Genomic DNA, 170,648 nt, shown 5'->3' on the forward strand with positions numbered 1-170,648 from the left:
CAGATGTAATGCCAGGTGTAGGTTCACAAAATAGATGACATACCAGGCCCCGTTTTGATCGGCGCCTGGTCATTTTTTTTGTGAAGCGGGGCGGCGTTTCACAGAAAAGTTCACTCCTACCCATCGGCCACAGCTGTTGACCATCCTTGCAAGAGCCTGGGTGCCCATGCGCTTCCACTGCCGGCCGTATCAGCAGTACTCCAGCTGCACCCCGAAAATAGGTCATCCGTAGGGGAAACCCTGGCAGCTCATTCTTTCAGCGTGACAATTAAATCCAAGGCGATACTATGCGTGTACGCGTACGCGTTATGTATCAAATATGCCTATTGATGCTGTCAGCGTTGGAGCCCGATATGACTGCGAAACGACCATTGCTTTTGTCTCTGTCAGGGGTGCTCTCACTGTCCCTGGTCTCAGCCGACTCGTTCAGTTTAAATCTTGTGCCAGACCCTCCTTCGAGCGAACTGCCTACGTACCTGGCTGCATCCGCGGGGGCCCTTTTCCTCCTCGGTGCTTGGTACTGGTTCAACCGGTCCAGAACCACGGCACAAGTGGCAGAACTGCGGATCCAGCGCCAGCTTCAGGCGCTTGAGAAACTGGAGACCCAGGTTGGCCGAGCGGAACAAGTACTGTCCTTGAAGTGTGAATACATGACGCACCAGGTGCGCACTGAGCTTCAAGATGCCCTGTACGCCATCACTACAGACACCATCCGGAACATGGGTGGGCTGCGCCGGCGGGAACTCATGACCGACAAGCAGTTCCGCAAATTGATGGCGCGGTCTGATGAGTTTTTCAAAAGCCTGGAGAAAGCGCAGGCCAGTGAGGTCACGATAAATCTGGACGATGATGTGCCACTACTCATGCCAGATCGGGGCAATCCTCTACCAAAGCCGGTACCTCAAAAGCGTCCTGATGCCCCCCTGACACTTCAAGCTCCTACGGCAACTGCGGCAGCGAGTATCCCGATTCCGGTGAAGCCGCGGCCGAAGGGCGCCAATGCTGACGCAGGGGAGTCGGATGGGGTGCCGGCACTGGCGGTTACGTCAGCTCTCGTTCTGGGTGGTGGTCTGCTCTCCAGCAATGGGCTGTTCCTGGGTGATGATGATGCCCAAGAGTCAGATCAGAACGACTCCCTGGATGATTGAGGCTTATGGATACCTCCACGTCCGCACCTGGCATCGAAGTATCGGCTGTCAGGCGCATCGCTGACTCCAGCATGCAGGGCATTACCCGGGACAACCGCCCATCGAAGCCTTCTGATGCCGGCTGGCGCGTTCGACTGATGAAGGATGGGAAGTTTGTCGCCGATCGCCATTTTCGCGACTTGGCCTACCACGGCCGTTCCCGCGCAAAGCGAGCAGCGCAATGCTATCGCGACGACATGGCCACTGAGCACCAGATCCAGTTCACCCAAACCGTGCACACTGATCTTGCCCTCCAGCGCCATGCAGCAGGCCTGACTCAGGCAGCTATAGCCTCGATGCTGTCCGTGTCACCCGGGCTGGTATCGAAATGGGAGAAAGGGGGCCATATACCGGCTGCAGCTCGATCGCTCTTCCAAGCTGCAGTGCAAGGTGAGCTGGTCGGCGACGCACCGAGCCTGGCCGGTGCAGACATCAGGCGCATCAGGGCCGAGGTTCTAGGGTGGACACAAACACAACTGGCCGATGCACTGGGATGGGCGTACGCCGCAGTAGGCTATTGGGAAAGAGGGCAGCGGCGGATTCCAGGTTGGGTCCAGGTGTACATGCAGGCGATCGATGAGGGCCGTGTCAGTGGCAAGCAGTATTGAGGTTGGTAGCACTTCAACAATTGACGGAGCGATCAGCCGGTGGCGGCAGGTGAGGCCTTTGCACCTTCGCCTCCCGATCGTCTTTTCAGATGGTACTCAATTGGCCCGCTTCGCAGTCGACTGCGGCCAATGCCGGCGTAGTTTGAACGGAGAGTTGGTGAGGGGGGAGGTCACACCTCAGCCGGGCGATCGCTTCGAGCTGGCTGGGCTTGCTGCCTGTGAGGCATGCGCATCGTTCACTCGATTCACGATCATGTGCACGGGCTCATCCGGTTCGGTGCAGCTTGAGTGGTCAGCTTTCGGGGAAATGAAGCGGCACGAGGTGCATACAACTTGGAGGACGAGGTTGAAGGCCATTTTCCGGTAGGCAAAAAAAAGCCCCTACATCGAGTGTAGGGGCAGCCTGGAAGGCATGGTTATTCCTCAGTGTCTTTGAGGTCGAGCTGTTGCTCAGTAGACGGGTTCACGTTCAGTTTTTCCTCTTCCTCTTCCGCCAGGCGGAATTGCTGCAGGATCTCCTCAAGCTTCTGTTGATTCTCCGGGCTCAACTGCGAATAGCCCTTATCCTGTCTAATGTTTTCGATGGCTGTTTTCATCGTTGGAGCTGCTTGGGTAATTGCCTTCTTGATGACCTTGCCTGGAACAAACCTTGGCCTGAGCTTTTCGGTTTTGCCGCCTGCAGCAGCTGAGCGGGCAAGGCCTTGCTCGATCACTTGCAGAGCTTTGGGGCCATGCTCTTGAAGGATCTGAACAGCCAGCGTGAAGGAAACCACTCCGTCGCGGACGTAGTTCCTGATCTCGATAGGTCCGTTGATCATCAAGAGGTAGTCCGAAACCTGGGCGGGCCAGAGATTCAGTTTTTTGGCGATCGCGGAATGGTCATCGGGATGGAAGCGGGTCATGCGTTTGCAAACAACTGCTGTTGCATATGGGCTAAGCGGTGAACCATTGTTGCTGAGCACAAGGTCTGCAGTCATGTCCTCTTCGGAACAATCATCTGCAGCAATGATGCAAGGGACGGTCGGGATGCTTTCACCTTCGGCGACCAATTCCATCGTGGCTTCAAGACGCTGATGGCCACGCTTCAGACAAATTGACTGCTCTCCATTCTCATCGCGACGGATGATGACCGAGAGAGCCGAGTCTTTCTTGAATCCGTTGTCCTTGATGGATTGCTTCAGTTTCTGAACGTTGGCCAAGTAGTCAGCATTTCGCTCTCTTACGTTGTACCCCGGGATGACCTGGATAGTACCTGGCGCTATGTTCCAGAGGTCGCCTGCGGTGAACCGCTTCTTGCCATCACCCTTTTCCATCGCTTTTTTGATGTTGCCAGTGGTGATGATCATGCGGAAATCCAGATCCAACTGGTGTTCGCTGCTGCTGTTTTCGACGGTTGTGGTCATGGCGGTGCCCTCCTGAAGGGTCAGAAATCGTTGAACTTGCTAAGAGAGATGACTGACACCTGCGCATAACCCAGATTTGCCGACACCAGCCATTCGGACAGGGTATCTATCTGTCCGGCGCGGCAATATTACATAACGCGTACGCATACGCGCTAGGTATTATTTAGTGTATTTTGTCCTTCGACTACCCAGATTGTCGAGCGCTGCCCAGCATCGAGGTGCCCCGAGGCAGTGACTCCGTCGACGAGGGATAGCTTGATGCCGACTGAGCTGCGGACGGCTGCTTCCAGTTGGTCAAAGCCGGGCTCAGCCTGGTAGGGTGACATGGCCACCGCGATTGCCCCCGTCACCATCAACAACTCGCAACCAGCACTACGGGTGTTTGCTCCGACGCGTGTAATAGTCAGGTCTCGAATTCCACCATCGGTAATCGCGAGCCCCAGAGCTTCAGGACCTTGCTCGATGACGCACAGAGCCGCAGTGACCAAGCCTCCCAGTTCAGCGGTTGACCGGCTAGCGTCGACCGAAATGATTTTCCGGAATGTAGCGGTGAACCCTGGCCAGGTGTCAGGAGGGGACATCTTCCCGTGTTTTGATGACCAGACTGGATGATGGCTGACCAAGACCCTTGTCACGTCATGGTCGAGGCTGTCCGCAAACGACCAGTGCTGGTCGGCGCCCTCACGAACCTTCGCAACTTGCCACTGGGAGCGGAACGCCCACAGCTCAAGGGAGGACGATTCGTCGATCTGGTAGAAATCACATTTGCTTTGAGCGTGGGTCAGCGCTGGCGCCATCACGGCATCACCATGCCATTCGAACTGATCGAGGTTTTTCAGTCTCTGATTCCCGTGCCAATACGAAAGCTCGACAGTGACCTGGGAGAACCACTTAACCGCTGAGGTGCTGCCGGCCGGCAGGTGGGCGGGAGAAGAAATGCCTTGCTGGGGCTGGCTCGTGAGCATGGTTGATCCTTCATGGTTTTAGCGCGTGAATAATACATGAACACATACGCCGTCTGTATCTAAAAGCAATAACTGCATTTGATCGACGAAAAAAAACCGCCTCGAAAGGCGGTTTGGGTGTGTTCAGCTTGTAGCAGCGGGTGCTGCTGGCGGTGGCAAGAGCTCCTCAACGGTTGCCCCCGCCAGAGCAGCTTTCACCATGCTGTTGATGACGTCGGCGGTAGTGCCTGGCTCTGCTCGTTGGATGCAGGTGCTGTATGAGAACAGCAGTTGCTCACCGATCAGGGGGATGCCGTTCTCGACGGGTTCTTTCTCGTGATCGAAGGTCCCGCAACCATCACCGATCTTCAGCTTAAGGGCTGCAGAGTTTGCACAATAGGCCGGGTCGCAGATGCCGCGAACGTCAAAGCGGATGCAGAAAGCTTCTGCAAATGCGCGGATTCTCGGCGGTACGTTGTAGCTCTGGAAGGCCTCCTCGAAGAAGCCTGGGCGCACAGCTGGGAGCCGTGAGGTGCAGTCGAGGGAAGTAGTGGTCATGAGTCATCTCCTGGTGGGTTGAACTTGCACCAGGAGATGAAGAGCAGAGTTCTGTAATTCTAGAGGGCGAGGGTGATAGCAATTATGGTCGCCAACCCTACGCCCATGAGGAGCCGCCTGTTCCTGTCATCAAAGTAGATACCGCGGCGGTTCAAGAAATACTCGACGATCGTCCACCCGTCCATTGGAGGCAGGGGGATGATGTTAGTCGCCGCCAGGAGGATCGAGCCCTGGGCCGCGACAAGCGTCGGCCAGTTCGGCGTGACGTAGTTAATCCCGAAGAACAGCAGGCCGGTCGCCAGTGAGATGAGAGGGCCGCCCGCAGCGATGATCGCCCGGCGGTCTGAGGGCGCCTTTTCATAGTCGGAGCTGACCACATATGCCCACAGCGGAATCAGACCAATTTCATGAATGATCCCGGATTTTCGGAACGAGAAAAGCTTGTATCCACCAATAATGAGTTTGTCTGGCTTGATACCAAACCGCTGCATCGGTATTAGATGCCCGGCTTCGTGGATCAAGAGCAAGAACACCAGCATCAGCCAAATGACGAAAAAGGCGATGGCGAACATCCCGATGGTTACCAGTGCGTCAGGCAGCATGGTTTTCATTCCTAGAACATGATGCAGTAATTCTTTAGCAAAGCTTCAAAACCTTCAAGTCAATATCCGGATATTTGTCCTGGCCTGTGTACTGCGCAGTACAACTACAATACAGGTCCGTGTGCGTCATTACAGATAGTTATGAAACTACTGTGGTGAACGTATGAATACCTGTTTTCAGCTTGCGGCTTACGCTCGATCTCAATGGGCGTTAGCCGTACTACTCATGAAATCGCCGGAAACCACTCAACTAGCAGCCAATGCATTTCAAGATGCAAAGGATGCTGCCTGGGGATATGGCTGGGGGGCGTCTGAAACCCCTCATGCACTCCTGTCTGATATCCCGGAACTCTTAAACGCTTTCAATGAAGGCAAAACTGCGCTTCAGCAAGATATGAAGCTCGCTGGCTAACTCTAATTAATCAAGGAAACTAAACATGAGCGACACCAAAGTAAGAGTTAATCAACCTGCCGTTGACCTTTACGCTGTTACTCTGAACTGGGTTCAGGAGGATGAAGGTACCTACAGTGATTATGTGCATGCTACCAGCCACGCTGAAGCCTGCGTCAAAGTAGCTGAGGCTATGGCTGATCAGCGTGGTTACGTTGATGAAAATGAAACGCCTGTGCAAAAGCGAGAATGGATCAATTGTCGTGCCTGGGACCAGGTAGACTGCCACTTGGTAAAAGAGAGTTTGGAGGCAGATTTGGTCGCTTTGTTTGGCGACGAACTGTTCCCTGATGGAGTTAAGCGCTCCCTCAACTTGGAAGCCTTGCGTGTGCTGCTCGTTGAGCATCGCAACAGCCTGCTCCCTCCCGCTGAAGTTCCAGCAGTTGAACAGCTGGCCTTCCACTCCGTTGACTCGGGTTTCTGCCGGGTCTATTACAAACGGCCGAAGGGCACTCTGTGCTGCTTCCAGCTCGATACACGTAACACCTTCAAGCTCTACCACTGTTCACGTGATGGTGAGCCAGAGCATGCAATCAGTCTCCAGAACAAGGCGGTAATCGCCTTGCCTGAGGACAATGGCTGCTCTCTGGTAACCAGCTTCCGCGCTTGGTGGGAGCAACAGAACAAGCAGCCTGCTGCCTAACACCAATGATCCCCGGCCACTCTTCGGAGTGGCTTTTTTTTGCCTGCCGATAACCGCCCACAAACAAAAACGCCCCACTACTGAGTGGGGCGCTTGGTGTACCAGTTTCCGATTAGAAACCGACCGACAGGGACAGCGTAGCGACGTCCGAGGCAACGGCTTTGTCGCTGCCGAAGCGGTGGCCGTAGGTGATGCCCACGCGGGAGGCCTTGAACGGGCCGGCAACCTGCAGGCCAACGCCCACTTCGTTCCAGCGCTCAGTGGTGTCTTGCTTCATGTCGAAGCGCGACACACCCATCACATCACCGGTCAGATCGTCTTGCGAGTTGTTCAGGCGGCTGACGTGCTTGATGTTCGCCGAGACGATGGCCTTATTTGCCAGGTTCATGCTGGCATCCAGGCCCGCGGTACCGTAGATGTTTTCTTCGGTCCGCTTATCGAAGTGCGCCGGGAAGGAGCCGCTGGTCTCGGTGTAGCTATCCAGCTTGGTGTTGAGGTAGTCCAAGCCCAGGAAAGGCATGACAGCGATGTTGTCCTGCAGGATGAAGACGTAGCCGACCTGGCCGGATACGGCACGCTGGCTGACATCGGCCTTGCCTTTCGACTCGACGTCGCCGGCACCGGTTTTGTAAGAGCGCTTGATGGTGGCATCGCCTTCGGAAACAGCCACGGCGCCCCGGGCGAATACGCCTTTGCGCAGACGGTTACCGTACTCGACGAAAGCACCGATCGTGTTGGTATCACCCTCGACGCGGTCATCGTTGATCTTGAGCGAGGTGCTCGGGCCTTGGTAGCCGATGCCGGCAACCAGGTCAGGAGTCAGTCGATATGCAGCGGTAACACCGCCGTACACGTTGTCACCGTGGACAGTACCCGAGTGATGAGTCATCTGGCTGCTGACGCTGACACAGATGCCGCTGGTGTCGAATGTCGAGCAGGACAGTTGGTCCTGGACGAAGCCTTGCAGCTGATTCTGCATGGCTTGCGCGTACAGGGTCGCATTCTGCAACGAGTCGCCGAGGTCCAGCAAACCGATCACGCCAGTCGGTGGAGTGGTAGCCTCAGCGCCACCCGCGCCAGTGCCAGTTCCACCGGTACCACCAGTACCCGTGTCAGTGCCCCCAGTGCCACCGGTACCCGCACCGGTTTCGGTACCACCGGCGCCGGTGCCCGTGCCTGCATCGCTGCCGCCAGTAGAAGTGTCCCCTGCATTGGAGGAGCCACCGGTGCTTGGCGGCGTTGGGTCAGTAACAGGCGGGGTGACGACGGGAGGGGTCACCTCTGGAATGGTCTCTTCAGGCGGAGTGGTTACCACCGGTGGGGTAGTGACCACAGGCTCGGAGATTGGGCCGTAGGAACGCGCTACGAACGGCTGCGAGCGACCATTCAGGAAGCCCAGGCCGAAGACGGTGTTGCCATCTGCAGATACCGCAGTGGCGGAGTTCAGGGTGTTGTTGGCCAGGAGAGTGTAGGAAGGGTCGTTATCCTGCAGCCATTCGACCAGCGACTGCATGCCGGTCTCAGCGGTCCAGCGGAAGCCGGAGAAGACAGTGCCAGTGGTGTCCGCGATACCGACGACCACGGCGCCGTTGGCGGAGACGCCTTCAGCCTTGGACAGGGTACCGTCGGCCAGCAAGCCCAAGCCCTTCATGCCGGACAGCTCGGACCAGATCATAGCTTCGCTCAGGGCGAGCGAAGAGTCACTCGCACCGACGATGTAAGTGCCATCGGCACTGGTCGCCGTGGCGATGGATTGCGTACCACCCTCCAAGGTGCCGAGGCTCTCGGCGCTACCGCCGCCCACCCATCGAGTGGCGATATCACCATTGCCGGCGCCGTTCTGTGCGTACCCCACCACCACCTTGCCGTCAGCGCTGATGCCCATGGCGTAGCTGTAGGTGCCGTCGTTCAGGTAGCCCAGCTGAGTCACAGCGCCAGCCAGGTCCCAGGTTACTGCCGATCGGTTGCCGGTCAGACCGTCGTCGGCAGAACCGGCGATGACGCTGCCATCAGCCGAAACGGCGCGTGCTTCAGCTTCGGCACCGCCGTTCAGGAAGTCCAGCTTGTGAATGCCGGCGTTGTTCCAGTACACGGCGGTTTCGTTGTCCGTGACGCTGTCGACAGAGCTACCGACGATGACGTCAGCTTCGTTCGACACAGCGTAGGCGGCGGCATTGGTCCCAAGGCTGGCCAGCAGTTGCTTGCCACCCAGCAATGTCCACTTGAAGGCCTCGGTAGTTTCGGTGCTCGGGTTGAACTGGGCGCCAACCAGGGTGGAGCCATCACCAGAGCCGCCGATGTGCGAATCATAGGTGGTACTGGAGGAGCCCAGCGTTGGTGCGTAGACATCAATGCCGGCGTAAGCGGCATGCGCAGTGCCAGCGTTCATGGCCAGTGCGATGGAGGCGACAAGCAGGGAGAGACGTGGCTTGAAGGGGGTTGCATTGTTGTGCATGGGCTGATTCGTCCTGACCTTGTTAGGTGATATCAATTGGATGGCCGGATAATACTGTCAGGATTGAAAGCAAATCAATAGAAATATACATACGTGTTATGGATTGTTGAGTGCTCTTGGAAAGAGCCGCGATTGTTTTGCATGCCTGTGTTGCGCATCTCCCGTCACCAGGTCTTCGCAAGAGACCGTCATTCCCTGTGGAGAAACGTCATGCTGCAAATCCCTAAAGCGCTGCTCGAAAAACGCATCACCAAAGAAACCCTTCACCGCTCTGGCAAGCGATTGCTCAAAGAGATCGCCGGCCGTTTGAAGCTTCCAGAAACGAGCTACGAAATTCGGTCGTGTAAAGGCGGGAACGCAGTCATGGGGGAGGTGATCCTGCACAGCGATCATCTCTATCTGATGGTTCATCTAGGTTCAGATCGAGTGCTCAAAGTGCTCTACCGATCCTGTGAGGGCCGAAAGGACTATTCAGGCGGAATGAACCGTTATGAGTCGGTCTCTGAGTTGGCCAGCACCACTGCGGCTGAGCGATTCATCGCAAAACTGGACACCCTTAATGAGCTGGGCAAGCGCCAGCAACAGCAACAGCACAACCAAGCCGCTTGATCGAGAGGTTCCTATGTCTTCAGTTCTGAAGGAATTCCCGGAAGCCTTTGCCACCCGCATCAACAAGATTCTGGAAATGCCTGATCCGGTTCCTGGAAATCGCGAGAATGGCTGGTTCGCTGGATACGGGTGCCGATGGTGCAAGTTTTCGAAAGCTTGGTTCACCGTCTTGCCGTTTGAAATGCAGCCGGTAGCCGAAACTGTGGCGAGTATGTTCAAGAATGCAGGACTGCAAGATGTGACCATCACTCTTGAAGCCGGCGTGACGCAGGCTGAAGGAGGCAAGGGTTACCAGGTCTCTGCTCGAATCTAAACCGCTGTACCGCCGCTCCCTATGGGGCGGCTTTTTTTTGCCTGTCGTTACAGCTGGCTGTGCTTCATCTCAGACCAAGATGACTACCCAAAGAGGCGCAGCACCATGGACGTAATTGCAAACAACGCAGCTGATACCAAAGAAATGGTCATGACCGAGGTCCTGCCGAATGGCGAGGAACTCAAGCGGCCGTATTCACCGTCGGAGATGGCTTTCATGTTCAACGACGTGGAGATTCGCAACCCCTACTTTTCACCGTGCGGAACAACTGTTGTTGACCCCGTACAGGCGTATGGCTTCGAGGTTTATCACACCGGAGGCGGTTGCATGGCTTTGCGGAAGGAGTTCTGCAACGGTCAATACCTGCTTCTTTCGATCGAGGTGTCCATCGCTGAACCTGAGGAGTGGGATGAGTGCACATTGGGCCTGTATGACGCCGATGGCGATGAGAAAGCCTACTGTGAGCTCCGTGATGTTCCATATGCACAAGTCGACCTGACCGGGCATCTTGATGCCCCAGTGCGCTTGTTGTGCCCGTGCTGTGGTGCTCGTACCACAGGTCGGCAATGGGGCAATCAAGATGCTGGTCACGGTCTGTGCAGTGATTGCATCGAGAAGGTGCTGGCCAAGATGACGGCAGAAGAGTTTTCCAAACGCTACGGGCTCCAGGGAGTTCACTTCGGTCTGTCGCAGTGCGCTCCCTCTGCTCAGTTGCTCGATGAGCTCGCTCAAAAGAAACTGCTGGCGCAAGAAGAGCCGGATCAGCAGGCAGTGGACTCGAACGCTCTCAAGGACCGGTACCGTTCATGGGCGCTGGACAACATCGCCAATGATGATCTGCAGGTCAATGAAGATGCCCAGGTAACGCTGTGTGAAGATGGCGCATTTGTCGCAACCTGGACATGGGTGCCGCGTGATTCCATTCCGGACGTTGCTGATCCGGAAGAGTCCGCTGATTAACGCTACGCAACCGCTCCCTAACCGGAGCGGTTTTTTTATGCCCAGGCGCCGGCCGGCGTTGTAGGTCGCTGTGATGCATCCCAATGCATACGACCAACCTCTCTGGAGATTGCCCATGGCAAGCAAACTAGCACGCGCGGTACCACCCACCATCAAGCCACTGGCAGAAGCACTGTGTGATGGCCACCGGTATCCGCCGGCGGAGATGTTTCGATTTTTCCTAGGGGCAGTGATGGAGCTTTGGGGGTTTCAGCCCTGGTATCCCATACCTGATGATGTCCGCGGTAAAATAGGACGAGTTATCACGCTGTACGATCAGGCGGTGGCCAATGAAGAACCGTTCAAGGACATTTTAGGCCCACTCTACGAAGAGCTGGCCAGCCATGGCGGCAAGCAAATGCTGGGGCAGTTCTTCACGCCCTGGTCATTGGCAAGCCTGATGGTCAGGATGAGCGATGGTGACATCGACCTGCCTCGCGCCGGTGATCTCAAAGCTTACTCAGATCCGGCTTGTGGCAGTGGAGTTATGCTGTTGGCAAAAGCAAACTACCTGCTCGAAACGAAAGGTCCTGGGGAGCTCCAGCAATGGCTTTTTCACGCATGCGATATCGATGGCATTTGCGCTCGCATGGTTGCGATTCAGCTGGCCGCGAATTGTGCCATTCATAGAGTCGAAATCGGGGAGATCATAGTGCTCCTTGGTGATACGCTCAGCTCGGACCCCAAGCAGCAGATCTTGCACGCAACCTCTCCGACGCTGATGCGTTCACGTCAAAATTCAATTCCGAAACTTGAGGTCGCCTCATGAAACGCTGGTACACGATCGCCGCGGCTTTAGCCTTCCAGGTGCTACCGCATGCGGCAAGTGCTTCGGAGGCTTCAGATGCTGTTCTGTCGGTTGCTGCCTCAAAAATGTCCACCGTAGCTCGCATCAACGGCGCCACACGGCCGGTCATCTACGTGGGTAAATTTGAAGGCTGCGACTCGGTCTCGATTCAAAATGCCCCCGGGCGCTTTGAGCACTTCCGTGTATGCGGTAACCAGGTCAGTGCTCGCAACACCGTGTCACCCAGTTGGACCGAAGACGATGGCGCCGGGGATGTTCTCCGCGCAGTGGTCGATAATGCGGTTCTGTTCGGCGCTGCATCGCAAGTGGACCCCAACGGTTACCTGATCGCAGCACGTGCTCTGGGACCTTCCCAGCGCTCGTGCAGCAACGTGGAGGTCATCTTGAGTTACGAAGGTGACCTGGTCGACAGGGCCTTGAAGAGCATCTGCTCTCATCGCCGTTAACCCCCATCAAACCCCGTCCTAGCGACGGGGTTTTCTTTTTGGCGTCATTCAGTGGGGCAACGCCGCATTGCGGGGCGTCTCAGTCCTTGGGGTCCTCGGTTCATGTTGGCTGTGATGCATCTCCCTTCACTAGACCAACACACCTGAGGGTATCGCTATGAATTCGTCCAGCACCGCAAAGGCCTATATCGTTGAAACCCGCGCCACCAACGGCGCAGAAGATACGCCAGAATTTGCATCCTTCAGCATCGATCTGGCTGCAACTCAACGCATCATCAATCTAGCTCGACTGGTTAAAGAGAATGGGCTTCACAAAGTGGAGACGTTTGACAGCACTGCTTCATTCCATCAGTACGCTCCTGGCACTGAAGAGGCGGAGGAGATCGGCTGCGACAACGATGTGTTACTGAAGGCCGGCTGTCTAAATGTGGATGCGTCCAGCTTCTGGTTCTCGGGATTCATCAGACATTCTGACGTCGAGGTTGTCAGCGCACGTCAGCCGATCGCTGAACTGCAGAGTCACTTCCACTTGGCCGGAGGCACAACTGAACTTGAAGCTGGCGGTGAACGGCAGTATCTCGTTACTTGGAGTGCTGATGTTGAGGTTGAGGGGGATCACCATGCGGCAGCCCAGGCCGTCGCAGACCGGTACTTCCGCAGCCACATTGCCGCCGGTGAACAGGACAGCGCGTGCACCTTCGTGGTGACCGCAAAATCTGACCAAAAGCCAGTAGAGATCGATCTCTCGACTTGTCACTCCGGTGAACAAATCTTGGAGTCGGCATGACTGCTGCACTTCAGGCTTTAGCGCCAGCTTGATGCTCGCGCTCCAAACGCTGCACATGACCCGGTCACTAGACCGGGTTTTTTTTCGCCTGGGACCAGTGCATGTGGACCGTACCGGGACCTGCCTGTTCAGATCTGTGATTTAGCGGCGGCATAACCATCGAGTGGATATTCAGGCCAGCCGCTGGGAGGACAGAAGCCCTGCCGACGTTCCTGCTCGGCGAACTTGGCGTGCCACTCGTTGCCCTGATCGAAGACCCAACCTGTAAGCCCGGTATCTGGGAATTGATCATAGGTGAGGTCGATAATGAACCCGTCGACCTCGAACCAGGCGTGAGACTGCTCCCTTTTTAGGTTCGGATGGTCTTCAGCCCACACATACACACCATCAGCACCGAGTTGTTCTTTGATGAGTCGACCTAGGATGTCCGAGGCAGGACCGCAGGTTCCTCGCGGAAAACCATTGAAGGTAGAACCGGGTTTGTCGACAAGAAGCAACAGCCCGCGGCGGGTTGATTCGGCTATTGCCTCAAGAGCTGCGCGGTCGATCTTCGCTTTTGCTTGCATGGGTTGAGTCTCGAAGGAGGGCAGTGTTCGAGGCCCCATTTTTGGACCTTGATGATACGTCGTCAATGAGGTGCACCGCCGGCAGTCGGGCTGTACATGATACGATTGTGCCATCCATAAAGTGCGGGCACGGTTGTCGTTTGATGAGTGGGTTGTATCAGAAATTCAGGAGAGCAATCTGCAGATTGCGCGGCCATCCTGGGCGTATCGTGACACGGGAGTATTCTGGCGAGGTGGTGAGGATCGCCAAGCGATGCCCCCTCTGCAAAACAGAGAAGATCATCTACCGGTTTCAATGAGCCTGGCGCTCGTTCGCTAGCGTCTACCTCAACATCCCAAGCCATGGGATCTCCTCGATTGGTGCTGTTCCAGTTGCCTGTGATGCATATCCCAGAACTAGACCAACACCTATGGGGAGCACCATGAGCCTTATCATCGAAACTCTGCAGAATCGCGTCAATAACGCCACAGGCCCGGAGCGGGAACAGCTGCAGGATGAGCTGAACATTGCGCTGATCAATCATGAAATGGCCGAGCTCCGTCGACTAGAGGGTGGCACACGCTACTGCCTCCATACTCGTGAGCATCAGCCTGCACTCAACATGCTTCGACGTGGAATGCGGCGCTGCGACGTGGTCACCCACTACGCCTACAAGGTGCCTGTTAAGCGCCAGATTGCGGCCGGGAAGGGGTGCTGAAATGGCTGTATCCAAGACTGAGCAGGAAATGCGGGAAACGGTGGCCAGGCGTGGCTTCTGGCATGTCACCGGTAAGAGAGCCTTCGACCTGACTAAGCGTTTGGAGGAGCTCGGCAAGCTCGATGGACTGACGGCCAGCTATGGGTGTCACAACGCCAACGGGGTCTTCTTCAAAAACCAGTGGAACTGCCCTCGGCCGAAGCTGGTTTACGAAGTGGTGGTCCGCGCTTGTGAGCCTGCTATCGCTCCCAGGCCCTCTGTATCCTAAAGCTACACCCAACCCGGCCACGTGCCGGGTTTTTTTCGGTGCCCCGGGAGTGTGCCCGATCAGACAAAATTGGTGAGTTTCGTGGTTCATGTGACTCATCCCCCTGGACTTGATCAACGTTCTAAGGGGACACACTCATGCTCGCAACACTTGAACTGACTGATGGAATGATGGTGATGGTCCAGACTGGTCGCCAGGGGCTGACCGGCATCCGGTGGTCGACCCCATTCGTTGATCGCCTGAACATCGAAACAGATCGTGAGGGAGTCACCTCTGGGCTTTCACTCAAGCAGACCAGCTTCGCTGAGTTCGATCCGCGCTATCACCGCGATGGGCGAAATCAGTTTGTCGCGAAGGATCACGCGCTTCGGATCGTGAGCGGTAGCCTGGAAGAACACCAGCAACGCTTTGAAGCCACGGTCGACCAGCTCTTAGCTGATGGCACATTGAAACGTAGTGAACTCCCTGCATTTGAAGATCTGCTCACGGCGATGACCGCCCTGGCAGCCTCAGAAGAGGTCTGCTTCGACCGGTTTATCGACTTCCACAGATACCGTCGGTTCTCCGACTTCCTGTGTGATTGGCAGGCGGAGAAAGGGAAAGCTGCAGGGGAGAGAGCATTGGATCTCGCCCACCAAAAGCCGGCCCTCGAAATCGCATTCAGCACGCTTGTTGAGTTCGGGATTTTTGGTGAGATGGAACCAGCTGGTCGACTGTGATCACGAAGGGGGATCCATCAATGTCGCATTACCAGGAGCAGAAGGTTGCTGAACTGAAACGCTTGGGCTGGTCTGAAGTCGGAAAACGTCATCTGCCAGGCCCCGGCCGGACACCAGCGAAGCAGGTGTATGAGCTGTCATGTCTGCAGGGAAAACTTCAGGTCTTCGTCTACCCGGCGGAACTGATCTACCAGACCGCTTAACGCTACACCCACGCCCGACCTAGTCGGGCTTTTTTTTTGGCCCGCGGCCGAGCTGCTTGCGTGGTGATCGATGTGCGCCATCTCCACGCACTAGGCCAAAAATCAAAGGAGCAATTCCAATGACCACCGCAACAACACAGCAGTCAACCCGACCGAAAGCACATGCCCTGTTCAAGTTGAATTTCTGTCTACGAATGGCAAAGGAAAACTCGCTCTCCGCTCGTACAGAACCGCACCGCTATAGGCCCGAATACCGCCGTATGAGGAGGGAGTCGATGCAGGATGCCCGTTACTGGCGTGCCCTATGTAGCCGCTTAGATACCTGTTCAGAAGCTTGATCGCAATCACAGGCAATGCCCAGGGGGCCACCATGCTGCAAACCCTTACTGCTGCCCACGGGGCTTCGGTGATCCCAACAGGATTCCACCTAGCACGTGTCGTAGGTGTGAAACCGAAGTTCAAATCTGACCCTGACATGCGTGAGGTCGTGTTCTACCAATGCTTCCTCTCCGAATGTCATGGAGCCAACGGTCTTGAGCCTTGCGAGTACCTGGCAGAGCGACGTTACCTGTTGAGTGCAGCGAAATACATGGTCAATACCGGCCTTTCCACGTGCCCAGTGATCCAAGAGCTGGTGAGGTCGGAGACCGAGGTCAAGTATCTGCCGGCTTAGGCTGGATCATCTCCAAACGCAGCACAGACCCGGCCCTAGTGGTCGGGTTTTTCATTAGTGAAAAGGTGGGGCAGGTCAGGTTGCCCACTAGATTGCAATTCGGATATTATTTTGAGGTTCGACCGTTTCAGTACGCGCATGCCAGATGATCCTCTCAGCTCATTTGGCCTAAGAAAGCCGCCCATTCTCAGGCGGCTTTTTTTGTGCCTGCGATTTAGCCTTGTTCGGCCATATTTCTAGGGGTTGCGAAGCCCACACCGACGTTCTAGGGTTGCAGTGATGAAGCGAGGCCGAACCTGGCAGAGGAATGCATAGCCGCAGATCTGGCGGTGCAGAACCCCATCCACCACAAGCTTTGCAATCAACTGTTTCAGAGGACGAACGATGTTTGATGCAGCCCACTATCACGTGAAAGCCACAGAGCTGTTGACCGCCTTCGGCGTCCACCAAGGTGCACTGAGCACGTGGTCGCTGAGTGATGTGGGAACGGCCAGTCACGGCTATATCCACCACTCGCAGAAGCCCGCAGCCCTCGCAGCATATGCTGCGGTTAACCCTACCTTCGCAGCCGGGCGCTTTCCTGGATATACGTTGGTGGACCTGGTCGACAAGATCCCGAGCCTGGACTATGCGGAATATGCTGCCCTGGCGATCGTGTGCGGGGCTGAGCTGCCTTCTTTCAAGGGTTCAGATGAGCGGGCACGCATTTTCGGCGAGGCCGCCTGGGCTATCGTTGAGAAGTATCAGCTGCATGGGTGCTTTGAGCGCCACAACAAGCCGTTCCAGGCTATAGGCGATCATTACAGTCTCCGGCCCAAGGGGTGTGATTGGGCAAGGGACTACGCTGAGATCCCGGAAAAGCTAACTGCGATGCGTAAGGCGTATAGGGCCATGACCCCGCTTCAGAGGGTGATGACTCTGAGCCTTATGCATCTGTACAACCAAGGTAAGGACAACGTGTTCCTCACCGGCGGTTGCCCAACGAAAATTCTCGCTGCCGAGGCGCTGACCATCCTGCGCGATAACTCGGCTCTCGCTGACTGGGGCCACCTCGTGTCCCACTATGCCGGCTGGTAATCATCGACCTCACGCCACCTTCCAGGATCTCTACAGATGACAGAATCTCCATTCGCCACCCACCGGGCAGTGTTGGTCGACAGCGACTATGCGGCCGCGGGCTTTCTTCAGTCGTTCGCGATGGCCATGTACGCCGGCGCTGCCTACCCCATGGATGCCAATGGCCTGCGTAACCTGGATGACCAGCACATGCAGATCTTTCAAAAGATGGCGGCTTCCTACCGCCGCCATGGGGAAGCTGATCCCGATTTTGTAGACGTGTGCAAGGCGATCAAAGCAAAGCGCGCAGCTCACGCTCTCAGGGTCAAGGGAATACTCGATGAGCTTTTGGATAGCGATCCGGACCAGTACGAGGGCGGTCGACATGAGCATGCTGGAACCGTGAGTGTCTACGAGCGTGAGCATCAGCTGAACATCGAACGTCGCTGGTACGCACCTTCGTAAGTCGTACCCGGCCTGCCTTCCTGAGTTGCACTCCGGAAACAGAAAGGCCACCTCTGCTTACGCTCGGGTGGCCTTTTTACATCTCAACACTGGACGGGCGTTTAGACCGCATCACAGTGGTCACGCATCAACCCCCACACGGCCGATAAAAGCCGGTAGATGGTCAGTACGTGGCTCAGAATATTCAGCATACGCTTCATAATCGTTGACCTCCGTTTCAGGAAGGCCAATCTTCCAACGCCTAACCGGCACTTCAGCGCTTTCAGAACGCACGTGGTGCATTCCAGAAGAGGCCCAGGTGGCCCAACGAATGCAGCAAACCGGCACGGTCTAAACACCGTGTCGAAGGGGGTATCTCATCCTCGGAACATCGAGATTCTCGGGTTACCGAGCAGAGGACATAACCACCCAAGGGCCTCTTGAATTGCAGGTCCACATGCAAGCCGGCGCACCATACCTGTGCCCGGTTCAGAAAGCCTGAAAAAAATTCAAACTATCGTGAAAATGATAAAGCCGCCCCGCCTGCCGCCTTCCACACCCGTGTGACGCATTCCTGCGGTACCAGGTCTTCGCAACACCTGGCTTACCTTTCAGGAGAGTCATGCAATGCAAACCCAAACCGTAAACGCCGCCATTCAGCTGGACACCAGTGACGATTTCAACCAGTCGAAGCTGCCGATCGACCGTGAGTCGATTCGCTCGCGACGTCTCTTGCGCCTGATCGAACTGGTGGAAGTCCTTCGCGTCCCCGACAACGATCGCACCATCTGGCAGATGCTGCTCGATGCCGGCGCTAACCCCGACTTCATCCTGTTGCGTGACTGCGACGATGAATCTCGGCTCGCCCGCCGCCCTGCGCTGCAGGTAAATGTAAACACGAGCAAGCTGCATGGATTTCTGGTGATTACCCACAACTCCGACGATACCGGCTACAAAATCCTGCTCCAGGACAAGGGCCACTCGGTACCAGTCAAAACGGTCGACAATGTCATCGTGCGTAAACTTGCCGCCACACTCGTTGAGCTGATCGATGACGGCACCAAGCGTGTCGAAATCCCTTCGCAGGGCCTGGCTACGAATGCTGTCATCGCAGGGGACTACCTGCTCAGTTCTTGAACGTTCCACCTGACCCACCGTTCGCGGTGGGTTTTTTATTGGGCGCTGCAAAGCATTCCCTCAGACCAAGATGAGGGTATACAAATGACCACTACCGTACAGTTCAACCACAGCTACAAGCCTCGCGGCCGCATTGTGTTTCGCCTAACCGGAGGAGGGGAGACGGCACTTGCCGGCGTGCTCCACTTCGACCCTGCCTTTGAAATCGCCGAGGGGGCCAGCTACCTGGCGCGAATCGGCGCCAGTGGGTTTGAGGTGTTCGATACTGTTGTCGACGCTGATCTACCTGCGGACCTGGCGCCCTACAATATCGATTACCACCTGCGTGCTTGCATCTGGCGGAAGCCTGTTGCCGACGGCACCCTAATGGTGAGATTCATCCGACAGTGGGCTGGCTGCCAGAGCTGGCTGGTCTATAGTTGCGCACCAGCGTCACCGATCAGCGCGGGTGCTTATTCGGCGACCGGCCATGCTTGGTTCGATGTGACAAGGTTCGAACTCTCGCCCATCGCTGCACCGGCAGAAGAGGTGGGCCTAACCATGGCAGGGGCGAATAGAGAAAACGGAAAAAATCGTACGCTAAGGTTTTCCGGGCAGCCTTAGCGGCCGAAACTTCCCGTCTTCCAGTCTGCGGCTCTGCCGCCAGACGTAATCGCCGGTTAGGTTGATGTGCTCCCAGCCCAGCGGCGACAGGAATTGCAGCAGCTCGCCGTCCACCGGCTTGCCGGCCTCGACCACCCCCTGGGTGGCGCGTTCCAGGTACACCGTGTTCCACAGCACGATAGCCGCCGTCACCAGGTTGAGGCCGCTGGCCCGGTAGCGCTGCTGCTCGAAGCTCCGATCCCTGATTTCCCCAAGGCGGTTGAAGAACACCGCCCTGGCCAGCGAGTTGCGCGCCTCACCTTTGTTCAGGCCGGCATGCACGCGGCGGCGCAGTTCAACACTTTGCAGCCAGTCCAGGATGAACAGCGTGCGTTCGATCCGGCCCAGTTCGCGCAGGGCGACAGCCAGGCCGTTCTGACGCGGATAGCTGCCGAGCTTGCGCAGCATCAGCGAGGCGGTAACGGTGCCCTGTTTGATCGAGCTGGCCAGGCGCAGGATGTCGTCCCAATGAGCGCGCACGTGCTTGATGTTCAGGGTGCCACCGATCAGCGGGCGCAGCGTCGGGTAGGCCTGCACGCCCTGCGGCACGTACAGTTTGGTTTCGCCGAGGTCGCGGATGCGTGGCGCGAAGCGGAAGCCCAGCAGGTGCATCAGGGCGAAGACGTGATCGGTGAAACCGGCCGTGTCGGTGTAGTGCTCCTCGATCCGCAGGTCGGACTCGTGATACAGCAGGCCGTCGAGCACATAGGTGGAATCTCGGACGCCGACATTCACCACGCGTGTGCTGAACGGCGCGTATTGGTCGGAGATGTGGGTGTAGAACAGCCGTCCTGGCTCGCTGCCGTACTTCGGGTTGACGTGCCCGGTGCTCTCTCCCCGGCCGCCAGCGCGGAAGCGCTGGCCATCGGAGGATGAGGTGGTGCCGTCGCCCCAATGGGCAGCGAAGGCATGGCGGTACTGGTGATTGACCAGCTCGGCCAAGGCCGCCGAATAGGTTTCATCGCGGATATGCCAGGCTTGTAGCCAGGACAGCTTGGCGTAGGTCAGGCCGGGGCTCGACTCGGCCATCTTGGTCAGTCCGAGGTTGATTGCATCACCGAGGATCGCGGACAGCAGCAACGTCCGGTCTTTGGCCTCGGCCCCGTCCTTCAAGTGGGTGAAGTGGCGGCTGAAGCCCGTCCAATCGTCCACGTCCATCAGCAGTTCGGTGATCTTGATGCGCGGCAGTAACTGACTGGTCTGGTCGATCAGCGCCTGCGCCCGATCCGGCACCGCCGCATCCAGCGGGGTGATTTTCAGGCCGGACTCGGTGAGGATGGCATCGGGCAGCTCGTTGTCCTTGGCCAGGCGGGCGACAGTGGCCAACTGCTCGTCCAGCAGCTGCAAGCGCTCTTCCAGGTACTGGTCGCTGTTCGGGTTGATCGCCAGCGGCAGGGCCTGTTCCCGCTTGAGCGCGGCGAACTTCTCGGCCGGCAACAGGTAGTCGTCGAAGTCGCGGAACTGCCGCGAGCCCTTGACCCAGATGTCGCCGGAGCGCAGGGCGTTCTTCAGCTCGGACAGCGCGCAGATTTCGTAGAAGCGCCGGTCGAGGCCTTCCGGGGTGATCACCAGCGGCTTCCAGCGCGGCTTGATGAAGGCGGTGGGGGCATCGGCCGGCACCTTGCGCAGGTTGTCGGCGTTCATCTCGCGCAGGGTCTGCACGGCTGCCAGCACGCCTTGTGCGGCCGGGGCGGCGCGCAGCTCCAGTACCTCCAGCAGGGCCGGCGTGTAGCGGCGCAGGGTGGCGAAGTTCTCGCCGACCAGGTGCAGGTGGTCGAAGCCCTCCGGCCGGGCCAGCAGCTCGGCCTCACTGACGCTCTCGGTGAACTCGTCCCAGGGAATCACCGCCTCGATGGCGGCGTAGGGATCGCTGCCGCTTTCCTTTGCCTCCAGCAGCGCCTGGCCGATCTTGGAGTACAGGCGCACTTTGTCATTGATCGCCTTGCCCTGCTTCTGGAACTGCTGCTGATGCTTGTGTTTCGCGCCGCTGAACAGCTTGACCAGGATGCGGTCGTGCAGATCCACCAGCTCATCAATCACGGTTGCAGTGCTCTCCAGTACCACGGCGGCCAGGGTCGCATAACGTCGCTGCGGCTCGAACTTGCCAAGGTCTTTGGGCGTCATCTGCCCACCCTCGCGGGCCAGCTTGAGCAGGCGGTTCTGGTGGATGTGCCGGCCCAGGCCTTCGGGCAAGTCCACCAACTGAAATGTCTTCAGCCGCTCGATGTGTTCCAGCATGTGCCGAGAGTTGGGTTTCAGCGGTGCCTGGCGCAGCCAGGTCAACCAGGTGATGCTGCTGCCGGCCTTGAGCTTCAACAGCTCGTCCAGCTTGGCCCGATGCGAGTCCGTGAGTGGTTCGACCAGGGCGCGGTAGACCCGCCGATTGGCTCGCGCAATGGCTTCCGAGCAGGCCCGGTCAATCACGCTCAGCGCCGGCAGGATGCGTCGTTTCTGCCGTAGGCTCTCCAGGGCCTGACCGGCCAGCAGCAAGCCTTTGTCGGTCTGCTGGGCCAGCTCGGTTAGCTCGCGCACCAGGGCGCGGAAGTCGGACAGGCCGAACGGGGCCAGTTGCAGGTAGGTGCGCAGTTCCTGGGCATGCTCGCGACGGGTCACGTCGCGCTCGCCGTACTTTGCCCAGCTCGCCGGCTCGGCCTGGACTTGCTTCGCCACCCACAGGATGACCGGCTCGGGCAGCTCGCTGTCGGTTCCCAGCGCGTAACCGGGGTAGCGCAGCAGGCAGAGCTGCACGGCGAAGCCGAGGCGGTTGGCGTCGCCGCGTCGCTGGCGGATCAGCGACAGGTCGGAGTCGTTGAAGGTGTAGTAGCGGATCAGGTCATCCTGGCTTTCCGGCAGCGCAAGCAGGGTGTCCCGCTCCGTGGCCGAGAGGATCAAGCGACGCGGCATGTGTCAGTCGTCCGTGCGGAGGTACTGGTAGGGGTTGTAAGCCGGAAACCCAGAAATTTCCGTCAGCCGATCAACATGGCTTGTCTCGCGCTTGGTCGATGAGTTCCTGCATCGCCCGCATGACTTCTTCGTGGGTGTACGACTTGGCGTTGGGGTCGTCGGCCTCTCGGAGAGCTTCCTCGACCTCGCGGGTCATCCGCGCATATTCTTCCGGCCACAGCGCTTGCTCCATGCGCAGCGACGCCTGCCCAAGCAGGTGCAGCAGGCCGAACAGCCGCATGTCATTGGTGGCGACGACGTGCTCTCGAATCCGCTCCTGGATCACCTCGCAGGCCCGATGCGCCTCTGGCGTCGCCGTGCCCTCGTAGCCGGCTGGGAGTTCTGCTTCTTCAGCGATTCGCGCCCAAGCGATAGCCGGTGGACAGGTTCATTTGCTCATCCACTTGCGCAGCAGACGCTTTTTCAGGGAGGCGCGCTCTTGCGGATTGCGTCCCTTGTGGTTGGCAATGCGATCCGCCGTGGCGGCCTGGCGCTTGATGGGCCAGTAGGAGCGGCCATCCTTACCCATCGACCAGACGTTGCTGACCTGGTTTTCCAGTAGAGGCAGATGGGCGCATAGAGCTTCCGGCGACGCGCTGGCCAGCGCGGTGCGCTCGTGAGTTCGCCAGCGCTGATGCCAGAGTTTCTTGTCCTCGCGCTCGCTACGGCAGGTCGTGTGCCCAACGATGGGCGTTTTGCGGCGGCTGCGGCTCATGATGTGGTTGTCTCCAAGAACATTCAGGACAGGCTTTCTGGGTAGAGCGCCGTCAACCGGGACAGGGTTTCTTGCACTTGTTCCAGCGAGGTCATCAGATGATCAACCTGATCCTGAAGATCCACGGCGAGATCAAATAGCTCAGCCACTCGGCTGCGTGATCCCTCGTTGAACGCGGCCATTGCCAGTTGATGCAGCTTCAACAGGTCGGTGCGCAGTTGCGGAGGTGCGCCGTCTGCGCTGTCATTCAAATCGCCGCGCAGCACGTCCACGGCATCGACTGCACGCAGCAGTGCCGTGGTATCGAAATTCTCGGGAGTCAGTTCGTCCCATTCGTCGTCGGTGATGCGGGCTGCCATCAGGAGGGCTCCGATTAAGCGGTTGCGAGCGTTAGATGCCCGATCGGCTCGGCTGCTGGCCGTACCTTGATTTCGATGTCGTAGCCGAGGCGATTCAGACAATCCATCAGCTTGCGTTCGGATAGATTGGTGAAGTCGCCGCGCATCATGCCCGACACCTTCGGTTGCGGGATGCCCATGCGTTTGGCCGCCGCTTGTTGAGTCAGCCCAAGGGCGCGCATGGCCCTCCTGATCTCGACCACCAGGCCGGTCTTGATCTTGAGCTTTTCAGCGTCAGGCAGTCCAAGGTCGGCAAAGACGTTGCCCGAGCTGCGCTGAACCTCGACGCCTTCAATGATTCGTTTTTGCATTTCGTAGCTCCTGTGCCAATACCTCGGCCACCTTCAGCCGAGCGCGGATGATGTCCATGTCGGCCTTTGGCGTGGCGATTCCGCTCTTGCTCTTCTTCTGGAAGCAGTGCAGGACGAACACCGCTTCCGCAAACTTGACCGTGTATACCGCTCGATAGGTGCCGCCGGCATCGTCTTCGACGACCTCCAGCACGCCGGCACCACCGAACCCCTTGAGCACCTTTGCTGCGTCATCCTGATCGCCTATCTGCGCCAACGAGAGCGCGTAACCGAAACGGCGACGCACGTCGGACGGCAACGCCATCAAATCCTTGTGGCTGCTCGCGATCCATTCGAGCGGTTTTTCTTTGTTTGTCATGACGGAATTTTATACCTGTTCAGGTAATGATGTAAACGCGGCAACCTCAAGGAGGTGTCGTAAAACATTTGTTTTGCGACAGGCTGTCAGCCGCCGCTGTGCTACCTGTGCAACACCCCCTCAAAAATGTACGGAAAACTCTATCGCTATTCACTATTATGCGGAAACCTGTTTTTGATGGTTATCCGCCTATGTTGGTTGGCTACATGCGCGTGTCGTCGGACTCCGACCGCCAGAGCACGGACTTGCAGCGCGACGCGCTGCTCGCCGCCGGCGTCGATCCGCGTCACCTGTTTGAGGATCGTGCCTCTGGCGCGAAGGATGACCGTGCCGGCTTGGCGCGGGCGCTTGAGTTCGTTCGAGCCGGCGATGTGCTGGTGGTGTGGAAACTCGACCGGCTCGGTCGCTCGCTGTCGCACCTGCTCGCCATTGTGACTTCGCTCAAGGACAAGCGGGTGGCGTTCCGCTCGCTGACAGAGAACCTGGACACTACGACGCCCTCGGGCGAATTCCTGTTCCAGGTGTTCGGTGCGCTCGCGCAGTACGAGCGCGCCTTGATTCAGGAGCGCGTCGTCGCGGGCTTGGCCGCCGCACGCAAACGCGGCCGGATCGGCGGCCGGCCGCAGGCGATCACTGGTGAGAAGCTGGACGCCATCGTCGCCGCGCTCGATGGCGGCATGTCTAAGGCGGCGGTGTGCCGCAACTTCAATGTCAAGCGCACTACGTTGATCGAAACATTGACGCGAGCAGGTTGGCGTGGTGCGGGAAGGACGGTCGATGAGCAACAAGAATAAGCTACTCACCGTCTTTTCTGACGCAGAGCAGGAAGCCTTGTACGGCCTACCGGACTTCGACGATGCTCAGCGGCTGGAATACCTGGCGTTGACCGAATCTGAACTGGCGTTCGCCAGCAGCCGGCCTAGCCTGCAGGCCCAAGTCTATTGCGTCTTGCAGATCGGCTACTTCAAGGCCAAGCATGCTTTCTTCCGCTTCGATTGGCATGAGGTCGAGGACGATTGCGCCTTCGTGCTGAGTCGCTATTTCCACGGCGAAGCGTTCGAACGCAAGGCGATCACCAAGCATGAGCACTACAGCCAGAGGGGTCAGATCGCCGAACTGTTCGGCTACCGGTCGTGGGCGGCTAGCTTCCTGCCGCAACTGGCACAGCAGGCTGAACAGATCGTGCGGCGCGACGTAATGCCAGGATTCGTGGCCGCCGAACTGATCGTTTGGCTCAGCGAGCACAAAATCATCCGGCCCGGCCACACCACCTTACAAGAGCTGGTCAGTGAAGCCCTGTCCACCGAACGCAGGCGCTTGGGCGGCTTGCTGGCAGAAGTGTTGGACGAATCGGCCAAAGCTGCGCTGGGCCAGCTCCTGGTGCGTGACGACACCCTGTCTCAACTGGCAGCGCTCAAGCAGGACGCTAAAGATTTCGGCTGGCGTCAGATGGCAGGGGAGCGCGAGAAGCGCGCCACGCTGAAGTCCTTGCACGGGATCGCCAAGGCGCTGCTGCCCAAGCTCGGCATCTCGCAGCAGAACCTGCTGTACTACGCGAGCCTGGCGAACTTCTATACCGTCCATGACCTGCGCCACCTGAAGGCGGAGCAGACCCGGCTCTACCTGCTGTGCTATGCCTGGGTACGTTACCGGCAGCTCACCGACAACCTGGTCGACGCGATGGCCTTCCACATGAAAAAACTTGAGGACGAGAGCCGCACGGGTGCGAAACAGTCCTTTGTCGCCGAACAGCTGCGACGCCATCAGGAAACGCCGCAGGTTGGCCGCCTGCTGTCGCTGTACGTGGACGACAGCGTGGCCGATCCGACGCCGTTCGGCGAGGTGCGCCAACGCGCCTACAAAATCATGTCCAGGGAATTGCTGCAAAACACGGCGCAGCGCATGAGCGTCAAGCCACTGAACAAACTGGCGCTGCACTGGCAGGCGGTGGACGGCCTGGCCGAACGCATTCGACGCCATCTACGGCCGCTGTACGTCGCGCTCGACTTCGCCGGCACGGCCCCCGATAACCCATGGCTCGCGGCGCTGACTTGGGCCAAGAGCGTGTTCGCCAAGCAGCAGCGCCTATCACAACGGCCACTCGACGAATGTCCGGCGGCAACGCTGCCGAAACGCTTGCGTCCGTACCTGCTGATGTTCGATGCCGAAGGCACGCCGACAGGCCTGCATGCCGATCGTTACGAATTCTGGCTTTACCGTCAGGTCAGGAAACGCTTCCAGGCGGGCGAGCTCTACATTGACGATAGCTTGCAGCACCGGCATTTGTCCGACGAGTTGGTTTCGATGGACGAGAAAGCCGCCGTGCTCGCGCAGATGGACATCCCCTTCCTGCGGCAGCCGGTCAGTGCCCAGCTCGATGCACTGGCGGCCGAGTTGCGTGCGCAATGGGTGGCGTTCAATCGCGAGCTGAAACAGGGCAAGCTGACGCACCTGGAATACGACAAGGACACGCAGAGACTGACCTGGCGCAAGCCCAAGGGGGAGAACCAGAAGGCGCGCGAGCAAGCTCTCTACGAGCAACTGCCATACTGCGATGTCGCCGACGTGTTTCGCTTCGTCAACGGCCAGTGCCAGTTCCTGTCGGCGCTGACACCATTGCAGCCACGCTATGCGAAGAAGGTAGCCGACGCCGACAGTCTGATGGCGGTGATCATTGCCCAAGCCATGAACCACGGCAACCAGGTTATGGCACGTACCAGCGACATCCCGTACCACGTCCTGGAGAGTACCTACCAGCAGTACCTGCGCCAGGCGACGCTACATGTGGCCAACGATTGCATCAGCAACGCCATCGCCGCACTGCCGATCTTCCCGCATTACTCGTTCGACCTCGATTCGTTGTACGGTGCCGTTGATGGGCAGAAATTCGGCGTCGAGCGACCAACTGTGAAGGCGCGCTACTCGCGCAAATATTTCGGCCGCGGCAAGGGCGTCGTCGCCTACACGCTGCTGTGCAATCACGTGCCGTTGAACGGCTACCTGATAGGCGCACACGAGTACGAGGCTCACCACGTGTTCGACATCTGGTACCGCAACACGTCGGACATCGTGCCGAGCGCGATCACCGGCGACATGCACAGCATCAACAAGGCCAACTTCGCCATCCTGCACTGGTTCGGACTTCGTTTCGAGCCGCGCTTCACCGACCTCGACGACCAGTTGCAGGAGCTGTATTGCGCCGATGATCTGGCATTGTACGAGAAATGCCTGATCCGGCCGGCTGGCCAGATCGACCGGCAACTCATCGTCGGTGAGAAGGCGAACATCGACCGAATCGTCGCCACACTGGGCCTGAAGGAAATGACGCAGGGCACGCTGATCCGCAAGCTGTGCACCTATACGGCGCCGAACCCGACGCGGCGCGCAATCTTCGAGTTCGACAAGCTCATCCGCAGTATCTACACACTGCGCTACCTGCGCGACCCGCAACTGGAGCGTAATGTTCACCGCTCGCAGAACCGCATTGAGTCCTATCACCAGCTACGCTCGACCATCGCCCAAGTCGGTGGGAAGAAGGAATTGACCGGCCGCACCGACATCGAAATCGAGATCAGCAACCAGTGCGCCAGGCTGATCGGCAACGCGATCATCTTCTACAACTCGGCGATCCTGTCCCTGCTGCTGACGAAGTACGAGGCAGCTGGCAATGCCAAGGCGCTGGCGTTGATCACGCAGATGTCGCCAGCGGCCTGGCGGCACATCCTGCTGAACGGGCATTACACCTTCCAGACTGACGGCAAGTTCATCGACCTGGATGCGCTCGTGGCGGGACTGGAGCTGGGCTGACGGAAATTTCTGGGATTCCGGCGTACAACCCCAAATAGCAAAGTTTATTTTTCTTTTCGGTGAGTCGGTCGCAAATGATTTGGTGTAGGCTCATTGTCATGCCAACTTGGTAGGCTGCATCTACTGGATCCAGCGGTTGTATGTTTTCAGGATAAGCTGGATGATATGCCCAAGCTCGTCCCAGATCGCTAGTGTCATATAGGACGCATAAGAACTCAGGCTTTGGCTCAAGTCGTGCAAGGAAGGGAACTGCTCCTGATGTCCAACTAACCTTGTTGATTGTAAGATGCCCATTTGCGGTTGGGGTGGCATGACCCAAGCTCAGGAAATAACGGTCGATGTCCTCTAATGAATATTTTTTTATGGCTATTTCGTCAGCCACACATTCACTCCATGCTTCTTCAGGTGCCATACCTAAGCCGTGGTGAAAATGCTTATGGTAGTAGTTTTCTAGCCAGTCAGAATACACCGACCTTACATCCTCAAGTGTCATCTGAGCGTTCGCCTCTGAATCGTAGTCACCGCGTGCTTCTGGATTGGAAAAGGTGGTGCCAGGCAAACGCTGTGCAATATCTTTCGTCCAGGTTTTGAAAGATGACTCTACGTGGGGTTTGTCATCTGCCTTACCAATTCTGCAGAATTTAACCTCGGCGCCTAATTCCTTCATGATGTCTTTTAATCTCTGTGCCGTGAACTCTTGGCCATTATCAAAAACATATGAGATTGCAAGCCCCCCATAGGTGTTTTCGCAGTGTAGGGATGCTTTGATTGCACGAATTGTTTTGTCGATAGAGGGCGGGTTTAGCGATATGTCCCAGCCGGCGACGCAGGCTGTACGTACATCTAAGAGCTTGGTGAGCCAAGGGCGGCCCAGCACGTTGCCTTCGGAATCTACTACCTCAATATCAATCTGATGACTATCGCCCTCAATAATCTCCAATATCCGTACATTTCTCTGGTACTTAATGCTCCACTTTTGATGGCTCTTTGCGATTCTGGTGCCTCGCTGGGCTTTTTCTACGGTGTAGAAGTCTAGCTCAGCAAGAATACGGTATAGTGTGCTGGGTGAGGGGGAGGTTAATTTGTGCAGGGCTCCACGGTTTTCATTGGTCCTATGGATCGCACCTTGAATATTGTCTATGACTTCTGCCTTGCTTAGAGGGGGGCAGGTTAAATAATCCGTATCAATGTGATAGCGAATTATTTTCTGAACCTCTTCAGGCTGATTAAGCAGTCGGTAGCCGCGTGCTCGGTGAGTTGTTGGTATGAGGGAAATAATGTTTCCGGCGCGCTGCTTATAGGATTTCACCCACTCGTAAAGAGCTGTGTAGCAGGGTGGTTTTACATCGCCGATTTGAGTCGCGACTTTAGATGCAATTGCCTCCGCTTTTTTTTTCGGTAAATGAGGTCCTAACTGGTCGATTAAGGCCGTCACGTAGGTTACCCGCCTTTTCAATACCTGCCGATGCTTTTCGGAGAGGGCGCACATGATTTTGGTCGGTTCGCAGGGGAATGGGGCCTCCTGCGTCTTGATCAAGTCGCCCTTTAGATGGGCACGGCTCAGTCGTTCGAGGCTCGGGTTCATGATTCGCCCGCTGGGCCTGATCGAGCGAAGTTGAACTCTACTGTCCTTCACCTCTATAACTTGAAAAACTTCCCCGAGATAGGAGTATCGCTCTCCCGGGGAGATCTTCAGTGGCTCGTGCATGATTCAGACTCGGCAGACAGTCCTAGGGGTAAGCGGCCTTTCTAGGTCAGCCTCAATCAGGTGGTGAAAAAGGGCAAATGACACGTCGGCGGGATGTGCACCTTGAGCGATGAGCGCTGCGATCGTCGCCTGGCCAAAAAATCTGCCCATGAGTAGATGCACAACTGTAGCGCCACCTTCGGGACTTCCAGCGTAGGCTTGGTGATACATATATTGCAGGTTGTGCATCTTGGCGCGCGACGCAAATCGGGTAAGATCCAGTAGTGCGATTCGTACTGGTATTGTGTCAAATACTGATTCGAGAATTTCAGCACGGTACGGGATAGGGGAGGCAGGGGCATCGGGTCGCACCAAGAGATAAATGCTGTAAAGGCCTTCGCCATTCACCGCGAGCACATCAGGTATGAAGCGAATTTTTGATTTTTCGCTATATAAAACAAAGGGGCGGGGAAGATAGGCTGCTGTTTCCTGATCTTGCTCGAGGTACAGGCAAGCGTGAATCTGAATCAGACTTTCACAAGTCAGCGATGCGTTGTTCTTTCGTGAAGGAAATACGGTAGTAGACTTAATATGGGTTCCCGAAGCCAACGGCTGGGGCTCCACGATTTCCAGTTCTGACTGCAGCACTCGTTTGAAGTCTGTGAGGTTGAGCATTCTTCGACCTCCTCATTCAATGCATGCCCGTATGTTCGCTTCCGTTCCGGAGCTCGAGCTGCCTAAACAGGAGCTCCGCACTCCGACTTGACCGATAGAGGGAATCCCAACCCACGAGCACTAGAGCTGGTTTCGTCATTTAAGCCAACGGCTCCCGCGGCAATAGGCTAGGTGGTCAGCTGAGAGACGCCTTGACGGGCCACTTGTTCATGACCTTATCCCTCTGCTAATGACCTGGTTCACCATCGCTTAGCGATCTGTAGACACATTATGCGCGCCTGTCGCCGTGGCTCCGAGACCCGTTATGCTCTAAGCGAGTTCACAATTTTTTTTCATGGAAGAAAATTATTTCCGCAGGATCAAGGACTTACTGCATCGCTCTTTGATCAGATTTCGCAAATGTCTTCCGCATGCGTGATAACCCTCCTGAGTCGTCTCACCGAGCCTTGTCCAGGTGTTGACACAATGAGCGCTACACTGCGGTAGTTGCGGGTACATGGAGGGTGAGGTGTCATGTCCACGAAAATTGAACTGCCGGCAACCATAAGCACTGCCCAGCAGTGGATCCTCGCAGCTGAAGCGGCCAAGGCGGTTGGCTGTGCAGTGCGCAGCTATGAGCTAGCAGCCTGGCAAGCTCGCAGTGATCCCACCGTAGGGGCCGGTGAACCTATACCGGCGGAGTATCGCAAGCGCTGGAATGCACTGTTTCGTGGTGTGAAATGGCGCAGCACCACGTGGGAACGACTGTATCCGTTGTGCCCGATCCTGCAGGGAGTGCACGACGACATCCTGTGGACGGCGCTGGATCCTGGCATCCCCAGTCAGGTATTCGATGAGTGCTTGCTAACATGGCGCCTGAGCGGAAAGCCCTTGCCGATGTGCTCGCCGTCAACCATGGAGAGCCTGTGCGGGTGTCCAAGCTGGAGGCGTTTGGGCTACTTGCTGATCATTCTGCGTAGCCGGTCGCCTCAGTTCTGCTTGCTACGGTGTTGGGTTAGGAAGAATTTCCTAGCGTACTGTGCCCTGACCAGCCTGCCGCCCTATGGCCACCTGGCAGCACTGGCGCTGTACGATTTGTTCACTCGGCTGTTCCAGGCAGCCCCTCAGGAGACGCCGGACAACTGGCCTGCCCATAGATGGGGCTATATGAAAGACAGAGCCTTGTTTAGGCGCCTGGGACATTTCTTGATTGTACAGCGTTGGGTCGATGGCTGGGATGATCGCTGCCTGATGTGGCTGTGGCATCTGGTCCACAAACGCAACTCGCTACACCTGACGCGCCTTTGCCAGGCTGGGGGCAGCGAGTCAGCATTACTCCTACCGTGGCGTCTGGCAACGTGCGTGGAGAAGGCCCTGAAGGGCGATCAGGATTTTCAGCTGGAGTTCGATTTGCGCGGGCTGCGCACAGCTGGCCGCCGCTCCTCGGCCTAACCAGCGTCTGGCGGCGGATCAACGGCACTCTCGCGCTCTGCCCGTAGTTGGCGGATTAACATATGCAGGGCCGCCAGTTGTTGCGTGTGGCTACGCAGGTCGCGGCGGTCCTGGCGATGCTTGAGTACATACCGCCGGCTTTTTTCTCGAGCCACGGACGCATCGATCTGCACGGCGTGAAGGCGCTCCCGTTGCTCCTGCAGGTCACTTTCCAGCTGCTTCGCGTAGCGTTGCGTCTGCAGCAGGTGTTCGCCCTGCGTACGCAACTCGAGGCCACGAGCCTGCAACGCGGCATTCAAACGCTCCAGTTCACGGTACACCTGGCCGAGCTCCTCCTGCTTGGCCAGCAGCTGACCTTGCAGCCGCCGCAGCTCTTGCTGCAGCTGATGCAACTGCTCCTCGGCGCGGCGTGTTTCTTGCTCACGTTGCGTCAGATGCTGCTGGCGATAATGGTTTAGCGCTTCCCGGGCATGCCGATGCTTATCTTCTAGGGACTGGATATGCGCCGCCCGCTCCTCAAGGAGGCGCTGTAAGCCACGTTCATTCTCGGCCAGACGCTGACGCTCAGCGTCGACCTCGTGCAGGCGGGAGTTCAAGGCCTGCTCCCGGACGAGGCCGTCGCGTCGCTCGTTGTTAAGCAGGGTATGAGTCTGCTGCAGCTGCTCGAAGCGAGCCTGCTCGACCTGCCGTTGCTGCGTAGCGCGGGCCTCTTGCTGCGTCAACTGTTCACGCTCGTGAGCGACTGCCGCCTGGGCGTGGGCTATCAAGCGCTCGGCTAGACTGCTGATATAGGCGAGCAACTCCTCGTCCAAACTGGTGCCGCTGGGCGGTGGCCTCTGCTCTGCCGCTAGCTCCTTCAGGTAACGCTGGATAGTGCTTTTCGAGCCGGTGTTGCCCAGTTCGGTACGCACCGCATCGATGCTCGGTCGCTCTCCGCGGGCGAGCAGGGCGTCACGGGCGCGCCGGACGAGGACCTTGTTGATGCCGCCGCGAGCCATGGGCTTACTCCGACGATTTCGTACTGGTTTACACAGTATGGAATTACACCTGTACAGAGTTAACCTGGTGGCAGGATTTTCGGATGAACTGACGTTCAAGAAGCCCAGTTTCTCGAACGTGATAGGTTCTTCGCTGTGAATGGGCCTTGAATCGCGGTACGCGAGGAGGCAGCGTGGACGATTTAGCCGAGCGCTATCTGCAGGCCGCGCGGCGCGCCAGCACGCAACGGCGTTATGCGCAGGCCATCGAGCACTTCGAAGGGGAGTGGGGTGGGCTGCTGCCGGCATCCAGCGAAAGCGTGGTGCGCTACCTCGCCGCCTATGGCGCGCGACTATCGGGCAGCACGCTGCGCACACATCTGGCGGCACTGGCGCAATGGCACCGTCAGCACGGCTTCGCCGATCCGACCAAGGCTGCGCGGGTGCGCGACACCCTGCGCGGCATTCAGGCGCTGCACCCGCAGCCAGTGCAGCAGGCCGAGGCGCTGGCATTGCAGGAACTGGAAACCTGCATTGCCATGCTGACCGAGGAGCTAAACAGCGCGCGGCCGGCGATATGCCTACGTGCGGCGCGTGACCAGGCGCTGATCCTGCTCGGCTTTTGGCGGGCGTTTCGCGCCGACGAGTTGTGTCGGCTGCAGGTAGAGCACCTTCGGCTGCGCCCAGGGCAGGGGCTGGAAATATTTCTGCCAAGCAGCAAGGGCGATCGCGCCAACCGCGGCCGCTCGTTGCGCGTGCCTGCGCTCAAGCGCCTGTGCCCGGTGGCCGCATATGAGCAGTGGCGCGAACTCAGTGGAGTCAAACAGGGGCCGGTATTTCGTGCGATTGATCGCTGGGGCCATCTGGCGGCACACGGCCTCAACCCCAACAGCGTGTCACGCGTGTTGCGCCAGGCTTTGCTGCGCAGTGGGGTAGACGGCGCGGGTTACACCGGTCACTCGCTGCGCCGCGGCTTTGCCACCTGGGCCAGCCGCAACCGATGGAGCAGCAAGGCGCTGATGGAGTACGTCGGTTGGCGCGACGTGCAGTCCGCGACTCGCTACATCGATGCCGATGCGCCGTTTGGTGACTGGGAGCGATAAGCGGGGCAGGGCCGGTCCGATGGTGTCAAGCTTTGGGGCCAGCGCACTTGTTTTCGCTGGCAGGGCCGGTCCCTGACCGATGGATAGGCCCCTTCAGCCCTGCAGAGAAGGGCGGCCGGCGGGCTTGATGCACAGCTCGTCCAGGGACAGGGTGCCTCGATGTCGTCCGCAGCGAGCGATGGGGGGGGCTGCGACCTCCGGGTTCAGGAACAGGGGCCGTCGCTGGACGGGCGTGCGTAGCAGGCCGAGCGATGTCAAACTCATGGTGATCGCCTCAATTATACTGTATTTATATACAGCAAACAGAGGCGTCGCCTGAGAGCAATGTGCAGAATCTGGACATTGCTATGAGCGAGGAGGAGACCCCGTAATGGAGGACCGCGAAACCGAGTCCCGAGTTCGGGAGGTGCAGGCCCTGGCCGAGCGGGTCTTCGAAGACCGCGCGACCGCGCTCGACTGGCTGGCTAGGCCCAACGCGGCGCTGGGGGTTGTCACCCCGCTGAGTTGCTGTGTGACGGTGGCGGGGGCGCAGCAGGTCCGAAGGATTCTGCGGGCCATCGAGTCTGGCGGGGCGGCTTGATCACCGCTAGAGCTGGAGGTGCGGCATGTGCGGATGTGTAGAGGTGGCGGGACGCTACACGGAAAGCAGCAAGCTGGTGCGGGTCTACTTCCCCAACCCGAAGGCGGCCCTGCCGGTGCTGCAGGCCGACGGTTCGGTGGAGTGGCTGCCCTGGGGGCGGCGCCAGGAGCAGAAGGGAAAACTGCCGGCGACCGGCTGGGCGAGGGTGGACTCGATCAGAGCGGGAAAATGGGCGCGCTTCCATCCTCGGGAGGTGTGGATCGTGGCGGAACGCTTCATGGAGAAGGATCCAGCGGGTGTCTCGCACTGGTTCGATCTGGAGGAAGGCCAGGCCATCGAAGGCCTGCTGGTGGCCGCCGGCGATGAGCGTCGGGTCTACGTGGTGAGCACGTTGCCGCCGCCGGGATGCGAGTCCATTCATGGCCGCTGGCCACTTGTTCGACTCGCAGAATGACTTCTGGTCTGGCTGAGTCACCTTCCGCTGGTCCATGCGGAATTTAGTTGATGGTCTCGATGGGATCTGCAGGTGGCATCGGGTAGTGCTTGGCCTCGTGCCTCTCGATCAGCGACGCCAGAGCATCCAGCTCATTGCCCTCCGGTGTACCAATCTCGGCACCCCACAGCTGCTCCATGCGGGCAAGGGCTGTAGCTAGGTCTTCCTCGGAAAGAATCAGCTTGATGTTCATTGCCCTGTCTCCGCATTGAGCTGATTGTACTGGCCATATCGGCGATGGCTTCCGAGTATGACCGCTGGCCAAAAATCGAGACCAGCCTGGATTGCCGGAGCATCAACGAAAGCGGGTCCGCATTGCCTCAATGGATAACAGCTCGGAGAGGGGAACCGTGCCTATACGATCACACGCAATACGCTCGATGCGGAGATCCTCCAGCTCATCGAGGAGTGCTTGGTAAGCCTCTGCGCTGGGGGTGACGGCTGCTTGCTTGGACTGGTCAGACATCGCTGCATACCCTGTTGGCCCCTGAGAGGCGACCCGCAGGCTCCATCGTTTCGCCATGGGCAAGAGCTGCCTTTATGAAGTGGCGTTGGTTGACCGAAGCACCGCCGCCCAAGCGGAGGGCCTCTTCCGTGAATTTCGCGATCATGGCGTGCTTGTCAGAGACGTTCTTGTGCTTCATGCCTACCTCATGCGGGGTTGTGTCCCGAGACGATAAGTGTCACTGAGTGATTACAGCCACTCAAGCTGAATGTAGCTGCGCTGCCAGCCCGTTTCCTGAGGCCGGCGGTGGCGATTTGAAAGCCTCGCCGTCGTTCGCTTCGGGCGGATGCCGGCTAAAACACGCACGACCGCTTTCCCATTTTTGGGGAGCATGAGGTGCTCAAGACGGGATCGAAAGTCGCTGCCGCCAAGGGCGTGAAGCCAGGAGTTGACTTGCAGCCAAATTGCCACCGAAACAGCAGCGGCACAGAGGTTTGCTCAGGTCGTCGTAAATAATCGGGTAGCCGTCCTGATCAAGCAAGTCGCCGCCAGCCGCCTTGAGGAGGGCATGGCCGGCGACTACGTCGTGCGGATACACGGGGTAGAGCGAAATCCCCGCAATGCCGTCGCCGGCGGCCACCCTGGCGAGGCGATAAGCGATGCTGGGCATCGGGCTGAAGCCTGCGGGTGAACAAAGTTCGGCATTCAGCTCCGGTTTTTGGTTGGCGGCTGTGCTTACGAATACCACCGTAGCGGCGTCGAGTTGCCGTGCAGACAGGTCGGGGGAACTTTGTATGCCATTACGCAGAAGGCCAGTCATGCCTGACTCCCAGCTGATACAGTCCGGCCCACGCGGAGAAATCGGCGCATAGACAACGCCCAGCACTGGCTCGGAGTCCCGAAGCAGCCCCACGGAGATGGCCGAGCCTTGTCGGCCTGCCAGAAAATCGGAAGTGCCATCGTTCGGATCCACCACCCAGCAATAGCGTGCCCCCGTCAGTGCGCTCCCCGTCTCCTCTCCCCAGAAGTCACCTGCCTGCAGTCGTAGCAGCCCCTTGCGCAGCTGGATCTCAACTTCGACGTCAATGTTGGCCTTGTCTCCTTCCCCGCGCGGCCCTCCTGGGCGATTGGCCTCGGCGGCGATAAGCGCTCCGGCGCGCAGAATCAGTGGGATGATTTCGTTCAGCATGGGCAGGCCTTGAGCCTAGGCCTTCCAACTGGTTCAGCGGCGCCCCCTTGGCCTCTCGTCGAGGCAACAACCGAGGAATCCTCGGTTGTTGGAATCAGCTTATTCATCCTTGGACGACTCCTCATGCGCAGACTCAGCCTGCTCCTCGGCGAGTTCGCGCTCCCACTGGGCGACCAGTGCGTCGACCCGATCGGGGATCAGTGGCGTCTTCGACAGGACGAGGCGCGGTCCGTCACCGACCCAAGCCTCGACCAAGTACAGCGAGTCTCCTACTTGGAGATCGAGCCGCTGCAGGACTTCGTCGGGGAGGCGTAGGGCTGGCTCCCCGTCCCAGTCTTCGATCGGCAGATTGATCGGCATGGCTGCAATCCTTCCGTAGCAGAGGTTTCCGCAGGGGGGCGGCGGCAGAGCGCTGTTCGCAGCTCCCACCGCTCAGGCCGACAGTCGAGCGCACTCGTGACAGGACTCAGCTCCTTATCAGCTGCGTGGCCTCGGCAGCTGAGAAAATAGCGCGCTCAGTTCGCAGCTGAGACAAATCAGAGCATGTCCCTTCTATATAGCAATGGCCACCCTCGATCACGTGGACGTAATTTGAGTACCCATCTCTATCGTCAATATCTACACGCAGCTCCTGTAGACGCTCCATTTTCCAGCCATCACTGCCATTCATGTATCCGGGGCTGACTAGCATCACCTCTTCAACCCACATGCGATCGTGCTGCTCGCTGAGCAGCCGCTCAAGCTCTGGTGGGGATGGGATCAGCAACGTCTTGGTGAAGCTCTCGTCACCGGCTACATACCCGATGGTGGTGTAGAACCAGGGGCACCTGAGAGATAGCTCCACATAGCGCCAATGGAGAGAGTTTTCATCCCCAAAAAGCCTTCCCAGAGGCATTTCTGCCTGGCGGTATGTCACAAACATGGCCTTCGCCTCACAAAATGAACACTATAGATTGTAGCTCTATAGTGTTCAATGGGGCCTTATCGTTCCTTTTGCGAGAGCAGCAAATGGAACTGAAACAGGCACTCGGTATCGCCCTGAAGCGACACAGGCTGAGCAAAGGGCTCCCACAAGAGGCTTTCTCGAACGTCAGCAGTCGAACCTACCTGAGCACGCTTGAGCGTGGGCTCAAGAGCCCTACGGTCGAGAAGGTGCATGAGATTGCATCTGCCATGGGGGTTCATCCTCTGACGATCCTAGCTAGCTGCTACCTGCTACAGGACGAAACTCTCAACATTGACGACCTGTTTTCCCGCATTCGCATGGAGCTTATTCAAAGCGAGCAGTCTGCCTGAGACAGCCCTGTCCAGATGCACCTCTACAGGTGGGGCGTGGTCGAGCTGAACTCAACTGAATGGTCAGGGGGGATGAAAATCACTGATCTTAGAACGCGTGGTGTTCCGCGAGCGGCAGCGCGAGGGAGCCGACTTGGCCAAGCGATGTGACGCCTGCCGAGACTGGAAGAATGCCCGTAGCGAAACCAGGTTCGCTGCGCTGTGCTGTCACGCCGAGGCCCATGATCCGAAGGCCGCCCTGGCTCCTGAGTTCGGCATCAGCCGGACCAACCTCTATGATTACCCGCGAACCGGCGAGTAGCAGGCCGCTTCCATGTTAGCGCCGATGTAAAACTGACCCACCGGGGATGCGGACAAAAACTTGGACTGGTTATGCCGCTAAGCCCAGGCTTTCACGATACTCAATGGGACTGAGCGCGCCGAGGGAAATCTTTATACGTTTTTCGTTGTACCAGCGAATGTATGAATCCAAGGCCTGAATGAACTGCTCGATGCTCGTTGACTGCCAGTTGCGAGGATAGAACAGTTCCGTTTTCAGTCGGCCGAAGAAACCTTCACAAGCCGCGTTGTCTGGTGAGCAGCCTTTGCGCGACATCGAACGAATCAGCTTCGCATCAGCGATGCGCGATAACCAGCCGGGCCAGCGGTAGTGAGCGCCACGATCGGAGTGAACAACAGGCCGTTTATCGTTACTGGCCACCGTTTCGATAGCTGCATCCAGCATCGTGTTCACAAGCTCGGCGTCGGGACGCGTGCCGATCGACCAACTGATTACCTTCCCATCGAAGCAGTCGATCATGGGGGACAGGTACACCTTGCCTGCCGGGATCTGGAACTCCGAGATGTCGGTCAGCCATTTCTCATTCGGAGCTAGGGCCGTGAAGTCGCGGTTGAGGAGGTTTTCCGGCGCCGGACTGATCTCCCCGAGGTAGGAACCGTATCGACGCCGTTTCGGCTTGGCGACGACTAGGCACTCCTGCTTCATCAAGCGCTGCACCACCTTCTCTGAAAGGCGCACACGCTGCCTGCTCAACGAAGCTCGCATCCGACGGTAGCCATAGCAACGATGATTGCGCTCGAATATGTCCGCCATGGCACGACGCACTTCGGTGTACTTTTCCGCGACCTGCATTCGGGCTCGATGATAGAAATAGGAGCTTCGGGCCAAGCCCAACGCGTCAAGCAGCTCTAGCAAGGAGTACCTATGCCTAAGGGCATCAGCCAGCAATGTCTTCTCCCGATTGGTCAGGACTTGCCGGTTGATGCCCGTCTCTTTTTTTATGAGTTCATTCGCCCTCATCAACAGGTCATGTTCAAGCTGCAAACGGCGAACATCGAGCTGGAGAGATTCGAGTTGCCGCTGCAACTCCTCTCGTTCCGGTGACGATGAGGGTTCAAGTCGACACTTCATGGATGGGGATACCTCTGGGCCGAGTAGCTGGTTTTTCCAGTTGTACAAGGTCGGCCTGCACACGCCCAGCTTTTGAGCCAGGGCTTTCGCACTTTCTTTTCGCGTGCACAGCGCGATGACCGCTGCCTGCTTCACCGCTGGCGGCCGGGCTAACCCGTCTGATCGACTGACAACACGCGTATGCAACTCGGGGTGCATTTCGTAAATCCAGGCACGCAAAGAATCCCGCGCGGGGTAGCCCAACGCCTTGATGGTAGCGGCGATGTTGCGACCGTATTCGAGATAGTGCTCGACAGCCTTTTCCCTTTGGGCCGGTGAGTACTTCGACTTCGAGTTCTCGTAGCAACGCGGCAGGTCGAGGCATCGCTCATACTCTGCGTGCCAGCTCTTCAAAGAGTTCTTCGTCGGGTAGCCCAACTGACGAATAGTTGCCCCGGTTCGCTTGCCCAGTTTGATGTAGAGCTTGACCGCTCGGATACGGTCTTCGTATGAATACATGAACTACCTCCAGGTAGTCCAAGATTTCCGCCGCATCCCCACCCCAGCGAAGTAAAACTGACCCACCTGGGCTACCGTCGCGGCCTTTTCGAGGCCGCCCATGTTGACCCAGGAGCAAGCAGTGGAGATCAGAGTATTGGCCCGTCAAGGGCACAGCATTCGGCAGATCGCCAAGACGCTGGGCGTGTCCCGCAACACCGTCCGGCGTTACCTCAAGGAGCCTTCCGTCTCGCGTTACTCGCCGCGGGAACCCAGGCCCACCAAGCTCGACCCCTTCCACGACTACCTGCGCGAGCGGGTCAGGCAGGCGCATCCGCTCTGGCTGCCAGCCACCGTGCTGCTGCGCGAAATCCGCGAGCAGGGCTATCAGGGCGGCGCTTCCCAGCTGCGCGCCTGGCTGGCCAAGCTCAAGCCGGCCAGGCTCGACGATGGCCCGGTAGTACGCTTCGAGACCGAGCCCGGCAAACAGATGCAGGCCGACTTCGTGGTCTTCCGCCGCGCCAAATCACCGCTGTCGGCCTTCGTGGCCACGATGGGTTACAGCCGGATGACCTATGTCCACTTCGTGCCGGACGAGTCCTTCGAGTCGGAGCACAACTCGCTGCTGCTGGCCTTCGACTACTTCGGTGGAGTCCCGCAGGAGGTGCTGTTCGACAATATGAAGACCGTCGTCCTGGAGCGCGATGCCTATGGCGACGGCAGCCACCGCTTCCATCCGGGCCTGCTCCAGATGGCCGACGACCTGGGCTTCCGGATCCGCCTGTGCCGCCCCTATCGGGCACGCACCAAGGGCAAAGTCGAACGCTTCAACCGCTACCTGCGCGAAAGCTTCTACAACCCGCTGCATAGCCGGGTGAATGCCGCCGGCCTGCTGGTGGACAGCGGAACGGCCAACCGACTGGTCGGCGAGTGGCTTGCCGAGGTCGCCAACGTGCGCATGCATGCCACGCTCGGTGAACGCCCCATTGATCGCTGGCGTCGGGAGCGCGGGCTGTTGACGCCCTTGCCGCAGGCCCTGCGGCAGGAGTGGGCAGCGTTGCTGGGCGACCGACCACGGCCCATCCCCCATGAGTCCTTGCAGCATCCCCTGTCGGTCTACGAGTCGATCCGGGAGGCCTGCGCATGAACCTGCAACACGAGCGCATTGCCGAGCTGTGTCAGGCTCTCAAGCTCGAACGCGTCGCCGATCACTACCCGGTGCTGGCCCAGCAGGCGGTCCGGGAGGAGCTGAGCTTCAGCGATTTCCTGGAGCAGTTGCTGCGCCATGAGCAGGGCTTTCGCCAGCAGCGTAGCCGCGAACTGCTGACGCGGATGGCCTGCTTTCCGGCGATCAAGACGCTGGAGGAGTACGACTTCGGCTTCAGTCCCGGCGTGCCCAGGGCGCTGCTGCATGAGTTGGCAGGGCTGGCATTCGTCGAGCGCACCGAGAACATCGTGCTGATCGGCCCCTCGGGAGTCGGCAAGACGCATCTGGCCATCGCTCTGGGCTATCGGGCGGCGCAGAGCGGCATCAAGACCCGTTTCATCACTGCGGCCGATCTGATGCTGCAACTGGGTGCGGCCCAGCGACAGGGACGGCTGAAGGCCTACCTCAACCGCGCCATCCTGGCCCCGCGACTGCTGGTGATCGACGAGATCGGCTACCTGCCGTTCGGTCGTGAGGAGGCCAACCTGTTCTTCCAGGTGGTGGCCAAGCGGTACGAGAAGGGCTCGATGATCCTGACCTCGAACCTGCCGTTCACCCAGTGGGCCGATGCCTTCAGCGGCGACGCCACACTGACCGCCGCCATGCTGGATCGTCTCCTGCACCATGCCCACATCCTCACCCTGACCGGAGAAAGCTACCGACTCAAGGACAAACGCAAGGCGGGCGTCATCCGCCAGAACCGTAAACCCGACTGATCCAGGTGGGTCATTATTACTTCGGTGAATCCAGCCCAAAGTGGGTCAGTTTTCAGTCGGCGTTGACACCAATTTGATTCTGTTACGAAACCAAAGGAGTGAACATGTCCAAACTAGCCGAATTTCGTCGTGCCGAGCGTGAGCTGCAGAAGCAGATGGCCTTGCTTGAACAGCTGCAGGCCGACGCCAGCCTCCAGCGCGAAATGGAGTTCGAAGACAAGCTTAAGGCGCTGATGGCGGACTACAGCATGGATCTGGCAAAGGTGGTAGCCATCCTCAATCCGCCGCCGGTCGAGCTGGAGCCGCTTGCCCCGGTTGCCGTGAAGCAGCGCCGCCCCCGCCAGGTGAAGGTGTATGTGCAGCCAGTTACCGGCAAGCGTATCGAGACCAAGGGTGCGAACCATGCCCAGCTCAAGGCCTGGAGGGCTGAGTTTGGTGCTGAAGTGGTGGAGGGCTGGCGAATGGCCTGAGCCAACGCGTTCACGCTTCGGGCAGCCTCACCCCCGACAGGGGCTTACAGCTGCTCGACCTTCAGAAACAGGCCAGCAACAGCGGTCTTTAATGCTGCGAAAAGCGGAGCTGATAGCTCGGCTCGACGGCAAAGTCATCCAACGAGTAGGTGCTCCCCGAACCTGCCCCAAGAGCCTGCCCGCACTCGCGCTGGCTTGCAGCACGACCACAGCTATATAGGACGCATCGAGCGTGGTGAGGTGAACATCACCGTCGAGAAGCTGTATCGCATCGCCAGCATGCTGAGCTTGATCCAACCTCCCTCCTGCCTCCAGTATCGGAGCTACAGGGCTAGTCGATTCTGGAGCTCAGAAAAACCCACGGCAGACCATCGTCGCGCTGCTCCTCTATCTTCCCGGCAAGCAGCACCTCATCGGCGGTCGGGTAATGACGCAACAGTCGACGCGCCTCAATGCGCACGGTCTCAGGCAGCGTCTTGTCACGAGACAAGTCAACCAGAAACTCACGGGCTTGAATGATCGAGCGGGTGCGCTCACTGGGCATCGTCATTCCGTTCTCCTTGCATAAATCTCATCTAGCTAAATGCTCTGCCTGGCCATTGGTGCATGGCGTCAGACCGGCGGAGGGCCAGCCAGGGCCTTGCTCATCCAAGCAGGCATTTTGCAGGCTGCCAACTGCTTGAGTTCGGCTGGCGTCAGCTCGTTCTTGATCTTCGTGACTGAAGTCGGATTCACGCCTTTGCTGCCCAGGTAGAAGAGCGCTACAAGGGCCAGTCCCACCTTGGTTCCGGCATGCTGCAACTTTTCTGGGGAAACATGCCGGAGCCGTATCGTCAGGGCACCGAGTCGAATCTCTCGACTTGAGCCGCTCGTATACAGCACAGACTGTGTTTGCATCTGGGTGCTCAGGCGAAATGCCCTGACCGCCTCGGCACCATGCACCTGGATCGTTTCGTGATTCCGCTTGGCGATCACCCGGATCACAGCCAAGGCACTGGGGCGGACACTGCCGACATACGGACTGATCTTCGGTCGCATATAGATCCCGCGAGTGATCCGCTCCAGCTCGCCAGCGCTCACCAACCGGGCTATCGCCTTGCAGACAGCAGAGCGTGATCCCAGCCCTGCAAATCGTCGAGAGCTGAACGGTTGCCCTTTGGGTTGGTATTTCACCTGTTGCCAGATGGTGGAGGCTATGGGCATGGTGTATCCATGTGATCAGAAAGTGTGCCACTCATGGGCGTTAACCGATGCTACATGCCGTACCTGCGGATCACCGTGGATCTTCTTCGGCCCCTTCGATTATTGGTATTGCCCCGACAATAATTGCTCATCGCCCGCTGGCAGCAGGGCCTCGAGGTCGATGACCAGGGACGGCTGGAACCCAGACTCCTCCCCTGGATAGCCCCGCTGATTGGAGACAACCCGCGTCCCATTCACTTCGAAGTCGACCGAGGTATGCGTGTGGCCATGCACCCACAAGGCCACGCGATCGCCCCCTATCAGATCCTCCCAGTCGTTCGCGAAGGCCGCATCCAGGATCGTGCCGGCATGGGGGCTTTCCTGCAGCGAGCGCAGCGTCGGGGCGTGGTGTGTGATCACCACGGTCGGTCCTTCATAGGGCTCGACGAGCTTGCTGCGCAGCCAGTCACGGGTCTTCTCCGCCTGCTTGATCAGGTCCGTCGGCCGGATGCGGCGATAGTTCTCCGTGCGGATCTGGCGGAAATCGCTCAGCGCCTGCTGCGCGCTCAACGCGGCCAGGGGCGGGTTGCCGGTGGCAGCGAAGTCGGTCCACATCGTGGCGCCGAGGAAGCGCACGCCGCCGATCTCAACCTCATCCCGATCCATGACGTGCACACGTTCGTCGCCGGCGGCACGCATCGCCTGCAGCGTCTTGGTGAGGTGGCCACGGTAGAACTCGTGGTTGCCCGGCACGTAGAGCACCGGGCAGTCGAATGCCTGCCTGGCCCACTCGATGCCCCGTACGCCGAGGTCGATATCGCCCGCGAGGATGACCACATCCGCATCCCTCACCTCGGGCGTGAAGGGAGCGAACTCGTTGTGCAGGTCGGACAGGGGGTGAATTCGCATCGGGAGTGCCTGTTGCAGTGAATGCCGACCAGTATGTGCAAAATCTGCACAATGCTCGGCGAGCCGCACTATTGTGATCTTGCCCAGCATTCGTGGACACGGGTTTAAATACTCATCCGGGCCTCGAAGGCCTCCGGGCTGATGTTCCCCAATGTGCTGTGACGCCGCTGGCGGTTGTAATCGGTTTCGACGTATTCAAACACGGTTTTACGCATCTGGGCGCGGCTCATGAAGCGCTCGCCGTGTAGACCGGCTGATCCCCTTCGTGGTCGAGAGGGTTCCTGCGGCTTTCTTGTCTGCAGTCCTTGAGGAGGAGCTGATGGCACCGGACTACCAGCTGTGAACCGCCCCGGGAATTCCGGAGGCTCTTTGGTGTGAGTCATGACGTCTGGGCCGACTTGGTGAGTTGTTGATAGTAAAGGGCTTCAGCCTCGGCAGGTGGGATGTTGCCGATGGGTTCCAGCAGCCTCCGGTGGTTGAACCAGTCGACCCACTCCAGAGTTGCCAGCTCCACCGCCTCCCGATTTTGCCAGGAACGACGATGGATCACCTCAGCCTTGTACAGGCCGTTGATGGTCTCGGCCAAGGCGTTGTCGTAGGAGTCCCCCACGCTGCCCACCGAGGGCTCGACCCCGGCTTCGGCAAGTCGCTCGGTGTAGCGTATCGGCACGTACTGTACGCCGCTGTCGCTGTGGTGAATCAGCCCGCCGCGGTCGACGGGCCGGCGGGCATACAGCGCCTGCTCCAGCGCATCGAGCCCGAAGTCAGTACGCGCCGAACTGGAAACTTTCCAGCCGACGATCCGCCGGGCAAAGACGTCAATGACGAAGGCCACGTAGACAAAGCCCTGCCAGGTGCTGACGTAGGTGAAGTCCGACACCCACAATGCATTCGGCCGCTCGGCGCGAAACTGGCGATTGACCTTATCTTGCGGACAGGGCTTGGCCTTGTCGCTGACCGTAGTCTTGGCCGGTTTGCCGCGTACGACACCTTGCAGCCCCAGTTGCCGCATCAGCCGCTCAATCGCGCAACGAGCCACCACGAAGCCTTCCCGCAGGAGCTGCCGCCAGACCTTGCGTACGCCGTAGACCTGGAAGTTCTCCTCCCAGACCCGCTGGACATGCTCGCAGAGCATTTCATCCTGGCGCATGCGGGCTGACTGCCGCGCAGGATCTACTTTCCGGGCTGCATGCTCGTAGTAGGTCGATGGAGCGATCGGCAGCACCCGACAGATCGGCTCGACTCCATAAACATCATTTTCAGTAAGCGCGGGTAGGGGACACCCAGAGGCCTGTCTGCGGTCTAAATCAGGCGATGGGCGGCGTCGGCTGTAAATGGCGGATCGGCGTGTTCGCCGCCTGACGCAGGCAGTCGAGCAGATCGAGGACGCTGCCGTCCATAAGCGGTTCGTCACGCCAGCACATGCCGATTGAGCCTTGGGTTTCGAGCTCGAAGTCCAGTGAGACCACCAGGCCGCGGGCTGTGAAGTGTTCGGCGACGCGGCCGGACGCGACCGAGATCATGTCGCTGTTCTGCAGCAGCCATAGATTGCCCATCAGCGATGAGGATTCGACCCGGCACGGCAGCGGCTTGAGACCGGCCTGGGTCAGCGCCATGTCCAGGCGGCTGCGGATCGGTGTGCCTTCCGGCCAGAGGATCCAGTCATAGGCGAGCAGATCCTCCCAGCCCAGCTCGCGGCGCCCGCTCAGCGGGTGGCCAGGACGGGCGACGACCTGCATCGGTTCGTGGTAGAGCAACTCGCTGCGCAAGGTGGCGCGCGGTTGATAGCTATCCAGACGGCCAACCACCACATCCAACTCGCCCTGCTCCAGTCGCTCGAGCAGGGCGTTCATCGTGCTTTCCTGCAGCTGTACCCGCGACCGCGGGTGCTGGCGGAGGAAGTAGGTGATCGCATCCGGTACCAGGCTGGGCGCCGAGGCCGGCGAGGTGCCCAGCGCCACGCTGCGCGAATCGCCTTCCTGCAGGGCTTCCAGATTGTGCTGGGCGCGCGCCATCTCGCTGAGGATGCGCCGGGCATGCCCCAGAAGCAGCTGGCCGTGGGCGGTCGGGCGCAGACCGCGGGCGTGGCGTTCGAACAGTGTGGCGCCGACGTCTTCCTCCAGCTCCTTGAGCCATTTCGACAGCCCAGGCTGGGTGGTGTGGGCGAGGCGCGCGGTGTCACTGAGGCTGCCGGTTTCGGCCAAGCTGACCAGCAGGTGGAGATGGCGCAGGCGCAGGCGGCGGCTCCAGTCGATCATCCAGTCATGCCTTTGTTGGTATGGGGGTATAGCAACATATCATTATTCGCATATGGCCTGTGAGCGAATAATCGCGCCATGGACGAGGACGACGGTTTCACCGCCGGTTTCTCGACTGCTGCCGCGGCGGGCGGCTTGGCCCGTAGCGCGTTCTTCGATCTGCCACAGGTGATAGGGAATGCATAACAAAGACAACATCAGCACGGCCCGCGCGGACTTCTACCGCCGCATCGACACCCAAGACCTGTTCCCGCTGTGGGAGCAGCTACACAACCTGGTGCCGCTGGAGCCGACCGGCGGCTGCGTGCCGGCGCTCTGGCGCTACCGCGAGCTGCGCCCCAGCCTGATGGAGGCCGGCGAGCTGATCAGCGCCGAAGAGGCCATCCGCCGCGTGCTGGTGTTGGAGAACCCGGCCATCCGCGGCCAGGCCGCCGTCACCAACACCCTGTACGCCGGCCTGCAGCTGATCCTGCCGGGCGAGATCGCCCCCAGCCACCGGCACAGCCAGTCTGCCCTGCGCTTCGTCGTCGAAGGCCGCGGCGCCTACACCGCGGTGGATGGCGAGCGCACCACCATGGAGCCGGGCGACTTCATCATCACCCCGTCCTGGACCTGGCACGACCACGGCAACCCGGTCGAGGCCGAAGGCGGCCAGCCGGTGGTCTGGCTGGACGGCCTGGACATCCCGATGGTGCGCTTCTTCGGCGCCACCTTCGCCGAGAGCTACCCGCAGGCCGAGCAGCCGCTGACCCGCCCGGAAGGCAACAGCTTCGCTCGCTTCGGCAACAACATGCTGCCGCTGCGCTACCAGCCGAAAGGGCTGACCTCGCCGATCTTCAGTTACCCCTATGCCCGTACCCGCGAGGCGCTGGAAACCCTGCTGTGCCAAGACGAGGTGGATGCCTGGGATGGGGTCAAGCTGCGCTACGTCAATCCGGTCACCGGCGGCTGGCCGATGCCGACCATCGCCACCTTCATGCAACTGCTGCCTAAGGGCTTCCGCGGCCAGACCTACCGCAGCACCGACGCCAGCGTGTTCTCCGTGGTCGAGGGCAAGGGCAGTGTGCTGATCGGCGGGCAGCGCTTCGACTTCGAAGCCAAGGACATCTTTGTCGTGCCGACCTGGGCGCCGGTGAGCTTCCAGGCGGACGAGGATTGCGTGCTGTTCAGCTACTCCGACCGTCCGGTTCAGGAAGCGCTCGGCATCCTGCGCGAATCGCGCGAAAACCACTGACGAGGGAGAAGACTATGACCTATGTGATCCAACCGCCGGCCCAGACCAGCCTGCCGGTCGCCGGCAGCGACCAGCAGTTCCCGGTGCGCCGCGTCTACTGCGTGGGCCGCAACTACGCCGCCCACGCCCGCGAGATGGGCTTCGACCCGGACCGCGAGCCGCCGTTCTTCTTCTGCAAGCCGGCCGACGCGGTGGTGCCGGTGGCCGCTGGCCAGGTGCTGGAGCTGGACTACCCGGTGGAGACCAGCAACTACCACTACGAGATCGAGCTGGTGGTGGCGATCGGCAAGGGCGGCCGCGACATCCCGCAGGAGCGCGCCAACGAGCACGTCTGGGGCTACGCCGTGGGCCTGGACATGACCCGTCGCGACCGCCAGATGCAGATGCGCGAGATGGGCCGGCCTTGGGAGCTGGGCAAGGCCTTCGACCGCTCGGCGCCGATCGCGCCGCTGTACCCGGCCAGCCAGGTCGGCCACCCCGAGCACGCAGGCATCTGGCTGCAGGTCAACGGCAGCGACAAGCAGCGCAGCGACATCGACAAGCTGATCTGGTCGGTACCGGAAACCATCAGCTACCTGTCCAACTTCTTCGAACTGCAGCCGGGCGACCTGATCATGACCGGCACCCCGGAAGGCGTCGGCCCGGTGATCAAGGGCGACCTGATGGTCGGCGGCGTCGACGGGCTCGGCGAGATCCACGTGCGGGTCGTCTAAGGCGTTCCGAGAGCTGTCGTCCCTTAGCCCTGGGCGGTCGCTTGCGACCGCTATCGGGGCCCCTGCCCGGTCATACCGGCAGCGAATGGCTGGGGCAGGGATTCTTTTATGGCCAGAGCCGGCCTACTTTCGCAGGAGAGCATTTAGTGCAGCTCTACAGTTTCTTCAACAGTTCGACCTCCTACCGGGTCCGTATCGCTCTGGCGCTCAAGGGGCTGGCGTACGACTGCCTCGGGGTCAACCTGCGCAGCGGCGAACAGCTTAGTACGGCGCATCGCGAGCTCAATCCGGCTGCCGGCGTGCCGGTGCTGGTTACCGACGACAGCCAGCTGATCACCCAGTCGCTGGCGATCATCGACTATCTGGATGCCCTGCAGCCGGCGCCGCGCCTGCTGCCGGCCGAGCCGTTGGCGCGGGCGCGGGTACTGGAGATCGCCAACCTGATCGCCTGCGACATCCATCCGATCAACAACCTGCGGGTGCTCAATTACCTACAACGGGAGCTGGGCGTGAGTGCCGGGCAGAAAGATGCCTGGTACCGCCACTGGGTTGCCGAGGGGTTGGCAGCGGTCGAGTCCCTGCTGCAGCGGCATGGCCAGGGGCCCTACTGCTTCGGCGCTGCACCGACCCTGGCAGACTGCTGCCTGGTGCCGCAGGTAGCTAACGCCCAGCGCATGGGCTGCGAGCTTGAAGACTACCCGCAGCTCATGGCGGTGTACCGCAATTGCCTCGAGCAGCCGGCCTTCCAGGCCGCCGCCCCGGCGCGGCAGCCCGACTTCATCGCTTGACGCCACGGCGCCTTGGTACAGGCTCCGAACAGGTTTTGCCAGGCCTGGTCCGCGACTGCCGCAGGATGAGGACGGGCCGAGGTTTAGGGGCGGCAGGCATGAGTGCAGAACAGTTCGGAGAAAGGGTTACGCCAGACCAAGTGAGCTGATCGATGTTTCACAGCCACTCGATATGACGTGTTGCTGGCATCACTGCGCCTATACGGGACTCCGGCGCCAGGAAGCCCTGGCGCCGGAGTCTCTGGCTTAGTGGCCTTTGGCTGCGAGGTAGCTGCTGAACAGGTTGCCGTAGAACGGCAGGTGTTCACCCATGATCTGGCCAAGTGCCTCACCTGTCTGATTGCGCCAGTCGGCTTGCAACTCGGCACCAACCGCGACCCAAGTTATCGGCACAACACCGGCTTGAGCCATGCGGGCAACGGCGACTTCCTGAACCAGCTTGTTCCAGGTTCCGGAAGAATCAATCACCGCGTAGACCTCGTAGCCAGCCTTGATCGCGGACAATGCGACGAAGGCCACGCAGACCTCGGTCGATACGCCCGCCACGATCAGTTTTTTACGGCCAGTCTTCTTCACAGCCTCGACAAATGCCGGGTTGTCCCAGGCATTGATCTCGCCCGGGCGGTGAATAACCGGTGCGTCAGGCAGGGTCTGGGTAATGATCGGCAGCACCGGCCCATTCGGACCATCCGCGGCACTGGTAGTAATCACGGTCGGTAGATTGAAGGTCTTGGCCAGCTTGGTCAGCGCCGTAACCGCAGTCATGTACTCGGGTAGGCTCTGATCCTGGATGCCATTAGACAGACCGGTCTGGTGATCAATCAGTAGTAACGCGGCATTCTCAGCAGAGAGACGGTCGTAGCTCATGGGATTACTCCTTTGGTTTTGTCGGCATTCTGCCGGGTTGGTGCGCACACACGCAGGGCGTGGCTACCCACGGCCGCCTTGATGGCCGCCGTGTGATTTCATTGAAAGGTGGAAAGTGGCTCATCAAGAGGAGGCAAGCTGGCTCAACCTGCCCATCTCACCCGCGACGTACCGGGAGTAGGCGGCCTGCAGACCTGATTGGTCGTTCATGATGAATGGCCCGTACACGGCGACCGGTTCCATAGGATCAACTCCGCAGAGAACCAGCAGATGTGCGTCCTCCTTCGTGCTGATGCGCAGCTCAGCACCTTCGGAAGAGCTACGCACCGCGATGGCTTGGTGAGTCCCCAATGAATGCTCCGCATCATCGGAGCCTATGGTTACCTGACCCGACAGGATGTAGAACAGAACGTTACGTCCCCTCGGGATCTCGAAGTTCCCCTCGTGTGTGAGTTTCACGTCTAAAAACTCGAAGGGCTCAGCCGGATTGATCGGCCCCACTACGTCTTGGTACCGCCCGGAGAGAACACGAATCTTGGTCCCTCCCGCACCGTTCACCACCGGTACGTCTTCAGCGGCTGCGTAAAGCATCTTCGGGGCCAGGTTTTTGTGATCCCGAGAGAGGTTCACGAACAGTTGGAGACCGTGGACTTCCGAGCCTCTGGAAGCGGGAAGTTCGTCATGTACGACACCGCTTGCAGCCTGGGTCCAGACCATAGCGCCGGGCTCGATCACCAGGTCATGACCCAGCGAATCTCTGTTTCGCAGGCCACCTGCAGAGTCCTCGAAGACATAGGAAACTGCGGAGAAGCCCGCATGCGGGTGTGGAGCAAAGGTTGGCCCACTCATGCGGAAGTGATCGAAGCCCATGATCGGAGCAATGAAACCGGAAAGCGCGATGAGATCGAGGCGGTGAGCAGAAAACTGGGCGCCGTGCACGGCCTTTTCAGCGATGGCAATTGGGGAAAATTGAAGCGACATATTCGATCTCCTGAGCGGGCCGTGTGACCTGCATTCGATGGAGATACTGTAGATATAAACCCAATCGGCGATAAGATCGGTAAAGTGCCAAGGACTATTGCTATGGTGCACCAATGATTGAGGATCTGAATGACCTCCAGTACTTCGTGCTGGTCGTGCGTAACAAAGGCTTCACCGCCGCTTCTAAAGCTTCGGGGATCGAGAAGACTCGCTTGAGCCGAAGAGTCGCTGCCCTAGAAAGTCGCTTGGGGGTACGCCTGCTGAACCGAACGACCAGGCAAATCGCGCTGACGGACGCCGGCACCCGTTTCTATTCACAGTGTCTGGCAGTCGTTGAGGGCGCCCAATCGGCATATGACAGCGTTGCCGACCTGAGCAGAGAACCTGCTGGGATGGTTAGACTTACCTGCCCTCAGGTGATGGCGCAGACCTACCTCGCACCGATACTTCCCAGTTACCTGGCGCTGCACCCGAAAGTTCGACTGGAACTGAATGCCGTCGACCGTGAGGTCAATGTCATTGAGGAAGGCTTCGACCTTGCCCTCAGAGCCCGACCGCAGATTGAGGAAACGGCAGGACTTGTGGCGCGGCGACTGGGGCTGGCCAGACGAGTGCTGGTGGCTAGTCCGGCATTTCTGGACAGCTACGGGCAGCCCGCAAGTCCTGCGGACCTTAGGATCTTGGATACCCTCTGCCGGCCCGGGGACGTGCACGATGGCAGGGGGCGCTGGCTCCTGCAAAACGGTGAGAGCGACTATCTTGTGACCCATACGCCGCGTTTGCTCTCAGACGACCTGAGGGTGCAGCTGGAGGCTGCCATCCATGGTCTCGGAGTCACCCTCTTGCCAGAGCCGATAGTTTCTTTGGCTGTCCAACGCGGGCAATTGAATCTGGTTCTGCCGGGTTGGGCGGGTGCCGAGCATGTGATTCACCTGCTGTATCCGAAACCCAAGGGTATGTTGCCTTCGGTCCGGAGCCTTATCGACTACCTATCCATCCACCTGCCGGCGAGCATACAAGAGCGCAGTGTTACGGTCTGAATAGTTAGTACGTGTCCGCTTTTGACCAATGCGGACGATGTTCATCGGAAGACCCGCTGCAACACGGAAACCAGCGCGGCAGCAGCGGCGACCCAGATCACCAGCCAGAAATACTCGATCCCCGCCATCAGCGAAGCCTGCTGGCTTATCTGCTGTGCTTGCAGGGCCATGGCCATCTGGGCGGCCTGGCCTGCCTCGTGCGACAACGAGATGAACTGGCTGAGCTGTTGCAGTTGCTGTGAAAAGAGGGGGTCGTCATTGGCCAGCCGGATGTTCAGCGAGCTGTACTGCACCGTGCTTCTCCATTGCATGAAGATGGTCGCGAGACTGGTGCCCATTGCCATGGCGATCTGACCCAGAATGTTCTTGACCTGCTGCGCATGGGCAAAAAGCGCGTCTTCATGGGCGACATCGCGGAAGGTCTGCATCGCGGTCGTCGCCAGCACCAGCATGACAAAGCATCCGCTCAAGGCGAGTGCTGGGAGGACGTGCAGCCAAATGTCGGCAATCGGTGTGAGCGATGACAGCAGCCAGCCGAAGGCCGCCAGCGATAGAAATCCCGCGACGAAGAACTTCTTCGGTGCGGGGTGCTTGGGCAGTAAGCGCAGCATCACCAGCCAGGTCAGCAATGACGCCACGAGTCCCATGGACTGGAATTTCCCGATGGTATCCCAAGAATAGCCCAGGCCCATCTGGAGAAAGGACGGCAGGATGTAGTTGTTGGCCCCCAGGATCAAGTAGCTGAAGGAGAACAAGGCCACGCCCGTTACGTAGCGGGGGGTCATGAGTTGGCGGATCTTCAACAGCGGGCGGTCGTGATTGTGCTCGACGTGGAAGTAGGTATAGAGCGCGACCGTGGCCAACGCCGCAAAGACCAGCAGGATGCTGGTGTCGTCGTAGAAATCGTAGTAGGAGCGTTGCAGGACATAAAGAAGGAAGAACGATCCGACGGCCAGCAGGAGAACGCGCGCGGGACTGGTTTTCGTGCGCTCATGCTCGGGATGCGGGGCCTTGGGCAAAAATGCCAGGGAGAGCACGGCGGCCGCGACCGAGCCGACGATAAGCACCCAGAACATGGCCTGCCAGGTGTCGTGAGTGACGGCTAGTGATGCAACCAGCGGCGCCGCGGCGGTGCCGCTGGCCAAGCCGACGGCGAACACCTTGATCCCGACGAATCGCCCAGGCCCGGGCGGGATGAGGTTGACGAGGATGCGCGACGTCGTCATGAACGATGCCCCGCCCAACGCCATCACGACCCGGCCCAGGGCGAACGTGTGCAGGTCGTGGCTCAGGCTGCACAGCAGCGCCCCGGCGATGTAGACGCCGATCGAGCCGATCATGTAGTTGCGCCAGCCCAGTCGTTCGGTCAGCCAACGCTGTTTGCCGATCACGACCACCGCGACACAAGCATAGAGCGCTGCGACGAGGCTGTATTCCTCGGGGCTGGCGTCGATCTCGCCGCGGATGGGGACGGAGGCGAATGCGAGCATGCCGGTCTGTAGGAATTCGAGGCCGCACAGCAGGCAGACCGTTGCCAGGAGTGCGCCATGTTTTCTGTACATGAGCCGGCCTATCGTGCGGCCGCTGTTCGCGGCTGCCCTTCGTTGGCCCGGATGACCGTCTCCACGATGGCGTCGGCATCCCTCAACTCATGGTCATAGACCTGGGTTTGGTAGACCCTCTCCGGTGCGACATCCTGGCGGATCATGTCCCCGCTGCGATTGTTGGTATCCACTGAAACGCGCATGGACAGCCCGATACGCAAGGGGTGCCGGGCGATTTCCTTCGGGTCCAGGGCGATCTTGACCGGCACGCGCTGGGTGACCTTGATCCAGTTTCCCGTCGCGTTTTGGGCGGGCAAGAGTGAGAATGCGCTGCCGGTTCCAGCATCCAGACCCACGATCTTTCCGTGGTAGACCACGCTGTAGCCATAGACATCGGCCGTCAGTTCAGCCGGCTGACCGATGCGAAGATGCTCGAGCTGCGACTCTTTGAAATTGGCGTTTACCCATAGTTCGTCCAATGGGACAACGGACATCAGTGCGACGCCTGGATTGATGCGTTGACCCAGTTGCACGCTGCGTTTGGTCACGGTGCCATCCACGGGCGAAATAATGGTTGTGCGTGCGCGTGCGATGTACGCATCACGTAAGTTGGTGGCGGCGACCAGCACATCAGGATGCGTCCGGAGGTCGGTGCCATCGACCATGGCGCGGCGCTGTGCCAGCAACTGGTTTGCAGCGTCCAAGGCGGCCTGTGCGTTCTTGAGCACATCTTCGGCATGGCTGATTTCTTCACGGGAGACGGCCCCGCTGGCGGCGAGTCTGGAACGGCGTACCAGGTCGGCCCGTGCTTTCTGAACGTCGTTCTGGCGCTGCACGACCTCGGCCTGCAACTGCTGGACTTGCGAATACTGTGTCCTTGCCACCCGCGTAGCCTTGGCCAACTCGGTCTTGGCACGCTCGAACCGCACTTCCTGGTCTACGGGGTTCAGCGTGACCAGCGGTGAACCGGCCTTCACGTGGTCGGTGTTGTCCGCTGCAATGGCCGTCACGGTGCCGCCGATCTGTGCGGTCACTTGCACGACATTGCCATCCACGTAGGCATCCTCGGTGCGCTCGGAGTTGCGTTGCAGTACGTACCACGCGCTCCCTGCGATCAACAGGATCAGGACGGCTGCCGTAACCACCTTGCCGCGCGTCTGGAACGGCACGGGCGGCTTGCCGGCATCAGCGCTGCCCGCAGCGGTGGATTGCGGCTGTGCTTGATGGGGTTGGGTGCTTTGATTCATGTGCGTGGACTCCTTAATTCGTCGGCGCCATCGAGCGGCAGATCAGGGACGTAGCCTCCGCCCAAGGCGCGGCTCAGATTCGCCTGTAACGACAGGCCGCGGGCCTGCAACGCTGCGAGCTCTCGCCGTTGGATGGAGACCGAAGTCTGTGTGGTCAGCACTTGAATGTAGGTAGCCAGCCCTGCCGCATAGCGCTTGTTGACCAGCTCGTAGGCATCCGTGGCGGTTTGGACGGCCAGTTGTTGTTGCGTGATCCGTTGTTGCATCCAACGAATCGATGACAGTTGATCGGCGAGGTCGTGCAGCGCATCGATCAAGGTCTGGTTGTATTGCTCTACCGCGATGTCATAGGAGGCGTTCTGGGCGGAAAGATTGGCGCGCAAGCGTCCGCCTTCGAATATCGGCAAGCTGATCGCCGGTCCGAATCCGAGTATGCGGCTGCCTCCCTGCGTGAACGTATCCAGTCCCATGGTCTGTAGACCGACGAAAGAAATCAGGTTTACGTTTGGATAGAACTGCGCCTTCGCGACATCGATGTCATTGCTGGCCGCTTCCACTCGCCAGCGTTGAGCCACCACGTCGGGACGATGGCCTAGCAACTCGGCGGGCAGGGTGCTGGGCACGGAGAGGGTGGAGGAGGGCTTCAGTTGAGGAGGCGTGATGCTCCGACCGCGGTCGGGTCCCTTGCCCACGAGGGCCGCCAGACGGTTGCGACCAAGCTCCAGGGCTTCTTTGAGAGCGAGGATTCGGGCACGGGACGCAGTAATGCCGGCTTCGGACTGTTTGATATCGATCTGGCTGTCTAGCTCCGCAACAAAGCGTTGCTGTGTCAGTGAGTGGATGCTCTCCATCTGCTGCAGCATTTGACGCTCAATCGCGAGTTGGTCGTAGGTCTCCTGCAAGGCGATGTAGGCTTGAGCGATGCCCGATGACAACACCAGCCGAGCCGAAAACTGATCGACCTCGGCCGCCTTGCTGCGTCCGATCGCAGCTTCGACCGCCGCCTGATTCTTGCCCCAGAAGTCCAGCTCGTAGCTGCCATTCAGGGTGCTCTGGCCAATGTTTTGCCAGGTACCTGCGACGACTGCGGAGGCCGTCCCGTTTTCACTGTAGCGCTGGCGAACGACCGACAGGGAACCGTCGACCTGAGGCAGCAGACGCGACTCCTGAATCCCCTGCAGGGCTTCGGCTTGCCGCACCCTGGCAGCGGCCGCGCGCAGACTCGGACTGTTTTCCAGGGCCTCTGAGATCAGTTGGTTCAACTGGGGGTCGCCGAACCCAGTCCACCAATCCTCCCTGGGCCAGTCTGCAGGCGAAAGGTGCACCCCATTCAGGGCATGGGAAGCCTTGAGGTCATCCGGCTGGCCAATCAAGGATTGCGGCCTGAGGTCGCTGAAGGAACATCCGCTCAACAACAAGACGCCGAGAAGCGACAGCGTAAGCCCGAGATTGCGGTAACTCGCCAAGTATCCGGATGGGGCATGGAGTGTATCCATATATTAGATACCAATGGTGTCTATATGGTTAAAAAAGAGAGGCCGAGCAGCCTCCCGATGCCTACGAGGTTTTCAGCGGGCGCGCAGACCGTTGACCACCAATTTCACCGTACCCTCAAGTTCGCCCACGGCGTCGAGGTTGCCTGTGAGCAGGTGAAGCCACGAGGCGCCGGTCAGGAGAGTGACTGCGCTTTCAACGGCTGGGCCTCCCGGGATGTCTCCCCGGCCCACCGCCCGCAAAAGGATTCTGCGCATGACCTGTTGCCGACGCGGCAGGAATGACTTGCGAAACTCTTCCAGAGACTCGGGGCAAAGCTGCACTTCGGTAATGAAGCTGCGCAGTACCTCGCCTGATCTGGAGGCGCTCCACCATTGCCATAGTGCACGCAGGTGTTCGTGGAGGTCCTGCTCAAGGTTTCCGTTGTCAGGGGGGCTGAGAGAGGCTTCGCCGCTGCGTTCGTAGACATCACGAATCAGCGCCGCCTTGTTCTTCCACCATCGATAGATGGTGGGCTTGCTGGACTCCGCCCGACTGACCACAGCGTCGAGAGTGAAGCCAGCGTATCCGCGCTCCTCGAGAATCTCGGCTGCGGCGGTCAGGATGGCGTTGGTGGTTTCCTCACTGCGGACGGCGCCAACCGAAAGCCGGCTGCGCACCTTCGGTTTGCCATTCGTGACGGATTGCTGGGTTCGTTTACTCAAGGTCATGTCCAACTCGTGCAGTGCTGAAACGACGGAGGCCAAAGAGGTTATGCCGCCAATGATCGAGCTTTTGGGCGGGCAGGCGACAGAGGGGATGCCTGGCCGCTTGGAGCATATAAAAACTGTTGGTATATATAAAGCCAGAAACGCGCTGCCGTCAACCGAGTCAACCTGGAGGATCCGCACCCAGCCCCCACGCGGGCAATCTGGCAAGCCCGTTAGCTGTGTAAACCCAGCACGTTGCTCAGTGAAAGCTCAACGTGCTGATTAGCGGGGCATCGGGATCGCGTACCAGGGCCGTCCTGCGATCCGGTGCCTTGGAGATGGCCGTGCCTTCACGCGGCAACTGGCACAGAGCGAGCATCCTGCCGTGCAGGGCAGCGGTGATGGGCCTGACTTTTCCTGGCGTATCCGCTGTCGCTTATCGGGCAGCAGGTCGCAGATCTCACGCTCGATGTCGTACAGCTGACCGATGTGGCGCAGAGCCTGCTCGACCAGCTGGTGTTGGCGACTTGCAGGTAGCAGAACTTGCATGGGCATGCGCCATGCCGCCGATTTCGGTCACGCGCTTCTCGAAGCAGGCCTTGTAGCAGGCAAAGTCACCCCCAGCGAATCGGCCAGCGGTTGCAGCTATACACCGCAGCTGCTGCCCTAGGGTCTCCCCCAATGTCATCAACCTAAGCTGCAGCCCTGCCCAAGACAAGCCCCCCGAAGCAGCCAGCCGCCATGGCCGTCGAGCGATGACCAGGCCTCTGCCGCTCAATCACGCGGTCTAACTGGGCTGGCGGTGATGTGATCATCGTCTGTTCCGGCTGTCTAGGCGAGATTTCTCGTCCTCCGGACGAGCCTATGCCGACCGCTTGTGGCCAGCTTTTTTTGGACGGAGGTTGGGCTGTGGTGTTTCTTCAGCGCGTCGGTTTGTAGCCCTCACAACCTCGGCTGGCTGCGCGTTTGCGTTGGCGCGCAAAGCTACGGCCTGAGCGTACGGCACTGAGGCTTTTAGCCATCAAGGCCAGCACATTGCTCAGCCCCTGAGCACAGTGCCGCACCAGCAGCTCGACCAGGGTATTTTTGAGCCGTGACACGCCTTGGGTGAAGTTGACTTTCCATCGCAGCTTGCGACCTTTGTGGCGCTGTTCGATGACCGGCTGTAGCAGGTGCTGCATCAACAGCGCCAGGTTCTTCAACAGTTGAGCGGCATGAAAGTCCTGCTTTACAGCGGTCACGCTGCGGCCGCTGAAGTTGTCCAGCGTCAGGGTTTGTTTGAGGCGACGGAAGTCGGTTTCGATGCCCCAGCGGCGGTGGTAAAGCTCGGCAAACACCTCAGCGGGAAAGGCTTCTCGATCCAGCAGCGAGGTCAGCAATACTTCGCTTTCGCCGTTGGCCAACTCGACCCGGATCAGTCTCAGCTCGATCTGGCTGGCAGGATCAACGCCAGCCTCGGAGCAGAACAGACGTGCTTCAGGATGGTTGGCCACGAAAAGCTGTGTGTCTTCAACTTGGCCAGAGTGTAGAAACGCTTTGACCTGAGCGTTATAGCCACAGGGCAGGCGCATCAGAAAGTGCCGCTGTTGCTGCGCGAACAGCGCGAATAACCAGTGCCCAGGGTAACCACGGTCAAACAGCGTCAGGCTGCCAGCCGGCAGGTGCTCAAGGTGCAGATGGGCACAGTCGCGCTCACCGACTGTCAGGGGCACGATCAGGCTATGCAAGGTTTGACCGTCAGCGACTTCGTAGAGTGTGGACAAGCGAGCCATGGGAAAGCCAGAGTGACTGCCAAAGAAGGTCGCCATGGTCGACTCCAGGGGTAAATGCACGGTCGAGCCATCCACCGCGAGCACCCTCAGCCCACGCCACTTCTGGCGCAGCCCGAAGCAGTCAATTTGTTGCTGCAGGAGGCGATTGAGACTTTCAAATACCTCGGGGTTGAGCTTTTTGCGCGCTTTGCAGAAGGCCTGCGCAGTGACCATTTGCGTCTCAGTCGACGCCTGATTGAGTACGCGATAGAACTGATCGAGTTCGGTTTGCAGGGCCGTGCGTGGCTGATTGAGCAGGAACAGGACGAGGTTCTTGAAGGTGAGCTGGCGTCGGCGGGTAAAGTCTTGAGGATTCTGGCGGTGGGCGGCGATGAAGGCGGGACAATCGAGCGGACTGGTTATTTTTTGTACAATTTTCAAGCCAGGGTTTGGCTGGCGGTGTCAAGCGATGCGGTATAGGTAGTCAAAAGGGCTTCTCCCATGCACTGATTTGAGCGCTAATTATATGATATTTATGGATAATTTCCAAAGTTGATGACATTGGGGTGGTGGCAGCGCCTATCCAGTCGGCGTAAATACGGTGCTTGCCGGAAAGATGCCACCTCCGGGGCTCACGAATTTCTTTTATTTAAGTGATTATCGCGCAAACGAAACGAAAGACAGCGATGGTCATGATAAATCCAATATCCACGACTTCGATCTGCATGTTCAAGCGCTCTCGATGCGCATGGATTATGTGTACACCGACTACTCGATTCTGGGAGCGAAGGTCGAAAGCCGCTTCGCGCTACCCTTCGTAAAAGGGGATATCAGTTTCAACGTTGATACGCCCGTAGGCCGCGTCCGACGCAGCGAAAACCAAGATGGTGTTGGTGACCTGATGCTGGCTCCGGTGATTCTGGGGTGGAGTTCACCTCGTTACCATCAACTCGTCGGCGTGGACATCTTCGCTCCAATTGGCTCATACGATAAAGATCGGATGTTTAATTCAGGCCGGAATACATGGTCTTATGGGCCGTGGTATGCGTTCACCGCCTATCCGCTGGAAAATCTTGAGGTCAGCGCCAAGCTAATTTATCTGGTGAACGGAAAAAATCCTGATACGGATTACCGATCAGGACATGAGTTTAATGCCGATTATAACTTGGCCTATAACTTTACTCGCGAGTGGCAGGTCGGCTTGAACGGCTATATCTACAAGCAACTTAGTGATGATGAGCGGGACGGCCATACTTTCGGTGATGGCAACCGAGGCCAGGTCGTTGCGTTTGGTCCAACTATCAAATACCAAACACCTGAGATAGGGCTTGTTGCGAAATGGCAACATGAGACGCAGGTGGAGAATCGTGCAAGCGGCGACCGTATTTGGTTGCAAGCGGTGTATCGATTCTAAGTCAAGTGCTCATGTAGTGGTTGGTTTTGGTGTTTGTCAGCGTCACTTCGCAACTTGTAGATAAAGAGGTGTAGACAATGAAGGGGATATCCAAGTGGCATGTCCTGATTGGTGGTTTTATCGCCTATCTTTTTGATGCAATGGAGATTGTCCTGCTCTCCATTGCATTGCCGGTTATTCGGCAAGATCTGGGATTGAGTATCAATGAGGCGGGTGCGCTAGCCACCGCAACTCTATTGGGGATTGGTGCAAGCAGCATCTTGACAGGCTGGTATTCAGACAACTTTGGGCGCCGTAATGCCTTGATCGCTTCACTGGCGATCTTCGGTTCGCTGACCTCCGCCATTGCCTATGCTCATGATCTATATCTGTTGCTCCTGCTAAGGTTCCTGTCGGGCCTGGGGCTCGGTGGGGTATGGAGTATCGTTTCTGCCTACATAGTAGAAACGTGGCCTCCTCAGCAGCGAGCCCGAGCAACTTCATTCGTGTGCGGATTCCACGACACTTGGACACTCAGCCCACGATCATTTGGACACTCGTTCCATGCTCACTTGGACACCTGATCCACGTCCACTTGGACAGGCAGTCGGAGCGCAGCGACGCAGGTTTGCATTGTTAGTCTGAAGTCTCTGTCGCCGTCAATTTCGTTGCGCGTCTGCGCATCGATTCGCCCTTCAGTTCGATCCGATAAGCGTTGTGCACCAGCCGGTCGAGGATCGCATCGCCCAAGGTCGGGTCGCCGATCAGCGCATGCCATTTGTCCACCGGCATCTGGCTGGTGACCAGCGTCGAGCGGTTGCCGTAGCGGTCGTCCAGCAGTTCAAGCATGTCGCGCCGCTGCGCAGCGGTAAACGGCGCCAAGCCCCAGTCGTCCAGGATCAGCAGGTCGGTCTTGGCATAGCCGGCCATGAGTTTGGCGAAACGGCCGTCGCCGTGAGCCAGGCCCAGCTCCTCCATCAAGCGCGGCAAGCGCAGGTAGCGCACGCTGTAACCGTCGCGGCAGGCCTTGTGAGCCAGCGCGCAGGCGAGCCAGGTTTTGCCTACGCCCGTTGGGCCGCCGATGATCAGGTTCAGGCCGTCGCGCAGCCATTGGCCGCTGCCCAGTTGCAGGATCAGGGACTTGTCCAGGCCGCGTGGGCTGCGGTAATCGATGTCTTCCAGGCAGGCGTTATGGCGCAGTCGTGCCAGTTTCAGGCGGCTGCTCAGACGCGTGTTTTCACGTTCGGTCAGCTCGCGGTCGACCATCAGGCCGAGGCGTTCGTCGAAGCTCAGATCATTGATATCGGGCGTGGCGTGTTGCTCGCTCAGCGCCTTGATCATGCCGTGCAGGCGCAGGGTTTGCAGCTTGTCGAGTGTCGGGTTGGGCAGCATTTTGGTGCTCCTTTTTCAGGTCAGTGGTAGTAGCCAGGGCCGCGCAGGTTGATGTGTTCGTCGGGCAGTAGCGGCAGGTTTTGCTGGGACAGCGGTAGCTTTTCCAGCCCTTGGCGCAGGATCGATTCAAGGCTTTTGTAGCTGCACGCGCCCAGTGCCAGCGCTCGCTGGCAAGCGGCTTCCAGCCGCTCTTCGCCGTGCTGCTTGCTCAGGCGCAGGATGCCCAGGCAGGCGCGGAAGCCGTGCTGAGGATGGATTCGGCGCTCAAGGATGTAGGCGATAACGCCAGCGGTGTTAGGCCCGGTCTGCTCGGCCCAGCGGATCAGCCGTTGCGGTGTCCATTCGGCGTGCTCCCGGTGGCTCTTGGGCATGTGCTCGGTTTGGGTGGTGTGGCGGCCTTTGTGCAGCGAGCGCAGGTGACTGGCCACCCGCTGGTTGGCGTGGAAGCACTCGACGGTCTTAGCGGTTAGCCGCACTTCGAGTTGGTGCTTCACCAGCTGGTACGGCACCGAGTAGTAATGGCCCTCGACCTCGACGTGATAGTCGATGTGCACCCGCGCCTTTTTCCATTCGGCGTAGACATACGGATGTTCTGGTAGCGGTTGCAGTGCGGGTTGGTCGATGGTCTCGAAGGCCGAGCGGCGTGAGCCGGGCAGCTTCTTGAAGGGCTTTTGATTGAGGCGTTCGAGCAGCAGGCTGATTGCCGTGTTGAGTTCTCCGAGCGAGAAGAACTGGCGGTTGCGCAGCACTGCCAGGATCCAGCGCTCGACCACTTGCACACCCACTTCAACCTTGGCTTTGTCCTTGGGTTTACGCGAACGCGCGGGCAGTACGGCTACGCCGTAATGCTCGGCGAGATCGCGGTAACTGGGGTTGATGTCCGGCTCGTAGCGATGCGCCTTGGTGACGCCACTGCGCAGATTATCGGGCACCAGGATCTGCGATGTGCCGCCGAAAAAAGCAAAACAGCGGGCGTGCGAGCCCAGCCAGTCGGGCAGTTTCTGCGACCAGGTGGCCTCGGCAAAGGTGTAGCTGGACGCGCCGAGGACGGCGACGAAGATCTGGGCCTGACGGATTTCACCGGTCTGTCGGTCGATGATGGGCGCGGTCTGTCCGGCGTAATCGACGAACAGCTTTTCGCCGGCACGGTGCTCCTGGCGCATGACAACGTCGACCTTGGCGGCCCAGAGGCGGTAGTGCTCGCAGAACCAGCTGTATTGGAAGCCTTGCGGGTGAGCGAGTCGATATTCCTGCCAGAGTAGGGCCAAAGTGACGCCGGGGCGGCGTAACTCGGCATGCGCCCAAGACCAGTCAGGCATCGGACGTTGATCGCTGGGAACTGTTGGTGCTGGAGGGAACAGGCATCGCTCCAGTTCGGCATCCGATAACAATGTCGGCCAACTCAGCCCGCAAGCGTTGAAACGGTGCAAGTAATTGCCCGCACTGCCGCTACTGATGCGCAGGCTGGCGGCGATCTTGCGCACGGACAGGCCAGCGTCGAACTTTAGACGTAGTACCTCTCGGATTTTACGCATGGATATACGCTCCACGATGACCTCTTCGCTTCGAGAAAAGAGGTCGATGGTAGTGAATAATCCTGCGTTGCTGCCTGCCTGAGCATGGATCGGATCAGTGGAACATCACTGTCCAAGTGCTTGTGGAATCAGTGTCCAAGTGGCCGTGGAATGAGTGTCCAAGTGGCCGTGGAATGAGTGTCCAAGTCAGCGTGGACTGGGTGTCCAAGTGCGCATGGAATCCCCACTCAACGGCTTGCGTGTCGAGGAGGCTGCGCAAGCCGCAGGGGTGAGTGTCCGCACGGCCTACAAGTGGCTCAGACGCTTTCGCGAGGAGGGCGAAACCGGCTTGATGGATCGTTCGTCACGCCCGCACTCATGTCCGCATGCCACGGCAGCAGCCATGATCGAGCAACTGATCGAGCTGCGCCGGTCGCGCAAGACCTACCGGCAGATCGCCCAGATGCTCGGTCTGGCCGTCAGTACCGTCGCCCGCCGTCTCAAGCAGGCCGGTTTGCACCGATTGGCCGAGCTGGAGCCAGCCCCTGTGGTGGTACGCTACGAGTACGCCAACCCTGGCGATCTCCTGCATCTGGACATCAAGAAGCTCGGCCGCTTCTGGAAGCCCGGGCACCGGATCACCGGCGATCGTCAACAGTGCTCCAACGGCGCCGGTTGGGAGTTCGTCCATGTGGCCATCGACGATGCTTCCCGACTGGCCTTCACCAGCCTGCACCCGGATGAGCGTGGCAGCAGTGCCTGTCAGGCCTTGTTGCAGGCCTTGCGTTACTACCATGGGCTGGGCATCCGCTTCCGGCGGGTCATGACCGACAATGGCTCCTGCTACCGTTCCCGAGCGTTCCAGCGCTTATGCGCTCGCCTTGGGCTACGGCACATCCGCACCAAGCCCTATACGCCGCGCACCAACGGCAAGGCCGAGCGCTTCATCCAGACGACCTTGCGTGAGTGGGCCTACGCCCGGAGCTATGACAGCTCCGAGCAGAGAGCCGCGCACTTGCCTGCCTGGCTGCATCACTACAACTGGCATAGGCCGCATGCGAGCCTCACATACAACCCGCCGATCAGCCGCGTCGCACTTTCACTGAACAACGTACTGGATTTACACAGCTAGCCAGCAGGATCCTGGAGGTCATCAATGGCTACCTGGGCGAGCGCGGTCTGCTCCTGCTCCAAGGCAGCATCGTCGACGCGACCATCATCCATGCCCCCAGCTCGACCAAGAACAAGGATGGCAAGCGCGATCAGCAGATGCACCAGACCAAGAAGGGCAACCAGTACTGTGTGTCACGAACACAGGTCGTATGACCTGTGATGCTGTACCGAAGATGGAAGTAGGCCTTCCGAAGTCGGCTTGCAGGAGCAGGCTTCAAACCACCCGGTGCTGCTGCATCCAAAAGGTGCGGTGGTGAGCAACCGAGGAAAAGTCATCCCATGATGATGGCAGGTGAGTATGGAGAAGATGAGCGAAAGCAAACCGTCCGATGACGCATCGTTATTCCCTAAAGTGCTGTCGAAACTGAGGTTGAGTACTGGCTTCAGGACGAGTTGGGGCGTTACCTGCTTACGGCCCCAGTGGCAGCCGGTGTAAAGGCGGCATGATCTCCATACAGGCTTGGGTACGGAACGTGAGAACCTTGTTCCAGATGCAAAGGAAAATGACAAATGGCTAAAACCATGAGGAAGAATACCAATGCTGGAATGAGGGGCGGAGCCTCCTGTAGTAGTGATGAAGCCTTTGTAATGAAGGCGGAGCGAAGGGGAGGCGTTATCCTGTCAACGAACGCTGTCAACCTCAGGGGATGAGTGGCGTGAGTTCGAACAAACCTTACAACATAGCGAAGCGCGTGATATGGGAGGCCTATCAGCAGGTCAGAACCAACCGGGGAGCTGCTGGAATCGACGATGAGACCATTGCCGATTTTGAGCGGAACCTGCCGAAGAATCTTTACAAGCTATGGAATCGAATGTCGTCGGGGTCTTATTTCCCGCCGCCGGTCAAGGTTGTTGAGATACCGAAGGCATCGGGGGGTATACGCAGGCTGGGAGTGCCTACGGTCAGCGACCGTATCGCACAAACTGTAGTCAAACTCCTCATCGAGCCGAAGCTGGATGCGCTTTTCCATCCGGACTCATATGGATACCGACCAGGGCGTTCAGCCAAACAGGCCATAGCGATCACACGCGAGCGCTGCTGGCGATACGACTGGGTGGTGGAGTTTGATATCAAGGCGGCTTTTGATCACATTGATCATGAACTGCTGATGAAAGCGGTGCGAACCCATATCAAAGAGGACTGGATACTGCTGTACATCGAACGATGGCTGGTTGCTCCGTTCGAGGCAGCAGATGGCGTTCGCATTCAACGCGAACGTGGCACCCCGCAAGGCGGCGTGATCAGTCCCATGCTGATGAATCTGTTCATGCATTACACCTTTGACGCTTGGATGCAACGAAACAGCGCAAACTGTCCTTTTGCCCGGTACGCCGATGATGCGGTAGTGCATTGTCGTAGCGAGAGGCAGGCAGAACACGTGATGCGTTCAATCGCTTCACGTCTAGCAGTTTGTGGTCTCACGATGCATCCCGAGAAATCGAAAATCGTGTACTGCAAGGACAGCAATCGACGCGCGGAGTATCCGCATGTGAGCTTTACCTTCCTTGGTTTCACTTTTAGACCCAGGAAGGCAATCGGCCAACAGAACAACCTTTTCACCAGCTTCCTGCCGGGAGTCAGTGCGCAAGCGTTGAAGCGGATGCGGCGAGCAGTGCGCGAGTGGCGGGTCAACCGCCAAACTCACGTGACGCTGGCTGCTGTGGCTCGGCTTTACAACCCAGTGATACAAGGTTGGTGGCAGTACTATGGCGCGTTCTATCGGACGGCCATGCTTGGCATCTCTCGACATATCGATAGCGCACTCAAGCGTTGGGCCGGTCGTAAGTACAAAATACTTCACGGGCGCAAGCGGCGCATATCTCAATGGTTGGACACGGTGCAGACGGCTGCCCCTCGACTGTTTTATCACTGGCAAGTAACCGAGCAACAGGTTGGATAACGGGAGCCGTATGACGCGAGAGTGTCACGTACGGTTCTGCGAGCGGCTACGGGGGCAGTTCCTGTGGCCGACTCACCACTTCGGCATGAAGGCGCACATCGGCGTCGATGACGATTCGGGATTGGTGCACAGCGTGATCGGTACGGCGGCCAGCGTGGCTGACGTCACCCAGGTCGACCAATTGCTGCATGGCGAAGAGTCGTATATCTGCGCTGACGCCGGCCATACCGGCGTCGAAAAGCGCGCCGAGCACGAAGGCCGCGATGTCATCTGGTCGGTTGCCGCTCGCCGCAGTACCTACAAGTCGCTCGGAAAACGCAGCCTGCTCGGGCGCGTGATTCGCCAGATCGAGAAGGCCAAGGCTCAGACGCGAGCCAAGGTTGAACATCCGTTCCGGGTAATCAAGTGCCCGTTCGGCTACACCACGGTGCGTTTCCGTGGGTTGGCGAAGAACACAGCCCAACTGGTCACCCTGTTTGCCCTGTCGAACCTCTGGATGATGCGGAAACGACTGCTGATGGCAGGCGAGGTGCGTCCGTGATGTGGGCAGCAGCCCACAGGGTGCCCGTGAAGGGCAAGGAATAGAATTGGGAGTGCTGAAATAGCCCGCGATTGACGCAAGAGACCTTCGTGTTTCGGCCTGCCGGGTGGAGCGAAGGCAAAAGTCGGGGCTATTTCAGATGGTATGGACGCCTCCCCCCGGCAGCGGGCCGACCACAGCACCTCTGTATCCATAGAGGATCCTCGCTGCTCCGGCATCGAAGTGCCAAAGTGAAGCGTGCGTGTAGAAAGCATCACTTGAGCAGGAGGTTCCACCATGAAACATAGCGTGATTGGCATGGACATCGCCAAGAAGGTTTTTCAACTGCATACCGTTGATCAGGAAACCGGAAAGATCGAGCGCTTGAAGCTGCGGCGCGATGAAGTCCTACCCTTTTTCGTTGCACGGCAACCCTGCCTGGTAGCGATAGAGGCTTGTGGCAGCGCTCATTGGTGGGCCCGTCAGCTTCAGCAGCTGGGGCACGATGTTCGTTTGCTGGCTCCCCGCTCCGTACGTCCGTTCGTGCTGCGAAACAAGACCGATGCGGCCGACGCCCAAGCTATCTGGACGGCAGTACAGCAACCCGGTGCTTGCCTGGTCGCGATCAAACGGCCCGATCAGCAGGCGATCCTCTCTCTGCACCGCATCCGTGCCCAACTACTGAAATTTCGCACCATGCAGAGCAATGGCTTACGTGGACTGCTTTACGAGTTCGGGATTGTGCTGCCCGAGGGCTACGCCCAACTGGGCAAGGTCATTCCGGAAGCATTCGCTGATGCAGAAGGCAGGGTGCCTCCCCTCTTGCTGGAGAGCCTACGCGAGCAGTGGGCGCGGATCATCCACCTGGATGAGGAAATCCGAGGAATCGAACTCCGCTTGAAACAGTACCTGCGCGAGAGCTCCGACTGCCAGAAAATTGCAGAGATCCCCGGGATCGGTCTGTTGACCGCTACTGTCGCCGTGGCCTCACTGGGAGATGCTACGACCTTCCGCTCAGGCCGCCAGTTCGCTGCTTGGCTGGGATTGGTACCTCGCCAAACGGGTACCGGTGGTCGAGTTCGTCAGCTGGGGTTGAGCAAGCGCGGCGACACCTATCTGCGAACATTGCTGATGCACGGTGCTCGCTCGATCATCAACAGGGGGCAAAAATCCCGGTGGATCGAGCTCTTGCTGGCCAGGCGCCCTTATAACGTGGTGGTTGCAGCGCTGGCTAACAAGCTCGCCAGAACGCTTTGGGCTGTGCTGGCCAAGGGCTCTCCGTACCGATCCGAGCTTTTTACGGAGTGTCCTGCTGGGCACTGAAAGAACTGAAATCAATCACTTACAGGCTTCACAAGGAGCACAGACGGTAAGCACGTGATGGCGGAGTAGGTCAGACCGTGACGGGGTAAACCTGATAGGGAATATGAGCCAGGGCGTCGCCCACAGCTCGATTTTCAGATGAGGGCCTCGTCAGCGGATTCCATCAGGGCCAGCAGGCTCCCGGCCTGCACAAACAGGCCGGATATAAGACTGCTCCTGACTACACGCCTGCATGTCTACCTATTGAGCTCCGGGAGGCGTCCATATAAGACCTTCCCTAGGTCTTACCACGGTGCTTTCTGATCCATTTCGATCAGGAAGCGCCGTGTTTGCTTGCACTTCACTGAGCACTCGGCATTGGCGAAGGTCAGCCGCTTCATCGAGGGGTTCCAGAACGGTTGTAGAAGACCTATTTATACCAGGTTAGGAAGTCTTTTTCAGACCCTCCTCATGGGTTGCCTTCAAATTAATCCTGCGCGTGTATCCTAGCGCCCCTACAGCGATAGACGCAGCGAGAGACGGAATCACGGTTATCATCACGATGGAATGCCCCTCCCAACCAATTGACAACAAGACCCCGCCGAAGATCGGCCCGAGAATAGAACCGACCCGACCAATGCCAAGCGCCCAACCGATGCCAGTAGAGCGTATAGCCGTGGGATAGAGATCCGCGACTACTGCATTGATTCCGAGCTGTGCACCCACAATCCCAAATCCTGAGAAAAATATTGCACCCAACAACAACGTTGAAGACAGCCCTTGAATAGCAGAAACAGCAATAAAGCAAGCCGCCAAGGCGTAAGCATTAGCCAGCACAGCGAAAGGATTTAATCGATCTATCAGCCTTGCTATTAACAAGCTCCCTATCACACCACCAGCGTTGAGCAAGGCAGTCCCAAGAATAGCCGTTTTCAGTGGAAGACCCGCAGCCTTTAGCAGCGACGGCAGCCAGTTCACCAGGAAGTACATCACTAATAAGTTCATAAAAAATGCTACCCAGATCAACAAGGTCATCGACGTACGTCCATCCCGGAAAAGATGACGCACAGCAAACCCACCATGGTGTTCTTCGGGCAGATAAAATTTTGTGGAGTCATTAATAGAAGCAACTGGAGCCAGCCGACGCAGAATACCGGCGATCTGAGCCCCACGCCCTCCCTGCGCGCACATGAAACGAATTGATTCAGGCAGCATGAAGTAAAGTATAGGGATTAGCAGCAAAGGCAACGCACCGCCAATGTAAAAAACCGCTTGCCAGCCCCATGCAGGAATAACTTCAGCGCTGATAAAACCGCCCATCATTGACCCCAATGGGAATCCGGCGAACATGAGGGTGATCATGGTTGCGCGCAGGCGCTTAGGTGAGTACTCTGAGGTCAATGCTATAATATTTGGCATTGCACCACCGAGACCAACCCCGGTAAGAAATCGAAGGAGCAGCAACTCAATAAACGAACTGGAAAATGCCGTTAAAAAAGCAAAAACACCAAAAAGAAAGACCGTTAAAACAACTATCCTGCGCCTCCCAAACTTATCAGCAAGAGGCCCAAACAACAATGCACCACAAGTTAACCCAAGCAACCCAATGCCGAATACTGGACCGAATGAAGAAGACGGAAGCCCCCAATCAGACGCTATAGCTGGCGCCACATACGCAATAGACTGGGTATCGAAGCCATCAAGCATAGCAATAATTGCACAAAGAACAATCACCCTTATCTGATAGCCACCCAGCAAGGCCTTGTCAATCAAGGAACTGACATCCACAGCAGTCGAATGGTTCATCTTGTTATACCTCTGTTTTTTACCAAAAGAAGCCCAAAAGGCAAGCTCTTGACTGCACACCAACCACAACCGGAAGACCCCACCCTTCAAGCACTAAAACAAATAGGCTAGCGATCTACGCATTAAACTAATGAAGCACACACGACGCTATATTGAGCATCCAGCTCATCGGCGCTTATTATAAGCAAAGCTCTCGACTACGCATGGGTAGTCCGCACATTAAAAACATACTTACCAACAGACAGATGAAAACTCAAAACACATGAATGACATAAGAAAAATTCAGGCGATTCTCATCTACATCAGTCCAATAGCTAGAACGTTCTGCGGAAGCACGCGGACTTTCTTCAGCATATCGCTCGGTACCTCCCAGGCCAGATCCAAGTCGCGCTCTCAGAGCCTTGCCCCAAAGGGGGGCGACGGTGTCGCCTTGATGAAGCGCAGGGTGCCGGTTAGGGCTGCAAAGTCATAGCGCAGCTGCCAAGAGCGCTGTTCGGTCGCGGTGAACTAGAAAGTCGGCACCCCGTAGACCAGCGGAATCAGGTTGGTCGTACTGCACGCAGGCTAGGTTATTAAGGGGCAAGATTTTTCGCTCCAGGCATTACAACATTTTGGGGTTCTCTCCTAGTGCACCCAATTGCACCATCTGAGTTCACCTTTGACTTCTCTATTTGGCTCTGGCCATGGGCGCCTATCCACGGGAATTCTAGTTACCCCGTGGATAAGCACACAGCTATGCCATGCTTAACCCAGGTTGAGCAAAACGCGACCGCTTTCGACTTTCACCGGGTAGGTCCGGAGATCCTCGGTAAGAGGCGCGCAGAGTGCTTTTCCCGAGCAGATATTGAACTTACCCTGATGCAATGGACATTCGATCTCGCATCCGTCAAGAAAGCCATCGCTCATCCGTGCCTGTCCATGAGTACAGATGTTGTCGGTAGCAAACACCTCACCATCAACCAAGTAGAGGGCAATTTCACGTCCGGCTGCAATGATCCCAATAACGTCACCATCTGGGACTCTTTCAAGCGGTGCAACATCGACCCATTCACTATTCATAAAAATACCTAGATCGGATAAATGATTGAGTTAGCAATCATTTCAGAGTCGTAAACACAGAGGCGAGACAGAAGCTTAAGCCCTTCCGGAGTGCGCACGATCTGATCGCGGTAATATCCCGAATTGAAAACCGTGGATTCTCCATCGAGCTTTGTACGAACCACCACATAATTTGCCTCAGAGATGATTCGCTCACCATAAATATCTCGCTCGACCGATATCACCCGTGGCATACCAACAATATGCCTTTGATAATAGGGGTCATGATACATGGTCTCTTTAACGCCATAGACCCTATCACGTATCATTGCCTTACTCTCAAGAGCCAGAAGACACAGAGGCAACCCGCGCTCATAGTTCTCTCGCGGCTGAAGGCGATACGTTCCACCCTCAACAAAAAAGTCAGGCCACTTCTCCCAATCTGCCGAGTCGCAGACCATTGCATAGTCGCTATAAAGGCTCTGCAGCTCGAAATACACTTTGAAGTCGATCATTATTATTCCCCCATTGCTTCGCGCCAGTAGGCATACATACCGCGGATCAGGGTCTCGGTAACCATATGATCAGTATCACCGATCTCATGCCCACCCATTTCGATCACACTGCGGTAGGCTGGCTTCTGCTCGAACCCCTCCTGAGACCATTCGATAACTTCACCGTCATCTGCAGAAACAAACCCTGCAGGTCCAAACAGATTTGCCTGAATCAAACGACGCTCAAGCATTTCTGGAGTGTCATCCTCAAATGCGAAATGGGTCCACACAAAATCGAAAGAGCCATGGCCATTGGGCTGGATGTGGCGAGTAGAAACGCTATTGACCTGCTGCTGAATGATCACGCTCGGGAAAATCGTAGTCATCACCGCAGTCGGTCCCCCCCACCACGGCTCGGGAACGATGTCGAGCAGTCGTGGATCGTTAACTTTCATCTGATCCTTGAAACTGTCTACGCCGCTCACGACCTCTTCGTTTTTCCCGCCTTGGCCGCGGGTGGAGATCATTGCGGCATGGCGGAAGCGCTCATCCATTTTCAATTCTGATTTGTTGTCTGCACGCCAAAGTCCGAATGTCGAAAACCAGGTATGCAACAAGCCAGGATGGTAAGGATCTTTGATGTTTTCCTGCATTAGCTTCCAGTTACCTGGAATACGCTGGCGGCGATAACCAAGAACCACCAGCTTTCGACCATTAAAGAGACGATCAAAATAATGCAGAATGGTCGGACCGAGGAACTCTTCAAAAGACTCCACGTTGTGATCGAACGACGCAAATACTACGCCACCGCGCGTCGCCACCTTGAGCTTGGTAAGGCCATGCTCCTCGAGCTTGAAGTCTTTCGGCATACCGCCATTGACCTTGCCGTCCTGCTTGACGCCGCGACGGAACGGCACGCCCTGAAGATCGCCCTTAAGACTGTAATTCCACTGATGATAGGGGCAGAAAAAATCCTTCCGGTTACCATGGCGCTCCCGGCAGAAACGCATACCACGGTGCGCACAGACGTTTTCAACAACGTTAACACTGCCATCCACGTCGCGAACCATGATCACCGAGCGCTCACCAATTACAGTGCGCTTGAAATCACCAATATTGGGGATTTCCGCTTCCAACCCCACATAGCACCAGTGACCTGAGTAAAACAGGCGCTCAAGTTCCTTCTTGTACAAATCTTCGCGGGTATAGGCCCAAAAAGGAACCTTGCTAGTATTATCGCCAGGCCACTTTGGGTTTTCCGGAAAGATGGCATTATTGTCATTCATTGTGACGCTCCTCTTATTATGCTTGCTTTTTTATGACAGCTGCATGCTACGACTGTGCCGACGGAAACCGTCAGATACCACTCGGATAAAAGGCATCTGCATGGACATGGCCCTGCTCCATGCCACGACGTACGACCAACATATTCAAAGCCTCGACCATGGCGGGAGCTCCACAGAGATAGGCGCGCCAACCGGCCAAGTCGGGAATGTCAGATTCGATAGCATCGGTGACCAAACCACGGCGCAACCCCTGCGGCACATCGCCAGTCGCCACAACAAAGTTTAATTTTAAATTGGGATGCTCTGCGGCAAGACTTTCAAGTCGCTCGGTATCGTAGAGATCCTGCATGCTGCGCACACCAAAATAAAGATGAATCGGGCTACGCATTCCCGATTCGAGTGCACCTCGCACAATCGACAACACTGGAGCGATGCCTGTCCCGCCACCGACGCATAACATTGGGCCTTCATGCTTGCGACGCAGGTAGGCAGTCCCCAGAGGACCACTAATACGGATAGCCGCCCCGATGTCCAGATTGCTGAATACATACTCAGTAACGCGACCACCAGGCACGAGGCGAATCTGGAACTCCATCTCCTCATCACTTGGCAGGCCAGCCATTGAGTATGGCCGGATATGCTCGGGCGTGAATTGTAAAGTAGCGTACTGCCCAGGAGAAAACTCGAGAGGTTTCGCCAACTTCACTCTTAGGCGACGAATGTCATGCGTAGGATTCTCGATTGCGACCACTGTCCCCTTAATGATCCGGGCAGGATGAACCACCACCTCGTCTGCTTCAGGGATCTCAATGGTGCAACTCTCCTTGAGTGTTGCCTGACAGGCGAGGACATAGTGGTCGCCTTCGTACTCGGGACGTCCTGACTCAGGGCCGGCATTCAAGACCTCCCCCTCGACGACACGGCAACGGCATGTTCCGCACCTCCCGGACATGCAACTGTAGGAGACTGGCACCGCGTTCTCACGCAGCACATCGAGCAGGTTCTGACCGCTCTGGACATTTAGGCGAAGATTTTGTGGATATACGACCAGCTCCATGACAGCTCCCCGTTCTTACTTGTATCTAGCTTGAAGTGATCATGACGAATCGACGGCAATAAATAAATGCAATGAGGTGAATACGTATCATCACCGCCATGAATATTTACTCAAGGCCATGCATGCCTGTAGTCTGGCCCTGGAGCTCAGAAAGATGCGGTGAACACACCGCACCCCGCCAGCGTGATGGATTGTCCGCTCAGACGGGAAAGCCCTGGCAATAGATGAGCCACCATCTCATTTCAGGAGATGGGCTCAGGATGGCAGACAGCAAAGCTGTTTCTGATTGCTCGGCCCCAGGGGGAAACCAGAGTCGCACTTCAACTAGGCTATAATTCACCCCAAGGACCGTACGTATCCCCCACCCAACGAGGAGTCGCATATGGAGCTTCGTGATATTGATTTAAATCTTCTCGTAATTTTCCATCAACTATTAGTTGACCGGAAGGTTTCCACCGCTGCTGAGAAGTTAGGCTTAACACAGCCAGCGGTTAGCAACGCACTTAAGCGACTGAGAACACTGCTCCAAGATGAGCTTTTCGTACGCACGTCACGAATGATGGAGCCAACCCCATATGCGCAACAGCTTGCTGAGCCCATCGCCTATGCTCTGAGCACACTGCAGGGCGCGCTGAATCAGCAGGTAACCTTCGAGCCTAAAACCAGCAATCGAAATTTTACGCTGGCGATGACCGATATCGGTGAAATCTATTTTATGCCGAAGCTAATGGACACGCTCGCCGATCTAGCACCGAATATAAAGATCAGCACTGTACGTAACTCTGAAATCAGCCTTAGTGATGAAATGCAATCAGGGGCCGTCGATCTTGCTATTGGATTACTTCCGAGTTTACAAGCCGGATTCTTCCAACGCCGCCTCTTCCACCATCGCTATGTATGTATGTACCGAAAGGACCACCCCATTGCAGGCCAGTCGCTGACAGCGGAAAAATTCTGCGAACTTGAGCATGTACGAGTGATATCAGCCAATACAGGGCACGGGGAGGTAGAAAAATACTTGGCTCGTGCTGGCATCAAGCGATCCGTGCGTCTAGAGGTCCCGCACTTTGTAGCCGTCGGCTACATTTTGCAGAAGACAGACCTGATTGCTACAGTACCAGAAAGATTCGCAGCATGCTGCGTATCTCCGTTCGGTTTGTCTTTCTCGCCAGCCCCATTGAATTTACCCGAGATTGCGATCAACCTTTTCTGGCATGCCAAGTATCATCGAGACCCTGCCAATCGCTGGCTACGGCAACTAATTTTCGACCTTTTCGCCGATTAAGCAAAAACCATCAACGCAAGTTACATCTTCATATTCGGCACAAGCCAGCCACTTGAAGCATTAACTTGCTAGAGCCAGAACATCAGAGCATATTGCACTTGAACTTAACTTTGCCGAAACCATCTATTTGTTAGCATGCCATCACCGCACGTAACAATTCTACATCACTTGCACTCGGCTAGAATTCGCGGCAATGTGCGGGCCGCCCCATAAATAACTGCTGCCGCAACGCATTCTGCAGAACGTGCAAGAGCGTTCCAAAACTTCCTGGCGCTACCTGCGCAGGGCGAATCACTGCGTTTGCGCCTCATACAAAAATGGTTCGAATAAAGCATTCCAGTGATTCAATCCACGCCAAACCATATCGTTGCAGAACCTCAACCTTGAGGAACATGAGTACCCTGCAAAAAAAAGGCGCCAGAGGCGCCTTTAAGGGAAAGTGGTTGGGGCTGGTAGATGCGTTGCTCCTGCGTCAAGGCTTAAAATTTCCCCTTACTTTGGGCGGTTGCAGGAGCTGAGTGCAACACGGTTATTGAATTAAAGCTGGAGCATCATGCCGCATAACCAAGGCTTCCTGCATCACCTCGCCCATGACTTCGATCGGGCACTTGAAATCAAAGCGTTTACGGGGGCGCATATTCAGTTCCAAGGCGATGGCATTCAATTGCTCTTGGCTGTGTACCGACAAGTCAGTCCCCTTGGGCAAGTACTGGCGAATCAGGCCGTTGATGTTTTCGTTGCTGCCGCGCTGCCAGGGGCTGTGCGGGTCGCAGAAGTAGATCGCCACGCCGGTTCTTTGGGTGATCTCGGCATGTCGCGCCATCTCCCGGCCCTGGTCGTAGGTCATACTCTTGCGCATCGCCAGCGGCATGCCATTAAGCGCTGCACTGAAGCCCTCCATCGCCGAGGTCGCCGTTGCGTCGTTCATCTTCACCAGCATCAGGTAGCCACTGGTGCGCTCCACCAACGTGCCTACCGACGAGGCGTTGGCCTTACCCTTGATCAGGTCGCCCTCCCAATGCCCCGGCATCAGCCGGTCTTCGATCTCTGGCGGGCGCACATGAATGCTGACCATTTCAGGGATCTGGCCGCGCCGATCCACGCCACCAGAGCGCGGCCGGCGCGTCGTCTTGCCTTGGCGCAGGCAGACGATCAGCTCCTTGCGCAACTCGCCGACCGGCAAGGCATAGATCGCGTTATAGATCGTCTCACGACAGACGTAGGCGTCTCTGAGGTTGGGTATGGTCATGCTGCGCAGCTTGCCGGCAATCTGCTCGGGAGACAAACGCTTACGCAGCATGTGGGCCACCAACTTGAAGCGCTCGCTACCCGGCAACAGCTTTCGTTTCGGTCGACAGCGTTGGCGGCGGGCCTGCATCTGCTGCTGGGCCACGCGGGCCGAGTAGCTGCCACAGGCATCTCGATTGCGGCGCAGCTCGCGACTGATGGTCGAAGGGGATCGGGTGATCAAGCAAGCAATCTTGCGTAGGCTGAACCCTTGGGCACGGCCGATTTGAATGGTGGCGCGTTCTTCAACGCTGAGTTCGGAATAGGACATAGGGGCAGCACGGTACCGGAAAGGTCAGGTGTTGCACTCAGTTTTCGCGGCCGCCTTGGCTAAAGGTCAACAGGCTTCCGGCACAGCCGACTTGACATCAGCTTTTCCCCGTGTCGGCATTGGAATCATAACCAGTGCGGCCAAAACGAAGAATCCGGCACAGACTAACAGCCCCGTCGAAAGGCTGTAGTAGCTCGCGATACCACTGAGCAGCACCGGTGCAAAAGCTGCCAGACCCCGGCCAGCATTGAAGCAGAAGCCAGCGCCAAGGGTCCGCATGCGGGTTGGATACAACTCGCTAAAATACGAGCCGAACAGGCCAGCAAAAGCGATAAAGAAGGCATACATCGGACCAAGCCAGAAGAGCGATTGACGGTCCGCACTGAATACATAGATCGGCAGCATCATGGCAGTCAGCGACAGCGAGATAATGATCGTCTGGCGCTTTCCTATCCGATCGGCCACAAACCCAAAGAAATTCATCCCCAGGAAATTTCCCAAATTAAGAGCGGCCATGAAGCTCGCCATGGCGGTCAAACTTAGTCCTCGCTCCTGAACCAGGTAGGTAGGCAGCCACGTGCTTGCCCCCCAGTAACCGAGCAGCGCCAAGCTTGCTGCCATGGTCCCCAGCAATGTGGTCCGGAGTTGCGCCGGGGCAAAGATTTCATTCACGGACACCCGCACAGCGGAGGCTTGAGATGCGCGCTGTTCCTTCCAGCTTGGGGACTCCGGCACCAGAAAGTAGATATAGATAATCGGAAGAACCACTGCGATCCCGGAAACGGCGAACAGCGTGCGCCATTCTGGCAGCATAAATTTGGCGGCCAAAGCAGCCAAGATAGCGCCGACGGGAAACGCACTGATCACGAATTGGGGATTCCATGCGCACTTGGACACCCAGTCCACGCTGACTTGGACACTCATTCCACGGCCACTTGGACACTCATTCCACGGCCACTTGGACACTGATTCCACAAGCACTTGGACAGTGATGTTCCACTGATCCGATCCATGCTCAGGCAGGCAGCAACGCAGGATTATTCACTACCATCGACCTCTTTTCTCGAAGCGAAGAGGTCATCGTGGAGCGTATATCCATGCGTAAAATCCGAGAGGTACTACGTCTAAAGTTCGACGCTGGCCTGTCCGTGCGCAAGATCGCCGCCAGCCTGCGCATCAGTAGCGGCAGTGCGGGCAATTACTTGCACCGTTTCAACGCTTGCGGGCTGAGTTGGCCGACATTGTTATCGGATGCCGAACTGGAGCGATGCCTGTTCCCTCCAGCACCAACAGTTCCCAGCGATCAACGTCCGATGCCTGACTGGTCTTGGGCGCATGCCGAGTTACGCCGCCCCGGCGTCACTTTGGCCCTACTCTGGCAGGAATATCGACTCGCTCACCCGCAAGGCTTCCAATACAGCTGGTTCTGCGAGCACTACCGCCTCTGGGCCGCCAAGGTCGACGTTGTCATGCGCCAGGAGCACCGTGCCGGCGAAAAGCTGTTCGTCGATTACGCCGGACAGACCGCGCCCATCATCGACCGACAGACCGGTGAAATCCGTCAGGCCCAGATCTTCGTCGCCGTCCTCGGCGCGTCCAGCTACACCTTTGCCGAGGCCACCTGGTCGCAGAAACTGCCCGACTGGCTGGGCTCGCACGCCCGCTGTTTTGCTTTTTTCGGCGGCACATCGCAGATCCTGGTGCCCGATAATCTGCGCAGTGGCGTCACCAAGGCGCATCGCTACGAGCCGGACATCAACCCCAGTTACCGCGATCTCGCCGAGCATTACGGCGTAGCCGTACTGCCCGCGCGTTCGCGTAAACCCAAGGACAAAGCCAAGGTTGAAGTGGGTGTGCAAGTGGTCGAGCGCTGGATCCTGGCAGTGCTGCGCAACCGCCAGTTCTTCTCGCTCGGAGAACTCAACACGGCAATCAGCCTGCTGCTCGAACGCCTCAATCAAAAGCCCTTCAAGAAGCTGCCCGGCTCACGCCGCTCGGCCTTCGAGACCATCGACCAACCCGCACTGCAACCGCTACCAGAACATCCGTATGTCTACGCCGAATGGAAAAAGGCGCGGGTGCACATCGACTATCACGTCGAGGTCGAGGGCCATTACTACTCGGTGCCGTACCAGCTGGTGAAGCACCAACTCGAAGTGCGGCTAACCGCTAAGACCGTCGAGTGCTTCCACGCCAACCAGCGGGTGGCCAGTCACCTGCGCTCGCTGCACAAAGGCCGCCACACCACCCAAACCGAGCACATGCCCAAGAGCCACCGGGAGCACGCCGAATGGACACCGCAACGGCTGATCCGCTGGGCCGAGCAGACCGGGCCTAACACCGCTGGCGTTATCGCCTACATCCTTGAGCGCCGAATCCATCCTCAGCACGGCTTCCGCGCCTGCCTGGGCATCCTGCGCCTGAGCAAGCAGCACGGCGAAGAGCGGCTGGAAGCCGCTTGCCAGCGAGCGCTGGCACTGGGCGCGTGCAGCTACAAAAGCCTTGAATCGATCCTGCGCCAAGGGCTGGAAAAGCTACCGCTGTCCCAGCAAAACCTGCCGCTACTGCCCGACGAACACATCAACCTGCGCGGCCCTGGCTACTACCACTGACCTGAAAAAGGAGCACCAAAATGCTGCCCAACCCGACACTCGACAAGCTGCAAACCCTGCGCCTGCACGGCATGATCAAGGCGCTGAGCGAGCAACACGCCACGCCCGATATCAATGATCTGAGCTTCGACGAACGCCTCGGCCTGATGGTCGACCGCGAGCTGACCGAACGTGAAAACACGCGTCTGAGCAGCCGCCTGAAACTGGCACGACTGCGCCATAACGCCTGCCTGGAAGACATCGATTACCGCAGCCCACGCGGCCTGGACAAGTCCCTGATCCTGCAACTGGGCAGCGGCCAATGGCTGCGCGACGGCCTGAACCTGATCATCGGCGGCCCAACGGGCGTAGGCAAAACCTGGCTCGCCTGCGCGCTGGCTCACAAGGCCTGCCGCGACGGTTACAGCGTGCGCTACCTGCGCTTGCCGCGCTTGATGGAGGAGCTGGGCCTGGCTCACGGCGACGGCCGTTTCGCCAAACTCATGGCCGGCTATGCCAAGACCGACCTGCTGATCCTGGACGACTGGGGCTTGGCGCCGTTTACCGCTGCGCAGCGGCGCGACATGCTTGAACTGCTGGACGACCGCTACGGCAACCGCTCGACGCTGGTCACCAGCCAGATGCCGGTGGACAAATGGCATGCGCTGATCGGCGACCCGACCTTGGGCGATGCGATCCTCGACCGGCTGGTGCACAACGCTTATCGGATCGAACTGAAGGGCGAATCGATGCGCAGACGCGCAACGAAATTGACGGCGACAGAGACTTCAGACTAACAATGCAAACCTGCGTCGCTGCGCTCCGACTGCCTGTCCAAGTGGACGTGGATCAGGTGTCCAAGTGAGCATGGAACGAGTGTCCAAATGATCGTGGGCTGAGTGTCCAAGTGTCGTGGAATCCGCACCGTTGAGCATGCGTTGAACCAGAAGGGCTCGACCTCGCGGGGTAAGACGGGCATGTTTATGCAGGTTCATCCGGGGCTCCTGGAAGGTTGTGTTGGTCGCGCTTCCAGAATTCCGGGAATGCCCCGGATGAACAACCTACTGAGAGATCACAGCTAGCCCGTGCCTTTGCAGCAGGCGGCGGAAGTTGGGGATGGTGGTTTCGTCCGGAGTCCGATCCAGGTGCAGTCGGCAAACTGTCGCAGGATCGTCACTTCATAGGGAGCCTCCTCCATCGCCGGATCGCTGTAGCCGAACCAGTTATGCATGAGATGCACCCGCAGCATGGTGGCCAACGGGTAGGCTGGGCGCCCGCCCTCGCCTCTCGGTGCGGTTCAATCAGTGCCATCAGCGCCTGTCACGGCACAACCTGATCCATCTCGATCAGGAAACGCTCATGGCGGGTCTGTTTGCGTTTGCCGGCGTACTCGGCATCGGCGAAGAACAACTGCTTCATGCCGGGGGCTCCAGAGGGACTGGTGGGCTATTTCACCAGATCGGGAAGTGTTTTTCAGACCTTCCTTAAGGTATCTCTTAACCATTTATGCTCAGCATCGTTCTCACGGTTTTTCGCCCAAATCATCACTAGGTCGAATGAAGGAAGTTCATAGGGGGGGGGGAATACATCAATGCTGTGTATATCTCCATACAGGCGAGCGATTGACTCCGGAACGATCGATATAAGGTCCGTGCCCTCTAGCAGTTGAGGTAGCAGTGTAAAGTAAGGGACGCTTATCTGGATGTGCTGTTTCAGCCCCAGTCGCGATAATGCCTCTTGCTCGATGGTTTCTTTGCCATCAGTCCTGCAATAGATTGCGTGAGGCCTTGTCAAGTAATCGATAAGCTCTATAGGCCTGCCTGCAGCTCGATGTCTACCACATTGAATAGCCACCATTTTGTCGTGCATGAATACTTGATGACTAAACCGTTCATCACCTTTTTTGAGGCCACACGACTCCCAGTTGGTGGGCAAATCGGGACATATAATGAGATCCAAAGATCCTATTTGTAGCTCTTTGGCAGAGGTTCCTGGCGTTGGCTTCAGGGTGAGCGAAATGTTTGGAGAATGTGCTTCAAGGTAAACGCCCAGGTTTTTTGTCACCAACGCCGACACATAATCTGCTGTGGCAATTTGAAAGTTTGTTGTTGCGGTTTCAGGGTCGAAATGATCAACCTCGAACAGCTTTTCGACAAGCTCGATCATGCGATCAACTTCCGGTTTCAGTCGCTTGGCCTTTTCTGTCAGGACCATCCCGCGTCCCCGCTGAACAAGCAGATCATCTTTAAAAATACCCCTCAGTTGCTTTAGCGATCCGCTGACGGTCGACTGCGTCAAATGGAGGCGTTCTGAGGCCTTGGTCACGCTTTCCATCCTCAGGAGCTCAGCCAAGATCGGCAATAAGTTCATATTTATGCCGCGTAGAGTGCTAATTTCCAGGGATCTGTTTTTATAGCCCATTGCCACCTCCAACAATATTGATATATTTTAGAACAGCTCTAAAGTAGCCCCGACTTTTTCCTTCGTTTCGTCCAATAAGCCGAAAAACGAAGGTCCCCTGCGTCAGTCTCGGGCTATTTCCGCGCTACTGATTCTACTCCTTGCCCTTCACTGGTACCGTGTGGGCTGCTGTCCGCATTACAGATGCACCTCGTCTGTGATCTTGCCCAGCAGTCGTGGACACGGGGTTAATAAGCACTCATCCGGGCCCCGGAGACCTCTGGGCTGATGTGTCCCAGCGTGCTGTGGCGGCGCTGGCGGTTGTAGTCGATTTCGATGTATTCAAACACGGTTTCGCGCATCTGGGCGCGGCTCATGAAGCGCTCGCCGTGGATGCATTCGACCATCAGGCTGTGGAAGAAGCTCTCTGCACAGGCATTGTCGTAGCAGTTGCCCTTCGTGCTCATGCTGCATCGCAAATGATGGTCGCGGATCAGCTCTTGGTAAGCAGCTGAGCAGCACGGGCTGCCTCTATCGCTGAGCACGATCACGCCCTTGTGCTGCCTGCGTCGTCATAGCGTCATGCGCAAGGCATCGCAGACCAGGTCGGCCGTCATGCGTTCGCCCATGGCCCAGCCGATCACCATCCGTGAGTACAGGTCGATGACCACTGCCAGATACAGCCAGCCTTCCTCCGTGTGCAGGTAGGTGATGTCACCCACTCATTTCTGATTTGGTGCCGATGCTGTGAAATCCTGCTTGAGCAGGTGAATCGCCCCTGGTTTCGTAGACACCTCCAAGCCTCATAATGAGGCCCAAATAGGAGGTGCCATGAGTCGTCAGCGTTACCCCGAAGAATTCAAGATCGAAGCGGTCAAGCAAGTGACCGAAAAAGGCAAACCTGTCGCCGAGGTCGCCCAGCGCCTGGGCATGTCCGTGCACAGCCTTTACGCCTGGATCAAGGTCTACAGCAAGCCCCAAGAGCAGCGTCAGCAAGACAATGAACAGCAGGCTGAACTGCGCAAGCTGCGCGCTGAACTCAAGCGGGTGACAGAAGAGCGAGACATATTAAAGAAGGCCGCCGCGTACTTTGCCAAGGAGTGCGGCTGAAGTACGCCTTCATCAACAAGCACTCGACGGATTACCCAGTGCGTCGCCTTTGCCAAACCCTCAAGGTGCATCCCAGCGGCTACTACGCTTGGCTGGCCGAGCCTCAATCTGCCCGAGCCAAAGAAGATCAGCGCCTGCTTGGTTTGATCAAGCAGGCCTGGTTAGAAAGCGGCGGCGTGTATGGCTATCGCAAGATTCACGATGACCTGCGAGAGCTAGGAGAGATCTGTGGGCGAAATCGAGTCGGTCGCTTGATGCAGGCAGAGGGGCTGCGTTCTCAAACGGGCTATCGCCGTCGTACTGGGTTTTATGGCGGAAAACCAAAAGCGGCATCGCCCAACCATCTGGCCAGGCAGTTCAAGGTCAGTGAGCCGAATAAGGTCTGGGTGACCGATATCACCTACATCCGCACCTACGAAGGGTGGCTGTATCTGGCGGTAGTGCTGGATCTGTTCTCTCGCCAAGTCATTGGTTGGTCAATGAAGCCCAGGATGAGCAGCGACCTAGCCATCGACGCCATGCTGATGGCCGTGTGGCGACGCAAGCCACAGCAGCAAGTGATGATTCACTCAGACCAAGGCAGTCAGTTCAGTAGCTCAGATTGGCAAAGCTTCCTGAAAGCCAACAATGTGATCAGTAGCATGAGCCGAAGGGGAAACTGCCACGACAATGCCGTAGCCGAGAGCTTTTTCCAGCTTTTGAAGCGGGAGCGAATCCGACGAAAGATCTACGCAACGCGTGACGAAGCCCGAAGTGATATTTTCGATTACATCGAGATGTTCTATAACCCCAAGCGTCGACACAGCAGTGCTATGCAGCTGTCGCCAGTAGAGTATGAGAAACGCTATTTTCTGAGCTTGGAGAGTGTCTAGGGAACCCGGGGCGATTCAAGGTTCTCTGCCACCGGCAGCGAGTGTCGGGTGTTGGTCGTGGCCCTGAGCTTCCTGGCGGCCCTGGCACACAGTCCTTGCCGTTGCATCGAGGCGGCAACCTGTAGGGCAGCCCAGCGTCCCGTAGATCGAGACACAGGCATGGTGTCCCGCTGCGGCCCTTGCGTGCGCTGTATGCCTGCGCGAACTGCCGATCCAACTCGGCTTTTCGCTGGTGGCGCATCGACGCTCTGCGTGAACACCAGTCATAGAAGCCGCTGCGGGTGACGCCCAGCACATCTCCGGGGCAGGCAGTGTTTTTCAGCCCCCTTTAAGCATTGGTATTATCGATATGTTGGTATTGAAAAGCACTGTTACTCATGCAGAGATTTATTTCCTAGTGTGGTGCATGGGTGTGTTGCATGAAGGCAAGGAGAATAACATTGAAAACAAAACTAATAATCGATAATCAGCAAGTTGATGCTTCGGCTGGTGCAGTATATGAGCGTAAGCACCCAATTACGGGGGGCGTTGTTACTCAGTTAGCTGCTGCAGGCGTCAGCGATGCACTTGCAGCGGTTGAATCTGCTCAGCGCGGCTATGAGATGTGGCGAGCGACAGGTCCGAGTGCGCGGCGCCAGATTCTCTTGAAAGCCGCCGATATTCTTGAGAAGAAAATCCCGCTCTTTGTCGATGCTATGGCGAATGAAGTTGGTTCCTCATCTCTTTGGGCAGGTATAAATGTTACGCTCTCTGCAAATCTTTTCCGGGAGGCAGCAGGGCTTACTACTCAGATTCAAGGTGAGACTATTCCGACCGACAAGCCAGGTGGGCTGTCTATGACAATACGTCAGCCGGTAGGAGTGGTATTGAGTATTGTTCCGTGGAATGGTCCTGTCGTGCTCGCTGCTCGGGCGATCGCCTATCCGCTGGCATGTGGTAATAGCGTGGTATTCCGCGCCTCCGAGACTAGTCCGAAGACTCACGCGCTAATCGCAGAAGCGCTCGTCGAGGCAGGCTTGCCGGCAGGTGTGTTGAACCTGTTGACTAATGACCCGAATGACGCGCCTGATGTTATCAATGCATTGATAGCCCATAAATCCGTGCGGAGGGTTAATTTTACCGGTTCTACAAAGGTTGGTCGCATTATCGCAGAGAAAGCGGCACGCCATCTGAAGCGCTGTTTGCTCGAATTGGGTGGTAAGGCACCGCTGGTCGTACTTGAAGATGCGGATATCGATGCGGCGGTGGATGCAGCAGTATTCGGCGCCTTTTTGTATCAGGGGCAGATCTGCATGTCCACCGAACGAGTCGTCGTGGACAGGAAGATTGCTGACGAGTTCGTTGAGAAATTCGCAGCGCGGGCCAAGATGTTACCGATTGGTGATCCTTCGGTTGACGCTTCCTGTGTCATCGGTCCTATGGTGGTTAAGGAGTCCGGTGATCGTCTCAATCGCATGATTGATGATGCTCTTGATAAGGGGGCGGTGCTCGTAGCTGGTGGCCACGCCGACGGCGCGGTCATGCCCGCGACTATCCTCGATCATGTTAAGCATGGTATGGAAATCTACGATGAGGAAACATTCGGTCCTATTACCACAGTGGTTAGGGTTGAGGGTGTAGATGAGGCGGTCCGTGTAGCCAATGATACCGATTATGGCCTTTCATCCGCTGTATTTGGTCGCGATATTAGCAATGCACTTAGTGTCGCGATGAGGATTGAGGCTGGCTGTTGTCATATCAATGGTTCTACTGTTCAGAATGAGGCGCAGGCTCCATACGGTGGAACAAAGGATAGTGGCTATGGTCGTTTCGATGGCCGAGCAGTGATTGATGAGTTTACCGAATTGAAATGGCTGACGATTGAGTCAAGTCATCAGAAGTATCCGTTCTAATTAGGCCCCTAATACACGTGTTGGATGGGTATGGTGTCGGGAAAATGAGTAAAATTATGAGTGATATGGTTAAGCCGCGCATGACTGCAGATGACGTTAATGGGGTGTGGGTTATCATGCCTACGCCGGCAAAACCTGATGCATCAGACTGGCGAGTTGAAAACACTGTTGATTTAGACGAGACGGTTCGGATTGTCGAAAATCTACTGGCGTCCGGCGTAAATGGCATTATGAGTAATGGTACTTTCGGCGAGTGTGCGACGCTGACCTGGGATGAAAAGCGTGATTTTATAGCGACGGTCGCCGAGACAATTAAAGGGCGAGTACCGTTTTTCTGTGGTACCACTGCCCTGCATACAAGAGAAGTTATTCGCCAGACCCGAGAGGTGATGAGGTTGGGTGCAGATGGCGTCATGCTTGGATTGCCAATGTGGTGTAAGATGGAAACTCCATCTGCCATCCAGTTTTATCGCGATGTTGCTGAAGCGGTTCCTGACGCGGCAATAGCAGTGTATGCGAACCCGGAGGCGTTCAAATATGAGTTTCCTCGCGAATTTTGGGCTCAGGTTAGCGAAATTCCTCAGGTTGTGACGGCAAAATATCTCGGGATTGGTATGTTGGATCTCGATTTGCGTTTGGCTTCGAGCATACGCTTCCTGCCTCACGAGGATGATTACTATGCTGCTGCTCGGATCAATCCGGAGCGTATGACTGCCTTTTGGTCAAGCGCCGCCATGTGCGGTCCGGCGACACCGTTAAAACTGCGTGATGCTGTAGCTGACGCGAAAGTCACTGGGAAGTGGTCAGTGGCGAAGGCAATCTCAGATGAAATGCGCAAAGCGGATTCTATGCTCTTCCCCAAAGGGGACTTTTCCGAGTTCTCGAAATACAATATTGGTTTGGAGAAGGCGCGAATGGATGAAGCAGGCTGGCTCAAAGCTGGTCCCTGTCGCCCTCCCTATCATGTGATCCCTGAGATGTATCTGGAAGGGGCGCGTAAATCAGGGCGGGCCTGGGCTGAGCTGCATGCCAAGTATAGTGCAGAGGGTTGATTTGAGATATGTAGGTTTGCTAACTAAAGGTCCGGATCGTTACCTTTGAATCGTGTATGATCAGGGCGGTGTCTCTAGCCATAAGGTAAAATCTGCATGACTAAGATAGTTGATTTCTATTTTGATTTCATAAGCCCTTTCTCCTACTTGGCTAACTATCGGCTAAATCAGGTTGCCCAAGATCGCAGGGTGTCGATTTGCTATCATGCAATAGATCTTGCGGCAGCGAAAAAAGCCATTGGAAACATCGGGCCCAGCAATCGAGAGCTTCCTGTGAAGTTGTCATATCTCACTGTTGATCTGATGCGCTGGGCAGAGATCTATCGAATTGACTTGAGGTTCATCCCTAATTTCAATTCGAGAAGCCTCAATGTTGGTAGTTTTTTTGCAAAAGATGAAAGTGAAAGATCTCGATATGTGAATTTTGCGTTCGGTAGGACTTGGGGGGTAGGGCAGGCGCCGGATGATGTTGAGGTGCTTAGTGAAGTTGCATCTGAAATGCAATGGAATAAGGAAGATTTCTTTGCCTTCATTGAGTCTCCTAAGGGGCGGGCGGCCTATGAAGAATCGACCGAAAAGGCTATAGAGCGCAAGGTTTTTGGTGTGCCTTTCATGTGTGTGGATGATAAGTCTTGGTGGGGGAACGACCGTATATTTATGCTCGAAGATTACCTTGAGCGTAACGGCTAATAGATTGGTCATCAGAATAAAAACAAGGTGAAATTATGCTGAAAAATATTTTTTTGAAAGATGAAATTAGAAAGGTGAGCGTTCCTGTATTCATTGTTGGGGCGGGTCCGTCAGGGCTGACTACGGCCGCGCTTCTCGCTAAATACGGCGTAAAGGTGCTTGCTGTAAGTCAGCATTCCGGAACCGCGAACTCGCCTCGCGCTCATATCACTAACACCCGTGCAATGGAGGTGTTTCGTGACCTGGGTATCGAAGAAAAGGTCTATGATGTTGCCTCAGTTGAGGAGATGGAAAATGTTGTCTGGTGCACTCGTCTCGCGGGCCAAGAGCTGGCGAGACTGAGCTCCTGGGGGTACGGTGATGACCGCCGATCCGAATACCTGACGGCTAGCCCCAGCAAGATGTGCAACGCCGCTCAGCATGTGCTCGAGCCGATATTGCTGGATGTTGCACGGGAAAGCGGGGCGGAGGTGCTGTTCAATACCGAAGTTCTGGAAATCGAGCAGTCCAGCGAAAAAGTATATGCTCTGGTCCGCAATCGCGAGACAGGGGAAGAGTATATCGTCGAGTCCGACTATGCAGTTGGTGCCGATGGTGCTCGTAGCTTGGTGGCCAGAAGCCTCGGGTTTGAGTTCGAAGGAAAAATGGGAGAAGGTCACGCGGTTAACTGTTGGTTTGATGCTGATCTTTCAAAATATTGTGCGGATCGGAAGGCGGTTCTATTTCCGACCCTGCAGCCCGGCAACGATGACTGGATCGGTGGCGGCACTTTCATCTGCGTAAAACCGTGGAATGATTGGATTTTGCTGTTTATGTACAATCCAGATAACGCAGATGCTGAGACTAATGAAGAGGCGGTGCTGGAGCGTATCTACACCCTAATTGGAGATAGGGATGTGGATGTCAATATAAAGGCGATCTCCAAGTGGACAGTTAATAACATGTTCGCAAAGAGCATGGTGAAAGAGAGAATCGTGTTAATGGGCGACGCGGCTCACCGTCATCCTCCGGCCGGTGGGCTGGGAACCAATACCTGTGTTCAGGATGCATTTAACCTAAGCTGGAAGCTTGCATACATCATTAATGGGTATGCTGGCCAGGACCTTCTACAGAGTTACTCCGACGAGCGTCAGCCTGTTGCTAAGCAGATGGTCAATCGGGCTATTACAGCTATGGTTAATATGCAGGCTGTTCCTCAAGCGCTGGGATTTTTTCCCGGGCAGAGTGAAGAGGATGGGTGGGATGCTTTAGAAGTATTCTCGTCACCAACCGAAGAGGGAAAAACTCGGCGTAAAAAAATGCGTGAGGCGCTGGAGTTGCAAAACTGGCAGTTTAACGGAATTGGGGGGGAGGCTGGTCATCACTATCTGAGCTCGCATGCTATTGTCTCCGATGGGACGACGGCTGAGTTTAACTCCGAAAACTCTCAAGTTCATATACACCCGACCACGACACCAGGAGCTACATTGCCGCATGCCTGGCTGCAACGGAATGGGGTAAACGTGTCAAGTATCGATCTGGTTGGTAATGGCAAATTTACGATTATCACCGGGCTGGGGGGAGATGCTTGGTTGAGGAGTGCGGCTAAGGTCAGTGAGTCGCTGGGTATCGACGTCAACCTCGTATCGATAAGCGTCGATGGAGATATAACCGATCATTATGGGGCCTGGGCGGACGTCAGCGAGATAGAGGACGATGGCTGTTTGCTTGTGCGTCCAGATCGTTTTGTGGCTTATCGGTCAAAAGGCTTGGTGTCTGATACTGATGCTGCGATCAGCCAGGCCTTCAGGGCAATTCTCTGTCTTTAACTCTAGGCTGTTTGTTAAATGGCGACTCTGCATCAGAGTCGCCTTGGTGAGAGAGTTTTATATTCCTCAAGGCTGCCTTGGTGAAGTGTCTATATTTTAGAGCGACAATTAATTGTAGGCTTATATTGAATTGGCTGAGGTGATATGAGTATTTATACTTTGGAGCGAGTTCTTTGGGATATGCATACAAGCTCGTCGGTGACTCAAAAGTTCCACGCTGACGTCGATGGACTGCTGGCTGTGTACCCGCTGAGTAATGAGGAAAAGGTCATGATCAAATCGCTTGACGTTCGATCCATGGCCGATATGGGGGTTAGTCAGATGCTGCTTTTTTGCTCTTGGCAGGCGATCCATGGCGGTGGTGCCTCTATTTCTGAATACATGCGTCGTATGAACACTCCATCCGGTTGATTTGGTCGCTGTTTGCCGCTAATTCATTGGTTGTTGAAGGAACTGTTATGGCTCAGATTGTAGCTGGTTTTATGTTGCCTCATGATCCCCTTATTGCGGCGATGCCAGATGCCCCGCCGCAAGACAAGCGGGATAACTGCATGAATGCTTACGCTAAGATCGCAGATAGACTGCGTGAGTTGTGCGTTGATACTGTGATAGTGATCGGTGATGACCATTACACGATTCATGGTCCTGCATGCATCCCAAGCTGTTTAATTGGTATCGGGGATGTAGAGGGGCCGTGGGAAGAATGGCTTGGGATCAAAAGGGATGTTGTTATTAATAATGAGCCCCTTGCGCACCATATCATGAGTTATGGGTTTGATAATGGGGTTGATTGGGCTGTGTCGAAGGCGATGATCCTGGATCACTCTACGAGCATACCGATTCACTATGCCGTCCGACCAGCAGGGGGCGTTCGTGCCATTCCCGTTTATATTAATTCTGGCTGTGAGCCGCTGATTTCCAGTCGTCGTGCATATGAGATTGGCAAGGTGATTAGCGAGGCAGTCGCATGCTGGAAAGGAAACGAACGGGTTGCAATATTCGGCACCGGTGGGCTTTCTCATTGGCCGGGTATGGCTGAGATGGGGAAGGTCAATCCCGAGTGGGATCACCAGGTGATGGAGCTGGTTAAGCGAGGTGATGTCGAGGCTTTAGTTTTCATGAGCGACGAGGAGATTCTGAATAACGCAGGAAACGGTGGCCTTGAAATCAAGAATTGGATTTGTGCAATGGGAGCGCTCGCGGGTTGGAAGGGTGAGATCATCGCCTATGAGGCGGTCACAGAGTGGGTCTGTGGTTGTGGGTATATGGAGATGAAGCCTAGCTGATAACTATTTTGTGAGTTGGTTGGGCTAGGAGCTATGAGCTATCAACTTGATGATGGCTATGGCTCCGTATGTTACGGAGCTTGACAGTGTCGGGGCGCTAAATTTTGCTCTCAGAGTTAATTTTATGGCGGCTCATGATTTGGGCCTGAAAATAAGTTTCTAACTTGTTCAGCATGTGTCCTCCTCAGTCATTCGATCCTTAAGACAAAGCGGATGGTTTTCCCAGTACAGAGTAATCAGTGAAGTGCAAGTAAATACAGCTCATGCACTTCTTGATAGAAATAGGTCATAAAGCGAATTGGAAATTTTTGGCTGGTGCTATTTTAGACTTTACATGCTGCCAATCTTTACAAATACCAACCACTGCTATTGACACCACTCAGGTTGACCTGGGTGGAGGGGCCCGCTCAACCGAAATAACCCGTCAGGAGAAAACAACAATGAAAACCTGCTCATTCGCCGCCTCAAGCCTCCTGTTCGCCGGACTGGCAGCTACGCTTCACGTTTCCGCCACCGAAGGCGGCAAGACCCTCTACGCGCTAGGTGTCAACGGCTTCGGCTGCTGCGCGCTACCGCCGCCAGGTACCTACATGATGCTTGACGCTCAGCACTACCGCAGTGACGACCTCAAAGGCAACGACGGGAGCAGCATACCTGTGCCGGGGTTCAAGGTGCGCGCTGACGCACTCGTGCCTCATTTCATCTGGGTCACCTCGCAGGAGTTGCTGGGCGGCAGCCTGGCGCTGCACTCCATCGTGCCGCTTGTCACTCTCGACGTGTCGGCGGCTGGTCGCTCGCAGCGCAAGACCGGCGTAGGTGACATCGTCTTCGGCCCAGCTATCGGCTGGCATCTCTCACCGAATCTGCACACTGTGGCGGGCATTGACATCTTCGCGCCGACCGGCGAATACGACAAAGATGACCTCGCCAACGTCGGCGGCAACTATTGGGCGACCCATATGGTGGGAGGGATCTCTTGGATCGACGTCAAAGGTTTCAACGCCGATGCCAAGGTTATGTACGGCATCAATGCGCGCAACGATGACACGGACTACCGCTCCGGCAACGAATTGATCGTTGACTATGCAGCTGGCTGGGCATTGGGTAACGGCTGGACGGTGGGGGTGGGTGGCTATGTCTACCAGCAGTTGACGGACGATGAGCAGGACGGGCATACCGTGCGCGACAACAAAGGCAGTGCCCGCGCCATCGGCCCCTCGGTGCGTTACGACAGCGGTCAGGGTTGGTTCCTTACAGTCAAGGGCTACGGCGAAACAGGGGTGCGGAATCGCGCCGAAGGTGATGCTCTGTGGCTTCGGGCCGTTTTCCCGCTCTAGAAAGGAGACCTCCATGAATGAGTCTGCGTCTCTGCTGATCTGAGATGCGATCGTGCTGGAGAGACGCGGCTATGAGGCTTTTCTCAAGGATGCCGGCTCCGTCAGGGCAATCCCTTGAACGTCTGACGGTTTGAGCGGACCTTTTCCCTACAGGCATCCTGAGCCCCTGACAACGAGCCGTTGTCAGGGGTAGTAGTTGAGCACTCCTCATGTCAGTTTATCGCAGCACTATCGGCAGCAGTTACTGGTTTTTGAGATGTGATCCGCCTGAGCCCTGCCTTGCTGGGCGTCGCACTCTGTTACCGCTACTAATTTTCGCTTTAACGTGATGCGTTGGCGGAAGCTCACGCGCAGCATCACGTACAGAGCAAAATTTTAAGAAGTTTTACAGTCGCTACGGAAATATATAACTATTTTAGTGTGTATTTTTACAAGAAATATAAAAAGGAGCGCTTGATGTCTGAGAAAGCCACAGCCTGCGATGTGAAGGTAATGCAGGCACAAAAAAAAATGGCGGTCACGGCAAATTATTTGCGTGGAGCCCTTGCGGCGCTTTGCGTTGGCGTCAGTCTAGTGGGCGTTGGTCAGTTTCGTCTAGGAGTGGAATCTCTGAAGTGGTTGTCGCCTTCGATCACGAGACCGAACCCACGGCCGGAAAAATGCAGGCGCGGCAGCGCGACTGTCGCGAAGAACGGCGCGCCGGCACGCTCAACGATCAGGGAGCGCCATATGTATGTCACACGTCTGATCATCCACGCGGCCATCGCCAGCCTCATGGCCAGCGGACCTGCGCTTGCGCATTCGACGGGGCCACTAGGCAAGATAGAGCATGGCTGGAAGCCAAGCCCCGAGATCAAAAGAACGGTCTCCCTGAACTTCGATTTTCACGGCGGTGGAAACTTCGTCAGTTGGAGCCCCTCGGCCCGGATGACGCAGCACGAGAACCGGCAATGCATCACCGGCGCCTATCTGCTGTTCGATGTCGACGATCGGTTCGCCTTTGATATCGATGAAACGATCTTGGTCGATCTCACCTTCTTTCGTCCCGAGACTGACGGGTTCGTCTTTTCCTACGATCAGGCCGTGCAGCCGACCGCGAAAAAGGTTCGCTTCGATGCGAACAACAAGGGAAGCTGGCATACCGAGACCGTGCGCCTCGACCGCGCACGCTTCGCCAACCGGAAATATTACGGAACGGACTTTGCGGTCGGGGGGCTCGGGAGCCAGCTTACACGATCGAATGATGGCGGCGAGGTGACGCTTTGCGACGTCAAGGTCCGCCGCGAAGCCAGCAAGCCGCAGGCGCCTTCGCCCGGGAAGTTCGCATTGCAGGTGCTTGATGAGGCCGGCCGACCGACCGCGGCGCGGGTTGGCCTCTATCGGTCCGACGGCTGGGCGCCGCTTGCGGGCCGCAGCGCGCTCACCGTTCAGCGCTACACGGAGTATACACGCAATCTCCCCATGGTCTCCGTCCCAAAGGGATGGTCGGCGAACGGCAGATATGTGTTCTTCGTCGATACGAACTATGCGGCGGACGTGCCCGCGGGCGAATATGACCTGTTCGTCATGAAGGGACCGGAGTATCGAATCCAGAAGCGCAAGGTCCGTATTGCCCCCGGAACGCCGCAGTCCATCCAGGTGAAGATGGAGCGGTGGACCGATTTGCCGAAGCAGGGCTGGCTTTCGGGTGACGACCATATTCATATCGGCCGCTCCACGCCAGCGGAGAACGACAAGATTCTCGCCTATATGCGTGCGGAAGACCTAGGGGTCGCCAATCTCCTGGAAGCGGGGAATCTCAAAGGGTCGCAGTTCAAGCAATATGGTTTCGGCAAAGAAGGGCATTATGGAAATGGCGGCCACTTCCTCGTCTCCGGCCAGGAATCACCGCGAACATCGCACCGTGGCCATTCGATCGGCCTGAATGCCAAGAAGTTCCATTGGCCTGAGAAGGACTATTTCATCTACGACGCGACATCAGACATGATCCGCGCCGATGGTGGGCTTTGGGGATACGCCCACGTCGCATTGGACATCTTCAACGTCGACTACGGTCTGGCGCTTGACGTGCCGAGAGGCAAGGTCGACTTCGTCGAAATGCTTCAATATGGCACGATGAACACGGCCTATCTCTACGACTTCCTCAACATGGGCTTCAAGCTGCTGCCGAGCGCCGGTTCCGATTATCCCTACATCGACTTCCCGGGCGCGGAGCGGGTTTACGTCGACGTTGGCGGATCGCCTTCGCCGAGCGCCTGGTTCGACGGGCTCAGGTCGCGCAGGTCGTTCATCACCAACTGGCTGTCGGCCGACTATTCCGTCAACGGAGACAAGAAGGCGACCGAATATCACATTCGGGCGGGCGATGAAATAACGGTCGACGCGGTGATCCGCGCGAATCCCGATTTCGATGCGATCGACCGCGCCGAACTCGTCGGTCATGGTGAGGTTCTGAAGCTCGTCAGCGGGACGAGCCACGCGTCCGAATTGCGGCTACTGCACAAGTTCAAGCCGTCGGGATCGATGTGGTTGGCCGTACGTGCCTATGGCAAGGGTAGAGCGCTGCTGCACACCTCGCCCATCTACGTCTATGTGGACGGCAACAAGGATTTCTCCGATCGGCAAAAGCTGGCAGGACTGGCCGACAAATATCGCAAGACCCTGGCCGAATTCCGGAATTCGACGCCGCGCCTCGAAGATGAAGGGGAGCGTTTTGCAGTCGACGACCTCATCCTGGCGCGCTGGAATGTGGTCAAGCCGCAGCTCGACAAGGCCATCGATGACGCGATCGCAATCTACGACCGGCTTGCCGCGCATTGACCCTGATCGCTGCCGCATCGGCTGATCGATTTTCTCGGCTCCGGCCGCCGATGGCTGCTCCGACATAGGGAGCAGCCATGGAGGGCCGACATTGCAAAAGTTCCAAGGCTTTCTTCACCCGCAGTGCTCTAGAATCAAACCCTTTCGGTAAAAACGATACCGTTGACCAAAATTGGACATGTGGATAGGGTTTTGGCGCGCGCAAAAAAATAACGGTGGCGGAAAAGCAAAGCCGCCCTTCGAAACAGACAAAGGGGAAGACTGTGAAGAGCGGACAACCGAAGAAAGTGCGTGAGCGGACCAAGCGGATGCTCTTGGCGACGGCCTGCCTTTCCGGCTTTGCCGGACAAGCTGAGGCGCAGGAGGCGGCGAGCGGTGCCGAAGTCGAGGGCGGCATTCAGGAGATCATCGTCACGGCGCAGAAGCGGTCCGAATCGGTCCAGGACGTGGGCATCACCATGTCGGTGCTCACGTCGGACTCGCTCGCCAATCTGAACGTTCGCGACGTGGCGGAAGTCGCGGTTAACATTCCGAACGTCCAAATGGGCTCTGTTGCAAAGATTGGCGGCAGTCAGAGGTAGGCTGTCGCTCTGCGCCGATCAGGCGGCTGCTGCGAAATGGTGGTTGAGCATGCCCATGGCCTCCGTCAGCGCCGAGGGCCCAATGCCAAAAGCTCTCTCCACAAGGCGCACCTCGCCCCTGATGCCGGGCTGCAGGCACCAGGGGCGAGCCTGTCCTTTGCGCAGGGCTCGCATGACTTCGAATCCCTTGATCGTGGCATAGGCCGTGGGGATCGATTTGAAACCGCGCACCGGCTTGATCAGTATCTTGAGCTTTCCGTGATCGGCCTCGATCACGTTATTGAGATACTTCACCTGCCGGTGGGCCGTCTCCCGGTCCAGCTTTCCTTCGCGCTTCAATTCGGTGATCGCTGCACCATAGCTCGGCGCTTTGTCGGTATTGAGCGTGGCAGGCTTTTCCCAGTGCTTCAGGCCTCGCAGGGCCTTGCCCAGGAACCGCTTCGCTGCCTTGGCGCTGCGGGTCGGCGACAGGTAGAAATCGATCGTGTCGCCCCGCTTGTCGACTGCCCGGTACAGGTAGGTCCACTTGCCCCGCACCTTGACGTAGGTTTCATCCAGGCGCCAGCTCGGATCAAAGCCACGCCGCCAGAACCAGCGCAGCCGCTTCTCCATCTCCGGGGCGTAGCACTGGACCCAGCGATAGATCGTCGTATGGTCGACCGAAATGCCGCGTTCCGCCAGCATTTCCTCAAGGTCGCGATAGCTGATCGGATAGCGACAATACCAGCGCACCGCCCACAGGATCACATCACCCTGGAAATGGCGCCACTTGAAATCCGTCATCGTTCCGTCCGTCCAATCTCCGCCAAGCATGCTCAAGCTTCACGATTTTTGCAACAGAGCCCTCGGGCGAATTCCTGTTCCAGGTGTTCGGTGCGCTCGCGCAGTACGAGCGCGCCTTGATTCAGGAGCGCGTCGTCGCGGGCTTGGCCGCCGCACGCAAACGCGGCCGGATCGGCGGCCGGCCGCAGGCGATCACTGGTGAGAAGCTGGACGCCATCGTCGCCGCGCTCGATGGCGGCATGTCTAAGGCGGCGGTGTGCCGCAACTTCAATGTCAAGCGCACTACGTTGATCGAAACATTGACGCGAGCAGGTTGGCGTGGTGCGGGAAGGACGGTCGATGAGCAACAAGAATAAGCTACTCACCGTCTTTTCTGACGCAGAGCAGGAAGCCTTGTACGGCCTACCGGACTTCGACGATGCTCAGCGGCTGGAATACCTGGCGTTGACCGAATCTGAACTGGCGTTCGCCAGCAGCCGGCCTAGCCTGCAGGCCCAAGTCTATTGCGTCTTGCAGATCGGCTACTTCAAGGCCAAGCATGCTTTCTTCCGCTTCGATTGGCATGAGGTCGAGGACGATTGCGCCTTCGTGCTGAGTCGCTATTTCCACGGCGAAGCGTTCGAACGCAAGGCGATCACCAAGCATGAGCACTACAGCCAGAGGGGTCAGATCGCCGAACTGTTCGGCTACCGGTCGTGGGCGGCTAGCTTCCTGCCGCAACTGGCACAGCAGGCTGAACAGATCGTGCGGCGCGACGTAATGCCAGGATTCGTGGCCGCCGAACTGATCGTTTGGCTCAGCGAGCACAAAATCATCCGGCCCGGCCACACCACCTTACAAGAGCTGGTCAGTGAAGCCCTGTCCACCGAACGCAGGCGCTTGGGCGGCTTGCTGGCAGAAGTGTTGGACGAATCGGCCAAAGCTGCGCTGGGCCAGCTCCTGGTGCGTGACGACACCCTGTCTCAACTGGCAGCGCTCAAGCAGGACGCTAAAGATTTCGGCTGGCGTCAGATGGCAGGGGAGCGCGAGAAGCGCGCCACGCTGAAGTCCTTGCACGGGATCGCCAAGGCGCTGCTGCCCAAGCTCGGCATCTCGCAGCAGAACCTGCTGTACTACGCGAGCCTGGCGAACTTCTATACCGTCCATGACCTGCGCCACCTGAAGGCGGAGCAGACCCGGCTCTACCTGCTGTGCTATGCCTGGGTACGTTACCGGCAGCTCACCGACAACCTGGTCGACGCGATGGCCTTCCACATGAAAAAACTTGAGGACGAGAGCCGCACGGGTGCGAAACAGTCCTTTGTCGCCGAACAGCTGCGACGCCATCAGGAAACGCCGCAGGTTGGCCGCCTGCTGTCGCTGTACGTGGACGACAGCGTGGCCGATCCGACGCCGTTCGGCGAGGTGCGCCAACGCGCCTACAAAATCATGTCCAGGGAATTGCTGCAAAACACGGCGCAGCGCATGAGCGTCAAGCCACTGAACAAACTGGCGCTGCACTGGCAGGCGGTGGACGGCCTGGCCGAACGCATTCGACGCCATCTACGGCCGCTGTACGTCGCGCTCGACTTCGCCGGCACGGCCCCCGATAACCCATGGCTCGCGGCGCTGACTTGGGCCAAGAGCGTGTTCGCCAAGCAGCAGCGCCTATCACAACGGCCACTCGACGAATGTCCGGCGGCAACGCTGCCGAAACGCTTGCGTCCGTACCTGCTGATGTTCGATGCCGAAGGCACGCCGACAGGCCTGCATGCCGATCGTTACGAATTCTGGCTTTACCGTCAGGTCAGGAAACGCTTCCAGGCGGGCGAGCTCTACATTGACGATAGCTTGCAGCACCGGCATTTGTCCGACGAGTTGGTTTCGATGGACGAGAAAGCCGCCGTGCTCGCGCAGATGGACATCCCCTTCCTGCGGCAGCCGGTCAGTGCCCAGCTCGATGCACTGGCGGCCGAGTTGCGTGCGCAATGGGTGGCGTTCAATCGCGAGCTGAAACAGGGCAAGCTGACGCACCTGGAATACGACAAGGACACGCAGAGACTGACCTGGCGCAAGCCCAAGGGGGAGAACCAGAAGGCGCGCGAGCAAGCTCTCTACGAGCAACTGCCATACTGCGATGTCGCCGACGTGTTTCGCTTCGTCAACGGCCAGTGCCAGTTCCTGTCGGCGCTGACACCATTGCAGCCACGCTATGCGAAGAAGGTAGCCGACGCCGACAGTCTGATGGCGGTGATCATTGCCCAAGCCATGAACCACGGCAACCAGGTTATGGCACGTACCAGCGACATCCCGTACCACGTCCTGGAGAGTACCTACCAGCAGTACCTGCGCCAGGCGACGCTACATGTGGCCAACGATTGCATCAGCAACGCCATCGCCGCACTGCCGATCTTCCCGCATTACTCGTTCGACCTCGATTCGTTGTACGGTGCCGTTGATGGGCAGAAATTCGGCGTCGAGCGACCAACTGTGAAGGCGCGCTACTCGCGCAAATATTTCGGCCGCGGCAAGGGCGTCGTCGCCTACACGCTGCTGTGCAATCACGTGCCGTTGAACGGCTACCTGATAGGCGCACACGAGTACGAGGCTCACCACGTGTTCGACATCTGGTACCGCAACACGTCGGACATCGTGCCGAGCGCGATCACCGGCGACATGCACAGCATCAACAAGGCCAACTTCGCCATCCTGCACTGGTTCGGACTTCGTTTCGAGCCGCGCTTCACCGACCTCGACGACCAGTTGCAGGAGCTGTATTGCGCCGATGATCTGGCATTGTACGAGAAATGCCTGATCCGGCCGGCTGGCCAGATCGACCGGCAACTCATCGTCGGTGAGAAGGCGAACATCGACCGAATCGTCGCCACACTGGGCCTGAAGGAAATGACGCAGGGCACGCTGATCCGCAAGCTGTGCACCTATACGGCGCCGAACCCGACGCGGCGCGCAATCTTCGAGTTCGACAAGCTCATCCGCAGTATCTACACACTGCGCTACCTGCGCGACCCGCAACTGGAGCGTAATGTTCACCGCTCGCAGAACCGCATTGAGTCCTATCACCAGCTACGCTCGACCATCGCCCAAGTCGGTGGGAAGAAGGAATTGACCGGCCGCACCGACATCGAAATCGAGATCAGCAACCAGTGCGCCAGGCTGATCGGCAACGCGATCATCTTCTACAACTCGGCGATCCTGTCCCTGCTGCTGACGAAGTACGAGGCAGCTGGCAATGCCAAGGCGCTGGCGTTGATCACGCAGATGTCGCCAGCGGCCTGGCGGCACATCCTGCTGAACGGGCATTACACCTTCCAGACTGACGGCAAGTTCATCGACCTGGATGCGCTCGTGGCGGGACTGGAGCTGGGCTGACGGAAATTTCTGGGATTCCGGCGTACAACCCCTGGTAGAGGGTTTCCCGGCTGATGTTGAACTCGCGGGCAAGCTGCGCCTTGGGCTCGCCGGCCGTCGCTCGCTGCCGCAGGGTAGCAGCCTGCTCATCGGACAGGGCTTTCTTGCGGCCCCGGTACGCGCCACGCTGCTTGGCCAAGGCGATGCCCTCACGCTGCCGCTCGCGGATCAGGGCGCGCTCGAACTCAGCGAAGGCCCCCATCACCGACAGCATCAGGTTGGCCATCGGCGAGTCCTCGCCAGTGAACACCAGGCCCTCCTTCAGGAACTCGATGCGCACACCGCGCTGGGTCAGCTTCTGCACCAGGCGGCGCAAATCATCGAGGTTTCGTGCCAGGCGATCCATGCTGTGCACCACCACGGTGTCGCCTTCGCGAACGAAACCGAGCATGGCCTCCAGCTGGGGACGCTGGGTGTCCTTGCCCGAGGCTTTGTCGGTGAACAGCTTGCCGACCTCGACCTGTTCAAGTTGGCGTTCCGGGTTCTGGTCGAAGCTGCTGACCCGGACGTAACCGATGCGTTGTCCCTGCAAGATGCCTCCATGGGCTGGATGGGCGGCAGGGCTTGCGTTGGTTTTTGGTTCCATTGCGCCCGAAGCCTTGAATTTGTCAGGCTGAAATCTATGACCTTGGCAAGCATGTGTCAAAGAATGTGAAAGCGGACTCTATTCTGACGGCGTGATGCGCCTTGCCTGACATCCAGTTTGTCGTTTTCAGAAGACGGCTGCACTGAACGTCAGAAGCCGACTGCACTATAGCAGCGGAGGGGTTGGATCCATCAGGCAACGACGGGCTGCTGCCGGCCCAGACCGTGTAAAAACGCAGCAAACGATGGCCATCAACTTCCGGGGATTTTCTCAGCGTCTAGGAGGCCGTCGGAGGCCCAATCAGGCGCAATCGATAATTCTGGTTGCTATGGCACTTTCGGCTTCAGTACGCCTGCTGGAGGGCGGTACGAGTCGTAGAACAGGCCTCAGGCCTTCATCGCTGCCATCAGGGCACCGCTGCCCAACACGTTCAACACGCGTTTGAGATTGTAGGCGAGCACATGCAGGCTCATCTCGGTACTCACTCGGTCGAGAGTCTTGGTGAGGAAGTGGGTGGCGCCCATCCAGCTCTTCAGCGTGCCGAACGGGTGCTCGACCGTCTGACGGCGGATTCGCATCATTTCAGGCGCTTGATCCAGGCGACTCTGCATCGCTTCGAGCACTGCCTCATGCTCCCATCGGCTCACTCGGCGCTCTGAGCTAGGCGTACAGTGCTCTTTCAACGCACAACCCTGGCAATGCGAACTCCAGTAGCGGTGCAGTTTCAGCCCTTTTTCGACGCTTGAGAACCGCCAGATCAGGCTTTGCCCAGCCGGGCATCGATACTCGTTCTTGGCTGCGTCATAGATGAAATCACCTTTGCCGAAGCGACCAGCCGCTGTCGCTCCCGAGGTCAGCGTCTTGGGCACGAAAACGGTGATTCCAGCCTCATGGCACGCCAGGATTTCTTCGCCTTTGAAATACCCTCTGTCTGCGACCGCCGAGAGTTCCTCGACACCCATGGCCTCTCGCGCTTGCTTGGCCATGGAGCTCAGTTGGTCTCGATCGACCCCGTCGTTCGTGACCTCGTGGGTCACGATCAGGTGGTGCTTCGCGTCGACCGCCGCCTGCACGTTGTAGCCGACTATTCCGCTGCCCCGGGTCTTCATTGAGCGGGCATCGGGATCGGTCAGGGAGATCTGTTTATCCGGTGTTTCGTTGAGCTGTACCTCGATTTCCTTGAGCTCCCGCAGCTTAGTTTTCAAGGTCGCAATCTTGTCGTGGAGGCGTTCGGCTTTGACCTGCGCCACGGCCGGTTCCTGGCGATCAGCGGTATCCAGTGCGGTCAGGTAACGGTTGATGCTGGACTCGATCTCCTCCATTCGCCGCTGAAGCTTGGCGCTGGTGAAATTGCGGTCACGGTTGTTGACCGCCTTGAACTTGCTGCCATCAATGGCTACCAGCGCTTCAGAGAACAGGCCAAGTTGCTGGCACAGCACCACGAACTGCCGACAGACGCCGCGGATTGCCTTGCCGTTATCCTTGCGGAAGTTGGCGATGGTCTTGAAGTCCGGCATCAAACGTCCGGTCAGCCACATCAACTCAACGTTGCGCTGACTCTCGCGTTCGAGACGTCGACTGGACTGGATACGGTTGAGGTAACCGTAGATGTAGATCTTCAGCAGGTCAGCAGGATGGTAGGCGGGTCTGCCGGTTTCCGCCGGGACGACACCCTCGAAACCCAGTAGGCCAAGGTCGAGTTCATCGACGAAAACATCGACCACCCGCACCGGGTTGGTGTCCGCCACGTAGTCATCCAAGCTCTCGGGAAGCAGTGTGCTTTGCCCTCGGTGCTCTCCCTGGATAAAGCGCTTCATTGGCGTCCCCCGCTGATTTTGAATCCATCAAATCACAGCAAGGACGATGCCAACGTTTTTACACGGTCTGGGCCATCAGCGGACGCAGGGAGGACTTTCCGCAACCGGCCGTTCGATGCGGCACCGATGGCCTTCGCGCAGGGGTAGTGAATCCGCCAGGATTGACTTGCGCTGCCCTACCTCTCACTAGTGAGGGGCGGCAGCGCATCAAGCGGTGAGCGCACTCCGGCACCGCCAACTTTCAGCACATGCGTGTAAATCATCGTCGTAGAGACGTCGGAATGGCCGAGCAGATCCTGCACGGTTCGAATGTCGTAACCGCTGCGGAGCAAGGCCGTCGCGAACGAGTGGCGGAGGGTGTGCGGTGTGGCGGGCTTCGTGATGCCTGCTTGTTCTACGGCACGTTTGAAGGCGCGCTGAAAGGTCTGGTCATACATGTGATGGCGACGCACGACACCGCTCCGTGGATCGGTCGAATGCGTGTGCTGCGCAAAAACCCAGAACCACGGCCAGGAATGCCCGGCGCGCGGATACTTCCGCTCAAGGGCGTCGGGAAGCGCAACGCCGCTGCGGCCCTCGGCCTGGTCCTTCAGCCACCATGCCCGTGCACGCGACAGCTGCTCGCGCAGGCTGGGTGCCAAGCTCTCGGGTAACATCAAGGCCCGATCCTTGGAGCCCTTGCCCTCCCGCACGATGATCGTGCCGTGATCGAAATCCAGATCCTTGACCCGCAGTTGCAAACCCTCACTGATCCGCATGCCCGTTCCATACAGAAGCTGGGCGAACAAACGATGCTCGCCTTCCAGAAAACCGAGGATGCGAACCACTTCATCCGGGGTCAGCACCACCGGCAAGCGCCGCGACGGCCGAGGTCTTCCGATCTCCTGAAGCCAGGGCAGATCCGTGCACAGCACCTTGCCGTAGAAGAACAGCAAGGCCGCCAATGCCTGACGATGCGTGGAGACCGAAACCTTGCGCTCGTTCGCCAGCCAGGACAGAAATGCCTCGACTTCGCTGCTGCCCAAGGTTGCCGGGTGACGCACACCGTGGAAACGGATGAAGGCACGAACCCAGTGGACATAAGCCTGTTCGGTTCGTAAACTGTAATGCAAGTAGCGTATGCGCTCACGCAACTGGTCCAGAACCTTGACCGAACGCAGCGGTGGTAACGGCGCAGTGGCGGTTTTCATGGCTTGTTATGACTGTTTTTTTGTACAGTCTATGCCTCGGGCATCCAAGCAGCAAGCGCGTTACGCCGTGGGTCGATGTTTGATGTTATGGAGCAGCAACGATGTTACGCAGCAGGGCAGTCGCCCTAAAACAAAGTTAGACATCATGAGGGTAGCGGTGACCATCGAAATTTCGAACCAACTATCAGAGGTGCTAAGCGTCATTGAGCGCCATCTGGAATCAACGTTGCTGGCCGTGCATTTGTACGGCTCCGCAGTGGATGGCGGCCTGAAGCCATACAGCGATATTGATTTGTTGGTTACTGTGGCCGTAAAGCTTGATGAAACGACGCGGCGAGCATTGCTCAATGACCTTATGGAGGCTTCGGCTTTCCCTGGCGAGAGCGAGACGCTCCGCGCTATAGAAGTCACCCTTGTCGTGCATGACGACATCATCCCGTGGCGTTATCCGGCTAAGCGCGAGCTGCAATTTGGAGAATGGCAGCGCAATGACATTCTTGCGGGTATCTTCGAGCCAGCCATGATCGACATTGATCTAGCTATCCTGCTTACAAAAGCAAGAGAACATAGCGTTGCCTTGGTAGGTCCGGCAGCGGAGGAATTCTTTGACCCGGTTCCTGAACAGGATCTATTCGAGGCGCTGAGGGAAACCTTGAAGCTATGGAACTCGCAGCCCGACTGGGCCGGCGATGAGCGAAATGTAGTGCTTACGTTGTCCCGCATTTGGTACAGCGCAATAACCGGCAAAATCGCGCCGAAGGATGTCGCTGCCGACTGGGCAATAAAACGCCTACCTGCCCAGTATCAGCCCGTCTTACTTGAAGCTAAGCAAGCTTATCTGGGACAAAAAGAAGATCACTTGGCCTCACGCGCAGATCACTTGGAAGAATTTATTCGCTTTGTGAAAGGCGAGATCATCAAGTCAGTTGGTAAATGATGTCTAACAATTCGTTCAAGCCGACCGCGCTACGCGCGGCGGCTTAACTCCGGCGTTAGATGCACTAAGCACATAATTGCTCACAGCCAAACTATCAGGTCAAGTCTGCTTTTATTATTTTTAAGCGTGCATAATAAGCCCTACACAAATTGGGAGATATATCATGAAAGGCTGGCTTTTTCTTGTTATCGCAATAGTTGGCGAAGTAATCGCAACATCCGCATTAAAATCTAGCGAGGGCTTTACTAAGCTTGCCCCTTCCGCCGTTGTCATAATCGGTTATGGCATCGCATTTTATTTTCTTTCTCTGGTTCTGAAATCCATCCCTGTCGGTGTTGCTTATGCAGTCTGGTCGGGACTCGGCGTCGTCATAATTACAGCCATTGCCTGGTTGCTTCATGGGCAAAAGCTTGATGCGTGGGGCTTTGTAGGTATGGGGCTCATAATTGCTGCCTTTTTGCTCGCCCGATCCCCATCGTGGAAGTCGCTGCGGAGGCCGACGCCATGGTGACGGTGTTCGGCATTCTGAATCTCGCCGAGGACTCCTTCTTCGATGAGAGCCGGCGGCTAGACCCCGCCGGCGCTGTCACCGCGGCGATCGAAATGCTGCGAGTCGGATCAGACGTCGTGGATGTCGGACCGGCCGCCAGCCATCCGGACGCGAGGCCTGTATCGCCGGCCGATGAGATCAGACGTATTGCGCCGCTCTTAGACGCCCTGTCCGATCAGATGCACCGTGTTTCAATCGACAGCTTCCAACCGGAAACCCAGCGCTATGCGCTCAAGCGCGGCGTGGGCTACCTGAACGATATCCAAGGATTTCCTGACCCTGCGCTCTATCCCGATATTGCTGAGGCGGACTGCAGGCTGGTGGTTATGCACTCAGCGCAGCGGGATGGCATCGCCACCCGCACCGGTCACCTTCGACCCGAAGACGCGCTCGACGAGATTGTGCGGTTCTTCGAGGCGCGGGTTTCCGCCTTGCGACGGAGCGGGGTCGCTGCCGACCGGCTCATCCTCGATCCGGGGATGGGATTTTTCTTGAGCCCCGCACCGGAAACATCGCTGCACGTGCTGTCGAACCTTCAAAAGCTGAAGTCGGCGTTGGGGCTTCCGCTATTGGTCTCGGTGTCGCGGAAATCCTTCTTGGGCGCCACCGTTGGCCTTCCTGTAAAGGATCTGGGTCCAGCGAGCCTTGCGGCGGAACTTCACGCGATCGGCAATGGCGCTGACTACGTCCGCACCCACGCGCCTGGAGATCTGCGAAGCGCAATCACCTTCTCGGAAACCCTCGCGAAATTTCGCAGTCGCGACGCCAGAGACCGAGGGTTAGATCATGCCTAGCATTCACCTTCCGGCCGCCCGCTAGCGGACCCTGGTCAGGTTCCGCGAAGGTGGGCGCAGACATGCTGGGCTCGTCAGGATCAAACTGCACTATGAGGCGGCGGTTCATACCGCGCCAGGGGAGCGAATGGACAGCGAGGAGCCTCCGAACGTTCGGGTCGCCTGCTCGGGTGATATCGACGAGGTTGTGCGGCTGATGCACGACGCTGCGGCGTGGATGTCCGCCAAGGGAACGCCCGCCTGGGACGTCGCGCGGATCGACCGGACATTCGCGGAGACCTTCGTCCTGAGATCCGAGCTCCTAGTCGCGAGTTGCAGCGACGGCATCGTCGGCTGTTGCACCTTGTCGGCCGAGGATCCCGAGTTCTGGCCCGACGCCCTCAAGGGGGAGGCCGCATATCTGCACAAGCTCGCGGTGCGACGGACACATGCGGGCCGGGGTGTCAGCTCCGCGCTGATCGAGGCTTGCCGCCATGCCGCGCGAACGCAGGGGTGCGCCAAGCTGCGGCTCGACTGCCACCCGAACCTGCGTGGCCTATACGAGCGGCTCGGATTCACCCACGTCGACACTTTCAATCCCGGCTGGGATCCAACCTTCATCGCAGAACGCCTAGAACTCGAAATCTAACGTCCGTTCGGGCATCGAGGTCCATGTCGGGGTGGGACGGGCCCGTGGCTTCAAGATCACTTGCAGTCCGACCGCGATGTCTTGGTTGCGCGAGAGGTTGTCGATATCCTCCACTTCCATCATCAACCCTGGATAATGCCGCCGCCGTCATCGCCGCCGACGCCCGTGCCGGGCTTTTCGGGCCTGTCAGGCTTGCTCGGCCTTCAGCCTGCCTGGGCGAGATCTCCGGCGGACGGATTAACGGCGGAGCTTCGCCGCCTTTCGTGCGTGTGAAGGCCGAAGATAGTTCTCTCAAAAACATCCGTTTATGAGAGATACCAAATGTCATTTTCAGAAGACGACTGCACCAGTTGATTGGGCGTAATGGCTGTTGTGCAGCCAGCTCCTGACAGTTCAATATCAGAAGTGATCTGCACCAATCTCGACTATGCTCAATACTCGTGTGGGCTCTGTTGCAAAAATCGTGAAGCTTGAGCATGCTTGGCGGAGATTGGACGGACGGAACGATGACGGATTTCAAGTGGCGCCATTTCCAGGGTGATGTGATCCTGTGGGCGGTGCGCTGGTATTGTCGCTATCCGATCAGCTATCGCGACCTTGAGGAAATGCTGGCGGAACGCGGCATTTCGGTCGACCATACGACGATCTATCGCTGGGTCCAGTGCTACGCCCCGGAGATGGAGAAGCGGCTGCGCTGGTTCTGGCGGCGTGGCTTTGATCCGAGCTGGCGCCTGGATGAAACCTACGTCAAGGTGCGGGGCAAGTGGACCTACCTGTACCGGGCAGTCGACAAGCGGGGCGACACGATCGATTTCTACCTGTCGCCGACCCGCAGCGCCAAGGCAGCGAAGCGGTTCCTGGGCAAGGCCCTGCGAGGCCTGAAGCACTGGGAAAAGCCTGCCACGCTCAATACCGACAAAGCGCCGAGCTATGGTGCAGCGATCACCGAATTGAAGCGCGAAGGAAAGCTGGACCGGGAGACGGCCCACCGGCAGGTGAAGTATCTCAATAACGTGATCGAGGCCGATCACGGAAAGCTCAAGATACTGATCAAGCCGGTGCGCGGTTTCAAATCGATCCCCACGGCCTATGCCACGATCAAGGGATTCGAAGTCATGCGAGCCCTGCGCAAAGGACAGGCTCGCCCCTGGTGCCTGCAGCCCGGCATCAGGGGCGAGGTGCGCCTTGTGGAGAGAGCTTTTGGCATTGGGCCCTCGGCGCTGACGGAGGCCATGGGCATGCTCAACCACCATTTCGCAGCAGCCGCCTGATCGGCGCAGAGCGACAGCCTACCTCTGACTGCCGCCAATCTTTGCAACAGAGCCGCCAAGGCCAATGTTGCCACTCAAATCTGCTGCAACCGGATACTGGCGCTGATCCAGCACATGCAGGAAGGTCAGCGGCGCTTCCAGGCTCAGACTGGCCCAGGCCGCGTAGTCGCAAACAGCTGGAGCCGAGGTGGAACCGTCGATACAGGCAATTACGTGGGTCATTGTTGTTCTCCTTCTCAGTGGCCCATGAGTTGATCAATGGCGTCAGGTTTATCGTGAACACCAAAGCGATCCACGATAGTGGCGCTGGCCTCGTTTAAGCCCAGCACTTCGACTTCAGTACCTTCACGGCGGAACTTAATGACTACCTTGTCCAGGGCTGCAACAGCGGTGATATCCCAGAAGTGTGCACGATTCAGGTCGATGGTTACCTTGTTCAGGGCTTCCTTGAAGTCGAAGGCTGCGACGAACTTGTCAGCCGAGCTGAAGAACACCTGACCGGTGACGTTATAGCTACGATGCTCGCCGGCTTCGTCCAGCGAAGAACTGATCGCCATGTAATGGCCAACCTTGTTGGCGAAGAACATCGCAGCCAGTAGCACGCCGGCTAACACGCCGAAGGCCAGGTTGTGGGTGGCCACCACGACCACCACGGTGACGACCATGACAATGTTGGTCGACAACGGATGCTTCTTCAGGTTGCGCAGCGAATCCCAACTGAAGGTGCCGATGGACACCATGATCATCACTGCCACCAGCGCAGCCATTGGGATCTGCTTCAGCCAGTCGCCGAGGAAAACCACCATCAGCAGCAGAAATACGCCTGCGGCAAGAGACGACAGGCGAGAACGACCGCCGGATTTCACGTTAATGATCGACTGACCAATCATCGCGCAGCCAGCCATACCGCCGATCAGACCCGAAGCAATGTTGGCCACGCCCTGGCCCTTGCACTCGCGGTTCTTGTCACTCGGGGTGTCGGTCAGGTCGTCGACAATGGTCGCGGTCATCATCGACTCCAACAGACCGACCACAGCCAGTGCTGCCGAATAAGGAAAGATGATGGCCAGCGTCTCGAATGTCAGCGGCACATCAGGCCAGAGGAAGATCGGTAGCGTATCCGGCAGTTCACCCATATCACCGACCGTGCGGATATCCAGACCAACCGACATGGCGACGGCGGTCAGCACGATGATGCACACCAGCGGCGATGGGATGAGCTTGCCGATCTTGGGGACATAGGGGAACAGATAGATGATGCCGAGGCCTGCGGCTGTCATGGCGTAGACGTGCCAGGTGACATTAGTCAGCTCGGGCAGCTGAGCCATGAAAATCAGGATCGCCAGTGCATTGACAAAACCGGTCACCACCGAGCGCGAGACGAAGCGCATCAGCGATCCGAGCTTCAGGTAGCCAGCAGCAATTTGTAGCACGCCACATAGCAGCGTGGCGGCCAGCAGATATTCAAGACCATGGTTCTTGACCAGAGTCACCATCAGCAGTGCCATGGCACCCGTTGCGGCCGAAATCATGCCTGGGCGGCCACCGACAAAGGCGATCACCACAGCGATACAGAAAGAGGCGTAAAGGCCGACCTTAGGGTCAACGCCAGCAATGATCGAGAAGGCGATGGCTTCAGGGATTAGGGCCAGTGCGACCACAAGACCGGCGAGGATGTCGCCACGGATGTTGGATAACCAGGTTTGTTTTAACGAGTGGAGCATCAGAATTCCCAAGGCAATGGATCGCGCAGCACAGCATGGCGCAGGCCAAGTGCAGCTGGTCGATACGAGGTCAAATGTCGGATGTAGAGGAGCTGTGGCGGGTGTTAAAACCTAAAGCACAGCAGAAAGCGACCGCTGGCAGAGCAAGCAGTCACAGATGATGCGGGGGGGCGAAGCGCTATGGCGGCGTAGGCAGCCAGATCATGTTTTGCAGGGTAAGCATGAGGTCTTATCGAGTGTCTTTAGTAACTCAATGGCCGCAACAGTCTACAGGAAGAGGGCAATTTCTGCGAGTCACCCCCGGACTAGGGCGTCCTGTTTGGATGTCAGCCTGAGCTATACCCTAACTGTGTCATTTTCAGAAGACGACTGCACCAGTTGATTGGGCGTAATGGCTGTTGTGCAGCCAGCTCCTGACAGTTCAATATCAGAAGTGATCTGCACCAATCTCGACTATGCTCAATACTCGTGTGCACCAAAGCGAGGTGAGCATGGCGACGGAGGCTCTGTTGCAAAGATTGGCGGCAGTCAGAGGTAGGCTGTCGCTCTGCGCCGATCAGGCGGCTGCTGCGAAATGGTGGTTGAGCATGCCCATGGCCTCCGTCAGCGCCGAGGGCCCAATGCCAAAAGCTCTCTCCACAAGGCGCACCTCGCCCCTGATGCCGGGCTGCAGGCACCAGGGGCGAGCCTGTCCTTTGCGCAGGGCTCGCATGACTTCGAATCCCTTGATCGTGGCATAGGCCGTGGGGATCGATTTGAAACCGCGCACCGGCTTGATCAGTATCTTGAGCTTTCCGTGATCGGCCTCGATCACGTTATTGAGATACTTCACCTGCCGGTGGGCCGTCTCCCGGTCCAGCTTTCCTTCGCGCTTCAATTCGGTGATCGCTGCACCATAGCTCGGCGCTTTGTCGGTATTGAGCGTGGCAGGCTTTTCCCAGTGCTTCAGGCCTCGCAGGGCCTTGCCCAGGAACCGCTTCGCTGCCTTGGCGCTGCGGGTCGGCGACAGGTAGAAATCGATCGTGTCGCCCCGCTTGTCGACTGCCCGGTACAGGTAGGTCCACTTGCCCCGCACCTTGACGTAGGTTTCATCCAGGCGCCAGCTCGGATCAAAGCCACGCCGCCAGAACCAGCGCAGCCGCTTCTCCATCTCCGGGGCGTAGCACTGGACCCAGCGATAGATCGTCGTATGGTCGACCGAAATGCCGCGTTCCGCCAGCATTTCCTCAAGGTCGCGATAGCTGATCGGATAGCGACAATACCAGCGCACCGCCCACAGGATCACATCACCCTGGAAATGGCGCCACTTGAAATCCGTCATCGTTCCGTCCGTCCAATCTCCGCCAAGCATGCTCAAGCTTCACGATTTTTGCAACAGAGCCGCCTTGGCAGCCGCGAGCACCTGCTTGATGAGCTTGCTTCCCTGGATGAACAGCGCGGCAAGTTGGCCCTTGAACAAGGGCGAATCATGCTTGCAGCCGCGAAAGAACGGGCCGTGAATGATGGTGTGCGCGCACCGGAGTCCAAGCAGCGACATGGCGATTTACTGGAGAGCTTGCAAGAGCTGCAAAGTGAAACGCGCTTGCTGGTTATCGGTCGCCAGGGCGAGTCTAGTGGCGGTCTGAGTCAGCATGTCGGAAGCCAGCTGGAAAGCGTTATTCGTATCATGCACCGGCCAATCCTGGTCACCCCGGCCAACTTCCAAAAGCCCAAGAGCGCGATGCTGGCATTCGATGGCGGCGCTACAACCCGCAAGGGTGTGGAGATGCTGGCAGCCAGCCCGCTGCTGAAGGGGCTGCCGATCCATCTGGTCATGGTTGGGCCCGTGAACGACGAAGCGTCCGCGCAGCTGGACTGGGCGCAGAAAGTGCTGATCAACGCCGGATTTACCGTTCGCGCTGAGACTCGGAGCGGTGAAATAGAACGTACCCTGCACGCCTATCAGAAAGAGCATGGCATCGATCTGCTAGTGATGGGGGCTTATGGACACTCACGTATCCGGCAGTTCCTGGTCGGCAGCACCACTACCAGCATGCTCCGTACCACCACCAGTCCGCTGTTACTGCTGCGCTAATGAGCCTGGACGACGCCCTCGATCTTGCCCATTTCAAGACCCTACTGGAACAGCGGGCTGCCGAGCTGGATCGATTGCTGGGAGACGCTGAGTCTCGCTCGCAATCGGTAGAGCTGGATCAAAGCAAGGTGGGGCGTCTATCGAGAATGGACGCACTCCAGCAACAAGCGATGAACGATGCGATCCGCAGTCGTGCACGGCATGAACGTGTCCGTCTCCAACTGGCCCTCAAGCGCTGGCACGAGGGCGACTATGGCTGGTGTAACCAATGCGGCGAGTTGATCGCCTCGGGCCGTCTGGAGTTCGATCCGGCCACGCCGTTGTGTATCACCTGTGCCAGCCGCGCCGAGTCGGGTTGAAACCATCACGGCTCGTGGCGTCAGTCTGATTTAACGAGGCTTCTAATGTATTTGATGGCTAAAAACTGGCTGGGCCGAACACGGAAAGTAAGTGTTTGGATGTGGGCGCTTGTATGCCTTGTGTTGCTCACCGTATTCCAAGTACGTACTCATCACCTTGATGATCGTCTGTACTTTTGGATCAAGACCCACTGGCACACAGACGATTGGCAGGAGCGCTCTGTGTGGCTGCCTGGCTATCGGGTTGAGCTGGATGCTAAGGCGGTTCCCGGTGTGGACAACAACCTTTCGGGCCTGACCTTCGATCCTGACCTAAATCTGCTGTGGGCGGTTACCAATGGCCCGAACGAGCTGCTGGCCCTCAGTCGTGACGGTGACGTGGAGCGACGTTACAGCCTGGATGGCTTCCACGACGTGGAAGCGGTGTCCTATGCCGGCAACGGTCAACTGGTCATTGCCGAAGAGCGGCGGCAGAGCCTGGTTATCGTGGATATCCCCATCGACGAATACGGTAAGCTTTCTCCTGATCGACCATTGAGCCTAGACCAGTATTCAGCGCTAACCTTGGCGCTTGGCAAGGAGGACAACAAAGGCCTTGAAGGGCTCGCCTACGACCTAAAAGGTGATCGTTTGTTTGTGACCAAGGAGCGTGACCCCCGGCAATTACTGGAAGTGAGCGGCCTTCGTGCCAGCCTGGAAGGAGGCGTTTCCCTGCACGTCCGCGACATGTCCAACCTAGTAAAAGACAAGGTGTTTGCCACTGACTTGTCTTCGGTTGTATTCGATCAACAGAGCGGCCATCTGATCCTGCTCAGCGACGAGTCGAAACTGCTGATTGAAATGACCGACGAGGGCAAGGTGGTGAGTTTCCGCTCCTTGGCGAGGGGGTTTGCTGGTTTGCTGAAAGGTATACCCCAAGCCGAAGGCGTAACCATCGACGATGAAGGGTATTTGTACGTGGTCAGCGAGCCGAACTTGTTCTATCGCTTTACCCGCGAGACAGATTGACCAGTCAACAAGCTACAGTCAGGCGTGGCCGGGACGCTTGAACTGTTAGCGTACGATTTTTTCCGAATTCTGCGGGCTCCCCTGGCACAACTGACGACCATTCCCCCGGTATGGCCCGATTCGGATCGCGTACATCACGCGTTGTGCGCTATCCCTTTAAGCTGGCGCCCAGACTACCTGGCGTATTCGAAACTGCAGGTCGCCCTCGGCCGTGGTGAATTGAGTCGAGAGGAGTTCAAGGCACATGTGCTCAACCACGAGCGGCTGAGGCACCTATGGTCGAATCCTGGTGATGATTACTTAAATTACCTGGTGCACCTCGATGACCTGGGCGGCGTCCAGGAGGTTGGGCCGTACAACAGCCAGCAATTGCTTGAACGCAAGGAGCGGAGCCGTATGGCAATGCTCGCTGCACGCTGAAGGCAACGCTACCGACCGGCCCTTGAGGCCGGTTTTTTTTCGGGCACAAAAAACCGCTGACCTAGGTGGCCAGCGGTGGGGTATTGCGTTGGTACCTCATGCAGCAAGATTGCGCGTCTGGAAAGTCACGTGGTCCATACAGGCAAACAAGCTTTGCGCTTTCTGCTGGAATAGGCACAGGGCGATTTGCTTGAAGTCAGTTTCTTCATCCCTGCTCGGTGTTGATTCGAAGGAGAAGGTGACGGTACCGCCGTATTGGCCTCGGTTGTACAGCACCTCGATGTCAACCAGCGCAACGAGGCGGCCGCCTCGTTTGATGTGCCGTCCCTCGAACTTGTATTGCTGGTGCCGTAACAGGTCACGCCCCATCTCCACGGAGATAGGTTTAATCGTCGCAGCACCATCCTTCAGCAGGGTGATTTCGAAAACCTGCAGTGCCTCCTTCATGTCGAGCGCGCATTCCACAAACTCAGTGAGCTTGGGATGCAGGCCGAGTGAAGCCAGGTGTGTGCCGTTTTCGCGGATGACCCAAACGTATCGACCGCCGACCGTCCCAGTTTTGGTGAGGTGGAGCAGGTCAAACTGGTAAAAGTCTTGTTTGAATCCACGCAGAAGGCAGTCATCAGCCTCAACGATGGCACGCATTTGCTCAAACGCTGGTTGGAATTGCATAGGGTCTCTCCTAGAAAGGCTTTTCATGATGCAAGGAGATGTCCCACAGGCATGTAGAAGGTGGATTGTAGGGCTGTGTGGAGCATCCCCTGAAGTCAGTTAAACAACCAACTACCTGGTGCCCCTCATGAACGATCCAAAAAGCTCCCTACAAGCGGTGGAAAGCCTTCTCAGTGCCGTCAACGCGCACGCCCGAGACCTCAACGACAAAGTATTACCTCCTGATGGGGATAGCTACAACGAGCTCTTGCACTTGGTCACTGATCAGTTGAATGCGATTTTGGGCGCTGCCCAGGGCATCACTGCTGATCCTGCACCTGACACAGCGAGCGCTGTAGCTAAAGCGACTCAGGTGTGTGGTTCTCCTGTTGCCATCGTGCTGGATGCCATCGTCGGCCGGCTCTCCCTAGGCAATCTCCGGTCAATTCTCCAGGCCTATGAGTGCTGCACCCAAGAGCAGCTCAACGGTAACGCAAACTCGCAGCAAATCGCTGGAAAAGCGCTCTCTGCAGCTATTTTGCGGGGTGTCGAGTCGATGGTCGCAAGTGATCGACAACACCTTGAGCTACTGCTGGCGCCGCAAGCGTGAGCAGGTAACCCCACAGCCCGGCATTTGCCGGGTTTTTTTTCGCCCGCAGGATGAGCGTGCTTCACTGCTGGCCCCAGATGAACATGGTGTACAAAGAAAACTAGACTTATGTTTACGCGTTAAGTATCGATATGCTCTAAGATGCATGACTCAATTGCTGCAAACACACAATGGCGCCGGAGCCTTAGGGAGGGACCCAGCATGTGCAATCGGAATCTGATTGAAGAATGGTCGTGGGATGGATCATCGATCGACGGCATCAAACGCTTTGCTGCCGAGCTCGGAATCGGCCTGCAGAAATTCGTCGAGTCATTCTTCTGCGACGGATGGCCCGAGACAGTTCCAGAGCCGTACCGCGGGGTTGTTAAAGGGCCGATCAGTCGAGATTTCACGCAAGGGGAAAATAGCCTGGCAGGCCACCAAAACTACACCCACATCCTTGCAATCGACCTTGCCGGCGCTGCACTCGTGATGGATATCACCGGCTGCCTGTACACCGATGGGGAAATACAAACCCTGGTCGAGCGCCCAGCGGCAGACGCGCTGGCCAAGGTGGACGAGTACCGTCTCGGAGGGTCTGCATATCGCCCGGAGGTGCGCGAAGCATGAACTACTTGGAACGTGCAGCAGACGACGCAGGCTATCCCAACCTCGACTTTGAAGATATGTATCAGAAGGGCCTCGCGTGCTTTCAGTGGGGCCTACCAAGGCCGTTGGTTCGCCAGGCATTCAAGTACGCATGTGCAGGGTGGACTGAGCGAGACCGCCCGATCTTGATGTGGCATGTCCGTGCATTCGTCTATGGGTTGTCCGGCCGCTGTGACGGGGGAATTCGAAAGCGCCTTGCGCCGGAGGACTACCAATGGCCAGTCCCCCCCCGATCCGTCCTGGGAGCTTGTGGTGTGCACCTATCCCGACGGCACTTGTGAGCTTGACCTGGTTCATCCAGTGAGCGGCCGATTCTGGTCCGAGGACAACGGTTTTTTCGAACTCCCCACCGAGAAACGCACGTTGATGAACCCTATGTGGTTCAAGTCCATGGGTTTTGACGTAATGCACATGCAGCCGGCGCTGCAGGTCCGTATAGGCGACCCTAAAAGACCCCATCTGAAGCTGGTGTGATGTAGGGACCAGAGGACCTAATCGCACCCCAGTTCCATTGACCTAGGAGATAACCGCTATGACCGATCAAGTGATGCACATTTTCGCGCCCGACCAGTCCAAGATCACCCCGTTCATTACCAAAGTGGAGATGCTATTGGGCGGGATACCTCAGGTGATGTTCCCTGACGGCACCCTACAGTTCGCTGATCAGGACCAGCGGCCAGTGATTCTATTTTCGCCGCGGTTACCCGAGCCTGAGCTGGAAGAGTTCTGCCGCCTCAACATCAAGATGTACGAGCAGCATTACCAGCAGCACAAGGAAGCCATCGACAATTTTGAGACCCGGCCTATCACGCAGTTTTGGTGATGCCCAGACCGTTGCCAGGCGGGTGGGCTAACCCAGCGGGCCAACTCGCCGTTGCAGCACTCGATCTTCCCAGGTCCATGATCCCCGATCGCGCCATTGCCCGGATTTACCGCTCTGTGTTGCACATCTCCGGTTATACAGCCAACAGGAGATTTCCCAATGCAACATTTTCAAAAAGCAGCAGTGGACCGCACCGATCGTCAAGCGATGATCAGCTTCCTGGCTGGCCATTATCGCTATGACACCATGAACTCTTGGAACCGCGCCACGAGCTACGCTCACTGCGTGAAGATCCATGCCCTTGGCCTGGATCGGGAGCAGACAGAGAAGGCCTTTGAGCTGCTCAATGTCGACTACTGGGATGACTTGTCTCTGGTGATCGAGGACTTCGTCGTGGAAATGAATGGCGAGTTCACCATCAGCAGTAATGGCCGATCGAGCGGGTATCTGGTGCTCATGAAAAGCCAATGGGAATCCACCGGCTATCAGTCCTACTGCAAAAGCTGCTCTCAGCGCAATTACCAAGCCTGTACCGAAGGTAACAATCGCTGCGGTCGCTGTGGCGCCGAGGGTGATGCAGGTCGTTTAAACTTCCAGCATCCACCCAAAACGCTTCGTGTCTCTGGCCAGGCGTTGGACCAGGATGAAGACTTCAACGAATGGTCTCTGGACCAGCTCGCGAACCGAGTAGAGGTCGTCGAGGCATTTGACAATGCTTGTGACAGTATCCGCTCAACCTTCATCGACATGCTGAGCCTGAACGTCGTCGAAGAAACAGTGCTCATTCCGCAGAAACGCTATGTGCTGAAGTCGGCATAGCACCTACGAACGCTCCATCCGCCGCTGGTCTTCGGACTGGCGGTTTTCTTTTGCCCAAAGAAAAGCCCCGACACATGGTCGGGGCGGGTAGAGCGTTATACCTCCTCGGCATCAGCCTCAGGGTCTGCGATCAGCCGCAGCAAATCAGCGACAGGCAGAGAGCAGAGCTGGCGCATGTCGTCGTTCATGTCTTCCAGTCGTTGACGCAGGCCCTGGAGCAACTCGTGGAGCTGCTTTTTCTCCAGAAGGTTGACCGCCATGACCAAGACTCGCCATACCAGCTCGGATTCTTCATCGAGAGTGTCGGTGCGTTTGCGAAGATCCGCGAAGAAATCGAGGATCTCACTGCTGTCCAGGTGGTCGTAGACGCAATCCGGACTCCAGGTGACCTCGGTACCGTAATCAGCCGCGAGCGCAGCCGTGACCTGGTCACGCAGTTGCGGCATCGAGGCCCAGTCCCATACGCCGAGTTGCGCGGCTTTGGTGAGTGTTTCCTGGACGGTGTTCAGCGTTGCAAGCATCTGCGGGAAGAGCAACCGTCGGACTGACTTCGAACCTTCCCAAACAGCTACCTGCAGGGCATTTTGCATGTTGGTTGGAGAGGACCCACGGCGATTAGCTTCCAGCAACAGCTCACGGAGCAAGGCATCGAGCTCGTTCGGCGTGCTGCAGTCGGGTTTGATTGTTGTCGTCTGCAGTAATTGCAGCGTGACCTCGCGGCCGTGAGCATCCAGGCAGTGGAACGTGTCGTCGACCCAGCGGCCAGCCGACAGTGCCTCAGCAGTGATCAGCGTCTCGCAGTTGCTCGACCACAACAGGCGAAGCAGGATGACTGTCGAACCTGATTGCTCGACCTCCGCAGTGCAGCGCGTGGTAAGCCCGGGCAGCGTCAGCTGCACGTGGGAGGCGCTGTGCAGCAGGTTGATGAAGCTGATGAGCGATACGTTGTTCATGGCGAACTCCTGAAAGTAGTTGAACTTGCCCTCAGGGATGCCACACACGCACGAATACCCCCCTCCCTTGTTCTGTGCTCTTGAAGCCGCCGGTCCCTCTCGGCCCGCAAAGCCGGCGCCAGGCACGCCCCCATTCTGTCAGTGAAAAAACCAGGCGAGTACAAATGTTCTCCACTACACTTCACCGACATGCAATTAACAGTCAGAGCAGGCCGACCTAGCTCCCGTCCATCCTGTACCTCCGGAGTCGCCCATGAGCGCTACTGAAGACCTCTTCAAACCTGACAGTCCTTCTTGGAATGAACGGCCTAAGGAGACATTCGACCACTGGATCAGCCAGCAAGCGGGCAGAGGAACCTCAGCCCGCATTCGAATATCGTCCGCGGAGGTCTATCGCTCGCAGTGGGGCCGGTTTGTCGACTGGATTGAGCAAAAGAGCATTAAATTAGACGAAGTGGATGCAAGCGATATATCAGACTTCCTCGATAGCCTAACCCCTGAGATCGAGAAGAACGAAAAGCGAGTGAACAATAGGCCGCAGCGCGACCGGTACCGCAAGCTCATACAACGGGTGTTGGCCGACCTCTTCAAGGAAAAGGAAGAGCCAGGTTTCCTCAACCCGGCGGCGCAGGCGTTGAGGGCTGAAGGGGTCAAATGGAAGGATGTCGACGGCAACCTGCCTACCAGCTTTCTGCGGCCCCAGGAAGCCGAGCTGCTGGCCAATCACCTGGTGGCGCCGCTGACGGCGCAGAGCGAGCGGGGGCGCTGGCGCGAGGCGCGGGATCGGGCGATGGTGGGTCTGTGCGTGGGGGCTGGACTCAAGGTACAGGACATCGTAGGCCTGACTGTTAATTGCATCACCCCGCAATCCGCCCCGTGGATCACCCTTTCCTATGCGGATTCGAAGTTCGAGCACCGCACCAAGCCCTTCGACTATGCCGCCCGGGCCCTGGCCACCTGGTTGCACATCCGCCTGCAGGCCGGCACCGAAGGTGACCTGGTGTTCCCCAGCGACATCACGCCGGTGATCAAGAACGGTCGGACAATCACCTCGATCAATCCGTCCACGGTGAACCGCATCACCGAGGCCGTGATCGTCGAGTCTGGGGTGAAGGCCATTCGCGATCCCGAGCATCGAGCGAGCCCGCAGACCCTGCGCAATACCTTTGCGGCTGAGCTGTTTGAAAGAGGGGAAACGCCGGCCTTGGTGGCGGAGTGGATGGGCTTTGCGCAGCCCGTGTCGGCCGAGCGATTGTATGAGTCCTGGAAGCTGTGGCGGCAGACCACCAAAGGCACAGAACAATGTGAGTGAGCTGTGGCTGGGCAGAGGGGTGATCGCCTCCGCCTAGGGTGACAGCAGACGCTTACGCGGACTGAGGGGCCTTTGCTTCCACTTCGCACATGCTGATGCAGACATGGCCAACCGCTGATGCATTTAAGGCGATGCGGACTTCGCGGCAAACATCCTCATAGTAGGCGTCCCGCACTTCACGGAAGGCGGAGATCAATGTGAAGAGGCCAATCATGGGAGCTAGCAGGTATCGCGCCACCTCAATGATTTTGGTCAGCCCCGCAGTGATCTCTGCAGGGCTAGCAGACTGCAACGCAAAAAGGGCTCTGGTGACTGCTTCGGGCTCCAACAATGCCGCAAGCAGCACTAAACCAAAAACGGCCGTTGGCAAGGCTGCAAGGGCTCCGCGCAGGGTTCGAGTCAAGGCGCCCATCACTACGATCAGGGCTTTGAGGTACGTCCGAGGATCCCGCCGCACGCGGCTTCGCATCTCCTGGTACTTCTTCATCGAGAGAGAACCCACCCCTACACCGTTGACCTCCACCCTGAGTTGCTTCTCGCTCATGCTCATATCCTGTGCTCCTAAAGGGGAATATTGGTCGGCCGCATGGCCAACCTGCGTAGGATAGCATTTAGATACAGTCGATGTATGCGTTCGTGTTATAGCACCTAGGCCCAGGCCCAGCGGGCGAGACGCGCCTGATTCACGAACGCCAGAAACCACAAGGCCCACTACGAAGTAGCGGGCCTTGTGGTCGCAAGTTCAACCTTTCGGTTGATTTTCCCAGCCTTTCAGGAGATTGGGTCGGTTGAGGCTTGATCGCCTACATGGGGCCTATTAAACACTGGTTTCGCAGGCAATGCAACATGGAACTATAAAAAATCTACGAAGAGCATTCAGAGCGCAGATAGCCAGTAAATAGGCCGTTTCCGTTGGGTATCGGGGCCAGAAGGTTTGCCTGGCGCCCCTCCATCCGACCCGCGAGATACTGGCAGTATCGCAATAGACAAACTGAAATCGTGCATTCAGAATCAATAGTCGTATAGATACGAGTTATCGACCGCACGAGCGCGACTTCTGCCTCAACCCATTAGGGACAACGATGGCCACCATACTCTCTCACGACCAGCAGCAACGCCGGGAACACACGGAGCTCATCATGCAGCCTATCAGCCGAGCCAAGCCTCCAATCATCAGCAAAGAGTCGACGCTCTGCGAAGTGTTCATCAAAGAGTTCAACAAGATCAAAGGATGGACGTGTTATCCAGAGGCTGCAGGGTTCGATGTGCTCGTGGTCAACGACGACGGCCGCCAGATCGGTGTCCAGGCAAAGCTCTCGCTGAATGCCAAGGTCGCAGAACAGATCCTTCCCAATCAAGGCGACGACTTTTGGGAGAGTCCGGGCCCAGATCACCGCCTGGTCATCGTCAGCAAAATCACCGATGCAAGTGCTGGCATTGCCAAAATGCTCCGCCGGCTTGGAGTCAAAGTACTCTGCCCCTATGAATCATGGACAGCACAAGGTTACGTTCACACGTTCGGTCTTGATCATCGGCTCTTTTACGCAGAGAACAGCGCTAGCTCTGATGAGCGCATGTTCGACTGGTCGCCCTCACTGCGCTGCCGCGTACCAGCCGTCGTGACCTCATTGCCAGCTGGTGTGCCAGCACCGGTACGGCTCACACCCTGGAAAGAATCGGCATTGAAAGTGATAGTCCTTATGCGAAAGCAGGGCTTCATCACGGCAAAGCAAATCGCATCGTTCGGAATAGGCGTCACCGCATGGACCCAGCCAGCCGGCAGCAAGAGACCCTGGCTCGCAAAAAGCCAAATCCGCGGTCAGTGGGTGGAAACTGAACACATGCCCGGCTTCGACAAGCAGCACCCTGATATGTACGCCAAAGCGCTTGCCGAGTACGAAGCCGAGGCAGCGAGCTCACAGTTGGCAACCGAATTATAAAACGCCTGAAAATTGACCAGTCACTTACGGCGGCCTCGGCCTCCTCTATCGCGATAGCCTTGCCTGCGGACGATACCGAGGACAATGAGGGGTAGGGGATAACAGCTGCGCCCTCTCCATGACTCGAACGAGTCGAGGTACTCTGTAGGCTGCTGTTGTCCCTTTGAATAGATGGAATTCGAGTTTCACTCCCATGGACCAGGTTTAGTCGAATCAGCTTCTGCGGTCGTCTCGACAAGGTGGTAATAGTGACAGTGCCCAGCGCCGAGGGATGGTGTAAAGTACCACGCAATATCGTGCTTAGCATCAGGGAAGAATGATGTATCAACATTACAAGCCACTTCGTAATTTTGTTGCCAAGCTAGATCGTACTGAAGCACTTCTTCAAATATGTCGCTTTTATCAGAATATACAATACGGGGAATCTATTCCTCTTCAATTTTCACGAATTCACCCAAATGGCAAGTGCTCTATCAAGGGTGTAGTATTTCCTTGGGAACTTGATATCCTTGCACGTGAGGTGATCTTGAACTCTGGTGCGGGTGCTACAAAAAATCTATTTGAACTGAGAGACTTTGTTTCCGCCATCGAGAAAATCAGGAAACTACAAGATCAACAGGTTCACGGCCGCCTTGAAAAGATGATCTTCCAAGAAATGCATCGGATCATTCAGCAACAGTTTCCCTGGCAGGCCCATACTGTCGAATTGCGGCTTGCTCGATACTTTAGGATATACAGGGCGCCTGAGGTTGAAGCCCTTTTGGAGAAGGAGACTGGCCTAACTATTAAGAAATTCTATCTCCTGGGAATGGCGACTGCCGGTGCGTTCATCTCAAAAAATTCATATGATCTGAACACCGATTTTACACAACTCGGAATTACTAACCAGCAACGGGATTCATTTTTTAATTTGATTGTAATGGATTTTCAGCCACTCCGAGAGCGCACCAAGTCAGTTCAAGAATATAATGAGAACTGGTCGTACACTATTAACCCCCTTCAAAGCACACCTTTAGTTCGTATTTTTCCAGAGGCCCCTAACATTGTTATTTGCCCGGTCCCTCATTTCATTTTGTCGAGAGTATCGGAAGGCTTATTTTTTGACTTAGGACGGATTGAAGGGTTTGAGAACCCATACGGTGCGGCGGTTGAGCGATATGTTGGTGAAATAAGTGCAGAACTTATAACGACGGACAGTCTATCTATTCGAGCGGGAGAAGAGTATTTCATTAGAAAAAACAAGAAGGATGGAGTGGACTGGTATGTGTACGATGAATCAGCGGCTATGCTGATTGAGTGTAAATCGAAGCGCCTTGGACTTCCGGCTCGTTACCAGCTAGAAGATGGCGCTCTAGAGAAAGAGGTAAACCATCTTGCAAAATTTGTCGTTCAAAACTATAAGAATTTGGCAGATGTAGTGAGTGAGTATACGCCATGGAAGCCAGAAGGTCGGAGACTCTATCCAGTCATATTAACTCTCTCGAACTGGTATCTCTTCGGTCCATCCATCTTCCAGAAACTTGAAGACGCTATTCTTAATCTACTTGATAAGGCTGGCCTTGAAAGGGGTATGGTAGAACAGTACCCATATACAATCATGTCGATTGAAGAGTATGAGACCGCAATCCAGGTCATAAGCCAGGTTGGCTTGGCGGAGTTTTTTGAAGAACGTGCAAAAAGCGAGCATAACGGGTGGATGGTTTCGCCATTCATGGATACCAAATACCCGGATGTTGTCGCTAAAGCTCGCTTTGATTATTTGCGGTCTGAACTAGACTTCATGGTGGATGATATTGAACCTGCGGTTTGATTTATTGGGCTCTGCCTCGGCAGTGTGCGCGGGCGGTTATGGCTGTCCACTGTTGAGGTAACCATGCGGAGTTTTTGTCTACCCGTTGTTTTGGTAGATTTCTTAGTGCTGCATTTGCATTTGCCTTGGATCTCGTACCTGCGCTGCTTTAAACTAATTTGAGAAACCAGCACTCCTTTTGAGCTGAGGCCTGTCCTGTCGGCCGTTCGCCGGGCTTGCCGAGTTCGCACGCTCACATCAGCACCACCCACTCAAACCGAGCCCAGCTTTATAGCTCGATGCTCACCATCTCCGGGTACCAGGTCAACGCAAGACCTGCTTCATCCCAGGAGATCAGTATGTCCAAGCAAACCCTGCCAACTCAATCAGCAGTTCTCGTAGGTGACCGTGAGCAAGGTACAGTGCTCGCCGCACTTCGCCACTACCAGGAGTTCCTCCGAAGCGGTGCGCCAGCAGTTCCCGGCTTGCTTGATATCGCAAGCTACGCCGGCCAGCTCACCCCCCTGTCGACACAAGAAATCGAACTGCTGTGCGAGAAAGTAAATTTCGGGTCGACCGTCAAGGAGCTCGAATCGTTCGTCGCCAACGCAAAAGCTAAGTGAAGGGGGGCTGTATGCATCCGATCATTGAGGCCTCGCGGCTGATGCAGGGCGCGCAGATCACGCGGAAGGCAGCGGTACATGCCAATGGGGGGACCATCTTCCTCTGGGAGCTCTCAACCGGTGGCACCATTGAGACCATACGTTCAACGCATGGCTTCAGTTCAACCGTGCTTAAGGCCATCCCTTTCATCGATCGCGTCAACTACTACAGCGCCATGCGTGGCACCAAGGTAACTGGTAGCTACCAGCTACAAGCTTAGAAACGCTCCATCAAACCCGGCCATGCGCCGGGTTTTCTCATGTGAGTTTATAGAAACATGAGGCGCATCTCCAAAGGCAAGTTCAACGCCCTACGGCAAGACAAGTGCCTTGGCACACCTCACATGAATGGAGCCGGCGATGGCCACTCTAACCGCAGTTCAAGCAATGAAAAAAATCGAAGATCACCTGATGAAAGGGGCGGGCATCTACGCCTACCACCCCTCCCACCCGAATTTGGGTGGCCGCTACTTCAAAGCACGTGTTTCTGGCGAAACGCTGGAAGTCTGGGACGGTTTTAGCTGGTTCGAGGTGCCTCGTGAGACGTTGTTCAACAACGGCCATGGATCCGCGGGTGACCTGTTCACTTATTGATTTGCCCGCAAAAACGCCTTTCAGGAGAAACACATGAGCACCCGCACCCCTATCGCAAAAATGGGCAAGACGATCAATGCTGCCGAAATCGAATTCCGCGTCGGCCGCAGTGTTTACAAGGTAGAAGTACCAGCACGTACCCGCTGTTGCTTCCTCTCCGGCGGAACCAATGGAGGACGCTGGGTTGTAGACGATCTGTCTTTCCTCAATCCGAACTCGGCCGTGTACCACGATGCCGACCACTACGGAATTCCCATTCAAGATACCAACGTAACAGAGGATGCACGCCGGACTTGAGTCGGCTGGATTCTTGCGAGCTCTCCAGCTCTGCATAACTGCTTCACCAGCCCCCGGACCATTGGTTCGGGGGTTTTCTTATGCCACTGACTGCACACAGGATCCGGGCGCCGTAGGTACTGCTTCTCCCTCCGCCGGCATCTCGACGCCTTCGCGCTCGATCGCGGTAGATACCTCAGGAGTTAGCGGCAGCTGGCAATCACCGCACACAAGGTTGTACTGGTCGCCGCCGAGCACAGATTTGTTGCAGCCTGCACACGTGTATTTCGTTCTGGCCCAGGCTTTCTTGTTCGCGCTTCGGGTGCCAGCACCAGCAGGCCCGGCCGCTGCCGCCAGATTGATATCCAGCCCCTGATCGTGAAGCTCACGGATGAGGAGGCTTAGGCCTCCGCCTTCAAGAAGGTAGTGAGACACCTTCTGCCCGGTCACTCGGCCACCTGGCAGGCCGGTACTGGACGGCTGCAGACCAATCTCGACCATTTTCTCGGCCCAGACCTGGTCATGATAGGCCCGCCGCGGGGGCTGTCTGGAGTGCTGGCGGTATTGATGACAGGCCTGATGCGCCAGCGACTCGATCATTTTGCTGCTCGACAGGTGCGCCCCAATGGCAATTTGGTCCAGTGCCGGGCAGAGCTCCCCGCTCGGGAGAGCGCCAGGCCGGTAATGGCCTTCGGATCCCTGGCGTGTCGAAAATCTGATTTCGCAGCCAGGCAATGCCCCGGAAAAGAAGCGCTCGTTGATGGCGTGATAGGGGAGCCCGCAGAATTCGGAAAAAATCGTACGCTAAGGTTTTCCGGGCATCCGTAGGGGCCGAAACTTCCCGTCTTCCAGTCTGCGGCTCTGCCGCCAGACGTAATCGCCGGTTAGGTTGATGTGCTCCCAGCCCAGCGGCGACAGGAATTGCAGCAGCTCGCCGTCCACCGGCTTGCCGGCCTCGACCAACCCCTGGATGGCGCGCTCCAGGTACACCGTGTTCCACAGCACGATAGCCGCCGTCACCAGGTTGAGGCCGCTGGCCCGGTAGCGCTGCTGCTCGAAGCTCCGATCCCTGATTTCCCCAAGGCGGTTGAAGAACACCGCCCTGGCCAGCGAGTTGCGCGCCTCACCTTTGTTCAGGCCGGCATGCACGCGGCGGCGCAGTTCAACACTTTGCAGCCAGTCCAGGATGAACAGCGTGCGTTCGATCCGGCCCAGTTCGCGCAGGGCGACAGCCAGGCCGTTCTGACGCGGATAGCTGCCGAGCTTGCGCAGCATCAGCGAGGCGGTAACGGTGCCCTGTTTGATCGAGCTGGCCAGGCGCAGGATGTCGTCCCAATGAGCGCGCACGTGCTTGATGTTCAGGGTGCCACCGATCAGCGGGCGCAGCGTCGGGTAGGCCTGCACGCCCTGCGGCACGTACAGTTTGGTTTCGCCGAGGTCGCGGATGCGTGGCGCGAAGCGGAAGCCCAGCAGGTGCATCAGGGCGAAGACGTGATCGGTGAAACCGGCCGTGTCGGTGTAGTGCTCCTCGATCCGCAGGTCGGACTCGTGATACAGCAGGCCGTCGAGCACATAGGTGGAATCTCGGACGCCGACATTCACCACGCGTGTGCTGAACGGCGCGTATTGGTCGGAGATGTGGGTGTAGAACAGCCGTCCTGGCTCGCTGCCGTACTTCGGGTTGACGTGCCCGGTGCTCTCTCCCCGGCCGCCAGCGCGGAAGCGCTGGCCATCGGAGGATGAGGTGGTGCCGTCGCCCCAATGGGCAGCGAAGGCATGGCGGTACTGGTGATTGACCAGCTCGGCCAAGGCCGCCGAATAGGTTTCATCGCGGATATGCCAGGCTTGTAGCCAGGACAGCTTGGCGTAGGTCAGGCCGGGGCTCGACTCGGCCATCTTGGTCAGTCCGAGGTTGATTGCATCACCGAGGATCGCGGACAGCAGCAACGTCCGGTCTTTGGCCTCGGCCCCGTCCTTCAAGTGGGTGAAGTGGCGGCTGAAGCCCGTCCAATCGTCCACGTCCATCAGCAGTTCGGTGATCTTGATGCGCGGCAGTAACTGACTGGTCTGGTCGATCAGCGCCTGCGCCCGATCCGGCACCGCCGCATCCAGCGGGGTGATTTTCAGGCCGGACTCGGTGAGGATGGCATCGGGCAGCTCGTTGTCCTTGGCCAGGCGGGCGACAGTGGCCAACTGCTCGTCCAGCAGCTGCAAGCGCTCTTCCAGGTACTGGTCGCTGTTCGGGTTGATCGCCAGCGGCAGGGCCTGTTCCCGCTTGAGCGCGGCGAACTTCTCGGCCGGCAACAGGTAGTCGTCGAAGTCGCGGAACTGCCGCGAGCCCTTGACCCAGATGTCGCCGGAGCGCAGGGCGTTCTTCAGCTCGGACAGCGCGCAGATTTCGTAGAAGCGCCGGTCGAGGCCTTCCGGGGTGATCACCAGCGGCTTCCAGCGCGGCTTGATGAAGGCGGTGGGGGCATCGGCCGGCACCTTGCGCAGGTTGTCGGCGTTCATCTCGCGCAGGGTCTGCACGGCTGCCAGCACGCCTTGTGCGGCCGGGGCGGCGCGCAGCTCCAGTACCTCCAGCAGGGCCGGCGTGTAGCGGCGCAGGGTGGCGAAGTTCTCGCCGACCAGGTGCAGGTGGTCGAAGCCCTCCGGCCGGGCCAGCAGCTCGGCCTCACTGACGCTCTCGGTGAACTCGTCCCAGGGAATCACCGCCTCGATGGCGGCGTAGGGATCGCTGCCGCTTTCCTTTGCCTCCAGCAGCGCCTGGCCGATCTTGGAGTACAGGCGCACTTTGTCATTGATCGCCTTGCCCTGCTTCTGGAACTGCTGCTGATGCTTGTGTTTCGCGCCGCTGAACAGCTTGACCAGGATGCGGTCGTGCAGATCCACCAGCTCATCAATCACGGTTGCAGTGCTCTCCAGTACCACGGCGGCCAGGGTCGCATAACGTCGCTGCGGCTCGAACTTGCCAAGGTCTTTGGGCGTCATCTGCCCACCCTCGCGGGCCAGCTTGAGCAGGCGGTTCTGGTGGATGTGCCGGCCAAGGCCTTCGGGCAAGTCCACCAGCTGAAATGTCTTCAGCCGCTCGATGTGTTCCAGCATGTGCCGAGAGTTGGGTTTCAGCGGTGCCTGGCGCAGCCAGGTCAACCAGGTGATGCTGCTGCCGGCCTTGAGCTTCAACAGCTCGTCCAGCTTGGCCCGATGCGAGTCCGTGAGTGGTTCGACCAGGGCGCGGTAGACCCGCCGATTGGCTCGCGCAATGGCTTCCGAGCAAGCCCGGTCGATCACGCTCAACGCCGGCAGGATGCGTCGCTTCTGCCGCAGGCTCTCCAGCGCCTGGCCGGCCAGCAGCAAGCCCTTGTCGGTCTGCTGGGCCAGTTCGGTCAGCTCGCGCACCAGGGCGCGGAAGTCGGACAGGCCGAACGGGGCCAGTTGAAGGTAGGTGCGCAGTTCCTGAGCGTGCTCGCGACGGGTCACATCGCGCTCGCCGTACTTCGTCCAACTCGCCGGATCGGTCTGGACTTGCTTGGCCACCCACAGGATGACCGGTTCGGGCAGCTCGCTGTCAGTGCCCAACGCATAGCCGGGGTAGCGCAGCAGGCAGAGTTGCACCGCAAAGCCCAGACGGTTGGCGTCGCCGCGCCGCTGGCGGATCAGTGACAGGTCGGAATCGTTGAAGGTGTAGTAGCGGATCAGGTCATCCTTGCTTTCCGGCAGCGCGAGCAGGGTGTCCCGCTCCGTGGCCGAGAGGATCAAGCGACGCGGCATGTGTCAGTCGTCCGTGCGGAGGTACTGGTAGAGAGTTTCGCGGCTGATGTTGAACTCGCGGGCGAGCTGCGCCTTGGGCTCACCTGCCGCCGCCCGCTGCCGCAGGGTAACAGTCTGCTCGTCGGACAGGGCCTTCTTGCGGCCCCGGTACGCGCCGCGCTGCTTGGCCAGGGCGATACCCTCGCGCTGCCGCTCACGGATCAGAGCGCGCTCGAACTCAGCGAAGGCCCCCATTACCGACAGCATCAGGTTGGCCATCGGCGAGTCCTCGCCGGTGAATACCAGCCCCTCCTTCAAGAACTCGATTCGCACGCCGCGCTGGGTCAGCTTCTGCACCAGGCGGCGCAGGTCGTCGAGGTTGCGGGCCAGGCGATCCATGCTGTGCACCACCACCGTGTCGCCCTCGCGGACGAAGCTCAGCAGCGCTTCGAGCTGGGGGCGCTGGGTGTCCTTGCCGGATGCCTTGTCGGTGAACACCTTGCTCACCTGGGTCTGTTCCAGTTGGCGTTCCGGGTTCTGGTCGAAGCTGCTGACCCGGACGTAGCCGATGCGGTGCCCCTGCACGATGTCTCCTTGGTTGAAGGCGGCTTAAGTGCACTTTCTGTTCCGTTGCGCCTCAAACCCCGTTTCTGTCAGGCTGAAATCTATAACCTTCTCGGGCATGTGTCAAAAAATTGGAAAGCAGACTCTATTCTGACGAAGCGGCGCGGCCCTTGTCGTTTTCAGAAGACGGCTGCACTGAACGTCAGAAGCCGACTGCACTATAGCAGCGGAGGGGTTGGATCCATCAGGCAACGACGGGCTGCTGCCGGCCAATAGCCGACAATGACGACACTGGAAATCCCCGCCTGTGAGCGTCGGCTCAGGGCGGGACAGCGTCATCCAGCTACCTGCGCCACTGACTCAGCCTTGTCCAGCCGGCCGCGCCGCACGAACAGACTGACCAGCCGTTGACGGATCGCCACCTGGAGTTCCGCCAGTTGTTCCGGCGTGATGCGAATTTCACCCGCTCGACGAGCGCAACACCGGCGCCGCCTACGCCAAGAACCGGCGAATCGAACTCAAACTCACGAACCGCTGAGCGCCGCGTCACCGCGCTGCTGCGCCAGCCAGTCGCGCGGGGCGCAGCCCATGCGCACGCGGAAGGCGCGCGCCAGAGCGTTCGGGCTGCCGTAGCCGACGCGGTCGGCCACCACCGCCACCGGCCGCCCCTGCTTGAGCAGGGTGCAACTGACGTTCATCCGCCAGTCGGCCAGATAGTCGCCCGGCGTGACGCCCACCGCGTCCTTGAACGCGGCGGCGAAGCGCGCGCGTGACATGCCCGCCTTCGCCGCCAGCGCCTCGAGCGACCACGCGGTCTGCGGCGCATCGTGCATGGCGGTTATGGCGCGCGCGAGTTTCGGGTCGGCCAGGCCCGCCAGCAGTCCGGTGGCGCCAAGCCGCCCATCCATCAGATAACGCAGCAACTGGATCAGTAGCAACTCGCACAAGCGGTCGATGGCGGCCTGCCGACCGCACTGGTCGCGCTCGGCTTCGGCAAACAGCAACTCTAGCGTCGGCCCGAGGCCGGGCAAGTCCGCCAACGGAATCAGCAGCATCGACGGCAAGGCCATGGCCAACGGATTGCCCGTCGAAGCGCCCAGGTCGACCTCCGCACACAACTGCTCAGCGGTATCGCCGGGGGCGGCGACAAAACGATGCGACGCCACGCGCGGATAAAACAGCAGGCTCGGCTCGGTAACCAGCAGATCTTCATGCACGGGCGAACGCGCCGTAATCGGGCCGCGCCGCACCAGATGGATATAGCCATGCGGCGCCGCGTAATGATGCTGCCCACAGAAGGCGCCGCTGTGAAAAACGCGCGCCGAAAGCGAGTAGTGCCGGAGCAAGCCGGTCAGTCGATCCGCCATTCCACTCTCCATATAAGACGATAGGTTACGTATTTGATACTTTACGTGCCATATCGTACCAAACAAAGGGCGATCATGCCCACGTGCTCTTGCACCTCACCCACTACGGAGATAGACATGACCCAAATCGCCCCCCTGACCATCGACACCGCTGACGCCGCTACCGCTGCCACACTCAAGGCCGTCAAAGCCAAGCTTGGCATGGTGCCGAACCTGTTCGCCACGCTGGCCCACGCGCCGGCGGCGCTCAATGGCTACCTCGGCTTGTCCGAAACGCTGGGCACCGGCCGCCTGAATGCCTCCCAGCGCGAGATCGTTGCGCTCGCTGCCGCTCAAGCCAATCGCTGCCAGTATTGCCTGAGCGCACACACCCTGATCGGCAAAGGTGCCGGACTGTCGGCAGAGGCCATCGCCGCGGCCCGCACCGGCCAGGCGGCCAACGCACTTGACGATGCAATCGCCGGCTTTGCCCGCGCGCTGGTCGAGCAACGCGGCGTGGTGTCGGCCGACGCCATGGCCAACTACCGCCGCGCGGGGCTCGACGACGGCCTGATACTGGAAGTGATCGCCAACGTCGCGCTGAACACGCTCACCAACTACACCAACCACATCGCCGACCCCACGGTGGATTTCCCCGTGGTCGCCGTCTGATCTCCATAGGCATATAAGGAGAACACGATGAAAATCGCACTCACCGGCGCTCTGCTCGCCAGCGCCCTCGTCCTGCCACTGGCCGTCACGGCCGGCGACTAAAGGCCTCGGCCGAGCACTACCGCAAGACCGGCAAGTTCTTGGACGGCGCCACGCTGGTGAAAGAGATCCGCAAGCTCGAAACCAGCGCCATGACCACTGGCAACCCTGTGGTCTGGGGTTCCGATGCGGCCGTGTGGTTCGTGATGGTCAAGGACGCCAAAGGCCGTTTCGCCAGCAACCCCTTGTGGGGCGACGGCTGGGGCTGGGCGCTGTTCAAGGCCGACGCCCCCGCCAAGAATGTCGCCGTCAGCTACGAAGCCGACTGCATGGGCTGCCATGTGCCGGCGGCCAAGACCGACCGCGTATTCATCCAGGGCTATCCGACACTGACCCAGCACTGACTTGCTGCCGGGTTACGCTTCGCGCAGGATGGCACCTCCGTCCTGCGCGAGCCACCCTTTCCGGAAGCGCGCCATGCCGACACTCGACGCCTTTCTGACCGACGTCCGCGCCTGCACGCGCTGCGCACCGCATCTGCCACACGGCGTGCAGCCGGTCTTCCAGTTTCACCCGAGTGCGCCCATCCTCATCGCCGGCCAAGCACCGGGGGCCCGGGTCCATGCCTCAGGCGTGCCCTTCGACGACGCCAGCGGCGCGCGTCTGCGCGCCTGGCTGGGCGTGGACCGCGACACCTTCTACGACCCTACCCGCATCGCCATTCTGCCCATGGGCTTCTGTTATCCGGGCACCGGCAAAAGCGGTGACCTGCCGCTACGCCCGGAGTGCGCCCCCCGCCTGGCGCGAAGCCTTCATGCAGCGTTTCGAGCGCCTGTCGCTGGTCATCGTGCTGGGCAGCTACGCCATGGACTACCACCTCGGTACTGGCAAGACGCCGCTCACCCGGGTGGTCGAAGCCTGGCGCGAGCACTGGCCGCAAGCGTTCCCCCTGCCTCACCCTAGCCCGCGCAACAATCGCTGGCTGGTGCGCAACCCCTGGTTCCAACAAGACGTGCTGCCCGCGCTGCAAGCACGCGTCCAGGCAGTCCTCACCGCCAACCCCAAGGAAACCCCATGACCGACGACACCGCCGCCATTACCGAGCTGCTGCACAAGTACTACGACACCCTGGCCTGGGCGAACGGAGACAGGCACCGGCTTTGGAGCGATGAACGACGGCTTCAGGTGCGGTAGCTGACGCCTGGGACCTCAATCACCGTATGACCGGGTCGAAAGCGGTCCTTTCTCTGACAACATCGCCCTAGCCCGCACTCAACCCCCACAACACATCCAGCACATGTTGCGTAGGCCGCTCGACGTCCCCACCACGGTGGGCAATACCAAGTTGACGCCACAATAAGGGCTGTAATGGCCGCATGACGATCCTGGTATCGGGCAATGGCGTGGAGGCTTCATGCGGCAACAACGTCGCACCATAACCGGCCGCCACTAGGCTTTTGATCGCATCGTTGTAGTTCAGTTGAATACGCGGCGTGGGCTGCCGTCCATCACTGGCGAACCACTCCGAGGTCAAGCGCGAAAGCCGAGTAGTTTTGTCATTCAGAATTAATGGCTGGGCGGCCAGCCAACCGGGGGTCACAACATCCGGGCATTCCCAGCGAGCCGGCAAGAAGGCCATGACCGGGTCCCGCCGCCATGGCTCGATCCGCAATTCCTTCACCGGGGTCTGTGGCAGCGCGACCAGACCGATCTCCAAAGAGCCCTCGGCAAGCTTCTTCAAAGTTTCCTGCGACGTGAGCACCGCGACCTGCACATCGATAGCGGGATGGCGTTGGCCCAACGTCTCCAAAGCTTGCGGCATCAACTGTGCGATGGCCCCTGTGGAGGCACCCAGCCGCACACGCCCGGCCAAGCCCTGCACCTGACGCTCCACGTCCTCAAGCGCCTGCTCCGCATCCGCCAACAGGCGCCGCGCGCGCTCCACCAGCGTTTCTCCAATCGCCGAAGGCTGAATGCGCCCACGTGTGCGCGACAACAGCTTTCCGCCAACCCGCGACTCCAGGTCGGCAATATGCAAACTGACCGTGGGTGGCGCGAGGTGCAGCACACGGGCCGCCTCGGCAAACGAACCCAGGTCGGCAATGGCCACCAACGTGCGCAGACGGTCCAGGCTGATTTCGCGCATGAGTCACTCCTTGTTCAGAAAAGCTGAATTTCATCGTTTAGAAATTCAACTTTTCCTATCTTAGCCCCTCACTGAAGATTGGAACTCCTGATTTCCTATGTCCGAGAGCATTCCATGGCAAGTCCTCTTATATTCATCGACGGCGACCAAGGCACCACCGGGTTGCAAATCCATCAACGTCTACGCGACCGGACCGATCTGCGGCTTATCACGCTCAGCCCCGAACATCGCAAGGATCCGCAACGTCGCGCCGAAATCATCAACGCCTGCGACATCGCGATTCTCTGCTTGCCCGACCAAGCCGCACGCGACGCTGTAGCGAGCATCGAAAACCCCGCCGTTCGGGTGATCGATGCGAGTTCGGCGCACCGCACCCATCCAGACTGGACCTATGGTTTCGCGGAGATGAACTCGCAGCAGGCCCAACGCATCGCCACGGCACGGCGGGTCAGCAATCCCGGTTGCTATCCCACGGGGGCGATAGGGCTGCTGCGCCCATTGCTGGAGGCCGGGTTGCTGCCCAGGGACTATCCGACGAACATTCATGCTGTGTCGGGCTATTCCGGAAAAGGGCGCGTTGGCGTGCAAGAGCATGAGGGAGAGGGCGCATCACAGGCGCCCGCGTTTCAGGTTTATGGTCTGGGGCTGGCACACAAACATATTCCGGAGATTCAGCAGCAAAGCGGTCTGATGGAGCGGCCGATGTTTGTGCCGGCTTATGGGGCTTTTCGGCAGGGGATCGTGCTGACCATACCGTTGCAACTTCGCTTGTTGGCGCCGGGCGTGGATGCGGTGCGGTTGCATGCGTGTCTTATGCAGCACTACGTCGATGCGGACCATGTACAGGTGATGTCGATGCAGGAGGCCAAAGGGTTGACGTGCCTTGATCCTCAGGCGCTTAACGGGACTGATAGTTTGCGATTGGTGGTGTGTGAAAATGATGAGACGGGGCAGGTTTTGTTGGCTGCGGTGTTTGACAATCTTGGGAAGGGAGCCGCTGGAGCGGCGGTGCAGAATCTGGATTTGATGGTTGCAGGAACATGACTCCGACTACCCACTGGCTCTAGAGTCTATGGCTCGAATTTTCGAGCGGTTGTTTCCTCTCTGTTTATGGCCTGGCATCGACGGCATTAAACGAGTCGAAAACAGAATCTACGCGTGTCAGCAGTTTGCAATCCAGTCAGGCTTTGAAGTTAAACGGTCGTCCACGACAGGCAGCAATCGGCCAACAGCGGCCGTTTTAGAGTAGGGAAAATAAATCCCCTTTTCTGCTGTCTACGCTTCGCAGCGCCGGTTACCCGGTCACCACGCAAGACTCGCTTCCGGTCGGTGGCTAACCTTTACCGGGCGGGGGTCATACCCGCTGGGTTTCTTACGCCATTTCGTGACGGCTTGCGCCGTCATTCCCAGGCGACCAAGCTTTGCCTGGCGCACATAAATCAGTCCCCTTTTTCTCTTTGCGCAGCAATGGCGTCGATCCTTCGCGCCTGCAAACCTTTGGTGCAGGCTCCAGCTCGCCCATTGCCCCCAACGACACCGCCGAGGGTCGCGCCCAAAATCGCCGCGTTGAAATCAAACTGGTGCCCCGTAGCGGCGCTGTAGCTCAAGGGTAATGGTGCCTTGGTGCTCTTTTCGTCGGATGCCCAGCTATCTTTTAATGGGTTACGGGCGATTTGCAGTGGGCTCCAAAACCTGGCCTCAGGAGGTGCAAGCTCCCGTGGCACCGGCTTTGGACTGGGCAGACCAATACGCCGGCCCATAAGCCCATAAGGATCCCGGCCTCGGCCGGGTTCTTTATGCCCGCTTCGCGGGCTTGAGCCCAGAAGGGAGCGGCGTGCGCCGGATTCGCATCTGCCAGCCAGTACGCAGCCCGTTTGGAACTCAGTTGATCCGTCTTTTTCAACGGTTTAACAGCCAAATCAATACGTTCACAAGTACACTCGCCACCCTAGGGATGGTGAAGCATCCACGAGCGGTACTAGAATTTTCAGCTTTTCGGTGCCGCCGCACGAATTCAAGGGGCAAGCATGGATTACGAACAACTGCCGAGGGCCGCCTTGGTCCGTATGCTGCAGGAGCATGATGCGGCGCTTGCCGATGCTGGCAAGAATGGCATCGTTATGAGTTACACCGGGCGGGCTGCTCCCTGGCAGATCATCCGCCAGGTCAAGCCGAAGCTGCATCGTATTATCAAGAAAGTATCCTTTGGAGAGGAAACCGCCCAGTCAGAGAATGAGATCTGGGACGGTGAAAACCTTTCTGCGATGGTCACGCTCTATAAATATCGTGGTCAAGTTGATCTTGTAGTAACAGACCCGCCGTACAACACCGGCGAGGACTTCCGCTATAACGACAAGTGGGACAAGGATCCAAACGATCCAGATCTCGGCGATGTAGTTCCTAAAGATGATGGGTCCAAGCACAGCAAATGGTTGCGCTTCATGACACCCAGAATCTGGATGATGCGTGAGATGCTAACCCCAGGCGGGGTTATGGCTATCTGTATTGATCATAGGGAACTATTTAGACTTGGCATGCTCATGGACGAAATCTTCGGCGAAGAGAATCGCATTGGCATAATCAATTGGCAGAAAAGCTATTCACCTCGCAGTGATAATAAGGGGGCGGCGGCGAAAACTGAGTGCAACACCTGACCTTTCCGGTACGGTGCTGTCCCTATGTCTTATTCCGAACTCAGCGTTGAAGAGCGCGCCACCATTCAAATCGGTCATGCCCAAGGTTTCAGCCTGCGCGGGATTGCCTGCTTGATCAACCGATCCCCTTCGACCATCAGCCGGGAGCTGCGCCGCAATCGAGATGCCTGTGGCGGCTACTCGGCCCGCGTGGCCCAGCAGCAGATGCAGGCCCGCCGTCAGGTGTGTCGACCGAAGCAAAAGCTGTTGCCGGGTAGCGAGCGCTTCGAATTGGTGGCGCATATGCTGCGTGAGCGTTTGTCTCCCGAGCAGATTGCCGGCAAGCTGCGCAGCATGAATATTCCCAGCCTCAGAGATGCCTACGTCTGTCGCGAGACGATCTATAACGCGATCTATGCCTTGCCAGTCGGCGAGCTGCGTAAAGAGCTGATCATCTGCCTGCGCCAAAGCAAGACGATGCGCAGGCCGCGCTCTGGCGGCGTGGATCGGCGCGGTCAGATCCCTGAGAGGGTCAGTATTCATGTACGTCCGCCGGAGATCGAAGACCGACTGATGCCAGGGCATTGGGAAGGCGACCTGATCAAGGGCAAGGCCAACGCCTCGTCTGTAGGTACGCTGGTGGAGCGCACCAGTGGCTACCTGATGCTGGTGAAGATGAACGACGCGACGGCGACCTCGGCGATGGAAGGCTTCAGTGCAGCGCTCAATGGCATGCCGCTGGCGATGCGCAAGAGCATGACCTACGACCAGGGCCGAGAAATGGCGCGGCATGCTGAAATCACCCAGCAGACCGGGGTGGCGATTTACTTCTGCGACCCGCACAGCCCTTGGCAGCGCGGCAGTAACGAAAACATCAATGGCCTGATCCGCCAGTACCTGCCCAAAGGCACGGACTTGTCGGTGCATAGCCAGGAGGAACTGGATGCCATCGCACTGCAACTGAACATGCGCCCCCGTAAGCGCTTCGACTTCAAGTGTCCGATCGAGGTTATGGACGAGGTGATGCAGGAAGCTATGGCTATGCGGCATGATGCTCCAGCTTCAATTCAATAACCGTGTTGCACTCAGCTCCTGTAACCGCCCACTTTAATGTCAGGAAGCTTAAGCTCTGTTAGTGTTTTGGCTATTCTCTCTCCTCTTGGAAGACTGGTTGAAAGAGCCAGGAATATTTCCAATAACCCATTAAGTCAATCCCTCTACACTGGGCGCACCGATGAGTTTGGCCAAATAGAGTTTGCTTTACGAATGATGCAAGCTGAAACAGGCGCCATAGTAGGTCGCATAGGTGATGCATCAAATCGGCTTAGCGAACACACCCGAGGCCTACTAAAGGATATTGAGTCAAGCAATGTACTTACAGTTGAGCAGCAGGCAGAGACAGATCAAATAGCAACGGCAGTAAACCAAATGGCGGCAAGCATTCAAGAGGTTGCGAGCAATGCACAGCATGCTGCAGATGCGGCCGGAAGAGCAGACACTGAGACGGCATCTGGCCAGCGTCTGGTAGCCCACACAAGCCAGTCAATCACTGCCCCTGAAGGTGAAATTAGGCAAGCCGCTCAGGTTATTCATGAGCTTGAAGGTCAAAGTAACGAGATATCAAAAGTTCTTGACGTTATACGAGGGATCGCCGAGCAAACGAATTTGTTGGCACTCAACGCAGCAATTGAGGCCGCGCGTGCTGGTGAGCAGGGGCGTGGTTTTGCTGTTGTCGCCGATGAGGTTCGCAGTCTTGCTGCTCGCACACAGCAATCGACAACGGATATTCAAAGCATGATCAGCGCTCTACAAGAGCGAGCGCAATCCGCTGTTACAGTCATGGAGCAAAGTAGTCGGCAAGCGCACACGAGTGTAGCTCACGCAGAGGAAGCAGCTACAGCTCTTGATGGAATTGGCCAACGCGTTAACGAAATTACCGACATGAACGCGCAAATAGCGACTGCGGTCGAGCAGCAGGGAGCAGTAAGTGAAGACATAAACCGCAGTATTATCAATATACGCGATGCTGCTGATACCAATGTACAGACCGGGCAGAATAATTTGCAAAGTGCGAAATCTGTCGCTCAGTTAACTAGCGCTCTGAGCGAACTGGCAAAACAGTTTTGGGAAAAACGAGGATAACGCTTTTCAGTATCTCGACAGGGATAACTTACTTTACCATCGGTTATCCCTTTTAGCCGCACAAATTTTAGCCATGGCTTTTCAGGAAGTCAGGGCTATCAGAATGGCCTTAGAAAGCCTAGTCAAAGAGCTGTCACGAGAACACCGTTAGCTTAGCGTACGATTTTTTCCGAATTCTGCGGTTCCCCCTGATAGGCGTGGTGCAGTTGCTGCAACGGGTGAGAAGGCGGCTTTGCGGTATCCATAACTCTCTTTTAATACTCGCTGCGTATAGTCACGCGCTGTTGGTATTGCTAGTATATTGTCACACGTAAACATAATTCTACCGACATCATTTCTAAATCTGAGGTAACCGATGAAAAAGCTCGCTGTCGCTCTCGCTCTCGCCAGTTGCTCGCTGGCTGCATTCGCCCAGGCCGAGTCTCCTGCACCCGAGGTGGCTCAGGCCCCTGTCGCAGCCACCGCTCCAGCAGCTGCGGCTGTGGCGCCAGCGGCAGACATCGAAATCATGACCGTGCTCAACACGCTCAAGGGTAAATACCCCTCCACCAACTTCACCAACGTGGAGCGGGCGCCGATTGATGGCCTCTACGAAATCACCATGGGCAAGAACATTGCCTACACCGATGCCACAGGCCGCTACCTGTTGTTCGGCAGCGTCTACGACATGCAGACCCGCAAGGACCTGACGGCACCCAAGCGAGCAGCTGCAGAGAAGATCGACGTATCGAAGTTTCCGCTGGCCGACGCGTTCACTCGCGTGAAGGGCAACGGCTCCCGCAAGCTCTACCTGTTCTCTGACCCTGACTGCCCGTTCTGCAAAACTCTTGAATCGGACGTCCTGGCCAAAATCGACAACGTCACCATCTACACCTTCATGTATCCGCTCGACTCGCTGCACCCGCAGGCTCGCGCCAAAGCTGAATCGGTCTGGTGCTTGCCTGAAGCGGGCCGTGCAGCAGCATGGGAAGCTCTGGCGCAAGGCACCCAGCCTCCGGCCAAAAAATGCGACAACCCTATCGAGCGCAACATCGCGCTGGCTGAGAGCATCGGCTTCCAAGGCACCCCAGCAATGGTGAGCGAGGACGGCCGAAAGCTGCCGGGGCTGGTACCACTTGCGCGTCTCGAAAGCTTCCTCAACGGCGGTTCCTGATCCCCCTCCGACAGTCTTCTCCACGTGGCCATTTCGATGGCCACGTTGGTTTTTGATCACCTGGTCATCATGAGCCCCGGGCTGGGCATTCTCATTGGAGTTGTGATGAAGCTACGCCGCTTATGCGCATCCGCTTTCCTTACCGCCCTCTACCTCGCGTCATCCACTGTTCATGCCGAAGAGCTCGGCAAGTACGGAAACACCTGGGAGATCCAGGAGCAGGATGCAATCGACATGATCCAAGGTCGGTTGAGAGCGATGGACAAGAAAGGCGAACTCGACAAGTTCTGGAACGACTACCGCGACAAGCAGTTGGCCGGAGCAGAAAACCCCAAGCCGGTACCCGGCATTGGGCCCGTCGTTGAGCCACAGATCAGGATGTACGACCCGACCTACACGTACCCTGAGACCGTCAAAGATCATCTGGGCAACATCCTGGTGCCGGCGGGCACTCGCATCAACCCGCTGGACCACATCACCCTCAGCAAAGCGATCATCTTCATCGACGCTCGCGATCCGAAGCAGCTGCAGTACGCCAAGAAGCGCACGGACGAGCACCCTCGGGACAAAGTCGTGCTGGTCGCGGGCTCGTTCCTGAAGCTCGATCGTGAGTGGGGTCGCCCGGTCTACTTCGACCAGATGGGAATCCTCACGAAGAAGTTCGGGATTGAGCGCGTTCCCGCGGTCCTGACGCAAAAGGGTAGGGAACTCCAGATCGAGGAGCTGAAGCTATGAAGAAACTGCTAATGGCCCTGGGCTTTGTGGCCACGGCCCTGCTCAGTACGGTCAGCTCTGCTGATGAAGGTGTGTGCACCGGCAAATTCCCGAACCTGATTTCGGACGTCTGCTGGTCCTGCATGTTCCCAATCAAGCTTTTCGGTTCGACGGAGCTCATCTCCGATGGCCAGGAAGACTTCGACAGTGGCAACAAAAGCGCATTCTGCACGTGCGACAACCCGCCCAAGGTCGGCATTCCCACCTCGTTCTGGGAGTTCGACATGATGACCGACGTTACCACGGTGCCAGGGTGCTTCCCCTTGCTTGGTGGGGTGAAGGTCAACGTAGGCGTGAACGCCGATGCCTTCGGCTACATCTCTGACGATCAGAGCAGCGGCATCGGTAGTACCCGTGACTCGTTCATGCAGGTCAACTTCTATATCAACCCGGCCATGTATGTGATGGGCGCCATCCTGGACGATACCTGCATGGACAACCGCGGTATCGACGTCCCCTGGATGTCTTTCGCAGACCCCACCCACAACGACGACGAACTCGCCGGCATCCTGACGCCATACGCATTCCCGTTCGGCAGCATGCTTGCGATCGGGGCCATGTCCGCCGATGCCGTTGCCGCCGCTGCTGGCTTCCCGCTGTCGACGATCTTCTGGGCCGCCGGCTCGTACGGTCACATGTACCCGCTGACCGGTCGAAACGAGGCGCACCTGAGCATGGAGCAAACCGCCAGGCTCCAGACCACGCGAATCCTCGCAAAACTGCATGCCGCTGGTACCCAATGGGCGGCGATGGGGGGTGACGCAATGTGCGGCTACTACCCGCAGATCATCATGGACAAGCGGCAGTACAAGCTGACTCGCCTCTACCCCAAGCCTGAGACCGCGAAAATCGCAGGCAAGTGCTGCTCTCCAATCGGGCGGTCGACCATTCTGACCGAATCGAACACTGAGTTCCCTCTTCCAGGATACAAGGACTTTGGCTATGGCATTTTCCGTAAACGCGACTGCTGCGGCGGCGCTACTCTTAGTAACTAGCGTCATCGCCGTGCCTGCCTTATCCCAGCAGCTGGAAATGCCTTCCAACGAAGCTATCCAGAAGATCATGCGGGAGCAGGCGGCATCTCGTAGTGCCGCTCTGAACGGAAAAATTGACCCGGTGAAGGCGGGCACGTTCAAGGCTACGGTACCGGTCATCGACACTCCACCACCCACCAAGACCGAGTCGCTGGACGACGTCATTGCGCGCTTCAACGCCGCGAAAGACGGCGCCAAGGGTGGGCATGGCGCGAATGACTTCATCATCTTCGTTTCGTTCTCTATGCCCAAGGACAAGCTTGAGCTGCTGGCGCAACAAGCCCGCGAAACCGGTGCCGTTATGGTCGTGAGGGGGTTCAAGAACGGCTCCCAGATGCAGACCAAGCAGGCCGCACTGGAGGTGAACAAGGCCGGCGTGCCCTGGGAGATCAACCCCAATCTGTTCAAGGCATTCAAGGTTGAATCGGTGCCGACGTTCGTCGTGGCGTCTGCAGAAGCAGAGTCCGTACTGGACGACGGCTGCTCACCAGATGCCACCTTCACATCGATCACCGGCGACATCAGCGCCATGCTAGCCCTGGACACCATCCGTCTCCGTGCTCAGCCTGAGATCGCAAAGCTTGCCGAGGCTAGGCTGCAGAAGATCTACAAACAACAAGCCCCTGGCACCGTCCACTAATTGCGATCGAGCCCGGCATTGCGCCGGGCTTCTGGAGAAACTATGCAAGCCGAACTAACCACCATTAACTGGGAGCCTGGCTTCCAATTGAACCTGAGCTCCTGGGCTGATTTGGAGATTGCGAAGCGTCGTGGAGAAAGCCCCGGCGAACTATCAGCTTGCGCTTTGAATTCCTGCATCTACTACCGAGGTTCCTATGTCATGACTCGCGACCTAGTCGCACACGTCGAAAAGGGCATCACCTGGAACGCGCAGGTTTATGAGGCATGGAACTATGGCCGCTGCGAAGAAATTCACAAAATCTGCCGAGGGCTTTCACCGTCGGACGCCGACGCTCTGATGCATGCCAGTGGGTATGCAGACGTCAGCCTGGAGGAGCTCAGCGACGCCTCGGACGAAGCAGTCCAAGAGGCATGGGACGCGCTGTACGGCGAATAAAAAAACCCGGCCTCAGGTGAGGCCAGGTTTGCACAACGTTAATCGGCTTGAGCCAATCGCCCGGAACCGAATGCTACGCGACGGGCCGCTGCATCCCACTCCTGCACAGTGACCAGCATGCTGGAGCGAGCCTTCACGTGACCGTTTACCGTCTGGCGATACCGCAAGCGCACATGACCTGGCGTGACGCTTGGATACCCTTCGAGTTCGTACACGTTACGGAAACCGTCTACATCAATGTTGCTGGTGGTGTAGATCTGTGAGAAGAACATCCTGAAATAACCGGCCTTAACCAGCATCCCAGCAATCTCAACGATCAGCTTCAAGCGCATGCAGCACGCGCTTAATAACAGAGCGAGGTCAAGCGACAGAGCTTGAACTTTGCGTTTGCAAACATCGGTGTCGATAGTCAGTTTCATGGTCATTCTCCCGGGGTGAGTGGCTAAGCCTTGCGTTCGCCTAGTACCCGGTAATGCACATCACGCGACTACAAATCTGATTACCCCTGTGCGGACTCCTCACCGCCGAGAGCTTCCATGAGTGCGGGCACGAGCTTTGACAGCACGCCGGCGTAAGTCACGAACATCGCGCCAAAGGCAGCCTCTTCATCCTCCTCATCGGGAAATTCTTTGTTCACGTTCTCCAAGAAAACGATGCGCTTGAGGGTCGATTTATCCGTCAGGATGAAGGACACCTCTTCATTGAATGTCATCGCCAGCCGTACGGGGCGCCGACCTTCGAGCAAGTGCTGTCGGATCTCTTCGCGCTCCAGGCTGATCGAGGCGTAGCCGACCTTGGATTTTTCAAGGTCCAGCCCCTGCAGGTTGACCTCGCGGTCGACCGTGAATTCGTCGGGAGATTCGTTGTTCATCAACCAGGTGGCCATCGCGGAGGAGGGGTCCATCGAGGTTCGAATCAGTGATGCGGGTATATCGATGGCATCATGGATTTGAGTGACGACATCATCGGCTTTCGCCGGTGAGCCACAGTCAATGCCGATCAGCCCCGCGGCGGTATCGATCCACACCTTCTCCGTGCTCTGTGACTCGAATGCCCTTGGTAGGAGCTCGATAAACGCTTCCTCCTTCATTGCCTTGAGCTGGTCCCGGCTGGGCTTGTAGCCCTTCTCGGAGAGCATCTTGGCCGCCTTCTTTGCCACGTGTCGCTGCAACACCGGCTCGGGCACCTTTTTTTCTTCAAAGCACAGGTTCAGCAAGATCTGCTTCTGCACCTCAAGCACCAAGCCACCGCCCACACGGGGTTCCACCCACCCCTGGGTTTTGGTGACGCTACCAGAACAGGGGGTGAAAGCCCTTTTTTCCAGCCGTTTCGCAAGGTCGGCCGTAGACAAGCGCCAGGGCTCAGTGATCCGGTACAGGTGAAGGTTCGAAAACATGATGCAACTCACTCCTGGCCGGCTTGTCACCAGCACGATTGGGCGCACGAAAAGAAACATGTACGCATAATACTGACAGATTTATTATCATGCACACATCTATCCTGCCAGTGGAAAAACCATGTCTGAATTCGCCCAGGTTGAGCAACGCCTTCTTCAACTCCGTGCAGAGGTCGCTGGACACATGGATGCGTACCACCGACTCGATTCCCCGACGATCCCGGATGGAGAATTCAACCTCCTGTTTCGTGAGCTGGAGCAACTGGAAGCAGCGCACCCCGATCTAGCTACCGCCGACTCACCAACGCAGCGAGTAGGTGGCCGGGTTCTGGAGGAGTTCGTGCAAGCACGACACGATGTGCCAATGCTGTCGCTCAAAGATGCCATGGACGAGGAGGAAGCCCGGGCATTCGCAAGTTCTGTGGTGGATGAGCTGTCACAGCCGGCGGACATCGAGTACACCGCCGAATTGAAGTACGACGGCTTAGCGCTTTCGGCTCGATACCTGGCTGGCGTCCTGGTTCGTGCAGTCACTCGCGGGGATGGTACGACCGGGGAGGATGTAACGGCACAGGCCAAAACCATCCTGAACTTGCCCCTGACCCTACCTGCGGCCATCGATCTGGAGGTTCGTGGCGAGGTTGTCATGCTCAATAGCGATTTTGAGATCGTGAATGAGCGCCTCAAGAGCCAGGGCTTGAAGACCCTTGCCAACCCTCGCAACGGCGCCGCCGGCAGTATGCGCCAGCTGGACCCCAAGGTGACTGCCTCCAGAAGGCTATCCTTCTACGCGTATGGAGCCCAGGAGCTCGATGGCACGCCAGCGTTCAAGGCAACCAAACAGTGGAAGATCATTGAGGGCTTGCGGGAGCTCGGATTCAGCATTGCCCCGGAAACGACCGTGGTCCGCGGCTGGGATGGCATCAAGGGGTTCTACGATGCAGTGGGTGCGAATCGCCACAACCTACCAGTAGCCATCGACGGCGTCGTATTCAAGGTCAACTCCCTCGCCGACCAAGAACGGCTTGGCTGGAACAATCGCACCCCCCGATTCGCCATTGCGTCCAAGTATCCGGCAGAAGAGGCCGTGTCCGTCGTCGAAGACATCGTGGTCCAGATCGGCCGCACAGGGCCTGCGACTCCTGTGGCAAAGCTTAGGCCTGTGCGAGTCGGTGGTGTAGTGGTGTCCAGCGCCAATCTACATAACGCTGATCAAATAGAGGCCAAGGGCATCAAGGTCGGCAGCACCGTTATCGTTCGCCGAGCGGGGGATGTGGTACCGGAGATCGTTCGGACAGTGTCCGCGATCGGTGATGAGATCCTCACCCGCTATGTGATGCCGATAGAGTGCCCGTCATGCGGTAGCCCCCTCGTTCGCCTGCAGGGCGCCGTCGAGCTGTATTGCCCAGGTGGCATCAAATGCCCAGCACAGAAGCAGGGCAAGCTCGCTCACTTCGGGTCTCGGCTGGGAATGAACATCGACAACCTGGGCGACAAGTCGGTCTCTACTCTGATCGCCGCCGGCCTGATCAGCATGCCTTCCGACTTGTACAGCCTTAGCGACAAGGTGGTCGCACCGCTCCCAGGGTTTGGACCGGTCTCCGCGAAGAACCTGATCGCGGGCATTGAGGGCTCGAAGGCTCCCGAACTCCCGCGGTTCATTTTCTCGCTGGGCATCGAGGGTGTCGGCGAAGCCACCAGCAAAGCTCTGGCGGCGCAGTTCGGGTCCTGGTCAGCATTCCGCGCAGCGTCTTTCGCGCAGCTGTTGGCAACCGCGGATGTTGGGGACGGTACCGCCACCAACATCACCCGATTCTTCGAGGATTCGACACTCGGTGCTGAGGCGGATCGCCTAGCCGTGATCACCACACCGAACGACTTCATTGCCATCAGTGGAGCCTCGCTGAAGGGCAAAGTCGTCGTCCTCACCGGCACTTTTCCAACCCTCAGCAGAGAGGCTGCCAAGGCCTTGGTTGAAGGGGCAGGGGGGAAGGTCTCCAACAAGGTTTCAAGCAAGACCAGCTTCGTCGTCGCCGGCGAAGCAGCAGGCTCGAAACTCGAAGCTGCCCGGGAGCTAGACATTGATGTATGGGATGAGTTTCGGCTGCTGGCCACGGTCGCGGGCTGAGGTTTACAGGCCGGCGTGAAGCATCACAGAGCATTAAGATTACATCTGGAGAACCAGAAAATGTCTGCAACTAATGGACCATACAAGCGCGATGCTAATGGAGTCGCCTATGAAGTCGACTTCGAGTATGTGCGAGATAATGTCTCGCTCGACTGGTTCTTCGAGCACATGCTCGGTGCGAAAGCGAGACCATCAGCAGGTGCAATCCGGTACAACATCTGTCCAAACCCAGAGTGCGGTGCTTCGTCCCTTCACTCGGTAAAGGTCAGTGTGAAAAATGGCGGATGGCTCTGCTACTCCTGCGGTGAACAAGGTGACGTAGTTGCTGCGGCGGCTTACTACTGGGAGAAATCCCACCGGGAAGCTGGCCTAGAGCTCATGGGTGCGGACGTCGACCTGCTCAAGCACTACATTCCCCCCAAACCCTTGGACGCGATCCAACGCGATGACAGTGCTCTCGCGCTGGTCTTGCAACGCGTCGCCGAAGCTCGCCCATATCCGTCGAAAGAAGCCCTGAAATACTTTGCTGGTCGAGGTATATCCGAAGGTGTTGCCAGAGAAGCTTGTAACAGAGGCATCCTGATCACCATCCCGGACAGTCCGATGGAAGCCAAGGGGTTCTTGACTGATGTCGCGGGACAGGAACTGATGGTGAAAGCTGGCCTGTGGAACCCCGAAAAGAAGGCGCCAGCCTGCGCATTCCGGCCACTGTGGTTTCGGTCGCAATCGCACTGTGCTGCTGAGTTCAGGCTCATGCGTGAACCCAAAGAAGGGGAGAAGAAGGCCATGCGGTACGGCGGGAAATCTCCGTGGATCTGGGAAGGCTCGGAAAGTGAATTCATGATCGTCGAAGGCCCGATCGACATGTTGTCAGCCGTCGAAATGGGCTCAAAGAGGACGATCTTCGCGCTACCTGGTTGCGAGAATTGGGAGCCTGAATGGTTCAACATGATGGCCAAGAAGAACGTGCTTCAGGCGCTGGATCCTGATAAGCCGGGCTTCAAGGCTGCAGAGAACCTCAAGCCCGTGCTAGAGGCTCTAGAAGCCAACCTAGGCACCTTCAATCCACCCAACAGGGTCGGTGACTTAAACGAGCAGCTCAAGCACATGCGAGGGCTCTTAAACTAACCCACCACACCCGGCTCTTGCAGCCGGGTTTTTTTTACCTGTGAGAACTGGTGCCGGCTTGAGCCGTCACTTTAGGCTGCCTAGCACCGCGTCAAGCTAAGGGAAAGGGACTAACCGCAGGAGTGGAGGTACGGGCACCCAGAGCGGTGTCGTAAGCAGACTTCCAGCCGCTCGCACCAGGCGTTATAATCATTTCCGGTGTTTGTCGCACACCTTCCGCCCGCACCGGAGAAACAGCCATAGCGACAAGCCTTTCACCCATATTTTTATTCTTCTCTACAGGCATAGATTAAGCGGGCTGATCAATTTTCGCCAATGTGGAGATTGGAATGACTGATTCCGACAGTAAGTACCCGCAGCTCAACTCTGATAGCACAACTGAAATTCCTCTGGAATTTTTTTTCGTGGACAGATGATCCCGAGAAAGCCGCTGAGCAACTCAAAAAGCGCATAAAATTAGCATCCAAGGCGCTCAGTGGATTGTGGGATGAGCCGCGTTCTAAGTCCCTTGAATGCGTGGCCTGTGCTATAGGCTATTCTAATTGGTATTCACTGACGACGGCACTCAAGACGATGCCCGCTGTAAAACCGTCAAATGTTGAGAATGAAAACTCCAGAAAACTTCGTGATATTGCTGAACTCTTAGTTCCTAATGATCCTGAAGTCTCTCTGGATGATCACAGAAAGCAATTGTTGAACGAGTTTGGTGCGCGCCTGTCATCCATAACAGGTCTCTCCTTGCAACGGGTGATGGATTCCGTATGCGCTGCACTGTGCCAAGCTGCTTCGTGGTCGGATGTTGAGGGACGCAATCCGCAGCTTGCAACGACGCCTCTATATGAATTCTTCTATTACGACGGCATCAAACAAGGGTATTTGAAAAGTTCTTCAGCTTGTGATCAGTTGTGCGAGCATCTAGATGACTCCAATGCTGACTCGCCAGATTTCAAATCTTGGGTTGAAGAAACTCTATCCCATCAGCCTGGCTTCATGGAAGGCGCTGTAGATCTAGCGCTGGACCTGAATGACCAAGGGCGGTACGAAGATGCCGTAGCAATTCTCGACAGGACCATTAAGTTAATTGAACGCATCATACCAACCAACTTTCGTGGATTCATGGACCCAGACTACGGGCGCAACGAGACCTATTTACATCTACTGTACATCCGCTCTTATAGCAATTTTCAAGTGGGTGAAGACAAAAAGGCGTTACGAGATGCCCGAAGACTCTTGCGTTTAGACCCTTGCGATGAAATGGGGATTCGGTATTTGTACCCTCTGATGTTGTTGGAAACCGGTGAGTATGAAGCTGCCAACCACGCGACGAAACACCTAAGGCACAAGTGCCACATAAACCTTGCCATCATTGCATTTTGTAAATTTGCAATTGGCGACAGATTGGCTTTTGAATACTATCTGACATTAGCGCTCATTGACATCCCGTCACTTCGGTGGTTTCTCAAGGGAGAAGATGAGTGCCTAGAAGATGGAGATGGCGACTGTCGCATTTACTCCGACAACGACGACCTATCCGATTTTTTTGAATTCGCATGGGATACCTATCAAAGCGTGGATGGACTCGCCAATGCTTGTGTAGAACTCCTTTCCTCTCGGACCTTTGTCGCTACAGAATCTAAGTTTCATAGACTGTGGATGGACCGTGAGCGCTTGAAGGGTGGCTGGCAAGCCGCACGGGAAGAGCTCGCAAGGGCCGAGCCCAAAAACCTTCTCGGTCAGCTTCAAGACCCCGGTAAGGCATCGATGCCGGAGGGTGCCGATGGGTTGGAAGGGCATGCATCCAAAGTGGAGCCAAGGCAGCTGTAGTCTCGCCGGCTAAAGATCCGCTACGCTTGAAATACCGACACCCCTTTAATTTATCGGAGCCCGCCCATGCACGAAGAGCCATTCGTTTTGAGTTCGATTGATCGGGCTCGTGACTGGGTCGACATATGCAGCCGCGGAGCAGAGCTGCCCAAGGAAAAGGTGGCAGCGATGCTCGCAAGTCTTTGCGGCTTCGGCAGCTGGGACATCATGAGTTACGCAATTGAAGCTCTTCCTCCCTCATTGGTCGACGAGAAGGTCGCTTCGGAAGTTGTCCAGAGCAGACTTAAGCATCACCTGCAGGTACTGGTTGGGGTGCATCAACTCGATCCTCCTCTCGCGATCTTTATCTTAAGCATGGTCAACCCCACCTCGGGAAAGCCGCTAAAGGCTTTCTCGAAGTCAGATGAGTTTGCTGTAAGCACTGACCAGAGACGGGCATTTGAAGCTTTCGTCAATGAGCTACCAGTTGATGACGGACCCAAGCTTTTCGCTGCACCAGGTAACCCCGAACACTTCGAGCTCCAATGTGAACCTAACCGGACACACCTGGCGCTTACTCTTTGCGGTGACACCGAGCCGTTGCTTTGGTGCCAGGTCTTTGATGCCCTCGGCTGGGAGTATGAGCTCGCTGATGACGATATCCCGGATATCGACGAGCCATCCTTTGAGATTTACGACGACATTCTCGGTGAGGTGCCGGTCTACATTACGCCACTGTCTCGCCCACCCGCGACGCAAGGTGAACCGATAGACCGTGCCCTGCGCCTGCAAAGAGCAGCGTGCTTGGGAGATTATCTATCCCAGGATTTTCCTGGTGAAGCTGCTCTGATGTTGATGCGCTGGCCAGTCATGAAGGAAATTGATGGGCACATCTACTGCCATGCGGGCAGCGTCTACCTATTTGAACTGGGCGAGTGGCAAGACCTACTATTCAACCTCCGATGCACAAGCGTATCCGAGCTTCTGAAGCTCAATAATCTCGTTGAAGACATCCATCAGGGGCACCCCGCGCTAGAAGACCATGGGGGGGATTTCTGCACCCTGCTCAGTATCTGTCTCTCCGGTCATAGCGCGGATGATTTTGAGGGTGGGATAGTCCCAATGATACGCCAAAAAAATGAAGAAACGGGTTGGTTCATGCAGCGGGTAAACGAGGACGAATAGCCCTAGGAGTGCTCGAATTCACCTCACAAATCATAATCGCATACTCAACACGTACACATACGATACGTGCAGTGATAAAGTCTGCTTCACTGTTAGTGGAGCTCTCCCTTGGATCGTCGATCATTCCTGCACTTTGCCCTCGGCTTGGCTGCTTCGTCAGTGCCACTGCTCTCAAGCGCCAGCACCTTCTGGGATCAGCCCAGACGCCTCTGGCTGAAGCGTGAGATCAAACCCGGGCAATGGGAAGAGGTCGACAAGGTCTATTACCAGAACGGTCGACTCGATTGGTCCGGCTACGACCCCGTGTGCCGGCTGATGCGCGATGTTCACACAGGCAAAGCTGTGCAGATGAGCCCTGTGCTCCTGGACATCGTCGCTGGAATTCAAGGCTGGTTCAAAATTCACGGGATAACGAAGCCCATCATCGTGCTTTCAGGGTATCGCGAAGAGTCGACCAACAAGAAGGTGGGTGGCAAAAAGCACTCTGCGCACCTAAGAGGTGGCGCCTGCGACCTCACAGTGCCAGGCGTCCCGGTAGACTACCTTCGACGACTGGCCCTATACCTTGAGGGCGGCGGCGTGGGCGTGTATCCAGGCCGAAATTTCATTCACGTGGACGACGGGAATTTGAGGGTGTGGCGGGGGTAGCACCAGGCTCTCGCTCGATTGAGAGCCTGACAGCCACTAAGCATGCTTAGAACATGCTGGACCAGGAGATCTGGTTGACGAGGGGCTTGTGAGGGAGCAGGGCCAAGTCCACGGCCCTCAGTGCTGGGTTACGGCCGGTGAGGTACCAGCAATCATTTTGCTGACTCAGCATGTATCGATCACACAGACGCTCCAGAGCCGAACGGTAGGCCTCTGTGACATTGCCACCGGATGCGAGTGCCAGCAGGTCAGCCGATCGAATGCCAGGCTGCCCCCATGCTACCCGGGCAAGATCGTACCCTTCATCACCGGCCAGGATAAAGATCTCATCCGCAACAGCCTCTGGCACTGGGTCGATCATGAAAGGGAACTCCACAGGGAACACGTACCAGCGACGCCAGAACTCGTAGTGGATCCTCAGACGAATGACGTCCTTGCGAGCTCCCAGCACCTCACAGCACTTATCAAATGCCCAGTCGCCAAGGGTGGGACCGAACACCCACTGCGCCGCAGTCACGTACACATCGGTCGGAAGCTTCTTCGAGAACAAAGCCTCGACGTTGGCCTTGATGATGCGAAACGCGAGACGCGTAACTCCGTCCTCAAAGTCCTCTTCATCAAGCCGGCGCAGCTCATCCTTCTTCAGTTTTCGTCTTTGCGCTCCAAGGTTCGATAGATTATTGAGTGCGGCGAGCCCAAGTTCTTCAGCAAAAGGATATGACTCGACCACAGTTTCGTCAGTCCCCAGAAAATCCACTTGAGCATCGTCTGCAGCGTTATCAAGATCGAAGGCGTCAAGACCTTCGAAAAGATTGGCGCTATCAAAGCTCTCAAGCCAGTTACGAACATCGCCAGGATCAGAAAGACCGCCAGAATCGTCAGATAGAAGCTCAGATCCGAAGACATCGTTTTCTTCCTCGTTGCCCAGGGGCATATCAGTGAATTCGTTCATTGGCACCACCCTTAAACCGGAACTGTCTGCGTGAATTGGTCTGCGCCGGCCATCCGTGCATGTTGGCGCCTGGCCGGCCGCCTGATGTCGGCCGCAGTGGCGACTCTCACTTCGCCCGGGGCGGCCAAACTCGCCCAAGTCACCTGGTGCTCCCCGGAAACAATCGCGTAGTCGGTGGTGCTCATCGACAAGAGTCTTTGCATCACATCCCCTGTGCCCTGGGCTTGCTCAGGCTCCGTAGGCAGCAGTTGGGAATAGACCTGCGCTGCCGATTCGGATTGGGGTTTGAACAGAACCAGGTTGCGAGCTCGACTCAGGCAGGCCTCGCGCAGATCCAGAGACTCACGCCCAAGATCGTCGAGCGAACCAGCTGCAACCCATACGCTCAACACCTGCTCAGTCTCCGGCGAGAGCAGCTGCTCGATGCTCGGGTCATTGCAACCACCTGGATCGGTGAACACAGCCAGCGCAGTGGGTGCACCAGGCTCACCGATCGACCGTAGGACAGCATCCGCCAAGTTCGAGATCACGATGCGGCGTAGATTGGACGCAGCCTGGCCACGGCCGATGTAAGGAATTGCGAGATACACGATCTTCCGTGTAACCAGCGCCTCGTGAAGCACGACGTCAGGCTGGTAGCTGTTGAACACTTCACCCGCTCTACCGGCGCCAAGCATGCACATGCTCCCAGCAAGGCCCGAGAAGCGTCCTTTAAGCTTGTCCGCACAGATGTCACCATCATCACCCTGAAAAGCATTGCAGGCCTGCTGCAGGGCTCCCAGCTGCACTGAGCGGGGGTGTGCAGTGGCCATGTGTTCCACCAGCGCTGAGATAGCGTCAGGCTTCATCACGAACATGCCCAGATCAAGGTACGAGTAGGGCAGGCCTGCGAGCTGCAACGAGGACACAATCGCTCGAACAAGTGCAGCGGTTGAGGTTGAATCGTGAGCTGCCGTCGCATCCTGATCCGCGAGGAAATTCAAGACATGGCTAGCGACCTTGGTAGGGGCAGTGTGCAACACCGGGTTGTAGGTATGGCTCAACGCGGGACTACCAGGATTAACGATGAGCAAGTCAGCTCCCCGGCCAACGGCAGTGCTGGCGCCGATCATCGTTCCCAAAAGTGTTTCATCGATCGATGCACCAACCACGAAGACCGCAGCGCCGGCAGCAATTCGTCGCTGAACCACCTCCCTGATCAGTTGCCCCTGACCCACGGTATTCTCATCGAGGACAAGGGTATGCCCGAGCACACCAGGATCGCCCTTGGGTTCTAGGTTATTCATCTCTCAGCTGCTCCTGTTTTATCTTCCGCCCACCCGTGGGCAGCCCGCTGCCACCGAGGTATTTGTCACTGTTCTTGAAGAAGTCCGCGCCCTTAACGGACGGCCTGCGGAAATGGTTGATTCGAATGGGGCCGATTTCTTTCTGCAGCTTTCTGTCGATGCTGATCATCGGCACCCGGACGTTGAAGATCTGGTCTCCTCCGTACTGGATAATGCATTCACCCTTGCCGAGCGCTTTGAGGTCATCCGGCGAAACCTTGTATTCCTCCTGCTCACGCTCGCCGACCGATATGCCGGCGGCAGCACCGGTGCCGCCCTCTGGCGCCACGTTGAGGAGGGGGGTGCTACTGCTTTCGTTCTGCGTGCCGCTCAATGACTTCGTGATACCGATTTTCATGCCGATGAGGTCTGCACACTCAACGGCCGTGGCCTGGGTCCCGATCTTGAAAAAGATCTTGGTCCAGGTGTTACCGATGACCATCTCTTTGAAGTCAGGGGAAACCACATCTAGGTTGGCCAGGGTCTGGGCAGCGGGGAACAGTGCCATCTGTGCGCTGCGCCCCTGTTCAAAGGGACGTGCAAGCGACTGAACGGCGTAACTGCCCAGCTCATCCATGAAGTTGAAGTGCGGGGGGTTAGGCCGGTCCTCTTCAGGCAGCGCCTGGATCCACGAGATAGCCGTACGCAGGTCGCCCAGGAACATCTTGCCGAAGTTGGAGGCGGCTTCGTTTTTACCCATCGTCGGGAGAGCGACGTAGATGATCTTCTTCGCCCGGATCGCTTCGAATAGGTCGATTTCCGGGGCGTAGGTGTTCATCACATCACCGAATTTACCCGTGCCGAACAAGTACATCCGGCCGGCAAGGCCGCCGAACGTTTCCTTCATCCGCTTGATGTCGACCACGTTCTCCATGCCCGGCTTTCCGCCGATCTTGTACTGCTCAAGGAACAGGGAGAAGTTTTTTGTGGCCGGGTTGTGAGGCTGAGTCTTCTTGAGCAGTGTCTCCAGCTCCTCGATCGCTTTGTGGTTCATCAACAGGATCGTGAAGTCGATGAAGTTGTAAGCGAGGCCAGCTGCTTGCATTGCCGCTACGAGGGTGGTGATGCCTTGGTTCGCCGACTGTTTGTAGTGGTCGGCGCCAGGGTTATTCTCGGTAGACGGAATGATGGACAGGATGCGGGCGGCGATCTCATCAGGGTCACCCCGGAGGATGGGGTTGTAGGAGTTGCTGAGCGATGGGTTGCCCGGATTCAGAATCAGCAGGTCCTGCTCGCGGCCTGCCCAGACGCAGTACTGGTAGATCGTTTGAATGTCGTCCGCATTCATCTTTCCGTCTATGAACGTGAGGCCGCCGCCACGCTGGATCTGCTGGAACATCATCAGCTTACCTAGGACGGTTTTACCGACTCCAGACTGACCCAGGATAAACCCATGACGCATGAAATCTTCATCAGGGACACGGACAGGCTGGCCCGTGTCGGTGGTGAAGCCAAGCAGCAAGCCATCCCCGTGCGCCAGATCGGTAGCCGAGCGGATATTGATCTTCGACTCAAGGAGGAGCTGGTTCTTCCAGAAATCAAAGACACGATTGCCCACGTACGCCGCACCCACAGCGCCCATGGCGAGGGGGAGGGTGGCCGGCACAGAGCTGAAGAAAGGCGATGTCAGAAGTCCACCAGCACCGACCGAACTCAGTGCCAGGGTGTCTTTAAAGCCACCAATTTTCGAGCGAAGTATCTGATCCATACTCATGGAGGTGAGCCTTTAGCTACGCACAAAAAAACCCGAGCACCATGAGGCGCCCGGGTTGTGGGGGTTAGAGGAACACGCCAGACCCGGAGGCCTGCGCATTGTCTTTCTCTGCCGCGGGTAAGCGCAGCAGCGGCGATTGCAACAGCGTTTGGATTTCCATCTGCGACAGGAGCGTGTCCTGCTCAATGGTGGTCCGAACGCCTGGTACGTCCTTTACGGCCTGCCCGGTTTGAGCAATCTGATCCAGCTGATCCTTGTACTTCTGATACCGAGATTTCTCTGGCGGCTGCGTTGATGATTGCTGTTGGGCTTCTGATTGAGCCGTCCCGCTTGCATTTGTCGTGCCTCCAGCTGATTCGCTCACCTGACCATGCTGAGCTTCCTCACGGAGGCCCTCGACATATTTCGTATCATCGAATTTGCCCGTGAAGACATCAGCACTGAAGCCGAGCAACGAAAGGCATTTCGAGGTCGCATCTGTGAGACTTTTCTTGGCGTGATCCTCATCACTAATGATGTATCCGTAGGCATCTCGTGTGATGTAGGTGGTAGCGCCAAATTGCTTTACTGAACCGCGGAACCCCTGTTGCAGGTACCACAACTCGACGTACACCTTGTGAATGACTTCTTTACCAACTACCTGGCCTTCCACCACGAACGGCTTGCCGTCCACGTACGCTTCACTGATCAGCTCGACACCCCAGCCAAGGCCAAAAGGCCCGAAAACCTCAGTAGCACGCTTGACCTGATACATCGGCGCGATAGCGGTCCCCTGGAAGCCACCCTTGTTGAAGGACTTGGTCTCATCAGGATTGGTTTTCTCAACCTTGTTCCACACCTCCAGGCCGATAGAAGCCGCGGCCTGGCCCTGGCTGGCCCACAGCGATTCGCCGTTGGCCGAGCTTTGGTGGGTTGCTGCGTCTGTTCTGGTTTGCATTTTTGACTCCTACGACTCTGCAAAGAGGGAATACCTAATGCAGGGGTATGAAGCACAGGTGCTGATAAGGTGGGATGGCTGGATCGCGAAAGCTCTAAAAGGGTTTGCAATACGTAACACGTCGCTATATTTTAGGCGCCACAAGAGGACGGTTGCAACAAAAAGCCAACTTTCTGTATTATCTCTACGTGTTATTTCGCATTCCAAACCAACGAGTATTCTATGAACGCCTTGAACAGAGCCTTTCTGCTTGCGACGCTTGCGCTCTCAGCAAGCACCGCGGGTGCCGTTGATGTGCGACAGGTAGTGGTTCCAGACAGCTACGGCGTTGCGATTGAGCCTGCGCACGCAGGGCACGCGCTTGTTGAATCCATTCGCGATACCCAGCAGAAAGCCGAATCTCCGGTTTGGACGGTGACTGAGCCAGCCAGGCCTCGCGCCCTGATGCCGGCAGAAGAGGCTCTGCTCGATGCAGAAGATGCAAAGATCGCCGAGGAGGCCCGTCACACGCGGACGACCCTCTATTTTGACTTCGACAAGACCATGCCTACGGGCTGGTGGCCGCTGACCAACGTCATCGCTGACGCTCTTCGCGTCGGCAGCACCATCACCCTGATCGGTTATGCGGACGAAGTGGGCGAGGCGATTTACAACCAGCGCCTGTCCGAGAACCGCGCCATCGAAGCTGCGCGCTACTTGATCCGGCATGGCGTCAAGAAGAAAAACATTAAGGTCTACGGCCGGGGCAAGCGTGACCCTGTATCTAGCTCCGATAGCTCGATGAACCGTCGGGTCGAGGTCGACATCGTTAAAGCTGCGGGGAAACCTCTGTGAAGGAGATCGATATCCCGCGCTACGTTGACAGTCAGACGCAATTGCTTTTCTGGGAAATCGATGAGGCTGCGATCTTCATTGGCTGCCTGGGCGCAGGTATCGCACTGGGGGGCTGGGCAACCATCGCTTCCCTCGCCGGCGGCTGGTATGCAGTGAAGCGGTTTAAGCGTTTCAAGAGCGGTGCACTGGACGGCGTTCTGCACCACCTCTGCTACGAGGCAGGCGTCATGGGGCTGAACAAGCACTACGACGACTCTTCGAAGCGCGACTACTTCTACTAAAGCTTTCGAAAGACTTTATTTGTACGCGTTATGTATTCGGTAGCGCATAGAGGCCGCAATGAAGATCAAAAAAATGCAGAACACGATGGAAGGGCTGAAAAGTCTCAGAAACTTCCAGACCTTATCGATCGCATGCCTTTCGGTATCGCTCCTGCTGCTCGCTTTCAACCAAATGGGACAGCACGAAACAACACGCTTGGTCCCGCCGAACCTGGACAAAGCGGTGAAGGTGGGCTGGAACAACGCGGACGACGACTACATCAAGTCCTTTGGCCTCTACGCCTCGACACTCATGGGCAACGTCACGCCCAAAAACGTGAACTTCATCGCCGATTCTGTGAGCGCCTTCGTAGATCCAAAGATTTACGCAGACGTCCGCAAAAAGATGTTCGTGCTGGCCAACGATCCCGTGTTCGCAACAAACGCCGGTTCGGTCTCCTGGAACGCAACTGACATCAGCTACGAGAAGCAATCGAAGAAAGTTTTCATTCTCGGTTCGATGGAGTCACGTAGCGCAACCGGCAAACCCAAACAGGACTACCAGGTGGTCGAGTACGTGATCGAGATGCGCGCAGGTCGCCCGTGGATCACGGGCATGGACCACTACCCAGGCAGCACCCCCAAAACACTCAAGTGGCTTCAGTCTCACCCGCCTAAGCCTGCTGAACCAACCAAGGAGGCGCTTCAGTGAAACGCTCAGCCATTGCTCTAGTCGTGCTGGCCACCATCCATGCATCCATCTCATGGGCTGATGGGATGGCGGAAGTAAAACTGCCGCCTGTTCCTACGGCAGCAAAAAGAGTCAAACCTGTCGAAGCGCAGCCTCTGCCTGGCTTGGGCGTTATGCCTGGTGCCGAATCTGATTCGCGCACCCAGGTAGTTCGCGTGAGCTCGGACCGGAACGAAGTTATTTACGTTTCGAACATTTTGCCGAACCGGATTTCCACTCCATTCGCTTCACCTAAGTCGGTTGACCAACAACCTGATGACTTAGATATCAGCCAGATTGGCCAATCGCTTTATGCGACGATGAAAACTAAGGATAAGCCTGTCGCACTCTACGTGACGGGATCTAATCCCAATGACCCGGTTATATCGTTGACCCTGATTCCGAAGGAGCTTCCACAGCAGACCATTACGCTGCAGTTGGACAAGCCAATGGCAGAAACTGGTGGTCATGCGTCCCATGCGCCCGACAGCAACAACTACACCGATACTATTCGTTACGTGTTGCGAGAAGCAGCTCTCGGCAAAACCCCTGAAGGCTTCAGTGAAGGTCTGTTGCCGGCGTCGGCCGCGAACATCGGCAACGTAATTGCCTATCCAAAAGTTCGCTATTCCGGCCCAGAGTACGATATTTATCGTTACAGCCTGCAAGGAACGTCCAAAACCGACGTCGATCTTGATGAAGGAACGTTCTACAGCGATGGCGTCCGCGCTGTGTCTTTCTTCCCGACAGCCACCCTACGTGCCGGCATGACCACTGATGTGTTCATCGTCTCTGATAAGTCGGCAACGGGGAATTAAGCATGGCTATCAAAGACCAGCTGAAAGATAAGTGGCAAGATCTTAGCCCAAGCGTTCGATCTACAATTGCAATTATTGGCCTTTTAGGCTTTTTGATGATTGTCGGTTCTGTAATTGTTGGCAATGACAAGCCTAAGAACAATACGAAGAACGAAGGCACTTCCGACACCAAGCTGCTCTTGCCTCGTGGAGATAATAATACTCCTGAGCAGATCATGGCTAAATTGGCTTTACAGGACAAACGCTTTAAAGAGATCGGCCAAGCGCTCAAGCAGTTGGAGCAAGATCGCAAAGATGATCGACTGCGCGCACTCGAAGAAGAACGGCTGCGGGGGCAACGGCCAGACCCTGTCACCCAGGACACGCTTCGCGAGCTGAAGCGCTTGGGTGATCGGATGGAGAAACTGGAGCTTAGTAAGGGCGGTACCGCACCAGCTTTGAATGCTGCGTTGCCAGGCTATGAAAGCGCCGCTGGCACTGGTGAGGCCCTGCAAGAGCCGAAGCCGAAGGCAGCAACCCTGCGGGTCACTGGCGGTACCCAAACTGCCCGGAATGAGGCCCCGAAGCAGGCAGAGAAGCCAACCCCGGCGATGCCAGCCGGTTCGTTCTTCGAGGGTGTGTTGCTGAACGGTATGGACGCGCCTACCAGCTCTACAACGCAGAAAAACCCTGTGCCGACGACCATGCGAATCAAGTCTGACGCCGTACTGCCAAACAAGTACAGCGTCGATGTCAAAGAATGCTTTGCGCTCGCATCTGGCTACGGTGTTCTCTCCAGCGAACGCGCCATGCTCCGGACGGAATCTTTCTCTTGCGTACGCAAAGACGGAAAGATCATCGAAGGGAAGATGGAAGGTTACATCGTTGGCGAGGACGGGCGGGTCGGTATGCGTGGTCGCCTCGTGTCCAAGCAGGGCCAAATGATTGCCAAAACTTTGGTTGCCGGCGGTCTCTCGGGCCTCGCACAGGGCATGACTCCACAAACAATCCCGCAGTTGAGCCTGGGTGACAGCAGCACCACTCAAACCCAAAGCGCTGACACATCGACCATTCTGCAAACTGGTGTTGCCAAAGGTTTCTCTACTTCCGCGAATGAAATTGCCAAATTCTATATGGAGATGGCTCGTGAAATGACTCCGGTAGTTGAGATCGACGCCGGCCGCAAAGTTACGATCATGCTGGTGAAAGGGATCGAACTGAAATGATGAAAGGTAATCATATGAAACGTACTGCATTAGTCGCAGCGCTGTTGCCTATTGCTCTTCTGAGTGGTTGTTCGTCCTGGTTGAATACCGCCGGCGAAGACGAATTCTCATGCCCAGGCATGCCGCAAGGCATCATTTGTAAGTCGCCAATGGCTGTTTACAAGTCCACAGAACAGAGCCCGGCGCTGACCGACAGCGATATGCCAATTGGTCAGAAGGCACCGAACGTAAAGTACGGTGACGATATGGGAAAGACTGCCGGCTCTGAGCATAACCTCAAGGTATCCAATGGTGTGCCAGGGCCAGCTGTTGCAGATCTTGCTCGACCAGTTCGAGTTCCAGCCCAGGTCATGCGCATCTGGATAGCTCCGTGGATCGACAGCAAGGACGATTTGCACTTTCCGTCCTACCTCTTCACCGAGATTCAGCCACGCACTTGGTCGTTCGGTAAAACCGAGTACTCAGGACAAGGCATGGTTGTTCCTCACCTTGAGTTAACCGCTGTACCGCCAGTTAACGTTGCCGCCCCTAAATCGGAAAACGTTGCTGCAGAACCAACCAATTACGGACCGCAAGTTACATCGTCCGCAATCCCATCCACAACTGACATCAATCTGAACTGATAACACTGGGAGCTACACAATGACCGCACAAATCGCACAAATCGAAACCAACGCAGTAGCCGCTGCTCCATTCAAGAAAATCGACAAACGTGCCCTGGTGAGCATGGCTGTGGTCGGTCTGGCTGTCGCCGTCGACGTGACCGCGGGCTCCGACTCCACCTTCACCGAGATCGTCACCAGCCTCGACGGTTGGATGACCGGCTCCCTCGGTAAGGTCTTTGCCCTGGGTGCCCTCGGTACCGGCCTGGCAATCGGCGTGGTCAAGCAATCGGTCATGGCCGTTGTGACCGGCGTAGCCGTAGCGCTCTCTGCAAGCGTTGGCCCAGGCGTACTGACCAACATCTTCACCGCAACGCTGTAACGCCTCTCAAGGCGCACTAGGTCGCTAGTGCGCCTTTTCAACTGGCTCTGCCTGCGGGTTGCCCTCCAGGCCTTCCAAGCCTACTCAACCACCACATATGGCGAACAGTGAAATGGCAGCTTCGAAAGCGACGCTCAAAGGGGATAGAACATCAACCCCTCAACAAAAACTCAATGTCAGGGCTATCGACCCCGACTCAAAAGTATTCTTTTGCTCCGACGGGAATGAACATTACCTCGGGGCATGTTTTGTATCTGACGCCCTGACAGGCGCCAGCTCCTCGACCGTCGACAAGCTTCAGTCCGCCCTGAGCATGAGCTTCGCGGCCGGCACCTACATTCAGATCGCCATGCTTGAAAGCCCCGATGTCGGCGAATACATCGATGCCTATTTGAACAGCAAGCCAGCGCTTAACCCAATTCTTAAGGCTCTCTCACGCCAGCACGCCAATCTGATTAACGGTGGCGTTGATAACCCGCTGGTTCAGCGGAGTGGTGTAATGCTAAATCGTCAGCGCGTCATCGTGACCGTGAAGTTCCCTTGCCGCAACGATAGTCCCGATGACGCAGACATCGCGGCGACGAAAGAATCAGCCGACCGGGTCACGGAAGCTCTCAAAGCAGCGTCGCTAAATCTGTTCCAGCTCGATGCAGTTGGCTACCTGGTGCTCATGCGAATCCTCACGAAGCTGTGGGATGCTCCTCGGTCGCACTACGATGAAGATCAACTGATCAAGGACCAGGTCTACTACCCTGGCGACTCCATCAACTACGATGACCCGTCGACCATCAATTTCAATGACGGCGCCCACTATGCGAAAGCGCTGAGTGTCAAACATTTCCCTCAGAAAACCAGCCTCGCAATTATGAACCACATGATCGGGGACCCGAACGGGCTTTCGAACCAGATCACCGACCCGTACTACATGGTGCTGACCATCCACTACCCGGACCAGGTGGTGAAGAAGGACGAAGTCAAGCAAACGTCCTCGATCATCAACCACCAGGTCTTTGGGCCCACAGCTCACCTGATTCCCATCCTCAGCTACAAGAAAAAGGGCATCGACACCCTGGTTCATGAGATCGACGGCAAGGGTGCGATCATCGTTGAGGTGAACTTTACGATTTTCCTGTTCTCGCGTGACAAGCAGCGCCTGAACAAGCTGTCCGCAGGCCTGCAGGCTTACTACACGTCTCTGGCTTTCGAGCTCCGGGAGGACAGGCGCATCCTTGAAGCTCTCTGGAACAACCTGCTGCCACTCAATACGTCCAAAGAAGGCGTCAAGAACCTCTATCGCTTCCATACGATGGCAGTGCGACATGCCTGTCAGTTCCTACCGATACTCGGCGAATGGACTGGTAGCGGCATGGGTGGGGCAATGCTGCTGCTCACGCGCCGTGGCCAGCCGGCTTTGGTTGATCTGTACGAGTCGAGTACCAACTATAGCGGGATCATTTTTGCTGAGGCCGGCGCTGGTAAGTCGTTCTTCACACAGAAAATCGCCGCCGACTACCTCGCAGCAGGCGCAAAATTGTGGGTGATCGACGCCGGCCGGAGTTACCTGAAGCTGTGCAAGATGGTTGGTGGCGAATTCATCGAGTTCAAGTCTGAGTCGGATGTGTGCCTGAACCCGTTCACGCATGTTGAAGACTTGCACGAGGAAATGGACATTCTCAAAGCCACCATCGCCAAAATGGCCGCACCGGAGGACACGCTTAACGATTACCAGCTGTCCCGTGTCGAGCAGGCCATTACCAGTACCTGGGAGAAGTTCGGCAACGCCGCAAATATCACCGCTGTTGCAGACTGGTTCATCAATCAATCGGATGACGAAGAGTGCCGGCGCTTGGGCCGCCAGCTGTTCCCGTTTGCCGGTGGTCAGTACACCAAATGGTTCGATGGTGAGAACAACCTGGACATGAGCAACGCGTTCATCTGCATGGAGCTGAGCGATCTGAAGGGGCGCCCAGCTCTTCAGCAGGTGGTCCTCCTGCAGTTGATCTCGCGCATCAACCACGACATGTACAAGGCTCAGCTGGGTGAGCGAGGCCGGAAGAAAATCCTCATCGTCGATGAGGCCTGGGAGATGCTCGACGATCCAATGATGGCCAAGGCCATGGTTGCTGCTTACCGCAAAGCGCGGAAAGAAGATGGTGCGGTGCTGGTAGTAACGCAGGCTATTGGCGACGTCTATGCGTCGAAAAACACCGAGGCAATCGCCGCGAACTCGGCCTGGCAGTTCATCCTGCAGCAGAAGTCCGAATCGATCGACTCGGCCATCGACAGCAAGCAGTTCAAGATCGAACCTTACGGGGCCCACATGCTGAAGACGGTACACACCATGCCCGGCAAGTACAGCGAGATCATGGTCAAGCGTAGCGAAACCGATTGGGGCATCGTGCGCCTTGTTGTGGATGAGTTCCACAACGTGACGTTCTCCTCGAAAGGGGCAGCCCGCAACGAGATTCTTGATGATCTTGACCGTGGGGTCGATGCGGTAGAGGCAGTGAACAATTACATGGCCCGCCAGAGCTCTGCGGCGTAATCAGGCTAGCAAGCAGTCAGCACCTGCACCATCACCCACCATTGCAATGCTCAGCCCGGCCATGCGCCGGGCTTTTTATTGCCGCAAACTGATACTGTGGCCGTAGTGCTACGTGTTATGCTTGTAACAATAACTGCGCATTGAGCGCTACCTTTTTCCACCGCTATTAGGGAACGCCACGATGACTGATACAGCGAATAGCCAACAACAACAGCCTGGGGAGCAAATCCGCCCTGATGATGACCAGGTAAGGACTAAGGCAGCACAGGGTGACAAAGCCCAGCAAGCACCTGCAGGGGTTTCCTTTCTGACATGCGCCTTCGTGGCTCTCGCTGTATCCGGCTTCACAAGCTTCATGGCTTATCACTTCGCCGGGCAGAACCTCAGTTCGGGAGCACAGGTAGTGCTGGTTGATGGCACCAAGCTCGCCAATGCGCAGATGAAGCGTACCCTCGATAAGGCCGGCTTAAGCCCTGAGCAAGCGCAAGCCGACGGCCTTGCATTCGTGACAGACCTTCAAAATGTACTGAAGGGGTACACAGATTCAGGGGTGCTGGTTATCAACTCATCGGTAGCCCTAAACGCACCCGCGGGGCTGAACGTTACCGACCAGGTTGCACAGCACCTTGGCCTTGAGCTGGAGTGATCGCATGAACTTTAAAGCACTGGCGTCTCGACTGGTGTCCCCGCTCAAAACCCTTCGGACAGACAAAGCACGGCTTCGATTTCTTCGAAACTCGCTCATAGGTATCGCCGCTGCGTTCATCGTTGCAATTGCGGCTGTTACGACGTTTCGCCAGGACTACCGCATCGGTGTTGATCTTGCGTCAGTCCGTTGCCTGCCCTGGCGCCTGTACATAATCACTTATGGCCAGCCTGCTGACCTCAAACGGGGTGATTTCGTCGCGTTCGTGCCGAAAGGGGGCCTCATGGGCGAGCACTTCGAAGGGAAGACCGTTGGAAAGATGGTCGCAGGCCTCCCGGGTGACAAGCTGGTCGTGAAGAACAACGTCGCATACATCGGCGATCGACTGATCGGTGAGCTGGACCTTATCGAAAAGCTGGGCAAGAAGCCCGGCGATTTCGACCGAGTCATGACAGTCCCGGCCGGCAAGATTCTGGTTATTGGGACTGAGCCAAGAAGCTATGACGGTCGCTACTGGGGCTTCCTTGATTCCAAGCTAATAATTGGCAAGGTAGGGCCCATCATTTGATGAAATCTCCATTTAGACATCTATATCGTATGCGTACGCGTTATGGTTTAGTGCAAAGTGTATTGGTATTTCCTCTGCTGTCGATCGCCGCCTTGCCCGGTGCTGTCTCAGCAGATACCGACAGTGGATCTCCGAGGTTCATCGAGCGCAAAGCAGAAGGCTGGTTCTTCTACAAAGATCCAAAAGAGAATCCACCGCCTCCGCCTTTGATCCGTCAAGAGCCCCAAGCTTCCACCGGAAAGCCTGCCTCAGAAGAGCCGGAGATCCAGCCATTCTCTGTTTCGTGGCTTCGCGAAAACATGCCGAAGTTGTTGGACGCAGCGATCGACGACCCAAGCAAGGAGAACGTTGAAGCTTACCTCTACGCGCAGCGCGTGGCCATGGACAAGTCCCAGCGCTATGCAGAGATGACAACCCGTGTTGTGGCCGCCGATCCATTCCTGGACGAGAACAACCGAGTCCCTATCGCGACTTACACGAAACCGTTCTTCCTGCGGAATGCCCAGGCCGGTGTATCCCAGGCATTGAAACATGTCGCGACAGTGGGCGGCTTGTGGGTTTTCTTCGATTCGAAGTGCGAATTCTGTAGGCCACAGGTTAACACTGTTCAGAAACTGGCCAAGGAGTATGGATTTGTGACGAAATTCATTTCCATGGATGGCAAGCCGCTACCCAATGTAACTGAATTCGAGAAAAACACCGGCCAAGCGAGCATCTTGAACCTGCGCATCACGCCAACTACGGTTCTCGTTGTTCCACCGAACAACTACTACATCGTGTCGCAAGGAATGATGGCTCAGGACCAGCTCGCAGAACGAATCATCATTGCAGCAGACAGCAACAACCTATTGCCGAAAGACATTGCCCAGAAAATCAACACCTATGATCGAGGCGTCTTGACCAACGAAGACACTCAAATGGGCGCAAGTGACGATCCAAAGCAGTGGGTTAAATATCTGAAGGACAAATTGGAAGGCCGCTACGAGGGGGGGAGCAATAATGCGGAATAAAATGAAGCAGCTGATTTCTTTATTGATAGTGGCAACACTTACCATGGTTTCTGTACCTGCGTCAGCTGGACTTGCTGACGCGCTTGACGGCATGTTCATGTCTAACAGCACCAGCGCGGGCGCCTTTACTAGCCAAAGCCGCGGTGGCATGGTTGGCGGAGGCGCAGCCCTTCGAAGCCCTGTGCGAAACATTAACCTGGTCGCTTTCGACCCGCCCCGATTCTCGGCCGGTTGCGGCGGGATTGATATGTTCGCGGGATCATTCTCGTTCATCAACGCAGACGCCCTGGTTGCATTGTTCCGCCAAATCGCAGCGAACGCTGTTGGCGTTGCATTCAAAGCCGCCATTGATGCTATCAACCCAGCGCTGGGCAAGCTAATGCAGGACTTCCAGAACAAGCTGCAAGCCCTGAACCAGATGATGAAGAACACGTGCGCTGTGGCGAACTCCATTGTCAAATCGTTCACAGATCCTTCAGCTCGAAAAGAAATGGTTGACCAAGCATCGACAGCGGCCTCGGCAGCAACAGGTTCTTTCTCTGATCTGTTCGCTGGTTGGACGGATATATTCAGCTCACCGAACAGCAGCTCTGACAAGGCCACAAATGACGGAAGCTGCGAGGAATGCGGTAACCCTGTTTGGAAAGCACTGACAGATACCTCATCTGGCCAATACTTGGGTAACCCCGACACAGGGGAAGCTGATAGCAACCTCGCAAACGAAGTAGTGATGAGCATGATTGGAGCGGTGGTAATGACCTCTCCTGACAGCTCCTCAAAGAACTCTGACGGTTCTGAAAAACCGAAGGTTGGACAGATTTACAGCCCAACCTTGACATTGACGAACTTCAAAAACGGCTCAAGCTCTAACAGCACACCACTTAAGATCCTGCATTGCAACAACGGGTACGACCGCAATAAATGCACTAGCATCAACCCTAATAAGACTTTGAGCTTTGATGGGACCTTGGGCTACACCAATAAAATGTTATTCGGCTACGCACAAGGCGCAACAACTGGTACAGCTAGCACTTCAATTGTAGGCAAGCTTACAAACTGCACCGGAAACTCATGCGACTTTACTGCAGCACAGAAGCAGTTCATCAATTCTGTTAAAACCCCGGCACTAGCGTTGATTAGGAAGGTTCAGCAGTTCCCTGGGGCAATTCAGTCAGTTGCTGAGCAAATGGCGCCAATCATCGCTAACGAACTGGCCCTGAAATATGGTGAAGCCGCTTTGTACGCTGCCAATCAGACCTTCAATGGAGTTAAGGGTATCAAACCTGACTTTGTGGACGCGAATATCAATAAGCTCACCCAAGAGCTCGCAGCAATTCGGGCGGAAGACGCGAACTTCCAACCAAGGATTGTGGCTACCGAACAATGGATCAAAATGATCTTAAACAGCAACCCAGCAATCTTTGTTAAGCCGGGGCTTTAGGAATATATTATGGACTTCACTGTATTTGTACTTGGTGATGTTTCAACATTCTACAATACGCTTAATAGCGTAGCTATGATATTCAACGCCAAGGGTTTCATGACGGGCGTGTACCTTGTAGGAGGTTTCATTGCGTTGATATCAGGAATAATGTTCGTAATCCAGAAAGGCGCTTCGGAACAGTTCATCCCTGCTAATGGACCCGTGGGAGGGCTGTTTGGCTTCGCCATGATGGTTGCGTGTTGCACTATTAAGGCAGATGTCAAAATCGAGGACATCTACACAGGCAAGGTCAACAAGGTTGATAACGTTCCATTGGTGATTGCCGCCCCAGCCAGCTTGTTTACTACAACAATGTACGGTCTGTTTGAAAAAATCAACACAGCCTACCAAAGCACTTCGGGCAGTTACATGGCCGTTACTCAGAATGGCTTTGTGACTCCATTGAAACTACTACTTACTCTTCGTAAGGGCGTGGAAAATGTAGACCCGTATCTAGTAGCCAGTCTGAAACAATATATTATTGACTGTGTACCAGGATCCACGACGTTCAGTATTGCGGACTTCCAAAAGTCAACCAACATTGTTTCCTACGTGTTGGGCCATTCCCGCAGCACGGGTATGACAACCTATTGGGATAACGTCAATATTGCTGGTTCCGCACTTTCATGTCAGGAAGCACAAACAAAGCTAGCTCTCAAGGTTGATGCGTTCCCGTCTTCGGCTGCAGCGAAGCAAATGATCAACGCCGGCATGAAGGTTAAAAGCCCTTCGGGCAGTGCGTACACGCCTGACGATGTAAGTGCCGCAATTACGAATTTGGTGCCTTCGCTTTGGTCTGCAGCTCAAAGCGCTGATGACTTCATGGTCAATGCCCTTTTCTATAACTCTGTTGTTGGAACTTACAACTGCCTTGATAGCGTTTCTGATCAGAACAGCTTCAACCTATGTATGACGTCGCTGACTCAGCAAGATGAGCAATTCCGGTCTGACGCTGCATCTTCTGGTAGTTTCTTCGCCAGAATCATGACTCCGACCATGGTATTCCTTCAGATTCTCTTCTTCGGCTTCGCGCCCATCGTCATTATCTACAGCCTGTTCAAAGGGGCTGGATCGCTGATGATGTATGTAAAGTTTCTAGGATTCGGTATCTGGACCACCTCCTGGCTGCCATTTTCCGCCGTAATTCAGATGTACATCCAAAACGATGTCGCAGAAAAACTCACTGAGTTCACAGAGAAGGGCCTAGTACCGAGCAATTTGAAGGCAGTCTACTATGATGTCCTGGCGACTAGGCTTGGTATCGCTTCGGACATGTTGGCCGCAACACCCCTCATTTCTGCAGCAATGCTTGGCCTAACTGCTTACGGCATGGTCAGCCTTGCCAGCCGCTGGTCGGGGCGCGACCACAACGACGAAAAACTTCAGTCTCCTGATCTTGTAAAAAATGGCGCCCATGTCGATGTTGCAAGCCGTAATCAGTACCAGTCCGAACATTCCGGCAGTGTCAATAACGGCTTGTCACTTAATGGAGCCAACTGGAACACGGCGGACCTGAAAAACACGCTCAGCACTTCGACCCAGAGTGCGTTCGGTTCTGACCATTCGAAACGCAGCGAGAGCGCCTCAGCTGTTGAGGCATCCCTCCGCCAAATGTCCTCGTACAAATCCGGTGATAGCTGGACAGATCAGCGCATGCAATCGCTTGACCGACAGCATAGTAATATTTCCCAGCAAGCGATGAAGTTGGGGGATAGCATTGGTCAGGCCTTGGGGTTCACTGGGAAGGAGATGAATTCGTTCAAAGAGGCGTTCGACGCGAAGGTTGGTTTCAGCGGTATCTTCGGCGGTGTTTCAGCCGGCATCCAGAACGCCACTGGTAAGGACATGACCAAGTCTCAAGCTTCAACCATTGCATCCCAGTTTGGTTCGGAGATCTCCAAAAATGAAAGTGACATGTCTGGGTGGAAGGCGTCGGTTGCTGATACCTTCTCTCATAGCACTGGCAGAGAAGCCGCAACCGAAAACGCCCTGGGGCGACGTCTGAGTGCAACAACCGCAGACACTCAATCGTCGTTCAATCGCTTCCAGCAAGCTACCTCAGCGGAAGCAGGCGTTTCCGCGAACGCGAAGATCAGCGAGGAAACCACCGGGGGGAATCTCACCCGATCACAGCAAGGTATGCAGGCCCTTAATCAGGCAATCGCCGGTCTCAGTGATTCTCAGCGCAGTGAATTCAACAAGAAATTCCCCGAGCTAGAGACCCGCTATGCCCAGCAATCTACTGGAATGGTTGGTGCTCGTGAGTCTGCACAGCTGTGGGCGCTGAAGTCGATTGGAGCGGACACAGAGTTCGCAAACGTCATCTCTGCGATGACTGGGAATGTTGTGGGTGGTCCGAGGGAAAATGATGCGGGCAAGTTCCAAGGCATAGGAGGTCGAGCAGCCCAGGTCAGTGACAACCCAGCCGGTCAAGTTTCTCGTGCAAACATCGGCAACCCGTCGGCCAGTGTTCCTGGGGTCAATCCGAACCAGGTCGGCCCTACCGGTGCTCCCCAGCCACAAGAGCTCAGGGAAGTAGCATCGGGAATGGACCCATACCGTTCCTACGAGGACCGCGAGACCTATGTATCTTCGCAAATGCCAAGCAGCCATGCCAAAGCGCAAGAACAGATGCGAGGGGGTAAAACCGCGCTGGAAAAATCTGACACCACGCTTTCCCCGGAGCAGATCCGCGACACGCTTTCGACCAAGCCAATCACGAACACTATGGTCGGCGTAGGCCAGGCCGAGCAGCAATGGGAGCAAGAAAACCCAAAAACCGCTATGGCCGTTACGGCGGCGACTATGTTTGTGCCAGGCGCAGGATGGGGGGGAGCAGCTATTAAAGGGACTCAAGCGACAAGAGCAGTTCTGGCAGCACGCAGCGCTGAATCTGCCTTGAAAGCCGCTGAAGCCGGTACCGAAGTTGCTCAGGCTGCACGTGTGGTCAATGCAGCTGGGCACGAGGTACCTGCGCTGCTTCGTGGCCAAGGCCAGGCTTCGCGGGTAGTGAACGCCCAACATGTAGCAGAAGCTGCTGAAACTGCGAAAGCCGCTTCGGCGACTGCGAAGACTGCCGGTCGCGAGGCTGCAGCCGCCACCAAGCTCGCTGGTAACGTTTCGGTCGTCCCAGGGATGATGATCGCTTCCGATCACATGGCGGACAACCACAATGCTGATGCGGCCGCCAACGGCAAGCCTGGGCGCTTTGAGCCAGGCTCAAGTGTGCGCTCGATGCTCCAGAGTGATGGCGCTACAGCACAGAGTGGTCAGCCGCTTGTAACTCCTATGCCGGAGCCCGCCGACGCTCTTGCCCCTCTGGGCGGACACGCAGGCAATTTGATGGCCGCCCCCGGCGAAAATACGCAAGCTGCAGCCCATGGCCAGCCACTGGTCACACCGATGAACGCAAACGCTGAAGCGCCTGCGCCTGCCCCTGCACCAGCTCCAATTCGACAGGACGCCCCCCATGCACAGAGCAGTCAGCCTGCAGCAGCGGCAGGGCTCGCCGGGCGAGTGGGCAACCCACAGATCCGCCAAGAAGCTACACCTGTGCAGGCCAGCCAGCCCGTTGCACCGGCAGCGCCAGCCGCCGCTGAAGCACAGTTACCGATCCGCCAGGACGCTGCATCTGTGCAGGCCAGCCAGCCCACGGCGCTGACCGGGGGCGGGTCACATGCGTCGACCCGCCAGGACGCTGCACCTGTACAGGCTAGCCAGCCTGTGGCAGCCGCAGCCCTGACCGGCGCCCAGGCACATGCACCGATCCGCGAGGACGCAGCACCTGTGCAGGCTAGCCAGCCTGTGGCGGCCGCAGTCCTTTCCGGTGCCGAGGCACAGGCACCGATTCGCCAGGACACAGCACCTGTGCAGGCCAGCCAGCCCGTAGCAGCTGCAACCCTGACCGGCGCAGAGGCACAGGGACCGATTCGCCAGGACGCAGCACCTGTGCAAGCCAGCCAGCCTGTAACAGCTGCACCCCTGACCGGCGCCGAAGCACAGGCACCGATCCGCCTGGACGCAGCACCTGTGCAGGCCAGCCAGCCCGTGGCGGCCGCAGCCCTGACCGGCACGGAGGCACTAGGGCCGATCCGCCAGGACGCAGCACCTGTGCAGGCCAGCCAGCCCGTGGCGGCGGCAGCCATGTCCGGCACGGAGGCACGAGGGCCGATCCGCCAGGACGCAGCACCTGTGCAGGCCAGCCAGCCCGTAGCGGCCGCAGCCCTGACCGCCACCGAGGCACAGGCACCGATCCGCCTGGACGCAGCACCTGTGCAGCCCAGCCAGCCCGTTGCAGCTGCAGCGCCAGCCGCCGCCGAGGCACAGGCACCGATCCGCCAGGACGCAGCACCTGTGCAGGCCAGCCAGCCCGTGGCGGCCGCAGCCCTGGCCGGCACGGAGGCACTAGCGCCGCTCCGCCAGGACACTGCACCTTTGCCGGCAAGCCAGCCCGTGGCGGCCGCAGCCCTGACCGGCACGGAGGCACTAGGGCCGATCCGCCAGGACGCTGCGCCAGCGCAGGCCAGCCAGCCAGTAGCGGCCGCAGCCCTGACCGCCGCAGAGGCACAGGCGCCGATCCGCCAGGACGCAGCACCTGTGCTGGCCAGCCAGCCAGTAGCGGCCGCAGCCCTGGCCGGCACGGAGGCACTAGCGCCGCTCCGCCAGGACACAGCACCTTTGTCGGCAAGCCAGCCCGTGGCGGCCGCAGCCCTGGCCGGCACGGAGGCACTAGCGCCGCTCCGCCAGGACACAGCACCTTTGTCGGCAAGCCAGCCCGTGGCGGCCGCAGCCCTGACCGGCACGGAGGCACTAGGGCCGATCCGCCAGGACGCAGCACCTGTGCAGGCCAGCCAGCCAGTAGCGGCCGCAGCCCTGACCGCCGCCGAGGCACAGGCACCGATCCGCCTGGACGCAGCACCTGTGCAGGCCAGCCAGCCAGTAGCGGCCGCAGCCCTGACTAGCACGGAGGCACTAGCGCCGATCGATGACCACGCTGGTGAGCTTAGAGCAGCCCCAAGTGAGGGGCTCATGACAGCGGGTGCTAATCAGAACCTGATGGAGCCCATAGGTCATGCGTCCACCTCAGCTCACACCAGTGAACTCAACGTCAGTCAACTCCATGTGGGTCCGCAACCAGCCGTTGCCGAGTCGCACGCGGACCTTCAAGCGGGCGAAATGATGACAGCATCGGGCGCTGGTTTGATGATCGCTGGTACCCAATCGCATGCTAGCTCAGGGCTCTCAGCAGGTGAGCCACAACTGTCCGGCTCAGATAATGGGCCAGGTAGCCCATACGGCGAAGGCATGATGGGTGCTGCGGATGCTTACGAGTCGCCGTTCAGAGGAGGAGAGAAGCCAGCCCCAGTTACGCGAGTGATGACCCTGGATAACACCGTTGTCACCCTGGAAGACAAGGGTGAGGATGAGACCATACCGCCGACGACTAGAAGGGGCAAAAGCTAACCTCAGCGCAAAAATGAAAGCCCGACTATCCGTCGGGCTTTTTCGTGTACCACTGGCTGCCTCAACTGAACTGCACCTTGGTGTAAAAGGGCTCCCATACACTGAGCTACCCGCCACAACGCAAAACCCCCGCGAGTACGGGGGTTTCGAGCTTTAGCAATTATTG

Annotated in this window: 159 protein-coding genes and 18 pseudogenes (1 of these 177 only partly in view); 108 read left to right on the forward strand and 69 right to left on the reverse strand. The window is 57.4% G+C overall.

What is annotated here, in order from left to right:
* The 3 genes from PRJ_RS28815 to PRJ_RS28825 form a co-directional block, all read left to right on the forward strand.
* A protein-coding gene (locus PRJ_RS28815) for a hypothetical protein (RefSeq protein ID WP_023383725.1) crosses the window boundary here: on the forward strand, positions 1–9 show its 3' end. It extends 396 nt beyond the left edge of the window; 9 of the gene's 405 nt are visible here — the last part of the coding sequence; its start codon lies beyond the left edge, outside the window; it ends in the stop codon at positions 7–9.
* A 344-nt stretch (positions 10–353) separates the two neighbouring features.
* Positions 354–1,148 (forward strand): hypothetical protein, encoded by a 795-nt coding sequence (locus PRJ_RS28820; RefSeq protein ID WP_023383726.1) that lies wholly within the window; start codon positions 354–356, stop codon positions 1,146–1,148.
* Between the two features lie 5 nt (positions 1,149–1,153).
* A complete protein-coding gene (locus tag PRJ_RS28825) occupies positions 1,154–1,795 on the forward strand; it encodes a DNA-binding transcriptional regulator (protein WP_023383727.1) in 642 nt (213 codons plus the stop codon).
* A 416-nt stretch (positions 1,796–2,211) separates the two neighbouring features.
* On the opposite strand, the gene PRJ_RS28835 is transcribed toward PRJ_RS28825, so the two are convergent.
* From PRJ_RS28835 to PRJ_RS28850, 4 genes are all read right to left on the reverse strand, one after another.
* Complete coding sequence (locus PRJ_RS28835; protein WP_023383728.1) at positions 2,212–3,198, reverse strand: hypothetical protein; 987 nt, start codon at positions 3,196–3,198, stop codon at positions 2,212–2,214.
* A gap of 152 nt (positions 3,199–3,350) precedes the next feature.
* Entirely contained in the window at positions 3,351–4,163 is an 813-nt protein-coding gene (locus PRJ_RS28840) for a hypothetical protein (protein WP_023383729.1), read from the reverse strand.
* A gap of 123 nt (positions 4,164–4,286) precedes the next feature.
* Positions 4,287–4,700, reverse strand: a complete 414-nt coding sequence (locus tag PRJ_RS28845) for a hypothetical protein (RefSeq protein ID WP_023383730.1) — start codon at positions 4,698–4,700, stop codon at positions 4,287–4,289.
* 59 nt (positions 4,701–4,759) lie between these two features.
* Complete coding sequence (locus PRJ_RS28850) at positions 4,760–5,311, reverse strand: site-2 protease family protein (protein ID WP_224459413.1); 552 nt, start codon at positions 5,309–5,311, stop codon at positions 4,760–4,762.
* Positions 5,312–5,465: 154 nt separating this feature from the next.
* Here PRJ_RS28850 and PRJ_RS29980 point away from each other — a divergent pair, with 154 nt between their 5' ends.
* Together PRJ_RS29980 and PRJ_RS29985 are read left to right on the forward strand one after the other, a co-directional pair.
* Positions 5,466–5,714: a hypothetical protein gene (locus PRJ_RS29980; RefSeq protein WP_122227892.1), complete on the forward strand. Its 249-nt coding sequence runs from the start codon at positions 5,466–5,468 to the stop codon at positions 5,712–5,714.
* A gap of 25 nt (positions 5,715–5,739) precedes the next feature.
* Positions 5,740–6,396, forward strand: a complete 657-nt coding sequence (locus PRJ_RS29985) for a hypothetical protein (protein ID WP_060495349.1) — start codon at positions 5,740–5,742, stop codon at positions 6,394–6,396.
* A 112-nt stretch (positions 6,397–6,508) separates the two neighbouring features.
* On the opposite strand, the gene PRJ_RS28860 is transcribed toward PRJ_RS29985, so the two are convergent.
* Positions 6,509–8,851, reverse strand: coding sequence for an autotransporter domain-containing protein (locus tag PRJ_RS28860; RefSeq protein ID WP_054895137.1), 2,343 nt, complete (start codon positions 8,849–8,851; stop codon positions 6,509–6,511).
* 210 nt (positions 8,852–9,061) lie between these two features.
* Here PRJ_RS28860 and PRJ_RS28865 point away from each other — a divergent pair, with 210 nt between their 5' ends.
* The 6 genes from PRJ_RS28865 to PRJ_RS30530 all read left to right on the forward strand — a co-directional run bounded on the left by PRJ_RS28865 (position 9,062) and on the right by PRJ_RS30530 (position 12,813).
* Entirely contained in the window at positions 9,062–9,460 is a 399-nt protein-coding gene (locus tag PRJ_RS28865) for a hypothetical protein (RefSeq protein WP_023383735.1), read from the forward strand.
* A gap of 13 nt (positions 9,461–9,473) precedes the next feature.
* Positions 9,474–9,773, forward strand: a complete 300-nt coding sequence (locus tag PRJ_RS28870; RefSeq protein WP_023383736.1) for a hypothetical protein — start codon at positions 9,474–9,476, stop codon at positions 9,771–9,773.
* A 105-nt stretch (positions 9,774–9,878) separates the two neighbouring features.
* A complete protein-coding gene (locus PRJ_RS28875) occupies positions 9,879–10,733 on the forward strand; it encodes a hypothetical protein (protein ID WP_023383737.1) in 855 nt (284 codons plus the stop codon).
* A gap of 115 nt (positions 10,734–10,848) precedes the next feature.
* Positions 10,849–11,541, forward strand: a complete 693-nt coding sequence (locus tag PRJ_RS28880; RefSeq protein ID WP_023383738.1) for an N-6 DNA methylase — start codon at positions 10,849–10,851, stop codon at positions 11,539–11,541.
* Positions 11,538–12,026, forward strand: a complete 489-nt coding sequence (locus PRJ_RS28885; RefSeq protein ID WP_023383739.1) for a hypothetical protein — start codon at positions 11,538–11,540, stop codon at positions 12,024–12,026. The genes PRJ_RS28880 and PRJ_RS28885 overlap by 4 nt, the downstream gene beginning before the upstream one ends.
* Positions 12,027–12,183: 157 nt before the next feature.
* Positions 12,184–12,813 carry a hypothetical protein gene (locus tag PRJ_RS30530; protein WP_224459415.1) on the forward strand — a complete coding sequence of 210 codons (630 nt, stop codon included), beginning with the start codon at positions 12,184–12,186 and terminating at the stop codon, positions 12,811–12,813.
* A 128-nt stretch (positions 12,814–12,941) separates the two neighbouring features.
* On the opposite strand, the gene PRJ_RS28895 is transcribed toward PRJ_RS30530, so the two are convergent.
* The gene (locus tag PRJ_RS28895) at positions 12,942–13,379 is read right to left on the reverse strand and encodes a hypothetical protein (protein WP_023383741.1); all 438 of its coding nucleotides are present in this window, start codon (positions 13,377–13,379) and stop codon (positions 12,942–12,944) included.
* Positions 13,380–13,801: 422 nt separating this feature from the next.
* Between PRJ_RS28895 and PRJ_RS28900 the strand changes: the two genes are divergently transcribed.
* The 8 genes from PRJ_RS28900 (at position 13,802) to PRJ_RS28940 (ending at position 19,180) form a co-directional block, all read left to right on the forward strand.
* A complete protein-coding gene (locus tag PRJ_RS28900; protein WP_147470665.1) occupies positions 13,802–14,077 on the forward strand; it encodes a hypothetical protein in 276 nt (91 codons plus the stop codon).
* Between the two features lies 1 nt (position 14,078).
* Positions 14,079–14,345: a hypothetical protein gene (locus PRJ_RS28905; protein WP_023383743.1), complete on the forward strand. Its 267-nt coding sequence runs from the start codon at positions 14,079–14,081 to the stop codon at positions 14,343–14,345.
* A 137-nt stretch (positions 14,346–14,482) separates the two neighbouring features.
* The gene (locus tag PRJ_RS28910; RefSeq protein WP_054895136.1) at positions 14,483–15,064 is read left to right on the forward strand and encodes a hypothetical protein; all 582 of its coding nucleotides are present in this window, start codon (positions 14,483–14,485) and stop codon (positions 15,062–15,064) included.
* Between the two features lie 20 nt (positions 15,065–15,084).
* Positions 15,085–15,267, forward strand: a complete 183-nt coding sequence (locus PRJ_RS28915) for a hypothetical protein (RefSeq protein WP_023383744.1) — start codon at positions 15,085–15,087, stop codon at positions 15,265–15,267.
* 1,057 nt (positions 15,268–16,324) lie between these two features.
* Positions 16,325–17,017 (forward strand): hypothetical protein, encoded by a 693-nt coding sequence (locus PRJ_RS28925; RefSeq protein WP_023383746.1) that lies wholly within the window; start codon positions 16,325–16,327, stop codon positions 17,015–17,017.
* Positions 17,018–17,053: 36 nt separating this feature from the next.
* A complete protein-coding gene (locus PRJ_RS28930; protein WP_023383747.1) occupies positions 17,054–17,461 on the forward strand; it encodes a hypothetical protein in 408 nt (135 codons plus the stop codon).
* Between the two features lie 606 nt (positions 17,462–18,067).
* Positions 18,068–18,577 carry a hypothetical protein gene (locus PRJ_RS28935; RefSeq protein ID WP_104963080.1) on the forward strand — a complete coding sequence of 170 codons (510 nt, stop codon included), beginning with the start codon at positions 18,068–18,070 and terminating at the stop codon, positions 18,575–18,577.
* Between the two features lie 84 nt (positions 18,578–18,661).
* Positions 18,662–19,180 (forward strand): hypothetical protein, encoded by a 519-nt coding sequence (locus PRJ_RS28940; protein WP_177429932.1) that lies wholly within the window; start codon positions 18,662–18,664, stop codon positions 19,178–19,180.
* Here the strand turns inward: PRJ_RS28940 and PRJ_RS28945 are convergent.
* From PRJ_RS28945 to PRJ_RS28970, 6 genes are all read right to left on the reverse strand, one after another.
* Positions 19,157–22,123: a Tn3-like element TnAs1 family transposase gene (locus PRJ_RS28945; protein WP_104963081.1), complete on the reverse strand. Its 2,967-nt coding sequence runs from the start codon at positions 22,121–22,123 to the stop codon at positions 19,157–19,159. The two genes, PRJ_RS28940 and PRJ_RS28945, sit on opposite strands and share 24 nt — an antisense overlap.
* Positions 22,124–22,193: 70 nt before the next feature.
* A complete protein-coding gene (locus tag PRJ_RS28950; protein WP_025999701.1) occupies positions 22,194–22,535 on the reverse strand; it encodes a hypothetical protein in 342 nt (113 codons plus the stop codon).
* A gap of 15 nt (positions 22,536–22,550) precedes the next feature.
* A complete protein-coding gene (locus PRJ_RS28955) occupies positions 22,551–22,877 on the reverse strand; it encodes a hypothetical protein (RefSeq protein ID WP_000091614.1) in 327 nt (108 codons plus the stop codon).
* 23 nt (positions 22,878–22,900) lie between these two features.
* Positions 22,901–23,236 carry a hypothetical protein gene (locus tag PRJ_RS28960; protein ID WP_000741275.1) on the reverse strand — a complete coding sequence of 112 codons (336 nt, stop codon included), beginning with the start codon at positions 23,234–23,236 and terminating at the stop codon, positions 22,901–22,903.
* Between the two features lie 14 nt (positions 23,237–23,250).
* Positions 23,251–23,586 carry a helix-turn-helix domain-containing protein gene (locus PRJ_RS28965; protein WP_001172026.1) on the reverse strand — a complete coding sequence of 112 codons (336 nt, stop codon included), beginning with the start codon at positions 23,584–23,586 and terminating at the stop codon, positions 23,251–23,253.
* Positions 23,567–23,944, reverse strand: a complete 378-nt coding sequence (locus PRJ_RS28970; protein WP_003151133.1) for a type II toxin-antitoxin system RelE/ParE family toxin — start codon at positions 23,942–23,944, stop codon at positions 23,567–23,569. Before PRJ_RS28970 ends, PRJ_RS28965 begins: the two co-directional genes overlap by 20 nt.
* Before the next feature lie 191 nt (positions 23,945–24,135).
* On the opposite strand from PRJ_RS28970, the gene PRJ_RS28975 reads away from it, so the two are divergent.
* Together PRJ_RS28975 and PRJ_RS28980 are read left to right on the forward strand one after the other, a co-directional pair.
* Positions 24,136–24,738 (forward strand): recombinase family protein, encoded by a 603-nt coding sequence (locus PRJ_RS28975; protein ID WP_010465829.1) that lies wholly within the window; start codon positions 24,136–24,138, stop codon positions 24,736–24,738.
* Positions 24,722–27,751: a Tn3 family transposase gene (locus PRJ_RS28980; protein WP_010799689.1), complete on the forward strand. Its 3,030-nt coding sequence runs from the start codon at positions 24,722–24,724 to the stop codon at positions 27,749–27,751. The genes PRJ_RS28975 and PRJ_RS28980 overlap by 17 nt, the downstream gene beginning before the upstream one ends.
* Here PRJ_RS28980 and PRJ_RS28985 read toward each other — a convergent pair.
* Positions 27,708–29,336: a DDE-type integrase/transposase/recombinase gene (locus PRJ_RS28985; RefSeq protein ID WP_158682599.1), complete on the reverse strand. Its 1,629-nt coding sequence runs from the start codon at positions 29,334–29,336 to the stop codon at positions 27,708–27,710. The two genes, PRJ_RS28980 and PRJ_RS28985, sit on opposite strands and share 44 nt — an antisense overlap.
* A gap of 126 nt (positions 29,337–29,462) precedes the next feature.
* A complete protein-coding gene (locus PRJ_RS28990; RefSeq protein WP_039615193.1) occupies positions 29,463–30,113 on the reverse strand; it encodes a hypothetical protein in 651 nt (216 codons plus the stop codon).
* A 513-nt stretch (positions 30,114–30,626) separates the two neighbouring features.
* Between PRJ_RS28990 and PRJ_RS28995 the strand changes: the two genes are divergently transcribed.
* On the forward strand, positions 30,627–31,544 hold the full coding sequence (locus PRJ_RS28995; protein WP_039615192.1) for a hypothetical protein: 918 nt from the start codon (positions 30,627–30,629) through the stop codon (positions 31,542–31,544).
* Here PRJ_RS28995 and PRJ_RS29000 read toward each other — a convergent pair.
* On the reverse strand, positions 31,541–32,542 hold the full coding sequence (locus PRJ_RS29000; protein WP_039615191.1) for a DNA-binding protein: 1,002 nt from the start codon (positions 32,540–32,542) through the stop codon (positions 31,541–31,543). The genes PRJ_RS28995 and PRJ_RS29000 overlap by 4 nt on opposite strands.
* A 173-nt stretch (positions 32,543–32,715) precedes the next feature.
* Between PRJ_RS29000 and PRJ_RS29005 the strand changes: the two genes are divergently transcribed.
* The 3 genes from PRJ_RS29005 (at position 32,716) to PRJ_RS29015 (ending at position 34,658) form a co-directional block, all read left to right on the forward strand.
* A complete protein-coding gene (locus PRJ_RS29005; protein ID WP_039615190.1) occupies positions 32,716–33,624 on the forward strand; it encodes a site-specific integrase in 909 nt (302 codons plus the stop codon).
* Positions 33,625–33,994: 370 nt separating this feature from the next.
* Positions 33,995–34,204, forward strand: a complete 210-nt coding sequence (locus tag PRJ_RS29010) for an MbcA/ParS/Xre antitoxin family protein (protein WP_052261128.1) — start codon at positions 33,995–33,997, stop codon at positions 34,202–34,204.
* A 43-nt stretch (positions 34,205–34,247) separates the two neighbouring features.
* Complete coding sequence (locus tag PRJ_RS29015; protein ID WP_201775113.1) at positions 34,248–34,658, forward strand: hypothetical protein; 411 nt, start codon at positions 34,248–34,250, stop codon at positions 34,656–34,658.
* Here PRJ_RS29015 and PRJ_RS29020 read toward each other — a convergent pair.
* The 5 genes and pseudogenes from PRJ_RS29020 to PRJ_RS29040 all read right to left on the reverse strand — a co-directional run.
* Positions 34,653–34,890 (reverse strand): annotated as a pseudogene (locus PRJ_RS29020) (type II toxin-antitoxin system HigA family antitoxin); the annotation flags it as partial. The gene PRJ_RS29015 and the pseudogene PRJ_RS29020 sit on opposite strands and share 6 nt — an antisense overlap.
* A gap of 265 nt (positions 34,891–35,155) precedes the next feature.
* Positions 35,156–35,341: a hypothetical protein gene (locus PRJ_RS29025; RefSeq protein WP_039615188.1), complete on the reverse strand. Its 186-nt coding sequence runs from the start codon at positions 35,339–35,341 to the stop codon at positions 35,156–35,158.
* Between the two features lie 201 nt (positions 35,342–35,542).
* On the reverse strand, positions 35,543–36,331 hold the full coding sequence (locus PRJ_RS29030; protein WP_039615187.1) for an inositol monophosphatase family protein: 789 nt from the start codon (positions 36,329–36,331) through the stop codon (positions 35,543–35,545).
* A 99-nt stretch (positions 36,332–36,430) separates the two neighbouring features.
* On the reverse strand, positions 36,431–36,691 hold the full coding sequence (locus PRJ_RS29035) for a hypothetical protein (RefSeq protein WP_039615186.1): 261 nt from the start codon (positions 36,689–36,691) through the stop codon (positions 36,431–36,433).
* Positions 36,692–36,797: 106 nt separating this feature from the next.
* The gene (locus PRJ_RS29040; RefSeq protein WP_052261126.1) at positions 36,798–37,253 is read right to left on the reverse strand and encodes a hypothetical protein; all 456 of its coding nucleotides are present in this window, start codon (positions 37,251–37,253) and stop codon (positions 36,798–36,800) included.
* Positions 37,254–37,339: 86 nt separating this feature from the next.
* Between PRJ_RS29040 and PRJ_RS29045 the strand changes: the two genes are divergently transcribed.
* Positions 37,340–37,627 (forward strand): helix-turn-helix domain-containing protein, encoded by a 288-nt coding sequence (locus PRJ_RS29045; protein ID WP_039615203.1) that lies wholly within the window; start codon positions 37,340–37,342, stop codon positions 37,625–37,627.
* 370 nt (positions 37,628–37,997) lie between these two features.
* Here PRJ_RS29045 and PRJ_RS29050 read toward each other — a convergent pair whose 3' ends face one another.
* Positions 37,998–39,536, reverse strand: a complete 1,539-nt coding sequence (locus PRJ_RS29050) for an IS3 family transposase (RefSeq protein WP_039615185.1) — start codon at positions 39,534–39,536, stop codon at positions 37,998–38,000.
* 100 nt (positions 39,537–39,636) lie between these two features.
* Between PRJ_RS29050 and istA (PRJ_RS29055) the strand changes: the two genes are divergently transcribed.
* From istA (PRJ_RS29055) to PRJ_RS30815, 4 genes and pseudogenes are all read left to right on the forward strand, one after another.
* Positions 39,637–40,662, forward strand: coding sequence for an IS21 family transposase (istA, locus tag PRJ_RS29055; RefSeq protein ID WP_039615184.1), 1,026 nt, complete (start codon positions 39,637–39,639; stop codon positions 40,660–40,662).
* Positions 40,659–41,438, forward strand: a complete 780-nt coding sequence (gene istB / locus PRJ_RS29060; protein WP_104963083.1) for an IS21-like element helper ATPase IstB — start codon at positions 40,659–40,661, stop codon at positions 41,436–41,438. Before istA (PRJ_RS29055) ends, istB (PRJ_RS29060) begins: the two co-directional genes overlap by 4 nt.
* Positions 41,439–41,542: 104 nt before the next feature.
* Positions 41,543–41,908, forward strand: a complete 366-nt coding sequence (locus tag PRJ_RS29065; RefSeq protein WP_039615182.1) for a histone-like nucleoid-structuring protein, MvaT/MvaU family — start codon at positions 41,543–41,545, stop codon at positions 41,906–41,908.
* Positions 41,909–42,044: 136 nt separating this feature from the next.
* A pseudogene (locus tag PRJ_RS30815) lies at positions 42,045–42,243 on the forward strand (helix-turn-helix domain-containing protein).
* Here the strand turns inward: PRJ_RS30815 and PRJ_RS29075 are convergent.
* The 6 genes and pseudogenes from PRJ_RS29075 to PRJ_RS29100 form a co-directional block, all read right to left on the reverse strand.
* Positions 42,240–42,458 carry a BPSL0761 family protein gene (locus PRJ_RS29075; RefSeq protein ID WP_039615181.1) on the reverse strand — a complete coding sequence of 73 codons (219 nt, stop codon included), beginning with the start codon at positions 42,456–42,458 and terminating at the stop codon, positions 42,240–42,242. The pseudogene PRJ_RS30815 and the gene PRJ_RS29075 overlap by 4 nt on opposite strands.
* A 62-nt stretch (positions 42,459–42,520) precedes the next feature.
* Entirely contained in the window at positions 42,521–43,111 is a 591-nt protein-coding gene (locus PRJ_RS29080) for a DUF6088 family protein (protein ID WP_039615180.1), read from the reverse strand.
* Positions 43,112–43,210: 99 nt separating this feature from the next.
* Positions 43,211–43,999: a metallophosphoesterase gene (locus tag PRJ_RS29085; RefSeq protein WP_052261125.1), complete on the reverse strand. Its 789-nt coding sequence runs from the start codon at positions 43,997–43,999 to the stop codon at positions 43,211–43,213.
* 104 nt (positions 44,000–44,103) lie between these two features.
* Positions 44,104–44,247: pseudogene (locus PRJ_RS29090) on the reverse strand (IS3 family transposase); the annotation flags it as partial.
* A 131-nt stretch (positions 44,248–44,378) separates the two neighbouring features.
* Positions 44,379–45,254 (reverse strand): annotated as a pseudogene (locus PRJ_RS29095) (IS3 family transposase); the annotation flags it as partial.
* A 52-nt stretch (positions 45,255–45,306) separates the two neighbouring features.
* The gene (locus PRJ_RS29100) at positions 45,307–46,254 is read right to left on the reverse strand and encodes a LysR substrate-binding domain-containing protein (RefSeq protein ID WP_039615200.1); all 948 of its coding nucleotides are present in this window, start codon (positions 46,252–46,254) and stop codon (positions 45,307–45,309) included.
* Between the two features lie 181 nt (positions 46,255–46,435).
* Here PRJ_RS29100 and gtdA point away from each other — a divergent pair, with 181 nt between their 5' ends.
* From gtdA to maiA, 3 genes are all read left to right on the forward strand, one after another.
* Positions 46,436–47,491: a gentisate 1,2-dioxygenase gene (gene gtdA / locus PRJ_RS29105; protein ID WP_039615179.1), complete on the forward strand. Its 1,056-nt coding sequence runs from the start codon at positions 46,436–46,438 to the stop codon at positions 47,489–47,491.
* Positions 47,492–47,505: 14 nt separating this feature from the next.
* The gene (locus tag PRJ_RS29110) at positions 47,506–48,204 is read left to right on the forward strand and encodes a fumarylacetoacetate hydrolase family protein (RefSeq protein WP_039615178.1); all 699 of its coding nucleotides are present in this window, start codon (positions 47,506–47,508) and stop codon (positions 48,202–48,204) included.
* A gap of 146 nt (positions 48,205–48,350) precedes the next feature.
* Positions 48,351–48,992 carry a maleylacetoacetate isomerase gene (gene maiA, locus PRJ_RS29115; RefSeq protein WP_039615177.1) on the forward strand — a complete coding sequence of 214 codons (642 nt, stop codon included), beginning with the start codon at positions 48,351–48,353 and terminating at the stop codon, positions 48,990–48,992.
* 246 nt (positions 48,993–49,238) lie between these two features.
* Here maiA and PRJ_RS29120 read toward each other — a convergent pair whose 3' ends face one another.
* On the reverse strand, positions 49,239–49,859 hold the full coding sequence (locus tag PRJ_RS29120) for an isochorismatase family protein (protein WP_039615176.1): 621 nt from the start codon (positions 49,857–49,859) through the stop codon (positions 49,239–49,241).
* Between the two features lie 123 nt (positions 49,860–49,982).
* Positions 49,983–50,840 (reverse strand): pirin family protein, encoded by an 858-nt coding sequence (locus tag PRJ_RS29125; protein ID WP_052261124.1) that lies wholly within the window; start codon positions 50,838–50,840, stop codon positions 49,983–49,985.
* Positions 50,841–50,956: 116 nt separating this feature from the next.
* On the opposite strand from PRJ_RS29125, the gene PRJ_RS29130 reads away from it, so the two are divergent.
* A complete protein-coding gene (locus PRJ_RS29130) occupies positions 50,957–51,880 on the forward strand; it encodes a LysR substrate-binding domain-containing protein (protein ID WP_039615198.1) in 924 nt (307 codons plus the stop codon).
* A gap of 41 nt (positions 51,881–51,921) precedes the next feature.
* Here PRJ_RS29130 and PRJ_RS29135 read toward each other — a convergent pair whose 3' ends face one another.
* The 5 genes from PRJ_RS29135 to PRJ_RS29155 form a co-directional block, all read right to left on the reverse strand.
* Complete coding sequence (locus PRJ_RS29135; protein ID WP_039615175.1) at positions 51,922–53,442, reverse strand: MFS transporter; 1,521 nt, start codon at positions 53,440–53,442, stop codon at positions 51,922–51,924.
* 8 nt (positions 53,443–53,450) lie between these two features.
* Positions 53,451–54,671, reverse strand: a complete 1,221-nt coding sequence (locus PRJ_RS29140; protein ID WP_039615174.1) for an efflux RND transporter periplasmic adaptor subunit — start codon at positions 54,669–54,671, stop codon at positions 53,451–53,453.
* Positions 54,668–56,167, reverse strand: coding sequence for an efflux transporter outer membrane subunit (locus PRJ_RS29145; RefSeq protein ID WP_052261123.1), 1,500 nt, complete (start codon positions 56,165–56,167; stop codon positions 54,668–54,670). The genes PRJ_RS29140 and PRJ_RS29145 overlap by 4 nt, the downstream gene beginning before the upstream one ends.
* A 72-nt stretch (positions 56,168–56,239) precedes the next feature.
* Positions 56,240–56,875: a TetR/AcrR family transcriptional regulator gene (locus tag PRJ_RS29150; protein ID WP_052261122.1), complete on the reverse strand. Its 636-nt coding sequence runs from the start codon at positions 56,873–56,875 to the stop codon at positions 56,240–56,242.
* 899 nt (positions 56,876–57,774) lie between these two features.
* Complete coding sequence (locus PRJ_RS29155) at positions 57,775–59,046, reverse strand: IS4-like element ISPa1635 family transposase (protein WP_104961008.1); 1,272 nt, start codon at positions 59,044–59,046, stop codon at positions 57,775–57,777.
* A gap of 160 nt (positions 59,047–59,206) precedes the next feature.
* On the opposite strand from PRJ_RS29155, the gene PRJ_RS29160 reads away from it, so the two are divergent.
* Both PRJ_RS29160 and PRJ_RS29165 read left to right on the forward strand, forming a co-directional pair.
* Positions 59,207–60,019 (forward strand): transporter, encoded by an 813-nt coding sequence (locus PRJ_RS29160; RefSeq protein WP_236693310.1) that lies wholly within the window; start codon positions 59,207–59,209, stop codon positions 60,017–60,019.
* Between the two features lie 77 nt (positions 60,020–60,096).
* Positions 60,097–60,507: pseudogene (locus PRJ_RS29165) on the forward strand (MFS transporter); the annotation flags it as partial.
* Between the two features lie 127 nt (positions 60,508–60,634).
* Here PRJ_RS29165 and istB (PRJ_RS29170) read toward each other — a convergent pair.
* Both istB (PRJ_RS29170) and istA (PRJ_RS29175) read right to left on the reverse strand, forming a co-directional pair.
* Positions 60,635–61,390, reverse strand: coding sequence for an IS21-like element ISPre4 family helper ATPase IstB (istB, locus tag PRJ_RS29170; protein WP_034000379.1), 756 nt, complete (start codon positions 61,388–61,390; stop codon positions 60,635–60,637).
* A 20-nt stretch (positions 61,391–61,410) separates the two neighbouring features.
* Positions 61,411–62,925, reverse strand: coding sequence for an IS21 family transposase (istA, locus tag PRJ_RS29175; RefSeq protein WP_034000381.1), 1,515 nt, complete (start codon positions 62,923–62,925; stop codon positions 61,411–61,413).
* Between the two features lie 214 nt (positions 62,926–63,139).
* Here istA (PRJ_RS29175) and PRJ_RS29180 point away from each other — a divergent pair, with 214 nt between their 5' ends.
* From PRJ_RS29180 to PRJ_RS29205, 5 genes and pseudogenes are all read left to right on the forward strand, one after another.
* Positions 63,140–64,036 carry an IS481 family transposase gene (locus PRJ_RS29180; protein ID WP_104963141.1) on the forward strand — a complete coding sequence of 299 codons (897 nt, stop codon included), beginning with the start codon at positions 63,140–63,142 and terminating at the stop codon, positions 64,034–64,036.
* Positions 64,030–64,203 (forward strand): annotated as a pseudogene (locus tag PRJ_RS30155) (IS5/IS1182 family transposase); the annotation flags it as partial. The gene PRJ_RS29180 and the pseudogene PRJ_RS30155, both read left to right, overlap by 7 nt.
* A gap of 521 nt (positions 64,204–64,724) precedes the next feature.
* Positions 64,725–65,992: pseudogene (gene ltrA, locus PRJ_RS29195) on the forward strand (group II intron reverse transcriptase/maturase).
* A gap of 59 nt (positions 65,993–66,051) precedes the next feature.
* Positions 66,052–66,519, forward strand: a pseudogene (locus tag PRJ_RS29200) (IS5 family transposase); the annotation flags it as partial.
* A 276-nt stretch (positions 66,520–66,795) separates the two neighbouring features.
* A complete protein-coding gene (locus PRJ_RS29205) occupies positions 66,796–67,821 on the forward strand; it encodes an IS110 family transposase (RefSeq protein WP_039615386.1) in 1,026 nt (341 codons plus the stop codon).
* Positions 67,822–68,244: 423 nt separating this feature from the next.
* On the opposite strand, the gene PRJ_RS29210 is transcribed toward PRJ_RS29205, so the two are convergent.
* From PRJ_RS29210 to PRJ_RS29230, 5 genes are all read right to left on the reverse strand, one after another.
* Positions 68,245–69,606: an MFS transporter gene (locus tag PRJ_RS29210; RefSeq protein WP_052261137.1), complete on the reverse strand. Its 1,362-nt coding sequence runs from the start codon at positions 69,604–69,606 to the stop codon at positions 68,245–68,247.
* 744 nt (positions 69,607–70,350) lie between these two features.
* On the reverse strand, positions 70,351–70,665 hold the full coding sequence (locus PRJ_RS29215) for a non-heme iron oxygenase ferredoxin subunit (RefSeq protein WP_082044780.1): 315 nt from the start codon (positions 70,663–70,665) through the stop codon (positions 70,351–70,353).
* 8 nt (positions 70,666–70,673) lie between these two features.
* Complete coding sequence (locus PRJ_RS29220; RefSeq protein WP_039615384.1) at positions 70,674–71,159, reverse strand: aromatic-ring-hydroxylating dioxygenase subunit beta; 486 nt, start codon at positions 71,157–71,159, stop codon at positions 70,674–70,676.
* A gap of 2 nt (positions 71,160–71,161) precedes the next feature.
* Entirely contained in the window at positions 71,162–72,424 is a 1,263-nt protein-coding gene (locus tag PRJ_RS29225) for an aromatic ring-hydroxylating dioxygenase subunit alpha (protein WP_039615383.1), read from the reverse strand.
* A 70-nt stretch (positions 72,425–72,494) separates the two neighbouring features.
* On the reverse strand, positions 72,495–73,481 hold the full coding sequence (locus tag PRJ_RS29230) for a 2Fe-2S iron-sulfur cluster-binding protein (protein WP_039615382.1): 987 nt from the start codon (positions 73,479–73,481) through the stop codon (positions 72,495–72,497).
* Positions 73,482–73,863: 382 nt separating this feature from the next.
* On the opposite strand from PRJ_RS29230, the gene PRJ_RS29235 reads away from it, so the two are divergent.
* Entirely contained in the window at positions 73,864–74,766 is a 903-nt protein-coding gene (locus PRJ_RS29235) for a LysR family transcriptional regulator (RefSeq protein ID WP_039615381.1), read from the forward strand.
* A gap of 529 nt (positions 74,767–75,295) precedes the next feature.
* Here PRJ_RS29235 and PRJ_RS29240 read toward each other — a convergent pair.
* Both PRJ_RS29240 and PRJ_RS29245 read right to left on the reverse strand, forming a co-directional pair.
* A complete protein-coding gene (locus PRJ_RS29240) occupies positions 75,296–76,324 on the reverse strand; it encodes an IS30 family transposase (protein ID WP_039615380.1) in 1,029 nt (342 codons plus the stop codon).
* 66 nt (positions 76,325–76,390) lie between these two features.
* Positions 76,391–77,248, reverse strand: coding sequence for an MFS transporter (locus PRJ_RS29245; protein ID WP_104963085.1), 858 nt, complete (start codon positions 77,246–77,248; stop codon positions 76,391–76,393).
* A 173-nt stretch (positions 77,249–77,421) separates the two neighbouring features.
* Between PRJ_RS29245 and istA (PRJ_RS29250) the strand changes: the two genes are divergently transcribed.
* Positions 77,422–78,936 (forward strand): IS21 family transposase, encoded by a 1,515-nt coding sequence (gene istA / locus PRJ_RS29250; RefSeq protein WP_034000381.1) that lies wholly within the window; start codon positions 77,422–77,424, stop codon positions 78,934–78,936.
* Positions 78,937–78,956: 20 nt separating this feature from the next.
* Positions 78,957–79,712, forward strand: a complete 756-nt coding sequence (istB, locus tag PRJ_RS29255; protein ID WP_034000379.1) for an IS21-like element ISPre4 family helper ATPase IstB — start codon at positions 78,957–78,959, stop codon at positions 79,710–79,712.
* On the opposite strand, the gene PRJ_RS29260 is transcribed toward istB (PRJ_RS29255), so the two are convergent.
* From PRJ_RS29260 to PRJ_RS29275, 4 genes and pseudogenes are all read right to left on the reverse strand, one after another.
* Complete coding sequence (locus PRJ_RS29260) at positions 79,704–79,910, reverse strand: leucine zipper domain-containing protein (protein WP_104963086.1); 207 nt, start codon at positions 79,908–79,910, stop codon at positions 79,704–79,706. The genes istB (PRJ_RS29255) and PRJ_RS29260 overlap by 9 nt on opposite strands.
* A gap of 81 nt (positions 79,911–79,991) precedes the next feature.
* Positions 79,992–80,334, reverse strand: a pseudogene (locus tag PRJ_RS29265) (transposase); the annotation flags it as partial.
* Positions 80,335–80,388: 54 nt separating this feature from the next.
* Complete coding sequence (locus PRJ_RS29270; RefSeq protein WP_104963087.1) at positions 80,389–81,336, reverse strand: LysR family transcriptional regulator; 948 nt, start codon at positions 81,334–81,336, stop codon at positions 80,389–80,391.
* Positions 81,337–81,563: 227 nt separating this feature from the next.
* Positions 81,564–82,097: pseudogene (locus PRJ_RS29275) on the reverse strand (IS3 family transposase); the annotation flags it as partial.
* A gap of 49 nt (positions 82,098–82,146) precedes the next feature.
* On the opposite strand from PRJ_RS29275, the gene PRJ_RS29280 reads away from it, so the two are divergent.
* Positions 82,147–83,297, forward strand: a protein-coding gene (locus PRJ_RS29280) for an IS3 family transposase (RefSeq protein ID WP_104963025.1) whose coding sequence is annotated in 2 segments (ribosomal slippage) — positions 82,147–82,384 and positions 82,384–83,297 — 1,152 coding nt in all. Because the reading frame shifts where the segments join, the coding sequence is not laid out codon by codon here.
* A gap of 17 nt (positions 83,298–83,314) precedes the next feature.
* Here the strand turns inward: PRJ_RS29280 and PRJ_RS29285 are convergent.
* A pseudogene (locus PRJ_RS29285) lies at positions 83,315–83,592 on the reverse strand (IS3 family transposase); the annotation flags it as partial.
* A 145-nt stretch (positions 83,593–83,737) separates the two neighbouring features.
* Between PRJ_RS29285 and PRJ_RS29290 the strand changes: the two are divergent.
* The 9 genes from PRJ_RS29290 to PRJ_RS29330 all read left to right on the forward strand — a co-directional run bounded on the left by PRJ_RS29290 (position 83,738) and on the right by PRJ_RS29330 (position 94,763).
* Positions 83,738–85,189 carry an aldehyde dehydrogenase gene (locus tag PRJ_RS29290; protein ID WP_039615396.1) on the forward strand — a complete coding sequence of 484 codons (1,452 nt, stop codon included), beginning with the start codon at positions 83,738–83,740 and terminating at the stop codon, positions 85,187–85,189.
* 44 nt (positions 85,190–85,233) lie between these two features.
* On the forward strand, positions 85,234–86,241 hold the full coding sequence (locus tag PRJ_RS29295) for a dihydrodipicolinate synthase family protein (RefSeq protein WP_236693315.1): 1,008 nt from the start codon (positions 85,234–85,236) through the stop codon (positions 86,239–86,241).
* Positions 86,242–86,337: 96 nt separating this feature from the next.
* A complete protein-coding gene (locus PRJ_RS29300; RefSeq protein WP_039615395.1) occupies positions 86,338–86,931 on the forward strand; it encodes a 2-hydroxychromene-2-carboxylate isomerase in 594 nt (197 codons plus the stop codon).
* A 35-nt stretch (positions 86,932–86,966) separates the two neighbouring features.
* Positions 86,967–88,739, forward strand: a complete 1,773-nt coding sequence (locus PRJ_RS29305; RefSeq protein WP_256597973.1) for an FAD-dependent monooxygenase — start codon at positions 86,967–86,969, stop codon at positions 88,737–88,739.
* 144 nt (positions 88,740–88,883) lie between these two features.
* Complete coding sequence (locus PRJ_RS29310; RefSeq protein WP_052261138.1) at positions 88,884–89,150, forward strand: hypothetical protein; 267 nt, start codon at positions 88,884–88,886, stop codon at positions 89,148–89,150.
* A 47-nt stretch (positions 89,151–89,197) separates the two neighbouring features.
* Complete coding sequence (locus tag PRJ_RS29315; RefSeq protein ID WP_039615394.1) at positions 89,198–90,025, forward strand: protocatechuate 3,4-dioxygenase; 828 nt, start codon at positions 89,198–89,200, stop codon at positions 90,023–90,025.
* A 440-nt stretch (positions 90,026–90,465) separates the two neighbouring features.
* The gene (locus PRJ_RS29320; protein WP_104963088.1) at positions 90,466–91,362 is read left to right on the forward strand and encodes a transporter; all 897 of its coding nucleotides are present in this window, start codon (positions 90,466–90,468) and stop codon (positions 91,360–91,362) included.
* 510 nt (positions 91,363–91,872) lie between these two features.
* Positions 91,873–94,182, forward strand: a complete 2,310-nt coding sequence (mcbA, locus tag PRJ_RS29325; RefSeq protein ID WP_162497243.1) for a carbaryl hydrolase McbA — start codon at positions 91,873–91,875, stop codon at positions 94,180–94,182.
* Positions 94,183–94,445: 263 nt separating this feature from the next.
* A complete protein-coding gene (locus PRJ_RS29330) occupies positions 94,446–94,763 on the forward strand; it encodes a hypothetical protein (RefSeq protein ID WP_158682600.1) in 318 nt (105 codons plus the stop codon).
* A gap of 18 nt (positions 94,764–94,781) precedes the next feature.
* Here the strand turns inward: PRJ_RS29330 and PRJ_RS29335 are convergent, their stop codons facing one another.
* A complete protein-coding gene (locus PRJ_RS29335; protein ID WP_001389365.1) occupies positions 94,782–95,546 on the reverse strand; it encodes an IS6-like element IS6100 family transposase in 765 nt (254 codons plus the stop codon).
* A 53-nt stretch (positions 95,547–95,599) separates the two neighbouring features.
* On the opposite strand from PRJ_RS29335, the pseudogene PRJ_RS29345 reads away from it, so the two are divergent.
* Both PRJ_RS29345 and PRJ_RS29350 read left to right on the forward strand, forming a co-directional pair.
* Positions 95,600–95,902 (forward strand): annotated as a pseudogene (locus tag PRJ_RS29345) (recombinase family protein); the annotation flags it as partial.
* A complete protein-coding gene (locus PRJ_RS29350) occupies positions 95,886–98,915 on the forward strand; it encodes a Tn3 family transposase (RefSeq protein ID WP_010799689.1) in 3,030 nt (1,009 codons plus the stop codon). The pseudogene PRJ_RS29345 and the gene PRJ_RS29350, both read left to right, overlap by 17 nt.
* Here the strand turns inward: PRJ_RS29350 and PRJ_RS29355 are convergent.
* The 3 genes from PRJ_RS29355 to intI1 all read right to left on the reverse strand — a co-directional run bounded on the left by PRJ_RS29355 (position 98,872) and on the right by intI1 (position 102,547).
* Positions 98,872–99,486: a recombinase family protein gene (locus PRJ_RS29355; protein ID WP_256597974.1), complete on the reverse strand. Its 615-nt coding sequence runs from the start codon at positions 99,484–99,486 to the stop codon at positions 98,872–98,874. The genes PRJ_RS29350 and PRJ_RS29355 overlap by 44 nt on opposite strands.
* A 440-nt stretch (positions 99,487–99,926) precedes the next feature.
* Entirely contained in the window at positions 99,927–101,357 is a 1,431-nt protein-coding gene (locus tag PRJ_RS29365) for an IS1182-like element ISPa7 family transposase (protein WP_053528358.1), read from the reverse strand.
* Between the two features lie 176 nt (positions 101,358–101,533).
* Positions 101,534–102,547, reverse strand: a complete 1,014-nt coding sequence (gene intI1, locus PRJ_RS29375; RefSeq protein ID WP_000845048.1) for a class 1 integron integrase IntI1 — start codon at positions 102,545–102,547, stop codon at positions 101,534–101,536.
* A gap of 145 nt (positions 102,548–102,692) precedes the next feature.
* Here intI1 and PRJ_RS29380 point away from each other — a divergent pair.
* The 6 genes and pseudogenes from PRJ_RS29380 (at position 102,693) to PRJ_RS29410 (ending at position 106,727) form a co-directional block, all read left to right on the forward strand.
* A pseudogene (locus tag PRJ_RS29380) lies at positions 102,693–103,531 on the forward strand (AadA family aminoglycoside 3''-O-nucleotidyltransferase).
* 116 nt (positions 103,532–103,647) lie between these two features.
* The gene (locus PRJ_RS29385; RefSeq protein ID WP_000679427.1) at positions 103,648–103,995 is read left to right on the forward strand and encodes a quaternary ammonium compound efflux SMR transporter QacE delta 1; all 348 of its coding nucleotides are present in this window, start codon (positions 103,648–103,650) and stop codon (positions 103,993–103,995) included.
* Positions 103,989–104,828: a sulfonamide-resistant dihydropteroate synthase Sul1 gene (gene sul1, locus PRJ_RS29390; protein ID WP_104963091.1), complete on the forward strand. Its 840-nt coding sequence runs from the start codon at positions 103,989–103,991 to the stop codon at positions 104,826–104,828. Before PRJ_RS29385 ends, sul1 begins: the two co-directional genes overlap by 7 nt.
* 127 nt (positions 104,829–104,955) lie before the next feature.
* Entirely contained in the window at positions 104,956–105,456 is a 501-nt protein-coding gene (locus PRJ_RS29400) for a GNAT family N-acetyltransferase (protein WP_000376623.1), read from the forward strand.
* 320 nt (positions 105,457–105,776) lie between these two features.
* A pseudogene (locus PRJ_RS30540) lies at positions 105,777–105,845 on the forward strand (hypothetical protein); the annotation flags it as partial.
* A 117-nt stretch (positions 105,846–105,962) separates the two neighbouring features.
* A complete protein-coding gene (locus PRJ_RS29410; RefSeq protein ID WP_001389365.1) occupies positions 105,963–106,727 on the forward strand; it encodes an IS6-like element IS6100 family transposase in 765 nt (254 codons plus the stop codon).
* Positions 106,728–106,781: 54 nt separating this feature from the next.
* On the opposite strand, the pseudogene PRJ_RS29415 reads toward PRJ_RS29410, so the two are convergent.
* Together PRJ_RS29415 and PRJ_RS29420 are read right to left on the reverse strand one after the other, a co-directional pair.
* A pseudogene (locus tag PRJ_RS29415) lies at positions 106,782–106,949 on the reverse strand (universal stress protein); the annotation flags it as partial.
* Between the two features lie 14 nt (positions 106,950–106,963).
* Positions 106,964–108,451 (reverse strand): SulP family inorganic anion transporter, encoded by a 1,488-nt coding sequence (locus PRJ_RS29420; RefSeq protein ID WP_003090759.1) that lies wholly within the window; start codon positions 108,449–108,451, stop codon positions 106,964–106,966.
* A gap of 351 nt (positions 108,452–108,802) precedes the next feature.
* Between PRJ_RS29420 and PRJ_RS30545 the strand changes: the two are divergent.
* A pseudogene (locus tag PRJ_RS30545) lies at positions 108,803–108,868 on the forward strand (hypothetical protein); the annotation flags it as partial.
* Positions 108,869–109,007: 139 nt separating this feature from the next.
* Here the strand turns inward: PRJ_RS30545 and PRJ_RS29435 are convergent.
* Positions 109,008–109,772 carry an IS6-like element IS6100 family transposase gene (locus PRJ_RS29435; protein WP_001389365.1) on the reverse strand — a complete coding sequence of 255 codons (765 nt, stop codon included), beginning with the start codon at positions 109,770–109,772 and terminating at the stop codon, positions 109,008–109,010.
* On the opposite strand from PRJ_RS29435, the gene PRJ_RS29440 reads away from it, so the two are divergent.
* From PRJ_RS29440 to PRJ_RS29450, 3 genes are read left to right on the forward strand one after another with little or no spacing between them, the layout of a single operon-like run.
* The gene (locus PRJ_RS29440) at positions 109,749–110,525 is read left to right on the forward strand and encodes a universal stress protein (protein ID WP_256597975.1); all 777 of its coding nucleotides are present in this window, start codon (positions 109,749–109,751) and stop codon (positions 110,523–110,525) included. The two genes, PRJ_RS29435 and PRJ_RS29440, sit on opposite strands and share 24 nt — an antisense overlap.
* Positions 110,525–110,884 carry a TraR/DksA family transcriptional regulator gene (locus PRJ_RS29445; RefSeq protein WP_003090764.1) on the forward strand — a complete coding sequence of 120 codons (360 nt, stop codon included), beginning with the start codon at positions 110,525–110,527 and terminating at the stop codon, positions 110,882–110,884. The genes PRJ_RS29440 and PRJ_RS29445 overlap by 1 nt, the downstream gene beginning before the upstream one ends.
* Before the next feature lie 45 nt (positions 110,885–110,929).
* On the forward strand, positions 110,930–111,892 hold the full coding sequence (locus PRJ_RS29450; RefSeq protein WP_010794530.1) for an SdiA-regulated domain-containing protein: 963 nt from the start codon (positions 110,930–110,932) through the stop codon (positions 111,890–111,892).
* A gap of 516 nt (positions 111,893–112,408) precedes the next feature.
* Here PRJ_RS29450 and PRJ_RS29460 read toward each other — a convergent pair.
* Positions 112,409–112,984: a hypothetical protein gene (locus tag PRJ_RS29460; protein WP_023383753.1), complete on the reverse strand. Its 576-nt coding sequence runs from the start codon at positions 112,982–112,984 to the stop codon at positions 112,409–112,411.
* Between the two features lie 127 nt (positions 112,985–113,111).
* Here PRJ_RS29460 and PRJ_RS29465 point away from each other — a divergent pair, with 127 nt between their 5' ends.
* From PRJ_RS29465 to PRJ_RS29485, 4 genes are all read left to right on the forward strand, one after another.
* On the forward strand, positions 113,112–113,573 hold the full coding sequence (locus tag PRJ_RS29465) for a hypothetical protein (protein ID WP_023383754.1): 462 nt from the start codon (positions 113,112–113,114) through the stop codon (positions 113,571–113,573).
* Between the two features lie 201 nt (positions 113,574–113,774).
* Positions 113,775–114,182 carry a hypothetical protein gene (locus PRJ_RS29470; RefSeq protein WP_023383755.1) on the forward strand — a complete coding sequence of 136 codons (408 nt, stop codon included), beginning with the start codon at positions 113,775–113,777 and terminating at the stop codon, positions 114,180–114,182.
* 571 nt (positions 114,183–114,753) lie between these two features.
* Complete coding sequence (locus PRJ_RS29480) at positions 114,754–115,044, forward strand: hypothetical protein (protein WP_023383757.1); 291 nt, start codon at positions 114,754–114,756, stop codon at positions 115,042–115,044.
* Between the two features lie 159 nt (positions 115,045–115,203).
* On the forward strand, positions 115,204–115,863 hold the full coding sequence (locus tag PRJ_RS29485) for a hypothetical protein (RefSeq protein ID WP_023383758.1): 660 nt from the start codon (positions 115,204–115,206) through the stop codon (positions 115,861–115,863).
* A 95-nt stretch (positions 115,864–115,958) separates the two neighbouring features.
* Here the strand turns inward: PRJ_RS29485 and PRJ_RS29490 are convergent, their stop codons facing one another.
* Positions 115,959–116,816, reverse strand: coding sequence for a hypothetical protein (locus tag PRJ_RS29490; RefSeq protein WP_004574800.1), 858 nt, complete (start codon positions 116,814–116,816; stop codon positions 115,959–115,961).
* A gap of 253 nt (positions 116,817–117,069) precedes the next feature.
* Between PRJ_RS29490 and PRJ_RS29495 the strand changes: the two genes are divergently transcribed.
* Positions 117,070–118,128, forward strand: a complete 1,059-nt coding sequence (locus PRJ_RS29495) for a tyrosine-type recombinase/integrase (RefSeq protein WP_104963092.1) — start codon at positions 117,070–117,072, stop codon at positions 118,126–118,128.
* Positions 118,129–118,180: 52 nt separating this feature from the next.
* On the opposite strand, the gene PRJ_RS29500 is transcribed toward PRJ_RS29495, so the two are convergent.
* Positions 118,181–118,672 (reverse strand): hypothetical protein, encoded by a 492-nt coding sequence (locus PRJ_RS29500; protein ID WP_177429933.1) that lies wholly within the window; start codon positions 118,670–118,672, stop codon positions 118,181–118,183.
* Positions 118,673–119,267: 595 nt separating this feature from the next.
* Here PRJ_RS29500 and PRJ_RS29505 point away from each other — a divergent pair.
* The 6 genes from PRJ_RS29505 to PRJ_RS29530 all read left to right on the forward strand — a co-directional run bounded on the left by PRJ_RS29505 (position 119,268) and on the right by PRJ_RS29530 (position 123,410).
* Positions 119,268–120,068: a hypothetical protein gene (locus tag PRJ_RS29505; RefSeq protein ID WP_177429934.1), complete on the forward strand. Its 801-nt coding sequence runs from the start codon at positions 119,268–119,270 to the stop codon at positions 120,066–120,068.
* 319 nt (positions 120,069–120,387) lie between these two features.
* A complete protein-coding gene (locus PRJ_RS29510) occupies positions 120,388–121,878 on the forward strand; it encodes a hypothetical protein (protein ID WP_158682601.1) in 1,491 nt (496 codons plus the stop codon).
* Positions 121,879–122,216: 338 nt separating this feature from the next.
* A complete protein-coding gene (locus PRJ_RS29515) occupies positions 122,217–122,480 on the forward strand; it encodes a hypothetical protein (RefSeq protein WP_104963096.1) in 264 nt (87 codons plus the stop codon).
* An 11-nt stretch (positions 122,481–122,491) separates the two neighbouring features.
* Complete coding sequence (locus tag PRJ_RS29520; RefSeq protein WP_061305567.1) at positions 122,492–122,740, forward strand: hypothetical protein; 249 nt, start codon at positions 122,492–122,494, stop codon at positions 122,738–122,740.
* Positions 122,741–122,879: 139 nt separating this feature from the next.
* Entirely contained in the window at positions 122,880–123,113 is a 234-nt protein-coding gene (locus tag PRJ_RS29525; protein ID WP_104963097.1) for a hypothetical protein, read from the forward strand.
* A 33-nt stretch (positions 123,114–123,146) separates the two neighbouring features.
* Positions 123,147–123,410, forward strand: a complete 264-nt coding sequence (locus PRJ_RS29530) for a hypothetical protein (RefSeq protein WP_104963098.1) — start codon at positions 123,147–123,149, stop codon at positions 123,408–123,410.
* Positions 123,411–123,488: 78 nt separating this feature from the next.
* Here the strand turns inward: PRJ_RS29530 and PRJ_RS29535 are convergent, their stop codons facing one another.
* From PRJ_RS29535 to PRJ_RS29555, 4 genes are all read right to left on the reverse strand, one after another.
* On the reverse strand, positions 123,489–123,989 hold the full coding sequence (locus PRJ_RS29535; protein ID WP_177429935.1) for a hypothetical protein: 501 nt from the start codon (positions 123,987–123,989) through the stop codon (positions 123,489–123,491).
* A 204-nt stretch (positions 123,990–124,193) separates the two neighbouring features.
* Positions 124,194–127,160: a Tn3-like element TnAs1 family transposase gene (locus PRJ_RS29540; RefSeq protein WP_033982391.1), complete on the reverse strand. Its 2,967-nt coding sequence runs from the start codon at positions 127,158–127,160 to the stop codon at positions 124,194–124,196.
* Positions 127,161–127,163: 3 nt separating this feature from the next.
* Positions 127,164–127,724 carry a recombinase family protein gene (locus tag PRJ_RS29545; RefSeq protein ID WP_033958617.1) on the reverse strand — a complete coding sequence of 187 codons (561 nt, stop codon included), beginning with the start codon at positions 127,722–127,724 and terminating at the stop codon, positions 127,164–127,166.
* 503 nt (positions 127,725–128,227) lie between these two features.
* A complete protein-coding gene (locus tag PRJ_RS29555; protein WP_104963100.1) occupies positions 128,228–129,070 on the reverse strand; it encodes an AraC family transcriptional regulator in 843 nt (280 codons plus the stop codon).
* A 117-nt stretch (positions 129,071–129,187) separates the two neighbouring features.
* Here PRJ_RS29555 and PRJ_RS29560 point away from each other — a divergent pair, with 117 nt between their 5' ends.
* The 3 genes and pseudogenes from PRJ_RS29560 to PRJ_RS29570 all read left to right on the forward strand — a co-directional run bounded on the left by PRJ_RS29560 (position 129,188) and on the right by PRJ_RS29570 (position 130,838).
* Positions 129,188–129,721, forward strand: a complete 534-nt coding sequence (locus tag PRJ_RS29560; protein ID WP_003830783.1) for a carboxymuconolactone decarboxylase family protein — start codon at positions 129,188–129,190, stop codon at positions 129,719–129,721.
* A gap of 140 nt (positions 129,722–129,861) precedes the next feature.
* A complete protein-coding gene (locus tag PRJ_RS29565; RefSeq protein ID WP_003830782.1) occupies positions 129,862–130,164 on the forward strand; it encodes a cytochrome P460 family protein in 303 nt (100 codons plus the stop codon).
* 73 nt (positions 130,165–130,237) lie between these two features.
* Positions 130,238–130,838 (forward strand): annotated as a pseudogene (locus tag PRJ_RS29570) (uracil-DNA glycosylase family protein).
* A gap of 183 nt (positions 130,839–131,021) precedes the next feature.
* On the opposite strand, the gene PRJ_RS29580 reads toward PRJ_RS29570, so the two are convergent.
* A complete protein-coding gene (locus PRJ_RS29580; protein ID WP_003465017.1) occupies positions 131,022–131,906 on the reverse strand; it encodes a LysR family transcriptional regulator in 885 nt (294 codons plus the stop codon).
* Positions 131,907–132,020: 114 nt separating this feature from the next.
* Here PRJ_RS29580 and argC point away from each other — a divergent pair, with 114 nt between their 5' ends.
* The 10 genes and pseudogenes from argC to PRJ_RS29625 all read left to right on the forward strand — a co-directional run bounded on the left by argC (position 132,021) and on the right by PRJ_RS29625 (position 140,720).
* A complete protein-coding gene (gene argC / locus PRJ_RS29585; RefSeq protein WP_003465021.1) occupies positions 132,021–132,950 on the forward strand; it encodes an N-acetyl-gamma-glutamyl-phosphate reductase in 930 nt (309 codons plus the stop codon).
* 410 nt (positions 132,951–133,360) lie between these two features.
* Positions 133,361–133,519 (forward strand): annotated as a pseudogene (locus PRJ_RS30550) (OmpA family protein); the annotation flags it as partial.
* A 414-nt stretch (positions 133,520–133,933) separates the two neighbouring features.
* A complete protein-coding gene (locus PRJ_RS29590; RefSeq protein ID WP_003465024.1) occupies positions 133,934–134,560 on the forward strand; it encodes a DNA methyltransferase in 627 nt (208 codons plus the stop codon).
* Between the two features lie 24 nt (positions 134,561–134,584).
* Positions 134,585–135,613, forward strand: a complete 1,029-nt coding sequence (locus PRJ_RS29595; protein ID WP_003465026.1) for an IS30 family transposase — start codon at positions 134,585–134,587, stop codon at positions 135,611–135,613.
* 36 nt (positions 135,614–135,649) lie between these two features.
* On the forward strand, positions 135,650–136,681 hold the full coding sequence (locus PRJ_RS29600; protein WP_074183340.1) for a methyl-accepting chemotaxis protein: 1,032 nt from the start codon (positions 135,650–135,652) through the stop codon (positions 136,679–136,681).
* Positions 136,682–137,036: 355 nt separating this feature from the next.
* Positions 137,037–137,834 carry a DsbC family protein gene (locus PRJ_RS29605; RefSeq protein WP_104963101.1) on the forward strand — a complete coding sequence of 266 codons (798 nt, stop codon included), beginning with the start codon at positions 137,037–137,039 and terminating at the stop codon, positions 137,832–137,834.
* A 36-nt stretch (positions 137,835–137,870) separates the two neighbouring features.
* Positions 137,871–138,569, forward strand: coding sequence for a type-F conjugative transfer system protein TraW (gene traW / locus PRJ_RS29610; protein WP_104963102.1), 699 nt, complete (start codon positions 137,871–137,873; stop codon positions 138,567–138,569).
* Positions 138,566–139,603, forward strand: coding sequence for a TraU family protein (locus tag PRJ_RS29615; protein ID WP_103470355.1), 1,038 nt, complete (start codon positions 138,566–138,568; stop codon positions 139,601–139,603). Before traW ends, PRJ_RS29615 begins: the two co-directional genes overlap by 4 nt.
* Positions 139,551–140,282, forward strand: a complete 732-nt coding sequence (gene trbC, locus PRJ_RS29620; RefSeq protein ID WP_256597976.1) for a type-F conjugative transfer system pilin assembly protein TrbC — start codon at positions 139,551–139,553, stop codon at positions 140,280–140,282. Before PRJ_RS29615 ends, trbC begins: the two co-directional genes overlap by 53 nt.
* 42 nt (positions 140,283–140,324) lie before the next feature.
* Positions 140,325–140,720, forward strand: a complete 396-nt coding sequence (locus tag PRJ_RS29625) for a hypothetical protein (protein ID WP_104963104.1) — start codon at positions 140,325–140,327, stop codon at positions 140,718–140,720.
* A gap of 38 nt (positions 140,721–140,758) precedes the next feature.
* Here PRJ_RS29625 and PRJ_RS29630 read toward each other — a convergent pair whose 3' ends face one another.
* A complete protein-coding gene (locus tag PRJ_RS29630) occupies positions 140,759–141,139 on the reverse strand; it encodes a hypothetical protein (RefSeq protein WP_104963105.1) in 381 nt (126 codons plus the stop codon).
* Between the two features lie 80 nt (positions 141,140–141,219).
* Positions 141,220–142,116 carry a recombination-associated protein RdgC gene (locus tag PRJ_RS29635; RefSeq protein ID WP_104963106.1) on the reverse strand — a complete coding sequence of 299 codons (897 nt, stop codon included), beginning with the start codon at positions 142,114–142,116 and terminating at the stop codon, positions 141,220–141,222.
* Between the two features lie 121 nt (positions 142,117–142,237).
* Here PRJ_RS29635 and ligA point away from each other — a divergent pair, with 121 nt between their 5' ends.
* The 5 genes from ligA (at position 142,238) to PRJ_RS29660 (ending at position 149,008) form a co-directional block, all read left to right on the forward strand.
* Positions 142,238–144,244, forward strand: a complete 2,007-nt coding sequence (gene ligA / locus PRJ_RS29640; protein WP_104963107.1) for an NAD-dependent DNA ligase LigA — start codon at positions 142,238–142,240, stop codon at positions 144,242–144,244.
* Positions 144,245–144,304: 60 nt separating this feature from the next.
* Positions 144,305–145,372, forward strand: a complete 1,068-nt coding sequence (locus PRJ_RS29645) for a toprim domain-containing protein (protein ID WP_104963108.1) — start codon at positions 144,305–144,307, stop codon at positions 145,370–145,372.
* 573 nt (positions 145,373–145,945) lie between these two features.
* Entirely contained in the window at positions 145,946–147,196 is a 1,251-nt protein-coding gene (locus tag PRJ_RS29650; protein WP_158682602.1) for a hypothetical protein, read from the forward strand.
* Between the two features lie 66 nt (positions 147,197–147,262).
* Entirely contained in the window at positions 147,263–148,360 is a 1,098-nt protein-coding gene (locus PRJ_RS29655; RefSeq protein ID WP_104963110.1) for a hypothetical protein, read from the forward strand.
* A gap of 108 nt (positions 148,361–148,468) precedes the next feature.
* Positions 148,469–149,008: a DUF882 domain-containing protein gene (locus PRJ_RS29660; protein ID WP_104963111.1), complete on the forward strand. Its 540-nt coding sequence runs from the start codon at positions 148,469–148,471 to the stop codon at positions 149,006–149,008.
* 46 nt (positions 149,009–149,054) lie between these two features.
* Here PRJ_RS29660 and PRJ_RS29665 read toward each other — a convergent pair whose 3' ends face one another.
* The 4 genes from PRJ_RS29665 to PRJ_RS29680 all read right to left on the reverse strand — a co-directional run bounded on the left by PRJ_RS29665 (position 149,055) and on the right by PRJ_RS29680 (position 153,936).
* Complete coding sequence (locus PRJ_RS29665) at positions 149,055–149,960, reverse strand: hypothetical protein (protein WP_104963112.1); 906 nt, start codon at positions 149,958–149,960, stop codon at positions 149,055–149,057.
* Positions 149,961–149,971: 11 nt separating this feature from the next.
* Entirely contained in the window at positions 149,972–151,246 is a 1,275-nt protein-coding gene (locus PRJ_RS29670) for a hypothetical protein (RefSeq protein WP_104963113.1), read from the reverse strand.
* Positions 151,239–152,999, reverse strand: a complete 1,761-nt coding sequence (locus PRJ_RS29675) for a type IV secretory system conjugative DNA transfer family protein (RefSeq protein ID WP_104963114.1) — start codon at positions 152,997–152,999, stop codon at positions 151,239–151,241. Before PRJ_RS29675 ends, PRJ_RS29670 begins: the two co-directional genes overlap by 8 nt.
* Before the next feature lie 64 nt (positions 153,000–153,063).
* Positions 153,064–153,936 carry a hypothetical protein gene (locus PRJ_RS29680; RefSeq protein ID WP_104963115.1) on the reverse strand — a complete coding sequence of 291 codons (873 nt, stop codon included), beginning with the start codon at positions 153,934–153,936 and terminating at the stop codon, positions 153,064–153,066.
* Between the two features lie 222 nt (positions 153,937–154,158).
* On the opposite strand from PRJ_RS29680, the gene PRJ_RS29685 reads away from it, so the two are divergent.
* From PRJ_RS29685 to PRJ_RS29745, 13 genes are all read left to right on the forward strand, one after another.
* Entirely contained in the window at positions 154,159–154,770 is a 612-nt protein-coding gene (locus tag PRJ_RS29685) for an OmpA family protein (RefSeq protein ID WP_104963116.1), read from the forward strand.
* On the forward strand, positions 154,767–155,051 hold the full coding sequence (gene traL, locus PRJ_RS29690; RefSeq protein ID WP_020190089.1) for a type IV conjugative transfer system protein TraL: 285 nt from the start codon (positions 154,767–154,769) through the stop codon (positions 155,049–155,051). Before PRJ_RS29685 ends, traL begins: the two co-directional genes overlap by 4 nt.
* A 58-nt stretch (positions 155,052–155,109) precedes the next feature.
* Positions 155,110–155,742, forward strand: coding sequence for a TraE/TraK family type IV conjugative transfer system protein (locus tag PRJ_RS29695; protein ID WP_104963117.1), 633 nt, complete (start codon positions 155,110–155,112; stop codon positions 155,740–155,742).
* Positions 155,739–156,578, forward strand: coding sequence for a type-F conjugative transfer system secretin TraK (locus PRJ_RS29700; RefSeq protein ID WP_104963118.1), 840 nt, complete (start codon positions 155,739–155,741; stop codon positions 156,576–156,578). Before PRJ_RS29695 ends, PRJ_RS29700 begins: the two co-directional genes overlap by 4 nt.
* A gap of 2 nt (positions 156,579–156,580) precedes the next feature.
* Positions 156,581–157,783 (forward strand): TraB/VirB10 family protein, encoded by a 1,203-nt coding sequence (locus PRJ_RS29705; protein WP_104963119.1) that lies wholly within the window; start codon positions 156,581–156,583, stop codon positions 157,781–157,783.
* A 14-nt stretch (positions 157,784–157,797) separates the two neighbouring features.
* On the forward strand, positions 157,798–158,406 hold the full coding sequence (traV, locus tag PRJ_RS29710) for a type IV conjugative transfer system lipoprotein TraV (protein WP_078481480.1): 609 nt from the start codon (positions 157,798–157,800) through the stop codon (positions 158,404–158,406).
* A gap of 19 nt (positions 158,407–158,425) precedes the next feature.
* Positions 158,426–158,767: a TraA family conjugative transfer protein gene (gene traA / locus PRJ_RS29715; RefSeq protein WP_104963120.1), complete on the forward strand. Its 342-nt coding sequence runs from the start codon at positions 158,426–158,428 to the stop codon at positions 158,765–158,767.
* Positions 158,768–158,879: 112 nt separating this feature from the next.
* Complete coding sequence (gene traC / locus PRJ_RS29720; RefSeq protein ID WP_104963121.1) at positions 158,880–161,312, forward strand: type IV secretion system protein TraC; 2,433 nt, start codon at positions 158,880–158,882, stop codon at positions 161,310–161,312.
* Positions 161,313–161,493: 181 nt separating this feature from the next.
* Complete coding sequence (locus PRJ_RS29725; protein ID WP_104963122.1) at positions 161,494–161,958, forward strand: hypothetical protein; 465 nt, start codon at positions 161,494–161,496, stop codon at positions 161,956–161,958.
* Positions 161,959–161,962: 4 nt separating this feature from the next.
* Positions 161,963–162,526, forward strand: a complete 564-nt coding sequence (locus PRJ_RS29730; protein ID WP_104963123.1) for a S26 family signal peptidase — start codon at positions 161,963–161,965, stop codon at positions 162,524–162,526.
* A 29-nt stretch (positions 162,527–162,555) separates the two neighbouring features.
* Positions 162,556–163,536 (forward strand): conjugal transfer protein TraF, encoded by a 981-nt coding sequence (gene traF, locus PRJ_RS29735; protein WP_104963124.1) that lies wholly within the window; start codon positions 162,556–162,558, stop codon positions 163,534–163,536.
* Position 163,537: 1 nt separating this feature from the next.
* Positions 163,538–164,977: a conjugal transfer protein TraH gene (locus PRJ_RS29740; protein ID WP_256597977.1), complete on the forward strand. Its 1,440-nt coding sequence runs from the start codon at positions 163,538–163,540 to the stop codon at positions 164,975–164,977.
* 9 nt (positions 164,978–164,986) lie between these two features.
* The gene (locus PRJ_RS29745) at positions 164,987–170,482 is read left to right on the forward strand and encodes a conjugal transfer protein TraG N-terminal domain-containing protein (RefSeq protein WP_256597978.1); all 5,496 of its coding nucleotides are present in this window, start codon (positions 164,987–164,989) and stop codon (positions 170,480–170,482) included.
* The last annotated feature ends 166 nt before the right edge of the window (positions 170,483–170,648 follow it).

Source organism: Pseudomonas sp. XWY-1, from assembly GCF_002953115.1.
Classification (GTDB): Bacteria; Pseudomonadota; Gammaproteobacteria; order Pseudomonadales; family Pseudomonadaceae; genus Aquipseudomonas; species Aquipseudomonas alloputida.

What these genes read in the sequence shown, in the direction of transcription:
- PRJ_RS29000 (WP_039615191.1), bottom strand. Translation starts at nt 32,542, where the DNA reads ATGGCTCGCGGCGGCATCAACAAGGTCCTCGTCCGGCGCGCCCGTGAC.
- PRJ_RS29260 (WP_104963086.1), bottom strand. Translation starts at nt 79,910, where the DNA reads ATGAACCTGCATAAACATGCCCGTCTTACCCCGCGAGGTCGAGCCCTT.
- PRJ_RS28905 (WP_023383743.1), top strand. Translation starts at nt 14,079, where the DNA reads ATGGCTGTATCCAAGACTGAGCAGGAAATGCGGGAAACGGTGGCCAGG.
- PRJ_RS29980 (WP_122227892.1), top strand. Translation starts at nt 5,466, where the DNA reads ATGAATACCTGTTTTCAGCTTGCGGCTTACGCTCGATCTCAATGGGCG.
- PRJ_RS29615 (WP_103470355.1), top strand. Translation starts at nt 138,566, where the DNA reads ATGAAGAAACTGCTAATGGCCCTGGGCTTTGTGGCCACGGCCCTGCTC.
- PRJ_RS29525 (WP_104963097.1), top strand. Translation starts at nt 122,880, where the DNA reads ATGGCCACTCTAACCGCAGTTCAAGCAATGAAAAAAATCGAAGATCAC.
- PRJ_RS29500 (WP_177429933.1), bottom strand. Translation starts at nt 118,672, where the DNA reads ATGAGCGAGAAGCAACTCAGGGTGGAGGTCAACGGTGTAGGGGTGGGT.
- PRJ_RS29985 (WP_060495349.1), top strand. Translation starts at nt 5,740, where the DNA reads ATGAGCGACACCAAAGTAAGAGTTAATCAACCTGCCGTTGACCTTTAC.
- PRJ_RS29335 (WP_001389365.1), bottom strand. Translation starts at nt 95,546, where the DNA reads ATGACGGATTTCAAGTGGCGCCATTTCCAGGGTGATGTGATCCTGTGG.
- traF (WP_104963124.1), top strand. Translation starts at nt 162,556, where the DNA reads ATGCGTACGCGTTATGGTTTAGTGCAAAGTGTATTGGTATTTCCTCTG.
- PRJ_RS29590 (WP_003465024.1), top strand. Translation starts at nt 133,934, where the DNA reads ATGGATTACGAACAACTGCCGAGGGCCGCCTTGGTCCGTATGCTGCAG.
- PRJ_RS29145 (WP_052261123.1), bottom strand. Translation starts at nt 56,167, where the DNA reads ATGGATACACTCCATGCCCCATCCGGATACTTGGCGAGTTACCGCAAT.
- PRJ_RS29235 (WP_039615381.1), top strand. Translation starts at nt 73,864, where the DNA reads ATGGAGCTTCGTGATATTGATTTAAATCTTCTCGTAATTTTCCATCAA.
- PRJ_RS29635 (WP_104963106.1), bottom strand. Translation starts at nt 142,116, where the DNA reads ATGTTTTCGAACCTTCACCTGTACCGGATCACTGAGCCCTGGCGCTTG.
- PRJ_RS28945 (WP_104963081.1), bottom strand. Translation starts at nt 22,123, where the DNA reads ATGCCGCGTCGCTTGATCCTCTCGGCCACGGAGCGGGACACCCTGCTT.
- intI1 (WP_000845048.1), bottom strand. Translation starts at nt 102,547, where the DNA reads ATGAAAACCGCCACTGCGCCGTTACCACCGCTGCGTTCGGTCAAGGTT.
- istA (WP_034000381.1), top strand. Translation starts at nt 77,422, where the DNA reads ATGCGTAAAATCCGAGAGGTACTACGTCTAAAGTTCGACGCTGGCCTG.
- PRJ_RS28835 (WP_023383728.1), bottom strand. Translation starts at nt 3,198, where the DNA reads ATGACCACAACCGTCGAAAACAGCAGCAGCGAACACCAGTTGGATCTG.
- PRJ_RS29730 (WP_104963123.1), top strand. Translation starts at nt 161,963, where the DNA reads ATGAACTTTAAAGCACTGGCGTCTCGACTGGTGTCCCCGCTCAAAACC.
- PRJ_RS29085 (WP_052261125.1), bottom strand. Translation starts at nt 43,999, where the DNA reads ATGCGAATTCACCCCCTGTCCGACCTGCACAACGAGTTCGCTCCCTTC.
- PRJ_RS29510 (WP_158682601.1), top strand. Translation starts at nt 120,388, where the DNA reads ATGTATCAACATTACAAGCCACTTCGTAATTTTGTTGCCAAGCTAGAT.
- PRJ_RS29385 (WP_000679427.1), top strand. Translation starts at nt 103,648, where the DNA reads ATGAAAGGCTGGCTTTTTCTTGTTATCGCAATAGTTGGCGAAGTAATC.
- PRJ_RS29240 (WP_039615380.1), bottom strand. Translation starts at nt 76,324, where the DNA reads ATGTCCTATTCCGAACTCAGCGTTGAAGAACGCGCCACCATTCAAATC.
- PRJ_RS29040 (WP_052261126.1), bottom strand. Translation starts at nt 37,253, where the DNA reads ATGTTTGTGACATACCGCCAGGCAGAAATGCCTCTGGGAAGGCTTTTT.
- PRJ_RS29685 (WP_104963116.1), top strand. Translation starts at nt 154,159, where the DNA reads ATGAACGCCTTGAACAGAGCCTTTCTGCTTGCGACGCTTGCGCTCTCA.
- trbC (WP_256597976.1), top strand. Translation starts at nt 139,551, where the DNA reads ATGGCATTTTCCGTAAACGCGACTGCTGCGGCGGCGCTACTCTTAGTA.
- PRJ_RS29150 (WP_052261122.1), bottom strand. Translation starts at nt 56,875, where the DNA reads ATGACCTTGAGTAAACGAACCCAGCAATCCGTCACGAATGGCAAACCG.
- PRJ_RS28895 (WP_023383741.1), bottom strand. Translation starts at nt 13,379, where the DNA reads ATGCAAGCAAAAGCGAAGATCGACCGCGCAGCTCTTGAGGCAATAGCC.
- PRJ_RS29350 (WP_010799689.1), top strand. Translation starts at nt 95,886, where the DNA reads ATGAGCAACAAGAATAAGCTACTCACCGTCTTTTCTGACGCAGAGCAG.
- PRJ_RS28840 (WP_023383729.1), bottom strand. Translation starts at nt 4,163, where the DNA reads ATGCTCACGAGCCAGCCCCAGCAAGGCATTTCTTCTCCCGCCCACCTG.
- PRJ_RS28925 (WP_023383746.1), top strand. Translation starts at nt 16,325, where the DNA reads ATGTTTGATGCAGCCCACTATCACGTGAAAGCCACAGAGCTGTTGACC.
- PRJ_RS28860 (WP_054895137.1), bottom strand. Translation starts at nt 8,851, where the DNA reads ATGCACAACAATGCAACCCCCTTCAAGCCACGTCTCTCCCTGCTTGTC.
- PRJ_RS29540 (WP_033982391.1), bottom strand. Translation starts at nt 127,160, where the DNA reads ATGCCGCGTCGCTTGATCCTCTCGGCCACGGAGCGGGACACCCTGCTC.
- PRJ_RS29655 (WP_104963110.1), top strand. Translation starts at nt 147,263, where the DNA reads ATGCACGAAGAGCCATTCGTTTTGAGTTCGATTGATCGGGCTCGTGAC.
- PRJ_RS29695 (WP_104963117.1), top strand. Translation starts at nt 155,110, where the DNA reads ATGAAGATCAAAAAAATGCAGAACACGATGGAAGGGCTGAAAAGTCTC.
- PRJ_RS28870 (WP_023383736.1), top strand. Translation starts at nt 9,474, where the DNA reads ATGTCTTCAGTTCTGAAGGAATTCCCGGAAGCCTTTGCCACCCGCATC.
- PRJ_RS29595 (WP_003465026.1), top strand. Translation starts at nt 134,585, where the DNA reads ATGTCTTATTCCGAACTCAGCGTTGAAGAGCGCGCCACCATTCAAATC.
- PRJ_RS29310 (WP_052261138.1), top strand. Translation starts at nt 88,884, where the DNA reads ATGAGTATTTATACTTTGGAGCGAGTTCTTTGGGATATGCATACAAGC.
- PRJ_RS29485 (WP_023383758.1), top strand. Translation starts at nt 115,204, where the DNA reads ATGCAACATTTTCAAAAAGCAGCAGTGGACCGCACCGATCGTCAAGCG.
- PRJ_RS29515 (WP_104963096.1), top strand. Translation starts at nt 122,217, where the DNA reads ATGTCCAAGCAAACCCTGCCAACTCAATCAGCAGTTCTCGTAGGTGAC.
- PRJ_RS29410 (WP_001389365.1), top strand. Translation starts at nt 105,963, where the DNA reads ATGACGGATTTCAAGTGGCGCCATTTCCAGGGTGATGTGATCCTGTGG.
- PRJ_RS29670 (WP_104963113.1), bottom strand. Translation starts at nt 151,246, where the DNA reads ATGAATAACCTAGAACCCAAGGGCGATCCTGGTGTGCTCGGGCATACC.
- PRJ_RS29605 (WP_104963101.1), top strand. Translation starts at nt 137,037, where the DNA reads ATGAAAAAGCTCGCTGTCGCTCTCGCTCTCGCCAGTTGCTCGCTGGCT.
- PRJ_RS29580 (WP_003465017.1), bottom strand. Translation starts at nt 131,906, where the DNA reads ATGCGCGAAATCAGCCTGGACCGTCTGCGCACGTTGGTGGCCATTGCC.
- PRJ_RS29205 (WP_039615386.1), top strand. Translation starts at nt 66,796, where the DNA reads ATGAAACATAGCGTGATTGGCATGGACATCGCCAAGAAGGTTTTTCAA.
- PRJ_RS28930 (WP_023383747.1), top strand. Translation starts at nt 17,054, where the DNA reads ATGACAGAATCTCCATTCGCCACCCACCGGGCAGTGTTGGTCGACAGC.
- PRJ_RS29270 (WP_104963087.1), bottom strand. Translation starts at nt 81,336, where the DNA reads ATGGGCTATAAAAACAGATCCCTGGAAATTAGCACTCTACGCGGCATA.
- PRJ_RS29065 (WP_039615182.1), top strand. Translation starts at nt 41,543, where the DNA reads ATGTCCAAACTAGCCGAATTTCGTCGTGCCGAGCGTGAGCTGCAGAAG.
- PRJ_RS29645 (WP_104963108.1), top strand. Translation starts at nt 144,305, where the DNA reads ATGTCTGCAACTAATGGACCATACAAGCGCGATGCTAATGGAGTCGCC.
- PRJ_RS29125 (WP_052261124.1), bottom strand. Translation starts at nt 50,840, where the DNA reads ATGTCGCTTCAATTTTCCCCAATTGCCATCGCTGAAAAGGCCGTGCAC.
- PRJ_RS28955 (WP_000091614.1), bottom strand. Translation starts at nt 22,877, where the DNA reads ATGAGCCGCAGCCGCCGCAAAACGCCCATCGTTGGGCACACGACCTGC.
- istA (WP_034000381.1), bottom strand. Translation starts at nt 62,925, where the DNA reads ATGCGTAAAATCCGAGAGGTACTACGTCTAAAGTTCGACGCTGGCCTG.
- PRJ_RS29460 (WP_023383753.1), bottom strand. Translation starts at nt 112,984, where the DNA reads ATGCAATTCCAACCAGCGTTTGAGCAAATGCGTGCCATCGTTGAGGCT.
- PRJ_RS29230 (WP_039615382.1), bottom strand. Translation starts at nt 73,481, where the DNA reads ATGGAGCTGGTCGTATATCCACAAAATCTTCGCCTAAATGTCCAGAGC.
- PRJ_RS28985 (WP_158682599.1), bottom strand. Translation starts at nt 29,336, where the DNA reads ATGAACCCGAGCCTCGAACGACTGAGCCGTGCCCATCTAAAGGGCGAC.
- PRJ_RS28980 (WP_010799689.1), top strand. Translation starts at nt 24,722, where the DNA reads ATGAGCAACAAGAATAAGCTACTCACCGTCTTTTCTGACGCAGAGCAG.
- PRJ_RS29365 (WP_053528358.1), bottom strand. Translation starts at nt 101,357, where the DNA reads ATGAAGCGCTTTATCCAGGGAGAGCACCGAGGGCAAAGCACACTGCTT.
- PRJ_RS28995 (WP_039615192.1), top strand. Translation starts at nt 30,627, where the DNA reads ATGTCCACGAAAATTGAACTGCCGGCAACCATAAGCACTGCCCAGCAG.
- PRJ_RS29050 (WP_039615185.1), bottom strand. Translation starts at nt 39,536, where the DNA reads ATGTATTCATACGAAGACCGTATCCGAGCGGTCAAGCTCTACATCAAA.
- PRJ_RS29120 (WP_039615176.1), bottom strand. Translation starts at nt 49,859, where the DNA reads ATGAGCTACGACCGTCTCTCTGCTGAGAATGCCGCGTTACTACTGATT.
- PRJ_RS29210 (WP_052261137.1), bottom strand. Translation starts at nt 69,606, where the DNA reads ATGAACCATTCGACTGCTGTGGATGTCAGTTCCTTGATTGACAAGGCC.
- traA (WP_104963120.1), top strand. Translation starts at nt 158,426, where the DNA reads ATGACCGCACAAATCGCACAAATCGAAACCAACGCAGTAGCCGCTGCT.
- PRJ_RS28875 (WP_023383737.1), top strand. Translation starts at nt 9,879, where the DNA reads ATGGACGTAATTGCAAACAACGCAGCTGATACCAAAGAAATGGTCATG.
- PRJ_RS29035 (WP_039615186.1), bottom strand. Translation starts at nt 36,691, where the DNA reads ATGCCGATCAATCTGCCGATCGAAGACTGGGACGGGGAGCCAGCCCTA.
- PRJ_RS28975 (WP_010465829.1), top strand. Translation starts at nt 24,136, where the DNA reads ATGTTGGTTGGCTACATGCGCGTGTCGTCGGACTCCGACCGCCAGAGC.
- PRJ_RS29675 (WP_104963114.1), bottom strand. Translation starts at nt 152,999, where the DNA reads ATGAGTATGGATCAGATACTTCGCTCGAAAATTGGTGGCTTTAAAGAC.
- PRJ_RS29560 (WP_003830783.1), top strand. Translation starts at nt 129,188, where the DNA reads ATGACCCAAATCGCCCCCCTGACCATCGACACCGCTGACGCCGCTACC.
- PRJ_RS29445 (WP_003090764.1), top strand. Translation starts at nt 110,525, where the DNA reads ATGAGCCTGGACGACGCCCTCGATCTTGCCCATTTCAAGACCCTACTG.
- istB (WP_034000379.1), top strand. Translation starts at nt 78,957, where the DNA reads ATGCTGCCCAACCCGACACTCGACAAGCTGCAAACCCTGCGCCTGCAC.
- PRJ_RS29025 (WP_039615188.1), bottom strand. Translation starts at nt 35,341, where the DNA reads ATGAAGCACAAGAACGTCTCTGACAAGCACGCCATGATCGCGAAATTC.
- istA (WP_039615184.1), top strand. Translation starts at nt 39,637, where the DNA reads ATGTTGACCCAGGAGCAAGCAGTGGAGATCAGAGTATTGGCCCGTCAA.
- ligA (WP_104963107.1), top strand. Translation starts at nt 142,238, where the DNA reads ATGTCTGAATTCGCCCAGGTTGAGCAACGCCTTCTTCAACTCCGTGCA.
- traC (WP_104963121.1), top strand. Translation starts at nt 158,880, where the DNA reads ATGGCAGCTTCGAAAGCGACGCTCAAAGGGGATAGAACATCAACCCCT.
- PRJ_RS28910 (WP_054895136.1), top strand. Translation starts at nt 14,483, where the DNA reads ATGCTCGCAACACTTGAACTGACTGATGGAATGATGGTGATGGTCCAG.
- PRJ_RS30530 (WP_224459415.1), top strand. Translation starts at nt 12,184, where the DNA reads ATGAATTCGTCCAGCACCGCAAAGGCCTATATCGTTGAAACCCGCGCC.
- PRJ_RS29665 (WP_104963112.1), bottom strand. Translation starts at nt 149,960, where the DNA reads ATGAACGAATTCACTGATATGCCCCTGGGCAACGAGGAAGAAAACGAT.
- mcbA (WP_162497243.1), top strand. Translation starts at nt 91,873, where the DNA reads ATGGCGGTCACGGCAAATTATTTGCGTGGAGCCCTTGCGGCGCTTTGC.
- PRJ_RS28850 (WP_224459413.1), bottom strand. Translation starts at nt 5,311, where the DNA reads ATGAAAACCATGCTGCCTGACGCACTGGTAACCATCGGGATGTTCGCC.
- PRJ_RS29140 (WP_039615174.1), bottom strand. Translation starts at nt 54,671, where the DNA reads ATGAATCAAAGCACCCAACCCCATCAAGCACAGCCGCAATCCACCGCT.
- PRJ_RS29535 (WP_177429935.1), bottom strand. Translation starts at nt 123,989, where the DNA reads ATGATCGAGTCGCTGGCGCATCAGGCCTGTCATCAATACCGCCAGCAC.
- PRJ_RS29625 (WP_104963104.1), top strand. Translation starts at nt 140,325, where the DNA reads ATGCAAGCCGAACTAACCACCATTAACTGGGAGCCTGGCTTCCAATTG.
- PRJ_RS28935 (WP_104963080.1), top strand. Translation starts at nt 18,068, where the DNA reads ATGCAAACCCAAACCGTAAACGCCGCCATTCAGCTGGACACCAGTGAC.
- PRJ_RS29680 (WP_104963115.1), bottom strand. Translation starts at nt 153,936, where the DNA reads ATGCAAACCAGAACAGACGCAGCAACCCACCAAAGCTCGGCCAACGGC.
- PRJ_RS29480 (WP_023383757.1), top strand. Translation starts at nt 114,754, where the DNA reads ATGACCGATCAAGTGATGCACATTTTCGCGCCCGACCAGTCCAAGATC.
- PRJ_RS29010 (WP_052261128.1), top strand. Translation starts at nt 33,995, where the DNA reads ATGGAGGACCGCGAAACCGAGTCCCGAGTTCGGGAGGTGCAGGCCCTG.
- PRJ_RS29470 (WP_023383755.1), top strand. Translation starts at nt 113,775, where the DNA reads ATGTGCAATCGGAATCTGATTGAAGAATGGTCGTGGGATGGATCATCG.
- PRJ_RS28965 (WP_001172026.1), bottom strand. Translation starts at nt 23,586, where the DNA reads ATGCAAAAACGAATCATTGAAGGCGTCGAGGTTCAGCGCAGCTCGGGC.
- argC (WP_003465021.1), top strand. Translation starts at nt 132,021, where the DNA reads ATGGCAAGTCCTCTTATATTCATCGACGGCGACCAAGGCACCACCGGG.
- istB (WP_104963083.1), top strand. Translation starts at nt 40,659, where the DNA reads ATGAACCTGCAACACGAGCGCATTGCCGAGCTGTGTCAGGCTCTCAAG.
- PRJ_RS28865 (WP_023383735.1), top strand. Translation starts at nt 9,062, where the DNA reads ATGCTGCAAATCCCTAAAGCGCTGCTCGAAAAACGCATCACCAAAGAA.
- PRJ_RS29745 (WP_256597978.1), top strand. Translation starts at nt 164,987, where the DNA reads ATGGACTTCACTGTATTTGTACTTGGTGATGTTTCAACATTCTACAAT.
- PRJ_RS29030 (WP_039615187.1), bottom strand. Translation starts at nt 36,331, where the DNA reads ATGCTGAACGAAATCATCCCACTGATTCTGCGCGCCGGAGCGCTTATC.
- PRJ_RS28915 (WP_023383744.1), top strand. Translation starts at nt 15,085, where the DNA reads ATGTCGCATTACCAGGAGCAGAAGGTTGCTGAACTGAAACGCTTGGGC.
- PRJ_RS29530 (WP_104963098.1), top strand. Translation starts at nt 123,147, where the DNA reads ATGAGCACCCGCACCCCTATCGCAAAAATGGGCAAGACGATCAATGCT.
- PRJ_RS28885 (WP_023383739.1), top strand. Translation starts at nt 11,538, where the DNA reads ATGAAACGCTGGTACACGATCGCCGCGGCTTTAGCCTTCCAGGTGCTA.
- PRJ_RS29420 (WP_003090759.1), bottom strand. Translation starts at nt 108,451, where the DNA reads ATGCTCCACTCGTTAAAACAAACCTGGTTATCCAACATCCGTGGCGAC.
- PRJ_RS28960 (WP_000741275.1), bottom strand. Translation starts at nt 23,236, where the DNA reads ATGGCAGCCCGCATCACCGACGACGAATGGGACGAACTGACTCCCGAG.
- PRJ_RS28825 (WP_023383727.1), top strand. Translation starts at nt 1,154, where the DNA reads ATGGATACCTCCACGTCCGCACCTGGCATCGAAGTATCGGCTGTCAGG.
- PRJ_RS29110 (WP_039615178.1), top strand. Translation starts at nt 47,506, where the DNA reads ATGACCTATGTGATCCAACCGCCGGCCCAGACCAGCCTGCCGGTCGCC.
- PRJ_RS29080 (WP_039615180.1), bottom strand. Translation starts at nt 43,111, where the DNA reads ATGCCCATAGCCTCCACCATCTGGCAACAGGTGAAATACCAACCCAAA.
- PRJ_RS28820 (WP_023383726.1), top strand. Translation starts at nt 354, where the DNA reads ATGACTGCGAAACGACCATTGCTTTTGTCTCTGTCAGGGGTGCTCTCA.
- PRJ_RS29450 (WP_010794530.1), top strand. Translation starts at nt 110,930, where the DNA reads ATGTATTTGATGGCTAAAAACTGGCTGGGCCGAACACGGAAAGTAAGT.
- PRJ_RS29215 (WP_082044780.1), bottom strand. Translation starts at nt 70,665, where the DNA reads ATGAATAGTGAATGGGTCGATGTTGCACCGCTTGAAAGAGTCCCAGAT.
- PRJ_RS29400 (WP_000376623.1), top strand. Translation starts at nt 104,956, where the DNA reads ATGGACAGCGAGGAGCCTCCGAACGTTCGGGTCGCCTGCTCGGGTGAT.
- PRJ_RS29295 (WP_236693315.1), top strand. Translation starts at nt 85,234, where the DNA reads ATGAGTAAAATTATGAGTGATATGGTTAAGCCGCGCATGACTGCAGAT.
- PRJ_RS29315 (WP_039615394.1), top strand. Translation starts at nt 89,198, where the DNA reads ATGGCTCAGATTGTAGCTGGTTTTATGTTGCCTCATGATCCCCTTATT.
- istB (WP_034000379.1), bottom strand. Translation starts at nt 61,390, where the DNA reads ATGCTGCCCAACCCGACACTCGACAAGCTGCAAACCCTGCGCCTGCAC.
- PRJ_RS29505 (WP_177429934.1), top strand. Translation starts at nt 119,268, where the DNA reads ATGCAGCCTATCAGCCGAGCCAAGCCTCCAATCATCAGCAAAGAGTCG.
- PRJ_RS29630 (WP_104963105.1), bottom strand. Translation starts at nt 141,139, where the DNA reads ATGAAACTGACTATCGACACCGATGTTTGCAAACGCAAAGTTCAAGCT.
- PRJ_RS29435 (WP_001389365.1), bottom strand. Translation starts at nt 109,772, where the DNA reads ATGACGGATTTCAAGTGGCGCCATTTCCAGGGTGATGTGATCCTGTGG.
- PRJ_RS28940 (WP_177429932.1), top strand. Translation starts at nt 18,662, where the DNA reads ATGACCACTACCGTACAGTTCAACCACAGCTACAAGCCTCGCGGCCGC.
- PRJ_RS29740 (WP_256597977.1), top strand. Translation starts at nt 163,538, where the DNA reads ATGAAGCAGCTGATTTCTTTATTGATAGTGGCAACACTTACCATGGTT.
- PRJ_RS29725 (WP_104963122.1), top strand. Translation starts at nt 161,494, where the DNA reads ATGACTGATACAGCGAATAGCCAACAACAACAGCCTGGGGAGCAAATC.
- PRJ_RS29245 (WP_104963085.1), bottom strand. Translation starts at nt 77,248, where the DNA reads ATGAGTGTCCAAGTCAGCGTGGACTGGGTGTCCAAGTGCGCATGGAAT.
- PRJ_RS29045 (WP_039615203.1), top strand. Translation starts at nt 37,340, where the DNA reads ATGGAACTGAAACAGGCACTCGGTATCGCCCTGAAGCGACACAGGCTG.
- PRJ_RS29705 (WP_104963119.1), top strand. Translation starts at nt 156,581, where the DNA reads ATGGCTATCAAAGACCAGCTGAAAGATAAGTGGCAAGATCTTAGCCCA.
- PRJ_RS28900 (WP_147470665.1), top strand. Translation starts at nt 13,802, where the DNA reads ATGAGCCTTATCATCGAAACTCTGCAGAATCGCGTCAATAACGCCACA.
- PRJ_RS29490 (WP_004574800.1), bottom strand. Translation starts at nt 116,816, where the DNA reads ATGAACAACGTATCGCTCATCAGCTTCATCAACCTGCTGCACAGCGCC.
- PRJ_RS29520 (WP_061305567.1), top strand. Translation starts at nt 122,492, where the DNA reads ATGCATCCGATCATTGAGGCCTCGCGGCTGATGCAGGGCGCGCAGATC.
- PRJ_RS28970 (WP_003151133.1), bottom strand. Translation starts at nt 23,944, where the DNA reads ATGACAAACAAAGAAAAACCGCTCGAATGGATCGCGAGCAGCCACAAG.
- PRJ_RS29225 (WP_039615383.1), bottom strand. Translation starts at nt 72,424, where the DNA reads ATGAATGACAATAATGCCATCTTTCCGGAAAACCCAAAGTGGCCTGGC.
- PRJ_RS29555 (WP_104963100.1), bottom strand. Translation starts at nt 129,070, where the DNA reads ATGGCGGATCGACTGACCGGCTTGCTCCGGCACTACTCGCTTTCGGCG.
- PRJ_RS28990 (WP_039615193.1), bottom strand. Translation starts at nt 30,113, where the DNA reads ATGCTCAACCTCACAGACTTCAAACGAGTGCTGCAGTCAGAACTGGAA.
- PRJ_RS29180 (WP_104963141.1), top strand. Translation starts at nt 63,140, where the DNA reads ATGGAATCCCCACTCAACGGCTTGCGTGTCGAGGAGGCTGCGCAAGCC.
- PRJ_RS29465 (WP_023383754.1), top strand. Translation starts at nt 113,112, where the DNA reads ATGAACGATCCAAAAAGCTCCCTACAAGCGGTGGAAAGCCTTCTCAGT.
- PRJ_RS29320 (WP_104963088.1), top strand. Translation starts at nt 90,466, where the DNA reads ATGAAAACCTGCTCATTCGCCGCCTCAAGCCTCCTGTTCGCCGGACTG.
- PRJ_RS29135 (WP_039615175.1), bottom strand. Translation starts at nt 53,442, where the DNA reads ATGTACAGAAAACATGGCGCACTCCTGGCAACGGTCTGCCTGCTGTGC.
- PRJ_RS29495 (WP_104963092.1), top strand. Translation starts at nt 117,070, where the DNA reads ATGAGCGCTACTGAAGACCTCTTCAAACCTGACAGTCCTTCTTGGAAT.
- PRJ_RS29300 (WP_039615395.1), top strand. Translation starts at nt 86,338, where the DNA reads ATGACTAAGATAGTTGATTTCTATTTTGATTTCATAAGCCCTTTCTCC.
- traV (WP_078481480.1), top strand. Translation starts at nt 157,798, where the DNA reads ATGAAACGTACTGCATTAGTCGCAGCGCTGTTGCCTATTGCTCTTCTG.
- PRJ_RS29305 (WP_256597973.1), top strand. Translation starts at nt 86,967, where the DNA reads ATGCTGAAAAATATTTTTTTGAAAGATGAAATTAGAAAGGTGAGCGTT.
- PRJ_RS28880 (WP_023383738.1), top strand. Translation starts at nt 10,849, where the DNA reads ATGGCAAGCAAACTAGCACGCGCGGTACCACCCACCATCAAGCCACTG.
- PRJ_RS29220 (WP_039615384.1), bottom strand. Translation starts at nt 71,159, where the DNA reads ATGATCGACTTCAAAGTGTATTTCGAGCTGCAGAGCCTTTATAGCGAC.
- traW (WP_104963102.1), top strand. Translation starts at nt 137,871, where the DNA reads ATGGCCACGTTGGTTTTTGATCACCTGGTCATCATGAGCCCCGGGCTG.
- sul1 (WP_104963091.1), top strand. Translation starts at nt 103,989, where the DNA reads ATGGTGACGGTGTTCGGCATTCTGAATCTCGCCGAGGACTCCTTCTTC.
- PRJ_RS29600 (WP_074183340.1), top strand. Translation starts at nt 135,650, where the DNA reads ATGTCAGGAAGCTTAAGCTCTGTTAGTGTTTTGGCTATTCTCTCTCCT.
- PRJ_RS29650 (WP_158682602.1), top strand. Translation starts at nt 145,946, where the DNA reads ATGCCCGCTGTAAAACCGTCAAATGTTGAGAATGAAAACTCCAGAAAA.
- PRJ_RS28845 (WP_023383730.1), bottom strand. Translation starts at nt 4,700, where the DNA reads ATGACCACTACTTCCCTCGACTGCACCTCACGGCTCCCAGCTGTGCGC.
- PRJ_RS29075 (WP_039615181.1), bottom strand. Translation starts at nt 42,458, where the DNA reads ATGACGATGCCCAGTGAGCGCACCCGCTCGATCATTCAAGCCCGTGAG.
- PRJ_RS29440 (WP_256597975.1), top strand. Translation starts at nt 109,749, where the DNA reads ATGGCGCCACTTGAAATCCGTCATCGTTCCGTCCGTCCAATCTCCGCC.
- gtdA (WP_039615179.1), top strand. Translation starts at nt 46,436, where the DNA reads ATGCATAACAAAGACAACATCAGCACGGCCCGCGCGGACTTCTACCGC.